The organism is Streptomyces violascens (genome assembly GCF_014649955.1).
In the GTDB taxonomy this organism is placed as follows: domain Bacteria; phylum Actinomycetota; class Actinomycetes; order Streptomycetales; family Streptomycetaceae; genus Streptomyces; species Streptomyces violascens.
This window is the reverse complement of the sequence record NZ_BMUA01000005.1, coordinates 1-226,820: the sequence shown is the minus strand read 5'-3', so window position 1 is coordinate 226,820 and position 226,820 is coordinate 1. Positions and strand designations below refer to the sequence as shown.

At 71.1% G+C, this 226,820-nt stretch carries 202 protein-coding genes, 8 pseudogenes and 1 riboswitch; of the genes and pseudogenes, 110 read left to right on the top strand and 100 right to left on the bottom strand.

The features are described 5' to 3' along the window. Positions 1 to 510: 510 nt before the first annotated feature. Entirely contained in the window at positions 511 to 837 is a 327-nt protein-coding gene (locus tag IE206_RS14425) for a hypothetical protein (RefSeq protein WP_189962527.1), read from the top strand. A 23-nt stretch (positions 838 to 860) separates the two neighbouring features. Here the strand turns inward: IE206_RS14425 and IE206_RS14420 are convergent, their stop codons facing one another. From IE206_RS14420 to IE206_RS14405, 4 genes are all read right to left on the bottom strand, one after another. Next, the gene (locus tag IE206_RS14420) at positions 861 to 2,045 is read right to left on the bottom strand and encodes an RNA polymerase sigma factor (protein ID WP_189962622.1); all 1,185 of its coding nucleotides are present in this window, start codon (positions 2,043 to 2,045) and stop codon (positions 861 to 863) included. An 8-nt stretch (positions 2,046 to 2,053) separates the two neighbouring features. Continuing rightward, positions 2,054 to 2,473 carry a YciI family protein gene (locus tag IE206_RS14415; RefSeq protein WP_189962526.1) on the bottom strand — a complete coding sequence of 140 codons (420 nt, stop codon included), beginning with the start codon at positions 2,471 to 2,473 and terminating at the stop codon, positions 2,054 to 2,056. 97 nt (positions 2,474 to 2,570) lie between these two features. Beyond that, positions 2,571 to 3,773 carry an ATP-grasp domain-containing protein gene (locus tag IE206_RS14410; protein ID WP_189962525.1) on the bottom strand — a complete coding sequence of 401 codons (1,203 nt, stop codon included), beginning with the start codon at positions 3,771 to 3,773 and terminating at the stop codon, positions 2,571 to 2,573. A 101-nt stretch (positions 3,774 to 3,874) separates the two neighbouring features. Then, the gene (locus tag IE206_RS14405; RefSeq protein WP_189962524.1) at positions 3,875 to 4,837 is read right to left on the bottom strand and encodes a DMT family transporter; all 963 of its coding nucleotides are present in this window, start codon (positions 4,835 to 4,837) and stop codon (positions 3,875 to 3,877) included. A 277-nt stretch (positions 4,838 to 5,114) separates the two neighbouring features. Between IE206_RS14405 and IE206_RS14400 the strand changes: the two genes are divergently transcribed. Continuing rightward, on the top strand, positions 5,115 to 5,873 hold the full coding sequence (locus tag IE206_RS14400; RefSeq protein WP_189962523.1) for a helix-turn-helix transcriptional regulator: 759 nt from the start codon (positions 5,115 to 5,117) through the stop codon (positions 5,871 to 5,873). Continuing rightward, positions 5,870 to 6,472 (top strand): cupin domain-containing protein, encoded by a 603-nt coding sequence (locus tag IE206_RS14395; RefSeq protein ID WP_189962522.1) that lies wholly within the window; start codon positions 5,870 to 5,872, stop codon positions 6,470 to 6,472. Before IE206_RS14400 ends, IE206_RS14395 begins: the two co-directional genes overlap by 4 nt. Before the next feature lie 286 nt (positions 6,473 to 6,758). On the opposite strand, the gene IE206_RS14390 is transcribed toward IE206_RS14395, so the two are convergent. Further along, positions 6,759 to 8,072 (bottom strand): alpha/beta fold hydrolase, encoded by a 1,314-nt coding sequence (locus tag IE206_RS14390; RefSeq protein ID WP_189962521.1) that lies wholly within the window; start codon positions 8,070 to 8,072, stop codon positions 6,759 to 6,761. 245 nt (positions 8,073 to 8,317) lie between these two features. Between IE206_RS14390 and thpR the strand changes: the two genes are divergently transcribed. Further along, positions 8,318 to 8,902, top strand: coding sequence for an RNA 2',3'-cyclic phosphodiesterase (gene thpR / locus IE206_RS14385; RefSeq protein WP_226599480.1), 585 nt, complete (start codon positions 8,318 to 8,320; stop codon positions 8,900 to 8,902). Positions 8,903 to 8,965: 63 nt separating this feature from the next. Here thpR and IE206_RS14380 read toward each other — a convergent pair whose 3' ends face one another. Further along, entirely contained in the window at positions 8,966 to 9,946 is a 981-nt protein-coding gene (locus IE206_RS14380) for a serine hydrolase domain-containing protein (protein WP_189962519.1), read from the bottom strand. Between the two features lie 136 nt (positions 9,947 to 10,082). Between IE206_RS14380 and IE206_RS14375 the strand changes: the two genes are divergently transcribed. Next, positions 10,083 to 10,616 (top strand): GNAT family N-acetyltransferase, encoded by a 534-nt coding sequence (locus IE206_RS14375; RefSeq protein WP_189962518.1) that lies wholly within the window; start codon positions 10,083 to 10,085, stop codon positions 10,614 to 10,616. Positions 10,617 to 10,706: 90 nt separating this feature from the next. Here the strand turns inward: IE206_RS14375 and xylA are convergent, their stop codons facing one another. Beyond that, positions 10,707 to 11,876 (bottom strand): xylose isomerase, encoded by a 1,170-nt coding sequence (xylA, locus tag IE206_RS14370; protein WP_189962517.1) that lies wholly within the window; start codon positions 11,874 to 11,876, stop codon positions 10,707 to 10,709. A 196-nt stretch (positions 11,877 to 12,072) separates the two neighbouring features. Here xylA and xylB point away from each other — a divergent pair, with 196 nt between their 5' ends. The 5 genes from xylB (at position 12,073) to IE206_RS14345 (ending at position 17,597) form a co-directional block, all read left to right on the top strand. Beyond that, complete coding sequence (gene xylB / locus IE206_RS14365; protein ID WP_189962516.1) at positions 12,073 to 13,554, top strand: xylulokinase; 1,482 nt, start codon at positions 12,073 to 12,075, stop codon at positions 13,552 to 13,554. 142 nt (positions 13,555 to 13,696) lie between these two features. Beyond that, positions 13,697 to 14,362, top strand: a complete 666-nt coding sequence (locus IE206_RS14360; RefSeq protein WP_189962515.1) for a GntR family transcriptional regulator — start codon at positions 13,697 to 13,699, stop codon at positions 14,360 to 14,362. Beyond that, entirely contained in the window at positions 14,359 to 15,270 is a 912-nt protein-coding gene (locus tag IE206_RS14355) for a dihydrodipicolinate synthase family protein (protein ID WP_189962514.1), read from the top strand. Before IE206_RS14360 ends, IE206_RS14355 begins: the two co-directional genes overlap by 4 nt. Then, entirely contained in the window at positions 15,267 to 16,988 is a 1,722-nt protein-coding gene (araD, locus tag IE206_RS14350; RefSeq protein WP_189962513.1) for an L-arabinonate dehydratase, read from the top strand. Before IE206_RS14355 ends, araD begins: the two co-directional genes overlap by 4 nt. Positions 16,989 to 17,210: 222 nt before the next feature. After that, the gene (locus IE206_RS14345; RefSeq protein WP_189962512.1) at positions 17,211 to 17,597 is read left to right on the top strand and encodes an STAS domain-containing protein; all 387 of its coding nucleotides are present in this window, start codon (positions 17,211 to 17,213) and stop codon (positions 17,595 to 17,597) included. A gap of 10 nt (positions 17,598 to 17,607) precedes the next feature. On the opposite strand, the gene IE206_RS14340 is transcribed toward IE206_RS14345, so the two are convergent. Continuing rightward, positions 17,608 to 18,699: a M20 family metallopeptidase gene (locus IE206_RS14340; RefSeq protein WP_189962511.1), complete on the bottom strand. Its 1,092-nt coding sequence runs from the start codon at positions 18,697 to 18,699 to the stop codon at positions 17,608 to 17,610. A gap of 203 nt (positions 18,700 to 18,902) precedes the next feature. Between IE206_RS14340 and IE206_RS14335 the strand changes: the two genes are divergently transcribed. After that, on the top strand, positions 18,903 to 19,277 hold the full coding sequence (locus IE206_RS14335) for a hypothetical protein (protein ID WP_226599481.1): 375 nt from the start codon (positions 18,903 to 18,905) through the stop codon (positions 19,275 to 19,277). Between the two features lie 15 nt (positions 19,278 to 19,292). Here IE206_RS14335 and IE206_RS14330 read toward each other — a convergent pair whose 3' ends face one another. Beyond that, entirely contained in the window at positions 19,293 to 20,423 is a 1,131-nt protein-coding gene (locus IE206_RS14330; protein ID WP_189962510.1) for an AI-2E family transporter, read from the bottom strand. A gap of 457 nt (positions 20,424 to 20,880) precedes the next feature. Between IE206_RS14330 and IE206_RS14325 the strand changes: the two genes are divergently transcribed. Genes IE206_RS14325 through IE206_RS14300 form a run of 6 tightly spaced genes read left to right on the top strand, consistent with a single transcriptional unit; the run spans position 20,881 to position 24,638 of the window. Further along, on the top strand, positions 20,881 to 21,057 hold the full coding sequence (locus IE206_RS14325; RefSeq protein WP_189962509.1) for a hypothetical protein: 177 nt from the start codon (positions 20,881 to 20,883) through the stop codon (positions 21,055 to 21,057). Beyond that, positions 21,054 to 21,515: an MrpF/PhaF family protein gene (locus IE206_RS14320; protein ID WP_189962508.1), complete on the top strand. Its 462-nt coding sequence runs from the start codon at positions 21,054 to 21,056 to the stop codon at positions 21,513 to 21,515. Before IE206_RS14325 ends, IE206_RS14320 begins: the two co-directional genes overlap by 4 nt. Continuing rightward, the gene (locus tag IE206_RS14315; protein WP_189962507.1) at positions 21,508 to 21,768 is read left to right on the top strand and encodes a Na(+)/H(+) antiporter subunit B; all 261 of its coding nucleotides are present in this window, start codon (positions 21,508 to 21,510) and stop codon (positions 21,766 to 21,768) included. The genes IE206_RS14320 and IE206_RS14315 overlap by 8 nt, the downstream gene beginning before the upstream one ends. Next, positions 21,765 to 22,523, top strand: a complete 759-nt coding sequence (locus IE206_RS14310) for an MnhB domain-containing protein (protein ID WP_189962506.1) — start codon at positions 21,765 to 21,767, stop codon at positions 22,521 to 22,523. Before IE206_RS14315 ends, IE206_RS14310 begins: the two co-directional genes overlap by 4 nt. A gap of 22 nt (positions 22,524 to 22,545) precedes the next feature. Then, a complete protein-coding gene (locus IE206_RS14305) occupies positions 22,546 to 22,893 on the top strand; it encodes a sodium:proton antiporter (RefSeq protein ID WP_189962505.1) in 348 nt (115 codons plus the stop codon). Then, positions 22,890 to 24,638, top strand: a complete 1,749-nt coding sequence (locus IE206_RS14300; RefSeq protein WP_189962504.1) for a complex I subunit 5 family protein — start codon at positions 22,890 to 22,892, stop codon at positions 24,636 to 24,638. Before IE206_RS14305 ends, IE206_RS14300 begins: the two co-directional genes overlap by 4 nt. A 93-nt stretch (positions 24,639 to 24,731) precedes the next feature. On the opposite strand, the gene IE206_RS14295 is transcribed toward IE206_RS14300, so the two are convergent. After that, positions 24,732 to 24,914, bottom strand: coding sequence for a DUF6381 family protein (locus IE206_RS14295; RefSeq protein WP_189962503.1), 183 nt, complete (start codon positions 24,912 to 24,914; stop codon positions 24,732 to 24,734). Between the two features lie 171 nt (positions 24,915 to 25,085). Between IE206_RS14295 and IE206_RS14290 the strand changes: the two genes are divergently transcribed. After that, positions 25,086 to 25,316 (top strand): DUF6479 family protein, encoded by a 231-nt coding sequence (locus IE206_RS14290; protein WP_189962502.1) that lies wholly within the window; start codon positions 25,086 to 25,088, stop codon positions 25,314 to 25,316. Between the two features lie 27 nt (positions 25,317 to 25,343). Here the strand turns inward: IE206_RS14290 and IE206_RS14285 are convergent, their stop codons facing one another. Together IE206_RS14285 and IE206_RS14280 are read right to left on the bottom strand one after the other, a co-directional pair. Then, complete coding sequence (locus IE206_RS14285) at positions 25,344 to 26,216, bottom strand: class II glutamine amidotransferase (RefSeq protein ID WP_189962501.1); 873 nt, start codon at positions 26,214 to 26,216, stop codon at positions 25,344 to 25,346. 89 nt (positions 26,217 to 26,305) lie between these two features. Next, on the bottom strand, positions 26,306 to 27,109 hold the full coding sequence (locus IE206_RS14280; RefSeq protein WP_226599482.1) for a VOC family protein: 804 nt from the start codon (positions 27,107 to 27,109) through the stop codon (positions 26,306 to 26,308). A gap of 285 nt (positions 27,110 to 27,394) precedes the next feature. Here IE206_RS14280 and IE206_RS14275 point away from each other — a divergent pair, with 285 nt between their 5' ends. After that, complete coding sequence (locus IE206_RS14275) at positions 27,395 to 27,931, top strand: ATP-binding protein (RefSeq protein WP_226599483.1); 537 nt, start codon at positions 27,395 to 27,397, stop codon at positions 27,929 to 27,931. A 164-nt stretch (positions 27,932 to 28,095) separates the two neighbouring features. Here the strand turns inward: IE206_RS14275 and IE206_RS14270 are convergent, their stop codons facing one another. The 4 genes from IE206_RS14270 to IE206_RS14255 all read right to left on the bottom strand — a co-directional run bounded on the left by IE206_RS14270 (position 28,096) and on the right by IE206_RS14255 (position 35,329). After that, on the bottom strand, positions 28,096 to 29,106 hold the full coding sequence (locus IE206_RS14270) for an SDR family oxidoreductase (RefSeq protein ID WP_189962499.1): 1,011 nt from the start codon (positions 29,104 to 29,106) through the stop codon (positions 28,096 to 28,098). 52 nt (positions 29,107 to 29,158) lie between these two features. Next, positions 29,159 to 30,235 (bottom strand): enolase C-terminal domain-like protein, encoded by a 1,077-nt coding sequence (locus IE206_RS14265; RefSeq protein WP_226599484.1) that lies wholly within the window; start codon positions 30,233 to 30,235, stop codon positions 29,159 to 29,161. 83 nt (positions 30,236 to 30,318) lie between these two features. Then, the gene (locus IE206_RS14260; protein ID WP_189962498.1) at positions 30,319 to 32,136 is read right to left on the bottom strand and encodes a thiamine pyrophosphate-requiring protein; all 1,818 of its coding nucleotides are present in this window, start codon (positions 32,134 to 32,136) and stop codon (positions 30,319 to 30,321) included. A gap of 55 nt (positions 32,137 to 32,191) precedes the next feature. Then, entirely contained in the window at positions 32,192 to 35,329 is a 3,138-nt protein-coding gene (locus IE206_RS14255; protein WP_189962497.1) for an FAD-binding and (Fe-S)-binding domain-containing protein, read from the bottom strand. Positions 35,330 to 35,596: 267 nt separating this feature from the next. Between IE206_RS14255 and IE206_RS14250 the strand changes: the two are divergent. Further along, positions 35,597 to 35,724, top strand: a pseudogene (locus IE206_RS14250) (LLM class F420-dependent oxidoreductase); the annotation flags it as partial. Positions 35,725 to 35,865: 141 nt separating this feature from the next. Here IE206_RS14250 and IE206_RS14245 read toward each other — a convergent pair. Both IE206_RS14245 and IE206_RS14240 read right to left on the bottom strand, forming a co-directional pair. Beyond that, complete coding sequence (locus IE206_RS14245) at positions 35,866 to 36,540, bottom strand: HAD family hydrolase (protein WP_189962496.1); 675 nt, start codon at positions 36,538 to 36,540, stop codon at positions 35,866 to 35,868. Positions 36,541 to 36,642: 102 nt separating this feature from the next. After that, positions 36,643 to 36,858 (bottom strand): hypothetical protein, encoded by a 216-nt coding sequence (locus IE206_RS14240; RefSeq protein ID WP_189962495.1) that lies wholly within the window; start codon positions 36,856 to 36,858, stop codon positions 36,643 to 36,645. A gap of 151 nt (positions 36,859 to 37,009) precedes the next feature. Between IE206_RS14240 and IE206_RS14235 the strand changes: the two genes are divergently transcribed. The 3 genes from IE206_RS14235 to IE206_RS14225 all read left to right on the top strand — a co-directional run bounded on the left by IE206_RS14235 (position 37,010) and on the right by IE206_RS14225 (position 38,114). Further along, positions 37,010 to 37,381 carry a VOC family protein gene (locus IE206_RS14235; protein WP_189962494.1) on the top strand — a complete coding sequence of 124 codons (372 nt, stop codon included), beginning with the start codon at positions 37,010 to 37,012 and terminating at the stop codon, positions 37,379 to 37,381. Between the two features lie 71 nt (positions 37,382 to 37,452). Next, the gene (locus IE206_RS14230) at positions 37,453 to 37,845 is read left to right on the top strand and encodes a hypothetical protein (RefSeq protein ID WP_189962493.1); all 393 of its coding nucleotides are present in this window, start codon (positions 37,453 to 37,455) and stop codon (positions 37,843 to 37,845) included. Positions 37,846 to 37,958: 113 nt separating this feature from the next. After that, a complete protein-coding gene (locus tag IE206_RS14225; protein ID WP_189962492.1) occupies positions 37,959 to 38,114 on the top strand; it encodes a DUF6131 family protein in 156 nt (51 codons plus the stop codon). Positions 38,115 to 38,202: 88 nt separating this feature from the next. Here IE206_RS14225 and IE206_RS14220 read toward each other — a convergent pair whose 3' ends face one another. From IE206_RS14220 to IE206_RS14210, 3 genes are all read right to left on the bottom strand, one after another. After that, the gene (locus IE206_RS14220) at positions 38,203 to 39,438 is read right to left on the bottom strand and encodes a PP2C family protein-serine/threonine phosphatase (protein ID WP_226599485.1); all 1,236 of its coding nucleotides are present in this window, start codon (positions 39,436 to 39,438) and stop codon (positions 38,203 to 38,205) included. A gap of 151 nt (positions 39,439 to 39,589) precedes the next feature. After that, positions 39,590 to 41,035: a glyceraldehyde-3-phosphate dehydrogenase gene (locus IE206_RS14215; RefSeq protein ID WP_189962490.1), complete on the bottom strand. Its 1,446-nt coding sequence runs from the start codon at positions 41,033 to 41,035 to the stop codon at positions 39,590 to 39,592. A 128-nt stretch (positions 41,036 to 41,163) separates the two neighbouring features. Continuing rightward, entirely contained in the window at positions 41,164 to 43,371 is a 2,208-nt protein-coding gene (locus IE206_RS14210; protein ID WP_189962489.1) for an RICIN domain-containing protein, read from the bottom strand. A 479-nt stretch (positions 43,372 to 43,850) separates the two neighbouring features. Between IE206_RS14210 and IE206_RS14205 the strand changes: the two genes are divergently transcribed. Together IE206_RS14205 and IE206_RS14200 are read left to right on the top strand one after the other, a co-directional pair. Then, positions 43,851 to 44,807, top strand: coding sequence for a hypothetical protein (locus tag IE206_RS14205; RefSeq protein WP_189962488.1), 957 nt, complete (start codon positions 43,851 to 43,853; stop codon positions 44,805 to 44,807). Between the two features lie 157 nt (positions 44,808 to 44,964). Then, positions 44,965 to 46,416 (top strand): amino acid permease, encoded by a 1,452-nt coding sequence (locus tag IE206_RS14200; RefSeq protein WP_189962618.1) that lies wholly within the window; start codon positions 44,965 to 44,967, stop codon positions 46,414 to 46,416. Between the two features lie 12 nt (positions 46,417 to 46,428). On the opposite strand, the gene IE206_RS14195 is transcribed toward IE206_RS14200, so the two are convergent. Then, positions 46,429 to 47,931, bottom strand: coding sequence for a carotenoid oxygenase family protein (locus IE206_RS14195; protein ID WP_189962487.1), 1,503 nt, complete (start codon positions 47,929 to 47,931; stop codon positions 46,429 to 46,431). A 211-nt stretch (positions 47,932 to 48,142) separates the two neighbouring features. Between IE206_RS14195 and IE206_RS14190 the strand changes: the two genes are divergently transcribed. Beyond that, positions 48,143 to 48,529, top strand: a complete 387-nt coding sequence (locus IE206_RS14190; RefSeq protein ID WP_189962486.1) for a DUF779 domain-containing protein — start codon at positions 48,143 to 48,145, stop codon at positions 48,527 to 48,529. 22 nt (positions 48,530 to 48,551) lie between these two features. Here IE206_RS14190 and IE206_RS14185 read toward each other — a convergent pair whose 3' ends face one another. From IE206_RS14185 to IE206_RS14130, 12 genes are all read right to left on the bottom strand, one after another. Then, complete coding sequence (locus IE206_RS14185) at positions 48,552 to 50,123, bottom strand: hypothetical protein (protein WP_189962485.1); 1,572 nt, start codon at positions 50,121 to 50,123, stop codon at positions 48,552 to 48,554. A 307-nt stretch (positions 50,124 to 50,430) separates the two neighbouring features. Next, positions 50,431 to 51,606, bottom strand: coding sequence for a winged helix DNA-binding domain-containing protein (locus IE206_RS14180; protein ID WP_189962484.1), 1,176 nt, complete (start codon positions 51,604 to 51,606; stop codon positions 50,431 to 50,433). After that, entirely contained in the window at positions 51,603 to 51,797 is a 195-nt protein-coding gene (locus IE206_RS14175; RefSeq protein WP_189962483.1) for a hypothetical protein, read from the bottom strand. Before IE206_RS14175 ends, IE206_RS14180 begins: the two co-directional genes overlap by 4 nt. Positions 51,798 to 51,914: 117 nt before the next feature. Then, positions 51,915 to 52,715 (bottom strand): phosphatidylinositol-specific phospholipase C/glycerophosphodiester phosphodiesterase family protein, encoded by an 801-nt coding sequence (locus IE206_RS14170; RefSeq protein ID WP_189962617.1) that lies wholly within the window; start codon positions 52,713 to 52,715, stop codon positions 51,915 to 51,917. Between the two features lie 171 nt (positions 52,716 to 52,886). Continuing rightward, entirely contained in the window at positions 52,887 to 53,546 is a 660-nt protein-coding gene (locus tag IE206_RS14165) for an ABC transporter ATP-binding protein (RefSeq protein WP_189962482.1), read from the bottom strand. Next, a complete protein-coding gene (locus tag IE206_RS14160; protein WP_373300920.1) occupies positions 53,539 to 54,522 on the bottom strand; it encodes an ABC transporter ATP-binding protein in 984 nt (327 codons plus the stop codon). Before IE206_RS14160 ends, IE206_RS14165 begins: the two co-directional genes overlap by 8 nt. Next, the gene (locus IE206_RS14155) at positions 54,504 to 55,373 is read right to left on the bottom strand and encodes an ABC transporter permease (protein WP_189962481.1); all 870 of its coding nucleotides are present in this window, start codon (positions 55,371 to 55,373) and stop codon (positions 54,504 to 54,506) included. The genes IE206_RS14160 and IE206_RS14155 overlap by 19 nt, the downstream gene beginning before the upstream one ends. Beyond that, the gene (locus IE206_RS14150) at positions 55,366 to 56,331 is read right to left on the bottom strand and encodes an ABC transporter permease (protein WP_189962616.1); all 966 of its coding nucleotides are present in this window, start codon (positions 56,329 to 56,331) and stop codon (positions 55,366 to 55,368) included. Before IE206_RS14150 ends, IE206_RS14155 begins: the two co-directional genes overlap by 8 nt. A gap of 23 nt (positions 56,332 to 56,354) precedes the next feature. Further along, positions 56,355 to 57,950 carry an ABC transporter substrate-binding protein gene (locus IE206_RS14145; protein WP_189962480.1) on the bottom strand — a complete coding sequence of 532 codons (1,596 nt, stop codon included), beginning with the start codon at positions 57,948 to 57,950 and terminating at the stop codon, positions 56,355 to 56,357. Between the two features lie 150 nt (positions 57,951 to 58,100). Beyond that, positions 58,101 to 59,207, bottom strand: coding sequence for an acyl-CoA dehydrogenase family protein (locus IE206_RS14140; RefSeq protein WP_189962479.1), 1,107 nt, complete (start codon positions 59,205 to 59,207; stop codon positions 58,101 to 58,103). Then, positions 59,204 to 60,385, bottom strand: a complete 1,182-nt coding sequence (locus IE206_RS14135; RefSeq protein WP_189962478.1) for an acyl-CoA dehydrogenase family protein — start codon at positions 60,383 to 60,385, stop codon at positions 59,204 to 59,206. Before IE206_RS14135 ends, IE206_RS14140 begins: the two co-directional genes overlap by 4 nt. Continuing rightward, positions 60,382 to 61,350, bottom strand: coding sequence for an NADPH:quinone oxidoreductase family protein (locus IE206_RS14130; protein WP_189962477.1), 969 nt, complete (start codon positions 61,348 to 61,350; stop codon positions 60,382 to 60,384). The genes IE206_RS14135 and IE206_RS14130 overlap by 4 nt, the downstream gene beginning before the upstream one ends. A 395-nt stretch (positions 61,351 to 61,745) precedes the next feature. Here IE206_RS14130 and IE206_RS14125 point away from each other — a divergent pair, with 395 nt between their 5' ends. Then, positions 61,746 to 63,419, top strand: coding sequence for an eCIS core domain-containing protein (locus tag IE206_RS14125; RefSeq protein WP_189962614.1), 1,674 nt, complete (start codon positions 61,746 to 61,748; stop codon positions 63,417 to 63,419). 58 nt (positions 63,420 to 63,477) lie between these two features. Then, a complete protein-coding gene (locus tag IE206_RS14120; protein ID WP_189962476.1) occupies positions 63,478 to 64,395 on the top strand; it encodes an SDR family oxidoreductase in 918 nt (305 codons plus the stop codon). 18 nt (positions 64,396 to 64,413) lie between these two features. Here the strand turns inward: IE206_RS14120 and IE206_RS14115 are convergent, their stop codons facing one another. Further along, complete coding sequence (locus IE206_RS14115) at positions 64,414 to 65,250, bottom strand: enoyl-CoA hydratase/isomerase family protein (RefSeq protein ID WP_189962475.1); 837 nt, start codon at positions 65,248 to 65,250, stop codon at positions 64,414 to 64,416. Between the two features lie 263 nt (positions 65,251 to 65,513). Here IE206_RS14115 and IE206_RS14110 point away from each other — a divergent pair, with 263 nt between their 5' ends. Beyond that, positions 65,514 to 66,941 carry an alkaline phosphatase family protein gene (locus IE206_RS14110; protein WP_189962474.1) on the top strand — a complete coding sequence of 476 codons (1,428 nt, stop codon included), beginning with the start codon at positions 65,514 to 65,516 and terminating at the stop codon, positions 66,939 to 66,941. 67 nt (positions 66,942 to 67,008) lie between these two features. On the opposite strand, the gene IE206_RS14105 is transcribed toward IE206_RS14110, so the two are convergent. Further along, on the bottom strand, positions 67,009 to 67,614 hold the full coding sequence (locus IE206_RS14105; protein ID WP_189962473.1) for a hypothetical protein: 606 nt from the start codon (positions 67,612 to 67,614) through the stop codon (positions 67,009 to 67,011). 296 nt (positions 67,615 to 67,910) lie between these two features. Here IE206_RS14105 and IE206_RS14100 point away from each other — a divergent pair, with 296 nt between their 5' ends. From IE206_RS14100 to IE206_RS14065, 8 genes are all read left to right on the top strand, one after another. Next, complete coding sequence (locus tag IE206_RS14100; protein WP_189962472.1) at positions 67,911 to 69,278, top strand: efflux RND transporter periplasmic adaptor subunit; 1,368 nt, start codon at positions 67,911 to 67,913, stop codon at positions 69,276 to 69,278. Further along, complete coding sequence (locus IE206_RS14095) at positions 69,275 to 70,126, top strand: ABC transporter ATP-binding protein (RefSeq protein WP_189962471.1); 852 nt, start codon at positions 69,275 to 69,277, stop codon at positions 70,124 to 70,126. The genes IE206_RS14100 and IE206_RS14095 overlap by 4 nt, the downstream gene beginning before the upstream one ends. Continuing rightward, a complete protein-coding gene (locus IE206_RS14090; protein ID WP_189962470.1) occupies positions 70,123 to 71,340 on the top strand; it encodes an ABC transporter permease in 1,218 nt (405 codons plus the stop codon). The genes IE206_RS14095 and IE206_RS14090 overlap by 4 nt, the downstream gene beginning before the upstream one ends. A 26-nt stretch (positions 71,341 to 71,366) precedes the next feature. Continuing rightward, entirely contained in the window at positions 71,367 to 71,960 is a 594-nt protein-coding gene (locus tag IE206_RS14085) for a DUF5666 domain-containing protein (protein ID WP_189962469.1), read from the top strand. A 38-nt stretch (positions 71,961 to 71,998) separates the two neighbouring features. Further along, on the top strand, positions 71,999 to 72,733 hold the full coding sequence (locus tag IE206_RS14080) for a response regulator transcription factor (RefSeq protein WP_189962468.1): 735 nt from the start codon (positions 71,999 to 72,001) through the stop codon (positions 72,731 to 72,733). 12 nt (positions 72,734 to 72,745) lie between these two features. Continuing rightward, positions 72,746 to 74,236, top strand: coding sequence for a sensor histidine kinase (locus IE206_RS14075; RefSeq protein ID WP_189962467.1), 1,491 nt, complete (start codon positions 72,746 to 72,748; stop codon positions 74,234 to 74,236). A 64-nt stretch (positions 74,237 to 74,300) separates the two neighbouring features. Next, positions 74,301 to 75,461: an ABC transporter ATP-binding protein gene (locus IE206_RS14070; RefSeq protein WP_189962466.1), complete on the top strand. Its 1,161-nt coding sequence runs from the start codon at positions 74,301 to 74,303 to the stop codon at positions 75,459 to 75,461. Between the two features lie 497 nt (positions 75,462 to 75,958). After that, the gene (locus IE206_RS14065; protein ID WP_189962465.1) at positions 75,959 to 76,636 is read left to right on the top strand and encodes an esterase/lipase family protein; all 678 of its coding nucleotides are present in this window, start codon (positions 75,959 to 75,961) and stop codon (positions 76,634 to 76,636) included. A gap of 21 nt (positions 76,637 to 76,657) precedes the next feature. On the opposite strand, the gene IE206_RS14060 is transcribed toward IE206_RS14065, so the two are convergent. From IE206_RS14060 to IE206_RS14050, 3 genes are read right to left on the bottom strand one after another with little or no spacing between them, the layout of a single operon-like run. Next, positions 76,658 to 77,611, bottom strand: coding sequence for an ABC transporter substrate-binding protein (locus IE206_RS14060; protein WP_373300919.1), 954 nt, complete (start codon positions 77,609 to 77,611; stop codon positions 76,658 to 76,660). Then, positions 77,608 to 78,282 carry an ABC transporter permease gene (locus tag IE206_RS14055; protein ID WP_189962464.1) on the bottom strand — a complete coding sequence of 225 codons (675 nt, stop codon included), beginning with the start codon at positions 78,280 to 78,282 and terminating at the stop codon, positions 77,608 to 77,610. The genes IE206_RS14060 and IE206_RS14055 overlap by 4 nt, the downstream gene beginning before the upstream one ends. Next, entirely contained in the window at positions 78,279 to 78,959 is a 681-nt protein-coding gene (locus IE206_RS14050; protein ID WP_189962463.1) for an ABC transporter permease, read from the bottom strand. The genes IE206_RS14055 and IE206_RS14050 overlap by 4 nt, the downstream gene beginning before the upstream one ends. Before the next feature lie 161 nt (positions 78,960 to 79,120). Here IE206_RS14050 and IE206_RS14045 point away from each other — a divergent pair, with 161 nt between their 5' ends. Then, positions 79,121 to 79,411, top strand: coding sequence for a hypothetical protein (locus tag IE206_RS14045; RefSeq protein WP_189962462.1), 291 nt, complete (start codon positions 79,121 to 79,123; stop codon positions 79,409 to 79,411). Between the two features lie 53 nt (positions 79,412 to 79,464). On the opposite strand, the gene IE206_RS14040 is transcribed toward IE206_RS14045, so the two are convergent. Next, entirely contained in the window at positions 79,465 to 82,653 is a 3,189-nt protein-coding gene (locus IE206_RS14040; protein WP_189962461.1) for an amidohydrolase family protein, read from the bottom strand. Positions 82,654 to 82,762: 109 nt separating this feature from the next. Then, positions 82,763 to 85,348, bottom strand: a complete 2,586-nt coding sequence (locus IE206_RS14035; protein ID WP_189962460.1) for an alpha-L-arabinofuranosidase family protein — start codon at positions 85,346 to 85,348, stop codon at positions 82,763 to 82,765. Between the two features lie 234 nt (positions 85,349 to 85,582). On the opposite strand from IE206_RS14035, the gene IE206_RS14030 reads away from it, so the two are divergent. The 7 genes from IE206_RS14030 to IE206_RS14000 all read left to right on the top strand — a co-directional run bounded on the left by IE206_RS14030 (position 85,583) and on the right by IE206_RS14000 (position 94,117). Next, positions 85,583 to 86,743 (top strand): mandelate racemase/muconate lactonizing enzyme family protein, encoded by a 1,161-nt coding sequence (locus IE206_RS14030; RefSeq protein ID WP_189962459.1) that lies wholly within the window; start codon positions 85,583 to 85,585, stop codon positions 86,741 to 86,743. Next, entirely contained in the window at positions 86,740 to 87,753 is a 1,014-nt protein-coding gene (locus IE206_RS14025) for a zinc-dependent alcohol dehydrogenase (RefSeq protein ID WP_189962458.1), read from the top strand. The genes IE206_RS14030 and IE206_RS14025 overlap by 4 nt, the downstream gene beginning before the upstream one ends. A 267-nt stretch (positions 87,754 to 88,020) precedes the next feature. Further along, complete coding sequence (locus IE206_RS14020) at positions 88,021 to 89,004, top strand: hypothetical protein (protein ID WP_189962457.1); 984 nt, start codon at positions 88,021 to 88,023, stop codon at positions 89,002 to 89,004. Beyond that, the gene (gene chvE / locus IE206_RS14015; protein ID WP_189962456.1) at positions 89,004 to 90,119 is read left to right on the top strand and encodes a multiple monosaccharide ABC transporter substrate-binding protein; all 1,116 of its coding nucleotides are present in this window, start codon (positions 89,004 to 89,006) and stop codon (positions 90,117 to 90,119) included. The genes IE206_RS14020 and chvE overlap by 1 nt, the downstream gene beginning before the upstream one ends. After that, positions 90,116 to 91,690: a multiple monosaccharide ABC transporter ATP-binding protein gene (gene mmsA, locus IE206_RS14010; RefSeq protein WP_444545506.1), complete on the top strand. Its 1,575-nt coding sequence runs from the start codon at positions 90,116 to 90,118 to the stop codon at positions 91,688 to 91,690. The genes chvE and mmsA overlap by 4 nt, the downstream gene beginning before the upstream one ends. A 5-nt stretch (positions 91,691 to 91,695) precedes the next feature. Continuing rightward, on the top strand, positions 91,696 to 92,931 hold the full coding sequence (mmsB, locus tag IE206_RS14005; protein ID WP_189962455.1) for a multiple monosaccharide ABC transporter permease: 1,236 nt from the start codon (positions 91,696 to 91,698) through the stop codon (positions 92,929 to 92,931). Positions 92,932 to 92,962: 31 nt separating this feature from the next. Next, positions 92,963 to 94,117 (top strand): aldose epimerase family protein, encoded by a 1,155-nt coding sequence (locus IE206_RS14000; protein WP_189962454.1) that lies wholly within the window; start codon positions 92,963 to 92,965, stop codon positions 94,115 to 94,117. A gap of 63 nt (positions 94,118 to 94,180) precedes the next feature. Here IE206_RS14000 and IE206_RS13995 read toward each other — a convergent pair whose 3' ends face one another. The 5 genes from IE206_RS13995 to IE206_RS13975 all read right to left on the bottom strand — a co-directional run bounded on the left by IE206_RS13995 (position 94,181) and on the right by IE206_RS13975 (position 99,935). After that, the gene (locus IE206_RS13995; RefSeq protein WP_189962453.1) at positions 94,181 to 95,023 is read right to left on the bottom strand and encodes an SMP-30/gluconolactonase/LRE family protein; all 843 of its coding nucleotides are present in this window, start codon (positions 95,021 to 95,023) and stop codon (positions 94,181 to 94,183) included. Beyond that, on the bottom strand, positions 95,020 to 95,790 hold the full coding sequence (locus IE206_RS13990; RefSeq protein WP_189962452.1) for an IclR family transcriptional regulator: 771 nt from the start codon (positions 95,788 to 95,790) through the stop codon (positions 95,020 to 95,022). The genes IE206_RS13995 and IE206_RS13990 overlap by 4 nt, the downstream gene beginning before the upstream one ends. Before the next feature lie 117 nt (positions 95,791 to 95,907). Then, the gene (locus IE206_RS13985) at positions 95,908 to 97,113 is read right to left on the bottom strand and encodes a cytochrome P450 family protein (RefSeq protein WP_189962451.1); all 1,206 of its coding nucleotides are present in this window, start codon (positions 97,111 to 97,113) and stop codon (positions 95,908 to 95,910) included. 66 nt (positions 97,114 to 97,179) lie between these two features. After that, on the bottom strand, positions 97,180 to 98,460 hold the full coding sequence (locus IE206_RS13980; protein ID WP_189962450.1) for a cytochrome P450: 1,281 nt from the start codon (positions 98,458 to 98,460) through the stop codon (positions 97,180 to 97,182). A gap of 110 nt (positions 98,461 to 98,570) precedes the next feature. After that, a complete protein-coding gene (locus IE206_RS13975; protein WP_226599488.1) occupies positions 98,571 to 99,935 on the bottom strand; it encodes a glutamine synthetase family protein in 1,365 nt (454 codons plus the stop codon). Positions 99,936 to 100,212: 277 nt separating this feature from the next. Between IE206_RS13975 and IE206_RS13970 the strand changes: the two genes are divergently transcribed. The 8 genes and pseudogenes from IE206_RS13970 (at position 100,213) to IE206_RS13935 (ending at position 108,408) form a co-directional block, all read left to right on the top strand. Next, positions 100,213 to 100,401, top strand: a complete 189-nt coding sequence (locus tag IE206_RS13970) for a ferredoxin (RefSeq protein ID WP_189962449.1) — start codon at positions 100,213 to 100,215, stop codon at positions 100,399 to 100,401. Positions 100,402 to 100,406: 5 nt separating this feature from the next. Then, entirely contained in the window at positions 100,407 to 101,804 is a 1,398-nt protein-coding gene (locus IE206_RS42415; RefSeq protein WP_226599489.1) for an NAD(P)/FAD-dependent oxidoreductase, read from the top strand. Continuing rightward, positions 101,801 to 102,607 carry an acetoacetate decarboxylase family protein gene (locus tag IE206_RS13960; RefSeq protein WP_189962448.1) on the top strand — a complete coding sequence of 269 codons (807 nt, stop codon included), beginning with the start codon at positions 101,801 to 101,803 and terminating at the stop codon, positions 102,605 to 102,607. Before IE206_RS42415 ends, IE206_RS13960 begins: the two co-directional genes overlap by 4 nt. Before the next feature lie 58 nt (positions 102,608 to 102,665). Continuing rightward, positions 102,666 to 104,139 (top strand): annotated as a pseudogene (locus IE206_RS13955) (aldehyde dehydrogenase); the annotation flags it as partial. Continuing rightward, positions 104,135 to 105,079, top strand: a complete 945-nt coding sequence (locus tag IE206_RS13950; RefSeq protein WP_189962446.1) for a 3,4-dihydroxyphenylacetate 2,3-dioxygenase — start codon at positions 104,135 to 104,137, stop codon at positions 105,077 to 105,079. The pseudogene IE206_RS13955 and the gene IE206_RS13950, both read left to right, overlap by 5 nt. Position 105,080: 1 nt before the next feature. Then, complete coding sequence (locus IE206_RS13945; RefSeq protein WP_189962445.1) at positions 105,081 to 105,926, top strand: fumarylacetoacetate hydrolase family protein; 846 nt, start codon at positions 105,081 to 105,083, stop codon at positions 105,924 to 105,926. 167 nt (positions 105,927 to 106,093) lie between these two features. Then, positions 106,094 to 107,542, top strand: coding sequence for an APC family permease (locus IE206_RS13940; RefSeq protein ID WP_189962444.1), 1,449 nt, complete (start codon positions 106,094 to 106,096; stop codon positions 107,540 to 107,542). 125 nt (positions 107,543 to 107,667) lie between these two features. Then, positions 107,668 to 108,408 (top strand): gamma-glutamyl-gamma-aminobutyrate hydrolase family protein, encoded by a 741-nt coding sequence (locus tag IE206_RS13935; protein WP_226599490.1) that lies wholly within the window; start codon positions 107,668 to 107,670, stop codon positions 108,406 to 108,408. Positions 108,409 to 108,788: 380 nt separating this feature from the next. On the opposite strand, the gene IE206_RS13930 is transcribed toward IE206_RS13935, so the two are convergent. Beyond that, complete coding sequence (locus IE206_RS13930; RefSeq protein ID WP_189962443.1) at positions 108,789 to 109,370, bottom strand: MarR family winged helix-turn-helix transcriptional regulator; 582 nt, start codon at positions 109,368 to 109,370, stop codon at positions 108,789 to 108,791. A 138-nt stretch (positions 109,371 to 109,508) separates the two neighbouring features. Beyond that, on the bottom strand, positions 109,509 to 109,799 hold the full coding sequence (locus IE206_RS13925) for a hypothetical protein (RefSeq protein WP_189962442.1): 291 nt from the start codon (positions 109,797 to 109,799) through the stop codon (positions 109,509 to 109,511). A 456-nt stretch (positions 109,800 to 110,255) separates the two neighbouring features. Here IE206_RS13925 and IE206_RS13920 point away from each other — a divergent pair, with 456 nt between their 5' ends. Together IE206_RS13920 and IE206_RS13915 are read left to right on the top strand one after the other, a co-directional pair. Continuing rightward, a complete protein-coding gene (locus IE206_RS13920) occupies positions 110,256 to 110,561 on the top strand; it encodes a hypothetical protein (protein ID WP_189962441.1) in 306 nt (101 codons plus the stop codon). 61 nt (positions 110,562 to 110,622) lie between these two features. Then, positions 110,623 to 111,066: a DUF6294 family protein gene (locus IE206_RS13915; RefSeq protein ID WP_189962440.1), complete on the top strand. Its 444-nt coding sequence runs from the start codon at positions 110,623 to 110,625 to the stop codon at positions 111,064 to 111,066. Positions 111,067 to 111,176: 110 nt separating this feature from the next. On the opposite strand, the gene IE206_RS13910 is transcribed toward IE206_RS13915, so the two are convergent. Beyond that, on the bottom strand, positions 111,177 to 111,557 hold the full coding sequence (locus IE206_RS13910; protein WP_189962439.1) for a peptidase inhibitor family I36 protein: 381 nt from the start codon (positions 111,555 to 111,557) through the stop codon (positions 111,177 to 111,179). A gap of 386 nt (positions 111,558 to 111,943) precedes the next feature. Between IE206_RS13910 and IE206_RS13905 the strand changes: the two genes are divergently transcribed. The 5 genes from IE206_RS13905 to IE206_RS13885 all read left to right on the top strand — a co-directional run bounded on the left by IE206_RS13905 (position 111,944) and on the right by IE206_RS13885 (position 116,089). Continuing rightward, positions 111,944 to 112,540, top strand: a complete 597-nt coding sequence (locus IE206_RS13905; protein ID WP_189962438.1) for a hypothetical protein — start codon at positions 111,944 to 111,946, stop codon at positions 112,538 to 112,540. Further along, positions 112,527 to 113,333, top strand: coding sequence for a class F sortase (locus IE206_RS13900; RefSeq protein WP_189962437.1), 807 nt, complete (start codon positions 112,527 to 112,529; stop codon positions 113,331 to 113,333). The genes IE206_RS13905 and IE206_RS13900 overlap by 14 nt, the downstream gene beginning before the upstream one ends. Before the next feature lie 210 nt (positions 113,334 to 113,543). Further along, entirely contained in the window at positions 113,544 to 114,446 is a 903-nt protein-coding gene (locus tag IE206_RS13895) for a carbohydrate-binding protein (RefSeq protein WP_189962436.1), read from the top strand. Positions 114,447 to 114,530: 84 nt separating this feature from the next. Then, positions 114,531 to 115,613: an NAD(P)H-dependent amine dehydrogenase family protein gene (locus tag IE206_RS13890; protein WP_189962435.1), complete on the top strand. Its 1,083-nt coding sequence runs from the start codon at positions 114,531 to 114,533 to the stop codon at positions 115,611 to 115,613. Then, a complete protein-coding gene (locus tag IE206_RS13885) occupies positions 115,610 to 116,089 on the top strand; it encodes a carboxymuconolactone decarboxylase family protein (RefSeq protein WP_189962434.1) in 480 nt (159 codons plus the stop codon). Before IE206_RS13890 ends, IE206_RS13885 begins: the two co-directional genes overlap by 4 nt. Before the next feature lie 70 nt (positions 116,090 to 116,159). Here the strand turns inward: IE206_RS13885 and IE206_RS13880 are convergent, their stop codons facing one another. The 3 genes from IE206_RS13880 to IE206_RS13870 form a co-directional block, all read right to left on the bottom strand. After that, a complete protein-coding gene (locus tag IE206_RS13880) occupies positions 116,160 to 117,803 on the bottom strand; it encodes a GMC oxidoreductase (protein ID WP_189962433.1) in 1,644 nt (547 codons plus the stop codon). 91 nt (positions 117,804 to 117,894) lie between these two features. Next, positions 117,895 to 119,001, bottom strand: a complete 1,107-nt coding sequence (locus IE206_RS13875) for a hypothetical protein (RefSeq protein ID WP_189962432.1) — start codon at positions 118,999 to 119,001, stop codon at positions 117,895 to 117,897. A 175-nt stretch (positions 119,002 to 119,176) separates the two neighbouring features. Next, complete coding sequence (locus IE206_RS13870) at positions 119,177 to 119,758, bottom strand: TetR/AcrR family transcriptional regulator (protein ID WP_189962431.1); 582 nt, start codon at positions 119,756 to 119,758, stop codon at positions 119,177 to 119,179. Positions 119,759 to 119,918: 160 nt separating this feature from the next. Between IE206_RS13870 and IE206_RS13865 the strand changes: the two genes are divergently transcribed. Next, positions 119,919 to 121,442 carry an MDR family MFS transporter gene (locus tag IE206_RS13865; protein WP_189962430.1) on the top strand — a complete coding sequence of 508 codons (1,524 nt, stop codon included), beginning with the start codon at positions 119,919 to 119,921 and terminating at the stop codon, positions 121,440 to 121,442. Positions 121,443 to 121,462: 20 nt separating this feature from the next. On the opposite strand, the gene IE206_RS13860 is transcribed toward IE206_RS13865, so the two are convergent. Next, a complete protein-coding gene (locus tag IE206_RS13860; RefSeq protein ID WP_189962429.1) occupies positions 121,463 to 122,251 on the bottom strand; it encodes a LysR family transcriptional regulator substrate-binding protein in 789 nt (262 codons plus the stop codon). Positions 122,252 to 122,308: 57 nt separating this feature from the next. Between IE206_RS13860 and IE206_RS13855 the strand changes: the two genes are divergently transcribed. From IE206_RS13855 to IE206_RS13835, 5 genes are all read left to right on the top strand, one after another. Next, positions 122,309 to 122,734, top strand: a complete 426-nt coding sequence (locus IE206_RS13855) for a DUF5997 family protein (protein WP_189962428.1) — start codon at positions 122,309 to 122,311, stop codon at positions 122,732 to 122,734. Positions 122,735 to 122,968: 234 nt separating this feature from the next. Next, the gene (locus IE206_RS13850) at positions 122,969 to 123,481 is read left to right on the top strand and encodes a RipA family octameric membrane protein (RefSeq protein ID WP_189962427.1); all 513 of its coding nucleotides are present in this window, start codon (positions 122,969 to 122,971) and stop codon (positions 123,479 to 123,481) included. Positions 123,482 to 123,543: 62 nt separating this feature from the next. Continuing rightward, complete coding sequence (locus tag IE206_RS13845) at positions 123,544 to 124,041, top strand: hypothetical protein (protein WP_189962426.1); 498 nt, start codon at positions 123,544 to 123,546, stop codon at positions 124,039 to 124,041. 125 nt (positions 124,042 to 124,166) lie between these two features. Continuing rightward, a complete protein-coding gene (locus tag IE206_RS13840) occupies positions 124,167 to 124,616 on the top strand; it encodes a MarR family winged helix-turn-helix transcriptional regulator (RefSeq protein WP_189962425.1) in 450 nt (149 codons plus the stop codon). Between the two features lie 71 nt (positions 124,617 to 124,687). Continuing rightward, positions 124,688 to 125,275, top strand: a complete 588-nt coding sequence (locus IE206_RS13835) for an isochorismatase family protein (protein ID WP_189962424.1) — start codon at positions 124,688 to 124,690, stop codon at positions 125,273 to 125,275. Positions 125,276 to 125,285: 10 nt separating this feature from the next. On the opposite strand, the gene IE206_RS13830 is transcribed toward IE206_RS13835, so the two are convergent. Further along, complete coding sequence (locus tag IE206_RS13830; RefSeq protein ID WP_189962423.1) at positions 125,286 to 126,131, bottom strand: SDR family NAD(P)-dependent oxidoreductase; 846 nt, start codon at positions 126,129 to 126,131, stop codon at positions 125,286 to 125,288. A 56-nt stretch (positions 126,132 to 126,187) separates the two neighbouring features. After that, positions 126,188 to 126,688 carry a flavin reductase family protein gene (locus tag IE206_RS13825; RefSeq protein ID WP_226599491.1) on the bottom strand — a complete coding sequence of 167 codons (501 nt, stop codon included), beginning with the start codon at positions 126,686 to 126,688 and terminating at the stop codon, positions 126,188 to 126,190. A 234-nt stretch (positions 126,689 to 126,922) separates the two neighbouring features. Between IE206_RS13825 and IE206_RS13820 the strand changes: the two genes are divergently transcribed. Further along, positions 126,923 to 127,270 (top strand): PRC-barrel domain-containing protein, encoded by a 348-nt coding sequence (locus IE206_RS13820; RefSeq protein WP_189962422.1) that lies wholly within the window; start codon positions 126,923 to 126,925, stop codon positions 127,268 to 127,270. A 79-nt stretch (positions 127,271 to 127,349) separates the two neighbouring features. On the opposite strand, the gene IE206_RS13815 is transcribed toward IE206_RS13820, so the two are convergent. The 4 genes from IE206_RS13815 to IE206_RS13800 form a co-directional block, all read right to left on the bottom strand. Then, positions 127,350 to 127,841: a hypothetical protein gene (locus IE206_RS13815; RefSeq protein WP_189962421.1), complete on the bottom strand. Its 492-nt coding sequence runs from the start codon at positions 127,839 to 127,841 to the stop codon at positions 127,350 to 127,352. 196 nt (positions 127,842 to 128,037) lie between these two features. Continuing rightward, on the bottom strand, positions 128,038 to 128,973 hold the full coding sequence (locus tag IE206_RS13810) for a cation diffusion facilitator family transporter (RefSeq protein WP_308433927.1): 936 nt from the start codon (positions 128,971 to 128,973) through the stop codon (positions 128,038 to 128,040). 90 nt (positions 128,974 to 129,063) lie between these two features. Next, positions 129,064 to 130,146: an SRPBCC family protein gene (locus IE206_RS13805; protein WP_226599492.1), complete on the bottom strand. Its 1,083-nt coding sequence runs from the start codon at positions 130,144 to 130,146 to the stop codon at positions 129,064 to 129,066. Continuing rightward, the gene (locus IE206_RS13800; protein ID WP_189962420.1) at positions 130,139 to 130,780 is read right to left on the bottom strand and encodes a DNA primase; all 642 of its coding nucleotides are present in this window, start codon (positions 130,778 to 130,780) and stop codon (positions 130,139 to 130,141) included. Before IE206_RS13800 ends, IE206_RS13805 begins: the two co-directional genes overlap by 8 nt. 432 nt (positions 130,781 to 131,212) lie before the next feature. Between IE206_RS13800 and IE206_RS13795 the strand changes: the two genes are divergently transcribed. Further along, a complete protein-coding gene (locus tag IE206_RS13795; protein ID WP_226599493.1) occupies positions 131,213 to 132,865 on the top strand; it encodes a serine/threonine-protein kinase in 1,653 nt (550 codons plus the stop codon). A gap of 30 nt (positions 132,866 to 132,895) precedes the next feature. On the opposite strand, the gene IE206_RS13790 is transcribed toward IE206_RS13795, so the two are convergent. Further along, a complete protein-coding gene (locus IE206_RS13790) occupies positions 132,896 to 133,438 on the bottom strand; it encodes a heme-binding beta-barrel domain-containing protein (RefSeq protein WP_189962419.1) in 543 nt (180 codons plus the stop codon). 296 nt (positions 133,439 to 133,734) lie between these two features. Beyond that, positions 133,735 to 133,955: riboswitch (cobalamin riboswitch) on the top strand. A 152-nt stretch (positions 133,956 to 134,107) separates the two neighbouring features. On the opposite strand from IE206_RS13790, the gene metE reads away from it, so the two are divergent. After that, entirely contained in the window at positions 134,108 to 136,426 is a 2,319-nt protein-coding gene (gene metE, locus IE206_RS13785) for a 5-methyltetrahydropteroyltriglutamate--homocysteine S-methyltransferase (protein ID WP_189962418.1), read from the top strand. A 52-nt stretch (positions 136,427 to 136,478) separates the two neighbouring features. Here the strand turns inward: metE and IE206_RS13780 are convergent, their stop codons facing one another. The 8 genes from IE206_RS13780 to IE206_RS13745 form a co-directional block, all read right to left on the bottom strand. Then, on the bottom strand, positions 136,479 to 137,381 hold the full coding sequence (locus IE206_RS13780) for a TauD/TfdA dioxygenase family protein (protein WP_189962417.1): 903 nt from the start codon (positions 137,379 to 137,381) through the stop codon (positions 136,479 to 136,481). Positions 137,382 to 137,393: 12 nt separating this feature from the next. Beyond that, positions 137,394 to 138,740 carry an LLM class flavin-dependent oxidoreductase gene (locus IE206_RS13775; protein ID WP_189962416.1) on the bottom strand — a complete coding sequence of 449 codons (1,347 nt, stop codon included), beginning with the start codon at positions 138,738 to 138,740 and terminating at the stop codon, positions 137,394 to 137,396. Beyond that, complete coding sequence (locus IE206_RS13770) at positions 138,737 to 139,549, bottom strand: ABC transporter ATP-binding protein (protein ID WP_189962415.1); 813 nt, start codon at positions 139,547 to 139,549, stop codon at positions 138,737 to 138,739. The genes IE206_RS13775 and IE206_RS13770 overlap by 4 nt, the downstream gene beginning before the upstream one ends. Further along, a complete protein-coding gene (locus tag IE206_RS13765) occupies positions 139,525 to 140,373 on the bottom strand; it encodes an ABC transporter permease (RefSeq protein WP_226599494.1) in 849 nt (282 codons plus the stop codon). The genes IE206_RS13770 and IE206_RS13765 overlap by 25 nt, the downstream gene beginning before the upstream one ends. Before the next feature lie 5 nt (positions 140,374 to 140,378). Next, a complete protein-coding gene (locus IE206_RS13760; RefSeq protein WP_189962413.1) occupies positions 140,379 to 141,452 on the bottom strand; it encodes an ABC transporter substrate-binding protein in 1,074 nt (357 codons plus the stop codon). Positions 141,453 to 141,695: 243 nt separating this feature from the next. Next, complete coding sequence (locus IE206_RS13755) at positions 141,696 to 141,848, bottom strand: hypothetical protein (protein WP_189962412.1); 153 nt, start codon at positions 141,846 to 141,848, stop codon at positions 141,696 to 141,698. A 54-nt stretch (positions 141,849 to 141,902) separates the two neighbouring features. Continuing rightward, a complete protein-coding gene (locus IE206_RS13750; RefSeq protein WP_189962411.1) occupies positions 141,903 to 143,114 on the bottom strand; it encodes an ROK family transcriptional regulator in 1,212 nt (403 codons plus the stop codon). Between the two features lie 271 nt (positions 143,115 to 143,385). Beyond that, positions 143,386 to 144,531: a diaminopropionate ammonia-lyase gene (locus IE206_RS13745; protein WP_189962410.1), complete on the bottom strand. Its 1,146-nt coding sequence runs from the start codon at positions 144,529 to 144,531 to the stop codon at positions 143,386 to 143,388. A 151-nt stretch (positions 144,532 to 144,682) separates the two neighbouring features. Here IE206_RS13745 and IE206_RS13740 point away from each other — a divergent pair, with 151 nt between their 5' ends. Then, entirely contained in the window at positions 144,683 to 145,600 is a 918-nt protein-coding gene (locus tag IE206_RS13740; protein ID WP_189962605.1) for a LysR family transcriptional regulator, read from the top strand. Between the two features lie 12 nt (positions 145,601 to 145,612). Here the strand turns inward: IE206_RS13740 and IE206_RS13735 are convergent, their stop codons facing one another. Next, on the bottom strand, positions 145,613 to 146,272 hold the full coding sequence (locus IE206_RS13735; protein WP_189962409.1) for a TetR/AcrR family transcriptional regulator: 660 nt from the start codon (positions 146,270 to 146,272) through the stop codon (positions 145,613 to 145,615). Between the two features lie 346 nt (positions 146,273 to 146,618). Here IE206_RS13735 and IE206_RS13730 point away from each other — a divergent pair. From IE206_RS13730 to IE206_RS13720, 3 genes and pseudogenes are all read left to right on the top strand, one after another. After that, positions 146,619 to 147,169, top strand: a pseudogene (locus IE206_RS13730) (SRPBCC family protein). Positions 147,170 to 147,343: 174 nt separating this feature from the next. Continuing rightward, positions 147,344 to 148,177 (top strand): FAD binding domain-containing protein, encoded by an 834-nt coding sequence (locus tag IE206_RS13725; protein ID WP_189962408.1) that lies wholly within the window; start codon positions 147,344 to 147,346, stop codon positions 148,175 to 148,177. Beyond that, positions 148,174 to 150,957 (top strand): molybdopterin-dependent oxidoreductase, encoded by a 2,784-nt coding sequence (locus tag IE206_RS13720; RefSeq protein WP_189962407.1) that lies wholly within the window; start codon positions 148,174 to 148,176, stop codon positions 150,955 to 150,957. Before IE206_RS13725 ends, IE206_RS13720 begins: the two co-directional genes overlap by 4 nt. Positions 150,958 to 150,999: 42 nt before the next feature. Here the strand turns inward: IE206_RS13720 and IE206_RS42410 are convergent. Continuing rightward, a pseudogene (locus IE206_RS42410) lies at positions 151,000 to 151,202 on the bottom strand (sulfite oxidase-like oxidoreductase); the annotation flags it as partial. Positions 151,203 to 151,681: 479 nt separating this feature from the next. Between IE206_RS42410 and IE206_RS13715 the strand changes: the two are divergent. The 3 genes and pseudogenes from IE206_RS13715 to IE206_RS13705 all read left to right on the top strand — a co-directional run bounded on the left by IE206_RS13715 (position 151,682) and on the right by IE206_RS13705 (position 153,866). Beyond that, entirely contained in the window at positions 151,682 to 152,830 is a 1,149-nt protein-coding gene (locus tag IE206_RS13715) for a methyltransferase domain-containing protein (RefSeq protein ID WP_189962406.1), read from the top strand. 31 nt (positions 152,831 to 152,861) lie between these two features. Then, positions 152,862 to 152,978, top strand: a pseudogene (locus tag IE206_RS13710) (pyridoxine 5'-phosphate oxidase C-terminal domain-containing protein); the annotation flags it as partial. A gap of 111 nt (positions 152,979 to 153,089) precedes the next feature. Next, positions 153,090 to 153,866: a class I SAM-dependent methyltransferase gene (locus IE206_RS13705; protein ID WP_189962404.1), complete on the top strand. Its 777-nt coding sequence runs from the start codon at positions 153,090 to 153,092 to the stop codon at positions 153,864 to 153,866. A 258-nt stretch (positions 153,867 to 154,124) separates the two neighbouring features. Here the strand turns inward: IE206_RS13705 and IE206_RS13700 are convergent, their stop codons facing one another. Next, entirely contained in the window at positions 154,125 to 155,276 is a 1,152-nt protein-coding gene (locus IE206_RS13700) for a hypothetical protein (RefSeq protein ID WP_189962403.1), read from the bottom strand. 346 nt (positions 155,277 to 155,622) lie between these two features. Here IE206_RS13700 and IE206_RS13695 point away from each other — a divergent pair, with 346 nt between their 5' ends. Continuing rightward, the gene (locus IE206_RS13695) at positions 155,623 to 155,763 is read left to right on the top strand and encodes a hypothetical protein (protein ID WP_189962402.1); all 141 of its coding nucleotides are present in this window, start codon (positions 155,623 to 155,625) and stop codon (positions 155,761 to 155,763) included. A gap of 73 nt (positions 155,764 to 155,836) precedes the next feature. Here IE206_RS13695 and IE206_RS13690 read toward each other — a convergent pair whose 3' ends face one another. The 7 genes from IE206_RS13690 to IE206_RS13660 form a co-directional block, all read right to left on the bottom strand. Continuing rightward, positions 155,837 to 158,632: a fumarate reductase/succinate dehydrogenase flavoprotein subunit gene (locus IE206_RS13690; RefSeq protein WP_226599495.1), complete on the bottom strand. Its 2,796-nt coding sequence runs from the start codon at positions 158,630 to 158,632 to the stop codon at positions 155,837 to 155,839. A gap of 11 nt (positions 158,633 to 158,643) precedes the next feature. Then, positions 158,644 to 159,396, bottom strand: a complete 753-nt coding sequence (locus IE206_RS13685; RefSeq protein WP_189962401.1) for an ABC transporter ATP-binding protein — start codon at positions 159,394 to 159,396, stop codon at positions 158,644 to 158,646. Next, complete coding sequence (locus IE206_RS13680) at positions 159,393 to 160,220, bottom strand: ABC transporter permease (protein WP_189962400.1); 828 nt, start codon at positions 160,218 to 160,220, stop codon at positions 159,393 to 159,395. The genes IE206_RS13685 and IE206_RS13680 overlap by 4 nt, the downstream gene beginning before the upstream one ends. Next, positions 160,217 to 161,557, bottom strand: a complete 1,341-nt coding sequence (locus IE206_RS13675) for an ABC transporter substrate-binding protein (protein ID WP_189962399.1) — start codon at positions 161,555 to 161,557, stop codon at positions 160,217 to 160,219. Before IE206_RS13675 ends, IE206_RS13680 begins: the two co-directional genes overlap by 4 nt. A 14-nt stretch (positions 161,558 to 161,571) precedes the next feature. Beyond that, positions 161,572 to 161,799, bottom strand: a complete 228-nt coding sequence (locus tag IE206_RS13670; RefSeq protein ID WP_189962398.1) for a 4Fe-4S dicluster domain-containing protein — start codon at positions 161,797 to 161,799, stop codon at positions 161,572 to 161,574. A 30-nt stretch (positions 161,800 to 161,829) separates the two neighbouring features. Next, the gene (locus IE206_RS13665) at positions 161,830 to 162,597 is read right to left on the bottom strand and encodes a GntR family transcriptional regulator (protein WP_189962397.1); all 768 of its coding nucleotides are present in this window, start codon (positions 162,595 to 162,597) and stop codon (positions 161,830 to 161,832) included. Between the two features lie 243 nt (positions 162,598 to 162,840). After that, entirely contained in the window at positions 162,841 to 163,758 is a 918-nt protein-coding gene (locus IE206_RS13660) for a LysR family transcriptional regulator (RefSeq protein ID WP_189962396.1), read from the bottom strand. A gap of 149 nt (positions 163,759 to 163,907) precedes the next feature. Here IE206_RS13660 and IE206_RS13655 point away from each other — a divergent pair, with 149 nt between their 5' ends. The 5 genes from IE206_RS13655 (at position 163,908) to IE206_RS13635 (ending at position 170,185) form a co-directional block, all read left to right on the top strand. Continuing rightward, a complete protein-coding gene (locus tag IE206_RS13655) occupies positions 163,908 to 164,948 on the top strand; it encodes a YncE family protein (RefSeq protein ID WP_189962395.1) in 1,041 nt (346 codons plus the stop codon). A 620-nt stretch (positions 164,949 to 165,568) separates the two neighbouring features. Further along, a complete protein-coding gene (locus IE206_RS13650; protein WP_189962394.1) occupies positions 165,569 to 166,981 on the top strand; it encodes a family 2B encapsulin nanocompartment shell protein in 1,413 nt (470 codons plus the stop codon). A gap of 98 nt (positions 166,982 to 167,079) precedes the next feature. Then, positions 167,080 to 168,333 (top strand): family 2 encapsulin nanocompartment cargo protein terpene cyclase, encoded by a 1,254-nt coding sequence (locus IE206_RS13645; RefSeq protein ID WP_189962393.1) that lies wholly within the window; start codon positions 167,080 to 167,082, stop codon positions 168,331 to 168,333. A gap of 17 nt (positions 168,334 to 168,350) precedes the next feature. Continuing rightward, positions 168,351 to 169,232: a geranyl diphosphate 2-C-methyltransferase gene (locus IE206_RS13640; RefSeq protein WP_373300916.1), complete on the top strand. Its 882-nt coding sequence runs from the start codon at positions 168,351 to 168,353 to the stop codon at positions 169,230 to 169,232. Between the two features lie 128 nt (positions 169,233 to 169,360). After that, a complete protein-coding gene (locus tag IE206_RS13635) occupies positions 169,361 to 170,185 on the top strand; it encodes an alpha/beta hydrolase (protein ID WP_189962391.1) in 825 nt (274 codons plus the stop codon). A gap of 56 nt (positions 170,186 to 170,241) precedes the next feature. Here the strand turns inward: IE206_RS13635 and IE206_RS13630 are convergent, their stop codons facing one another. The 3 genes from IE206_RS13630 to IE206_RS13620 all read right to left on the bottom strand — a co-directional run bounded on the left by IE206_RS13630 (position 170,242) and on the right by IE206_RS13620 (position 172,731). Then, on the bottom strand, positions 170,242 to 170,748 hold the full coding sequence (locus IE206_RS13630; RefSeq protein WP_189962390.1) for a hypothetical protein: 507 nt from the start codon (positions 170,746 to 170,748) through the stop codon (positions 170,242 to 170,244). A 6-nt stretch (positions 170,749 to 170,754) separates the two neighbouring features. Continuing rightward, entirely contained in the window at positions 170,755 to 172,185 is a 1,431-nt protein-coding gene (locus tag IE206_RS13625) for a molybdopterin-dependent oxidoreductase (RefSeq protein WP_189962389.1), read from the bottom strand. Positions 172,186 to 172,317: 132 nt separating this feature from the next. After that, positions 172,318 to 172,731 carry an STAS domain-containing protein gene (locus IE206_RS13620; protein WP_189962388.1) on the bottom strand — a complete coding sequence of 138 codons (414 nt, stop codon included), beginning with the start codon at positions 172,729 to 172,731 and terminating at the stop codon, positions 172,318 to 172,320. Positions 172,732 to 172,997: 266 nt separating this feature from the next. Here IE206_RS13620 and IE206_RS43150 point away from each other — a divergent pair, with 266 nt between their 5' ends. Further along, the gene (locus tag IE206_RS43150; protein WP_189962387.1) at positions 172,998 to 173,954 is read left to right on the top strand and encodes a Rieske (2Fe-2S) protein; all 957 of its coding nucleotides are present in this window, start codon (positions 172,998 to 173,000) and stop codon (positions 173,952 to 173,954) included. 24 nt (positions 173,955 to 173,978) lie between these two features. Here the strand turns inward: IE206_RS43150 and IE206_RS13610 are convergent, their stop codons facing one another. Both IE206_RS13610 and IE206_RS13605 read right to left on the bottom strand, forming a co-directional pair. Further along, on the bottom strand, positions 173,979 to 174,542 hold the full coding sequence (locus tag IE206_RS13610; protein ID WP_189962386.1) for a dihydrofolate reductase family protein: 564 nt from the start codon (positions 174,540 to 174,542) through the stop codon (positions 173,979 to 173,981). 62 nt (positions 174,543 to 174,604) lie between these two features. Continuing rightward, positions 174,605 to 175,561 carry a sigma-70 family RNA polymerase sigma factor gene (locus IE206_RS13605; protein ID WP_264198647.1) on the bottom strand — a complete coding sequence of 319 codons (957 nt, stop codon included), beginning with the start codon at positions 175,559 to 175,561 and terminating at the stop codon, positions 174,605 to 174,607. 163 nt (positions 175,562 to 175,724) lie between these two features. Between IE206_RS13605 and IE206_RS13600 the strand changes: the two genes are divergently transcribed. Beyond that, positions 175,725 to 176,345: an antibiotic biosynthesis monooxygenase gene (locus tag IE206_RS13600; RefSeq protein ID WP_189962384.1), complete on the top strand. Its 621-nt coding sequence runs from the start codon at positions 175,725 to 175,727 to the stop codon at positions 176,343 to 176,345. Here IE206_RS13600 and IE206_RS13595 read toward each other — a convergent pair. From IE206_RS13595 to efeU, 5 genes are all read right to left on the bottom strand, one after another. Beyond that, entirely contained in the window at positions 176,320 to 176,877 is a 558-nt protein-coding gene (locus IE206_RS13595) for a hypothetical protein (protein ID WP_189962383.1), read from the bottom strand. The two genes, IE206_RS13600 and IE206_RS13595, sit on opposite strands and share 26 nt — an antisense overlap. A 382-nt stretch (positions 176,878 to 177,259) precedes the next feature. Beyond that, complete coding sequence (locus IE206_RS13590) at positions 177,260 to 177,598, bottom strand: hypothetical protein (RefSeq protein WP_189962382.1); 339 nt, start codon at positions 177,596 to 177,598, stop codon at positions 177,260 to 177,262. Positions 177,599 to 177,683: 85 nt separating this feature from the next. Further along, positions 177,684 to 178,649, bottom strand: coding sequence for a pirin family protein (locus tag IE206_RS13585; protein WP_189962381.1), 966 nt, complete (start codon positions 178,647 to 178,649; stop codon positions 177,684 to 177,686). A gap of 142 nt (positions 178,650 to 178,791) precedes the next feature. Next, complete coding sequence (gene efeB, locus IE206_RS13580; protein WP_189962380.1) at positions 178,792 to 180,063, bottom strand: iron uptake transporter deferrochelatase/peroxidase subunit; 1,272 nt, start codon at positions 180,061 to 180,063, stop codon at positions 178,792 to 178,794. A 44-nt stretch (positions 180,064 to 180,107) separates the two neighbouring features. Beyond that, positions 180,108 to 182,216, bottom strand: coding sequence for an iron uptake transporter permease EfeU (gene efeU / locus IE206_RS13575; protein WP_189962379.1), 2,109 nt, complete (start codon positions 182,214 to 182,216; stop codon positions 180,108 to 180,110). A 301-nt stretch (positions 182,217 to 182,517) separates the two neighbouring features. Here efeU and IE206_RS13570 point away from each other — a divergent pair, with 301 nt between their 5' ends. Together IE206_RS13570 and IE206_RS13565 are read left to right on the top strand one after the other, a co-directional pair. Next, complete coding sequence (locus IE206_RS13570; RefSeq protein WP_189962378.1) at positions 182,518 to 183,345, top strand: COG4705 family protein; 828 nt, start codon at positions 182,518 to 182,520, stop codon at positions 183,343 to 183,345. Positions 183,346 to 183,486: 141 nt separating this feature from the next. After that, positions 183,487 to 184,533 (top strand): M4 family metallopeptidase, encoded by a 1,047-nt coding sequence (locus IE206_RS13565; RefSeq protein WP_189962377.1) that lies wholly within the window; start codon positions 183,487 to 183,489, stop codon positions 184,531 to 184,533. A 209-nt stretch (positions 184,534 to 184,742) separates the two neighbouring features. Here IE206_RS13565 and IE206_RS13560 read toward each other — a convergent pair whose 3' ends face one another. After that, entirely contained in the window at positions 184,743 to 185,993 is a 1,251-nt protein-coding gene (locus tag IE206_RS13560) for a phosphodiester glycosidase family protein (protein WP_189962376.1), read from the bottom strand. Positions 185,994 to 186,445: 452 nt separating this feature from the next. Here IE206_RS13560 and IE206_RS13555 point away from each other — a divergent pair, with 452 nt between their 5' ends. Then, entirely contained in the window at positions 186,446 to 187,186 is a 741-nt protein-coding gene (locus tag IE206_RS13555; RefSeq protein WP_189962375.1) for a hypothetical protein, read from the top strand. 13 nt (positions 187,187 to 187,199) lie between these two features. On the opposite strand, the gene IE206_RS13550 is transcribed toward IE206_RS13555, so the two are convergent. Together IE206_RS13550 and IE206_RS13545 are read right to left on the bottom strand one after the other, a co-directional pair. Further along, positions 187,200 to 187,673 carry a GNAT family N-acetyltransferase gene (locus IE206_RS13550; protein ID WP_189962374.1) on the bottom strand — a complete coding sequence of 158 codons (474 nt, stop codon included), beginning with the start codon at positions 187,671 to 187,673 and terminating at the stop codon, positions 187,200 to 187,202. Positions 187,674 to 187,704: 31 nt separating this feature from the next. Continuing rightward, positions 187,705 to 188,679, bottom strand: a pseudogene (locus IE206_RS13545) (ArsR/SmtB family transcription factor). A 60-nt stretch (positions 188,680 to 188,739) separates the two neighbouring features. Between IE206_RS13545 and IE206_RS13540 the strand changes: the two are divergent. The 3 genes from IE206_RS13540 to IE206_RS13530 all read left to right on the top strand — a co-directional run bounded on the left by IE206_RS13540 (position 188,740) and on the right by IE206_RS13530 (position 191,823). Continuing rightward, positions 188,740 to 189,957, top strand: coding sequence for an MFS transporter (locus tag IE206_RS13540; protein WP_226599498.1), 1,218 nt, complete (start codon positions 188,740 to 188,742; stop codon positions 189,955 to 189,957). A gap of 64 nt (positions 189,958 to 190,021) precedes the next feature. Then, positions 190,022 to 190,747 carry a rhomboid family intramembrane serine protease gene (locus IE206_RS13535; RefSeq protein ID WP_189962373.1) on the top strand — a complete coding sequence of 242 codons (726 nt, stop codon included), beginning with the start codon at positions 190,022 to 190,024 and terminating at the stop codon, positions 190,745 to 190,747. Between the two features lie 65 nt (positions 190,748 to 190,812). Beyond that, a complete protein-coding gene (locus tag IE206_RS13530) occupies positions 190,813 to 191,823 on the top strand; it encodes an SDR family NAD(P)-dependent oxidoreductase (RefSeq protein WP_189962372.1) in 1,011 nt (336 codons plus the stop codon). A 5-nt stretch (positions 191,824 to 191,828) separates the two neighbouring features. On the opposite strand, the gene IE206_RS13525 is transcribed toward IE206_RS13530, so the two are convergent. Then, positions 191,829 to 193,268 carry a dihydrolipoyl dehydrogenase family protein gene (locus IE206_RS13525; RefSeq protein ID WP_189962371.1) on the bottom strand — a complete coding sequence of 480 codons (1,440 nt, stop codon included), beginning with the start codon at positions 193,266 to 193,268 and terminating at the stop codon, positions 191,829 to 191,831. 125 nt (positions 193,269 to 193,393) lie between these two features. Here IE206_RS13525 and trxA point away from each other — a divergent pair, with 125 nt between their 5' ends. The 10 genes from trxA (at position 193,394) to IE206_RS13475 (ending at position 204,625) form a co-directional block, all read left to right on the top strand. After that, complete coding sequence (gene trxA, locus IE206_RS13520) at positions 193,394 to 193,759, top strand: thioredoxin (RefSeq protein ID WP_189962370.1); 366 nt, start codon at positions 193,394 to 193,396, stop codon at positions 193,757 to 193,759. A 293-nt stretch (positions 193,760 to 194,052) separates the two neighbouring features. Further along, positions 194,053 to 194,583 (top strand): hypothetical protein, encoded by a 531-nt coding sequence (locus IE206_RS13515; RefSeq protein ID WP_189962369.1) that lies wholly within the window; start codon positions 194,053 to 194,055, stop codon positions 194,581 to 194,583. A 565-nt stretch (positions 194,584 to 195,148) separates the two neighbouring features. After that, on the top strand, positions 195,149 to 197,260 hold the full coding sequence (locus IE206_RS13510) for a hypothetical protein (protein WP_189962603.1): 2,112 nt from the start codon (positions 195,149 to 195,151) through the stop codon (positions 197,258 to 197,260). Positions 197,261 to 197,360: 100 nt separating this feature from the next. Further along, positions 197,361 to 198,899 carry a GT4 family glycosyltransferase PelF gene (gene pelF / locus IE206_RS13505; protein ID WP_189962368.1) on the top strand — a complete coding sequence of 513 codons (1,539 nt, stop codon included), beginning with the start codon at positions 197,361 to 197,363 and terminating at the stop codon, positions 198,897 to 198,899. Continuing rightward, positions 198,896 to 200,284 carry a hypothetical protein gene (locus tag IE206_RS13500; RefSeq protein ID WP_189962367.1) on the top strand — a complete coding sequence of 463 codons (1,389 nt, stop codon included), beginning with the start codon at positions 198,896 to 198,898 and terminating at the stop codon, positions 200,282 to 200,284. Before pelF ends, IE206_RS13500 begins: the two co-directional genes overlap by 4 nt. A 100-nt stretch (positions 200,285 to 200,384) precedes the next feature. Further along, entirely contained in the window at positions 200,385 to 201,386 is a 1,002-nt protein-coding gene (locus IE206_RS13495; protein ID WP_226599500.1) for an SDR family NAD(P)-dependent oxidoreductase, read from the top strand. A gap of 30 nt (positions 201,387 to 201,416) precedes the next feature. Then, positions 201,417 to 202,130, top strand: coding sequence for a nucleotidyltransferase family protein (locus IE206_RS13490; protein WP_189962365.1), 714 nt, complete (start codon positions 201,417 to 201,419; stop codon positions 202,128 to 202,130). Positions 202,131 to 202,137: 7 nt separating this feature from the next. Then, positions 202,138 to 203,046 carry an NAD-dependent epimerase/dehydratase family protein gene (locus IE206_RS13485; RefSeq protein ID WP_189962364.1) on the top strand — a complete coding sequence of 303 codons (909 nt, stop codon included), beginning with the start codon at positions 202,138 to 202,140 and terminating at the stop codon, positions 203,044 to 203,046. Beyond that, the gene (locus IE206_RS13480) at positions 203,043 to 203,705 is read left to right on the top strand and encodes a spherulation-specific family 4 protein (protein WP_189962602.1); all 663 of its coding nucleotides are present in this window, start codon (positions 203,043 to 203,045) and stop codon (positions 203,703 to 203,705) included. The genes IE206_RS13485 and IE206_RS13480 overlap by 4 nt, the downstream gene beginning before the upstream one ends. After that, a complete protein-coding gene (locus tag IE206_RS13475; protein WP_226599501.1) occupies positions 203,702 to 204,625 on the top strand; it encodes an endo alpha-1,4 polygalactosaminidase in 924 nt (307 codons plus the stop codon). Before IE206_RS13480 ends, IE206_RS13475 begins: the two co-directional genes overlap by 4 nt. A gap of 4 nt (positions 204,626 to 204,629) precedes the next feature. Here the strand turns inward: IE206_RS13475 and IE206_RS13470 are convergent, their stop codons facing one another. The 4 genes from IE206_RS13470 to IE206_RS13455 all read right to left on the bottom strand — a co-directional run bounded on the left by IE206_RS13470 (position 204,630) and on the right by IE206_RS13455 (position 208,873). Next, positions 204,630 to 205,529, bottom strand: a complete 900-nt coding sequence (locus IE206_RS13470; RefSeq protein WP_229853191.1) for an AEC family transporter — start codon at positions 205,527 to 205,529, stop codon at positions 204,630 to 204,632. Positions 205,530 to 205,742: 213 nt separating this feature from the next. After that, entirely contained in the window at positions 205,743 to 207,179 is a 1,437-nt protein-coding gene (locus IE206_RS13465; protein WP_189962362.1) for a benzaldehyde dehydrogenase, read from the bottom strand. A gap of 67 nt (positions 207,180 to 207,246) precedes the next feature. Then, the gene (locus IE206_RS13460) at positions 207,247 to 208,431 is read right to left on the bottom strand and encodes a thiolase family protein (protein WP_189962361.1); all 1,185 of its coding nucleotides are present in this window, start codon (positions 208,429 to 208,431) and stop codon (positions 207,247 to 207,249) included. A 148-nt stretch (positions 208,432 to 208,579) separates the two neighbouring features. After that, positions 208,580 to 208,873 carry a hypothetical protein gene (locus IE206_RS13455; RefSeq protein WP_189962360.1) on the bottom strand — a complete coding sequence of 98 codons (294 nt, stop codon included), beginning with the start codon at positions 208,871 to 208,873 and terminating at the stop codon, positions 208,580 to 208,582. Between the two features lie 186 nt (positions 208,874 to 209,059). Between IE206_RS13455 and IE206_RS13450 the strand changes: the two genes are divergently transcribed. Beyond that, a complete protein-coding gene (locus tag IE206_RS13450; RefSeq protein ID WP_189962359.1) occupies positions 209,060 to 209,638 on the top strand; it encodes a DUF4352 domain-containing protein in 579 nt (192 codons plus the stop codon). 42 nt (positions 209,639 to 209,680) lie between these two features. Here the strand turns inward: IE206_RS13450 and IE206_RS13445 are convergent, their stop codons facing one another. Continuing rightward, positions 209,681 to 210,703 carry a LacI family DNA-binding transcriptional regulator gene (locus tag IE206_RS13445; protein WP_189962358.1) on the bottom strand — a complete coding sequence of 341 codons (1,023 nt, stop codon included), beginning with the start codon at positions 210,701 to 210,703 and terminating at the stop codon, positions 209,681 to 209,683. Positions 210,704 to 210,951: 248 nt separating this feature from the next. On the opposite strand from IE206_RS13445, the gene IE206_RS13440 reads away from it, so the two are divergent. Together IE206_RS13440 and IE206_RS13435 are read left to right on the top strand one after the other, a co-directional pair. Further along, positions 210,952 to 212,199, top strand: a complete 1,248-nt coding sequence (locus IE206_RS13440; protein ID WP_189962357.1) for an MFS transporter — start codon at positions 210,952 to 210,954, stop codon at positions 212,197 to 212,199. Between the two features lie 158 nt (positions 212,200 to 212,357). Next, positions 212,358 to 213,053 carry an alpha/beta fold hydrolase gene (locus tag IE206_RS13435; RefSeq protein WP_189962356.1) on the top strand — a complete coding sequence of 232 codons (696 nt, stop codon included), beginning with the start codon at positions 212,358 to 212,360 and terminating at the stop codon, positions 213,051 to 213,053. Positions 213,054 to 213,125: 72 nt separating this feature from the next. Here the strand turns inward: IE206_RS13435 and IE206_RS13430 are convergent. The 3 genes and pseudogenes from IE206_RS13430 to IE206_RS13420 all read right to left on the bottom strand — a co-directional run. After that, positions 213,126 to 213,416, bottom strand: a pseudogene (locus IE206_RS13430) (isochorismatase family protein); the annotation flags it as partial. A 2-nt stretch (positions 213,417 to 213,418) separates the two neighbouring features. Then, a pseudogene (locus IE206_RS13425) lies at positions 213,419 to 213,757 on the bottom strand (DJ-1/PfpI family protein); the annotation flags it as partial. A gap of 132 nt (positions 213,758 to 213,889) precedes the next feature. Further along, on the bottom strand, positions 213,890 to 215,338 hold the full coding sequence (locus tag IE206_RS13420; protein WP_189962355.1) for an APC family permease: 1,449 nt from the start codon (positions 215,336 to 215,338) through the stop codon (positions 213,890 to 213,892). Between the two features lie 158 nt (positions 215,339 to 215,496). On the opposite strand from IE206_RS13420, the gene IE206_RS13415 reads away from it, so the two are divergent. The 7 genes from IE206_RS13415 (at position 215,497) to IE206_RS13385 (ending at position 226,767) form a co-directional block, all read left to right on the top strand. Beyond that, positions 215,497 to 216,672 carry an ROK family transcriptional regulator gene (locus IE206_RS13415; RefSeq protein ID WP_189962354.1) on the top strand — a complete coding sequence of 392 codons (1,176 nt, stop codon included), beginning with the start codon at positions 215,497 to 215,499 and terminating at the stop codon, positions 216,670 to 216,672. Positions 216,673 to 216,814: 142 nt separating this feature from the next. Next, positions 216,815 to 219,532, top strand: a complete 2,718-nt coding sequence (locus tag IE206_RS13410; RefSeq protein ID WP_373300914.1) for a glycoside hydrolase family 2 protein — start codon at positions 216,815 to 216,817, stop codon at positions 219,530 to 219,532. A gap of 132 nt (positions 219,533 to 219,664) precedes the next feature. Beyond that, positions 219,665 to 220,450, top strand: a complete 786-nt coding sequence (locus IE206_RS13405; protein WP_189962352.1) for an ArsR/SmtB family transcription factor — start codon at positions 219,665 to 219,667, stop codon at positions 220,448 to 220,450. A 65-nt stretch (positions 220,451 to 220,515) separates the two neighbouring features. Continuing rightward, entirely contained in the window at positions 220,516 to 221,415 is a 900-nt protein-coding gene (locus IE206_RS13400) for an NAD-dependent protein deacetylase (protein ID WP_189962351.1), read from the top strand. Between the two features lie 479 nt (positions 221,416 to 221,894). Further along, positions 221,895 to 222,752 carry an isocitrate lyase/PEP mutase family protein gene (locus tag IE206_RS13395; RefSeq protein ID WP_189962350.1) on the top strand — a complete coding sequence of 286 codons (858 nt, stop codon included), beginning with the start codon at positions 221,895 to 221,897 and terminating at the stop codon, positions 222,750 to 222,752. Positions 222,753 to 222,834: 82 nt separating this feature from the next. Continuing rightward, positions 222,835 to 223,902: a bile acid:sodium symporter family protein gene (locus IE206_RS13390; protein ID WP_189962349.1), complete on the top strand. Its 1,068-nt coding sequence runs from the start codon at positions 222,835 to 222,837 to the stop codon at positions 223,900 to 223,902. Between the two features lie 135 nt (positions 223,903 to 224,037). Then, a complete protein-coding gene (locus IE206_RS13385; RefSeq protein WP_189962348.1) occupies positions 224,038 to 226,767 on the top strand; it encodes a discoidin domain-containing protein in 2,730 nt (909 codons plus the stop codon). The last annotated feature ends 53 nt before the right edge of the window (positions 226,768 to 226,820 follow it).

Below are 226,820 nucleotides of genomic sequence, written 5' to 3'. Positions count from 1 at the left end.
CGGCGCCGCCTGGCAGGGTCAGTGGGTGAGCAGGTGGTGCGCCTCTGCCGCGAAGGCGAACAGGGACACCGCCACGCCGACCACGCCGGTCGCGATGCTCGTCCGCCGGACCTGCCTCGCCTTCTCCGGGGGGGGTGCCCACGCCGGGCGTACGACGTGCGGATGCCGCGGAAGTCGGTGATGACACTGGACTCCGGCCGTGGTCGGGCCCTGTAGGGCCCAGCCTCCTTAATAGCAAATAGCCGCCGGAGCTGCGCTGACCGACGCCGCCGCTCGCGCCCCACGGCCCGTCGGCGCCGGTGACGCTGCCCAGCTGGATCTTCTGGTCGCTGGGCTTGGCGGTGTTCCAGCCGACGGAGACCCCCATGTAAGCGCCGGCCTTGGGGCCGACCCGTTGAGGCGGGTCGGCCCCTGCCGCGTCGGGATGCAGCTGAAGCGGCGGAACCAGGGCCGGGCGGGGTGCGTCCCACGTGCATGCGGAGAGGACTGCGATACGCATCGGCAGGGCTGTTGGCCCTGACGGCGGGCCTTGCGCTGCCCGGCTGCGGCAGTCTCACGGACCCGGGGGCCGCACGGCCCATCAGCCGGCCCGTCACCGTCCAGGGCCGGACGATCACCACGACCACAGAGGTCGGCGGATGCCAGTCCGCCTGGCTCACGGCCCAGGAGAAGGGCAAGAGCGTCTCCCTCACGCTGAAGGTGAAGTCGACCGGGAAGAGCGGCGAGGCCTGTCCGGCATACATCGGCCTGAGGCCCGTCAGCACCACCTTGCGACAGCCCGTCGGCTCACGTTCGCTGCTCGACGCCACGACGGGCAGCACTCTGAGCGCCCGTTGACCGCCGCCGGTGCCGCTCCCCCTCTACCCTCTGAGGCGGGCGTTGAGACGGGCGGCCTGGCGCATGAGGTAGTCCCGTTCGGCGAGGCTGGGGGCCGCTCGGGCCGCATCCGCGTACAGCCGGGCCGCCGTCGCCAGGTCTCCCTCGCGCTCGTGGAGGTACGCCGCGACCGCGGTGTGGCGGGGCAGGGAGTCGTCCAGTTCCGCCAGCGCCGCGAGGCCGGCGCGCGGCCCATCGGCCTCGCCGACGGCGACCGCGCGGTTGAGCCGGACGACCGGGCTGTCGGTCAGCCGCACGAGCTCGTCGTACCACTCGACGATCTGCACCCAGTCGGTCTCCTCGGCGGTGCGCGCGTCCGCGTGGAGTGCGGCGATGGCGGCCTCGGCCTGGAACTGGCCGAGCCGGTCGCGGGCGAGGGCCGCCTGCAGGATCGCGACGCCCTCGGCGATCGACGCGGTGTCCCACCGGCCGCGGTCCTGCTCGGCGAGCGGTACGAGGCTGCCGTCGGGCCCGGTCCGGGTGGCGCGCCGGGCATGGTGGAGCAGCATGAGGGCGAGCAGACCCGATACTTCGGGGTGGTCGATGGCGGCCGCGAGCTGCCGGGTGAGCCGGATGGCCTCGGCGGCGAGGTCGACGTCGCCGGAGTAGCCCTCGTTGAAGACGAGGTAGAGGACGCGCAGCACGGTGGCGACATCGCCGGGCTGGTCGAACCTCCCCCAAGCCGTCGACTTCGCTCCAGCAGGGGATACCCCGACGCCCGAGACAGTGCGCTTGGCGCGGCTGATCCGCTGCGCCATGGTCGCCTCGGGCACGAGGTAGGCCCGAGCGATCTGACGGGTGGTCAGGCCCCCGACGGCCCGCAGCGTGAGCGCGACCGCGGACGAGGGTGTCAGGGACGGGTGGGCGCACAGGAAGTACAGCTGGAGCGTGTCGTCCGCCGCCGGCACGGGCCCGGGTGCCGGTTCCTCGTCGAGGAGTTCCTCACGCCGGCGCCGGGCGGTGTCCGCCCGGGTCGCATCCAGGAACCGGCGCCAGGCCACGGTGACCAGCCAGCCCTTCGGGTCCCGCGGCGGCTCGGCCGACCAGACGCGGACCGCCTCGACCAGCGCGTCCTGCACGGCGTCCTCGGCCGCCGCGAAGTCGGCTCCGCGGCGGACGAGGATGCCGAGCACGCTCGGCGTGAGGCTCCTGAGCAGGGCCTCGTTCAGCGTGGAAGTCACGTGTGGGGGCACTCCGTGATCGTGGGCGGCGCGGCCAGGAAGGGGCGCAGCTCCAGCCACTCGTGGATCGGCTTCCCGCCCGCGCCCGGAGCCGCGGACAGTTCCCCGGCCAGTTCGACGGCGCGCTCGTAGCTGTCGACGTCGATGACCATCCAGCCGGCGATCAGGTCCTTGGTCTCGGCGAAGGGGCCGTCGGTGACCGGCGGGCGGCCCTCACCGTCGTACCGGACCCATGTCCCCTCGGGGGCGAGCGCCTGACCGTCGACGAACTCGCCGGTCTTCTCCAACCGGTCCGCGAAGTCCTGCATGTACCGCATGTGCGCCGAGATCTCCTCCGGCGTCCACTGGTCCATGGGAACGTCGTTGGCGCAGGCCGGGGCGCCGCGGTAGTGCTTCAGCAGCAAGTACTTGGCCATCAGTCTTCTCCTTGGTCCTGGTGCGACCATCTTGGCCGCGTTCACCCCTGGGACGGAGCCGGACTCGGGTTCTCGACATCGCGGACCAAACTTTTTTTCAGCTCTCCGGCCACCCGGGCCCAGCGCTCTCCCTGACCGCCAGCCGCGCCATCAACCACGCCTCGGTCTCGAAGAGGCGCTTCTCGACCTCTGCCGTGTCGGCGCCCCGCACGATCGCGAAGCACAGATGGGATGCGCTGTGTAGCGTCACCGCGTCCGGCGCGAGCTGCTCGTTCACCTCGTAGTGGGTCACCCACGGGAACGGCGGCCTGCCGGGCGGCGACACACGGCGGCCCTGCGGCAGGATCGAGATGGAGCCGTGCACCTCGGCGGGCGGCGTGGTCACCGGCGGGTCCACGGGGAGGCCGCAGGACAGCCGCAGTGCGGCGGTGTGCAGATCCACCCCGTACGTGGCCCGGGTCAGTGCGGGGATGCGGTCGCCGCCGACACGTGAGGCGATTTCGCACAGCACCAGTTCGTCGTCCGGCGTGTGGAAAACCTCCAGGTGATAGGCGCTCGTGGGCGGAACATCGAACGCGTCGAGTGTCCGGTCGAGGAACTCCTCCAGCCTTTTCGCGAAGGCATCCTCCCGGCGCAGCTGCAATGATCCGCTGTTCTCTCCGGAGAACACGCCGAGACAGCTGCGCAGATAGCGCGAGGACGCCACGAAGCGGAAGCCGTCGCCCAGCACCGCGTCCACGTGGTACATCTGCCCCTCGATGAAGTCCTCCACCATGAGGTCCTCACGCCAGGGGGTCCTGCTGAACGCCAGCAGGTCGTCCTCGCCGCGCAGCACCGAAATGTCACGCGAACCACCCTGCTTGACCGGCTTGACCACCACCGGATAGCCGAACTCCTCGATGAATCCGGTGAGTTCGACGACGGAGTCGAGACGGGCGAAGGCAGCCGTCGGGACGGTACGGCTCGCGACCTCCTTCATCACCGCCTTGTCCCGGAACGACAGAGCACTTTTCGTCGACTGGCCCGGAATTCCCAGGCTTTCACGTATCCGCGCGACCCGCTCCAGGTCGTACTCGTTGTCCGTGACGATGTGCGTGAACGGCCTTTCCCGGGCCAGGCGCCGGATCATGAGTTCCGCGTAGGGAACGGCCTCGCAGTTCTCGACGTATTCGTACCGCGCGAAGGACTCCGTGCTCTTCAGTTCGTGGTGGCTGAACACCTGGAGCCGGTCGACCAGTTCGGGCAGCATGGCCGCGTAGTCGAGCTTCTGGCCGTAATTGATGACCGCGACGTTGCTCATGGGGTGTCGTCCTCCCTTTGGGGGCATGGGGCAGAAGGGGCATGGAGCGTCATGCATCAGTGGAGGCGGACCTCACCGGGATCGAGCCGGTCGCCGACGTCCTACTGGTCACGGCGAAATCCGCGTACCCGGTTGGCGAGCAGCGTGCCGGCGGTGGCGAGGACCAGGCCGCCCAGGGTGTGCGGGCCGAGGTGCTGTCCGAGCATGAGCGCGGCCAGGCCGGCGGTCACCATCGGCACCAGATGGAAGAGGCTGCTCACCTGACTCGTCCCGTGGCGCCGGAGCAGGCCGTAGAGCAGCCCCACACCGACGACGGAGTTCACGAACGCCGCCCACAGCAGCGCCGGCCAGTACCCGGCGCTGAAGGTGACGTCGAACCCTTCCACGAGGAACGCGGGCACCAGCGCGGCAACGGCGGCGGCGAGCAACTGGACCGCGTTGCCCATCACCGGCTCCATCCCCGCACAGAAACGCCGCTGGTAGACAGTGCCGAGTGAGATGCCGAGCAGTCCGAGGAAGAGGAAGGCGATGCCCACCAGGTGATCGCCGCCGGGAGTAAGGCTCTCCGAGACGGCGAGCACCACCCCGCCGAGGCCGAGAAACAGCCCGAAGTACTGGCCACGCGTGACCCGTTCATGGAGTACGGGTATGGCGATGAGCGAGGCGGCCAGCGGGTACAGCGCGATGACCAGCGCGGCGAGACCGGAGGGCACCCCGCGGTCCATGGCGACATAGATGCTGGAGAACTGCACTCCTTGGACGAGCACACCGGCCACCAGCAGATGGCCCAACTCGCCGCTTCTGGGCATCTTTTGACGGAGGACCAGCCCGATCGCGAGCAGCACCCCGCCCGCCAGCGCGAAGCGCAGACCGGCGAACGTGCACGGGGACGCGTGGCGCAGGCCGAGCTTTCCGGAGATGAAGCCGGAGCTCCACACCACCACCAGGGCCACCCGGGCGACCACGTCCCAGCCACTCTGGGCGCCCTTCCCGGCAGGAGCGGGGCTCGGAGCCGGTGGCAGTGATCGGGTCCCGTCCGACGTCGCGGTCTGGTTCACACGCATGGCATCTCCCGGCGCTCTGTGAGGCTCCACGGCCCACCGTCGTTCGGTTCGCCGCGTGGAGCGGGGCATCTGTGCGGTCTGTGCTTTAAAACGCACGCTAGTGCAAGATACTGTCCAAGCGCATGGGCCACAGCCCTACTTGCAGCAAGCTGCACACCGGGACACGACTGGGGGATCGATGAACACAGACCTTGATCCGCGGCAAGCACGCCAGTTGACCGAGGCGCAAGACCGAGATCAGGAAGGGCTCTGCCGACTCGCGGTCAGCGAGGAGGCGTTGAGCCCGACTAGGACCGCCGAGACGCTCACCGCGTACGCCTCCGACGGCTGCCGGCCCGTCATCGGCGTGAACGCCATCCGCGACTGGCTCGTGACGTCCGCGACGAGGTGCCGCCACGAGCTCCTGCTCGCCCGGACCGGCGACGGCCGGCGGCCCGACAGCACTCTCCTTGAGATGACGGAGCCACTCGCCTCGCTCCTTGAGCGCGGCGTCAAGGTACGGACGATCCTTCGGCACACCGCGCGCCACGGCACGGCGACCCGCACGGGCGTGGCGCGCCCCATCGACGGAGGCGGGGAAGCCCGTATGTCGAGCGGCCCCCTCTCTCCCATGGTGGTCTTCGACCGGGAAACCGCGCTGATTCCCCGCGCCGACGGGCAGAGCGCCGTGGCCGTCTCACAGCCCGGCATCGTGCACTTCATGTCGGAGGTGTTCGAGCGGATGTGGGTGACCGCGATGCCCTTCGACGGTCGAATCCGCGCGGCCCAGGCCGGCGAGTCGCTCTCCGGCATGCGCCGGACCATCGTCGTGCTCCTCGCGGAGGGGCAGACCGATGCGATGATCGCGCGGCGCCTCGGGGTCAGCGTGCGCACCTGCCGCAACCACATCGCCAAGCTCTACCAGGAGCTGGGGGCGCGGAGCCGTTTTCAACTCGGCGTCCTCATCACCCGCTCCGGCCTGCTCGGCCCGGCCGAGGACGCCGGCCCCTGCTCCCCGCCCGTCAGGGCCCGACGCCTCTCTAGGATGCATCCATGAGCATTCCCCCGCCGCCGGAACCCTCCCCCGGCTCGGCAGCCCGCGACCCCGAGCTGGGCTTCCCGCGCCCCGGTGAGGTGCTCCGCCGGCTCCGTACCCACAAAGACATGTCTTTGCGTCAGGTCGCGGCCGAATGCGGCCTTTCGGTGTCGTTCCTCGCCGCCCTCGAACGTGGTGAGACCGACATCGCCCTGGAGCGGCTCGGCCGCCTGGCCAAGGTCTTCGGGCACGACGTGGGTTCGTTCCTGGGCTTCTCACGGGGGCGTTCCACGCCGTCCGTCTTTCCCGCGAAGGACCAGGAGTCGTTCGACCGGGCCCCCGGTGTGCGTTACCGCGTGCAGCGCCTGCCCGAACTCGGGTACCAGGTCCTCACCGCCGACTTCGAGCCGCACTCGGGCCTGTTGGAGGATCTCCAGCACGAGGGTTCCGATCTCATCGTGATGACCGAGGGCACCGTGATCGCCCGGTACAACGGCAGCGACCACGAACTGCGCGCGGGCGACTGTGCCCAGTGGTCGGCCGGCTATCCGCACAGCTTCCGCAACGACACCGACGAACCGGCCCGGTTCGTGGCCGTGCTCTTCTCCAGCCTCTACTGACCCGAGCGGACCGGCTCGGCGCAGGCAAGGGCCACGTGCAAGGAACCGTCCCATGAACACCCCCGCCTTCACGGAGCCCCCGGTCGCCCTGGGTCGTCGTCACTCATGCCGACGATCGATGGGTACGCGCCGAGACGCCGAAGCTCCGTGAGCAGGGCGGGCGAGTGTTCCCTCTGACTGAACGGCCACGAACTACGGCACCCAGCTTCCCAACCCCCCTGCTCCGAGCCCGAGTTGCCCGCCATTCGCGGCGCTCGGCACGGGCTGGTTCTCCCGGTCGGTTGCCCTACAGCCGCCCCTGGGCCATGCCGATGAGCCGGTCCAGAACCTTGCCGTCGCTGACTCGCAGGCCGTCGTGCTCCCACTCGTTGGTCACCCACGTCCGCAGGCCGCGTACCGCGTCGGCGGTGGCCAGCGAGTCGGCGGTGTCCACGTACATGTCGTCGTGGTAGACGGCTGCGAACACCGGGACCCGGTTGGCCGCCAGGGCGTCGGGGGCGTACAGGTCGGGCCAGTCCGTGCGGCCGGCCAGCAGGTTTGCCGTCTCTCGCAGTGGGCGCAACGCCGGGTCGGTCTCGAACATCCAGGGATAGATCATCTCTCCGGTGAACAGCATCGGGGCGTCGCCCGTCAGCGCCTGAGCCGCGTCGAACTCGGGGAATTCCGCGCGTACTTGCTCGGCGGCCCAGCCGGTCGGCCCGGGGTCCACCGACCGCTGCCCGTAGATGGATTCGTGCAGTACGGCGTAGAGCGGGCCCTCGGCGAACGAGAGCTTCGACTGGACGCCCGCCAGGAAGGTGTCGGACAGCTCGGGCCCGGAGACGCCATGGACCCAGGCGTCCTCAAGCAGGTAGTGCAGGAGGTCGGAGCCGTTGCCGGTGCCGAGCATCAGGCCGAGCGACTGGAAGGCCCGCACGGTCAACCGGCCACCGCCGGGCAGCTCGGCGGGGGCGGCGAGCAGGTGCTCGGCGACCCGGCGCACGGCCTCGACATCCTCGGGGTAGCGCGCGTAGTGGGCGGCGTTCTTGCGGGCGACCCGAGGGTAGGCCGCCCGGTACACATCCGCCGCGCTGCTGCGCAGACCCGCCAGACCGCCGGTGACCAGCGCCTCGCGCAGCCCCTCGGGGGCCAGAGACAGGTACGTGAGGGTGCAGAAGCCGCCGAAGCTCTGGCCGAGCAGACTCCACCGTCCCTCGTCACCGAGCAGCTGACGGCGGATCAGTTCGGCGTCGCGGACGATCGAGTCGGCGCGGAAGTGGGAGAGGTACTCGGCCTGCGCCGCGGCGCTGCCGCGCAGGGGCAGGGTCTGCCGGGTCGCCGGGGTCGAGCGTCCCGTGCCGCGCTGGTCCAGGAGCAGGACCCGGTAGTCCTCCAGTGCCCGGTCCAGCCAGGTGTCCCGGCCCACCGGACGGGCCGCCCGCCCGCCGGGACCGCCCTGGAGGTAGAGCAGCCAGGGGAGTTCCGCGCGCTCCTTGCCGGCCGCGACGACCTCACGGGCGTACACCTCGATCTGCTCGCCCTGCGGTACATCGTGGTCCAGCGGCACCTGGAAGAGATGGTCGGTCAGGACGACGCCCGGCTGTCGGATCACGACGGACATGGGACTCCTCTGTGTGTGACGGGTGCGGCGGAGGTGCGCGCCTCGGTTCGGCAGGTGTACACAGGCGGCTGTGCTGTCCTGACCATGGCCGCCACCCTGCCACATGGTTCCGGTCGGCCCACCGGTGGATGAAGGCGGGCGGCCTTCGTGACGCGGGCAGGCGTCCTGACGCGTGCGGGCCCTCTGAAGCATGCGGGGCAGGGGCCTGCGACCGTTCACGCGGCCCGTGGTGTACGAAGTGCTACGTGAACGAACAGATTCAGCCCGCGACCGTCCGCGTTTTCATAGCGCTCGCCCCGCCCGACGACGCGAAGGAAGAGCTGGCGCGAGCGCTGCGGCCCGCCTACGAGGCGTACCCGCGCCTGCGGTGGAACCGCATCGAGGACTGGCACATCACGCTGGCCTTCCTCGGCGAGCTCCCGGTCGAAACCGCCCCGCTCCTCCAGCAGCCCCTCGCGGATCTCGCGGCAGCGCGCCGTCCCCTGCGGCTGTCGCTGCGCGGCGGCGGGCACTTCGACGAGCGGGTGCTGTGGAGCGGGATCGATGGCGACCTCGACGGGTTGCACCGGCTCACGGCCGATGTCCGCAGCGTGGTCAAGGAGTGCGGCGTCGTCTTCGAGGACCGGCCGCTGCGTCCCCATCTGACACTCGCCCGGTCCCGCCGCGACGATCCCTCCAGCGTGGTGAACGTGGCCTCCGACCTCGCCGGCTTCGGCGGTCGGGAGTGGGAAGCCGAACGCTTGCACCTGGTGGCGAGCAACATCGGACGGGGCCCGGGACCCATCCACTACCGCGACATCGAAGCGTGGCGCTTCAGCGGCGAGCAGTGAGCGACGAAGGACGTCCGCCCCGGGCTGAGGCAGCGGGCAGCGGGCAGCGGGGCAAGATGGACGTCACGCCGCGAATTCGTCGACCGCCTTGGCCATGTCGTCCCCCGTCAGGGGTTGTTGCATGTCGCTGAGCAGGCGCGCCAAGGCTGGCAGGGCGGTCTCCTGGTTGGCGAGGGCCACGCTCACATGGTCCCGGTCCGGGATCAGGACCATGGCGGCCCGGTAGCCGGGCAGCCGTCCGTTGAGATACATCTGGCCCGACGGGCCCAGCGCCCATCCGAGTCCGTAGGGCATGGGGTCGTCGGGCCGCGTACGCGGACGGCGGATCTCCTCCAGGAGGGCCCGGTCCCCGAGCAGGCCCTCGCCGACGGCCAGCAGATCCCGCACCGAGGACCACAGGCCACCGCTGGGCCGACGGGCGCGGGGGTACCCGAGCGGCGGGAGGCGGGTCGTGCCGCTCCACCCGGTGACGGTGTCGGACGTCGCCGGGGTCTCGAAACCCGTCCGCGCGAAGCCCCAGGGTCCGAGCAGGCTTCCTTCCAACGCGTTCTCGTAGGTCGTGCCGTTCAGGGCCGCGAGGACCGAGCCGGCGAGGAAGTAGTTGCCGTTGTAGTACGACCACTGCCGGCCCGGCTCCCGCTCGTTCCCCGCGCGGACCACGAGCCGGGCGGCCTCCAGGAGCGCGCCGTCCCCGTCGCCCAGCGCGGCCGCCGTCCCCCCGTCCACCGATTCGCGCAGACCGGAGACCTGACCCAGGATCTGCGCCACGCTGATACTGCTGTCGGCCCGCCAGTCCGGCGCGAGGCCGGGGAGCAGTTCGACCACAGGGGTGTCCAGTGGCACCCCCTGGTCCCGCAGGGTGCGGAGCAGTGCCGTGGAGGTGAAGACTTTCGTCAGCGACGCGATCCGGAAACAGGATTCCGCGGTCACGGTGTCCGGCCCGAGGGTGGCTGTCGTACGAGCGCCTGCCACCGAGCAACCCGCCGCCACGGCCGGGACGTCGCGAAGGCCTGTCTGTTGTGCCATCAGCTTCTGAAGATTCACGATGCACATGCTAGGCATGGCTCCCATCCGGGCAACCGTGGCCGACCCGCGCCGGGCCGAGGTGGGTCACGACCCGACGTTCACGCTGGTGAAAGTGGATTGCGGGCCCGGTGTCCGGTGCGTACCGTCGCCGTCCATGACCCCGACTCTGCGCACTGAGCGACTGCTCCTGGAGCCCTATGCCCCCGAGGACGAAGAGGGCTTCACGGCGCTGTTCCAGGACGGGAGGGTGTCGCAGTGGATGGGCGACGGGCCGACCACCGAGGCCGAGGACCGCGCTCTGTTCGGGCGGATCTTCACGAAGGTCTACGCCCAGGAGCTGTTCGATGTCTGGGCCGTTCGCAGGGACGGCCTGCTGATCGGGCACGCCGAGATCAAGCCGACCGATGTGGTCCGGGGCCACGAAATCATCTACGCGCTGGCCCCCTCGGCATGGGGCTCGGGCCTGGGGACGGAGGTGGCCGAGGCCCTGGTCACGTACGGCTTCGGCACACTCGGCCTGACCGAGGTCCACGCCACCGTGGCCGAACCGAACACCGCCTCGCTGAGGTTGCTGGCCGGGATCGGCTTCGAGCCCGTCCGGGACGTGACCGAGAAGGACGGCAGTACCACTCGCGTGCTGACTCGCACCTGCATGCCATGTGCGGCCGAGTGGGCCGAACAGCCCTGAGCGGACCGGACCCTGGGCAGGCCGAACGCCGTCATCTGCTGCAGGTGCAGCCCTCCCCAATCCTGCGGACGGCACGTGGGGCAGGCCGTTTCAGCGGGCGCCCAGCAGGTGGTCCAGGGCCAGTTGGTCCAAGTGCTCGAAGGCCATGCCCCGCTCGCCCGCTTCCTCGGCGTCGAAGTCCTCGAAGGCGGTCCGGTCCGCGAGCAGTCCGGCGAGGCCGTCCTCGGCGGTGGGGCGGGCCAGGTCGTGCAGGCGGGCCGCGCGCAGGGCCTCGCGCACCTCGGGGTCGGCTCGGAAGGCGGCCGAACGCGCCTTCAGGATCAGGTAGTTGCGCATGTTGCCGGCTGCCGATGCCCACACCCCGGCCATGTCCTCGGTGCGCGGCGGCTTGAAGTCGAAGTGCCTCGGGCCCGTGTAGCCGGCGGATTCGAGCAGGTCCACAAGCCAGAACGCGTCGCGCAGGTTGCCGGAGCCGAAGCGCAGGTCCTGGTCGTACTTGATGCCGGACTGGCCGTTCAGGTCGATGTGGAAGAGCTTGCCCGCCCACAGGGCCTGCGCGATGCCGTGCGTGAAGTTGAGCCCGGCCATCTGCTCGTGCCCGGTCTCCGGGTTCACGCCGACCAGTTCCGGGCGCTCCAGCCGCTCGATGAACGCGAGCGCGTGCCCGACCGTGGGCAGCAGGATGTCGCCGCGCGGCTCGTTGGGCTTGGGTTCGACGGCGAAGCGCAGGTCGTAGCCCTGCTCGGTGACGTACTGGCCGAGGAGATCGAAGGCCTCCTTCATCCGGTCGAGAGCGACGCGTACGTCCTTCGCGGCGCCCGATTCCGCGCCTTCCCGACCGCCCCAGGCGACGTAGGTGTGCGCGCCCAGCTCCACGGCCAGATCGATGTTGCGCAGCGTCTTGCGCAGGGCGTACCTGCGGATGTCACGGTCGTTGGCCGTGAACGCGCCGTCCTTGAAGACCGGGTGCGTGAAGAGGTTCGTCGTGGCCATCGGCACGACCAACCCGGTCGCGTCGAGCGCCTGCCGGAACCGCTTGATGTGCGACTCCCGCTCGGTGTCCGAGGAGCCGAAGGGGATCAGGTCGTCGTCGTGGAAAGTCACACCGTACGCGCCGAGCTCGGCGAGGCGCTGGACCGACTCGACCGGGTCCAGGGCGGCGCGGGTCGCGTCGCCGAACGGGTCGCGCCCCTGCCAGCCCACGGTCCACAGACCGAAGGAGAACTTGTCCTCGGGGGTCGGGGTGAAGCGTTCCGTCATCCTCTTCGCCACCTTCACGCGGGTCCGTCCGACTCCTGCCGGAGTTATTTGTTTTCTTACCTGGCAAATACTGCACGATCATGACTGCTTCCGTAACCCCGAGGCTTCGCCTAATTTGGTGCACCGGTGCACCTCATTTGTTGCTCTCGCACCCAAATCACTCCCGCCCCTCCAACCCCGCAAAAGAGGTGCCCGGATGCCGCACAGCCCGGTCGTCATCGGCGTGGACAGTTCCACTCAGTCCACGAAGGCCCTGTTCGCCGACGCGGCCACCGGAAGGACGCTCGCCGTCGGCCGCGCCCCGCACCGCGTCGACGGCTCGGCGGGAGCCCGCGAGTCCGACCCGGAGCAGTGGTGGCAGGCGCTGCGGGAGGCCGTCGCCGCCGGGCTGAAGGAGTCGGGCGCCCCGGCGTCCGCCGTCACCGGCATCGCGGTCGCCGGGCAGCAGCACGGCCTGGTGATCCTGGGTCCGGACCACCGGCCGCTGCGCCCGGCCCTGCTGTGGAACGACACCCGCTCGGCCCCGCAGGCCGCCGTCCTCACCGCGGCGCTCGGAGGCCCGCACGCCTGGACCGCGCGCACCGGTTCGGTACCAGTCGCCGCGGTGACCGCCGCCAAGTGGAGCTGGCTGCGTGACAACGAGCCATCGACTACGGCCCGTTGTGCGGCAGTTCGCCTGCCCCACGACTTCCTTACCGAACGGCTCACCGGCGTCGCCACCACCGACCCCGGCGACGCCTCCGGCACCGGCTGGTACTCCACGGCGACCGGGGCGTACGACCCCGAGATCCTCCAACTCATCGGCATGGACGCCGGGCTGCTGCCCTCCGTGGCAGCGACCGGCGGCACCCGCGTCGGCACCCTCACCGCGTCCGCCGCCGACGCTCTCGGGCTGCCGCCCGGTGTCGCCGCGGCCGCCGGGACCGGTGACAACATGAGCGCGGCCGTGGGCCTCGGGCTCGGCGGCGCAGGACTCCTGGACCTCCCCGTACTCAGCCTCGGCACCTCCGGCACGGTCTTCGCCGCGACCCGCACCCGGCCCGCCAACCCCGCGCTCAGCGGATTCGCCGCGGCCGACGGTGGCTACCTCCCGCTGGCCTGCACCCTCAATTGCACGCTCGCCGTCGACCGCATCGCCACCCTGCTCGACCTCGACCGCGACGACGCGGCACCCGGCGGCGAGGCCGTACTCCTGCCCTACCTCGACGGCGAACGGACCCCCGATCTCCCCAACGCCGCCGGGCTGCTCACCGGCCTGCGCCACGCCACCACACCGCAGCAACTCCTGGGCGCCGCCTACGAGGGCGCCGCGGTCACCGTCCTGCGCGCGCTGGACGAGGTCCTGCGCGCCTGCGGCCTCGCCCCCGACTCCCCCGCCGTCGCCGCCAGGCCACTGCGCCTCATCGGCGGCGGCGCCCGGGGCCGCACCTGGGTCGAGACGGTGCGCCGCCTGTCGGGACGGCCCCTCGTCGTCCCGAGCGGCACGGAACTGGTGGCCATCGGCGCGGCCGCACTCGCCGCATCGGCCGCGTCAGGCGTCGATCCGGTCGCGATCGCCCAGGACTGGGGGTCCGGTCACGGCGCCGAACTCCCGCCAATGGAGCGCGACTTGGAGACATGGGAGCGCGTCACATCCGTACTCGCCAGCGCGGCGCCCAACCTGCTCAATGGAGGCTAAGTCGAACGCTCACGCAAACCTCAACACCCGGATACGTCAAAGGAGTTGCATGAAGCATTGACGAAACCCGGGCCCGGATCTAGCTTCATCGCGTCGCACTTCGTACGTCATATATGAGACGCGAGATCCGAGGGCGCCCTCCATGTCCTTCACACCCACCCCCATCCCCTCCCGCACCCAGTTCGTCCTCGACGCGATCCGGCACGCCATCCTCACGGGCGCGCTCCGCCCCGGCCAGGCCCTGGTCGAGGCGGAGTTGGCCGCCCAGTTCGGGGTGTCGAAGACCCCGGTGCGGGAGGCGCTCAAGACGCTCGCCGGGACCGGGTTGGTGGTGATGAGCCAGTACAAGGGCGTCGCCGTCCGCCGGGTCGACGCCGACATGGCCCGCGAGGTGTACGACGTACGGCTGCTGCTCGAACCGGAGGCGGTGCGCCGCACCGTCGCCCGCGAAGTCCCGCTGCAAGCGGCCCAGGAGGCGCTGGACCGTGCCGAACGCGCGGAGGACAGGGCCGAACGTGCCCTGGCCAACCGGGAGTTCCACCGTGCGCTGTACGTTCCGTGCGGCAATCTCCTGCTGACCCGGGTGCTGGACGAGGTCCGCGATCAGGCCGCCCTGGTGTCGGCCGTGGCATGGGCCGCCCAGCCGTCGTGGGAGCGGGAGGCGGCCGAGCACCGCGAGATCCTGCGCCTCGCCCTGGATGGGAACGCGGACGGTGCGGCCCGCGCCCTGCACGACCACATCGGGTCGTTCATCCGACGGGCATTCCCCGAGGACACCGATCAGCCTTCCGGCAAGGACGACGCATGAGCAGCCCCGACTTCACCGCCCAGCGGGACGCGCTCGCCGATGTCGTGGCAATCCCCGTCACCCCCTTCACCGCCGACGACACCCTCGACACCGCCGCGCACCGCGCCCTGCTCAACCGGCTGCTCGCCAGCGGCATCCGCACCCTCACACCCAATGGGAACACCGGCGAGTTCTACGCCCTCAGCCCCCAAGAGCGCATGGCCGTGACGGAGTTGACGTGCGACGAGGCTGCCGGACGGGCCTCGGTCCTGGCCGGTGTCGGCCTGGACCTGCCGACCGCGATCGCCTCCGCCGAGCAGGCGCGGGCGGCCGGCGCCCAGATGGTGATGGTGCATCAGCCCGTACACCCCTATGTCTCCCAGGACGGCTGGGGCGACTATCACCGAGCCATCGCCGACGCCGTGCCCGAGCTGGGTGTCATCCCGTACGTACGAAACCCGCGACTGAGCGGCCAACTCCTGGCACGACTGGGTGCGTTGTGCCCGAACGTCATCGGCGTGAAGTACGCGGTCTCGGACGCGACCCGGTTCGCCGCGTTCGCCCGCGACGCCGGGCTCGAACGGTTCGTCTGGATTGCCGGTCTTGCCGAGCTGTATGCCCCCTCCTACTTCGCGGTCGGTGCCACCGGCTTCACCTCGGGCCTCGCCAATGTCGCCCCGTCCCTCTCCCTCGAACTGCTCGCCGATCTGCGCGCGGGCGACTGGCCGGCGGCGATGAAGCTCTGGGAGCGGATCAGGCTGTTCGAGGAGCTGCGCGCCGCCCAGCAGTCGGCCGACAACGTGGCGGTGGTGAAGGAGGCCCTCGCGGCGCTCGGGCTGTGCCGCCGCGACATCCGCCCGCCCAGTCACGAACTCCCCCAAGAGCAGCGGGCATTGGTCGCCGACCTGATCTCCGGGTGGGGGACATGACCGTACGGCCGGAGCAGCTGCGCAGTCATCAGTGGTACGGGACCGACGGGCTGCGGGCGTTCTCGCACCGGGCCCGCACCCGCCAGCTCGGCTATCTGCCCGAGGAGCACCTGGGCAAGCCCGTCATCGCGATCCTCAACACCTGGTCCGACATCAACCCCTGCCATGTACATCTGCGCGAGCGGGCACAGGCGGTGAAGCGCGGGGTGTGGCAGGCGGGCGGCTTTCCCCTGGAATTCCCGGTCGCCACCCTCTCGGAGACCTTCCAGAAGCCGACGCCGATGCTCTACCGCAATCTCCTCGCGATGGAGACGGAGGAGCTGCTCCGCTCCTACCCCGTCGACGGTGCCGTCCTGCTCGGCGGCTGCGACAAGTCGACGCCCGCGCTGGTGATGGGGGCGGCCTCGGCGGACCTGCCGACCGTGTTCGTGCCCGCCGGCCCCATGCTGCCCGGGCACTGGCGCGACGAGGTCCTCGGGTCCGGCACGGACATGTGGAAGTACTGGGACGACAGGCGTGCCGGGCTGATCGGCGACGGCGAACTCGCCGAGCTGGAACAGGGGCTGGCGCGTTCGCCCGGGCACTGCATGACGATGGGCACGGCTTCGACGCTGACGGCTGCGGCCGAGGCCCTCGGCGTCACCCTGCCGGGCGCGTCCTCGATTCCGGCCGTCGACTCCGGCCACGACCGGATGGCCGCAGCGAGCGGGCTGCGCATCGTCGAACTCGTACGCCAGGACCTGAGGCTGTCGCGGATTCTGACGGCCGAGGCGTACGAGGACGCGGTGGCCACGGTGCTCGCCCTCGGAGGCTCCACCAACGCGGTCATCCATCTGATCGCGATGGCCGGGCGGTCCGGGGTGCGGCTCACGCTCGACGACTTCGACCGGATCGCCCGCACGGTGCCGGTTCTCGCCAACCTCCGCCCCGGCGGCCGGTATCTGATGGAGGACTTCCACTTCGCGGGCGGAATGCCCGGCTTCCTGTCCCGGCTCTTTGATGTGCTCCACCTGGACCGGCCCACGGTCGCGCACGGCACACTGCGCGAACAGCTCGCGGGGGCACTCGTGCACAACGACGACGTGATCCGGCCGCGTTCGAGGCCACTGGCCGCCGAGGGCGGGGTCGCGGTGCTGCGCGGCAACCTCTGCCCGGACGGCGCGGTCATCAAGCACATCGCCGCCACACCGCACCTGCTCAAACACACCGGTCCCGCGATGGTCTTCGACGACTACCGCACCCTCCAACGCACCATCGACGACCCGTCGTTGGCCCTCACCCGCGACCACGTCCTCGTGCTGCGCAACGCGGGCCCCAAGGGCGGCCCCGGCATGCCCGAGTACGGCATGCTGCCCATCCCCGGCTACCTCCTCAAGCAGGGGGTACGCGACATGGTGCGCATCTCCGACGCCCGCATGAGCGGCACTTCGTACGGCACGTGCGTGCTGCACATCGCACCGGAGTCGTACGTCGGCGGCCCCCTCGCGCTGGTCCGCACGGGAGACTCCATCACCCTCGACGTCGAGTCCCGCAGCCTTCAACTGAACATCCCGGATGGAGAGTTGGAGAAAAGACGCATCGCCTGGGCCGCTCCGCCCGTACGGCACGAACGCGGCTACGGGGTCCTGTACGGTGACCAGATCACCCAGGCCGACACCGGGTGCGACTTCGCGTTCCTGGCCGGGCCGGGCAAGGCCGCGGACCCGTACGCGGGTTGAGCCGCACCCACCGGACGCCCGTCGGGCAATCTTGTCCGAAACTCGCACCATTACAGAACGTCACACAGGTGAGTTCCTCAGATCATCGGGGCATGAGGACTACCAGGGGCTTTGCGATTCGGCTCCCCTTCGCGACCCACGAGAGGGTCACGGAGAGTGAGATTTTCCGAGTGTTGGCGCGGTATTCATGCACCCGGAACACAAGAGACAGGCAGGCGCGACGTGGGCGCAGACGAACTCGCCTTCTGGCTGCGGACTCGCACCGTGGGCGGCACCACCATCATCGAACTGCACGGCGAGCTGGACATGCTGGCCCATCATGAACTGGGCCCGCGCATCCACGCGTTGGTGTGCCGGGCCGACACCGATGTGATCCTGGATCTGCGTGCGGTGACCTTCCTCGACGCCGGCGGCATCCGGCTGCTCCTGGCGGTACGCGAACATGTGACTCACCGGGGCGGTGTGCTGCGCCTGATACGCGGCACGCCTCGCATATCCCACATACTGCGGATCGTCCGCCTCGACGACACCTTCACCGTGCTCGACACACTTCCCCGCGCCCTGGCCGAGGGTGCCGCCACCGACGAAGGCAGACGGGCCTCCATGTAGTGCCGTGTGCTTACTTGTTCTGTATTGCCTTCACCAGTCCGGCGACCAGGTGCGCCCGCTCGGCCATGGCGTCGACCACCAGGTACTCGTGGTCGGCATGGGCACCGCCTCCGACCGCTCCGAGGCCGTCGAGGGTCGCCACCCCGAGGGCCGCAGTGAAGTTGCCGTCGCTTCCGCCGCCGACCGCCCTGCCCTCGATACCGGGCACCAGCCGCTGAGCCACCGCGAAGAGTTCGGCCGACGCCGATTCGGGCATCGGGGGCCGCCGGACCCCGCCCTCCACCGTGATCCGCGCCTCGTCGAGATGCGGAGTCAGCGCGGCGAAGGCGGCTTCGATCCGCTCCTTCTCCTCGGCCGTCTCGACCCGGACGTCGACGACGACGGTCGCCTCGGCGGGTACGACATTGTCGAGCGTTCCGGCGGCCGCGACGGTCGGGGTGACGGTCGTGCCGATCTCGGGGCGCCCGAGCGCCGCGATGTCCAGGACCTGGTGGGCCGCCTCGATCAAGGCGTTGACCCCGGCGGCGGGTTCGAGGCCCGCGTGCGAGGCGCGGCCCGCGATGGAGACCTGGAACGTGCCGCAGCCCTTGCGGCCGGTCTTGAGGCCACCCCCGTCGGAGGCGCCCTCGAAGACGAGCACCGCACCGCAGGCCAGGGCACGCTCCTCGATGAGCGCGCGCGAGGACCCCGAGCCGACCTCTTCGTCGGCGGTGACCAGGATCTCGACTCCGGTCCGGTCCTCCAGCACCGCCAGGCCGTGAACGGCCTGCACCAGACCGCCCAGCATGTCGAAGACCCCGGGCCCGGTCGCGTGCCCGTCCTCGACCTTGAAGGGGCGGCGTGCCAGGGTGCCGAGCGGGAACACGGTGTCGTGGTGGCCGAGGATCAGCACCTTGGGTTCGCCGCCGCCCGACCAGTGGACGTGCGGCCCGGCTTCGCTCTCGACGAGTACGGCATGCCCGCCGAGCCGGCTCTCGATGACGGCGGCGACCGTCTTCGCCGATGCCGCCAGGGCGTCGTGATCACGCGACGGGGACTCGACCTCGACCAGCGCCCTGAGGTCCTCGATCATCGCGTCAACACTCACCGTGTGCATCGTCATTCGGCCAGGGTAATAGGTGCCCGAGCAGCCGCTTCGGGGCAGGGTGGGAAGCCGTACGGCCCGGGTCCGTACGTCATGCGCTGCGGCTCGGCGCCGCACCGGCGCTCCGGATGGGCCGCAAAGGACATGCCGATATCGTCGCTCGCTGGGTACCCGCTCCTATAGACCCCCAGAGCCACGACCAGCATGCAGAGGTGAGTGATGTGACCGCACCCGAGGATGGGTTCGCACCCGAGAACTGGGCCGCGCGCGACGACCGGACGCCGTTGATCGGCGTCCGGCTGCGCACCGATGTGGACCTGGCGCTCAAGTACCTGACGGCGCGGTCCGAGGCGCCCGCACAGTTCGCCCTCGGCGCGGCCGCCGCCTACCGCTGGGCCACGGGGCGCGCAGGTCGCGCGCCGGTCACGGGCACGGCCGTCCGCCTCGTACCGGATCTGCGGGTGCTGACCGCCGAGGTGGACGCGGCCGTCGTCCAGTTGGAGGACCCCACCACCGAGGCGGGCCTCAGGGACTTCACGCGCGGCGTGCACGACGCCCTGGCGTGGGTGTGCGGATACAGCGACAGCCGGATCTGAGCCCGCTCCGCCGCTTCAGGACGCGTCGGTACGCGAGAAGACGTGTTCGTCCAGGATCAGGCCGATGGCGACGGCGGCCGGGATGGCGACCAGGGCTCCGACGATGCCGAGCAGCGCGCCACCGAGCAGCACGCCGACGACGGTGACCAGAGGATGGACGTCGACGGCGAACTTCATCACGCGGGGCACGATCAAGTAGTCCTCGGCGACCCGGAACGCGACGTAGAAGCCCGCCGTCGCGAGCGCCACGGGCAGTGACACCGAAAGCGCCACCAGGCTGACGACGAGGCCGCCGATGGTGGTGCCGACGATGGGGATGAGGTCCATCAGCGCGATGAAGACCCCGAGTGCGGCGGGGTAGGGGACATCGGTGACCGCGCACCAGAGGAACGTGGCGAGCCCCGCGATCACCGAGGTGACCACGTTGCCGAGCATGTAGCGGCCCACCCGGTTGAGGATCTCGTCGGTGACGGCCCGGGCGTGCGGGCGTTTGCGGGCCGCGACGAAGCGCAGGCAGAAGGCCTTCAGGGACGGCAGGAACGCCATCACGTACACCGTCACGACGATGACGACGACGGCCGAGGTCACCGCCCCGACGACCACCCGGCCGGCGCCGAGCAGTCCGCCCGCGAGGCCCGCCGCGCCGCCGTTGGAGAATTGCTGCTTGACCTTGGCGACGACGTGGTAGCGGTCCTCGAACTTGCCGAGCGTCGAGTTGTGGTCGTGCAGTTGCTTCAGCCAGCCGGGCACCGCCTTGACCAGCGCGTTGACCTCGTCGGTGACCGGGGGCACGACGAGCGCGAGGAATCCCGCGAAGAACGCCAGCAGGACGATCAGGACCAGCAGGACGGCCCAACTGCGGCGCACCCGGTGGCGGGTGAGCCAGGCGACGACGGGCTCAAGGGCGAGCGCGAGGAACATGGAGAGGAGCAGCAGAGTCAGGAGGCTGCCGACTTCGAGGACGGTCTGTACGGTCAGCCACGCGAGTGTCGCGCCCAGGCCGACGGCGAAGCCGATGGCGAACCAGGACCTGCCGCCGACCACGATCCTCGTCCGCCGCGCTCGCCCGGTCCGCGACGCCGGCCCGACGGAGGACGTCCCGGCCGGCTCGTGGTTCCCGTCCCCGTCGGGTTCGGCGGACGTCATCGCGGCCCCCCTGTCCGCCCGGCGGGGGTGAGGCGCAGGCGAGGCGATGGGTGCATCTGCCAGTACCTCTCTTCGAGGCCGGGACGGGATCTGCGCCGCCGCGTGGAGCGGCCGCCCCGCGCGGCACGGCAGCGGCGGCTGCCGGAGCCGGCCTCTTCCAGCTCCGACCCTAGCCAGGTATCCCGCTGGTGGCCTTGTATGCCGGTCCCGGCACCCGCCATCCGGCTGACTGCGGGGAGCGGCGGCGGCCGCGATCGCCTTCCACTCGGCCGGGTGATTGACCGAGGACATGCCGGGTACTGGTTGGCCGCGCGAGCACCGGTTCTCGGGGGCGCTCCCCGAAAGCGCCGGCACAGCGCGCCGTCGGCGGCCCGCCTGTCGGCGGTGCTTTGATGAGGAAGCACATTAAATCGGGCCAAAAAGGTGATTCCGGGTCGGGTGTCGAGGTGATGCACGGATGGGTCGAGCAGCGGCCGTGGCCGCCGAAGTCCTCGCATGGTGGTTGCTCCTGACGGGCGCGTGGCTCGTGCTCATCAGCACGGTCGACGCCCTGGAGTACCTGGTCGGGGCGTCGGCCGCGCTGCTCGCGGCAGTTGCCGCCCAGGCCGCGCGCCGGGCGATGAGCGGCCGGTGAACGGCTGGCTGGTGGCCGCGACGGTCCTGCTCGCCGCTGGGTTCGGCCCGGTGGTGTGGGGCGTTGCGACTGGCCCGCTGGAGCGCCGGGTCGTCGCGCAGAACTTCGGTACGTCGGTGGTGTGTCTGGTGATGCTGCTGCTCTCCCAGGCGTACGTCCGGCCGTCCTACGTCGATCTCGCGCTGGTCCTCGCCGTCCTCGGCCCGGCCGGCACGCTGGTGTACGCGCGGCTGCTCGCGGACGACCTCGGCGACGATCCGCCGCACGCCAACCTGCTGACGGTGGTGGCAGCTTCGGCGGCGACCGTGATCGTGGTCGCGATGTGCGTGGCCACCGGTCCGGGCCGCGCGACAGTGAAGCTCGTGCTGATCGGGGTGCTGCTCGTGGCCGGGAACGTGATCGCCTCCCGGGCGCTCGCGGGCGGCTTTCCCGGGGCGGGGGCGTCGACCCGTGACTGACGCCCTGACCCTGGTCTCACTGCTGCTCGTCGCCGCCTCGGCGACCGCCGCCGTGGCGGTGCGCGACCCGGCCCGCCAGGCGCTGGTGCTCGCGGTGCTCGGCCTCGCCCTCGCGGTCCTCTTCACCGTCGTCCAGGCACCGGACGTGGGCCTGTCGCAGCTCGCGGTGGGCTCGGCGCTGACGCCCCTGCTCATTCTGCTGTCCGTGCGCAAGGTACGGCGCCGGGGACAGCACGAGGGCGGTGACCGATGAGCCGACGGATGCGCATGTGGGTCCTCGCGACGGGCGGGCTCGCGGTCGCCGTCCTGCTCGTCGCCGGCTATGCGCGGCTCCCGCACTTCGGAGGCGCGGTGCACCCGTACGGCGAACGGGCCGTCTCGGCGGCCCTCGCCCGGCACACCGCGAACGTCATCTCCTCCGTCAACTTCGACCTGCGGGCCTTCGACACCCTGGGCGAGGAGACCATCCTGTTCGGCGCGGTGCTCGGCACCGTCGTCCTGCTGCGCCAGACCCGCGACGAGCGCGAAGTGCCACCCGCCCCGGCCGAGGTCGCCCCACCCGTACGCCGCTACGCGCTGATCATGCTCCCCGTCGCCCTCCTGACCGGCCTGTACGTCGTCGCACACGGGCAGCTCAGCCCCGGCGGCGGATTCCAGGGCGGGGTGGTCGTGGCGACCGCGCTGCACCTGCTCTACATCGGGGCGGACTACCGCGCCCTGGAGAAGATCCGGCCGGTCGGGACGTACGAGGTGGGGGACGCGGCGGGCGAGGCCGCCTACCTCGTCCTCGGCGTCGCGGGCCTCCTCGGCGGCTCGGCGTTCCTCGCCAACACCCTGCTCCCGTACGGAACGTTCAACACCCTGGCGTCCGGCGGGACCGTACCGCTGCTCAACGCGGCGGTCGGCATGGAGGTCGCCTGCGCGGTGGTCGTCCTGCTCGCCCGCTTCCTCGACCAGGCCGTCGAGATCGAGGAGGACAACGGATCGGCGATGGGGAAGGAATCATGAACGGGGGTGTGAGCCGACAGTGATGAACACAGTGCCGTACCTCGTCGCCGGATGGATCTTCCTGGTGGGCTGCTACGGCCTCGCCACCAGCCGCCATCTGGTGCACGCGGTGGGCTGCCTGACGGTGTGTCAGTCATCCACCTATGTGCTGCTGCTCGCGGTGGGGTACCGCGACGGCGGCACGGCGCCGGTCTTCTCCGATGTGACACCGGGGTCGCGACCGCTCGTGGACCCGGTCGTCCAGGCCCTTGCCCTCACCGATGTCGTGGTCGGCGCCACCGTCACCGCCCTTCTGCTCGCTCTGGTGATGCAGGTCGCCAAACGTCACGGCACGGTGAATCCCGACGAACTCTCCGAGCTGCGCGGATGAACCAGCTGCTGCCCCTGGTCGTGGCCGTGCCGATGCTCGGCGCCGCCGCCCTCGTGGCCGCCGGGCGACGACTCCCCCGCGTCGTGGCCGAGTCGGTCGGGTGCGCGGTGGCGGCGGCCACCGCCGGGCTCGCCATCGTCCTGCTGCTCAACTCCTCGCCGGGCGCCGTCGAATGGGTCGGCGGCTGGCGTCCCCGGCACGGCGAAGGTGTGGGCATCGTCCTGGTCGGCGACGGGCCCGGCACCGGTCTCGCGGCGCTGGTCTCCGTCCTGGTCGTCGCCGTCCTCGTCTACTCCTGGCACTACTTCGACGAGCCCCCGCACCGGCACGCGGGCTCCTTCCCTGCCCTCGTGCTGCTCTTCCAGGCGGGCATGTGCGGATTCGCGCTCACCGGCGACCTCTTCAACGCCTTCGTCTTCTTCGAGCTGATGAGCGTCGTGGCGTACGCCCTGACCGGCTACCGCGTCGAGGAGGCGAAGGCCGTCCAGGGCGCGCTCACCTTCGGGGTGGTCAACTCCCTGGGCGCGTATGCCACGTTGACGGGGATCGTGCTGCTGTACGCGCGGACCGGCGAGCTCGGGATGCGGCAGATCGGGCAGCACCTCGACGCGCACGGCGGACCCGACGCACTGACCCTCGCCGCCTTCGCCCTCGTCCTGACCGGCCTCCTGGTCAAGGCCGCGGCCCTGCCGTTCCACTTCTGGCTGCCGGACGCCCACGCGGTCGCGCCGACGCCGGTGTGCATGCTCCTTTCCGGGGTGATGGTCGAGCTCGGCCTGTACGGGACGTGGCGCGTCTACCACACGGTGTTCGCAGGGCCGGGTGGCGTGCCGGCCCCGGACGCCGAGCGCGCCCTGGTGGTGCTCGGCGTCCTGACGGCCCTGGTGGGCGCGCTGATGTGCTGGCAGCAGCGCCACATCAAGCGCCTCCTCGCGTACTCGACCGTCGCGCACACCGGGCTCTTCCTGATCGGCATCGGCCTGCTGAAGCCGGACGCGACCGGCGGCGTGGCGATCTACGTCCTGGGCCACGCGGGTGTGAAGGCGGCCCTGTTCGCCTGTACGGGGATCCTGCTGGACCGGTACGGCAGCGTGGACGAGCACGAACTGCACGGCAGGGCACGGGAGTTGCCGGTGGTGGCCGCGCTGTTCGTGGTGGGTGCGCTGGCGCTGGCGGGGCTTGCGCCGTTCGGCACGGGGCTCGGGAAGTCGCTCACGGAGGAGGCGGCGGGCGGCGGTTTCACCGTGCTGTTCGTGGCCGTGTCGGCGGTCACCGCGGGCGCCGTGCTCCGGGTCGCCGCGCGTGTGTTCTTCGGGCTCGGGCCGGAGCCGCTGGGCGATCCCGGGTACGAGACGAGCGGCAGCGGCGAGGAGCCCGAGACCGAGGGCAGGCTCGGCCGGGTGCCGGTCACGATGATCGCGGTTCCGGCCGTGCTGCTCGCCGGGGCGCTGACCGAGGGTCTGACGCCGGGCCTGGCCTCGGCAGTGGGCCGGACCTTCGACGCCGATGCGGCCCACGCGCCGCACTGGACACCGACCGGCGTACTCCTCGGCCTCGCCTCGGCCGTCCTGGCCGCATGCCTGGCGGGGGCGGCCGTTCGCGGCTCGGCGAGCCAGGAACCGTACGCCTGGACAAAACCGCTGCGCAGGCTCCACTCGGGCCACATCGGCGACTACGTCGCCTGGCTCCTGGTGGGCACGGCCCTGCTCGGCGGCCTCGCACTGCCGGGCATCGCGGCCGGGTGAACGGAGACCAACTCCCTCATCAGGAAACCACGTTGAGCGCACGGCGGCCCCTCGTGGCGAACGAGGGGCCGCTGCGGCGCTACCGGGCTCGGCTCACATGGGGTCGATGCCGCCGCTGTCGCCCGGCATCTTGCTCTGCTCCTGGAGACGGCGGGCCTTCTCCTTCAGCCGCTCGCGCTCCGCCGGGTCGGACGCGCGCTCCGCGGCCTGCTCCAGTTGTTCCGCCTTCTGGCGCATCTGCTGGGCACGGGCACCGAACTCGTCTGCAACGCTCATGATCACTCCTGCTGCTCGGGGGGGTGCAGATGCCTCCAGACAAACAGCGCGCCGAGCCCCGCGCATCCCGAACGGTCACGCACAGTCACCGCGTGTGGTACCGAGCCCCAGGCGGGCGAAGTCGTCCGGGACTCCGTGTCATCTCGGCCGCGGCGCGGGTACGCGTCCTTCATGACCACTTTCGCCGCTTCGCAGACGCTCGCCGCGAACTCGACGTCCTGGCTGTTCACGGGCGTGGGCATCATCGTCGTCGCCGTGCTGATCGGGATGTTCTGGTTCGGGAGCCGGCGCACCTCCCGCAAACGGATGCCTCCGCAGGAACACCAGCCACGAGCGGATTCCTGGCAGACCCCCGACGCCACACAGGCGCCGGACGCCTCGGACCCGGATGGCCGCAGGTAGCAAAGCCCCTGGGTCGCCGAGTTTCCCTCACCCACCCGCTTGCTGCGAGTGGGCCGCGCGGGCGGAGAGGTCGTCGAGCCCGAGCGGGTTGGCCGGCGGATCCGGCAGGACGAGCCGGCGCTCCGCGCTGCCGTCCGGGGTGATGTGGAGCAGTTCTCCCGGCTCCATCAGGCGCCACTCGGGATGCTCGTCCATGCGCTCGCTGGCGACGACGATCGCCGGGGTGTCGGCGAGGTCCCCGGAATGGACGCGCATCCGGCCGGCGGTGCCGCTGTGGTCCAGGTGCCGGGTGCCGTGCGGGCCGCCCGCCTCGCGCTCCAGTACGTACAGCTCGTGCGTGGCCGGATAACGCAGGGCCCAGACTTCGTCCGGGGTGGTCAGGATGAAGTTGAGGGAGTAGACGGGGAGTTGGGCCGCGACCCACCGGGTGGCGTGCTCGATGCCGGTGCCGATGTCGCCCTGCGCGGCACGGATCTCGCGGGTGATCAGCGCGAAGATCCGCTCGGAGTCCGTGTCCCCGGCGACCAGGGACAGGTCAGGGCCCAGCCGGGCCTCCAGGGTCGCCAGGTCTTCGACGACGCCGTTGTGCGCGAACAGCCGCCCGTCCTGCTGGAACGGGTGGGTGTTGGGAGCGGTGAGGCTGCCGGTCGAGGCGAGCCGGATGTGGGCGAGGAAGGTGGCGGAGCAGATCTGCCTGGCCTCCCGCGCGAAGTCCCGGTCCTCGTACGCGGCGTCCGGGGCCTTGCGGACCTGGGGTGTGCCATCGGGGTCGAAGTATCCCAGGCCCGTCCCGTCCGGGTCACGGTGACTCTGCGCCATCAGGCTGTCGGGGGCGTCGAGCAGCCAGAAGGTGGCCCGGCTGCGACGCGGGGCACTGCTGAGTCCGAACAGACGGCACATCGACGCCACCTCCACGCTCGGCACCGGACCCGGCCCCCGCCCGGGCATGGTCCCCCCGCACCACGGGTGAACGCAACGCGGGAGCGGGCCTATGTGGTGCCGCTCAGGGTGAAGGTGGCTCCGTCCGGATCCTTGATCCGTACCCAGGTGCCGGTGGGGGACATGCCGTCGGCCAGGACGGTGGCGCCGTGGGCGCGGGCTTTGTCGGCGTGGCCGTGGGGGTCCTTGACGGTGAAGTGGGTGTGCCAGTGGGGGCGCAGGCTCGGGTCGGGAGCGGCTTCGACGGCACCGGACGTCAGGCGCGCGACGATGTGCCCGGCATGGCGCAGGACCACCTCGTCGTGCTCGTACTGGACGTCGCAGCAGCCGGGCCGGTCGCAGGCCCAGTCGAGGACCTCGCCGTAGAAGATCGCCGCGTCGAAGGCGTTGCGCGTGTGCAGCCGGGTCCAGGCGGGCGCGGCGTCACGCCAGGATTCCCAGTTCGAGACGAGCGGGCCCTGCCAGATCCCGAAGACGGCCCCGTCCCGGTCGGCCGCCAGCGCCCCGCGCCCGGTCTGCAGGGCGACCGGCCCGACCGCGACCGTGGCGCCCCGCTCGCGGATGCGCGCCGCGGTCACATCGGCGTCCTCCACCGCGAAGTACGGCGTCCACGCGACGGCGACCTGAAAAGCCTGGGCCAGCGCGCTGATACCCGCGACCGGAACCCCGTCCGCCAGCGCGATCCGGAATTCCTCCCCCAACCCGGCGGGCACGAACGTCCAGCCCATCACCGCGCCGTAGAAATCCGTCGCGGCACTCAGGTCGCGGGCCATCAGGCTCACCCAGCACGGTGCCCCGAACACCGGGGTGCCGGAGCCGAGTTGGAACGTGGAGTCTGTTGATCGGGGCGTCACGAAACCCTCGCTTCCAGGAGTCCCCCTCACCGGCCGTGGGCCCGGCACACCGGCCATGGCTGCTTCCACTATCCCGCCGCCGCCCGGTCGGTGCCCGCCGACCGGCCCCGCACCGGTCGTCCCGGGCCCCTTGCACACTTCGCGCCGCTTCGTGTTGCGAATGCGGCCGTACGGGTCATGCTGGAGGAATCCGCGCTGTGCCCATTCGGCTACTTCTGGTAGGCCTCGCGTGGCTGCGGACGCGGGAGTGGCCGGCGAGCCGCTTCCGCCGACAAGGGAGCCGCAGTGGTCACCATCGACAATCCCCGGAAGTACAGTCTGAGGCTTGACGCGACACCGGACCGCATTCCCCAGGTCCGCCGCATCGTCGCCGCCCACTTGCGCCACTGGCGCCTGGAGAACATCATCCAGCCCGTGAGTCTCGGCGTGTGCGAACTGCTCACCAACGTTCACCGCCACGCCCGGGGCGACCACGACTGCGTCCTGGAACTGCGCTGGGCCCGCGGTCGGCTCACCGCCTCCGTCGCCGACACCGACCCCCGCCTGCCGCGCCTGCGCGGACCGCGGCCCTTCGCCGAACGCGGCCGCGGCCTCGCCCTGATCGCCCACCTCAGCGACAGCTGGGGCACCCACACCACCCCCGGCGGCAAGGTGGTCTGGTTCACTCTCAAGGCCCAGCCGCAGGCTCTGCGGCCGCTGCGCCCACTGCCGCCGGAGCCCACCCTCAGCACGGCGGCGTCCGCACCCGCCCTGCCGCCCTTCGACATCCAGCCCTGCACGCGGGATGAGCAGGACGACGCGTGGTGCCTCAGCGAGACATGAGGCGGGGCCGGCGGCGCCGGCGGCTGATGGTCCCAACCCGTCCGGCGCCTTCATCCCTTCGTACGCAAGGAACGCACTAGCGGACTACCACGGGGCGCGAAGAGGAAACCTCGCACCCGCACATGCGAAGGTCTCAGTGCACCGCGCCGATCGCGGTGTGGGGTTCATGCCTTCTTGCGGTACCGGCGCACGGCCAGGGCCGCCACCGCCAGCGCACCCAGACCGGTGCCCGTGGTGAGCACGGGGTGGTGGGCCGTCGCGGCCTGGAGCGAGTGGGAGCGGGCCTCCTCGTCGAAGATGCCGTGCGCGCCGTAATCGGCTCCCGGCTTCTGGTCGAGGGGGCGCCACAGATTGCCCCGGGTGGACTCCGGCGCCAGCTCCTCGCGCTGCTGCGACGCGTACCCGGTGCGGGCGAGGTAGCGGTCGAGGACGGCCGGGACAAGCCGGTTGGCCCAGATGGTGGCGACCGTGGAGGCGCCGAGGTAGTACTGCTTGCGCCGGGGATGGTCGGCCGCGAACAGGACGGCCCGCGCGGCGACTTCGGGCTGGTAGATCGGCGGCACGGGCTGCGGATGGCCCTTCAGCCGCGAACGTACCCAGGAGAACTGGGGCGTGTTGACGGCCGGCATCTGGACCACGGTGATGCGTACGTGGCTCTTGTTGTGGAGGAGCTCGGTACGCACCGACGAGGTGAACCCGTTCATGGCGTGCTTGGCCCCGCAGTACGCGGACTGGAGCGGAATGGAGCGCTCCCCGAGAGCGGAGCCGACCTGCACGATGGTGCCGCGGTCGCGCGGCACCATACGGGCAAGGGCGCTGCGCGTGCCGTGCACGAAGCCGAGGTAGGTCACGTCCGTGACGCGGCGGAACTCGTCCGGGGTGATCTCGGTGAAGGGCGCGAACACCGAGGTGAAGGCCACGTTGACCCAGATGTCGATGGGCCCGAAGGCCGCTTCGGCGGTGTCGGCGGCCTTGTCGACCTGGTCGTGGTCGGCGACGTCGACGGGGATCGCCAGGGCGTGCCCGCCGAGCTCCTCGACCTCCCGGGCGGCCGTGCGCAGTCCGGCTTCGCCGCGGGCCAACAGGGCGATGTTGGCGCCGCGCCGGGCGAAGAGACGGGCGATGGCACGGCCGATGCCGGCGCTGGCTCCGGTGATGACGACGGTCTCGGGCATGGCCTTCCTTTCAGTACGCGACTCGGTACGCGAGGGCGGGTGACCGGGCCGGTCAGCCGGTGCGATGGGGTTCGGCATCGGCGGCCCTGAGGGTCAGCCCGTGGCCCGGGGCACCGTCGGCGCCCGGGGTGATGTGGCCGCCCTTGGGGTCCAACGTGCCGTCGAACCACCGCGATTCGAGCCGTACGTGGTCGTGGAACCATTCCAGGTGGCGCAGGTTGGGCACGGAGGCCGCGGCGGCCGCGTGCACATGGGGGGCGCAGTGTCCCGAGATGTGCAGCCCGAACGCTTCGGCGAGGGCGGCGGCGCGCAACCACACGGTGAGCCCGCCGCAGCGGGTCGCGTCCGCCTGGAGGCAGTCCACCGCGCCGGCCCGCAGCATCTGCCCGAAGTAGGCCAGGGTATAGCCGTATTCACCCGCGGCCACGTCCACGTCGATGGCCGATCTGATCCTGGCGAGACCTTCGAGGTCGTCGGAGGAGACCGGCTCCTCGAACCAGGTGACGCCGTGGTCGCCCAGCCAACTCGCCGCCCTTACAGCTTGTTTGACGGTGTATCCGCCGTTGGCATCGACGTAGAGCTCCGTGGTGTCGCCGATGGAGGCGCGGGCCCGGGCGATCCGCTCCCGGTCACGCCGCTCGGCACTCCCCCACGACTCGCCGATCTTGATCTTTACCCGGGGGATGCCCTGCTCCTCGACCCAGTGGCGCAGTTGCCGGTCCTGCTGCCGTTCGTCGTACGTGGTGAAGCCGCCGCTCCCGTACACCGGCACCTGGGAGCGGGCCTGTCCGAGCAGGCGGGTCAACGGAAGGCCGAGCACTCGGGCCTTGAGGTCCCACAGGGCGACGTCGACGGCGGAGATCGCGCCGGCGACCAGGCCCGGGCGCCCGTCGTTGCGCACGGCCCGGGCCATCGCCTCGTTCGCACCCGGTACATCCCACACGGAGCGGCCCGTGGCCACGGGCGCCAGGTGCCCGCGGATGTAGGCCGCCGTCTCGAGGGCTCCGTAGGTGTAGCCGAGTCCGGTGGTGGTGCCGGATCGGGCGTGGACCACCACGAGGGTGGTCTCGTCCCACTCCAGGGTTCCGTCGGCCTCCGGGGCGTCGGTGGCCAGCGTGTAGGCGGCCACCTCGACACCCTCGACCGAGGGTTCTCCATCACTCGAACTCCCTCTGTGCAAAAGGAAGTTGGCGCCATCACCCGCAGGCTTCATCACTCGCCGTGCCCGCCGTCCGGGTGGCGGTGGCGTGTGCCCGGGAGCATTTCCTGCACCTTGGCCTTGAGGCCCTGCCGGATCATGCCGGTGCGGTCGCTGTCGCCCTTGAGGACCGAGGCGGCCGCGGCCTCGATCTGGTCGAGCGAGGCGTGCGGCGGGATCGGCGGCACGGCGGGATCCGTGCGGAAGTCGATGACGAACGGCCGGTCGGCCGCAAGGGCCTGTCGCCACGCCCCTTCGACATCGCCCGGCTTCTCGACCCGCACACCGTCGAGGCCGATCGAGCGGGCGAAGTCGGCGTAGGGAACGTCGGGCAGCGACTGGGAGGGCAGGAACTGGGGGGCGCCGGACATGGCGCGCATCTCCCAGGTCACCTGGTTGAGGTCCTGGTTGTTGAGCACGGCGACGATGAGCTGCGGGTTGCTCCAGTCCTGCCAGTACTTGCCCGCGGTGATCAGCTCGGCGAGCCCGTTCATCTGCATGGCTCCGTCGCCCACGATGGCGATGGCCGGGCGGTCGGGGTGGGCGAACTTGGCGCCGATCACATACGGGACGCCGGGCCCCATGGTGGCGAGGGTGCCCGACAGCGAACCCCGCATCGAGCCGCGCATCCGCAGATGGCGGGCGTACCAGTTGGCGGCGGAGCCGGAGTCGGCGGCCAGGATCACGTCGTCGGGCAGCAGTGCGTCCAGGGCGTGCACCACGTACTCGGGGTTGATGGGTTCGGCATCCACCGCGGCGCGCCGCTCCATGACCTCCCACCAGCGTGCGGTGTCCTTCTCGATCTTCTTGCGCCACTTGCCGTGCTGCTTGCGCCGCAGCTGCGGAAGGAGCCGCTTGAGGGTCTCGCCCGCGTCGCCGACGAGGTTGACCTCGAAGGGGTAGCGCAGGCCGACCATGTGCGGGTCGATGTCGATCTGGACGGCGCGGGCCTGGTCGAGGGCGGGCATGAACTGGGTGTAGGGGAAGCTCGATCCGATGACGAGCAGGGTGTCGCAGCCCTGCATCAGCTCGTAGCTGGGCCGGGTGCCGAGCAGGCCGATGGCTCCGGTGACGTACGGCAGGTCGTCGGGCAGGGCGTCCTTGCCGAGCAGGGCCTTGGCGACGCCCGCGCCCAGCACGTCGGCGATCTGCTCGACCTCGGCCCGGGCGCTCCGGGCACCCTGGCCGATGAGCATGGCGACCTTCTCGCCCGCGTTGAGCACCTCGGCCGCCCTGGCGATGTCGTCGTCGGCCGGTACCGGCGCATAGGCGGCCATGCCGAGGCTGGACGGCACCATCTTGAAGGCGTGCTGCGGGGGCGAGTAGTCGAGCTCCTGCACATCGGCGGGGATGACGATCGCGGTCACCGTGCGCTGGGCCCGGGCGATGCGCATCGCCCGGTCGATGACGTTGGGCAGTTGCTCGGGAACCGTGACCATCTCGCAGTAGTCGCCAGCCACGTCCTTGAAGAGGCTCAGGAGGTCGACTTCCTGCTGGTAGGAGCCGCCCATGGCGCTGCGGTTGGTCTGGCCGACGATCGCGACGACCGGCACGTGGTCCAGCTTCGCGTCGTACAGGCCGTTGAGGAGGTGGATGGCGCCCGGTCCCGAGGTGGCCGCGCACACGCCGACCCGGCCGGAGAACTTGGCGTAGCCGACGGCTTCGAAGGCGGCCATCTCCTCGTGCCGGGCCTGGATGAACACGGGCTTGTTCTCGGCGCGCCCCCAGGCGGCGAGCAGGCCGTTGATGCCGTCACCGGGATAGGCGAAGACGTGCTCGACCTCCCACTCGCGCAGCCGCTGGAGAACGTAGTCGGAGACTTTGATCGACACGGGACAGCCTTTCGCTCTTTCGTTTCGCCGGGTTGCTGGTTCGCGGGGCGGGGTGTCAGGTGCGGCGTCGGCGGGTCCAGGCGTAGAGGGCGGCCGCGCCGGTTCCCAGGGCGAGGCAGGCGGCGCCGGTGGCCAGCCGCGCGTCCTGCGCCGACGGTTCGGGGCGGGCGGCGAGCTTTTCGGGATGCTCGGCGGGGAGCGGACCGTCGAGCCCCATCGCCAGTGCTTCGGCCAGGTGCATGGCGCGGCGTCCGGTGCCGCCCTGCTCGATCTGGGTGCGGCAGCTGAATCCGTCGGCGAGGACGAGGGTGCTGGGGGCGGCGCCTCGCACGGCGGGCAGCACGCCCAGTTCGCCGATTTCCATGGACAGTTCGTAATGGCCCTGCTCGAAGCCGAAGTTGCCGGCCAAGCCGCAACATCCCTCGTCCAGGACGTCGGCGTCCAGGCCCATGCGGCGCATCAGTTCGCGGTCGGCGTCGTCCTTGAGGACCGCGTGCTGGTGGCAGTGTGTCTGAACCACCGCTGTACGGGAGAGAGTTGGCGGACGCCAGTCGGCTGGTGCGTGGTGGAGCAAGAACTCGGCGAAGGTGCGGGTCTGCTCCGCGAGGCGCTGGGCGTCCTGGTCGTCCGGCATCAGTTCGGGCGCGTCGGAACGGAAGACGGCGGTGCAGGACGGTTCGAGGCCCACGATGGGCGTGCCGGCTTCGAGCCACGGCCTCAGTACATCCAGGGTGTGGGTCAACACCCGCCGGGCGGTGGTGAGTTGGCCCGTGGAGATCCAGGTCAGGCCGCAGCACACGGCTCGGGTGGGCACAGCGACATGGAATCCGGCACTCTCCAGGACCCGTACCGCCGACTTGGCGACACCGGGATGGAAGTACGTGGAGAACGTGTCGGGCCACAGGACGACCGTGTGCGCGTCGGCCGGGTCGGGCTCGGGCATGCCGCGCGCGGCCCACCACCGCACGAACGACTCACCGGCGAAGGCCGGCGCCTCCCGCTCGGGGGCAACTCCCGCCACCCGCTTGCCCATGCGCGCGATGAAGGGTGCGCGCAGGACGGCATTGGCGGCCCTCGGGGCGACCCTGGACAGGCGGGCCCACAGGGGCAGCCAGCCCATCGAGTAGTGCGCGGCCGGGCGGAGGCGGCGGGCATAGTGGTGGGCGAGGAACTCGGCCTTGTAGGTGGCCATGTCGACGCCGGTCGGGCAGTCCGACTTGCAGCCCTTGCAGGCCAGGCACAGGTCGAGGGCGTCGTTGACCTCGGGGGAGCGCCAGCCGCCGGTCACGGGCGAGTCGGCGTGGCCGTCCAGCATCTCGAAAAGGAGCCGCGCACGGCCGCGCGTGGAGTGCTCCTCCTCCCTCGTGACGCGGTACGACGGACACATCACGCCGCCCGTGTGAGTACGGCAGTTGCCGATGCCGACACACCTCAGCACCGCCTTGTTGAAGGAGCCCTCGTCGTCCGGGTAGCCGAAGTGGGTGGCGAGCTGCCGCGGCCGCCAGTGCGGGCCGAGCCGCAGGTTCTCGTCACTGCGGTACGGGGCGACCACCTTGCCCGGGTTCATCCGGTCGTCCGGGTCGAACAGCGCCTTGACCTCGCCGAACGCCGTCACGAGCGGCTCGCCGAACATGCGGACAAGGAGCTCGCCGCGAGCCTGTCCGTCGCCGTGCTCGCCCGACAGCGAACCGCCGTGGGAAACCACCAAGTCGGCTGCCCGGAACAGGAATTGGCGGAAGGAAGCCACCCCCTCGGCCGTGCGCAGGCCGAACGGGATGCGGGTGTGCACACACCCCTGGCCGAAGTGCCCGTACAGCGAGGGATGGTCGTAGCCGAACTCGTCGAACAGCTCCTTGAGTGAGCGCAGATAGTCGCCCAGGCGCTCCGGCGGGACGGCGGAGTCCTCCCAGCCCTCCCAGGTCTCACGCTCGTCGGGCGGGCGCGCGGTCACGCCGAGTCCGGCCTCGCGCGCCTTGAGGAGCTCGTGTTCGCGCGCCGGGTCGTCGGAGAAGGCCACCGACGCGTCCTTCTCGTCCCGGCCGAGCGCCCGCAGCAGGGCGCGGGCCTGCCCGTCGACATCGTCCTGGCTGTCCCCGGTGAACTGCACGAGCAGCCAGCTCTCGCCCTCCGGGAAGCGGTCGAGGGAGTCGAGATGGGCGTGCTCCTCGCGCATGAGCTGCGCCATCCGGTCGTCAAGCGCCTCCAGCTGGGCCGGTGCGCTGTGTTCCAGGAGCCGGGGCACGTCGTCGGCGGCCGCGCAGATGTCGGGATAGCCGAGGACGAGCATGGCCTCGAAGGGCGGCACGGGGACGAGGTCGAGCTCCGCGTGCAGCACCGTCACGAGCGTGCCCTCGCTGCCGACCAGGGCGCGCGCCACGTCGAAGCCGTTCTCCGGAAGCAGCGAGTCGAGGTTGTAACCCGACACCCGGCGCGGAAGCTTCGGGAATCCGTGCCTCACCTCGGCGAGGTTGCGGCCGATGATGTCGCGCAGCCCCCGGTAGAGCTCGCCGCGCCGGCCTCCCGCGTCGACGATCTCCGCGAACTCCTCGTCGCTGGTTTCCCCGACCCACATCCGCGTCCCGTCGTACGTCAGGACCTCCAGGCGCCGTACGTTGTCGACGGTCTTGCCGTAGGCCTGCGCGGACGCGCCGCAGGAATTGTTGCCGATCATGCCGCCGAGGGCGCAGTGGCTGTGCGTCGAGGGTTTCGGGCCGAACTGGAGCCGGTGCTCGGCGAGTTGGCGGTTCAGCTCGTCCAGGACGAGGCCGGGCTCGACCACGCAGGTGCGCCGGTCGCGGTCGACCGAGACGAGAGCGCCGCAGTATTTCGTCCAGTCGATGACGACGGCCGTGTTGGTGCACTGGCCCGCCAGGCTCGTCCCGCCGCCGCGCGAGAGGACCGGGGCGCCGAACTCCGCGCACACCGCGACCGCCTCGACGGCCGCGTCGACCGAACGGGGCACGACCACGCCGATCGGCACCTGCCGGTAGTTGGAACCGTCGGTGCTGTACGCCCCGCGGCTCCCGGCGTCGAACCGCACCTCGCCGTCGACCCGCGCGCGAAGGGCGCGTTCAAGAGCAGCGCTGTCCAGGTCGTTCTCTCCCTTTGATGCGGCCTTTGACACGTCCTTCGATGCGTCCTTCGGAATGTCCCGCCCGTGGCCGGGCGCAGCGGCGCTGTCGGGCAGTTCCATCGCTCCTCCTCGTCACCGCTCCCGTTCCGCGCTGCGCCAGGTACCCCCGAGCGGGGCGCCCACACTCCTCTACGGCTACCCGAGGTCGGCCGCCCCCGCCAGCCGGCCGCGGCCCGGCGCCCGCATGTGCAGAGCTCGCGCGGGCGCCTGGAGTGGCGGGTGGGCGCGCCGGTGCGCGCCGCCGAATCACGGTGCCGGGACGGTTTCCCCGCCCGTTCCTCGGCCACCCGGGTAGGGACCGCGTACGCCACCCGCGGGGAGTCCCCGATGCCGGAATACGGCTACTTCCTGTCCGGCGAGGAACACACCCCCGCCGAACTGGTGGAGCAGGGGAGACGGCCGTGACGTGCCCCGTCATGCGGATGCACCCGGCCGTGGTGGCCCAGGCGGCGGCGAGGCGGGAGACGCCCTCACACCGGACGAGGAGGCGCAGGAGGAAGCGGCCGAGGACTGAGCCGGACGTGGCTCTCAGGAATGCATGCCGGTACGGGGGCAGGTGGGGCCGGTGTGGGGTTCAGGCGGGGGCAGGTGGGGGTTCATTCGCCGCGCTCCATCTGGGCGAAGATGCTGGTGTCCAGCTGGGAGAGCAGTTCCGCGGTGTCGCCGTACACGGCCAGCGCGCCGGCCTCTTCGAGGTCCGCTCGGGCGATTCCTCCGGCGAGCAGCGCGACCGTGCGCACGCCCGCCGCACGACCCGCCTTCATGTCCCAGACCGTGTCCCCCACGAACACCGCCTGCGCGGGATCGGCCTCGGCCAGCTCCAGCGCCCGCTGAACCGGATCGGGGGCCGGTTTGCCCTCGCTCACGTCGTCGGCGCTCGCGACGCCCGCGATGACGTCGTCGGCGTCGATGGCACGGCGCAGCGCCTTCAGTTCCGGCCCGCCCGCGGAGGTGGCCAGCACGATGCGCCAGCCGCGGGCGGCCAGCTCGTGCAGCAGGTCCCCGGCTCCCTCCAGCGGGGGCAGCCGCTCGAAGTAGGTGCCGTACAGGGCGGTGTGCGCGGCGGTGAGCTCGCCGTCCTCGTCCCGGTCGCGGTCCTCACCGAGCAGGTGCGTGACGAGGTCGTCCGAGCCGAGGCCGATGGCGTGGTGGATGTCGTGCATCGCCACGTCGTGCCCGGCCTGGCGCAGCGCCTCCCACCAGGTCACCACGTGCAGGTGGTTGGTGTCGACGAGGGTGCCGTCGACGTCGAAGAGAGCCGCACGTGCCATGTGCCCACGCCTTTCGTTCCGCCCTGCCCGGGCCTGCTGCCCACTGCCGATCATGCCGCCATTCGCGGACCACAACATCCCGTGGACCCCCGGGCCGACGGGTCAGGCGGCGTGCCGGCGCCGGGCGAGGGGCCTCTCGTACGCCGGCTCCATGGCCTCGGCCGCCGTGTCCGGCGGCAGGTCCGGCACCGCGACGAGGCGGCGCTCGCCAGGCTCCCCGGCCGGCTCGCCCCCGCCCAGCATGAACTCCTCGTACCGGGCCAGGGCGAGAACGGCGACCAGCATCACGTTGGGCAGCAGTACGGCTACGAAGACCACGACGACTCCTTGCAGGAAGACGTGCCTGCCGGTCCGGGTTGCCCCGGGTCCGCACCCGAAACCTGCCGCGCGACGGGTGAAGGGGGAGGTTTCGGCCGGAGAGGTTCGGCAATGGGTGAACTCTGAGCGAACGAGACGCGAGGAGACCGCAATGGCCATCGCAACGTATTGCCTCGTGGCCCTGGACTGCCCCGACCCCGAGGCGCTTGCCGCGTTCTACGCCGCGGTCCTGGGTGGCGAGGTGAAGAACGACGACGCGGACTGGTACGACCTCTACGCGCCCGGCGGCCACCGCATCGCCTTCCAGCGGGCGCCCGGCCACACCCCGCCGGAGTGGCCGCGCGGGGACCGCAACTCCCAGCAGTTGCACCTGGACTTCCATGTCCCGGACATGGACGCGGCCGAGGAGCAGGTGCTCGCGCTCGGCGCCACCCCGCTCGACCTCGACGACCGCGGCGGCGAACGCGACTTCCGGGTGTACGCGGATCCGGCGGGCCACCCTTTCTGCCTCTGCCGGGACTGACCCCGCACGCCCTTTCGGTCCCGCCCTTCGAATGGACCTGCCCCCCACCAGCGAGAACCACGGAGAACAGCGTGAACGACTCACCTTCCTCGGCCTCCCAGAGCGCCGGGGCCGACTCCCCCGACCGGGTGCAGGTCATGCTCGGCGAGTGCTCCGCGGCCGACGCGGACGCGGTCTTCGAGGTGCTCGGCACCCACTTCGCCTCCGACCGTGCGGGCGCCGTGCCCGGCCACCGCGAGGGGCCGCGCCCGGCCGCCTGGGCCGGCAGCTTCGTCGTCGACCACACGCCGGCCGAGGTCGCCGGGGTGCTGCTCGCCGGGCCTGTCACGGCCGATCTCCAGGGCGGCCCCGTGGCCGTGGACCGGCTGCGCCGGACGCTGGCGGAGGCCTTCGCGGTGGAGACGGGGGGCAGCGCGGCGGGCGACCAGGAGGTGGATGTGCAGCTTCGGTTGACCAACGGATAGCGCTCCCAGTCACCGCTCCGGGCCCCTTCAGGGCGCTGTACCGCGCAGAACGGGGTACCCGATCTACTCTGGATAGCAGGAGCTGGAACTCTTCCGTGAGATCGGAGGGCATCATGCTCGTCCTCGGAGTCATCCTCCTCGTCGTCGGTTTCGTGACCGGCATCTCCATCCTGTGGACCATCGGCATCATCCTGCTCATCATCGGCGCCATCCTGTGGATTCTGGGATCGGTCGGCCACGCGGTCGGCGGACGGCGGCACTACTGGTAGACAACGCGGCCTGACGCTCCATCAGCCCGGGATCGGCACGTTGCGCGGTCTCGGGCAGAGCCGCTCGCCCCACGGTCCGATGCCGGCCTCACAGGCCGATGACGATCAGGGCCGTGTCGTCGGTGGCACCGCCGGACGGCATCAGGTCGGCCAGGATCGCGTCGGCGAGGGGTTCCGGGCCGGCGCCGTGGTGACGGGCGAGGGACCCGGCGAGGCGGCGCAGGCCCCGGTCGATGTCCTCGTGGCGGCGCTCGACGAGTCCGTCGGTGTACAGGACGAGGCTCGCCCCGGCGGTGAAGGCCGCGGCGGCCTGCGGGCGGGCCACGTGCTCGGGGCGGGCGCCCAGTGGAGGGTCGGTGGCGCCGTCGAGGAATTCCACCGTGCCGTCCGGGTGGAGCAGGGCCGCGGGCGGATGGCCCGCGCTGCTGTAGGTGAGGGTGCGATCGCTCCAGTCGACGACGGCGAGGAACACGGTCGTGGACTCGGCGCCCTCGACCGAGCGGGCGTACAGGCCGAGCACGTCGAGGGCCCGGGCGGGCCCGGTGGCCACGCGGGAGGCGGCACTCAGGGCGCTGCGCAGCTGCCCCATGACCCCGGCCGCGGCAAGCCCGTGCCCGACCACGTCACCGACGGCGACCGCGAGCCGTTCCCCGGGCAGTTCGGCCAGGTCGTACCAGTCGCCGCACACGTTGAGCGCGCCGACGGCGGGCCGGTAGCGCACGGCCGCGCTGCGCTCTCCGATAGGCCCAGGCGCGGGCAGCATCGCGGCCTGCAGGGACAGGGCGACCTCGTGTTCCCGGGCGTGGGCCCTGCGCAGCTGTTCATTGAGCTCCTGGAGCTCCCGGGCCCGGGTGTACAGCTCGGCCTCCAGCACTCTGGCCCGGTCCCCGTCCGCCGCGCCGCCCCGGCCGCGGGCGCGCATGAGCTCGGTGACCTCCTCCACCCGGTGCAGGATCAGGGCCACCTTGCCGTCCTCGTCGAACACGGGGGTGTTGACCGGGCTCCAGTACCGCTCCTCCCAGACGCCGGGAGTGGAGGGATCCACCACGTCGTAGCGCTGAAGCGCCATGGTGTCGCGCTCGCCGGTTTCCGCGACCCGGCGCAGCGAGGCGAGCAGGTTGCGCATGCCGCTGGCGTCCGGGTCGCCGGGGTTGTCGGGGAAGACGTCGAAGATGTAGCGGCCGACGACCTGGTCCCGGGTGCGGCCCGTCATGCTGAGGAAGGAGTCGTTGACGTCGGCGTACACGAGGTCCGTGGTCAGCAGGGCCACCGGGCCGGGCAGGGCGCGGAACACCACCTCGTAGTCGATGCCGGACCCGTTCACGATGCACCTGCCCGCGCGACGCCTCTTCGATCTTGTGCTCTTCACGATAGGCGGCATCGCGGAAACGGGCCCGCCGGAGGGTCCGATACGCCGGGAGGGCAACCGGATGCCGTCGCATCCGATTGCCCTCCGGGTTGGCGGGTCCGCTCGGTCAGAGCACGGGCACCGGGTAGGTCGGGTACTCGACCCCGGAGACGTGCTGGACGACGCGGATGACCTGGCACGAGTAGCCGAACTCGTTGTCGTACCAGAGGTAGAGGATCGCGTTGTCGCCGTCGACCTTGGTCGCGCCGGCGTCGACGATCGAGGAGTGGCGCGAGCCGACGAAGTCCATGGAGACGGCGTCGGGAGCGGTCGTGAAGTCGATCTGGCGCTTCAGCGGCGAGTGCAGCGACACGTCGCGGAGGTAGTCGAGGACCTCGTCGCGGGTGGTCTCGCGGCCCAGGCGCAGGCTCAGGATGGCGATCGAGACGTCCGGGACGGGCACGCGGATCGAGCTGCCGGTGATCGGCGCCTTGAGGTCGGGCAGCGCCTTGGCGACGGCCGAGGCCGCACCGGTCTCGGTGATGACCATGTTCAGCGGCGCGGAACGGCCGCGGCGGTCGGCCTTGTGGTAGTTGTCCAGGAGGTTCTGGTCGTTGGTGAACGAGTGGACGGTCTCCACGTGGCCGCGCAGCACGCCGTACTCGTCAGCCATCGCCTTCAGCGGCGGGACGATCGCGTTGGTGGTGCAGGAGGCGCAGGACAGGATCTGCTCGTCCGGCTTGATGGTGTCGTGGTTGACGCCGTGGACGATGTTGGGGACGTCGCCCTTGCCCGGGGCCGTCAGGACGACCTTGTCGATACCGGGGCGAAGGTGCTGCGAAAGGCCCTCGCGGTCACGCCACTTGCCGGTGTTGTCGATGAGGATGGCGTCCTTGATGCCGTACGCCGTGTAATCGATCTCGGACGGGTCGTTGGCGTAGATCACCTTGATGGTGTTGCCGTTGGCGATGATCGTGCTCGTCGCCTCGTCCACCGTGATGGTGCCCTGGAACTGGCCGTGGATCGAGTCGCGGCGCAGCAGCGAGGCGCGCTTGACCAGGTCCGCCTCGCCGCCGCCACGGACGACGATGGCCCGCAGGCGCAGGCCGTTGCCCGAGCCGGCCTTCTCGATGAGGAGGCGGGCGACGAGGCGGCCGATGCGGCCGAAGCCGTACAGGACGACGTCGCGGCCCTCGCGGCACTCGATCTTGTTCTCGCCGATGGCGCCGGCGACGGCCTGAGCGGTGAAGGCCTCGACCGAAAGGCCGCGGTCGTCCGCCTTGTACGTCGCGGCGAGCATGCCGATGTCGATCTGGGAGGGGCCGAGATCGAGGGTGGTCAGAGCCTGCAGGAAGGGCAGCGTCTCGGTGACCGAGAGCTCCTCGCCGGCTATCTGGCGGGCAAATCGGTGGGTCTTCAGAAGGCTGACCACCGACTTGTTCACCAGGGAGCGGCTGTGCAGCAGGACCGTCACGTCCCGCTCGCGGTGCAGCTTCCCGATGATGGGGATCATCGACTCCGCGATCTCCTCGCGGTTCTTCCAGTTGGTGAACGAGTCGTCATTGACAGTCACAGGTTCATCTTTCGAGCTAGGCGGCGCTCATATGCTAACCCCCCGCTGATTTTGATCGTTCAAGTGGTGCCCCTCTTGGTCCGGCGGCCCGGTCGTCACTCCCCTGCGGCGACGACCGGGCCGCCCGCTCAGCCGATGGCCCAGCGCTGGAGCGCGGAGCCGGTGTCGGGCTGCTGGGTGACCAGTGCCCCCTCACTCGTGGAGGCCGTGGTGAGCAGCAGTCCGCTGGATGTGGACTTGATCGTGTACCCGCCACCGGCCAGGGCGGTGACCGTCCAGTGCTGGTTGGCGCCGCCGGTGCAGGCCCACTGGATGACCTTCGCCCCGGCCGCGCGGGAGCTGTCGCTGACATCGGCGCACAGCTTCGACTCGCCGTTGGCGATCTGGTAGCTGCCGTCGGACTGACGGGTGAAGACCCAGTTCTGGTTGGCCCCTCCGTTGGGGCTCCAGGTGATGAGCTGGGTGCCCTGGGTCGTCGAGTGGCCCGGGTCGTCGAGCGACTTGCCCGAGGCCACCAGGGTGTGGGTGCCGTCCAGGGATCCGCCGGTCGCGGAGCCGGTGGGGGTGAGGGTCAGGGTCTGCTGGGCCGCGCTGCGGGCGCCGCCTACCGCGCTGCCCGTGGTGTCGGTCCAGGTGCGAGTGGGGGTGGTCTCGGCGAGCCGGCCGGCCTGCGCGGACAGGCCGAGTACGAGGCCGCTGTACCGGTTGACCAGGCGATACGACCCGGTGGAGGTGACGGGGACGATGAACCACTGCTGTCCGACGGTGGGGCCGCCCGACCCGGCGGTGGCGACGGTCGGCCTGGCGCCCCAGGCCCGTCCGGCCTTGGAGGTGGAGGGGACGCCGAGGAGCTGTCCGGTGGAGGCGTTGGCGATGCGGTAGGAGCCGTCGCCGTCGGCCGTGAACACCCAGGACTCCAACGCGGATCCGGTGGCCGACGCGCCCGAGGTCGTCGACGGGCTGCCCGGGACTTGAGCCAGGACCCGGCCGTCTCCGCTGCCGATCCGGTACGACTTCGTGACGTCGACCGGGGGCGCGGCGGGCGCCGATGAACCGATCGTGACGTCGACGTACTCGCCGTCGGCTCCGCCGTGGCAGTCGATGGAGCAGTACGACCTGAAGGTCTTGCCCACGATGGTGGAGTTGGTGCGGTTCGCGCCGTCGAGGAACCACCGGTACCAGGAGTTGTTGGTGTAGCCGCCGGTGTCGCCGATCAGGTGCCACTTCTGGCTCGCGAGGTCGTCGGTGGCGTAGAAACGCTGCGGCGCCGTCCCGTTCACCGCCTCGGGCTCGCCGATGTACAGGCCCAGGTAGGCGTTGTAGGTGATGTTCATGACGAACAGCGGTGACTTCGTGGGGAGTTGGCCCGCCGCGATCTGCTGGCTCACGGTGCCCGCATTGGCGGGGTCGTAGTCACCGGCGACCGGCGTGTACCCGGTGGAGCCGGCACCGTCGGCCGGCACCATGTTGCTCTCCAGGCCGCCCACGCCCGGCTGCGACCAGTGGCCGTCGTACCACTTCTGCCAGGAGCCCTTGGCCATCTTCGAGGAGATCGGCGCCCGGGCGACATGCGCGAGGCTGTCCTCCCAGTTGCCGCCCTTCGCGACGATCCGCGAGCCGTAGTAGACGTAGAAGTAGCCCGACGCGGTGTCGGCGAAAAGGCGCTGGTCGCCGTCGCCGTAGGAGTACGTCTCGTGCGGGAACTGCGTGGTGTCGCCGCGCTTGGTGCTGTACGGCGAGGTGATCGCGTGGTCCTTGATGGTCCAGGTCCGGCCCTGGTCCTTCGACACCGCGTAGTCGATCGCGTCGAAGTGGATGCCGTCGTTGAACGGCGCGGGGGTGAACTCGTTGTGCACCAGCCCGTACCAGTCGCCGGTGTCCGGGTCGACCCACATCCCCGACAGGTCGCAGTAGTTCTTCTGCGCATAGCCCGCGTTGCCGACCGCGTACGTCGCCTCCAGGCCGGTCGGGCTGCTGTTGCAGCGGTACGTGGTGTCGTTGTTCTTGTCGTTGGCGTTGGCCGGGTTCACCGCGTCGCTGATGGCGCTCGACCGCGAGGCGCTGTCCATGTCGGTGCCCGTGAAGAAGTCCCAGTACCGGGGGTCCTTCGCGCCGTACAGGGCGGCGGACTGCTGGAAGTAGAACGTGCCGTCCTTGTCGACATAGGCCGAGGCGGGGGTGTCCGTCGGGTGCGTGTACGGCACGGGGGATCCGACGCCGATCGTGTACGTGGCGTCCGGGGACGCGGCCGCCGCGGGCGGCACCACCGAGGCGGCCAGCGCCAGAACCGCGGCGCCGACGGCGGCCGCGGCTGCTCTGAAGGTGGGGGTGGACACGGGCACTCCTTCTGGTGTGGGAGCGGTGAACGGTGCTCGCCGGCGGCGGGGCCGACCGCGTGGTGGGCAGTCTGTGCACCACGCGGCACACCGTCCACGGACATCCGTCGGCCGGACTTGGACTTTTGTCGGCCACGGCGACGGCCGCCGGCCGCCGCGTCCCGAGGCCGGCCCTACCACGGAGGCGGCGGCCGCACTCCTGAATATGCCGAATACATACCCTCCCGCTACGACGCAGGAATGACCCACCGGAAACTGACTCAAAGCCAGTGGATATGCGCTCCTCAACCCGATCCTCAACCCATCCCTAAAAGGCACGGAACCAGATATTCCGGGCGACGAGTTTCGATACCCCTAAAGGATGAGTAAGGTGTGGATCGCTGTCGGTGAACCTGCGTAAGAGCTCGGACTCCGGCGTAACTCCGCATGGCTGGAATTCGTAGGGCGCAGGTGTCGTCTGCGGGGACGGGGAGAGGATCGTGGCTGCCGGCTCGTTCGAGGGACACTATGTGTGGCATCCGGCGGCCGACGATCGTGAGCTGGCACGCGCGTGCACGGATGTGCGGGCGGGGCGCTACCTCGGCGCCCACAACGTCCTCGAAGAGACGCGCGGGGACTACGAGTTGAGGGCCCACCGGTCCCTCGTACTCGCCTCGGAAGCGGCCGACTCGGACCTCGCGGAACGCTGGATGGCCGAGGAACCCGGCCCGGAAGCAGCCCTGTTGGGAGCGCGCGTGGCGATGATCCGCGCGCTGCGCATGGCGGATGCCGGGGATGCCCGGGCCGATGCCCTGCTGCGCATAGCGCAGGCGGCCTGTGTGCGGGCGGCGCGCCTGCTGCCCCAGGACCCGACCCCGTGGGTTGCCCAACTGGCCCTGGCCCGCATCGACGGGCCCCGCGATCCGGCCCCGAGAGGACTGCTCACCGCGCCGCCCGGCCCTTGGCAGATGTTCGCCCATGTGCTGCGGCTCGACCCCTGGCACCGCGAGGCCCATCACCGGTTTCTGGCCTGCTTCTTCACCCGTCACGGCGGTTCGGCGAGCGCCCGGTGGGACGTCGCCTCGTTCCTCAGCCACCGGGCGCCCGCCACGTCCGCGCTACGGCTGCTGCCCCTGGTCGCGCTCGTCGAGGACTACGACCCGAACGTGCTCCTCGCGGACCACACCTGGCAACAGCCGCAATGGGCCGCGACCGTCCTCGGCATTTACCACAACTGGTTTCCCCAAGTGGCCGGTTACCGTTTCACGCCCGTACTCGACCTGGCCTATCTGGCGCACGCCTTGTTCATGGCGAAGCGCGAATTCGAAGCGCGGGAAGTCCTCACCGCCATGGGTCCGTACGCATCCCGCATGCCCTGGAGCGCGTTCGGCGACCCCGGGGAACAGCTGACCAGGGCCAGGAAGTCCTGCGGACTCCCGACCCCCGCCCCGGCCTGACCACGACGGCCCACCAAGACCCGCCCGCGAGACCTACGCGTCTTTTCACCCCCAAGGAAAGGTTGCCACTGTGTCCGAGCGCACGTCCCGCACCCGCTCACCGATCCGAGACCGGGAATCATCCGTGGCACTCGATGACGATGCCACGCTGCACGCGATGGGTTATCCCCGGAAACTCACCCGGAGATTTCACGCCTTCGACAATTTCGCCATATCCTTCACCATCATCAACATCATCTCCGGAATCTTCTCCGCATTCGGTTTCGGAATGGGCGCGGGCGGCCCCCGCATTCTCGTCTTCGGCTGGATCGGCGTCTCGGTCATGGTGCTGTTCGTGGGCGCCGCGATGGGTGAAATCGCGTCCGCCTACCCGACCAGCGGCGCCCTCTACTTCTCGGCGGGCAAGCTCGCCAAGCGTCATCGTGGCGCCTGGTCCTGGTACACGGGGTGGCTGAACTTCGTCGGCCAGGTCGGCGGCACGGCCGCGACCAACTATGCCGCCGCGACCTTCATCCAGGCGTTCATCGGCATGCAGTGGTCGTCGTACGAGCCCACCCAGCAGCAGACGGTCGCCATCGCGACGGCGATCCTGCTGGTCCAGGCGCTCGCCAACACCTACACCGTGCAGCTGGTCGCCCTGGTGAACCGGATCTCCGTGTGGTGGCTCCTGGTCGGCATGGTGGTGATCGTCGTGGCCCTGACCGTGAAGCCGTCCTCGCACCAGCCGGTCTCGTTCGCGACGCACTTCGTCAACAGCACCGGGTTCAGCAACGGCCTGTACGCCGCGATGCTCGGCCTGCTCGTCACGAGCTGGACGTTCACCGGCTTCGACGGCAGCTTCCACATGTCCGAGGAGACGGTGAAGGCCACCGTCAACACGCCCAAGGGCATCATGCGCGCGATCATCTACTCGGCGCTCGCCGGCCTCGTCCTCATGCTCGCCCTGGTGTACGCGATCCGCGACTACGCCTCCGAGCTCCAGGCGGCGGCGCCGCCCGTGCAGATCCTCGTCGACGCGCTCGGCGCGGGCACCGCCAAGCTGCTCCTGCTGATTGTGATCGGAGCCATGCTGTTCTGCGGCCTGGCCAACATGACCAGCAACACCCGCCAGATCTTCGCCTTCTCCCGGGACGGGGCGATGCCGGGGTCGCGCTGGTGGCACTCGGTGTCGCTGCGCACCCGCACGCCCGTGAAGGCGGTGTGGCTCGCCGCGGCCTGTGCGCTCGTGCTGATCATTCCGGCCCTGTGGTCGCACACCGCCTTCACCGCCATCGTGAGCGTCAACGTGGTCGGCCTGTATCTGGCGTACGGGGTGCCCATCTTCCTGCGGCTGCGGCTGAGCAACTTCGAGCCGGGCCCCTGGAACCTGGGGCGCTTCGGCAAGCCGGTGGCGGCGATCGCCGTGGTCTGGATCGCGCTCAGCAGTGTGCTGTTCATGCTCCCCCAGGCCTCCCCCATCACCGCCGACAACTTCAACTACGCGCCGATCGCGCTGGGCGCGGTGCTGCTCATCGCCACCGTCTGGTGGTTCGCCACCGCCCGTCGGCGCTTCCAGGGGCCGGTCAGCTACGGCAGCCCCGACGAGGTGGCGGCGATGGACCTCATCTGACGCCGGGTCACGTCAGGCGTCGGGTACCCAACTGCCGTGGAAACCAAGGGGTACCCGGCCCGGCAGATGGATGCGGGCGACCGGCTCGCCGGTGAAGTCCTGGGCAGCCAGGATCACCAGGTCGCTCGCACCCCGCTCGGGGTTGTGGACGTAGGCGAGAGCGTAGCCGTCGTCCTCGGCCGCCTTGTGACCGTCCGCGTCACGCGGCACGAACACGGCCTCGCCCGCGGCCGCCGCCTTCGGCAGCCGGTGCACCTCGGAGGTGCCGCGCAACAGGTCCTGCTTGATCAGGGCGCTGCCGAACGCCTTGTCCGGCGGGACCCCGTCGACGGTCTCGTACGCGGCGAAGAAGTCGGCGGCGGCCGCGGAGTAGCCGTACCGGTGACGCCTGGACACCCTCGCCTCATTGACCCGCGGGAACTCCTGGGGCCGGTCGTCGATCCGCCGCTGATGGACGCGGCCGTGCTCCAGGTCGATCGTCCAGCGGTCGAGCGCGGGCGTCCCGGTCGCGGCCGGCCCGCCGGAGTCACGCCCGGCGACGAAGAACGGCGCGGGGTAGGTGGTGAGGTCCATGACCACCGCCGCTCCCTCGTCGTACGCGTTGAGCGTGTGCGAGTAGAAGACGGGGTCCACCTCGAACCAGCGGACCGGGCCGCCCTCGCGCGGCATGACCCCGACCCGCGCCGCATGGTGGTCGTCCCACACATACGGCACGGGCGCGCCGCTGCGTGCCGCCTCCGGATCGAAGGAGACCGGGATGTCGATGACGACGACGTGCCGCTCGGTGAGCCCGAAGTCGTGCACCATCGAGCCGGCGGGCATGGGGATCCGGGTCGTCCTGGTCACCTTCCCGGTGCGGTCCACGACGATGTGACGGACGTGGTCCCAGGCCGGGTAGTACGCGATGGCGTGCAGTTCGTCGGCGTGGGCGTCGTACTTGGTGTGGGCGGCAAAGGCCCCGCTCAACGTGCCCCGGAAGTCGTACGGGCGCACCGTGTTGAGCTCGCCGTCGAGCTCGTACGGCAGCGGCCCGCTCTCCTGAGTCGCGAGGATGCGTCCCTTGTACGGGATCACATGGGTGTTGCAGGCGAAGTCGTCCTCGGGCACCGGACCCGGGTACTTCTCCCCCAGTTTCCCGGCGACGGCGGCCGAGCGGACCCAGCGGTTGCGGTACCACTCGGCGCGGCCGTTCCTGAGGCGGACGCCGTGCACCATGCCGGGGCCGATCATCCAGTGGTGGGCTCGCGGGTCCTCGATGCCGAAGGCGTTGGGCCCGTTGCGCAGATAGCGGCCGTTCAGCCCGCGCGGGATGCGGCCGGTGACGGGCAGCGAGAACGCCGTCAGCTCTTCCGTCACCGGCGCGAAGACGCCTTCGTAGAAGGGGCTGCCGCCCGGGGCCGCGGAGGCGGCCGGGACCGTGGCCGCCGCCGGCCCGCCGCCCAGTGCCATCGCCCCTCCCGCCAGCGCGATCGCCGCCGTGCCCCGCAGCACGTTCCGCCGAGTGTGACCGGTCATTGCCGGGCCTCCTGCCTTCTGTTCTCGCCGTACGGATCTGTCGCTCACGATCCTGTGGCAGGAGCGGCCCCGGGGTCAGGAGGCCTGGGGCCCGGACAGGGGTGGTGCCAGGCCCCCGGGTGCCAGGTGGTTGCAACCCGCTTGCAACCACCCGCATGGTGAGGTGTGACTGCCGGATCGCGCACCACGGCCCGTAGGAGCGAGGGAGACGATGACGCCCGCAGACCACCCGGAACCGACGCCGACGGCAACGGACGCCCAGACGGTCGACATCACCGTCGCGGCGGGCGAGTTGATCCGAAGGCTGCGCTCGATGCACGGTCCGCTGATGTTCCATCAGTCGGGCGGCTGCTGTGACGGCAGCGCGCCGATGTGCTACCCGGCGGGCGAGTTCCGTACCGGCGGCTCGGACGTCCTGCTCGCCTCCCTCGCGGTGGAGGGTGTCGACGAGCGCATCCCGTTCTGGATGTCGACGAGCCAGTACGAACTCTGGCGGCACACCCGGCTGATCGTCGACGTGGTGGAGGGACGGGGCAGCGGGTTCTCGCTCGAAGCGCCGGAAGGAGTGAGGTTCCTCATCCGGTCCCGGCTGATCTGAGCACCCGCCGCCCCCTGGGAGCTCAGCCCTGGTCGCGTACGGCCGCGATGCCGTTGAAGACGCCGATGTACGCGGTGCCGTCGGGGCCGATGGTGATCGGCGCCCAATTGTTGTCGTACGCGGGGCCGGTCCCGGTGAGCTTCCTCCAGCGGACGGCGCCGGTGCGGAAGTCGACGGCGGTCAGGTACCAGGCGTCGATGCCGAGCGCGTTGGGCTCCTTCTCGTAGAAGTACACGAGCCCGTTGGCGGTCGACAGCTTCGGCACGACCGAGGGTGAGCGGACGGCGCTCTGCCACACCGTGTCGCAGCCGCTGCCGTCCTTGCGTACATCGATGCGCGTTGCTCCTCCCACGACGCTGCGACCGAAGGTGAGCGAAGTCAGGTTCTCGTAGCCGTAGTTGTTCTCGACGACGAGGCTGTTGCCCCAGGTGATGAGGGAGTTGTCGGTGGTCGACTGCCCCGAGCCGAACACCGGGATCCTGCACACCTCGCGCTGTCCGTCGGGCACGTCGTTGCCGCGCCGGTAGACGACGACGTGCATCCGGTCGTCGGCGTTGTCGGTGATCGCCACATAGCCGTCGCCGAACAGGTCGGGGGTGGTGCCGGAACCCTGGTTCACGGAGCCGGGCTTGGTGCCGGTCCCCCGGTCGTAGGTCTGGCGCCACTGCACGGTGGGCGTGCCGTCGGCGGCGGCGCGGAAGCTGTAGAGGGCGTGGTCGGAGACGATGGACACGCCGTCCTCGGCCACGGAGAAGGAGTTCTGGATCTCCTCGCCGGCGAGCCGCGTCGAGTGGACGGCCCCGGTCCCCGGGTCGACCGTGCCCACGCGGCCGAGCCGGGTCACCCACCAGATGCGCCCCTGCCAGTCCGGCATGACGGAGGTGACAGGGTCGCAGGTGCCGCTGGGGAAGAGGTTGGTCCAGCTGATGCAGTCGTGCGGAACGACACCGGAGAGATCCCAGTCGTTGTCGACAACGAACGCCCAACTGCCGTCCGCCGCCTGCCGGTGCGCGATGCGCAGGATGTGGTGGCGGGAGTCTGCGAGGACCACCCGGTCGAGGTTGTCCAGGTAGAAGTAGGCGCCGCCCGAGGTGTCCTTGAAGATCTTCTCGAAGTCGAGCCGGGTGATCGCCTCGACGGTGGAGGGGCGCTGCGGCAGTTGGTACTCGGCGAGGGTGGCCAGGGTGTGCGCGTCGAGGAGCTTCAGCTTGAAGCCCTGGAACGTGCCGCACACGGTGATGAGCCGGCCCGCCGCGTCGAAGGTGGCGGTGGCGCACTCGCCGCCGAGCGGCGCGATCTGCTCGCTCGTGACCTGGGGATCACGCCCGAGCGGCCCGGAGTACGGGTGGGTGCCGCTCCCCCAGGAGTCACCGTGCATGCCGTTGCGCCCGTTGGCCGCCATGAACGGGTTCTGCGCGGGCACGGGCGCCGCAACCGGCTGCGCGGTCGCGGGAGCACCCTCGTACTGACTGACCAGCCGGTGCCCGGGCGCCTTGGGAATCTCAGCGGCCCGAACCCCACCCGGCCCCACGAGGGTGCCGGCGGTGACGGCAAGCGTCAGGGCCAGCACACGGGCAAACGCTCTGGGGGACATGCGGCTCCTAGGTATGCGTACGAAAGAAGGTCGTCGCGCCGCCATCGGACGTTAGAGGTGCGTGCTGGAAGTGTCCATGGAAGGTGAGGGGGTTTCATGTATGCGTCATGGCCGCGCAACACGCCCTACGAACAAGCCCAGTTGAGGGCAGCGCCCTGAAAGGGCGCGGGGAGCAGCGCAAGCACCACGCACGGGCCGCACCCGAGAGCGGGTTTCAAGGGCGCGGGGCTGTGACATTGTGCGGCTCCGCCGCGTGGGCGCAACAAGCGCCACCGGCCCCGCACCCCAAAGCTCAACCCCGCAGGGTTTACTGAGCGAGCCTCCGCTCAAGCGGGGTGCGGAAGCTCGGCTTGATGCGCACAGAGCCGAAGAACGCAGCAAGCCGATCAGCTTCGGCGGCGATCGCCGCCCGCGCATCCCGCCCCACCCCCGCCCCGGCGAGGACCTCCGTAACGATCGACCCGTCGCCCCGCTGGGCCCACCCGCCCACAACCCGCCCGTTCCACCACACACTGGGCCCGATGTTCCCGTTCGTGTCGAAGAGTTCGGCCACATGCGCGGCATCGAGGTACCAGTCACGATGCCGCCAGCCCATGGGGGTGGGATCGAGGGCGGGAAGGAGCGCCGCCCAGGGCTCGGGCTCGGCAGGGGGTTCGAGGTGGGCGGGCAGCGCGTGCCCCGGACCGGCGTCGAGGTCGACCTCGACCGCCTCGGTGCGGGCAAGGGCCTTGCGGGTGTCGGTGAGCGTCCACCCCGTCCACCACTTGACGTCCTCCGCGGTGGCGGGCCCGAACGCGGCCAGGTACCGCGCCGCGAGCTCCGCCTTGGCCTCGTCGAGGGGCAGGTCGGGGTGCGGTTCGGCGGGGATCCAGCGGTACTGGCTGGAGGCCCAGGTGCCGAGCGGCCGGCCGCGCCGGATGCGGCTCTCGGCGGCCATCACACCAAGGAACCGGCTGGTGATGCGGGGCCGGGCCTCGTACGGCTTGCCCTCGGACTGGACGATCTGTGACTTCAGGTCGGGTACGTCGTCGGCCAGTTGGGCGGCGGTCGCCTCTCCTCGGCGCTCAAGCGCGGCCAGCACCGCGGCCTCGGTCGCGGCGAACCAGCGCTCGTCGAAACCGAGCTGTTCCTGGATGACCTTGGCGAGGTTCCTGCGTTCGCGGGCCGCGACGGCGCGGGCGGTCGAAGCGTCCACGACGGGGGCGAGCTCGCGCGGCACCACGAACATGGTGCGCCGCATGCAGAGCATCCGCACCAGCGTGTGGTCCTCGTACAGTGCGCGCTCCAGGTCCGCCACCGAGGGGTCCTTCAGCCGGGCGGCGACGCTGAGGTAGACGGACGCGGGGTCCGTGGCGTGCAGGCCGAGCACCGCCTCGGCGACCGCCTCCGGTGTACGTGCGCGGGCGGCGGGGCTGAGCAGGTGGCGGGCGCCGAGACGGGCGCGCCGCTCCTCGGCGGTGATCTTCCGGCGGGCCTTGGTCATGGCTTGAGGCTACCGACCACACCGGCTGTCGCGTTGAGGCCGTCCTGGATGGTGGTCGCCATGCTCGTACCGGCCAGGACGAAGCCGAGCAGCGCGCAGACGATCGCGTGGGAGGGCTTGAGCCCGCCGCTCCGCAGGAAGATCACCGCGAGCACGAGCAGCAGTAGGACCACCGAGACCGATACAGCCATGACGAGCCTCCTCCGCCGCGCCGAATCGCGGCACTCGGGCGTCAGTGTGGCGGAGGAGGCGCTGTTCACCGGTTCAAGACATGTCCCCCGTACGGGTGTTGACTGCGCGTGATGCCGCTACGCGCCGTGGCCGCGGAGGAAGGCTTCGAGTCCGGCGAGGTCGTCGGTGTTGAACCAGTCGATCCCGGCGGTGTACAGCTCGCGCCACAGGGCGCCGCGTTCGGGCCCGGCGACGTCCGGGGTCGCCCAGAACCTCAGCTGCCGGCGCCCCGCATGGGTGCGGGCCACCAGGTCGTGCAGCAGGGCGCGTTCGGCGGCGGGGAAGGGTCCGGCGCCGGTCCAGGTGAAGTGGTCGGTCCATGCCTCGCTGATCAGCGGGATGAAGGAGGCGGTGGCGGCCGTCCCGAGGTCGTCGAGCCGCCCGTCGTAGAAGGCGTACCGCACCTGCTGCGCCTCCATGGGCGTACGGGCGCCCCGGTCGCCGGAGACGACCGCGGTGATGGCACTGGTATGCACCCGGCCGTGTGCGTACGAGCTGAAGAGATGGCGGTACGGGACGAGGTGCCGGTCGAGTTCGAGATAGGTGGCCGCCCCCTCGGTCTTGATGTCGATGAGCAGCTGGAGCGGGTGGCGGTAACCCCGGTACACCGAGCCGTGGTTGGCGCGGATCAGCTTGTGCAGCGGGTCGAGGTAGAGGGATTCGAGGGTGCGGCTCGGGTCGAGCTCGGTGGGGTCGTGGCCGACGAGAAGCTGGCCGTCGACGAGGAAGATGTCGGCCTCGACGCTGGTGAAGCCGTGGCCGAGGGCGTCGAAGAGGGGGTGGGTGTGCTCGTAGTCGTTGTGCGCGTGGGTTCTGCGCAGGGGTCTGGGGCCGGAGGGATGCCCGGCCGCGCGGGCGGTGCCGGCCAGGACGGGCACGGCGACGGCTGCGGCGAGGGCGGTGACAGCGCTGCGACGGGTGAGGTGGGCCGTGGGTGCGCTCCCGGGGAACGAGGGACCGGACGCGACCGAGTATGCGTGGGGCCTGCTCACAACTGATGCATGACTGAGCAGAGTTGGCCGGTCCTTCGCCCCGCCGTCACCTGCCGGTCAGGCCGGCGGCGGGACGTCCCAGCTGACCGTGCGGTCGCACCAGCGGTCGAGGAGGACCTGGTCGTGGCCGACGGCCAGCAGGGATGCCTGCGTCTCGCGACGGTAGTTCTCGACCGCCGCGACCAGCGCGGCCGTCGTCGAGGCGTCCAGCATCGCGGTCATCTCGTCGCAGATCAGCAGGCGCGGACGCAGCACCAACGCCCGTGCCAGGCAGGCGCGTTGGAGCTGGCCGTCGCTGACCTCGTGGACGCTGCGGGTCAGGAGGTCGCCGCCGAGGCCGACCGCACGGGCCAGTTCGTCGACCCGCTCGCGGATCTCGATCCGCCGCCCGGTCGCCTTCAGGGGTTCGGCGATCAGGTCGCGCAGCCGCAGCCTCGGGTCGGCGGAGAGCCGGGGCGACTGGAAGACGACGCCCACGGTGGTGCGCAGGGCGCGCGGAGCGCGGTGGCGGTAGTCGGTGACCGTGGTGCCGTCCAGGACGACCGTCCCGGCGTCGGGCCGGTGCAGCAGGGCGGCGACCCTGGCCAGGGTGGACTTGCCGCAACCGCTGGGGCCGAGCAGACCGACCGCCTCGCCGCGGGACACGGCCAGGCTCACGTCACGTACGACGGGCTTGCCCCGCTCGTAACCGGCTGTGATGTTGCTGAGCTCAAGCACGGCTGGGGTCCTCCGTGTGGGCGTGGTGGCAGGCGACCCGGCCGTCGAACCGCGGCTGGGTGCCGCAGAGCGCGTCGGCCAGGTCGCAGCGGGGTGCGAACGCGCACCCCGCCGGGAGGTCTCCCAGCTCCGGCGGCATACCGGGGATGGGCTGGAAGGACCGTTCCGGCAGGGCATCGAGCAGACCACGAGCGTACGGGTGAAGGGGACCCGGCTCGCCGAAGAACCTGGTGGCGTCGGCGAGTTCGACGATCCGGCCCGCGTACATCACGGCGACCCGGTCCGCGATCCGGGCGGCCGCAGCGAGGTCGTGCGTGATCATCAGCAGGGCGCGGCCCTCGTCCACGGTGCGGCGCAGTTCGTCGGCCGTGCGCTCGACCAGCGCGCGGTCGAGCCCCGTCGTCGGCTCGTCGGCGAGCAGCAGGGGTGCGTCACCGACGAGGGCGAGGGCGGTCGCGGCGCGCTGGGCGAGGCCGCCGGACAGTTCGTGCGGGTAGCGGTCCAGGTGGTCGGCCGGGAAGGCCGCCCGCCCGGCAGCGGCGTGCGCGGCGGCACGCCGCTCTTGGCGCGGGACAGGCCTCAACTCCCTTATGGTCTCGGACAGTTGACTACTCACGGTGCGTACTGGGGTCAGGTGGGCGGCCGGGCTCTGCGGTACGAGGCCGATGCGCCGGCCCCGTACCGTGCGGGCGAGCAGCCGCTCGCCGGCGGTGATCAGGTCCGTGCCGTCGTCGAGCAGCGCGGCACCCTCGCATTCGGCGTTGGCGGGCAGCAGGCCGAGCAGCGCGGAGGCGAGGACCGACTTTCCGCAGCCGCTCTCGCCGACGAGCGCGAGGCACTCCCCCACCGCCAGGTCGAAGGAGGCATCGGTGACGGCGGCGATGTGTCGGCCGCCCCGCATCCGGAAGCGTACGGACAGGTTCCGTACGGACAGGGTCGCATTGAGGGTCCCGGCGGTCACAGCATCAGCTCCGATCGGCGGCGCGGGCTCAGCCGTTCCCGCCAGGCTCCGACCAGGCCCGCGATGGCGAGGGTTGGCAGGATCAGGAGGAGGCCGGGGAACAGGGTCGGCCACCAGTCCCCCGCGAGCAGCGAGCCGCGCGCGCTCTGGACGAGGTTGCCTAGGCTGGCCTGGTGGGCGGGCAGACCGAGGCCGAGGAAGGACAGGGCGGACTCGTGCCACATGGCGTGCGGCACCATAAGAACGGCCGCGAGACCGGCTTGCGGCACCACACCGGGCAGTAGATGACGTACCGTCACCCGCCACCGCGAGGCACCGCCCGAGATCGCCGCGTCGATGAACGGGCGCGAGCGCAGGGACAGGATTTCGGAGCGGACGATGCGGGCCGTCGACAGCCAGTGCGTCAGCGCGACCGACGCCACGACCGGCCACACCCCCGGTCGGAACATCGCCACGACGAAGATGCCGAGCAGCAGGTGCGGTACGGACGAGCAGGTGTCGACGAGCCGCATGACAACCCGGTCGGTCCAGCCGCCGAAGGCTCCGGCGGCCGCGCCGACCGCCGTGCCGATGAGGGTTGCGGCGAGGGCTGCGACGGCGCCCACCATCAGCGAGACGCGCAGCCCGTACACGCAGCGGAGCAGCAGGTCGCGGCCGACGTCATCGGTGCCGAACGGGTGGGCCCAGGACGGAGGTCGGAGCTTTTGGGCGAGGTCCACGGCCTGTTGGTCGAGCTGGGCCAGCGGCGGTACAAGGACGACGGCGAGCACGACGACAGCCATGATGATCACCGAGGCGCGGACGCGCAGGGTGCGGGTGGACCGACCAAGGACCTTTTGCAGCGGGCTCTGGCGGGCGTCAGCCATCGAATCCCACCCTCGGGTCGGCGAGTCCGTAAAGGAGGTCGGAGAGCAGGTTGCCGAGGAGCACGGCGGCGGTCGCGAGCACCGTGAGGGCGGCGAGCAGCGGGAAGTCGACGGAGGTCGCGGCCTGCACGGTGGCGGCGGCGATGCCGGGCCAGCTGAAGACCGTCTCGACGAGCAGCGCACCGGTGATCAGTTCGGGGACGCGGGAGCCGATCAGGGTCAGCATGGGGAGCATGCCGGAGCGCAGGGCGTGGCCGGTCAGGACGGTGCGTTCGGCGAGGCCGCGCGCCCGTGCGCCGCGCACGGGGTCCTCGTCCAGCGCGTCGCCGACGCCTTGGCGTACGTACAGGAAGAACCAGGGCAGTTGGGACAGGCCGAGCACGCCCGCCGGGAGCACGAGGTGGCTGATGACCTGGCCGGGGGTGACCGTGTCGCTCGCGGTGTCGGTCAGGCCCCCGGCCGGCAGCGCGCCGAGTTCGAGCGCGAAGAACCAGATGGCGAGCAGGCCGAGCCAGAAGGCGGGGGCGGCTTCGAGGGTGTAGGCGGCGGAGCTGACGCAGCGGTCGAGCCAGCCGCCGCGGCGGCGCGCGGCGAGCACGCCGAGCGCGGTGCCGAGCAGGACCGCGATCGCGAAGGCGGCGGTGGCGAGGAGTGCCGACCAGCCGATGCGTTCGGCGATGACGTCGGCGACGGGCTGGCGCAGCACGCTGGAGTCGCCGAGGTCGCCGGTGAGGGCCGAGCTCAGCCAGTCCCACCAGCGCCGGACGAGCGGCTGGTCCACGCCGAGGTTGGCGCGCAGCTGGTCCAGATCGGCCTGGGAGGCGGTGAGTCCGGCGGTGCCCGCGTACGCCTTGACGGGGTCGAAGGGGGACGCGGCGGCGACGGCGAAGACGCCGAAGGTGACGGCGAGCAGGACGGGGACGGCGGACAGGATCCGCCGCCCCGTCATGCGGCCCATCGCCCCCCACGGGAGGCGGCGGCTCACTTCTTCGGCGTCCACTTCTCGACGTCCCACCAGGGGCCGGACGCGAGCCCGTGGTCGTGCGGTTCGACCTGGGTGGAAAGCCCCTTCCACTTGTCGTTGACGACGTACAGGTGGTCGATGTGGGTGAGGAAGGTGTACCCCGGGTTCTTCACGAGCTCGCGCTGGATGGTGTCGTACGCGGTCTTGCGGACGGCCTGGTCGCCGCTCTTGCGGGCGTCGTCGAGGGCCTTGTCGACGGTGTCGTTAGCATACGAGGCCATGTTGTTGAAGCCGTCGCCCGCCAGCGAGGACTTCAGCAGGTTGTACTGGTCGAAGTCGGGGTCTCCGGGGGATCCGCCCCCCGCGAGGACCGCGTCCTGCTTCATGCGGGGCTCGATGACCTCCCAGGTGCCTGCCTGGGCGGTGACGGCGATGCCCGCCTTCTTGGCGTCGGAGGCGAACGCGAGGGCGTGGTCCTGGCGGAGCTTGTCGCCGGAGAGGTACCAGAGCGGGAAGGCGGCTTTGACGCCGTCCTTCTCGCGGATGCCGTCGGCGCCCGGCTTCCAGCCCGCGTCGTCGAGGAACTTCTGCGCCTTGCCGAGGTCGTGGGCGCGCTCGGTGCCGGCGGCGAACCACGGGCTGCCGGTCGGCACCGGGCCGTAGGCCGGCTTGCCCGCGCCTTCCAGGATGCGGTCGACCATGGCCCTGCGGTCGACGGCGAGATCGAGGGCCTGGCGCACCGCGGTGTCACCGGCGACCTTGTTGCCGGTGGGCAGGGTGACGTTGCGGTAGTCGTACGTCTTCGCCGCGTACGTCTTCTTGCCCTTGTCGTCCTTGAACGTCTTGGCGAGGTTGGGCGGCAGGATCGCGCCGTCGAGGTCGCCGACGCGCAGCCGGGTCGCGCGGACGTCGTCGTCCTTGATGATCGCCATCGTGAACTTCTTCACGGCGGGCGCGCCGCCCCAGTACGAGGGGTTCGCGGAGAAGGTGATCTTCTCGCCCTTCGACCACTTGGTGAGGGTGTAGGGGCCGGTGCCGACGGGCGCGCTGGAGAAGGCGCCCGAGTTGACGTCCTGCTGGGCGGCGACGTGTTCGGGGACGACGGGCAGCACGGTCCGCTCGGCGAACGGGGCATAGGGGTACTTGAGGGTGAAGACCACCGTGTCGTCGCCCTTGGCCTCGACGGACTTCACCGCGTCGAGTTCGCCCTTGGACGGGTTGTTGGTCTTCGGGTCGAGGATCTTCGTGTAGGTGAACACGACGTCCTTGGCCGAGAACGGCTTGCCGTCGCTGAACTTCACGCCTTGGCGCAGCTTGTACGTGTAGGTCAGCCGGTCCGCGCTCACTTCGGGCAGCGCGGTGGCCAGCGCCGGCCGCAGCCTCATGTCGGCGTCGAAGGTGAGCAGCCCGTCGAAGAGCTTGGAGTTGCCGTCCTTGCCGTAGCCGAGGAGCGGGCTGAGCGTCTCGGGCTCGTAGGCGATGCCGACGACCGCGGAATCCTTCTTGCCGCTCCCGGCCGCCCCACCACCCGGGTTGGAGCAGGCGGCCGTGCCGACGGCGAGAGCCCCGGCCAGTACCGCTGCGGCCGCGGCACGTATGGAACGGGCGGTCATGCGGCCCACACCCCTTGCTGAAGATCAACTGCTATTGCGAACAAATCGCAATTAAACCCGCATGTAAAGGAGTGGTCAAAAACGGCCGGCCCCGGTCCGCGCGCGGGGGCGCGGACCGGGGCCGACCGAAGCGACGGCGGAAACCCGCCGTCAGGGTGCCTGCAGGTCGACCAGTTCGGCGATCGCCGAGCGGTGTTCTCCCGCTGAACCGAGCGCGATCTGGGCCGACTTGGCGCGCTTCAGGTAGAGGTGGGCCGGGTGCTCCCACGTCATGCCGATGCCGCCGTGCAGCTGCACGCACTCCTCGGCTGCGTGTACGGCGACCCGGGCGCAGTACGCCTGGGCGACCGCCACCGCGAGCGGCGCCTCGGGGCTGCCGGTGGCGAGTGCGTCGGCGGCGTTGCGGGCTGCGGCCCGCGCCGAGACCACCTCCAGCCAGAGCTGCGCCATCCGGTGCTTGAGCGCCTGGAAGGAGCCGACCGGCCGGTTGAACTGCTTGCGCTCGCGGGTGTACGTCACCGTCTCGGTCAGGCACCACTCGGCGACGCCCAGTTGCTCGGAGGCGAGCAGCCCGGCCCCGGCAAGCAGGCCCCGGCGCACGGCGGCGAGCGCGGTGTCCGCGTCGGCGAGCCGCGTGCCGGTGACGCCGTCGAGGGTGACGGCCGCCAGCGGGCGGGTCAGGTCGAGCGGCGTGAGCGGGGTGACCGCGGCATCGGTGGCATCGACGGCGTACAGGCCCTCGCCGGTCGGCACGAGCAGCACATCGGCGGTGGCCGCGTCGGCGACGGCGCTGACGGTCCCGGCGAGCGTCCCGGGCAGCCGCACCGAGTGCGGGCCCGCCGAGAACGGTACGACGAGAGCCGCGGTCCGGCGCCCGGCCGCCAACTCCCTGAGCAGAGAGGCGACTTCGTCGACCTCGGGGTCCAGCGCGAGGAGCCCCTCGGTGGCGATGACGGCGCTGGTGAGGTACGGGACCGGGGCCACCGCGCGGCCGATCTCCTCCAGGACCACCGCGGCCTCGCGGTGCGAGGCGCCCTGTCCGCCGAGCTTCTCGGGGACGAGCAGCCCCGCGAGGTCCATCCCGGCGCCGAGCGAACGCCACAGCTCCGGGTCGTACGGGGTGTCCGACTCGGCGCGGGCGAGCGCGGCGGGGGTGTCGGTGCGGTCGGCGAGCAGGGAGCGCACGGCCGCCCTGAGGTCGTCCTCGGCCTCCGAGTACAGAAGGTCGGGGGTGGCTTCCGCGACGGAGTCGGTCATCGGGCGAGGTCCTTCCAGGCGACGTCCTTGTCGTTGCGCGGCTCGGCGGGCAGGCCGAGGACGCGTTCGGCGACGATGTTCAGGAGTACTTCGCTCGTGCCGCCCTCGATGGAGTTGCCCTTCGAGCGGAGGTAGCGGTATCCGGCATCGCGGCCGGTGAAGTCGACGAGTTCGGGCCGGCGCATGGTCCAGTCCGAGTACAACAGGCCGTCCTGGCCCAGGAGTTCGACCTCCAGGCCGCTGATCTCCTGGTTGAGGCGGGCGAACGCGAGCTTCATGCCCGAGCCCTCGGGCCCGGGCTGGCCCGCGACGAGCTGCTGGCGCAGCCGCTCGCCGGTGAGCCGGGCGACCTCGGCCTCCACCCACAGGGTGAGCAGGCGCTGGTGAAGATCGTGGGTGCGCAGCTCGGGCCGGTCGCGCCAGGCGCGGGCGACGGGGCCGATCATGCCGCCCTCGCGGGGGATGCGCATGCCGCCGATGGAGACCCGCTCGTTCATGAGGGTGGTCTGGGCGACCTTCCAGCCCTCGCCGATCTCGCCGAGCCGGTGGGCGTCGGGGATGCGCACGCCGGTGAGGAACACCTCGTTGAACTCGGCCTCACCGGTGATCTGACGCAGCGGCCGCACCTCGACACCGGGGTCGGTCATGTCGCAGATGAAGTAGCTGATGCCCTGGTGCTTGGGCAGGCCGGGGTCGGTGCGGGCGATGAGGATGGCCCAGCGGGCAAGGTGCGCGCTGGACGTCCACACCTTCTGCCCGTCGACCACCCAGTCGTCTCCGTCGCGTACGGCACGGGTGCCGAGCGCGGCGAGGTCGGAGCCCGCGCCGGGCTCGCTGAACAGCTGGCACCAGACCTCTTCGCCCACCCACAGCGGGCGCAGGAAGCGCCGCTTCTGCTCCTCGGTGCCGTACTTGAGGACGGTCGGCGCGGCCATGCCGAGGCCGATGCCGATCCGGCGGGGGTCGTTGTCGGGCGCCCCGGCGGCGGCGAGCTCGGCGTCGACGACGGCCTGGAGCGAACGCGGCACGTCGAGGCCGCCGAGGCCGACCGGGTAGTGCACCCAGGCGAGCCCGGCGTCGAAGCGGGCCTTGAGGAAGTCGAGGGGTTCGGTGGTGGCCGGCGGATACGCGGCGAGCAACTCGCGGGTACGGGAACGGAGTTCGGCGGCATCGGTCATCGGGCGGCTCCGTCCGGGACGACGACCACACGGCCGGTGGTCGTACCGTCGGCGACGCGCTGCACGGCGGCCGCGGCATCCTTCAGCGGGACCCGCTCGCTGATCAGCGGTTTGATCGCGCCCTGGGCGGCGAGCTCGGTCAGCTGCTCGTGGCAGCGCGCGATCGAGGCCGGGTCCTTCTGCGCGTACAGGCCCCAGTGGAGCCCGACGATCGAGTAGTTCTTCACCAGCGCGTGGTTGAGCGCGGGCGCGGGAACGGATCCGCTCGCGAAGCCGACGATCACGATCCGGCCCTCGAAGGCCACGCACTTGGCCGACTTGGCGTACGCGTCACCGCCGACCGGGTCGAAGATGACATCGGCGCCGCGCCCGCCGGTGGCCTCCTTGACGGCGGCCACGATGTCGTCGGCACGCCGGTCGATGACGAGGTCGCAGCCCAACTCCCGTGCCACGGCGGCCTTTTCCGATCCTCCCACGACACCGATGACGCGCGCACCCGCGGCCTTGCCGAGCTGCACGGCCGCGCTGCCCACTCCCCCGGCGGCGGCGTGCACGAGCAGCGTCTCGCCCTCCTGGAGGTGGGCCCGGCGGTGCAGTCCGAACACGCCGGTCTGGTAACCGATGTGCAGGGCCGCGGCCTCGGCATCGTCCAGGGCCTCGGGCGCGGGGAGCAGGGCCGCCTCGTCGGCGACGACGTACTCGGCGAGCCCGCCGTACGGCAGCGCCGGGTTGGCGATCACCCGGCGGCCGTCCTCGGTCTCGCCGCAGATCTCCACGCCCGGCGTGAACGGCAGCGGCGGACGGATCTGGTACTGGCCCCGGCAGAGCAGCGCGTCAGGGAAGTTGATGTTCGCGGCGCGCACCCTCAGCAGCACCTGGCCCGTGCCCGGCACGGGCCGGTCCACCTCTTCGAGCCGCATCACCTCGCCCGGCTCGCCGTTCTCGTGCACTCGCCATGCCTGCATTCGGGGCCTCCACACGCTGGGCGCGATACGGCTGCGTACCGCTGAGTACGTTCCACTGCTCGCGGGCATACTAAGCGGTTGCTTGCCTGATGGGAAACAGCCCGGCGGATCAGGCCCCTCCGGTGGTATCCCCCTGTCACCGGCTCTGCCCGTTCAGCCAGGTCTTTTCTGCCCTCGGGGCCCTGGCCCCGGCCGCCGCTCACCGGCTAAGCAGGAACAGATCGCGTTCCACTCGGGAAGAGGCCCTCTTGCACGACCACGACCACGACCACGTCAGGACCACCGAGTCCGAAGCCGGCCGCCCCTCCGCCCGCAGGCCCTCGGCAGAGAGTGGCACACCGCTCCAGAAGCTGCTCGCCCTCCAGCGCGGTGCCGGCAACAAGGCCGTCGTGCAGATGCTGCGCCAGGCTGGACTCGACAGCGTGCAGGAGCAGCACCAGCACGGCGCCGGGTGCGGCCATCAGCAGACCGAGGAGCCGGAGGTGCAGCGGTCAGCGGTCCATGACGTGCTGCGCTCCGGCGGCAAGCCGCTCGATGACGCGACCCGTACGGACATGGAGTCCCGGCTCGGCGCGGACTTCTCGGACGTGCGCATCCACAACGACAGCGCCGCCAAGGCCTCGGCGGCGGAGGTCGGCGCCCGCGCCTACACCTCCGGCAGCCACGTCGTCATCGGCGACGGCGGAGCCGACAAGCACACCCTGGCCCACGAGCTGACCCACGTCATCCAGCAGAGGCAAGGCCCGGTCGCCGGCACCGACAACGGCTCCGGCCTCAAGGTCTCCGACCCGTCCGACCGCTTCGAGAAGGAAGCCGAAGCCAACGCGACGCGGGCGATGTCCGGCCCGCCGGTGCAGCGGGCCGGACAGGAGCACGCGCAGGACGGTGCGGCTGCCGCCGGATCGGCTGCGCAGGCCGGGACCCCGCAGACGGCGGCGGTGCAGCGGATCATCAGGATCACCCCGGAAATGTACGAACGAGGGCGCGGTGTAGATGCCCTGACGCTGCCTCAGCTCAAGCAGTACTTCTTCTTCGCGGTCCGGGACGACGCCGTGCGCGCCGCGAAGGTACAGGGCAAGGGCAGCCCGATCGCGACCGCTCTGAAGGCCCTGGTGGACAGCCTGAAGAGCGCCACCGCCGATCCCGCGGCGGTGCGCGCCGCGATGGACGCCCTGGTGACCGACGTGAACACCGTCCTGCAAGGTGAGGAGGCGTACCTCGACGACTACACCTCCACCGTCGAGGGAACGCGGCACGTCCCCGGCCCCGGTGTGGGTACGGTGCCGAACTCGATGACCCGGTACAGCCAGGAGGGCGACAAGGCGTACCAGTACGCGCATTCGCGGAAGACCGCGGACCAGCTGGAGGAACCGCGCTGGCCCGACGAGGAGACCATGCACCGTCAGGTGGCCGCGGAGCTCGGGCCCCACGCGGCCCCGGTCGCCGACGACCCGCGCCCGCGGAACCACGGCGAACGGGCGCTCAAGCGCCTCGACTGGCAGCAGGCCCAGAACCTGCTGCCCCGCCCGCTGCTGAACCTGATCTTCGATGTGCGCTACCAGCTGGAGGCGGACCCCGGCTCTGCAGTGGTCGTCGACGAACGCACCCCCGAACAGCAGCGGCGCAAGGACAAGAGCCCCTCCGCCCCGGGCACGCTGCGCAGCTGGCACCAGGACGACAGCGGCAAGCTCCCGGCCAACGGCTACGACGCCGACGAGATCCCCGCTCATGCCACGGCCCTGCACAACCACTACGCCACGGCCTCGCAGTCGGGTGCCGGCTCGTCGGTGCAGAACGCGGCCACCGCTCCGCGCGGCTTCGCCGAGTACACCGGAGCGGGAAGCCGGGGCGTGCACGACGTGAAGGTGGTCCTGGACTACATCCAGAAGCGGGTCTACCTCACCCTGACGCACTATCAGTACTGGGCGCTGATCCCGCAGGAGGGCGGCTACACCTTCTGGCCGTCCGGCACCCAGGACCAGGAGCAGGCGCTGGGCAATCTCAAGAACCAGCCGAACGGCGCCCAGGGCGTCCTGATGAGCCCCTGGCTGGAGGTCCTCGTCTCCTGAAGGTCCGAATCTCCGCACGGCCATGGCGGTTTGGCGCGGCAGCCGGTAGGGATGCGCCATGACGGACGACGCCGCACGGCCCCCACGTCCCGCGCACCCCGGGCTGCCCGCGCCTCCCCCGCTCGGCGCGTGCGCGCTGCCGCCGGGGACGTACGAGGGCAGTGTGGTCCTGGTGACCGGGGGCGGCTCGGGGCTCGGCAAGGCCATGGCCGCCGAGTTCGCTCGGCTCGGCGCCGATCTCATGATCGTGGGCCGCTCGGCGGACCGGCTGAAAGCCGCCGAGCAGGAGCTGGCCGGGCTCGGCGGGCGGGTGGCGGCCGCGGTGTGCGACATCAGGGAGCCTGAACGGATCGCCGAGGTCTTCGACGCGGCCGAGGCGACGCTCGGCGTCCCGGACGTCCTGGTGAACAACGCCGCCGCCAACTTCCCTTCTCCTGCGGAGGACTTGTCGCCCAACGCCTGGCGGGCGGTCCTGGACATCACCTTGACCGGAACGTGGTTCATGACCCGCGAGTTCGCCCGCCGCCACCTCGCGGCCGGCACCCCCGGCTCGGTGATCAGCATCGGCGCCTCGTACGCCTGGACGGGCGGCCCGGGTCACGCCCATTCGGCGGCGGCGAAGGCGGGCGTGCGCAATCTCGTGGAGACGCTGGCCGTGGAGTGGGGCCCGTACGGCATCCAGGTCAACGGTCTGGTGCCCGGCCTGATGCCGCACCCGGATCTGCCGGAGGCGATCCGGGCCGGCCTCGACCGGGCCGCCGACGACGGCGAACTGGCCCTGCGCCAGCCCGCGTTGCGCGTGGGGCTGCCGCGCGAGCTCGGCTGGGCGGCCACCTTCCTCGCCTCCCCGTACGCCCGTTTCATCAGCGGTCACACGCTGGTGGTGGACGGGGCGAACTGGCAGCGGCGGGCGCTGGTGACGCCGCCGGTGAGCAGCGTGCGGGAACAACTGGGGCGCGGACCGTTCGGGGAGTAGGGCACCCCATGGCGCGGTTCACTTCCCCTCGAAGGCGGGCGGGCGCCGGTCGGCCTTGGCGGCGTAGCCCTCGCGGGCGTCCTCGGAGGTGAGGGTGAGGGCGGCGGCCAGGGCCGTACGGTCGAGGGCCGCGGCGAGCCCCGCGTCGGCGAAGGCGTCGATGTTGCGCTTGACGGACCGGACGGCCAGGGGTGCGTTGGCCGCGATCTCGGCGGCCAGCTCCATGGCAGTCGCGTCCAACTCTCCGTTGGAGACGACCAGTTGTACGAGCCCGTTGCGTTCGGCGGTGGGAGCGTCGATGCGGCGGCCGGTGAGCGCGAGCAGTTTGGCCCAGCCGGCGCCCGCGTCGCGCGCTGTGCGCAGATCGCCCCCGGCGTCGACGGCCACGCCGATGCCGGTCTCCGGCAGCGCGAAGACGGCGTCGTCGGAGGCGATCCGGATGTCGGCCATCAGAGCCAGCTCGAAGCCGAAGCCGAGGCAGTAGCCCTGGACGGCGGCGATCACGGGCTGCGGCAGCCCCGCGAAGGCGGCGAAGCGCTCGTGGACCCAGCGGATGCCCTCGTAGTAGCGGTGGGTGCGTTCGGCCGGGGAGCGTCCGGTGATGGCGCCGCCGGGGGCGGTGACGTCGATGCCGGCGCAGAAGGCGCGGCCCTCGGCCCGCAGCAGCACGACCCTGACCGACTCGTCGAAGCGGATGCGGTCGGCGAGCAGTCCCAGTTGGCGGCTCGACTCCCAGCTCCACCCGTTGAGCTTGTCCGGCCGGCACAGGGTGAGGACGGCGATGCCGGAGCCGGTGACGTCGAGCCGGATCCGTTCCTCGCCCTCGGCGACCCGCCGGTCCAGGATGTCGATCATCACCCCTCCCGTTCCTTATCATACTGACGACTCATCAGATTTATTGGATCCGTCGAGATTAAGGGACTTCCATGCATGGCGCACCCCTGCGGGAGGGGTCGCCGCCCGGGCCGGGTGATGCTCCGGCCCGCGCTTTGGCAAGCCCTTGCTCTTCGTTGGGCGCGTGTTCATCGGTTCCCACCACCGCCCCACACCCAACAGCGGCAGACTGACTGGCAGGTCCACGTCACCGGTATCAACCGACAGCTCTGGAAGGGGCGTTCATGGCCGAGTTGACACGACGCAGACTGCTGGGATCGGCGGCCGGAGCCATCGGCGGCGCCGCGGCGCTGTCCCTGCTGCCGCCCAGCGTGCAGAAGGCCGTCGCCGCCGGACCGCCACGCAACGGCTCGCTCCGCGACGTCGAGCACGTCGTCATGCTGATGCAGGAGAACCGGTCGTTCGACCACTACTTCGGCACTCTCTCGGGCGTGCGCGGGTTCAGCGATCCCCGCGCCCTGAAGCTCCCCAACGGGCGTTCGGTGTTCTACCAGCCCGACTCCGTGAACCCGCGGGGCTACCTGCTTCCGTTCCACCTGGACACCCACAGCACCAGCGCGCAGGCCATCCCGTCCACGAGCCATGCCTGGGCCGTGCAGCACCAGGCCTGGAACGGCGGCAGGATGGACCGGTGGCTGCCCGCGCACCGCAAGGCGGACGGCGTCAACGGGCCCTATGTGATGGGCTATTACACGCGCGAGGACATCCCGTTCCAGTTCGCGCTCGCGGAGACCTTCACCATCTGCGACAACTACTTCTGCTCCGTCTTCGGCCCGACCTGGCCGAACCGCCTGTACTGGATGACGGCCAGCATCGACCCGGGCGGCACCAAGGGCGGCCCGGTGATCAGCAACTCCGCGCCCACGCCGTACCGCTGGACGACGTACGCCGAGCGGCTCCAGGCGGCCGGGGTCAGCTGGAAGGTCTACCAGCAGGACGACGACTACGGCTGCAACGTCCTTGAGCAGTTCCAGGCCTTCCGCAACGCCAAGCCGGGGTCTCCGCTGTACGAGCGCGGAGTGCGCCCGCAGCCCGAGGGCACCTTCGAGGACGACGCCCGGGGCGACCGGCTCCCGGCGGTCTCCTGGATCATGCCGACGAGCCACCAGTCCGAGCACCCCGACTACCTGCCGGCTGCGGGGGCCGACTTCGTGGCGCAGAAGATCGAGGCCATCGCGTCCAACCCGAAGGTGTGGGCGAAGACCGCCTTCATCCTCAACTACGACGAGAACGACGGCCTGTTCGACCACGTGGCACCGCCGACCCCGAAGGCGGGCACCGCCGACGAGTTCATCGGCGGTCTGCCGATCGGCGGGGGCTTCCGGGTGCCCGCCATCATCATCTCGCCCTGGACCGTGGGTGGTTGGGTGGCGAGCGAGGCCTTCGACCACACCTCGGCGCTGCGGTTCCTGGAGCACTTCACAGGGGTCGAGGAGCCGAACATCAGCCAGTGGCGTCGTCGCACCTTCGGCGATCTGACCTCCGCCTTCCGGTTCAGCAGCACCTCGCCCCGGCCGCCCAAGCTGCCGGACGACACAGCGAAGCAGCTGGAGGAGGCCAAGCGCGAGGTGGCCACGCTGCCGAAGCCGACGCTGCCCGGGGCGACCCAGCACTTCCCCAAGCAGGAGCCGGGCCACCGTCCGCACGTGTAGCCCCCCCCCGCCGGGCGGAGCCCCCTGGGGCTCCGCCCCCAGACACCGTTCACGCCTGAAGGCAAAGTCAGGCGGTCGGGCTCGCGGACGGGGCCGGGGCACCCGAGTGCCGCTGGGGCAGCAGGGCCTTGCAGACCGCGAAGGCCTGCGCGGACTTGGGGTCCGAGGTGTTGAGGCCCCGCACGCCACCCCCGGCGCCCGGAGACGCGGAGGGCAGCACCACCCCGTGGTCCTTGAGGCAGCCGGTGAACGCCTTCATCGCGGTGCTTTCGGCCCCGCCGCCACCCCGCCCGTTGAACTGCGGGCGCTGACTCGCGCAGGCCTGCGCCGCCTGCCGCTGGGCGGGATCCGCGGAGGCCCCGCCCCCGAAGCCACCGAACCCTCCGGGGCCGCGCGTACCCCCGCTCGGCCTGCCAGCACCCCGCGGCCGCCTGCTGCCGCTGGGCCGGGGCGCCATCGTGACCCCGTGCTGCGCCAGGCACTGGCGGTAGGCGTCCATGCCCTTGGAAGCGGACGCGGAGGACGCGGGCTTCGCCTGGGCGCCGGGGGCGGCGGCCGAGGACGAGCAGGCCGCGAGCAACAGTCCGCACGCGACGACGGCGGCGGCTGAGACGGCGGCCCGCACGGCGATCGCGGCGCGCGCGGTGGCGGGCCGGCGCTTGGTCCAGGTCATGTCCGGTGTCTCCTCGGTGCGTCGGTCTGACGACGTGCGTCGGTGTGACGACGGCCTCGTTGGAGTGGTACGCCGTCGGCGACCCATGACTGAACCCCACCCGGGTGGGCGCCTCCGGGGGAAGGGCTGGGAGTTCCCTGGACGTCCGGGCCCGTGCGGGGCCGACGGGACACCCGTGGTGATCCGATACGTACCCTCACGCCCGTAATCCGAAGATTCACCGGCGTCGGCGCTCCCAGGGAACTCCCAGAAAGCTCCCAGACGTTCCAAAGTGCGGGCGGCCAGGATCCGCCGTCATGAAGGTGCTCCCACGACGGCGCAAAGCCGTCCTGATCAACTCGGTGCTCGGTGTGGCCGTCCTGGCGGGCGCCGGCGGTGCCTACGCGGCGGTGACCAGCCACAGCGACACCCCCGCGCGGGCCGGCTCGAAGACCGTCGAGGTCACCAAGGGCACGGTCCTCGCCACCGTGTCCGGCTCCGGCTCGCTGGCCTCGCCGAGCGACGCCGGGGTGAACTTCACCACCGGCGGCAAGCTCACCGAGGTCGACGTCAAGCCGGGCGACAAGGTGTCCCGCGGCCAGGTCCTCGGCAAGGTGGACGCCACCGCCGCCAAGGAGACCCTCGCCCAGGACGAGGCGTCGCTGACGGCAGCCCGGGCCAACCTCACCAAGGCGCAGGAGGGCCAGCCGAGTTCGAGCACGGCGTCCGGTTCGGGCGGCGGCTCCTCGACGCGCGGCTCCGCCAACACCGCGCCCGTCCCGGCTGCCTCGCCGACGGTCGACCCCGCGCAGCTCGCGCAGGCCGAAGCCCAGCTCACCCAGGCCCAGAACGCGGTGGACGCGGCACAGCGCGCGGTGGACGGGACCACGCTCACGGCCCCGGTCGCCGGGACCGTCGCGTCCGTGTCGGCGAAGACGGGCGACACCGTCACCGGCACCGGCGGCAACGGCACGAACGGGGGCGGCGGCGGTTCGGGCAACGCATCCAACTCCGGCTCCAACAGCGCCAGTTCATCGTCCTCCTCGGCCCTGTCCGGCTTCGTGGTCCTCACCAACCCGTCCGGCATGCAGGTCACCGCGAACTTCTCCGAGGCCGACGCGCTCAAGGTGAAGCCCGGCCAGGCGGCGACGGTCACGCTGAACGCGGAGTCGGACACGGTCCTCAACGCCAAGGTTCTGTCGGTCAGTTCACTGCCCGTCAGCTCCGGTTCGGGCTCCGGCGGGGGCGGCGGCAACAGCAGTTCGGGGAGCGCCGTGCAGTACGCCGCCACGCTCACCATCACGAGCCCCACCACCAACCTGCGCACGGGGCTCAGCGCGAGCATCCAGGTCGTCACGGGCGAGGCGTCCGGCGCCCTGTCGGTGCCGACGGCAGCGGTGACCGGCACCGGCGCCAACCGTACGGTGACCGTGGTCAAGGCGGACGGCACCACCGAGCGCACTCCTGTCACGGTGGGTCTGGAGGGCGACAGCTCCGACCAGATCCTCAGCGGTCTGAGCGAGGGCGAGAAGGTGCAGCTGGCCAGCGTGTCCGCGACGGGCAACGGCGGCTTCCCGAGCGGCGCCTTCCCCGGCGGCCTCGGTGGCGGAGGCGCACGCACCCGCGGCGGCGGGGGCGGTGGCGGCGGCTTCCGTGCCGGTGGCGGCGGGGGTGGCCGCGGATGACCCCGCCTCTGTGGCCGCGCAGAACCGCGACGCTGCCCGAGGCGGCGTCAGCCGACGGGCCCTGGGCTCCGGCGCCGGTGATCGAGGTGCGCTCACTGATCAAGACGTACGGGCACGGCGACGCGGCCGTCCCCGCGCTCAGCGGGCCCATCGACCCGGTGAGCGGACAGGCCCTCGGCGTCGAACTCGTCGTCGAGCAGGGCGACTTCGTCGCCGTGATGGGAAGTTCGGGCTCGGGCAAGTCGACCCTGATGAACATCCTGGGCTGCCTCGACGTGCCGACGTCGGGCCGGTATCTGCTCGACGGCATCCACGTCGGCGGGCTCGACGAGCGCCAGCTGTCGCTGGTGCGCAACCGCAAGATCGGCTTCGTCTTCCAGTCGTTCAACCTGGTGCCGCGCACCCCCGCGCTCGCCCAGGTCGAGCTGCCGCTGGCGTACGCGGGCGTGAAGCCCGCCGAGCGGCGCCGGCGGGCCGAGGCGGCAATCACCCTGGTCGGGCTCGCCGACCGGATGGACCACCGCCCCAACGAGCTCTCCGGCGGTCAGCAGCAGCGGGTGGCCGTCGCCCGGGCCCTGGTGACGGCGCCCGCGATGCTGCTCGCGGACGAGCCCACCGGAAATCTGGACAGCCGCAGCACCGAGGAGGTGCTCTCCGTTGTCGACCGGCTGAACGCGGCGGGTCGCACCGTCGTGCTGATCACGCACGAGGACGAGGTGGCCCGGCATGCCAAGCGGGTCGTCCGGCTCGTCGACGGAAGGATCGTCGACGACGTACGGCAGGCTCCCGTCGGCGGTCCGCCGCCCGCCCTGCGCGAGGACGAATCCCTGGTCGGAGGCGGCCGGTGAGCCCGTTCGAGACGCTGCGCTTCGCCTTCGGCGGGCTCGCGGCGAACAAGGTGCGCTCCGCGCTGACCATGCTCGGGGTGCTGATCGGTGTGGCCGCGGTCATCGTGCTGCTCGCGGTCGGCAACGGCTCCTCGCAGGCCGTGAAGGACTCGATCGAGAAGCTCGGCACCAACGCGCTCACGGTGTCCTCGGGCGGCGGCTTCGGCGGCTCGCGCTCATCGGGCGCCACCGTCACCAAGCCGCTGACCGTGGACGACGCCCGCGCGCTCGCCGACCCCGCGTCCGCGCCGCACATCGAATCGGTCGCCCCGGAGACCACCACATCGCAGACCGCGCTGTACGAGGGCACCTCGCACGCGGTGAGTCAGGTCGTGGGCACCTATCCGGCGTACTTCAAGGCGTCCAACAGCAAGGTGACCAAGGGCGACTACTTCAGCTCCGACGACGTGCTCGGCTCGCGCAAGGTGGCCGTGATCGGCTCGACCACGGCGACGGACGTGTTCGGCACGGCCGACCCGGTCGGCAAGAAGATGACGCTCGGTGGCACGCCGTTCACGGTGGTCGGGGTGCTCGCCACCAAGGGCGGCACCGGGTTCCAGGACCCGGACGACGTGGTGATCGCGCCGCTGCCGACCGTGCAGAACGCCTTCACCGGCTTCGGCTCGATCGGCCAGATCCTCGTCGAGGCGAAGTCGGCGGACGCGACGAGCCAGGCCCAGAACGAGATCACGACCGTCCTGATGGGCCGGCACGGCATCAAGGACCCGAACGCGCTCGACTTCCGGGTCAGCAACCAGGCCTCCCTGCTCACCACGCAGGCGGACACCAACAAGACGTTCACGGTGCTGCTCGGCGCGGTGGCGGCGATCTCCCTGCTCGTCGGCGGGATCGGCATCACCAACATCATGCTCGTGACGGTGACCGAACGGACCCGCGAGATCGGCATCCGCAAGGCGATCGGAGCGCCGCGGGGCGTCATCCTGGGGCAGTTCCTCGCCGAGTCGACGCTGCTTTCGCTGATCGGCGGCGGGCTCGGCGTCGCTGCGGGCCTGATCGGCTCGCACTTCACGATCGTCGGCATCAAGCCGGTGATCATCCCCGAATCGGTCGTCGGCGCCTTCGCGATCGCCGTGGCCATCGGGCTGTTCTTCGGCGGCTATCCGGCCAACCGGGCCGCGAGCCTGCGGCCCATCGAAGCCCTGCGGCACGAGTGAACCCCATGTACGGACAGGGAGAGGACATGTTCGGCAACGCCGAGATTTTGGAGAGCGCTGGCCCCACGAAGACCGGCGACCCGGAGGACATCCTCGCCGAACCACCGGACGCCCGGGACATTTCGGCAGAGCTCAGCGCACCTCCGCGCCAGCGGCTGCCCTGGCTGACGCTGCTGCTTTCGGGCTCTCTGGTGGCGGGGCTCGCCTTCGCCGGGGGCGCCCTGGTGGAGAAGAACCAGAGCCAGGGCGGCACGCCGTCCGCGGCCGCCCGTGGCGGGGCCGCGCAGAACGGCCAGGGCGGCCAGCGCCAGGGCTTCGGTGCCGGGCAGGGCGGCCAGCGCCAGGGCGGAGGCATCCCGGGCGCGGCGGGCGGCCTGACCATCGGTACGGTGAAGCTCGTCGACGGCAGCACCATCTACGTCACGGACACCCAGGGCAACGTCGTCAAGGTCACCACGGCCGGCAGCACCCAGGTCACCGAGTCCAAGAGCGGCAAGGTGTCCGATCTGCAGCCGGGCCAGACGGTGACGGTGCGCGGCAGTCAGAATGCCTCCGGGGACGTCGCGGCGACCACCGTCACCCAGGGCGGCGCGAGCGGTTTCGGCGGCGGCCGGGGCTGATCGCCGAAGACACCCACGCCGCCACGAGGAGGAAACCGATGGCCCCGACGGACGCAGCCATGCCCGAGGCGAGCCTGCTGGTCGTCGACGACGAGCCCAACATCAGGGAACTGCTCTCGGCCTCGCTGCGCTTCGTCGGCTTCAAGGTCGTCTCGGCGGCCACCGGGGCCGACGCGCTGGCCGCCGTCGCCAAGGAGCGCCCGGACCTGGTGGTGCTCGATGTGATGCTGCCCGACATGACGGGTTTCGCGGTCGTGCGCAGGCTGCGCGAGGAGCCCGGCGGCGGCCCGGGCCCGGACCATCTGCCGGTGCTCTTCCTCACCGCGAAGGACGGCGTCGACGACAAGATCAGCGGTCTGACGGCGGGCGGCGACGACTACGTCACCAAGCCGTTCAGCCTGGAGGAGCTGATCGCCCGGATCCGCGCGATCCTGCGCCGCACCGGCGGCCCGAGCGGCGAGGGCCGTCTGGTGGCGGGCGATCTCGAACTCGACCCGGTGGGCCACCAGGTCCTGCGGGCCGGGCGGCCCGTCTCGCTTTCCCCGACCGAGTTCAAACTGCTCGCCTACCTGATGACCAACGCCGACCGCGTCGTGTCCAAGCCGCAGATCCTCGAACATGTGTGGGCGTACGACTTCGGCGGCGACCACAGCATCGTCGAGTCGTACATCTCGTACGTGCGCCGCAAGGTGGACTCCGGGGCCGACGGCGCGCCCAAGCTCATCCACACCGTGCGCGGCATCGGCTATGTGCTGCGCCGCCCGCAGTCCTGAGGTGTCCGCCCGATGCTGAGATACCTGCGGGCGCGGCTCGGCCGGCTGCCGCGCCGCTTCGCCGCCCTTTCGCTGCGCTCGCGTCTTGTGCTGCTCGCGATGGCGCTGGTGGCGCTCGGGCTGACGGTGAGCGACACCGTCGTCCTGAGCTCGGTACGTGGCCAGTTGGTGCAGCGCGTCGACCAGCAGCTGAACCGGTTCGGGGACTCGGTGGCGCACCGGGTCGGCGTCGAAGGCACCCCGGCGCCGCGCGCGGGCCGGTCCGGCCGGGCCTGGCTGCCCAGCCAGTACGTGATCGCCTTCGCGGCCGACGACGGCAAGGTCACCGAGCAGTTCCGTCAGCCCGTCGCGGCGGGCGACCCCCGGCCGCTGTGGCCGGTGATGGACGCGAAGGCGCTGCGGGCCCACCTGGGCAAGCCCTTCGAGGTGCCCAGCGATCATGGCGGCGGCAGCTGGCGGATGCTGATCGTGCCGGTGGACAGCGGCGACCCGGCGCTCCCCGCCGGAGTGGTCGTGGCCGCGCCGCTGGAAGAGGTCTCCTCCACGGTCGACCACCTGGCCACGGCCTTCCAGCTCATCGGTGTCGTCGTGGCGCTGCTGCTCGGGGTGGCGGGCTGGTTCGCGGTACGTGCGGGCCTTCGTCCGCTGCGCCGCATCGAGGCCACGGCGGCGGAGATCGCGGCAGGACGCCCGCTCTCGCACCGCATGCCGGACGCCTCGCCGCGTACGGAAGCCGGACGGCTGACCAGTGCGCTCAACGGGATGCTGGCGCAGCTGGAGTCGGCGTTCGCGGCGCGCGCGGAGTCGGAGGAGCAGATGCGGCGCTTCGTCGCGGACGCCAGCCACGAACTGCGCACGCCGCTCGCCGGCATCAGGGGCTTCGCCGAGCTGTACCGGATGGGCGCGCTCCCCGACGACGCCGATGTGAAGCGCACGATGGCCCGCATCGAGAGCGAGGCGGTGCGCCTCGGCGGCCTGGTGGAGGACCTGCTCACGCTGGTCCGCATGGACGAGCAGCGGCCGCTCCAGCTCGCCCCGATGGATCTGCGCACCCTCGCGGTGGACGCCCTGCACGACACGAGGGCCCTGGACCCGACGCGCGAGGTGACCCTGACCGGGCCGGGCGGCGAGGGGCCGCCCGGGCCCGCCCCGGTACTCGGCGACGAGGCTCGGCTGCGTCAGGTGGTCGCGAACCTGGTAGGCAACGCGGTGGCGCACACTCCGCCGAGTTCTCCGGTACGGATCGGGGTGGGCGCTGTGGACGGCCGCGGGATCATCGAGGTCGCGGACTCGGGCCCGGGTCTCACACCCGAACAGGCGACCCGGGTCTTCGAGCGGTTCTACCGCGTGGACGCCTCGCGCAGCCGGCAGACCGGGGGCGGGGCGGGGCTCGGCCTGGCCATCGCCTCGGCGCTCGTGCAGGCCCACAAGGGGCAGGTGGAGCTGGAGACGGCCGCGGGCGAGGGCGCGGTCTTCCGGGTGCTGCTCCGCGCGGCACCCTGATCGGCTCGCACTCCCCCGGACCGGCCCGAGTGCGGGCGGGGCCGGAGGCTCCTAGCGTGGGTTCATGATCCGGTTCGAGCAGGTCAGCAAGGTCTATCCGGACGGCACCCGTGCCGTCGACGACCTGTCCTTCGAGGTCGCCGAGGGCGAACTGGTCACGCTCGTCGGCCCGTCGGGCTGCGGCAAGACGACCACGATGATGATGGTGAACCGGCTCATCGAGCCCACGTCGGGCCGCATCCTCGTCGAGGGCGAGGACATCGCCGCACTCGACCCGGTCAAGCTGCGCCGCCGGATCGGCTACGTCATCCAGCAGGTCGGGCTCTTCCCGCACCGTACGGTCCTCGACAACACGGCGACCGTCCCCGCGCTGGTCGGCTGGAAGCGGGCGAAGGCGCGGGCGCGGGCGGCCGAACTGCTCGACCTGGTCGGCCTCGACCCGGCGAAGTACGGCCCGCGCTACCCGGCGCAGTTGTCGGGCGGCCAGCGCCAGCGGGTGGGAGTGGCGAGGGCGCTGGCGGCAGACCCTCCCGTGCTCCTCATGGACGAACCGTTCGGAGCGGTGGACCCGGTCGTCCGCGAACGCCTCCAGAACGAGTTCCTGGGCCTCCAGGCGACCGTACGCAAGACGGTCCTCCTGGTCACCCATGACATCGAGGAAGCCGTACGGATGGGGGACCGCATGGCGGTGTACGGGTCCGGACGCATCGAGCAGTTCGACACCCCGGCGTCGGTCCTGGGGGCGCCGTCCACGGCGTACGTGGCCCAATTCGTCGGCGCGGACAGGGGGTTGAAGCGTCTGTCGGTGACGACAGTCGAACCGGACGACCTGGAGCAACCACCGATCGTCCGGCTCGACGAACCCGCGGAGGCGGCCGCGGCCCGGCTGCGCGGCGAGGAGGCGCGCTGGGCGGTGGTACTCAACGAAGGGGGCGAACTGCACGGCTGGGTCGCGGCGGACGAGCTCTCCCTGGCAGGTCCGGGCTCGGTCGCCGACCTGGCCCGGCGCATGGAGGCGTGGGTGCCGGTCGGGGCCCCGCTCAAGCAGGCGTTCAGCGAGATGCTCCAGTACGACGCGGGCTGGGTCGCCGTGGTGGACGGCGCCCGCTTCCTCGGCGTCCTGACCCCGGCGAAGCTGCACGAGGCGCTGCGGAGGTCGGTGGACGCGGATGCGCTGGGGGTGGCGCGGGGGGACGTCGACTTCGACTCGGTCGCCGACGCGTGAGGGGGTGCGACAACGGCGCCTTCCCACCCACCGGCCCGTTCCGCGGGGTTGAATCGCCTCGGCCCCCAAACCCCCTGAGGGCTGCGCCCCCAGACCCCCCAATCCCCTTGGTCCGCGGACCGTGGGCCCCGCTTGTGCCCACCCTCCCCCAAGGTCTCGACTTCGCTCGACCAGGGGAGACCTCAATCACCGTGCGGAACGCCTGCCCACAAGCGGCGGAGGGGGGTTGGGCTGAGCTCAGCCGGCTTCCAGCCGGGGCGGAGCCCCGAAAGGGGTGCAGGGGACGAAATCCCCGCAGGGGGTCTGGGGCTCAGCCCCAGGGCTCAGCCCGTCCAACCCCCTGCACGGGCGGGTGGGTGCGCGAGCCCCCGGGGGGGGCCGCCCTGGGCAGGGTGGGGAAACCGGGGCCGCGCGGCTCTTACGTTCCGCGGAGCGCGTGGCTACCATCCGGTAGCCCTCGTACCGGGCACCCCACAACACCCCCCGCTGGAGCCGCCATGCGCCTCGCGCCCGCCGCCACCGCGCTCGCCCTGCTCACCGGCACGATCGCCCTCGCCCCCGCCGCCCAGGCGACCGCCCCCACCCCCGTCCCCGTCGTGTTCGTGCACGGCCGCAACGCCGACCCCGGGGTCTGGGGCACCATGAAGGACCGCTTCAGGCAGGCCGGTTACCCCGACGGCGACCTCTTCGCCTGGGCGTACGACTCCAGCCAGTCGACCAACGAGGTGCTGGCCGGCCGGTTCGCCGCGTACATCGACTCCGTGCGCGCCCAGACCGGCTCCTCGCAGGTGGACATCGTCGCGCACAGCCAGGGCAGCCTCCCCACCCGCTGGTATGTGAAGTTCGGCGGCGGTACGCAGGTGGTGCGGCACTGGGTCTCGCTCGGCGGGCCCAACCACGGGACCAGTCTGGCCTGGGCGTGTTCGATCTGGGATCAAGGGTGCCGGGACATGACGCCGAACTCGTACGTCGAGAGCCGTCTGGCGAGCGGCAACGAGACGCCGGGGCCGACCAAGTACGCCACGTTCTGGTCGGACTGCGACGGCTTCATCCTGCCCAACAGCAGCGTGCCGCTGTCCGGCGCCGTCAACACCGACGCCGGCTGCCTCGCCCACAACGATCTGCTGACAGACGCCCCCACCGCCCAAGGTGTCCTCAATTTCCTTGAGCGGTAGGTCAGTTGGCCCACCGAAACATCAGATCAGTCGCTTCGACGTGAGATAGTTCCTCGCCACGTCCTCCGGCAGCCGCCGCCAGCTGTCGACCTGTTCGTTCAGGGACGCGAGGTCGGCCGTGGTGAGCACCGTGTTGAGCTTGCCCAGCGCGCCGGTCACCCCCGTACTGCCCGCGCGCGAGCGGTTGACCACCGGCACGATGTAGTCCGCGTTCTGCAGGTGCTTGTCGTCGGCGAGCAGCACCAGGCTGAAGGCGGCAAGCGTGGCGTCCGTCGTGGTGGTCAGGACCATCTGGTCCCGACCACTCTGGACGGCCTGCTTGGCCTGTGTCGTGCCGACCCCCTTGGGGTCGACGGCGGTGACATTGATGCCGTACGTCTTCTTCAACCCCGGTTCACAGTACGGACGTTGTACGCACTCGTCACCCGCCGCGAGCCGTACTGGAAGCTTCGAGGCACCGAGGTCGCTGAGCGTCTTGAGCCGGTGCTCGTGTGCGTACGACTCCGCGACGGCGAACGCGTTCTGGTCCACCGCCTTGCCCGGGTCGAGGACGGTGAGCCCGCGCGGGGTGGCCAGGGCGCGCAGGGCCGTCATCGTCCGGTCCAGGTCCGGTGAGCCGACCGGCTTGGCGTCGGCCCCGTGGGCCTTGGCGTTGAGCCAGTCGGCGAAGGTGGCCGCGTATTCGGGGACGACGTCGATCTGCCCGCTCTCCAGGGCAGGTTCGTAGATCTCCCGGTTGGTCACCGAGAGGATCTTGGTGCTGTAGCCCGCCTTGCCGAGGAGCAGCGCGTACATCTGGGCGAGGACGTCGCTCTCGGTGAAGCCGGCCGTGCCGATCGTCAGGTGTTTATTGTCGCCGGGCGGTGCCGTGACCGCGCCCTGCTTCTCCAGGCTCGGCCCGGTGGTGCAGGCGGCGACCGCCGTCAGGGCGAGACCGGCCATCAACACGCGCGGGTTCGGCAACCGCGGCCTCATCCGGAACCGCCCCTCGCCCACTGCGGCGCGAACCGCTGGACCGCCTCGAAGATCCCCTCCACCACCAGCGCGAACACCGCCACGAGCACGGCACCCGCGACGACTTGGGGCGTCGAGGCGAGGTTGAACCCGGCCGTGATGATCCGGCCGAGCCCCCCGCCACCCGCCAGAGCTGCGAGGGTGGCCGTCGCGACGAGCTGGACGGCGGCGATCCGTACACCGGTGAGGATCAGTGGCAGGGCAAGCGGAACCTCGACGCGGAGCAGGAGCTGGCGTCCGGTCATGCCCATGCCCCTGGCCGCCCGCACCACGTCGCGGTCGACCTCGCGCATGCCGACGTAGGCGTTGGTCAGCAGCGGCGGCACGGCGAAGAGGATCAGCGCGACGATCGTCGGTCCCTCGCCGTACTTGCCGAGCGGGGTCAGCAGGAGCAGCACGAGGATGGCGAAGGTGGGTACGGCCCGGCCCACGTTCGAGATGTTGACGGCGAGCGTCCCGCCCTTGCCGAGGTGGCCGAGCACCAGCGCCACGGGCAGCGCGATGAGGCAGCTGAGGACGAGGCACAGCGCGGTGAGCCAGAGGTGTTCGCCGAGCCGGTGCCAGATGCCGTTCTCGCCGGACCAGTGGGCGGCCGAGGTGAGCCACGACCATGCGTCGGAGAGCGTGTTCATGCGGGCTCCGCCCTCGTCCAGGGCGTCAGGAGCCGCTGGATGCCGAGCAGCACCAGGTCGGCGGCGACGGCGATCACCACACACAGCACGGAGGCGGTGAGCACCTGTGCCTTGAAGTAGGTGTTCATCCCGGAGTAGATCAGGTTGCCGAGGCCGCCGTAGCCGACGATGGCGCCGACCGTCACCAGGGACACCGCGGAGACGGTGGCGATGCGCAGACCGGCCATGGCGGCGGGCACGGCGAGCGGGAGTTCCACGGCCAGGAGCAGCCGTACCGGCCCGTAGCCCATGCCCCGGGCCGCCTGCCGGGTGTCCTCGGGGACGGCGCGCAGCCCGGCCAGGATGTTGCGTACGAGCAGCGTCAGCGAGTACAGGACCAGGCCCGCGACGACGAGGGACGCCGAGAGCCCGTACACCGGGAGCAGCAGCGAGAACATGGCAAGGGACGGGATGGTGTACAGCACCGTCGTGACGCCGAGTACGGGACCCGCGGCCCAGCGCCAGCGGCGGGCCGCGACGGCCAGCGGCACGGCGATGACCAGGCCGAGGAGCACCGAGAGGGCCGTGAGCTGGAGGTGCTGGAGCACCGCATCCCAGAGGATCTGCCGACGGCTCGACAGATAGGCGCCGCAGATCCATTCGTTGCGCGCGAGGCAGTCGTGGGGAGGCGCGGTCACCCGTTCATTGGAGCTCGTGGCTCCGGTCGGTGGCGCGTCCTGGTGGGCTGTTCGGGGCAAACGTTGTGATGGCGGGGCAAAAGGGGGACGCTTGAGGTAAGTACGGCCGGGAGTGACCGGTGCGTCGGAGGCACCCGCCCGGTCGGGATGAGGTGAGCGCCGTGCGCGTACTCCTGAAAGCCATCATGAACACCGAGAAGACCAACGAAATCATCCGCAACGGAACCATGCAGAAGTCGATGCAGGCCGCGCTGGAGGCTCTGCATCCCGAGGCCGCCTACTTCACCGCCGAGGAAGGCTGTCGTACGGCATTCATCTTCTTCGACCTGGCCGACCCGTCCCAGATCCCGAAGATCGCCGAGCCGTTCTTCCTGGACATGGGCGCCAAGGTTTCCTTCGCGCCCGTCATGAACGGCGAGGACCTGGAGAAAGGCCTCGCCGCCCTCGGCTGACCCCCGCCCGGTTTCCCGAGGCCGGACCACAGGGGTGGCCCGGCCCCGACGGTCTAGAACCCCGCGTCGCAGCAGCCGTCGCGGCGCATCAGTCGGCCCACTTCCAGCCAGTCCTCGGCCTTCGCCGCCGCATGCCGCTCGTGCGGCTCGAACGCGGACACCAGATCGGTGGTCGTGTACGGCACGCCTCCCCTGAGCACGCCGGTCGTGCGCACCAGGGAGTCGAAGTCCGTGAACGGGTCGCCGTCGACCAGCGTGAGGTCGGCGAGCTTGCCGCGCTCGACCGTGCCGAGATCCTTGTCGAGCCCGAAAAGGCGGGCCGGCAGAACGGTCGCGGTGCGCAAGGCCTCAGCCGGTGAAAGGCCGCCCAAGTGCAGGGCCCGCAGGCTCAGATGGAGAGAGAGCCCGACGGGGACGAGGGGCTGGTCCGTGCCGAGCGCCACGAGACCGCCCCCTTCGAGCACCCGGCGGTAGACGTCGGTCTCCTTGCCCAGGGTGGCGAGTTGGGCCGGGCTCGGTGCCGTGCCCGCCGACTGCTTCACGGCCGCCGAGTCCCAGGGCGGCATCACGGTGGTGACCCGCGGGTCGTCGGCGAGAGCGGGGTCCGAGCCGATCAGCGGCGCGGAGGTGAACGGCGTCACGATGAGGGCGAAGTTGATCCCGCGGGCCGTGCAGATCTCGATGACGTCCTCGTAGGCCTTGCCCGTGGCGGAGGTGGCGTGGCCGAACTCGGCACGCTGCGTCGCCAGTAGATGGGTCGTCAGATCCTGTCCGACCTCCACGCCCGGCGACACCAGATGGCTTCCCGAGCGCACCCCGATCCTCTCGTGGGCGAACCGGGCGGCCTCCTGCATGATCCAACTGGGCGCCCTCACATAGGTTTTGACGAAGTCCCAGTCGAGCGCGGCGCCGCGTTCCAGGGAGCGCCGCAGCCCGGCCTCGGTGCGGTGGGAGCGGCCCATGCTGTAGGCGACGCGGGATCCGTCGAGCAGCTCCCCGGTGGTCAGCAGGCGTGGCCCGGCCAGCTGTCCGGTGGCCACGGCCTCGCGGATGCGGGCCTGTTCGTAGGCGAACCCGCCGAGCGACACGGCGGTGGTGATCCCGTACGTGAGCTGGCCGACGGTCTGGCGGCCGCCGTAGGTGCTCTGCCACGGGTGGGTGTGGGTGTCCCAGAGACCGGGGAGGACCGTGCGGTCGGATGCGTCGACGGTCCGCTGGGCGTCGCGCTTGCGGTGGGGTTCGACGGAGGCGATGCGTCCGGCACGTACGACGATGTCGACGTCGTCCCGCACGGAGTCGCCCGTGCCGTCCCAGAGCCGTCCGGCGTGCACCACCGTGTCGGCGGGGGCGGGCCTGCGCTGGTCGAGCGCGACCCGCACGGTACGGGCGGGGCCTCCCTCGACGCCGATGAGCCGCAGCTTCGCGCCGGACAGGTAGAGGAGCGTCCTGGAGTCGCCGGACCAGGAGGCGTGGTCGGCGGGTTCGGTGGTGAGGGTCCGCGGCGGGCCCTGCGGGGTGCCGTCGGGAGCGACGGGCAGCAGGCACAGCGCGGATTCGACGACGACCGCCATCCAGCGGCCGTCGGGCGACCAGACGGGCCCCGAGTCGTAGCGGTCGGCGATGGAGACGTGCGGGGCCACGGCGTGCAGCTTGTCGGCGCCCGTGGTGGTGTCGACGACCCGGATGACGTTGTAGCCCTCGCGGAACCGCAGGTTGAGCCGGTTGCGGTCGCACAGCGCGACATAGCGTCCGTCGGGCGACCAGGTGGGCCGGCCGGGCAGCCCGCCCGCGCCGAGCGGGGTCACCAGGACGCGTTCGGCGCCGCTCGCGAGGTCGCGTACGACGAGCCGCCCGGACATGTCGATGGCGGCGAGGCGTTTGCCGTCGGGCGAGAGCGCCGGGTGCACCCGGCCGCCCGTCGCGAGCGCGCTCTCCTCACCCGTGGCGAGATCCCGCCGGTAGACGCCGAGCAGCCCGTCGCGGTCGTCGGCGTACAGGAGCGAGCGGCCGTCGCGCGCCCAGACCGGTCCGAGGAGGTAGCGGGTCGCGGGCGACTGGCGCAGCCGCTCCGGCGGCTTGGAGCCGGAAGTGTCCGTGATCCAGAGCGAGTTGAGGGCCGCGAAGGCGATGCGCTTGCCGTCGGGGGACAGCGCGGGCAGGTGGATGCCGCGCACCGGGCGCACCCGTTCCTCGCCGAGGTCGTACGACTTGACCTGGTAGCGCGGCCGGTCGACGGGCAGCTCGCCCGCGAACGGAATGGCCTCGGGCTCCGCCGGGTTCTCCGGCCGTACGAGGGTGAACCGGCCGTCCAGGGTGAGCAGCAGCTCGCCGTCGGCAGTCCAGCGCGGAGGCATCGGGGCGATGTCCCCGGCCACCGGGACGGGCTTGCCGTCGACGACGAGCGTGCAGGAGGCGTTGGGCGCTGGGGTCGTACGCAGATAGGCGAGGCGGCGGCCGTCGGGCGACAGCACCGGAGTCATGACCTGGGCGTTCTCCGTCTCGGCGTGCTCGACGGTGACCGCGCCCGCACCCTGGGCGGGGACGGCGGCGACGGTCCTGGCATCCACGCCGAGCCCGAACGGGGTGGTGACCGCCTTGGCGCGGACGAACAGGATGCGCTTGCCGTCGGGCGACCAGGTGGGATCGAAGTCCTCCCACGGGCCGTCCTGGAGCGGGCCGTCCTGCCCGGGAAGCCCGGTCAGTTTGGTCAACTCGCCGGTCCGCAGGTCGAGTTGATGGATGCGGTACGGGCTTCCGGCCACCGGGTCGCCGCCGCGTTCGGAGGCGAAGACGATGCGGGTCCCGTCGGGCGACCATGCGGGGCCGCGGTCGTCCCAGGGTCCATCGGTGCGCTGGCGCACGTCGGTGCCGTCGGGCCGCATGGTCCAGATGTGGTAGCCGCCGCCCTTGTAGGCGCAGAACGCGACGAGCCCGCCGTCGGGGGCGTACACGGGCCGAGTGGGTTCCAGTCCGGCCGGGGTGAGTGGCTCGGCCTTGCCGCCGGCGCGGGGCAGCGACCACAGGACGTCCTGGACCTCGGCGATCAGACGGTCGCCCGTGGGCGAGAGGCTCGCAGCGCCGTTGGTGGAGGCCGTGAAGGAGAGCGAGAGTCCGGTACGCGGCGCGGCCAGGGCGGGGACGGGCACGGCGCCGACGGCGGTTGCGGCCCCGGCGGCGCCCGCGACGGCGAGGAGTTGACGGCGGGAGAGGGAGAGGGGGGTGGCGGTGTTGTCACGGTCCATGACACAGCACGCTCGCGCACCGTGCGGCGCACGGGCAACACCGCCATTCTCGCCAAATCCGTATGATTTCCCTTCAAACCTCTCCAGGATCCGCCCACTTGTACCCTCGTCAGGCGGTGTGCACCTCCAGGACCGTGACCGAGTACGGCGCGAAAGTCGCGGTGAAGGTGGGTGCCACTGCGTCGACGGTGCGGCCGCGCGGGACGACCGCGAGCGGGTCGGTGAGCGTGTTGGTCGCCTGTAGATGCGCCCCCGCGAGCACGGTGACGGCGGCCGAGGCGTCGGTGCGGGCGACCCCTTGCAGGGTGACGGTCGTCTTGCGGGCCGTGCCGCCCGTGTTGACCACCGCGAGGTAGATGCGGCGGGCGCCCGGGTCGTGGGTGGTGACGACGTTGATCCCGGGCAGGGCGCGCACGGCGGTGGGCAGGACGACGGTGCCGCGCCGTGTGAGCAGGAGCTGCTGTGCGTAGTAGCTCGGCGAGTTGTAGCTGGTCAGCGCGTCGTAGGCGATGAGGTTGGTGGCCCAGGTGTTGTCGCGTACGTGGCTGAAGAGCGGGGCGTACGACTCCATCAGGACCTGGTCGGAGTTGCGGATGATCCCGGCGATCCAGGACGCGTCGCCCAGCGCGGCGTTGAGGTCGGGGGTGGGCCGGCCCTCCTGCGATGCCCACTCCCCCACGAACACCTTCGGACTGTTCCGGTCGCGCCGGTCGTACTTGTGGGAGCCCGCCTGGAAGGCGGACGGCGACTGGTAGTAGTGCTCGTCGATCAGGTCGTACGGGCGCGATGCCACCGGCGTCGTGGCGATCAGCTTCAGTGCGGGGAAGCGGGCCTTGATCGCGTCGTGGAACGCGGCGTAACGCTCCTCGTAGGAACCGGACTTGTCGAACCAGTCCTCGTTGCCGATCTCGACGTACTTGAGGGGGAACGGCTTGGGGTGGCCGTCGGCGGCACGCCGAGCGCCCCAGGTGGAGGTGGTGGGGCCGGTGATGTACTCGATCTGGTCGACGGCGCCCTGCACGAAGGGCTTGAGTGCGTCTCCGGTGACGTGGGCGCCCTGGAGCGAGTACCCGGCGTACACGCACAGCAGTGGCATGCAGCCGAGATCCTCGGTCATCTGGAGGTACTCGGGCAGACCGAGACCGTCCGTGGACCAGTAGCCCCAGGCCGAGTTGTGGTGGCCCGGGCGCTGCTCGACGGGGCCGATCGTCTTCTTCCAGTCGAAGCGGTCGGCGATGACGTTGCCTTCGAGGTAGTTGCCGCCGGGGAAGCGCAGGAACTTCGGTTCCAGGGCGGCGAGTTTCTCCATCAGGTCGATGCGCAGCCCGTTCTTGCGGCCCTTGTAGGTGGGCGGGAAGAGGGAGACTTGGCTCAGCCACAGCGTGCCGGGCACGGAGGTGGTGACGACGAGGCGGGCGTTCGTGGTGGTGGGGGCGTCGGCGGCGGTGCGCAGGGTGAGCTCGCACTTGCGCCAGGATCCGGTGAGGGGACCGGTGGCGCCGGTGGCGTGGACCTTGCCGTCCGTGCCGACGATGGCGACGGTCAACTTCCCTGTGGAATCGGCCGACTTGGCATAGAGAGAGGCGCGATACGCGGTGGACGGGCGGACCGGGATGCCCCAATAGCCCTCGTTGGCGACGCCGTCGCCCGCCGCCTTCGCGGTCACGCGCAGGGACTGGGTGAGGGCGGAGTTGAGTGGCTGCGCGGTGTCGACGGCCAGGGTCGCGGTGCCGGTGGCGCTCCAGTGGAGGGGGGTGGCCGCGGCCATGAAGCTGCGGTTGTTGACGAGCTCGGCGTACAGGCCGCCCTCGCCGCTGTGGTTGATGTCCTCGAAGAAGATCCCGCCGAGTTCGGTGCTGACCTGCGGTCCGGGCTGGGTGGAGTCGACGGTCAGGAGGGGCTGGGTGGAGTCGACGGGTACGCCCGCGAGCGCGGCGGCGTCGGTCGCGGTGAGCGCGATGTCGAAGACCTGGACGTCGTCGATGAGGGCGCGGGCCTGGTCGACCCGGGCCCCGCCGAACAGACCCCGGCCGACCGCGGTCGCTCCGGTGGCGCGCCAGCCCCCGGTGTAGGGCACCTCGCCTTCGAGGACGCCGTTGACGTAGAGCCGTATGACTCCGGCCGCCGTGTCGTCGACGCCGAGCAGGTGGTACCAGACGCCGGTCACGGGCGCGGAGGCCGCCCCGGCGACGCCCGCCCCGCCGTTGGCCGAGGTCGAGTCGGACGGCAGCCGGGTGAACGCGAACGCCCCTGTGTCGTCCCTGAGTTGGAGATAGAACCCGCTCACCGCGAGCCCGTCGACCGAGACGAACGTCTGGTACCCGGTGGTGCCGGTGAGCCGCACCCACGCGGCGACACTGAAGCTCCGCGACGTGTCCACCACGGGGCCGGACGCCGATGCGTTGCCGCCCGCCGAGACGTCGAGGGCGGCCACGCCGGACTTCGCGGCGCCCCACTTCGCACCGTCGGCGAGGGTGAGCGTGCGGCCGTGGCCGGAGCTGTCGGCGGCGGTCGTGCCCGCTCCTTCGTCGAAGGCCCAGTGGGCGACGGGAGCGGGCAGCGCCGACGCGGCGGCCCGCGCGGGGGAAGCCGCGAGCGCGGGGCCGATCGCACCCGCCAGCGGCAGGGCGCCGAGCGCGGTCACGACCGCTCTGCGACTGGGTCCGGAGGCCGGGGCGGGGGTGGGTTGTGTCATGCGGGTGCTCCTCAACTCTCGCTGGGGGTTCGAGATTTCGGACGACGTTCTGCATTTCGACGCCGGGGAGCATTCCGCCTCTCCCGCCCCACGTCAACACCCCTGGATCACCTGGGAACGGTTCCTGTCCGACCCATTGACACCCTCGGCCGCACGTCATTACCGTCACGCCAGAATTTCGAACGCATGACGAAATATCGAACGTCACGGACAGCAGCCCCAGGAGCAACTGCCTTGCGAATCACGGGAATCAGCACCCATGTCGTCGGGACCCCCTGGCGAAACCTCACCTACGTCCAGGTGCACACCGACGAGGGCCTCACCGGCGTCGGCGAGACCAGGATGCTCGGCCGTACCGACGCGCTGATCGGCTATCTCCGCGAGGCCGAGGCCAACCACATCGTGGGCTCCGACCCGTTCGCGATCGAGGACCTCGTGCGGCGGATGAAGTACGGCGACTACGGACGGGCCGGCGAGATCGTGATGTCGGGCATCGCCGTGGTGGAGATGGCCTGTTGGGACATCAAGGGCAAGGCTCTCGGCATGCCGGTGTGGCAGCTGCTCGGCGGCCGGGTGACCGACCGGGTCAAGGCGTACGCCAACGGCTGGTACACCACCGAGCGCACGCCGGAGGCGTACCACAAGGCGGCGCAGGCGGTCGTCGAGCGCGGCTACCGGGCACTGAAGATCGACCCGTTCGGCACCGGCCACTTCGAGCTGGACCGCCAACAGTCCCTGTACGCGGTCTCGTTGATCGAGGCGGTGCGGGACGCGATCGGTCCGGACACCGAGCTGATGCTGGAGATGCACGGCCGGTTCTCGCCGGCCACCGCGGTGCGCCTGGCCCACGAGCTCGCGCCGTTCGGCCCGGCGTGGCTGGAGGAGCCGGTGCCGCCGGAGAACCTCAAGGCCCTCGCGAAGGTCGCGGGCAAGGTCGACATCCCGATCGCGACAGGCGAGCGCATCCACGACCGGATCGAGTTCCGCGAGCTCTTCGAGTCGCAGGCCGCCGACATCATCCAGCCGGACGTCGGCCACATCGGCGGCATCCTGGAGACCAGGAAGCTCGCCGCGACCGCCGAGACGCACTACACGCTGGTCGCGCCGCACAATGTGGGCGGCTCGGTGCTCACTGCGGCCTCCCTCCAAGTGGCGGGCTGCACACCGAATTTCAAGATTCTGGAGCACTTCAACGACTTCGCGGACGCCGAGATCAAGAAGGTGGTCAAGGGTGCCCCGCAGGTGGTCGACGGCTATTTCGAGCTGCCGGACGCGCCGGGTCTCGGCGTCGAACTCGATGTGGACGCGGCGGCCGAATTCCCGCAGCAGCAGGCCCGGTTCGACCTGTGGGCGGAGGGCTGGGAGAAGCGCACCCCGTCCGGTGCGCGCGGATGAGCAGCCGCGCGATCGTCGTCGACGCGCCGGGCCGCCACCGCCTGGTCACCGGGGAGCGCCCCGAGCCCGGTCCGGGCGAGGTCGTGGTGCGGGTCGCCGCCGCGGGGATCTGCATGAGCGACCGCGAGGTGTACCACGGCCACCGCGACCCGGGCTACGTGCGCTACCCGCTCACGCCCGGCCACGAGTGGGCCGGGACCGTGGAGGCTGCCGGGCCGGGCGTGGACCCTGAACTCGTCGGGCGCAGAACGGTCGCCGAAGGCTTCCGCACCTGCGGCACCTGCGAGCGGTGCCGGCACGGCGAAACCTCGTTGTGCACGGCCCCGTATGCCGAGACGGGGTTCACCCACCCCGGCGGCTTCGCCGACCACGTGGTGGTCCCGGCCCGCCTTCTGCACCCACTGCCCGACGACGCGGACCTGAGCGCCGCCGCCCTCCTCGAACCGGCCGCCGTGGTCGCCGCCGCCGTGCGGGCCGGGGTGCCCGAGCCGGGCGAGCGGATCGCGGTGCTGGGCGCGGGCACCCTGGGCCTGCTCGCCGTCCAGCTCCTCTCCAGCTGCTCCCCCGGCGAACTGACGGTGATCGACCCCCGCTTCGAACGGGCCGAGCTGGCCTGCCACATGGGGGCGACCGAGGCTCGCACCCCGGAGCTGTCCCACGATGTGCGCGGCCACTTCGACCTCGTGGTCGAGACGGCGGGCGCACCGTCCACCGCCGCCGATGCGACCCTGCTCGCCCGGCGCGGCGGCCGGGTCGTCCTCACCGGAATGTTCGCGCCGGGCGCCACCGGGATCGACCCCGTGCACCTCTCACTGAGCCAGCTCACCGTACGCAGCGTCTTCGGCGCCTCGTCGGCGGCGTGGTCCTTCGCTGTGCGGGCGTACGTCACCGGGCAGCTCGACCCGGCGGCGCTGATCACCCACGAGTTCCCGCTCGACCGGTACGCGGATGCGCTGGCGCTGGTCGGCGGCGGCGACCCGAAGACCGGAAAGGTCCTGCTGCGCCCGTAGGACGCGGCTCCCTGCCCTATGGCGTCCCGCCACATGGGTCCCCGCCACATGGGTCCGCACCACACGGCGTCCGCACCACACGGCTTCGCACCACATAGCCCCCGGCCACGTGGGTCCCGGCCATATGGCCACCGACCACACGTCTCTCCCCCACACACACGGCCCCCTACCCCACCCCTTCGCACCCATCACTTCACACCCAATGACCCGAACCACGTTCGAGATACCGAACGCCACGTAGGCCAGCCCACGCAAGGAATCCCGCCTGTGACCGACACTTCAACCCCCTTCCTCACGCCCGCGGGACCCCGCCGTCCCGGCGAGCGGGCCCTCACCGCGCTCGGCCTGGCCGCGCCCGCCGACAACCCCGCCGACTCCTCCCCGCACGTCTTCCCCGACGGCGGCTCCTGGCGCACCGAGATCCCCTCGGTCGAGGGCCCCGAGGCGCTCGCGGTCGTCCTCAAGGAGTCCTCGCGGCTCGGCGTGCCGGTGCACCGGGTCAGCCAGGGCAGCGGCGTGTGGATGCTCTCCGACGCCGAGATCACCGAGATGGCTGAGGCCTGCGCGGAGCACGACATCGAGCTCTGCCTCTTCACCGGACCGCGCGGCACCTGGGACACCGGCGGCTCCACCCGTACCGCTTCGGGCGGCGCCGGGCTGCGCGCCCGGGGTCACGACGCGCTTGCCGGATGCGTAGAAGACGCCCTGCGCGCAACGGAGTTGGGCATCCGGTGTCTGCTCGTCGCCGACGAGGGCGTGCTGTGGACCCTGCACCGGCTGCGCGAGCTTGGCCTGCTGCCCGCGGACACCACCCTCAAGGTGTCGGCGTTGATCGGCCCGGTCAACCCGGCGTCGGTCTCGGTGTACGAGCGGCTCGGCGCGGACTCGGTGAACGTGCCCTCGGATCTGACGGGCTCTCACTTCACCGAGATCCGCCGGGTGTCGGGCGTTCCGCTCGACCTGTACATCGAGGCGCCGGACGACCTCGGCGGCTATGTGCGGATGTACGAGGCGGCCGAGCTGATCCGTCGCGCCGCCCCGCTTTACCTCAAGTTCGGCCTGTCCAGGGCGCCCGGCATCTATCCGTACGGCGCACATCTGCGGGACGCCGCCCTGGAAACGGCGCGCGAGCGCGTGCGGCGCGGTCGGCTCGTGCTCGACCTGCTCTCCCGGCACGGCGCCGACGGCGGCATGTCCCCGCTCGGCTCCCGCCTCCCCGGCCCCCTCAACCGCTTCTCCCTCAAGGACTGATGACCATGCGCCGCATCCGCAGAGCAGCACTCGCCCTCGTCGCCGGCTCCCTCGCCCTCGCGCTCGCCGCCTGCGGGCAGAGCAGTGAGGGCGGCAGCAAGGACAGCAAGAAGGGCGGCAAGGGCTCCACCATCGGCATCGCCATGCCGACCAAGTCGTCCGAGCGGTGGATCAACGACGGCAACAACATGGTCAAGCAGTTCCAGGACCTCGGCTACAAGACCGAGCTCCAGTACGGGGAGGACAACGTCGACCAGCAGGTCGCCCAGATCGAGAACATGATCACCAAGGGGGTGGACGTCCTGGTGATCGCCGCGATCGACGGCCGCGCCCTGAGCGACGTCCTCAAGCAGGCCGCCGACCAGCACATCAAGGTCATCTCCTACGACCGGCTCATCCTCGGCTCGCCGAACGTCGACTACTACGCCTCCTTCGACAACGAGAAGGTCGGCGTGCTCCAGGCGACGTACATCATCGACAAGTTGGGTCTGAAGGACGGCAGCAAGAAGGGACCGTTCAACATCGAGTTGTTCGCCGGGTCGCCTGACGACAACAACACGCGCTACTTCTTCCAGGGCGCCATGAAGACCTTCCAGCCGTACCTCGACAAGAAGCAGCTCGTGGTGCGGAGCGGCCAGACCAACCTCAACCAGGTGACCACGCTGCGCTGGGACGGCGCCACCGCGCAGAAGCGCATGGACGACCTGCTGACCAAGGCGTACTCATCGGCCCGTGTCGACGCCGTGCTCTCGCCGTACGACGGGATCTCCATCGGCATCCTGTCCGCGCTGCGCTCCGGCGGCTACGGGACCGCCGCCAAGCCGTATCCCGTGGTGACCGGGCAGGACGCCGAAGTGGCCTCGGTGAAGTCGATCATCGCGGGCGACCAGACCCAGACCGTCTACAAGGACACCCGGGCGCTCGCCAAGCAGGCCGTGCAGATGGCCGATGCCGTGCTGAACGACAAGACGCCCGAGGTCAACGACACCAAGACGTACAACAACGAGAAGAAGGTCGTGCCGTCGTTCCTGCTCAACCCGGTCAGCGTGGACAAGTCCAACTACCGGTCCGTCCTGGTGGACTCGGGCTACATCAAGGCGAGTGACCTGAAGTGAGCGCACCCGTCCAGGAGGCGCCCGCCGTCCTTGAGATGCGTTCCATCGTCAAGACGTTCCCCGGCGTCCGGGCGCTGTCCGACGTGTCGCTGACCGTCGCGCCGGGCGAAGTGCACGCGATCTGCGGGGAGAACGGCGCGGGCAAGTCGACCCTGATGAAGGTGCTCAGCGGCGTTCATCCGCACGGGAGTTACGAGGGTGACATCCTCTTCCAGGGCCGGCCCTGCGCCTTCAAGGACATCCGGGCCAGCGAGGCGCGCGGGATCGTCATCATCCACCAGGAACTCGCGCTCGTGCCCTATCTGTCGATCGCCGAGAACATCTTCCTCGGCAACGAGCACGCCACCCGCGGGATCATCAGCTGGCACGAGACCCTGAAGCACGCCTCGCGCCTCCTGAAGCGGGTGGGCCTCAGCGAGCACCCGGGGACCCGGGTCGCGGACATCGGCGTCGGCAAGCAGCAGCTGGTGGAGATCGCGAAGGCCCTCTCCAAGGAGGTGAAGCTGCTCATCCTGGACGAGCCGACAGCCGCGCTCAACGACGACGACAGCGCCCATCTCCTCTCCCTGATCCGCGAGTTGAGGGATCAGGGCATCACCTCGATCGTCATCTCGCACAAGCTGAACGAGATCGCGGCGGTCGCCGACTCCGTCACCGTCATCCGGGACGGCCGCACCATCGAGACCCTCGACGTGCGGGACCCGGCGACGACCGAGGACCGGATCATCCGCGCCATGGTCGGCCGCGACCTCGACCACCGCTTCCCCGACCGCACACCGTACGACGGTGATCCCGGCGCGCACCCCGCCCTGGAGGTGCGGGGCTGGACCGTGCACCACCCCATCGACCAGCAGCGCAAGGTCGTCGACGACGTCTCCGTGCGGGTGAGGCGGGGCGAGATCGTCGGCATCGCGGGCCTGATGGGCGCCGGCCGCACCGAGTTCGCGATGAGCCTGTTCGGCCGCTCCTACGGGCGCAACATCAGCGGCTCGGTATGGAAGGACGGCCGCGAGATCCGGACCCGGACCGTGCCGGAGGCCGTGGGCCACGGCATCGCGTACGTCACCGAGGACCGCAAGCAGTACGGCCTCAACCTCATCGACACCATCGCCCGCAACATCACCACGGCCGCGCTCGGCCGGGTGTCGCGGCGCGGGGTGGTCGACGAGCACGAGGAGCGGCGGGTCGCCGAGTCGTACCGCAGGTCCATGAACATCAAGGCGCCCACCGTCTTCGAGCAGGTCGGGCGACTGTCCGGCGGCAACCAGCAGAAGGTCGTGCTCAGCAAGTGGATCTTCGCGGGGCCCGATGTGCTGATCCTCGACGAGCCGACGCGCGGCATCGACGTGGGCGCCAAGTACGAGATCTACACCGTCATCGACCAGCTCGCGGCCCAGGGCAAGGCCGTCGTCTTCATCTCCTCGGAGCTCCCCGAACTGCTCGGCATGTGCGACCGCATCTACACGATGGCGGCCGGCCGGCTCACCGGTGAGGTGCCGCGTGCGGAGGCGACGCAGGAAGTGCTGATGCGCCACATGACCACGAACAACATGACCACGGACAAGAGGTAGTCGCCATGGGTCCGGTCACCACCGACACCCCCAGGAGCGCCCCGTCGGCGCCCGCTTCCCCGCGCCCGGCACCCGCCGCGCTGCTCCTTGACGCGGCCCGCCGCAACATGCGCCAGTACGGGATGCTCGTCGCGCTCGGCCTGATCGTCGTGCTGTTCCAGATCTGGACCGGCGGGGTGCTGCTCAAGCCGAACAACGTCACCAATCTGGTGCTCCAGAACAGTTACATCCTGGTCCTCGCGATCGGCATGATGATCGTCATCATCGCGGGCCACATCGACCTGTCCGTGGGCTCGTTGGCGGCGTTCGTGTCGGCCGCGTGCGCCGTGATGATGGTCGAGCACCATGTGCCCTGGGTGCTCGCCCTGGTCGTGGCGCTGGTCATCGGGGCGATCGCGGGCGCCTGGCAGGGGTTCTGGATCGCGTACGTCGGAATACCGTCGTTCATCGTCACGCTGGCCGGGATGCTGCTGTTCCGCGGCGGCACCCAGATCCTGCTCGGCTCGCGCTCGCTCGGCCCGTTCCCCGACGGTTTCCAGAAGATCTCCACGGGCTACCTGCCGGCGGTCGGCCCGGACACCAATTACCACAATCTGACGCTGCTGTTGGGGCTCACCCTGATAGGAGTCGTCCTGGTCCAGGAGGTGCGGTCCCGGCGGCGCCAGCGGGCGTACGAACTCGACGTGCTCCCCCAGGGCCTGTTCATCGCCAAGTGTGTGGCGATGGTGGCCGCCGTCGTCGCCTTCACGATGACGCTGGCCAGCTACCGGGGTGTCCCGGTGGTGCTGCTCCTGCTCGCGGCGCTGCTCATCGGGCTCGGTTTCGTGATGCGCAACGCGGTCGTGGGACGCCATGTGTACGCGCTCGGCGGCAATCAGGCGGCGGCGAAGCTGTCCGGCGTCAAGGACAAGCGGGTCACGTTCTGGGTCTTCGTCAACATGGGTGTCCTGGCGGCGCTGGCCGGCGTCGTCTTCGCGGCCCGACTCAACGCGGGCACGCCCAACGCGGGCGTCAACTTCGAACTGGAGGCCATCGCCGCCTCGTTCATCGGCGGCGCGTCGATGAGCGGCGGCGTGGGCACGGTGTTCGGCGCCATCATCGGCGGCCTCGTGCTCGGCGTGCTGAACAACGGCATGTCCCTGGTGGGCATCGGCACGGACTACCAGCAGGTCATCAAGGGGTTCGTGCTGCTCGCCGCGGTCGGCTTCGACGTCTACAACAAGCGCAAGGTCGGTTCATGAGTCCCTCGGATCCCTCAGAAGGAGTCGCTCCATGAAGACCAGCAGACGAACGGTACTCGCGGCGGGCGCCGCCGGTCTCGCCGCGACGACAGTGCTCGGTGCGGGGACCGCCCACGCCGCGCCGCGCCGCTCCCCCACCAAGAAGCACTTCGGCACCCTGGCCGACGGCACCGCCGTGGACCTCTGGACGGTCACCAACGGCGGCACCCGGCTCCAGGTCCTGTCCTGGGGCGGGGTGGTCCACTCCCTCGAAGTCCCGGACCGTTACGGCCACTTGGCGAACATCGCCCTCGGCTTCGACAACCTGGCCGACTATGTCGCGAAGAGCCCGTACTTCGGCGGCCTGATCGGCAGGTACGGCAACCGCATCGCGGCGGGTCGGTTCACCCTGGACGGCCGGACCTATCAGCTCCCCCTGAACGACTCGGCGAACAGTCTGCACGGCGGCACCAAGGGCTTCGACAAGCAGATGTGGCACGTGGAGCCGTTCACCCGCGGCCCGGAGACCGGGCTGATCCTGAGCCGGGTCTCCCCCGACGGCGAGATGGGCTACCCCGGCACGCTGAAGGTCCGCGTCACGTACACCCTCACCGCGTGCGGCGACTGGCGGATCGACTACGAGGCGACCACGGACCGGCCGACCGTCGTGAACCTGACCAGCCACACCTACTTCAACCTCGCGGGTGAGGGCAGCGGCTCCGTCTACGACCACACCCTGGAACTGGCAGCCGCCCGCTACACCCCCGTCGACGCGGGCCTCATCCCTACCGGCGAACTGGCCCGGGTGGCGGGCACGCCCTTCGACTTCCGGCGGACGAAGCCGATCGGCCGGGACATCCGCGACGGCGGCGAGCAGCTGGTCCGCGCCAAGGGTTTCGACCACAACTGGGTGCTGGACAAGGGGATTTCGACCTCCCCCGCCTACATCCTCACCCTCACCGACCCGTCCTCGGGCCGGGTGATGAGGATGTACACGACCGAGCCGGGCCTGCAGTTCTACTCGGGCAACTTCCTCGACGGCACGCTGGAGGGCACCTCCGGCCGCACCTACCGCCAGGGCGACGCCCTCTGCCTGGAGGCCCAGCACTTCCCGGACTCCCCCAACCACCCGTCGTTCCCGTCGACGGTGCTGCGCCCGGGCACGACGTACCGCACATCGACGGTGCATTCGTTCTCGACCCGCTGAGAGCTCGACCCGAGCGTGTGCCCCACAGGAATCCCCGTGGGGCACACGGTGTTTGACGATCCGTCAACCGGCGAAGGGAGTACTGGGCAGCCCGCGTCCCGCCCCCGGAACCACGAGCACCGAGCCTGCGAGGGGATGCGGTGCGGCCTGGCCCGCGCGGGCGGTGGTGATGTACAGATCGGTGAGGTCCGGGCCGCCGAAGGCGCAGGCGGTGGGGCGCCGCACGGGCAGCTCGACGACCTGGTCGAGGCTGCCGTCGGCCGCGTACCGCCGGACGGCGCCGCCGTCCCACAGTGCCACCCAGACGCCGCCTTCGGCGTCCACGGCGAGCCCGTCGGGAAATCCGTCCTCGGTCTCGATCGAGGCGAACTCCCTTCTGCTGTGGGCGAGTTGGCCGTCGAAGTCGAACACGTCGATGGTCCGGGTCGGGGTGTCGATGTAGTACACGAGCCGCCCATCGGGGCTCCAGCCGGTGCCGTTGCTGACGGTCACATCGCCGAGGATCTCCGCCGCGCTGCCGTCCGCGGCGATCCGCGTCAGGGTGCCGCCGCCGGGCGCCTCGTCGTAGCGCATGGTTCCGGCCCACAGCGCCCCGTCGGGAGCGACGGCCGCGTCGTTGGCGCGCCGGCCTGCCACAGGGGCGTGGAGCAGCCAGCGGAATCCGCCGTCGGGGCCGTACAGCCCGACGCCGTCCCGGAGGTTGACGACGAGGCCGCCCCCGGCACGCGGCTTGGCCGCGCCGACGTGCTGCTCGGTGGCCATGACGGTGCGGCGGCCGTCGGCCGGATCGTAGGTGTGGATGCGTGAGGAAAGAATGTCGACCCAGATCAGCCGCCCGGTCGCCGGGTCCCAGGTCGGCCCTTCGCCGAGCTCGGCCCACTCGCGCACCGCCAGCTCGTACTTCATCGCGTACCCCGGTGGCCGAGCCGCACGGAGAGGTCGCCCGCGCCCTTCTGAGCGAGTTCGGCGAGCTCGGCCTCTCGGTCTCCGGTCCATCTGATCATAGGTACGGAGATGGAGAGCGCGGCGACGACCCGGCCCGTGCTGTCCCTGACCGGCGCCGCCACGCAGCTCACATCGGGGTTGGACTCGCGGTGCTCGAAGGCGGTCCCGCGGGCACGGATCTCGGCGAGCGCGGTGCGCAGGGCGGCGGGGTCGGTGATGCTGTCGGGTGTCATGCCGATGAGTTCGCGGCCTTCGAGGCGGGCGTCGAGCTCGGCCTCGGGCAGCGCGGCGAGCAGCATCTTGCCGACGGAGGTGCAGTGCGCGGGCAGCCTGCGGCCGGCGGCGGAGACCATACGGACGGCGTGGGTGGAGTCGACCTTGGCGATGTAGATGACGTCGGCGTCCTCCAGGATCGCGACGTGCACGGTCTCGTCGCAGGTCTCCGCGACCTCGCGGGCCACCTGCTGGCCCTCGGCCGCGAGGTCGAGCTGCTCGGCGTAGCGGCTGCCGAGCTGATAGGTGCGTACGCCGAGCCGGTAGCGGCCGGGCTGCTCGGGCACCGGGGCCAGGTAGGAGCGGGCGGCCAGCGTGGTGAGCAGCTCGTGGACCGTGGTGCGGGGCAGCCCGAGCCGGCGTGTGACATCGGGCGCGGAGAGGCTCCCCTCGCTCTCCAGGAAGAGCTCCAGGACGTCCAGCGCCCTGGTCACCGCGGGAACCAGTCGGCCCATGCTCGGCCACCCACCCTTCTTGTTCGAAACCCCGGTCACCGACCGGAATGACGAACACAGGCTAACCACAGGGGTGTTCACCGGGCAATGGGCCCGCGGGTTCGGCTGTGTCCCCCGCTACTGAGCGAGACGGACGGGCAGCTCCTTCAGGGCGTGCGACCGGAAGGAGGTCCGCCAGGCGAGCTCGTCGGCGGGGCTCGCGAGGGCCAGCTCGGGGAATCGGTGGATCAGGGTGGCGATAGCGCTCTGGAGCTGCATGCGGGCCAGTGCCGCGCCGAGGCAGTAGTGCATGCCCTGGCCGAGCGCGAGGTGAGTCTTGTCCTCGCGGTGGATGTCGAAGCGGTCGGGGTCGGGATAGCGCGCCGGGTCGCGGTGGGCAGCGGCCAGGCACAGCAGGACGGTGTCGCCCGCTGGAACGGTGACCCCGCCGATGGCGACCGGCTCGGTGGGGAAGCGGCGGATCGCCATCTGGTTGGGGTTCACGTAGCGCAGGAGCTCCTCGACGGCCCCGGGCATGAGCCCAGGGTCGGCGCGCAGTGCCGCCAGCTGGTCGGGGTGGCTCAGCAGGACGAGGATTCCGCTGCTGATGACGTGCTGGGTGTTCTCGCTGCCGGCCATGAGGATGAGGAAGGCGAGCGAGACCAGCTCGTCCTCGCTGAGCCGGTCGCCCTCGTCGCGCGCGGCGATGAGTTCGGACAGCAGGTCGTCGCCGGGCTCCGCACGACGGGCTGCCACCAGGTCGAGCAGAAAACGGTGGATGTGCCCGATCGCCGCGACCAGTTCCCCCGAACTCGCCGGATCCAGCATGGCGGTGACCCATCCGGAGAAGGCGTCCCGGTCGGCTTCTGGCACGGCGAGCAGGTCGCCGATGAGCGCCACGGGAAGGGGATTGGCGAACGCGGCGATCAGGTCGACGGAGCCGTCGGCCTTCAGCCGCTCGGCGAACGCGTTCGCGCGCTGCTCGGAGGCGTCCTCGATCCGCTGCCGCATTCCTTCGACATAGCGCGGGGTGAACGCCTTGGAGACGAGCCTGCGAAGGCGCAGGTGGTCGTCGGGGTCGATGTTGAGCAGGTTGGCGTCCAGGGCGGGCGGCAGCGAGAAGCCCTTGTAGCCGTTGCCCGCGTGGGCCTTGTTGACCGAGAGCCGGGGGTCGGTGAGCCCCGCGCGGACGTCCGATTCGCTGAGCACCAGCCAGACGTCGGTCCCGTCGGGCAGCCGCGTGTGGTGTACGGGCGCGTCCTTCCGCAACCGCTCGTACGTCGCGTACGGATCGGCGAAGTGGGCGGAGTCGAAGGGCTGCGGGAGATCGGGGTTCTGTGTCACGCGGGGTCCTTGCGCTGGTCGGGGCGGGCTGCCCCACCGATCTTCCTCCGGGGCGCGCACCTCGCATCAGGCGGGGGTGACCTCCACCGGAAGCCGTTTGATGCCGTTAACGAAGTTGGAGCGGACCCTCGGGACCTCGCCGGTCAGGCGGATGTCGGCGAGGCGTGGAATCAACTCCTCGAACATGATGCGGACTTCGGTGCGCGCGAGCAGGTTGCCCAGGCACAGGTGGGGGCTGCCCTTGCCGAAGGTGACGTGGTCGTTGTCGGTGCGGGTCACGTCGAAGGCGTACGGGTCGGTGAAGACCCGCTCGTCGCGGTTGCCGGATGCGTACCACATGACGACCTTGTCTCCCTCCCTGATCCGCTTGCCGCCGAGTTCGACGTCGCGGGTCGCGGTGCGGCGGAAGTGGTAGACGGGCGAGGCCCAGCGCAGGAACTCCTCCACCGCGCCCGGGATGAGGGAGGGCTCGCGGCGGAGCCGGTCGAGCTGGTCGGGGTGCTGGATCAGGGCCAGCATGGTGTGCGAGATGGCGTGCCGGGTGGTCTCGTTTCCCGCGACGACGAGCAGCAGGAAGTAGTTGTCGAAGTCCTGGGAACTGAGCGGGACCTGGTCGCGCGGGGTTTCGTTGACGAGGCGCGAGACGAGGTCGGTGCCGTGGCCGCCGCGGCGTCGGCGGGCGAGTTCGCGACCGTACTCGAAGACCTCGATGGAGGCGGGCGAGCGGAACGGCAGGTCCCGGTACCGCTCGCTCTCCGCGCTGTCGAGGAGCACATCCGCGTAGTCGGGGTCGGTGTGGCCGATGATGCGGTTGCCCCAGTCGATGAGCCGCCGGTTGTCCTCGGGCGGCACGTCCAGGAGCCGGGCGAGGACGTTGATGGGGAAGTCGGCGGACACGTGCTCCACGAAGTCGAAGCTCTTCCTGGGCAGCGCCGCGTCCAGGGTGGTCGCGGTCAGACCGCGCAGGAAGTCGGCATAGCCGTTGATCACGTTCTGCCCGAACTGGCGCTGGAGCAGGCCGCGCAGCGCCCGATGGCGCGCCCCGTCCATTTCGAGGATGGAGGCCCGCTTCTTGATCTGGTCGTCGTCGAGCTCTTCGAGATTGACGAACCGGGTGGAGGTGAACGTGTCGGCGTCCCGGTCGACGCGGACGATGTCCTCGTGGCGGGTGAGCGCCCAGAACCCGGAGTTGGGGGCCGGCTCGGGCTGCCAGTGGACGGGGTCCCAGTGACGCAGGGTGTGGAACATGCGCCACGGGGTGATGCCGTCGGTGAACCGGCCGAGGTCGGCGAGGTCGACGTCGTCGAGGGGCATCGGGTCGAACGCGGCGGGGCTTGCCTCGGCCATGGGGGCTCCTTGCTTGCTCCTTGAGCTGAGATGCGGCGGGGGCGCGGGCGGCGTGCGCGGCCCTGCGGGTCACCGGTGGTACACAGGGAAGGTCTGGCAGCTTCCACCGTTCACAGGTGGTACGCGTACTCCGTGAACTCCCAATCGGTGACGTGCTGTTGGAAGCGTTCGACCTCGTTGCGCTTGTACGCCAGGTAGGCCGCGGTGAAGTCCTTGCCGAGGATTCCCGTGAGCGCGGTGTCCGCTTCGAGGGCGTCGAGCGCGGTCGGCAGGCAGTCCGGAAGAAGGGCGGACCTCGCGGTGTCGTAGCCGTACCCCTCCAACGGCGCGGGCGGCTCGTCCCCGGCCTGGATGCCGAGCAGGGCCGCGGCGACGGTCGCGGCGATGAGCACATACGGGTTGGCGCTCGCGTCGCCGAGCCGCAGTTCGAGCCGGGATCCCGCTCCGCGCTCGGGCGGGATGCGGACCATCGCGCTGCGGTTGTCCAGGCCCCAGTCGACGAGCCAGGGGGCCACCGTGTCGGGCCCGAAGCGCTTGTACGAGTTGACCGTCGGATTGACCAGGGCGGCCAGCGCCGGCGCGTGCGCGAGCAGCCCCGCGACGGCGTGCCGCGCGGTGTCGGAGAGTCCGTAGGGGCCGGTGGGGTCGTCGAAGACGTTGCGGGTCTCCCCTCCCTCGCTCGCATCGCAGGACAGGTGCACGTGGAAGCCCGAGCCGCCCGCGTCGTTGAAGGGCTTGGCCATGAAGGTGGCGAGCCTGCCCTCCTTGCGGGCGAGTTCCTTGACGGCGGCCTTGAGCCGAAAGGCGCGGTCGGCGGCGCCGAGCGCCTCGGAGTGCACGAGGTTGATCTCGAACTGCGCGCCGTCGAATTCGTGGTTTCCGTGGGTGATCCCGATGCCGAGATCGCGCAGCAGCCGCAGGGTCCGCAGGAGGTGGTTGTCGGGGTCGGCGCGCAGTCCCGCGGTGTAGACGGCGCCCGCGGCGCAGCTGTAGCGCCGCCAGCCGCCGGGCGCGCCGGGGGCCGGATCGCACAGGAAGTATTCGAGCTCCGGTCCCGCGATCGGGCGCAGCCCGTGTTCCGCGCAGCGGGCGAGCACCGCGCGCAGCAGGGCGCGGGGGGATTCGGGGACGGGCGCGCCGGTCGCCGGGTCGGTCACGTCGCCCAGGCAGGAGGCGACGCCGGGTTCCCACGGCAGGGTGAGGAGCGTGTCGAGGTCTGGGCGTACGACGATGTCGGGGAGCCCGGCGTCCAGGCCGCCCGCGATCGGGACGACATCGCCCTGGGGGCTGGTGTGGTAGACGGCGCGGCAGAAGGAGAGGCCGTGCGAGCAGGCCGCGGGCAGCTGGTCGAGGAGTATGTCCCGGGCGCGGTCGGTGCCGATGAGGTCGGGGTACGTCACCCGGACCACATCGACGCCCTCGACGGACAGCCGCTCCGTGAACTGGCTTGCCTCTGAAGGTACTTGAGCACTCACCGACGTCTCCTCGGGCTGAGCGCACGCTATTGGTTTGGCTTCAAACGGTATGGATGCGGGGCGCCCACCGCAAGGGGTTGCGCGCCTCTCCGAAGGGGTGAACGCGCACCTCCCCGCAAGGGGATGCGCGCATGAACTCACGCCCCCTGCAAGGGCATTGACCCCCTGGCGACACGTCTCTATGTTGTTTGGTGTCAAACGAGTTCGGTCGAGCGGTTCGATCGAGCAGCTTGGTCAAACGGCTCGTCTACACAGTTCGGTCACAGGGAGTCGGCCCATGAAGGTCGCCGTCGACATGAACAAGTGCCAGGACCACGGGCAGTGTGTGTTCGCCGCCCCGGACGTCTTCCGCCTCGACGACAGCGGGCGGCTCGCCTACCTCAGCGATCCCGGTGACGCGTTCCGCGCCGACGTCGAGGAGGCCGCCGACGTCTGTCCGATGCAGGCCATCCGGATCGAGGCCTGAGCACCGTGGCCGCGCGCGTGGTCGTGGCCGGGGCGTCGCTGGGCGGGCTGCGCGCCGCCGAGCAGTTGCGCGCCGTCGGCTGGACCGGGCCGATCACGGCGGTCGGCGACGAGCCCCACATGCCCTACAACCGGCCCCCGCTCTCCAAGCGCGTCCTCGCCGGAACGGCGCCCTTCGCCTCGCTGGCCCTCACTCCGCGGGCGAACACCGCCGATGTGGAGTGGAGGCTGGGGACGAGGGTGACGGGCGCCCGGCTGCGGGACCGCGTCGTCGTCCTCGACGACGGCGAAGAGCTCGACTTCGACGGCCTGGTCGTCGCGACCGGTCTGCGCGCGCGGCGGCTGCGCTGCCCGGGACCGTCAGGACCGGGCAGCGGCCGCCATACGGTCCGCACGCTGGCCGACATACGCGCACTCCGGGCCGAACTCGCCCTGCCCGGCGTGCGGTTGGTGGTGACAGGCGCGGGGTTCATCGGCTGCGAGGTGGCCGCCACCGCCGTCGGTCTCGGCGTCGCCGAGGTGACCGTGGTCGATGTCGAGCCCCTGCCGATGCTGCGCCCGCTCGGCGAGTTCCTCGCCCGGGCGCTGCTGCGCCGACATGAGGAACGCGGGGTGCGATTCGCGCTGGGGACAGGAGTCGCCGGGTTCGAGGGCGATGGCCGTGTGACGGGGGTCGTCCTGAGCGACGGGCGGGTCCTGCCGGCCGACGTGGTCGTCGAGTCGGTCGGCTCGGTCGCCAACACCGAGTGGTTGGCGGGCAACGGCCTCGACCTGTCCGACGGCGTACTCACCGATGAGCACCTGAGGGCGCGGCGCGGCGCCGACGGGGCGGCCACGGCGGGCGGAGGGGCATTCCGCGTGGGCTCCGAGGCGGGCGGACGGGCATTCGGCGTGGCTTCCGAGGCGGGCGGCGGGTCGGCACGTGGCGCCTCGCACGAGGCGGGCGCACCGCCGTACGGCACGACAGCAGACGCGGGCTGCCTCCCCTACGTGGTCGCCGTCGGTGACATCGCCCGCTTCCCCAACGCCCGGTACGACGGCGTTCCGCGCCGGGTCGAGCACTGGTCGATACCGGGTGACACGGCAAGGCACGCCGCAAAGGTGCTGACAGCGCAACTGTGCTCACAGCCCGTCGATTTCGCACCCTTCGCCCCTCTCCCTTCCTTCTGGAGCGACCAGTACGACTTCCGGCTCCAGTCCTTCGGCTCGCCCGAGCTCGGGCACGACGACGTCCGGCTGCTCGACGGAGAGGCGGACGGCGACATGCTGGTGGGCTACCACCGCGACGGACGCCTCGTCGGCGTGGTGGGGCTCGGCGGTCCGGCCGCCGCCGCGGCCGCCGCCCGGCACCGTTCCCTCCTCCTCGAAAGGCCCGCCCTCAGCCCGCAAGGAGCCGCCTCGTGAGCAGCGTCCGTGGCTATTTCCACCCGAAGACGGCGACCGGCGAATCGTCCATCGTCCCCGCTCCCCCGTGGCACTACTCGGGCGACGTCCTCACGGTCGAATACCGCACGGACCCGGAGCGCGTACGTGAACTCCTGCCCCATCCACTGGAGTTGGCGGCCGAGGACCCGGGTGCGGTCGCGCTCGTCTGGGCGGACTGGCAGTCCTGTTCGGCGTCAAGGGATGAGCTCCTCGACCCGGTGCGGGCCCAGTACAAGGAGACGCTCGCGGTCGTGCGCTGCTCGTACCGGGGGCAGGTCTATTCGCGCTGCGTGTACATCTGGGTCGACAAGGACTTCGCGGTCGTACGCGGCTTCCACCAGGGTTATCCGAAGAAGCTGGGCTCGGTCCATCAGACCCGGCCGCACCCGTTCGGGCCGGCGCCCCGGATCGAGGCCGGTGCCCGCTTCGGGGCCACCCTCGCGGCGGCCGACCGCAGGCTGGCCCAGGCCGTGGTGACGCTGCGTCAGCCCTCTCCGACGGGCGGCTTCGTGAACGCACACCCGATGGCTCATCACCGCTGGCTGCCCTCCATCGAGAAAGGCAAGGGGCTCGCCCTCGACGAGCTGGTCGAGTCCGGCACCGCGTCCTTCGAGGCGGGGCAGGCGTGGGCGGGGGACGCCGACCTCGAACTCTTCGACTCCCCCACCGAAGAGTTGGCCCGCCTCGCGGTGCGGGAGCCGATCGCGGCGTACTACCGGCAGGTCGGCGTCGTGTGGGACGGAGGCAGACTCCTCGAATCCAACACCTCGGGAGCCGAATAACTCCCATGTATTTCATACCCAGTTGGAGGCACTTGTGCCGATCGGTCGGAGGACGGACATGACGAGTGAGCACACCGCCGCCGTCGCCGGGGTCGCCGTCGACACGCGGCACTGGATCGGCGGCGCGCGCGTCGGCTCCCCCACCGCCTTCACCGATGTCTCGCCGGTCGACGGCCGCGTGCTCGCGGGGGTGGCTCGCGGCTCCTCCTTCGAGGCCGGCGCTGCGGTGGCCGCCGCGAAGGCCGCCTTCCCCGGCTGGGCGGCCACCCCCCGCGCCGAGCGGGCCCGCATCCTGCACGCCATCGCCGACGGCGTACAGAAGCGGTCCGAGGACCTCGCCCAGGTCGAGACCCTCGACAACGGCGCGCTGCTCCGCTCACACCGGCGCGGGGTGATGCCGAGGGTGGCGCACAACTTCCGGTTCTTCGCCGACCGGCTGCTCACCCTGGACCTCGACGACTTCGCGACCCCGGCCGGAGCCGTCAACCACGTCTCCTGGGACCCGGCGGGGCCGTGTGTGCTGATCACGCCCTGGAACGCGCCGCTGATGCTGGCCACCTGGAAGGTCGCGCCCGCGCTCGCCGCCGGGAACACCGTGATCCTCAAGCCCGCCGAGTGGTCACCGCTCACCGCCTCACTGCTCGCCGACATCGCGGCGGACGCCGGACTCCCGCCCGGCGTCCTCAACGTCGTCCAGGGGTACGGCGGCGAAGCGGGCGCCGCGCTGGTCTCCCACCCGGACGTGCGCCGCATCGGCTTCACCGGGTCGGCGCCCACCGCCCGCCGCATCGCGGCTGCGGCGGCCGGACACCTCACCCCGCTGAGCCTTGAACTGGGCGGAAAATCTCCGCTGTTGGTGTTCGCGGACGCCGATCTCGATCTGGCTGTCGACCTGGCCGTGGAGCAGTACGACAACGCGGGGCAGGTGTGCCTGGCCGCCACCCGGCTGCTTGTCGAGCACAGCGTCGCGACGGAGTTCACGTCACGGTTCGTGGCGAAGGCCGCCCGGCTCCGGCAGGGCGACCCGCGCGACGAGACCACCGACATCGGGCCCCTGATCCATCCCGCCCAGCTGGAGAAGGTCGACGGATTCGTACGGCGCGCGGTGGCGTCCGGGGCACAGGCCCTGCTCGGCGGCACGCCCAACGTCGAGCTCGGCGGCACCTACTACCGCCCCACCCTGCTCATCGATGTCGCGCAGGACAGCGAGATCGTCCAGGAGGAGGTGTTCGGCCCGGTCCTCACGCTCCAGACCTTCGCGGACGAGGACGAGGCACTGGAGCTGGCCAACGGCACCCGCTTCGGGCTCGCCGCGACCGTCGTCACCTCGGATACCGGGCGGGCCCGGCGAGTGAGCGAACGGCTCGTGGCGGGCACGGTCTGGGTGAACTGCTTCTTCGTACGCGATCTACGGGCCCCCTTCGGCGGCTCGCGAGCGTCCGGCATCGGCCGCGAGGGCGGCACGTGGAGCTTCGACTTCTTCTGCGACATCAAGAACACCGTCACCTCACCGGGGAGTTGAGGACCATGGGCGAAATCGTCGGGGCGGGTCTGCTCGCGCACGTGCCCACCATCGTGCTGCCCGAGCCGGTGCGGCGCGAACTCAACGAGGGCGAGGAGATCACCCTCGTCACCGGTCTGCGACAACTGCGCGAGGACGTGTTCGAGAGCGACCGCTACGACACGGTGGTGGTCCTCGACTCGCACTGGGCGACCACGGTTGAGTTCGTCGTCACCGCGCAGAGTCGGCGCGCGGGCCTGTTCACCTCGGAGGAGCTCCCCCGAGGCATGTGCCGGATGCGGTACGACTTCCCCGGCGACCCTCAACTCGCCTATCAAATAGCCGAGTTCGCGGACCGGCACGGCACCTGGATCACCGCTGTCGACGATCCGTACCTTCCGGTGCACTACGCCACCGTGAACCTGTGGAAGTTCCTCGGCGAAGGGCTGCCCGACAAGCGGTGGGTGTCCATCGGCGTGTGCCAGACCGGTGACATGGAGGACCATCTCCGGCTCGGCCGCGCGCTCGCGGACGGCATCGCCGCGACGCCCGGCCGCAGGGTCCTGCTCATCGCGTCCGGCGCCCTGTCGCACACCTTCTGGCCCCTGCGCGAACTGCGCGACCACGAGGCGAGCGATCCCTCCCACATCCGTACGCCCGAAGCCCGCGCGGCCGACGTCGAGCGCATCGGCTGGTTCAAGGAGGGGCGCCACGCCAAGGTGCTCGAAACCATGCCGGAATTCCGGGAGTTCAGGCCCGAGGCGCGCTTCGCGCACTACCTGATGATGGCGGGCGCGCTCGGCGCCGAGGCCTGCACCGCGCCCGGCCGCCAGTACGGAGCGTACGAGAACTCGATCGGCACCGGGCAGGTCCACCTGTGGTTCGACCGGCCCGCCGACGGCTGGACCGGCACGGGCCTGCCGGCGCCCGCTGCCCCGCGCCACCCGCACCGACGCAGCCGGGAGGCCTGACATGACCGAGTACCGCCGCATCCTGCTCGACGGGTCGCCCGTCCAGGTCGTGCGCGAAGGGGACGAGCTCGTCGCCGGGGACGGGCGCCGGGTGAAGGCCGACGAGGCCGCGCATCTGCCACCCGTCACTCCCTCGAAGGTGGTCGCGGTCCACCTCAACCACCGGACCAGAGTCGAGGAGTTCGGGTCCCCACTCCCCGCCACACCCACCTACTTCCACAAACCGGTCTCGGCCCTCAACTCCCACCGGGGCGCGGTCGTGCGCCCGGCGGGCTGCAAGTGGCTGAACTACGAGGGCGAGGTGGCCATCGTCATCGGCAGGACCGCCCGCAACATCGCGCCCGAGGAGGCGGCCTCGTACATCGTGGGATACACCGTGGGCAACGACTTCGGACTGCACGACTTCCGCGACACCGACGCCGGCTCGATGCTGCGCGTCAAGGGCTCCGACACCCTGTGCCCGCTCGGACCGGGGGTCGTCACCGGCTGGGACTTCCGCCACAAGCGCCTGCGCACCTACGTCAACGGCAAGGTGGCGCAGGACGGTTCGACCGACGAGATGAGGTGGGACATGCACTACCTGGTGGCCGACATCGCCCGCACCATCACGCTGCTGCCCGGCGATGTGCTCCTGTCGGGGACTCCGGCGGGCTCCCGTCCTGTACAGCCGGGAGACGTCGTCGAGGTCGAGGTCGAAGGGCTCGGGCGGCTCACCAGCCACATCGTCGCGGGGCCGACGCCCATCCGCGCCGACGTCGGCGCCCAGCCCACCGAGTCCGAGGAGGTACTGTCCACGGCGCTCGGCGGGGACTGGGAGTTCCGCGGCATTCGGGCGCCGCGCCGATAGGGCGCCCCCATACGGGCACCGCACCGGGCATGCCACGGGGACGCCCGGCGCGGTGCTGCACCACCTCGGAGCCCGTGTCCGAATCCCGCCCGGGCCTGCGTTGCCCGACGGGGTCCGGACGCAGGCTCTCCCCCCACCCGCAGACCGAGCCCTGACAGGTGATCCGCGTGGACGGCAGGACGGCCGCAAGACAACCCGCTGAGCAGGACTCCCCCACCGCCGGACGGCTCAAGCCGAACGCGCTCGGCGTGCTCGGCATCCTCTTCCTGGTCCTGTCGGCACAGGCGCCGCTGACCGGCATCGCGGGCACGGTCCCGCTCTCCGTCGGCCTGGGCGACGGGCCCGGCGTGCCCGCCGCGTACGTCGCAGCGGGCGCGGTGATCCTGCTGTTCTCCGTCGGCTTCGTCGCGATGGGCCGCCATGTGGTCGATGCGGGGGCCTTCTACACGTACATCGGCCGGGGCCTCGGCCGTACCTCCGGCGCGGGCAGCGCGGCCGTCGCGCTGTTCGCGTACTGCACCGTCCAGGCCGCGATGTACGGCCTCTACGGGGCGACCGTGAGCGGGATCGTCGAGGTGCACACGGGGTTCGAACTGCCTTGGTGGGTATGGGGGTTGGCCACCATGGCCGTCGTGCAGGCGCTCGGCGCGACCGGCATCGAGATGGGGGCCAGGGTCCTCGCGGTGTTCGTCCTCGCGGAGATGAGCGTGCTGCTCGCCTTCGGCCTGGTGACGCTGTTCCGGGGCGGCGGACCCGAGGGGCTCGGCTTCACGCACAGCTTCTCGGCGGGCGCGGCGCTCAAGGGCGCTCCGGGGGTGGCTTTGATGTTCGCGGTGGCGTCGATGTTCGGCTTCGAGGCGACCGCGATCTACGGCGAGGAGGCGCGCGATCCGCACCGCACCGTGCCGCGGGCCACCTACCTGTCGATCGTCGTAGTGACCGTCTTCTTCGCCTTCACCTCGTGGATGGTGGTGTCGTCGTACGGTGCTTCCGGCGCGGCCGGGGCCGCGGGCAAGGCGCTGGCGGGCGGTGACGGTTCGGCGTTCGTGTTCGCGCCGATCACGGGGCGATTCGGCGGCTGGGCGAACGACGTGCTGCCGGTCCTGCTCGCCACCTCCCTGTTCGCGGGGATGCTCGCCTTCCACAACTCCGCGAACCGCTATCTGTTCTCGCTCAGCAGGGAAGGCCTGCTTCCGCGCGGCCTGCGCACGCTGAACCGGCGGCACTCGCCCTGGGTGGCGGGCAGCGTGCAGACGACGATCGCCGTGCTGCTCGTCATGCCGTTCGCACTGGCCGGCAAGGACCCGGTGCTCACCCTGTTCTCCTGGTTCAGCGGGGTGGCGGTGCTCGCGATGATGCTGCTGTACTTCCTGACCTCCGTGTCGGTGATCGTCTTCTTCCGCCGCGAGCGGCTCGACACCCGGCCCTGGAACACACTGATCGCCCCGATGCTGGGCGCGCTCGGCCTGGCGGGCGCCGTCTGGCTGATCCTGGCCAACCTGACGACCCTCATCGGCGGCGACCGGGCCACGGCGACGTGGCTCGCGCTGGCCGTGCCGGGGGTCTTGGCGCTGGGGGCGGGGGCGGCGCGGCTCGTTCGTGGCAGAGCGGGGTGAATGCTGTGGTGCGGCCGGGGGGCGCGGTTTTCGGCCCGGCCGACGATCCGGGGGTGGAATGCGATGAGCTTCGCCGGGCGACCGGGGGCCGCGTTGCCGGTCCTGTCTGTCCGGGGCGGAACGCCGTGAGCCGCATCGCCGCGCGCCGCCCGCTGGTCGCGGTCCCGGCTCGCTTCGCGGCCTCCACGTCGGCGCTGCGGTACGCGGCCGAGGTCAACGCCCGTGCGCTGATCGAGGCGGTGTGGCGGGCGGGCGGCGAGCCGGTCACCCTGCATCCTCACGCGCCGGGCGGCCGGGCGGATCCGGCCGAGGTGGGCGCCCGGCTCGCCCGCTTCGACGGCGTCCTGCTGCCCGGGGGTGGAGACATCGCCCCGGTACGGTACGCCGCCGAGCCCCATGCCGGTGGGTACGACATCGATGCCGAGCAGGACGGCTTCGACCTCGAAGTGACGTACCGGGCACTGGAGTTGGGTCTTCCGCTCCTTGCGGTCTGCCGGGGTCTACAGGTCGTCAACGTCGCGCTGGGCGGCACGCTGGACCAGGACATGGGCGGGGCTGCGGGCTCCCACCGGCACTACGTGCACCGGGTGGCCGTCCGGCCCGGCACACTTCTCGCGCGGGCGGCGGGCGCGACGAAGGTGACCGCGTCCTGCTATCACCACCAGCGGGTCGACCGTCTCGGCATGGGCCTGACGGTCACCGCGCGTGCGGCCGACGACACGGTGGAGGGGCTTGAACTCCCGGCCCACCGGGGTTGGTTCGTCGCGGTGCAGTGGCATCCGGAGGATACGGCGCGAGGGGATGCGGCGCAGCGGGGGGTGTTCGGGGCGTTCGTGCGGGCGGCGGCCCGCGTGACGGAGGTTTGACCCCGAGGAGCCTGCCCATCCGCCCGCCCGTGCAAGGGGTGGGGTGGTTCGGCTCCTGGCGCTGCGCCCCAGCCCCCTGCGGGGACTCCGTCCCCTGCACCCCTCTCGGAGGCTCCGCCCCGGACCCCCGTTCGCGCCCGAACGGCGCTCGTCCTCAAACGCCGGACAGGCTAGGAGTGGGCTGGGTATGCCCGCATGGAAGCCCTGCCAAGTCCAGCGCCGCTGGGGGCGCGGGGAACTGCGCGACCAGCCCCGCACGGTCCGCAGCCGAATGACCGCCCAACACGCCAGCCCCGGAGGGTTGCGGGAAGGGATGGGGTGGGGGGCCGACGGGGTCGGGGCGGAGCCCCGGCACCCCCTACTCCGGCGGCCCGAGTCGCTCAGGCCCCCTGCCCCCTAGCGCGCCGCCCGCTGCGCCGCGGCGCCGGATCCGCCCCGCCCAGGAGCTCGCGCCTCCGCCCCTCCCCCTGCTCCTCGACCTGAAGCACAACCCGCCGCAGCCCGTCCGCGACCCTGCGGCACTCCGCATCGTCCAACTGCCCGGTGACAAAGGCCTCTTCCTCGTTGAAGCGCGGGAACAGGCCCTGCATCAACGCCTCCCCCTCACCGGTGAGGCTCAGCAGCACGAGCCTGCCGTCGGTCGGGTGGCCGGCCCGTTTCACCAGGCCCCGCGCCTCCAGCGTGCGGGCGACCCCGGTGAGCGTGCCCTTGGAGATGCCCGCCTCCTCCGCGACGTGCCGGGTCTCCGACTCGCCCCAGATCCACACCACCCAGAGCACGACGAACGCGGTCCACGTCAGATCGCAGCCGCGCAGCACGGAGTTCTCCAGATGCTGGCGCACCGCCGAGGCCGCTCGGTAGATGTTGGCCACCACGGCCATCTGGTCATGGCGGATCGGCGCACCGCCGAGCTTCGCCTGCGCCAGCTGCTCTGCTTCGGTGATGGATCGCCGGCCGGGCACGGGCCACACCCCTTCGACGCCGCGGGGGCGGCATGGTTCGAAGACATCGTTCGGACTCGAATTGTACGAACGCGGCGCACAAGCCGTCCCGCCCTTGGACGTGACAGCTTCGCACCCCCTCGACCCCGGCCCCCGCGGTCAACCGAACCGCACGCTCAGCGGCAGCCGTACGCCGAAGCTGAGGGTCTGCCCCGGCTGTGCCGCATCGAGGAATTGATTCGGATCGCATTCCGCGTCCTCGTACAGAATGGCAGTGCTGTTCGTACCGTTGTGGACACTCAGTGCCTCGCCGCTGAGGATGAAGCAGAAATGGTCGGGCGGATTGTCGATGGTGGTGAATCCCCCGGTGTCCGCACGCTGATAGCTGAAGCTTCCGGTGGCGGCCTGGGCATCGGTGCAGAGCCCGGCCATCGCCGTGAACAGCGACATCGCCGCACCCGCGACCAGAACCGACCTGGTCACCCTCTTACTCGTAAACACCCGCCTGAGTACACGAATGGGTCCACCACTGGATACACGGCTGTCTACACGACCGATTGCGCGACTGCGTACTTGCATCTGCGGCCCCTCCCTCCCTCGACCAACTCTCCCTGTAGCTGGGCCATTTGAGCCTGCTTCCCGGGCATGGGAACGGAAAGGACTCACACTCGCCTTCACCCGGACGGCGCAGCGCACACCCTCCCCGCACGGGCGCGGGCGGGCGCCCGGAAGGCCGGTACACGCCCATTCGAGCGGTTGTCAGCGGCATTTTTCCTGCGGAACCATCGAGGGACCCAGAGGGGGGTGCCTATGCACTGGCGAGTTACGCCACAAGGAATCCTGCGGAAAGCAACGCGGAAAGTGACGCCCAAACGGCGCACAGCCCCAATTCGGCGGCTGGGAACGGTGGTTGGCGGGGCTCTTCTCCTGATCGCCCTGCTGGCGTCGAACGCCCAGGCGGCCGACGGACAGTTCCCGTACACCCGATTCGACACCGGGACACTCGACGCGCTGTTCAATCCGCCGAACGACGTGTGCCTGCAGCTGCCCGGCGGTGCGGCCCACGCGGGCAACGACACCGACGCGACCGCGTTCGTCTACGCGGACACCGGGTGCCAGCAGCTCCTCGCGATCGTGGGCGTCGGAGGGACATGGGACGAGACCGGGCCGCCGCCCCTGCCCGCCCGCAGCGTGGGATTCGGTTCCGGCTAGCCCAATGTCCGGTCAGGCGGCCAAGCACTCCGAATCACCTTCACAGCAAGGGAGTTCCTCCATGAACGTTCTGCGGCGGGCGAGCAGAGTCCTCGTGTCCGCGGCTGCCATCGGTGCCACCGTCCTCGTCCTCAATCCCGCGACCGCTTCGGCCGATTCCCGTGGGAGCTCGGTCCGTTCAGGAGTGGCGGCCGACTACAAGTGGTTCACCTGGGACGACCTGAGGGTCGGTGACTGCCATCAGACGGGCGGGCACCTCCAGCTCTACTCCGACGGCAAACTCACGTTCAACGCCACGACCTGGACGACCCGCACCTTGAGCGGGGACATCTGGCACTCGCGGTTCAAGCTGAACAACGGGTCGGGCCAGACGTTGTACACCACCGGGACCTACGACAGCCCCACCATGTGGCCGAGCAAGCACCACACCTACACGGTGCAGGGCACCTTCGAACCCAGCGTCTATCACGCCATCGCGAGGGTCGTCCAGCACTCCGAGTGCTGAGAACCGCAGCTGGTTCAAGCGGCGGCGCTGTGCTTCGCAGAGCACAGCGCCGCTTCTTCATGTGCTGGGCGCGGGATGCGCCTCCGCGTCAACCGATGGCCCGGATGGTTCTACTGGGGCTTGAAGGAGCGGATCTGGTAGTTGCCCTGGAGGTTGCCGCCCTGGCCGGCCTGGGTGGATCCGACGCGCGCGTGGTAGTTGGTCTGCGTGTAGTACTGGACGCGGTGCCCTGTCTTGTTCCATACGGAGCGCACGTTCTGGCCCCTCTGGATGAAGGAGCAGTTGTCCGCCGTGTTGGCCAGGCTGGACTGCGACCACTGACAACGGGTTCCCGAACCGTTCCAGTCGCTGTAGATGCAGAAGTATCCGGGGGAGCAGTTGTAGGCCGCCGCCCGTGCGGGCGCCGCGGGGGCCGCGGTCGCGGTGGGTACGACGCCCAGCGCGGCGGCCAGCGCCACGGAGGCGACGGCGAACGAGTGGATACGACGCATAGGAGCAACTCCTCTTTCTCGTCGGTGGTCCGAGCGGGCCACACCCCGTGGGCCGGCCACTCAGGACCGCATGGGCGCGGGGAAGCCGGGCCGAACGGTGGCACCGCTGGACCCGCCCCGCGAAATCACCGCCCAGTATTTCGTCGCCCCAAGCGCATCATCAGGGCATTTCTCGCCGACCGGACGGGGATGGGAGTACGGCGGCGCACGCTCGGGTCGTGCGCCGGGGTCCGCCCCGTGCGCCCCGCGGCCTGTCGCATTGGGGCGGACGGGTGATTTCCGGCTGGTCACGCGGCGCGGCGCGGCCGCAGTACCGCGTGGGCATGAGAAGGAATCAGACAGAGCACCGATTTGTATGACAATCATCCCGATCAGAGGAACTGCGCATGCCTGCAGCACTCCATGGCTTCACCCACCCGCGTACGCGGGCCGCCGCCGTCGCGGCACTCACCCTCGCGGGAACCGCCCTGGCCGGCACATCGGCTGCTTTCGCCGCCCCCGGCGACAACGGTGACGTGAAGATCCACGCGATGGGGACGCTCTTCACCGACCCGAGCAACAACCCGAGGGTCTGCGGCTTCTACCTGGACGGCTTCAACTTCGACACCGTCCAGGGCGTCACCTGGAACATCAGCCCCCAGCCGGCAAGGGCCGGCGGTGCCACCCTCACCGGCACCCTGAGACTCGCGGGCGGCACCGGGTACACCACGCCGCTGACACTGCCCGACGGGCAGTACAAGCTCGTCTGGAACATCGCCGGCGGCAACGGAGCGAGCAAGCAGAAGGTCTTCACGGTCGACTGCACGCCGGGCTCCCCCAGGATCGGCGCGCCGCTCGGCGGGGTGCCCGCGGGCGGCGGCGGTCTCGCCGAGACGTCGGGCGTTCCGCAGGCGGGAGCCGCGGCAGGCCTGGGACTGGTCTCGGTCGCCGGTGTGCTCTATGTCCGCCGACTCCGCCGCCGCCGTTCCGATGGCTCAGCGTAGACACGCCCCCATCGCCCGGCACCGGACGCGCGCCTACCGCCTGACGAGGACGGCGGCCCTGGCCCTGTCCCTGGTGGTGGGCGGCGTCTGGGTGGCCCACCACGGCGAGCCGGCCCCGCCCGCCGGCGACGGGCCGCGGTTCGCCAAGGCGGCGGCCGACCCGGCGGGCGACAGCCGGGGCCCGGCATCCCCGCGCCCGGCGTCCCCCCGCGCGGTGGCCCCGCAGCCGGTAGTCCAGCATCCGGTGACCCCGCCTCCGGTGACCCCGCCTCCGGTGGCGTCGCCGCATCCGCTGCCGCCCTCCCCGGCGGTCTCGCTTGCGATTCCGTACCTCGGAATCAAGGCGCCGGTCGTCGCCCTGGGCCTCGACGCTCAGCGGCATCTCACCACCCCGCCCGTGGACAACCCGAAGGTGGCCGGCTGGTATCAAGGCGGCCCGTCGCCCGGCGAGTTGGGCACTGCCGTCGCTGTAGGACACCTCGACACCAGGGTCGGAGCCGCCGTCTTAGCCGGCCTCAAAATGCTGCACCCGGGTCGGCTGATCGAGGTCCGCCGCGCCGACGGCAAGATCGCCGTGTACACGGTGGACCGCATCAAGACGTACGCGAAGGCACGCTTCCCCGACAAGGAGGTGTACGGCCCGACAGGCCGCCCCGAGCTGCGCCTGATCACCTGCGCCGGCCGGTTCAACGCGAAGACGGGGTACGAGAGCAACCTCGTCGTCTTCGCCCACCTCACCGACATCCGCACCACCCCCGCGCGCCCACCGGAGCCGCAGCACAGGAAGCACTGAACGCGTCAAGCGCCGGCCGCATCAACTCCCGGCCGAAAAGCACCCCCTGGGATTCCGGTGACGTTCGGTGGCTATTGACACTCCTGTCAATGACATGGACATTACTAGTCGCTCATCCGGCTCCACGCCGCCCCACCCAAGCGGCCGGGAGCCGTGCTCCACCCCCCACCCTCGTCACATCCCATGACGCACGGTCCTGGAGGAGCCACCATGAGACGACACAGAACCGCCCTGGCCGCAGCCCTGCTCACCGCCGCCGCAGGGCTCGCCTCGACGCAGAGCGCCCACCCCGCCCCCGCGCACCCCGCAACCGCCCCCTCCCCGAGCGCCCCCCATCGCGGCACGGTGGCCGGGGCCCGAACGCCGGACCGCAACCCGGCGAGGGACCGTGCCGTAGCGGCCCTCAAGAAGGGGCGCGGCACCACGTTCCGTACGAACCAGGCCGAGCCCACCCACAATTGGTGGGGAGTGTTCCCCCGGCCGGGCACCCACGACGGCATCACCGCGACCCACACCGTCGACCCGAACTATCACGTGAGCGACGCCGACAACTTCACCTACGCACCCACCACCAAGGCGCAGAACTCCTGCATGGAGGTGGTCACCGCCTACTGGAACAGCGGCAACGAGATATGGGCCTGGGACTGGTGCGGGGCGGGCGGTCCGGCCAAGACGGTCGCCGTCGACGCGGACTTCAAGGCGAAGTACACCCGGCCGTCGGGAGACGAACTCGCCTACAGCGTCCAGCTGGTGCGGGACCCCGGCTCCGGCAACAGCTGGTCGTCGTACCTCTACAACTACCGTTCCGCGCGATGGGAGTTGCTGTATCGGCAGTCCGGTCAGGACCAGAGCGGGCTCGCCCACGGCTGGGACATGTTCGAGATATACGCGAGCGTGAACCCCTCGACCGGCTCGGGCTACTACTGCACCGAGGCACGCAACACCGTCTTCGACAGCAGCGCGATAGAGCTCCGCCACAACGGCACGTGGAAGCCCGCGAGCCCGTCCGACTCGCCCTGGACCGAAGACAATCCGTCCGGACAGGACTTCCTGTGCCCGCAGTTGAACTTCATCCGGGCGGGCGCCGACGACCACTGGACCGTACGCCAGTAGAGGCAGCCCCGTCTTTTCCCGGCACGCCCATCTTTTCCGGGCACGGCACTAGGAACCTCAGGGCCGTCTCGCTACCCTCCGCGCATGATTTCCACGGTTGTCTGGGGCACCGGCAATGTCGGCCGTGCGGCGATACGTGCCGTGGAGGCCCATCCGGCACTGGAGCTCGCGGCCGTCCTGGTCCACGATCCGGCCAAGGCCGGCCGCGACGCCGCTCAACTCGCCGGACTTGACGGCCAGTTGGGCGTTGCCGCGACCGACGACATCGAGGCCGTCCTCGCCGAGCACCCACGGGCCGTCGTGTACGCGGCGTCCGGCGACATCCGGCCCGACGAGGCCCTGGCCGACGTCACCCGCGCGATACGGGCGGGCGCCGTGGTGGTCACCCCCGCGCTGTATCCGCTCTACGACCACCGCGGCGCCCCGCCGGAATTCCGGGACCCGGTGCTCGCCGCCGTCGCGGAGGGCGGCGGGTCCCTGTTCGTCTCCGGCGTCGACCCGGGCTGGGGCAACGACGTGCTGCCTCTGCTGATCAGTGGGCTCGGCAGCACCGTGGACGCGATCCGCTGCCAGGAGATCTTCGACTACTCCACGTACGACCAGGAGGAGTCGGTCCGCGATCTGATCGGCATGGGGCATCCGATGGAGTACGAGCCCCTGATGCTCGCACCGTCCATCCCCACCATGGTGTGGGGCGGTCAACTGCGGCTCATGGCAAGGGCGTTGGGCGTCGATCTCGACGACATCCGCGAAACCATGGACCGGCGCGCGCTCGACGTCACGGTGAGCACCCGCACGATGGGCACGTTCGAGGCGGGCACGCAGGGTGCCGTGCGGTTCGAGGTGCAGGGCATCGTCGAGGGCGAACCGCGCATCGTCATCGAGCACGTCACCCGCATCCACCCCTCCTGCGCCCCGGACTGGCCGGTCCCGCCCGACGGCGGCGACGGGGCGCACCGGGTCGTCATCGAGGGGCGCCCGCGCATCGAGGTCACCGTCGAGGCGAGCGACGAGGGCGAGAACCGGTCCGCGGGCGGCAACGCCACCGCGGTCGGCCGTCTGGTGAACGCCATCGACTGGCTGGTGGCCGCGGAACCCGGCCTCTACGACGCGCTCGACGTCCCGCTGCGCCCGGCAGTCGGCAGACTCGGAAGGAAGCAACGATGAGGATCGACATCCCCGAGGGCCAGGAGCCGATCGGGTACGTGTGGGGCGACATGGTCCCCGGCATCGGCATGGCCGCCGCGAACTTCTCCCTGTCCGTCTACTCCCATACGACCCTGGGGCTGCGGGAGTTCGAGGCCGCGCGGCTGCGGATCGCGCAGATCAACGGATGCCGGTTCTGTCTGGACTGGCGGACCGACCGGGACGGCGAGAAGGTCGAGGAGACGTTCGCCGACGCGGTCACCGAGTGGCGCACCACCGACGCCTTCGACGACCGTACGCGGCTCGCCGCCGAGTACGCCGAGCGGTACGCGCTCGACCACCACGGCCTCGACGAGGAGTTCTGGGGCCGGATGACCGCGCACTACAGCCAGGTCGAGATCGTGGAGCTGAGCATGAGCATCGGCTCGTGGCTGGCGTTCGGCCGGCTCAACCACGTGCTGGGCCTCGACTCGGTATGCGTGCTGCCGACGCACTGAATCGACGCACTCGAAAAAGACGCACTGAAAGGGGCCGTCCGGCGTCCCGGGCGGCCCCGCGTTCGCGCCGTCACGCGAGATCGGCGGCGATGATCTTCTCGATGTTCCGTTCGGCGAGCGCCGTGATGGTGACGAACGGATTGACGCTGGTGTTGCCCGGGATCAGCGAGCCGTCGATGACGTACAGGCCCGGATAGCCGTACAGGCGCCCGTAGTTGTCGGTTGCCTTGTTGAGCACCGCGCCGCCCAGCGGGTGGTAGGTGAGCGTGTCGTTCCAGATCTTGTACGCGCCGAACAGGTCGGTGCGGTAGATCGTCCCCTCCGTCGCGTTGATCTTGTCGAAGATGGTCCTGGCCATGTCGATGGACGCCTGTTTCCAGGCGGTCTGCCAGTCCAGGTCGACCCGGCCTGCCGCGGGGTTCCAGGAGAACGTGCCGCGGTTGGGGTTCTTGGTGATCGACAGGTAGAACGAGGCGTACGTCTCGATGCCGGTGGGCAGCGGCGCGACCTCGGCGAACGCACCGCCCGCGTTCCAGTTGTCGATGCCGCCGCACGGGATGGCCGCCTGGACCTTGCCGGTAGGGTCCCACAGGTAGTTGGCACGGCCGCACATGACGTTGCCGTTGTCGCCCCAGCCACGGCCGATCTCGCCGTTGAGGTTGGGCAGCGCGCCGGTGGCCTTCAGTTTGACGAGGAGTTTGCTGGTGCCGACGCTGCCGGCCGCGAAGAACACCTTGTCCGAGGTGACGGTCTTGGTGGCGGTGACGTCGCCGTTGGTGTTGAGCTGCTCGATGACGACGGTGTAGCCGCCGGAGCCCGGGGAGACCGAAGTGACCCTGTGCAGTGGCGAGATGGTGACCCTGCCGGTCGACTTGGCCTGGGCGAGATAGGTCTTCTGGAGCGACTTCTTGCCGTAGTTGTTGCCGTACAGGATCTCGCCCGCGACGGCCGACTTGGGGACGGTGCCGGCCGCTTCCCGCTGCATGTAGTCCCAGTCGTACACGTCGGGCACGAACACGAACGGGAAGCCGGAGCGCCCCGCCTGCTTGCGGCCGACGCGGGCGAACTGGTAGCAGTCCACGGTGTCGAACCAGGCCGGGTCGATGAGCCCCGAGCCGAGTCCGGCGTTGGCGCGCGGGTAGTAGGTGTTGTACATCTCGTCGGGGTTGACGGACGGGAGGATGGCGCCGAAGTTCTCCCGCTTGGGCGTGACCGCCATGCCACCGTTGACCAGCGAACCGCCGCCGACCCCGCGGCCCTGGTACACGGTGATGCCGCTGAAGTCCTCGGCATCCAGGATCCCGGTGTAGCGGGGGATGTCCTTGTCGATCGGGATGCCGAAGAAGTTGCTCAGGGGCTGCTTGGTCTTGGTGCGCAGCCAGTACGAGCGGTAGTCCGGCGCGGTCGTGTTGCAGAAGATCTTGCCGTCCGAGCCGGGGGTGTCCCAGGCCATCCCCATCTCGATCATCTGCACGTCGACGCCCGCCTGCGCGAGCCGCAGTGCCGCGACCGAACCGCCGTATCCGGTGCCGATCACGAGGGCCGGGACATGGGCGCCGTCTCCGATCGGGGCGGCCTGGGCCACGGTCGCCGCATGCGCCGCAGTGCCGTGGCCGACTAGCGCGGCGGCCCCGAGAATAGAACCCGTTCCAGCGATAAATCTTCGCCGCGAAACACCCTGGGAACCTGAAGGTTGCATGGTAGTGTCACTCATGTGACATTCCTCACTCTCGATGGAGTGAGAACAGGTTCTACTGGCGCTTGCGTGATAAGTCACTAGATACCTGGAGGTAACTTCTGGCTCATTACGCACTCTTGAACGGCGGCGCCGGTGCCGGTTTGCGGTTGATCGGAGTCACCGGGGTGCGGATGGCGACCGGGGTGCGGCGCGGCCCGGACCACGGCGCGGGTACGGCGTCGATGTCCCGCGCGATCCGCATCGCAAGGGCCTCGTAGTTGACCCGCCACCCCCGGAAGTGCGGCCACGCCTCCTCGGGGCTGCGCTCGGCGGGATAGCCCTGCTCCTGCATCCGGACCACCCCGACCAGGAAGTCCTCGTAGGTCAGGACCAGCGGGCCGTCCGGGTGGGGATCGGAGTCGTACGGGATGCCCTGGAGGTCGGCGATGTCGCGGAGGCAGACGAATCCCGCGCGCAGCGCCATCCGTACGTCGGCCTGTGGCTGGGACGGGTTGAAGGCGAGCTGGAGAGCGGCCGCGTCCATCACCGCAAGGAGGGCGATCAGCCAGTTGCGGGTCGCCTTCGGGGAGCGGAAGTGGATGAGCACCGGGTAGGTGGTGTGGCTCTCCCCCACCTCGGCGCTCCAGCGTTCCCAGCCGGCGAACAGTTCGCCGATGCTGTTCACCAACTCGACCTGCGCGTACCGGGCGAGGATCTCGGGCCCCCAGGGCGGGCTGCCGGCGCGGGCCTGGAGCAGGGTGACCTCGGTTTCGCGGCGCTGATAGGCGGCGTACAGGGTGGGCAGATAGCCGATCTGGAGGCCGATGACGATGGGCCCGGTGGCCGCCGCGCAGAAGTCGATCGCATTCAGGCTGGCCCGGTTGCCGGCGGCGAAGCCGAGGGTGAAGAGCGAGGAGCCGGACTCGGTCATCGACTCCCGCAGGCCGAGCCCGCTCACCGCCGCTTCGAGCAGTCCATAGCCGATCATGAAGAAGAGCAGCCAGCCCATCAGGGTGACCACGATGGACAGCGGGGCGACCGGCGCGAGCACCCGGTCCTTGGCCTCGGCCCCGCGCAACAGGTCGGCCACCCGTTGGAAGGGCCAGCGCACCGCCTGCTGGACGATCCGGGTGAAGCTGGATCGGGTCGGCCGGGGAATCACCAGGGTGCGCAGCACCGAGGAGAAGATCCCGAGCACGAGGACGGCGCCGAGCACGCCGAACACTGCTCTCACCTGGAGGTTGTTCCTTTCCGGTATGCCGGGCGGCGCCTGCCCTCGCCCGGCCACAGGAAGGTTACGTCGCCCCGGAGCGGGCACACCGCAAGGCCCGGCCAGGCTTTCGGGGGCCGGGTCCTGACAGGGCTTCAGCCTCGCGCCCCTTCAGGGCGCCGCGGCTTCAGGGCGGGCTTCAGGGCGCTGCGACCTGCCAGCCCTTTTCGAGGAGCGCGAAGGCGGCTTCCACTGCCTTGCGGGAGTCGGGCTGGGCCCTCGCCAGGCTCAGGGTCTCCAGGGCGAACCTCGCCAGCGCCGCGCACACGGGGTCGTCCTTCGCGGCACCGATGTCCTCGGCGATGGCCTGAGCCAGGGCCACCTCGTGGCGCAGCCACATGCGGTGCGCGTAGTCGCGCAGCGCCGGGGTGCCCTCGACGAGCGCCATGAACCGGGCGAATTCGGAGTCCCCGGCGCCCGCGTCGATCTTGTTCTTCAGGATGTGCTCGCGCAGGGCGGCGGGGATGGACCGGCCCGTCGGGCGCTCGCGCACCGCGGCCACGAGGGCCGCCTCCTGCCCGGCGTCGTCGTCGAAGACCAGCGCCTCCTTGCCGGAGAAGTGCTTGAACAGCGTCGTCGTCGACACATCGGCGGCGTCGGCGATGTCCTTGATGCCGACCTGGTCGTAGCCCCGCTCCAGGAACAGCTGGAGCGCCGCATCGGCCAGCGCCTGCCGGGTGGCCGCCTTCTTGCGCTCCCGGCGCCCCATCGTCTCGGTCATGACGATCAGCCTACCCCTGGGTTGGCGCGATCGAAAAGTTCACTCGTTGCACATTTTTAGTGAGTGTGCTTTTTTGGAATGCCCGGGCACGCCGCTCCGCCCCCTTCCGCCCGGCTCTCCCGCACCCCTCGCATCTCCCTCGTGGAAAGAGTGATCAGCCATGTCCGCATCCGTACCCGAACCGGCCGTCGCGGCCCGGAACGTCCGCTGGGCGCTGCTCGGTGTCATGCTCGCGATGCTGCTCTCGATGCTCGACAACATGGTCGTCGGCACCGCGATGCCGACGATCGTCGGCGACCTCGGCGGCCTGGCGCACATCGCCTGGGTCGTGACCGCCTACACCCTGGCCACGGCCGCCTCGACTCCGGTGTGGGGGAAGTTCGGCGATCTGTACGGCCGCAAGCACATGTATCTGGCCTCGGTGGCCGTGTTCGTGGTGGGCTCGGCGCTGTCCGGCGCCGCCCATTCGATGACCCAGCTGATCGCCTTCCGGGTGCTCCAGGGCCTGGGCGCCGGCGGCATCGGAGCCGGCGCCTTCGCCCTCATCGCCTCCCTCGTGCCGCCACGCGAACGCGGCCGCTACCAGGGCATGACCGCGTCCGTGATGGCGATCGGCACGGTCGGCGGCCCGCTGCTGGGCGGTTTCGTCACCGGGCACATCGGCTGGCGCTGGGCGTTCTACCTCAACCTGCCGCTCGGCGTGGTCGCCTTCGTCTGGTGCCTGCTGATGCTGCACCTGCCGGCGCACCGCTCCCCCGCCCGCGTCGACTGGCGGGGGATCACCTTGTTGACGGCCACCATCTGCGCGCTCGTCCTGGCCGCGACCTGGGCCGGATCGACGTACGCCTGGATCTCGTGGCAGATCCTCGGCCTGTTCGCGCTGGCCGCCATGGGCACGGCCGCGTTCATCGCCTCGCAGCGGCGGGCCGCCGAACCGGTGCTTCCGCTCAGGGTGTTCACGGGGCACCGCAACTTCCCGCTGGCCTCCGCGCTGATCCTGGTGGCCGGGGTCGTCATGTTCGGCTGCGCGCTGTATCTGCCGCTGTTCCAGCAGACCGTGCAGGGGGCCTCGGCGGCCGACTCGGGGCTGCTGCTCCTGCCGATGATGATCCCGGTGGTGCTCGTCTCGCAGCTGGGCGGCAGGTACATGTCGGCCACCGGCAGGTACAAGATCTTCCCCGTGGCGGGCGCGGCCTGCATGGCGGCCGGCCTGTTCCTCCTGTCCACCATGGACGTCAACACCTCGCGCACGGTGACCAGTTGCTACATGGCCCTCGTGGGCATCGGCCTCGGCGCTCAGATGCAGATGGTGATGACGATGGCGCAGAACAGCGTCGAGATGCGCGACATGGGGGCCGCCTCGGCCTCGATGAACCTGTTCCGCACCATCGGCGGATCACTGGGCGTCGCGGTCTTCGGCTCCCTGTTCACCGGCGCCGTCACCGCCCACCTGCCCGGTACGGGGTCGGGCAGTGCGCCGGATGCCGACTCGCTCGCGTCCCTGCCCGTCGCGGCCAGGGACGCCTACCTGCATGCGGTGACCCGGGGCACCCATCAGATCTTCCTGACCGCAGCCGTGCTGTGCGCGGCCGCCTTCGTCGCCGCGCTGTGCGTCAAGGAGGTCCCGCTGCGGGGCAAGCCGCAGCCCGTCCAGGCGGACGCGCAGAGCAAGGCCGCCGTGTAGGGCGACTACGGGCGGAGGGACTACGGCCGGCGGCGGGGCTTGCCTCGCTTGGAGGCGCCCTTCGTCGCGCCGGAGCCGCCTCGCGGGTTCTTGGCGCCGGGTTTGCCCGACTTGCCGCCAGCCTTGCCCGCCGCGGGCTTGCGCTGGGCGCCGCCCTTGTCGGAACGCTTCTGCTTGGGCTGGGGCGGCGTCGGCGTACGGCCGCGGGAGCTGTTCACCGTACGACCGCGGACGATCCCGATGAACTCCTCGACCAGGTCGGGAGTGGGCTCCTCCTCCGGCCACGAAAGGGCCACGCGCGACTCGGGGACGCCCGTGATCGTCCGGTACGTGAGGTCCTTGCGGTGGTACAGGCGGGCGAGCGACTGCGGCACGACGAGGAGGCCCACTCCGGCCGCCACCAGCTCGATGGCGTCCTCGGTCGTGGCGGGGCGCTCCAGTGCGGGACGGCCCGGCGGGCGCTCCCAGTCCAGGGTGTCGTCGAGGGGGTGCAGCACGATCTCGTCGGCCAGCTCCTCGGCGGACACCTCCTCGACCGCCGCCACGAGGTGATCCTTGGGGACCACGACGACCGTCGTCTCGGTGTACAGGGGGATCGCGCTGAGATCCGTACGGTCGATCGGCAGGCGTACGAATCCCGCGTCCGCGCCACGGCCGCGCAGCACGTCGGGCGCCTCGGCGGCGGTCACCGTGCTGAGGGTCAGGGGGACGTCGGGCAGCCGCTCGTTCCAGATCCGCACCCACTTGCTCGGCGTCACACCCGGAACGTAGGCGAGCCGGAACGATGGGGATTCTTCCGAGCCTGTCACTCCGCCAGGTTACCGGTCGTGGTCAGCGGTATCGCACACGCTCGCTACTCTTGACACATGACGTCGCACCAGACCACCCAGACGATGAAGCCCGCGACCGCGGCGAAGAAGCTGGGTGTGTACCTCGAGGCCACCCCCGCCGAGTTCCAGGAGGGTGTCGTCTCGCGTACCGAACTGAACGCCCTGCAGGCCGACCCGCCCCAGTGGCTGCAGGACCTGCGACGGACCGGCCCGCACCCCCGGCCCGTGGTCGCGGCCAAGCTCGGCATCTCCATCGCGGGCCTCGCGCGCGGCGGGGTCACCGAGGCCCTCACCACGGAGCAGATCGACGCGCTGAAGCAGGACAACCCCGAGTGGCTGCAGAAGGAGCGCGCCACGCAGGCCGAGGTCCGCAAGGAAGCGGTCCGCATCAAGGAGAAGCACGAGAAGGACAGGGAGAAGAGCGCGCAGCAGGCCGACGAGCCCCGCGGCCCCCGCTCCTGACCCACCCCGGCGTCCGCCGACGCCAAACAGCTGTACGAGAGTGCCGCTGACCGGTTGCCAAGCACCCGGTCGGCGGCGCTTTGCGTTGGTGCCCGCTCCGGCCGGTCCCCAACTCACGTAAGAGCGCGACGAATTACCCTTCTTGACGCAGCGTCACCGACGGCGCACCCGGCCGTCGGACCGGGGTTGTCCAAGACGAGGGTCGGGCGGTGGCGGTTGGGGCATGATGCCGCCATGTCCGAGATCAGCGAAGCAGTGTGGAACGAGGACGTCACCGAGTCCGACTACGGCGCGGAGAAGGCGACGTACCGTGCGGCCGTCTTCGAGCAGTACAAGCTGTGCGTCGAGATGGCCGACCGCGTCAGCGCCCGCCGGAACCTGGCCAACACCTTCTTCCTCACGCTCCACAGCGGCCTGGTCGCCTTCCTCGGCGCGTGGCTGTCCCAGTCGCAGCACGGCAAGCTCTCGGTCCTGCTGCTCCTCTCGGGCCTCCTGGTGCTGCTCGCCCTGTGCACCGCGTGGTGGTTCACGCTGAGCTCCTACCGGCAGCTGAACGACGGGAAGTTCCAGGTCATAGGCGCCCTGGAGGAGCGCCTCCCGGCCCGCGCCTTCCACCGGGCCGAATGGGAGGCGCTCGGCGGGGGCCGGGACTGGCGCGTCTATCTGCCGCTGACCCATGTCGAGCGCTGGATCCCCGTCATCTTCGCGAGCACCTACCTCCTGGGATTCATCGCCCTCGCGGTGTGATGCGCACCGGACCGTCCCGTAGCGTGACGGACAACCACCCTGGCCCGGAAGGACATTGTCACGTGACCACGATCGCCGTCACCGGCCATATGCACCTGGCTCCCGAGTCCACCGGGCCGGTGCGCGCCGAACTCCGCAGGCTGCTCGGGCAGTTCGAGGGCGGCGACCTGGTGGGGCGCTCGTGCATCGCCCGGGGCGCCGACACCCTCTTCGCCCAGGAGGTACTGGCCCTCGGCGGCCGGCTGTGCGCGATCGTCCCGTCCCGCGACTACCGGGAGGCCGAGGTGCGGGCGGCGGACCTCGCACAGTTCGACGCCCTTCTCGACGCCGCCGGCGAAGTGGTGGTCATGCCGTACGAGCACGCGGGCCGCGAGGCCTACGAGGCGGCGAACCGCCGCCTGCTCCAGGGGGCGGACCGCCTGGTGGCCGTGTGGGACAGCGGCGCGCCGTCGGGCCGGGGCGGAGGAACCGCGGACGTCGTGGCCGCGGCGCGGGCGGCCGGAGTACGGGTCGACGTGGTGTGGCCGCCCGAGGCGGTGAGAACCAGCGCCAATACCTGACCGGGGGCTCGTCCCGGCGGGACCGCAGCGCGCCGCCGGGCCGTGACTGAGGAACCCGAGTTTCTTCAGCCGAATCTGTTCAGCCAAAACTGGACAGTCTTGCCTGAAGAATTTACGTTAGGGGCATGGAAGACGTCCCTCACGGCATCTCCGTGTCCGCCGTCCGCGCGGCGCGCGACCTGCGGGTGGTGTTCAGCCGGTTGCGGCGCCGGCTCCGCGAGGTCGCCGACACGCAGGACCTCACCCCCTCGCAGGTGTCCGCGCTGACCCTCATCGACAAGGGCGGGGCCGCCTCGGCCAGTGCCCTCGCGGCCACCGAGGGGGTGCGGCCGCAGTCGATGGCCGCCACGCTCGCGGCCCTCGACCAGCAGGGCCTGATCCAGCGCAGCCCCGACCCCGAGGACGGCCGCCGTCAGCTGGTCACCCTCACCCCGGCGGGCCGCGAGCGCGCCGAGGGCAATCGGCAGGCCCGCGCGGAATGGCTCACCCAGGCCTTCCAGGACCGCTACACCGAGGAAGAGCGCGCCACGATCACCGAGGCGATGGCCCTCCTCGAACGCCTCGCCCAGCCATGAGGCGCTGGCCGTCCGCGCACCGCACCCCGGGCCGACTCACCCCCTGAGCAGCACATAGGAAAGGCACCACCATGGCTCTCACCACGCTCGACCCGAACACGGCACTCGTCGTCATCGACCTCCAGCGAGGCATCGTCGCCGCTCCCACCCAGCCCCACTCCACCGCCGACGTCGTGGCCCGCACGGTAGAGCTGGCGGACGCCTTCCGCTCGCACGGGCTGCCCGTCGTGCTCGTACGCGTCTCGTTCGCCGCCGACGGAGCGGACGTCGCCCCGGGGCGCACGGAGGCGGGCGTCAGCAGCGCCCAGCGCCCCGAGGGCTGGGACGTCATCGTCGACGAGCTGTCCGGGCACCCCGAGGACATCCGGGTCACCAAGCACAACTGGGGCGCGTTCCACGGCACCGACCTCGACGTCCAGCTCCGCCGCCGCGGCATCACCCAGATCGTGCTGACGGGAGTGGCCACCAGCATCGGCGTCGAGTCGACCGCCCGGGCCGCGCACGAGCACGGCTACCACGTCACGCTGGCCACCGACGCGATGACCGACCTGACCCCGCAGGCCCACCTCAACAGCATCGAGCGGATCTTTCCCCGCCTCGGCGAGACCGGCACCACCGCGGAGATCGGCGAGCTGCTGGCCAAGACCCGCACCGTCTGACGCCCTCTCCTCAGCCCACCCACGATCCGGTGAGGGACTGCACGGCCGAGCCGTCCAGGTCGGCGAGCTTGGTGCCGGTGAAGTCCCGGGCCCAGTCGGAGGTCTGGACCCGGAAGGGCGGCCGGTCGGCGGTGAGCGCGGCGATGACAGGAGCCGCGGCCTCGTCCGGGGTCTGGGCGCTGGTGAAGGTTTTGGTGGCGCGCTCGATGTAGGCCCGCAGCGCCGGGGCGTACGGGCCCGCGGCCTCCAGCAGGGCGGGGACGTCCAGCTCTTGGCTCGCGACGAACTCGCTGGCCACGGCGCCCGGCTCGACGACGGTGACGTGCACTCCGAGGGTGGCGGCGACCGGCGCGAGGGACTCCATGAAGCCCTCGACGGCGAACTTGGCCGCGCAGTAGGCCTCGTTGAAGGGCTGCCCGACCACACCGCCGACGCTGGTGACGGTGATGACGCGGCCCTGTGAGGCGCGCAGATGGGGCAGCGCGGCGCGGGTCGCCTCGACGACGCCGAAGAAGTTCACCTCCATCGTGGCGCGCACCGGGTCCATGCCGTCCTGCTCGACGGTGCCGACGTACCCGGCGCCCGCGTTGTTCACCAGCGCGTCGAGCCGCCCGTACTCGTCGATCACCTCGCCCAGGCAGGCCATGACGGACCCGGCGTCGACGACGTCCAGGCGCTTCACGGCGACACGGTCGGCGACCCGCGCCTCGGCCGCGGCCTCCCTCAGCGGGCCCGCCTTCGCCGTGTCGCGCATGGTGGCGACGACCCGCAGGCCGGCCCGGGCCGCGCCGACCGCGGCGGCCAGGCCGATGCCGGAGGACGTTCCGGTGATCAGGACAGTGCGTTCGGCGGTCATGCGGTTCTCCTAGATTCGTCGGCAGGCGTACGCATACTCATGCACCCGGTACGTCCTCATGCACCCGGCACAGGATGACCGGCCTCGATGCCCTCGCTGTCGCTCAGCCGGAACGGCTGCCAGTCGGGCGCCCGCAGTTCGGGAGCCGCGTCTTCCAGTGGGCTGAGCAGAAACCCGACGTGATCCCCGCCGTCCGTACGCCGCTCGACCCGCCCCACGAACCAGTCGGGGGCCTCATCGAGCAGGACCGTGCCCGCCGGCCCCTCGTGCCAGGCGACGTCGGCGAACTTGTCGACCTCGTCGCCCGTCCGGCCACCGAAGTGCTCGGCCAGGTCGTACTGGGCGCGGCTCAGCAGGTGCACGGCGAGGAAATCGGCCGAACAGGCCACGCGGTACGTCCTGTTGGCCGTGGACAGCCACACCATGAACCGCACCGGCACCATCGAGCACTGCGAGGCGAACCCCACCAGACACCCGGCGCGTTCCTCGCCGGCCGCCGCCGTGACGACGTACATCGGGTAGTCGAGGCGGTCGAGGAACTCCTGCACGGCACTCACCCTGCTCAACCCCTCACCTCGTCGTCGGGCTGCGACCAGCCGACCACAGGAGGCGGCTTCCGGCACGCCCCGGGTCGGCCGATCGGCCGAAAGCAGCGGCCCGGCCCGCCGAGCGGAGTGTAGGGGCGGGGGTCGCGGGAACCCGGGCGGTGCGCGGACGCGCCGTGTCGTGCACCTACGGCGCTCGCCGTCCGCACCCCGCACCCACCGTCCATACGAAGGGATTCCTTCACCATGGAGAACATCTGGGCCTACCCCCAGGCAGCCTCGTACCAGCCGGGTACCGACCTGACCGGGTTCAAGGTCGAGGCGACCGACGGAAGCATCGGCAAGGTCGACAAGTACTCCGAGGAGGTCAGCTCCTCGTACATCGTCGTGGACACCGGCCCCTGGATCTTCGGCAAGCACGTCCTGCTGCCGGCCGGGGTCCTCACGCGCGTCGACGCGGCCGAGAAGAAGATCTACGTCGCGTGCACCAAGGAACAGATCAAGGACTCCCCCGAGTTCGACAAGGAGAAGCACCTCGGGGACCCGGCCTACCACGAGCAGATCGGCGGCTACTACGGACGCCCGCACATGTGACGTTCCCGCTCTCGCGATGCCCGGCCGTCAACTCCGGCCGGGCATCGGTCGGTTGAAGCCATCGATGGCCGTCGCCGGGTCACTGTGCCGCGAGCCACTCCTCCAGTACGGCTTCGCGGCCGCGCGAGCGCAGTGCGCCCGGATCCGCCGAAGTCCACCAGTCGCTCAGGACGGCGGGCGAGGACGTGCCGTCGACGAAGCGGGCGAGCAGCGCGCGGGAGAGGTCGACCTCGCGTCGGCTGTACGCGCCGGCGGCACCGGACAGCACGGTCGTCTCGACACGGTCGCCCCCCGAGCTCACCGCCACCGTCATCTCATCGGGGCTACCCGGGACCCAGACGTCCAGCGCGGCGGCGGCCACCGATGCCGCGCGGCCGGCCCACCGTACGCCGGTCGAACGGACCGGGGCGCCGACCACCTCGATGGCGGTCACATCCGACCAGAGCCACTCTCCCGGCTCGGGTCCGACGACCCGCAGTGACTCGGGTGTGAGCAGCACGTCCGACACCGTCGTGGCGCTGGGCGTGCCCAGGTGGACGCTTTCCGCGTCGATCCAGAAGAGGCCGACCATGCAGCCCTCCTTCTGCGGGCCGTGGGGCGTGCCGGGAGACGTAGGTGTCGAAGGTGTCGATTCCAAAGCGAACTCCATGGTGCGATGCAGGGGTGTAATGCAGGGGTCTGTGCATGGTTTTCCGATCGACCCTAGATCACCTGTGAACGGCCTTGAACGGCACCGATGGGTTTCGGGCAGCGATGGCTTCGCAGCGTCAGGTCGGTGTGTCCTGGGCGGGACGCAAGCTCGGCGGGGCCTCCGTGATGTCGAGGAACACCTGGTCCGCCTCCGGCCACGCCTTCGCCACGGCCGCTTTGATGCGCTCGGAGACCAGCTCGATCTCCTCGCTGTCGAGGCCGGGCCGCAGGTCGATCCGGGCCGCGACAAGCGTGGAGTCGAGGCCCAGCCGCATCGTCAGCAGGCCGGCCACGTTGTCGATCTCGGGCTGCTCGTCGAGCAGCGCCCGGATGCGGTCGCGCAGCTCCGGGTCCACGGCCTCACCGATGAGCTGGTCACGGGCATCCTTGCCGAGCCGGTACGCGACGTACACCAGGAGCAGTCCGATGGCGATCGAGGCCGAGGCCTCCCAGACCACCCGGCCGGTGACCATGTGCAGAGCCATGCCCGCCCCCGCGAGCAGCACGCCGAGCACCGCCGTGCCGTCCTCGGCGACGACGGTCCGCAGGGCCGGGTCACTGCCGATGCCGCCGCTCTGGCCACGAACCTGGTACAGGGCGCGAAGCAGCGAGCCTCCTTCGGCCGCGAGCGCCACACCGAGGACGGACAGCCCTGCGACATAGCCGGCCGTGGACTCCTGCTGGTGCGAGTGCAGCGCCTCGATGCCCTGCGCGAAGGAGAAGCAGCCGCCCATGACGAAGATGCCGACGGCTGCGAGCAGGGACCAGAAGTAGCGTTCCTTGCCGTAGCCGAACGGGTGCCGCTGGTCGGCCGGGCGTCGGCTGCGGCGCAGCGCGGCGAGCAGGAAGACCTCGTTCAAGCTGTCGGCCACGGAGTGTGCCGCCTCCGAGAGCAGCGCGGGCGACCCGGCCACGACTCCGGCGCCCGCTTTGGCGGCGGCGATGAGGAGGTTGGCCCCGAGTGCCACCAGAACGGTCAGCCGGGTCGAGCGGTCCTTCTTGTCTGCGGTCACTTCCCCATGCCCTCGCGGCGGCCCGATGTTTGACGAGCCATCAGATGACGCTGCTCTCTCTTCTGCGCAGGCGCCGACCCGCGCGGCCGGTCAGCGGCGGCCGTTGCTCCGGGAGCCCGCGTAGGCGCGCCGCTTGCGTGCGGACGAGGCCGCCTCGGGGTCTTCCTCCTCCATTTCCCCGTCCGCCTCGTCCTCGTACTCGGCGTCGTCCTCGTACTCGCCCTCGTAATCGCCTTCGGCTTCGTCCTCGTACTCCTCGTCGGGTTCGCCCTCCGGCTCGTCTTCCTGCTCGGGCTCGGGCTCCCCCTCGGCCTGGTCCTCCTGCCGCCCTGCCTGCTGTTCCTCTTCCTCCTCGGCGACCGCGTCCTCGTGGCTGACGACGACCTCGCCGTCCCTGATCTCACCACGCCAGCCGCCCTCGGCCTCGCCGCGCAGTGCGATGTGCCGCGCGAAATTCTTGAGGTCGAGGCGGGCGCGACGGCCCTGGGAGCGCCAGATGTTGCCGGTCTTCTCGAACAGCCCCTTGGGGTAGTACTCCATGACCAGCAGGACACGGGTGATGTTCTCGCCGAGCGGGTGGAAGGTGACGACGCCCTTGGCCGTGCCCTTGGCGCCCTCGGAGGTCCACGCGATGCGCGCGTCCGGCACCTGTTCGGTGGTGTGCGCCTTCCAACTGCGGCTGGACCAGAAGACCTTGACCTTCCAGTCCGATGTGGTGTCGTCGGCGACGGTCGCGCTCTTCACGCCCTTGGCGAAAGTGGCGAACGACTGGAACTGGGTCCACTGGTCGTAGGCCTCACGCACCGGCACGCCCACGTCCACGGACTCCATGATGACGGTCGGTTTGCGTCCCGCCCCGCCCTTCTTGCGCTTGCCGCCGAGCCCCTTGAGCATCTCCTTCGCGTTGTCCTTGAGATGCGAGGCACCCATTTCCACCGCGGCACGGACGGGACCTTTGCCCTCGGCCACCTTGCGGCCGCCTTCGAGTGCCAGCTTGGCGAACCCGGGGCTTCGGCCCTCGGCGATGTCGTTGAGCTTGACCGTGGTCTCGCCGAGCTTGTGGCCCACGCCCATGAGCAGCCGCTCCCCCTGCGCGAGGAGATAGCCCTGGAGCTCCTGCTTCAGCCGGTCGGCCGCGGGGCTCTGCGACAGCGGATTCCTGGTCTCAGCCACGGCCCTCACCACCCTGGCCGCTCCGACGGCCGGCCGTCTTCTTCGCCGGCGCCCGCTTGGCCGTACGCTGCACGGACTTGGCGGTCTTCTTGGCCGAACCCGCCTTGGAGGACGGAGACTTGGCGGATGCCCGTCCGGCCGTACGCGACTTCGAGGATGCCCCTTCCCTGCTCGAAGAGGATGAGGGGGATCGCGAAGTCGACTTGGCGGAGGCCTTGCCCTCCTCGTCCACCCGGCCCTCGGCCTCGGCACCGTCCTCGTCTTCGTTCTCGTCTTCGTCCTCGTACTCCGCCGAGCCCGGCACGTCAGGCACCACGCCCGAGATACGGTCCTGGACATCCAGCGTGCGGTCGTGCAGCCGGTCGGCGATGCCCTCGATCTGCCGGTTGAGGAGCGCGCCCGTCGCGGCCTTGCCGACGCCGCGCAAGTCCTCCCGCAGCTGGTCGCCGATCTCCTTGAACTGCGGGTTGTCGGCCAGTTGGGCCGCCGCGAAGTCCGCTATCGCCCGCGGGCTCAGCTGTAGGCGCTTGCCCATGACCAGTGTCCCGATGCCGAAGGCGAGCTTCGCCTTCTTAGTCCGCCCGAGCAGATAGCCCGCGCCCACCGCGAGCCCCAATCCCAGCCGATTGTTCATGCCTTGACCGTCCTCTAGTCGTCCCGTCTAGCGAGGGGGAGCCCGTCGAGGGTTCATCACGCCGGGTAGCCAGCATGGCCAGAGCCAAACCCTGGTCCAGGTCCGGGGGGGTGCGGCCTCCGGGCCGTCCCAGGGCCCGGATTCCGTGCAGGTCAGGGCGGGGTCGTCGTCCCAGCGTCCCAGATCCGCCCGTGCGGTTTGTGCGGCGTACGGGATCGCGTCGACGTTCTGGGGTGCCCCCCACAACCTCCCCCGCCACGGGACGGGGACGAGGACAACAGGCTCTCGGGAAGGGCGGGTTCACCCCGGGCCCGGACCGGAGGCCAGCGGGGGCGGTGCGGGCTCATAGCCGCTGCCGGGAGCACCCGAACGGACGTCTACTCTGGTGCCGCCAGGCCGTGAAGTGACGGCCGCCGGGGAACGGAGCGTGCGGTGCCAGCGGGGGAAGAGAACGACGGAGCGCTGATCGGCAAGGTGCTCGGCGGCCGTTACCGGGTGACCTCGATGATCGGGCGCGGCGGCATGGGTGTGGTTGCCCGGGCCGTGGACGAGATGCTCAACCGAGAGGTCGCCGTCAAGATCCTGCGGGCGTACACCGATGCGTCCGCGCCCGAACTGGCCGACCTGCGGACCCGGATGCAGCGCGAGGCGCAGGCCGCCGCGCGCATCCGGCACAGCGGTGTGGTCACGGTGCACGACGTGACGGAGGAGCGGGGGCTTCCGGTCATCGTCATGGAACTCGTCGACGGGCCCTCCCTCGACGACGTGTTGGGCGAGCGGGGCCCGCTGGATCCGCGCGAGGCCGCGGCGATCGGCGCCAAGCTGATGGACGCGCTCGACGCCGCCCACCGGGTCGGCGTCCTGCACCGGGACGTGAAGCCCGGCAACATCCTGCTTGAGCGCGGCGGCCGGGTCGTCCTCACGGACTTCGGCATCGCCACGATGGACGCCTCCGACGACGACGCCATGGCGAAGCTGACCCGCAGCGGTGAGCTCGTCGGCTCGCTCGACTTCCTGCCGCCCGAGCGCGCCCAGGGCCGCGAGCCCGGTCCCGCCTCGGACATCTGGTCGCTCGGCATGACGCTGTTCGCGGCGGTGGAGGGCACTTCTCCGTTCCGCCGCACGTCGGTGTGGTCCACGCTGTCGGCGATCGTCACCGACCCGCTTCCGCAGGCGCAGCGGGCGGGCGCGCTCACACCGGTGCTGCAGGCCCTGATGGCGAAGGAGCCGGAGCAGCGGCCGACCGCCGAGCAGGCGCGGCAGATGCTGGAGCAGGTGGCGGCGAGCGGCACGGCGAACCCCACGCCGCCGGCCCCCGTTCACACGGCTCCGGCCGCTTTCGGCCCGCCTCCCCCGCCGGTGCCGGTGGCCGAGGTCCACTACCAGCAGCATCCCCAGGCCGGCTACCAGGCGCCGATGGTTCCGCAGCACGACGCGACCGCCGGGCGCCGCGCCTCGGCCGACCGGGGCCGGCGCCGCGGCCGTACGGTCATGGCCGCGGCGGCCGCGGTGGTGCTCGCCGGGGGCGGGATCGCCTACGCCCTGACGAGCCATCAGGGCGACAACGGCTCCGGATCCGGATCCGGTGGCGGCGCGCAGGCCGCCGGACCGGGGGCCAGCACTCCGCCGGGCGCCGACGAGTCGAACGCGGCCAGGCTCCCCGGCGACGCCGGCGACTCCCCGAGCGCCGCGAAGTCCCCGAGCCCCGGCGGCAAGCCGTCGACAGCCCCTTCGCGACCGGGCGCCCCGGCGAAGCCGAGCAGTGCCGCGAGCAGCAGCGCGAAGCCTTCGACGCCGGCCAAACCCACCCCGGTGTCGACGAGTTGCACCGGCTGGAGCCACAAGGACCCGGCACCGGGCTCCTACGGCTACATGGCCGGGGACTACCACCTGGAGACCGGCCCGTACCAGACGTGCCCGGCCGTCTCGCTGGCCAAGTCCGGTACGAAGCTCTGGTACCACTGCTACGTGACCAACGCCCACGGCAACAAGTGGACGTACGTCCGCATCGAGGGCTCCAGCACCGCGGGCTGGATGTCGAACGACAACATCACCCGCCAGCACGGCGCTTCGACGCCCTGTTAGTCCTTCGGCTCCTTCGAGGAAAGTGAGCGCTCAGCCCTTGCGGCGCAGGACCACCGACAGGTGGTGTTGCAGAGGCTGGCCGACGGCCGCGAGATCATGGGTGAACGTCAGCGTGTCGTCGTCGGTCAGCTCGTAACGGCGGCGGGTCGCGTTGACCTCCTTCGCGGTGGGGGTAAGGGCGACGTCATTGGTGGAGAGGTCGACGGTCTTGCCGTCCGCGGCGCCGACCGCGATCTCCGCGATGCCGGTGGGCTGGGTGATCAGGGCCTCCACCCGCCCGTCGGCCTGGAGCCGCCACCACCCGCTCTCGCGCGCGGAGGGACGCAGGGGCGCGCCGTTCTCGTCGAGCAGCCAGGCCCGGGCCTCGTACCGCAGGAAGGGCCGGCCGTCGTGGCTGAAGGTGACCTCCTGCGCGTACGCGAAGTCCCCGGTGATCGTCGGATATTCGCCCTCGCCCCGGCCGGACCAGGTGCCGAGGAGGCCGGTCACGGGCGCGAGCAGGGCGTGCGGGGCGGGCGCCTCGTCGGGCCGGTGGCCGTCGGGGTACGGGTACTCCGGTGCGGGGTCGAACACGGTGTGCGCTCCTGAGGTCGGGGCCAATGCCGGACGGAAGCCTAGGCCGTCGACCCTCCAGAGGTCCCGCTGTCCGCCGCCGCCCGCGTGAGCGCGTCTCTCAGCTCACCCAGCGCATCCTCGCGCCCGGCCAACGGACAGCCCGCCACGATGCCCGCCTCGTCCGCCCCATCGCCGCTTCGAGAGTGCTCCTCCCTTCGCGCGCAGGCAGCCGGGGCACAGAGCGCGAGGCGCCGAGTGCGGCAACTCACCGTCCGGCATGCGGAAACGTGGTTTCCGGGGCGCCGGTCGAGCGCATAGGGTGCGGATGCAGCTGGTTCGCCCCGTCCGCCAGGCGGGACGCGTCGTAAGAGGGAACCCGGTGGGAATCCGGGACTGCCCCGCAGCGGTGAGCGGGAACGACCGCCGTCATACGCACTGGGCCCGGCCGGGTCTGGGAAGCGACGGCCAGTAGATGCCTCGAAGAGCACGAGGCGTGCCCGCGAGTCCGAAGACCTGCCACTGCCCGTGTGCGACCGATCGCGCGCGGAGATCCCGGTGACCTCGAGGGCGGTCGGCGTACGCACCAGCGGCAACGGCACACATGCCGTGGCCCCGGTCCGTCGTCCCTTCGCGCCTTCGTCCCGTTCCGGGGTCCGCTCCACCGAAGAGCTCGCGAAGGAGAGTCTCGTGACCAAGTCCGCAGCCGCGGCAGCACGCGCCACCGTGTACGGCTACCCCCGCCAAGGCCCGAACCGGGAACTGAAGAAGGCGATCGAGGGCTACTGGAAGGGCCGTGTCGGCGCCCCCGAGCTCCGGCGGACCGCCGCCGAACTACGGGCGGCCACCTGGCGGCAGCTCGCCGAGGTCGGCGTCCACGAGGTGCCGACCGGCGACTTCTCGTACTACGACCACGTCCTGGACACCAGCGTCATGGTGGGCGCCGTGCCCGACCGCCACCGCGAGGCCGTCGCGGCAGACGTCCTGGACGGCTACTTCGCGATGGCGCGCGGCACCCAGGACGTGGCGCCGCTCGAAATGACCAAGTGGTTCGACACCAACTACCACTATCTGGTACCGGAGTTGGGGCCGGACACCGTCTTTGCAGCCGACTCCTCCCAGCAGGTCGGCGAGCTCAAGGAGGCCCTCGCGCTCGGGCTCGCCGCGCGTCCCGTGCTCGTGGGCCCGGTGACCTATCTGCTGCTCGCCAAGCCCGCGCCCGGCGTGGCCGCCGACTTCGAGCCGCTCACCCTGCTCGACCGGCTCCTGCCGGTGTACGCGCGGGTGCTGGCCGATCTGCGGGCGGCGGGGGCCCAGTGGGTGCAGCTGGACGAGCCCGCGCTCGTCCAGGACCGCACCCCCGCCGAGCTGAACGCCGTCGCACGCGCCTACCGCGAACTCGGCGCGCCCACCGACCGCCCCAAGCTCCTGGTCGCCTCGTACTTCGACCGGCTCGGCGAGGCCCTGCCGGTCCTCGCCAAGGCGCCGGTCGACGGGCTCGCGCTGGACTTCACCGGCCCGGCGGCCGTCAACCTCGACGACCTCGCCGCGGTCGGCGGCCTGCCCGGCAAGCGGCTCGTCGCGGGGGTCGTGGACGGGCGCAACGTGTGGATCAACGACCTGGAGAAGTCGCTGGCCACCCTGGGCACGCTGCTCGGCCTCGCCGACCGCGTGGACGTGGCCGCCTCCTGCTCACTGCTCCACGTCCCGCTCGACGCGGCCGCCGAACGCGGCATCGAGCCGCAGATCGCGCGCTGGCTCGCCTTCGCCCGCCAGAAGACCGCCGAGGTCGTCACGCTCGCCCGCGGCCTGTCCGGCGGGACCGGCGTCATCACGGCCGAACTGGCCGCCAACCGGGCCGACTTGGCCTCCCGCGCCGGTTCCGCCATCACCCGCGATCCAGCCGTACGCGCCCGCACCGCCGCCGTCACCGACGCGGACGCCCGCCGCGCCCAGCCGTACGCCGAACGGGCCGCCGCCCAGCGCGCCCACCTGAACCTTCCGCCGCTGCCCACGACGACGATCGGCTCGTTCCCGCAGACCGGCGAACTCCGCACCGCCCGGGCCGACTTGCGCGCCGGACGCATCGGCACGGCCACCTACGAGGAGCGCATCGAGGCCGAGATCCGCGAGGTGGTCTCCTTCCAGGAGAAGACCGGCATCGACGTCCTCGTGCACGGCGAGCCCGAACGCAACGACATGGTCCAGTACTTCGCCGAGCAGCTCACGGGCTACCTCGCCACCCAGCACGGCTGGGTCCAGTCGTACGGCACCCGCTATGTGCGCCCGCCGGTCCTGGCCGGCGACATCTCCCGGCCTGGGCCGATGACGGTGCGCTGGACGACGTACGCCCAGTCGCTCACCGACCGCCCCGTCAAGGGCATGCTCACCGGCCCGGTCACCATGCTCGCCTGGTCCTTCGTCCGTGACGACCAGCCGCTCGCCGACACCGCCCGCCAGGTCGCCCTCGCCCTGCGCGACGAGGTCAACGACCTTGAGGCGAACGGCACTTCGGTCATCCAGGTGGACGAGCCGGCGCTGCGCGAGACCCTGCCGCTGCGCGCGGCCGGCCACCGCGCATACCTGGCCTGGGCTACGGAGGCGTTCCGGCTGACGACCGGCGGGGTGCGGCCGGAGATCCAGATCCACACCCACATGTGCTACGCCGAGTTCGGCGAGATCCTCGACGCCATCGACGACCTGGACGCGGACGTGATCAGCCTGGAGGCGGCCCGCTCCCACATGCAGGTCGCGGACGAGCTGGCCGCGGCGGGCTATCCGCGCGAGGTCGGTCCGGGGGTGTACGACATCCACTCGCCCCGCGTCCCGCCCGAGGACGAGACCGCGCGCCTCATCACCCGGGCGCTGCGCTCCGTACCCGCCGAACGCCTGTGGATCAACCCCGACTGCGGCCTCAAGACCCGCGGTTGGGCCGAGGTCCGCCCGGCCCTGGAACGCATGACGGCGGCGGCGCGCGCGGCGCGTCAGCAGTTGCCCGCCGCGGACTGAGGGAGGGGCGGGGCGCCGAGGCCGGCGCCCCGCCTTCCGCCCGGCCTCCGTGTCATGCCTGCGGGGTGTGGACCGATGTGTAGTGCGAGGCGTCGCCCGCGATCGAGTAGCTCTCCTTGCCCTCGATGCCGACCGGTACGTCACCGGCGACCGTCACACGGTGCAGGCGGCGCGGAAGGCCGTTGTAGTTGTCGATGGCGTAGTGCTGGGTGATCCGGTTGTCGAACAGGACGAGCTGGTTCGGGGACCAGCGCCACCGCAGGACGTTCTCCGGGCGGGTCACGTACGCCTGGAGCAGATCGAGGATCTTGCGGGACTCCGCCACCGACAGGCCGACGATCCGCTGCGCGAACCCGCCGATGAACAGGCCGCGTTCACCGGTCAGCGGGTGGACGCGGACGACCGGGTGGGCGGTCCGGAAGTTGATGGACGTGAACTGGGCGCGCTGCTCGGCCTTGTCCTCGTCCACCTCCTCGTCCGGCACCGCGTAGTCGTAGTCGTTGGTGTGCTCGGCCCACAGGGTGTCGGCGAGCAGTCGCAGCGGTTCCGGCAGACTCCGGTACGCCGAGGCCGAGTTGGCGATCAGCGTCTCGCCTCCGTACGGCGGGACGGTGATGCTGCGCAGGGTGCTGGCCTGCGGCGGGTTGAGGACGAAGGTGACGTCGGTGTGCCAGTGGTTGGCGCGGCCGCGCTCGCTGTCGACGGGCAGCACATGGGGCGCGCCGTCGACGGCGGGCACGGTGGGGTGGGCGGTGGTGAGGTCGCCGAAGTGGCGGGCGAAGGCCTGCTGGCCCTCGTCGTCGAGGTCGACGTCGTCGAAGACCAGCGCCTTGTGCTCGTTGAGGGCGGCGCGCAGCGCGGCGACGGTCTCCGCGGGGAGCGGATGGGCTATGTCGACGCCGGACACCTGGGCGCCGATGTGCGCGGTGACCTTGCGGATCTCTGTGCCGGACATGAACGGGTCCTTTCAGACTCGGGTGAGGGTCGGGGCGGTGGTGTGCTGGTTGGCGGGCCGCGGGAGGCCGTAGCGGTCGCGCAGGGTGCCTCGCGGGCCGTATTCCGTGCGGAAGAGGCCTCGTGCGCGCAGGATCGGCACGACGTGGTCGACGAAGAGGCCGAGGCCGGACGGCAGGACGGCGGGCATGATGTTGAAGCCGTCGGCGGCGCCCAGGGTGAACCAGTTCTCGATCGCGTCGGCCACTTGTTCCGGCGTACCGGTGAAGGTCAGGTGGCCGCGCCCGCCGCCCAGGCGGCCGATGAGTTCGCGGACGGTGAGCCGCTCGCGCCGGGCGAGTTCCACGACGAGGGTGTAGCGGCTCCTGGCCCCCTCGATGTCGCTCTCCGGCGGCAGATCGGCGGGCAGTCGGGCGTCGAGTTCGAGGGTGCCCGCCTCCAGGTTCAGCAGGTGTTCGAGCCGGTGGAGGCTGTGCTCGTGGACGATGTGGTCCTCCAGGACCTGCTCGTGCGCACGTGCCTCGGCCTCGGTGGAGCCGATGACCGGCACGATGCCCGGCAGGATCTTGAGATGGCCGGGGTCCCGGCCGGCCTCCCGCGCCCGGGTCTTGAGGTCGGCGTAGAAGGCCTGCGCGTCCCCCAGTGTCTGCTGCGCGGTGAACACCGCCTCCGCGTACCGGGCCGCGAAGTGCTTGCCGTCCTGCGAGGATCCCGCCTGTACGAGGAGCGGGTAACCCTGCGGGCTGCGGGGGACGTTGAGGGCGCCCTCCACACTGAAGTACGTTCCCCGGTGGCGCGGCGGGTGGATCTTGCGCTCGTCACCCCAGACCCCTTGTGCCTTGTCCGCGACGACCAGGTCGTCCTCCCAGCTGTCCCAGAGCTTGAGCGCCACGTCCAGGAACTCGGCCGCGCGCTCGTACCGCGTGGCATGGGCGGGTTCGTCGTCGAGCCCGAAGTTGCGGGCGGCCTCGGCGCCTGCGGTGGTGACGATGTTCCAGCCCGCCCGGCCGCCGCTGATGTGGTCGAGGGAGGCGAACCGGCGGGCCAGGTTGTAGGGCGAGTTGTACGAGGTGGAGGCGGTGGCGATGAGCCCGATGTGCTCGGTGGCCACCGCCAGCGCGGTGAGCAGGGTGAGGGGTTCGAGCACACCGGCCGGACGCTGGCCGACGTTGCTGAAGAGGACGGGACCGTCGGCGAGGAAGAGCGAGTCGAAGGTGCCGCGTTCGGCGATGCGGGCGAGCTCGCGGAAGTGGTCGAGGTCGACACTCGCGTACGGGTCGCTCTCGGGCAGCCGCCAGGAGGCCTCGTGATGCCCGGTGCTCATGAGGAAGGCGTTGAGATGGAGTTGGCGCCGGGTCACTGGTGGTCCTCCTGGTGTTCTGCGTGTTCTTGGTGTGCTGTGACGCCGAGGGCGGTGAGCAGGCGTTCCCGGTATTCGCCCCCGAGTTCTCGGCTTCGCTCGAACAGGGAGGGACCCCCAGGGAGCGGGTCGCGGTACGAGCGCGGGGGCGGGCGCTCGATGGTCAGGTCGAGGCCGATGCGGCCCCGGTCGAGCACGAGGACCCGGTCGGCGAGGACGATCGCCTCGTCCACGTCGTGTGTGACGAGCAGGACGGAGGGCCGGTGGCGCTGCCACAGCTCGCGCAGGAGTACGTGCATGCGGATCCGGGTCAGCGCGTCCAGGGCCCCGAACGGCTCGTCGGCCAGGAGGAGTTCGGGCTCCCGCACGAGGGAGCGGGCCAGCGCGGCGCGCTGGGCCTCGCCGCCGGACAGCTCGTTGGGCCACGCCCTCTCACGACCCGCGAGCCCCACCTCGGCGAGGGCGGCGCGCCCCCGTTCGGCGGCCTCCTTGCCGTCCGTCCCGAGCAGTACGTTGTCGAGCACGCGGCGCCAGGGCAGCAGCCGGGAGTCCTGGAAGACCACGGACACCCGTTCCGGGGCGGCCAGTCGACCGCTGCCGGTGACCCGGTGGTCGAGCCCGGCGATGGCGCGGAGCAGCGTGCTCTTGCCGGAGCCGCTGTGCCCGAGCAGCGCGGTGAACTGGCCGGCCGGGAGGTCGAGGTCGATGCCGTCGAGGACCGTACGGCCGTCGAAGGAGCGGGTCAGTCCCACGAGCCGGACCGCCGGGGCTTCCTCGACCGTGGTCAGTTGCTCAGTGTGCGTCGCCACGACAGCACCCTCCGTTCGACGATGCGGACCGCGCTGTCGGAGACGAGGCCGAAGACGCCGTAGATCAGCAGGCCGACGAGGATGATGTCGGTGCGGCCGTAGTTCTGGGCCTGGAACATCAGGTAGCCGAGGCCGCTGGTGGCGTTGATCTGTTCCAGGACGACCAGGGAGAGCCACGAGCCGGTGACCCCGAGCCGCAGGCCCACGAAGAAGCCGGGCAGCGCGCCGGGAATCACGATCTGACGGACGAAGCGGACCCTGGACAGGCCCTGGACTTCGGCGAGTTCGACGAAGCGGTGGTCGATTCCGGACAGCGCGGCGTGCAGGTTCAGGTAGATCGGGATGTAGACGACGATGGCGATGATCGCGATCTTGAAGGTCTCGCCGATGCCGAGCCAGAGGATGAACAGCGGGATCAGCCCGAGAGTGGGGATCGCCCGGTTGAGCTGGACCGTTCCGTCGATCAGCGCCTCGCCGACCCGGCTGAGCCCGGCCGCGAGCGCGAGGACCACTCCGGCGGTCAGCCCGAGGGCGAAGCCGTATCCGGCGCGTTCGAGCGAGGTGAGCACGTCGGTGGACAGGGTGCCGTCGCTCCACAGGTGACCGGCAGTGCGCAGCACCGTCCACGGCGCCGGGATCGCGGCGGGGTCCAGCTGACCGGCGGCGGACGCGGCCGCCCACAGGACGAGCACGAGCCCCGGGCCGATGAGCCGGGAGGCGGGCAGCCGTTTGCCGGGCGCGAGGGTGCGGCGCCGGGTGCGCGGGAGCGGACGGGCCTGCGCGGCGGGTGTCGACACCACGGGTGTCGTCGCGGTGGTGGTCATGGCCGTCACCTCTGGTACTCGGCCGGGACGGCTTTGGCAGCGAGGCCCTCGAAGCGCCGGTCGAAGAGCGAGTCGACCTTGAACCGTTTCACGAAACCGCCCTCGGCCAGCAGGTCCGCGGTCTCCTGCTCCCACCGCACCGCCTCGTCCCAACTGGGGGGAAAGATCGGCTTGTTGGCGAGCGCAGTGATCGACCGGGCCTGCGCGAGGGTGAGGTTCTGGGTCTTGACGTAGAACTCCTCGTTCCAGGCGTCCGGGTGCTCGTACGCCCACACCTGACCCTTCGCCCAGCGGGGGACGTACGCGGCGACCGCGGCGGCCTTCGCGGGGTCGGCGAGGACGGAGGCGGGCGCCCACAGCAGGTTGAGGAGGTCCACGACGTCGGTCGCGATGGTGTGCGCGCCCTTGGGTCCGTACTGCTTGAGGTAGGCCGGGGCCTGCTGGTTGGCCAGCGGGGCGATGTCGACCTGGCCGGCCTGGAGCGCGGTGAAGAACTGATTGCTCGTCAGCGGCACGAGGTGTACGTCGTCATGCGTCAACCCGGCCTGCTTCAGTGCCCGCAGCAGGACGACGCCCTGCGCCTGCCCCTGCGAGAAGGCCAGCTTCTTCCCTTGGAAACCCTGGACGTCCCGGATGTCACTGCCGGGCTTCGTGGCGAAGACGTAACTCGGCTTGCGGGTGATGTCGATCGCGACGATCTTCGCGTCGTACCCCTGAAAGTGTGCCTGGATCGGCGGTATCCCCGCGTTGTTGGCGACGTCCAGGGACTTGGCACGGAAGGCGTTGATGACATCCGGACCGGCGCCCGTGTTCACCCATTCCGACACGGTGAAGGGCAGGTCGGACAGGCCCGCGAGCTTGAACTGGAGCTGCTGGACACCCTGGTACGAGGCGATCTTCAGGCTCGTACCGGAGGGAACGGAGGTGGCCAGAGGGGCGGACGCGGACCCCTTGACCCCGGAGTCGGCGGCACTGGCACCCGCGCAACCGCTGAGACCGGCCGCGGCGGCGACACCGAGCAGGGAGGACAGGAACAGCCGCCGGTCGACACCGGGCACGGCTGGGGACGCTGGTGGCATGGAGGGACTCCGTGAAATCAAGGGAAAGACAAGGGGGGAGTGGAATGCGTGCGCAATTTCCTCGCATGCGGGCACGGCGAGGTGTCGCGATGGGCGGAAGCGCCCGCGGAAAATCAGCGCACCCGAAAGGCGCACGACAAAACCATGACGGGGTGCGGGCGGCGAGTGCGCCCATACGTCAATATTCCCGCAACAATGCGTCGCTTCATCGACACATCAAGCCGTCAAGATCACTGCGGCACATCAGCAACAAAGGGTGCGGCCGATCCGCATCAGGTCGATAAAACGGCACTTGGTCAGCGGAACCTGCCGCGAGAGTGCCGGCGCGACACCAGCGGTCCGGTCGCGGACCTGCCGCGACCGGATCACCGGGGAGAATTCCTGCGCGCTGTTCATGCCCAGAATGTTCGCGGCCCGGCAGAGCCCCTGTCAACATTCGGAGTTTCTGAATTAATTCGGCCCCGCGGGCATGCCCGACATCGCCGCAGCACTCAGCGGATCGCGGTAGAGCACGTCCAGAGCAACGGAACCGCCCGCCACGGCGAGGACGGAGTCGGTGAAGCCGCTCGGCACGACCAGCGCCGCGCGCTCCTCCCCCACCGCCTCGCGCACCGCGCCGAGGCAGTCGTCCCGGTACATCACCCCGGCCTCGGTGATGACGACCGTCTCCGGGTTGAGCACGTCGAGCAGCAGCCGGGCCGCCCGACCGACCATCCTGGCCCGCTCCACGAGAAGCCCTACCGCGACCGGACTTCCCTCGGCCGCGGCGCGCACCACGTGCATCGGGTTCGCCGTTGTGATGACACCCCGCTCGCGCGCCCGGCGGCACAACGTCCGTTCGCTCAATTCGACTTGGAGGCACCCTGTCCGGCCGCAGTCGCACGGCTCCGTGCCGCCTTCCAGCGGCAGATGGGCGATCGCCCCGGCCTGCGAGCGCGGGCCGTGATGCACCTGGTCGTGGGTGGCGAACGCGGCGTCCACCACATTGCCGACGAAGAGGTGCAGTACGCTCCGGCTCCCCCGCGCCCGCCCGAACAGCCGCTCCCCGTTGACCAACGCCCGAGCGTGCCCGTCCACTTGGACCGGCAGACCGGTGTGCGCACCGATCACCTCACGGACGGCCACGTCGCGCCAGCCGAGGAGCCCGTGCTCGACGACGGTCCCGGCGTCACGGTCCACCCAGCCCCCGGCGGCCACGCCAATACCCAGCGGGGTCCGGTCACCGGCCTCCGCGAGGAGCGCGCCGAGCCCGTCGGCGGCGTTCGCGAGAACCCGGTGCGGCTCGGCGCCCTCGCCATGGCCGAGACGCCGCTCGGCGACCACCCGCCCGCGCAGGTCGAGCAGCGCGACGGTGGTGTACGGCACGGCCACATGCACCCCGCCCACCACGAACCGGCAGGCGTCCAGATCGACGGGTATGTGCGGGCGCCCGGCCCCCTTCACCTGTCGGGGCACAGCGGCCTCCCGGATCAGGCCGAGCGCGCCCAACCGGGCGCAGTGGTCGGTCACCGACGCCGGGGAGAGGCCGGTCAGCCGGGCGATGGTGCTCCGGGCGACCGGCCCGTGCTCAAGGACGGACCGCAGGACGACGCTGGCGCTCGTCCTGCGCCGCGCGCTGTCCGCGGCCCGCCCTGCCGCTGAGGGTGCCACTGCAAGGGACATGGGTTTCTTCCTCGGGAGCTGGTCGGACACCGCGCCGTCTCGTCGTCGGCGATCCGGACCCGCTCCGGCCGCCTCAGCTCGGGCAACAGGTGGCCGTACCTTGGCGCCGCAGGTCGACATAGCGACGCGACGCGAAGTTCTCAGCCTGGGCAACCATGCCTCGAAGCTAGCAAACCGGCCGACGGCTGCCCAGACGCCGCCCACGGTGCGGACGGTCCCCCTCCCTCTGTTGAGCCGGCGCCGACCGGGTGGCCGGGGACACCGAGCGCCGTCACGAAGTCGGTCGGCCGGCCGCTGCGGGGCCGGCGTCGGAGTACGGGTTGGCGGCCGTGCCCTCGGTGCTGAGCAGGACGACCACCGAGCACGGGCCGAGCCCGAGCGTCGTACGGCGTTCGTCGGCGCCCGCGCCGGTGAGCGCTGCCCGCAGCCCGGCGAGCGCCGCGGCCCCGCAGGGCCCCGAGGAGACGCCGAGTTCGGCGAGACGGGCGGCCGCGCGGGCCGCGTCGGGGTCGGTGATGGCGACGGCCGCGTCCAGACCGTCGCGCAGGTGGGGCCAGGCGATGCTGGACGGGGTGCCGCAGTTCAGCCCGGCCATGGTGGTGGCGCCGGTGGTGATGCTGACGGGCGCACCCAGCGAGAGGCTTTCCAGGACGCAGGCCGCGGCCTCCGGCTCCACCGAGAGCAGCGCGGGGCCACGCCCCGAGGGGCGGCTGCGGTAGTGGGTGACCACGGCCTGGGCCAGCGACCCGACTCCCACCGGCACGGCGACGAGGCCGGGCCCCGAGGTGACGCCCGCCGCCGTCAACTGCTCGTCGATCTCGGCGCAGAGGGTGGAGTAGCCCTCGACGATCCACCCGGGGATGCGTTCATAGCCCGGCCAGGCCGTGTCCTGGACCAGGACCGAGTCCGCCGCCGCACTCGCCTCGGCCGCCAGCCGTACCGCCTGGTCGTAGGGCCCCGCGACCTGGGTGACCTCGGCCCGTTCGGCGGCGATGGCGGACACCGCCTGCGGATGCACCCCCTGGGGCACGAAGACATGGGCACGCTGCCCGAGCAGGCGGGCCATGCGGGCCACCGCGCGGCCGTGGTTGCCGTCGGTGGCGGTCACCAGGGTGACCGGGAGCGCATCCTCGCCGCTCGCGGCCCGCTCGGCGAGGATGCGGCGGACGGCCCAGGACGCACCCAGCGCCTTGAAGGCCGGAAGACCCAGCCGGGACGACTCGTCCTTGACGAAGACGCGGCCCACGCCCAATTCCCTTGCCAGCAGCGGGAGTTCGATCAAGGGGGTGGGAGCGTAGTCGGGCAGCGTGGCATGGAAGTCCCGCACCCGGGAGGGTGCGGGTTCACACCGCCAGGCACGCGCGCCGGGCCGCGCGGACCACGGAAGGACACGGAGGGAGGAAGCGTTCTCGGGCACCCGACCAGGATGCGGCGGCCCTCTCCGATCGGTCCAGCGAATCTTTCCGATCTATACTCATCACAAAACCCGACGTAAACGCCGGCCATCGGCCACTCGGCGCCATCCTCCGAGGCGGGTGCTCCGCGACGGCCCGGAGGGCGGTCCGACGATGTTCGACCTGCACCGGCTGCGCCTGCTGCGCGAGCTCAAGCACCGCGGCACGCTCGCGGCCGTCGCCGCGGCCCTGTCCTACGCCCCCTCCTCCGTCTCCCAGCACCTCGCCCAACTGGAGGCCGAGGTCGGCGTCCCGCTGCTCGAACCGGTCGGGCGGCGGGTGCGGCTGACCGAGCAGGCCGAGATCCTCGTCGCCCACACCGAAGCGGTGCTCGAACGCCTGGAGCGCGCGGAGGCGGACATCGCCACCTCCCTGACCGACCTGACCGGCACGTTGCGCATCGCCTCGTTCCAGACGGCCGCCCTGGCTCTGATCCCGACCGCGCTCGGCCTGCTGCGTGACGCACACCCGCATCTGCGCGTCCACGTCACGCACATGGAGCCGGAGGGCGCCCTGCCCGCCCTTCAGGCCCGCGACTTCGACCTGGTGCTCGCCGAGGAGTACCCCGGCAACCCCAACCCGCGCCCGGCCGAACTCGAAGAGGAGGACCTGCTCGACGACCCCCTCCACCTCGCGCTGCCGCAGTCCGAAGTGCCGGGCTTCGAGACCCCGTTGGCGGCGCTGCGCGCCCTCGCCGGCCACCCGTGGGTCATGGAACCCGAGGGCACGGGCGCCCGGCACTGGGCCATGACCTTGTGCCGCAACGCCGGCTTCGAGCCGGACGTACGGTTCGAGACCACCGACCTCCTGCTCCACCTGCGCCTGGTCGAGCAGAAGCACGCCGCGGCGTTCCTGCCGGACCTCATCTGGAACGGGCGAGGCCCGACGGTCCCCCTGCGCCGGCTCCCCCGCGGTCGGCGCACCCGCCGCATCTTCACGGTCGTACGCCGCGGAAGCAGCCGCCACCCCGCCATCCAGGCCTGCCGGGCCGCCCTCCTCCGTGCGGTGGGCTCACCCACCAACAAGGCGTGACAACAAGGGAGTTCACGGCTGTCGCCGCAGGTCGTCCAGTTCGGCGGCGTACAGCTGCCCGGGGTCGAATCCCATACCGGCGAAGTGGCCCGCGGCTTCCAGGGACAGGACGCCGTGCAGTCTCGTCCAGAAGACCAGGGCTCTGTGGAGGGCGGCCGGCGGGGCGGGGTGCCCCTCCGCCCATCGCCGGTGTTCCTGGAGGTGTTCGGCGAACGGCGCCGCGGGCCCGTCGGAGGGCAGGGCCGTACATGCGTCGAGCAGCATCCTCATGATCCCGTCGGCGATGACGGTGATGTCGTCGGGCGCGTGGTAGCCGGGGACGGGCGTGCCGTAGACGAGGAAGTAGCGGTTGGGGTCCTCCAGGGCCCAGTCGCGCAGCGCGTGCGCCAGCGCGGCGATGTCGGCGCCGGACTTGGAGGCCTCGGTGGCCATGCGGAGGGTGTCGGCGAGGCTCCGGTACGCGTCCCGGACAAGCTCGGTGATCAGCTCGTCCCGGCCGGCGAAGTAGCGGTAGAGCGCGGGCCCGCTCAGCCCCATCTGCTTGGCGATCGCGTTGAGGGACAGCGCGGACGCCCCCGCCGTGGCGATCTGCTCCCACGCGTGCTGCTTGATCTCCGCCCGGACCTGCGCGCGATAGCGCTCGCGCGGCGTCTTGGCGCCCGATTCCGCCACTGGCCTGCCACCTCTCCGTACGGCCGCGGCTGAAGCCGCCAGATTTAGTTAGAGGCTATCACGAAGGTTATTGACGGCCCCCGCAGTCGAGTGTTAGAACTTCTAACGAACGGCAAGCCTCCTAAATGACATTCAGAGGGCGGGCCTCCGTCCCGCCCGGCCACTCGCACTCATCGGCGCACACCAGGCCACTGGCTCGCTCGCTCACCTACTCACTCATCTCAAGGGGAACGTCATGTCAGCCTCAGCAGCAGAGCCGTCCGCCGGATCGGACCGCCGCGTGCGCGGCAACAGCCTCCGCGTGGCGCTGGTCGCCGTCCCGCTCGCCGTCACCTTCCTCGGCACGATGGCGGCGGCGCCCGCCGGAGCCGCTCCCCACCCCGGCAAGTCGCTCACCTGCCGTGGGGAGGGCGTCGACCCGGATGCCCGCGTCCGCTACCGGACCGAGACCGTTATCCATGCACCGCTGAGCCCTATTTGGAAGCTGCAGACCGACGTCGAGCGCTGGCCTTCCTGGCAGGCCGCGGTCAAGACCTCGGAACTGCTCGACCACGGCCCCTTCCGGAAGGGCTCGGCCTTCCTGTGGACCACCCCGGTGCCGCCCAACCCCTCGATCCCGCCACCAGCCTGGACATCACTTCGACCGTCCAGCAGATCAAGCACAACTCCTGTATCCGCTGGACCGGCCCCGCGATCGGCGAGGGGCTGCACATCGACGGCGTCCACGTGTGGAACTTCACGAGGGTCAAGGGCGGCGTCCTCGTACGCACCGAGGAAACCCACACGGGCCCCCAGGTCGACGCGAACGTACCCGTCGCGACCAAGATGCTCAGCGACGGCCTCGATGCGTGGCTGCGTGAATTGAAGACGGCGGCGGAAGCCGGCGGGCCACGCTGATCCGCGAACCAGGCCACCCCGCACGCTCCCCACGGATCGGGCCGGATGCCCCCTGGTTGTTCATCCAGTACGCGGCTCACCCCGATGACGTTTTCCGTGTGCTGAGCCAGTCGTTTTCGGCCTCTCCCGCGGCTTCACTGGCCTGGATGCAGTGGTCGAAGCACGGGGGAAGACATGGATCTGAACACGGTGGCGGACGTGCGGGACGCGCGGCTTCGTGAGCCCTGGCAACCTGGTGACGCATGGCTGGGCGGAGGCACCTATCTGTTCTCCGAACCGCAGCCGCACCTGCGGCGTCTGGTGGATCTGAGCCGCATGGGATGGGAGTCGCTGAGCCTCGGAGGGGACGGGTCGCTGGAGATCGCGGCGACGTGCACCATCGCCCAACTGTCGCGGTTCGGACGGCAGTTCACGCCTCGGTCGGCACCTCTGTTCGAGCAGTGCTGCCGGGCCTTTCTGGCCTCGTTCAAGATCTGGAACATGGCGACCGTGGGCGGAAACCTCTGCAACGGTCTGCCCGCCGGACCCATGATCTCGCTGACCGCCGCGCTGGACGGCTCGTGCCTGCTCCAGTCGCAGGCGGGCTCGCTGCGGAGCGTCAAGGTCGTCGATTTCATCACCGGCGCGGGCCGCAAGGTCCTCGACGAGGGCGAGCTGCTCCGCTCGGTCACCCTGCCCGCGCGGGCGCTGGGCTGCCATACGGCCTTCCGGCAGGCATCGCTGTACGGGCTCGGCCGCTCGGGCGCGCTGGTCATCGGGACGCTCGACCCCGTGGACGGCTCGATGGCGGTGACGATCAGCGCGGCGACCGTTCGGCCGTTCCGCCTCTGGTTCCCGCTGCCTCCGGACCGGGGCGAACTGCGGCGGGCGATCGAGGTGGCCGTCGGCGAGGACGACTGGTACGACGACATCCACGGACTGCCCGAGTGGCGGCGGCACATGGGATTCCGCCTCGCCGAGGAAGTCCGCCACGAACTGACTCGGCTCTCCCGGGACGGTGTGCGATGAGCTTCGACATCGAGGTCAACAACCAGCCCTTCGACACCGAGCCGAGGGCGGGCCAGTGTCTGCGTACGTATCTCCGCGAGCGCGGCTGGTTCGGCGTGAAGAAGGGCTGCGACCAGGGGGACTGCGGAGCCTGCACCGTCCACGTGGACGGCGAGCCGGTGCACAGCTGCCTGTATCCGGCGGTGCGGGCAAAGGGCCGCAGCGTGACGACGGTCGAGGGACTCGCCTCGCCGGAGGGTGAACTCCATCCCGTACAGAGGAAGTTCCTCGATGCCCAGGGTTTCCAGTGCGGCTTCTGCACCGCCGGGTTCCTGATGACGACAGCCGCTCTCGAAGCCGAGCAGGGCACCGAGCACGACGACCACAAGCTGGCCGATCTGCCCCGCGCGTTCAAGGGGAACATCTGCCGCTGCACCGGCTACCGCGCCATCGAGGACGCCGTACGAGGTGTGCGGCACACCGAACGGCCCTGTGCGGGCATGGCGGTTGGCAAGAGTCTCGGCGCGCCGGCGGGTCCGCAGGTCGTCACCGGTACCGCGCGCTACACCTTCGACGTCGAGGTGCCCGGCCTGCTCCACATGAAGCTGCTGCGCTCCCCGCACCCGCACGCCCGGATCGTCTCCATCGACACCGCCGCCGCCCTGCGCGTGCCCGGCGTGCACGCCGTCCTCACCCACGAGGACGCCCCCGACACCCTGTACTCCTCCGCCCGCCACGAGCATCCCACCGAGGACCCCGACGACACCCGCGTCCTCGACGACACCGTCCGCCATGTCGGCCAGCGCGTCGCGGCGGTCGTCGCCGACAGCGAGCAGGCCGCCGAGGAGGGCTGCCGCCGGGTGGAGGTGGTCTACGAGGAACTCCCGTACGTCATCGACCCCGAGGAGGCGATGGCTCCCGGCGCGCCGATGGTCCACGAGGGCAAGGGGCCCGAGGCGCGCATCGCCCGCGTGGAGAACAACGTCGCCGGTGAGGTGCACGGCGAGATCGGCTGTGTGGCGGACGGCTTCGCCGACGCGGACGTCATCCATGAGGAGACCTTCCTCACCCAGCGCGTCCAGCACGCCAGCCTCGAAACCCATGGCTGTGTCGCCTACTTCGAGCCCAAGGAGGACGGCACCGGCGAGCGTCTCACCGTCCGCTCCTCCACCCAGACCCCGTTCCTGACGCGCCGCGCGCTGTGCGCCCTGTACGACCTGCCCGAGGACGAGGTCCGGGTCGTCGCGGGCCGGGTGGGCGGCGGATTCGGCGGCAAGCAGGAGATGCTGACCGAGGACATCGTCACGCTGACGGCCCTGAAACTGCGCCGCCCGGTGAAACTGGAGTACACCCGGGCCGAGCAGTTCCACGGTGCGACCACCCGCCACCCCTTCACGATCGGAATCAAGGTGGGCGCCCGAGCCGACGGCACCCTGACCGCGATCCAGATGCGCGTGGTGTCCAACACGGGTGCGTACGGCAACCACGGCCCGGCCGTGATGTTCCACAGCGTGGGTGAGTCGTTCGCCGTCTACCGCGCCCCGCACAAGAAGGTGGACGCGTTCTCGGTCTACACGAACGTCGTTCCGGCGGGGGCCTTCCGGGGCTACGGACTCGGACAGGTCACCTTCGCCGTCGAGTCGGTGATGGACGAGCTGGCCCGCCGGCTCGGCATGGACCCGCTGGTCTTCCGGGAGAAGAACATCATCGGCCCCGGCGAGGCCATGCACAGCCCGATCGGCGAGGAGGAGGACCTGCACATCGCCTCGTACGGTCTCGACCAGTGTCTGACGGTCGTCCGCAAGGCCATCGCCGAGGACGAGAGTTCCGAGAAGGCGCCCGAGGGCTGGCTCGTCGGCCAGGGCACGGCCATGGCGATGATCGCGACGGGCCCGCCCGGCGGGCACTACGCCGACGCGCGCGTTTCCCTGCTCTCCGACGGGACGTACGACATCGCGGTGGGCACGGCTGAGTTCGGCAACGGCACCACCACCGTCCACAAGCAGATCACCGCGGGCGCCCTGAACACCACGGAGGACCGTCTCACGGTCCGCCAGTCCGACACGGACGTGGTCCGCCACGACACGGGCGCCTTCGGCTCCGCGGGGACGGTCGTGGCCGGCAAGGCGGTCCTGCTGGCCGCGACCTCGCTCGCCGAACGACTGCGGACCTTCGCCGCCCTGCACACGGGGGTGGCCCGCCACCTGTGCGTACTCGGGCCCGAGGCCGTCGAGTGCGCGGGCCGGGTGGTGACGCTGAAGGAACTCCACGAGGCGGCCCGGGCGCGGGGCGCCGAGCAGGAGCTGGCCGCCGACGGCCACTGGGGCGGCTCGCCCCGCTCGGTCGCCTTCAACGCCCAGTGGTTCCGCCTCGCCGTGGACCCCGACACCGGCGAGATCCGCATTCTGCGCAGCGTCCACGCGGCCGACGCGGGCAAGGTCATGAACCCGATGCAGTGCCGCGGCCAGGTCGAGGGCGGGGTCGCCCAGGCGCTCGGCGCGACGCTCTTCGAGACGGTCCGCGTCGACGACCGCGGCGAGGTCACCACCGCCGCGTTCCGCCGCTACCGCCTCCCCCAGTACGCGGACGTCCCACGCACCGAGGTCCACTTCATGGAGACCACCGACGCCATCGGCCCGCTCGGCGCCAAGTCGATGAGCGAGAGCCCCTTCAACCCGGTGGGCCCCGCATTCGCGAACGCCCTGCGCGACGCCACGGGCATCCGGTTCACGGAGCTGCCGGTCACCCGGGACCGCGTATGGCTCGCCCTGGACCAGCGGGCCCGCGAGGCCTCCAACTAAGTCTCATATCCTGGCAGTTGACGACCGGGAAGACCCGCAGCGCTACTCGTCCTCCTGGTACGAGTGGCGCTGCTCGGTCCAGGGGTCGGCGAGGTGATAGCCCCGCTCCTCCCAGAAGCCGCGCCGAGGCGCAGGTTGGCGTTGTAGCCGTACTCGGCCCACGCCATGACGTGGGTGACCCGCGGGCCGGGCGGCGCCAGGTTCAGGAGGACGGCGGCGGGCACGCCTTCACCACACGCTGCCCCGGAGGGACGGGCCCACCTGCCACCACACAACACCTCCCTCTTCCTCCGCGACGAGGGCATCAAGAGCAACAGAAACGGAAACAGCAACAGCTAGATGGAACTGGCATTCGGCCTTGCAGGTGCTACCCCTTTCGCGCTGTTCACCTCTTGGATGATCGCCTGTACGCATACCGGCCACATGGGCCTGTTTCTGTGGGCTGATCCAGTAGCCGCGCCGATACGCACCTTGATTCACTTGCGGTACCGGGACGGGGCGGAGGAGTGGCTCTCGCCGCCACGGGGACACACCGGCAGGAGGCCTCGTACGCCGCTCGCGGTTCGGCGCACGGGGCCTCCTAGGAATTCCGGGGCGCCGCCCCGGCCCCATGACACGACATCTCACCACCGGAGATGCCCTGGCATATGCAGACCGGATGGGCGCATCCTTGCGTAGGTGCCAGCCACTGTGGCCGGATGGGCTCGAATGTAAGGAGTGGGCGATGACCGTGGTCGTCGTACAGCAGGCGTCCGCAGGGGTGCCGGCCGCGGTGGGCGGGGCGCTCGGCGCCGCCGGTCTCACCGCCCGGTCCGTCCCGCTCGACGGGGGCGAGCTTCCGCCCGTCGACCTCGGCGGCGTCGAGGGTCTGATCATCCTGGCCGCCCCTCGCCCCGCCGGCACCACCGGGCCGGCCCTGGTGCGGGATGCGCTCGCCGCGCAGGTGCCGGTCCTGGCCCTGGGGAGCGGCGCCGAGCTGCTGGCCGAGGTGACCGCCACGGAATCCGCCTCCATGGGGCCCGCGGTGGAGCTGACCCCGGCCGCGAGCGCCGACCCGCTCTTCGCGGGACCTCTGCCCGCGGACCTGTGTCCGCACCCCGCACCGGTCTCCCTCCCGCCCGGCGCCGTCGTCCTGGCCACCGCCCAGGCTCACCCGGTCCAGGCATTCCGCCTCGGGAGCAGCGCCTGGGGAGTGCGGTTCGCCGGAGGACACGACAACAAGGACGGGGCCTGGATGGATCAGCTCCTGTTCCGTTTCGCCTCGTTGGTGGCAGCACGGGCCGAACACACTGCCACCCGGGCCTTCTTCACACATCGGGCCGACGCCTGGGAAGAACGGTTCGCCCACCAGACTCCGGCCTATGAAGCCGCGGCCCTTCGCATGCGGCTGAGGCCCGGCGCGACGGCGTTGGACCTCGGATGCGGCACAGGACGGGCCATGCCCGCACTCCGGGAACAGGTCGGGGCTCACGGCCACGTGCTCGGCATCGATGTCACACCCGCCATGCTGACGGCCGCCGTCCGGCACGGCCGCACCCGGCACGGACACCTGCTCGCGGCGGACTGCACCCGGCTCCCCGTACCCCGCCGTTCCGTGGACGGGATCTTCTCGGCGGGGCTTCTCGATCACCTCCCCGACCCTCGCACCGCCCTCACCGAATGGGCTCGCGTGGCCATGCCCGACTGCGTGCTCCTCCTCTTCCACCCCTCGGGCCGCGCGGAACGGGCGGCCCGGCACGGCCGTCCCCTCGACCCCGGCGACCTCCTCGCGGAGCACAACCTGCGCCAAGCCCTGGAGGCGACCGGCTGGAACCTGGACGAGTACGAGGACACCCCCGGCCACTTCCTGGCCCACGCCACCCTCGCCGGGTAGCCGAGCAACCGGGCGGACGCTCTACACCCTCCCCCCGGCAGAGGTGAAGTTCTGGCAGGCGGCCAAGAGCCGCGTCCACACCCGGCTGCGCTACGAGCGGACCGACAATGGTTGGGAGCGATTCCAACTCTGTTCGCAGGCGCAGTAAGTACCGCAGGCCCCACCCGTCTCCCGCTCCCGACCGGCACAACCGATGGGCACGCGAGATCCCCTCTCTCATTCCTGCTTGACCCTGCTCACGAAGCGAGGTAGGTATTCCATGACCACACGCACCCAGGACGGCAGCGCCGGCGACGTCGACTACGGCTCGATCGGCGCCGGTTACTCCTCCTATCGCCGCCCGGACGAGCGGATCGCCCGCTTCATCGCCGAAGCCCTGGGCGGCGCCGAGTCGGTTCTCAACGTCGGCGCGGGCGCGGGGTCGTACGAGAACGCGGCACAGGCCGTGACGGCGGTCGAGCCCTCGGAGTCGATGCGCGCCCAACGACCGGCCCGGCTCGCCCGCGCCATCGATGCCGTCGCCGAGGAACTCCCTTTCGTGGACGGCGAGTTCGATGCCGCGATGACGCTGTTCAGCGTGCACCAATGGTCCGACGTACGGGCAGGACTGCGCGAGATGCGGCGCGTGACCCGGGGGCCCGTGGTCATCCTGACCTGCGACCCCGCGCTCGTACGGGACTTCTGGCTGTACCGGTACGCGCCCGAGGTCCTCGACACCGAGGCCCGCCGCTACCCCGGCGTCGAGACACTGTCGGCCGCGCTCGGCGACACCGGAACCGTCCAGACCGTCCCCATCCCGCTGGACTGCACCGACGGGTTCAACGAGGCGTACTTCGGGCGTCCGGAGTATCTCCTCGACCCGGCAGCCCGTCAGGCCTGCTCCGCCTGGAGCTTCGTCGACGACGGGGTCCGTGAGCGCTTCGACACCGAGTTGCGCCGCGATCTCGAATCCGGCGCGTGGGACGAGGAGTTCGGCCACCTGCGCCGTCAGGCGACGTATGAAGGCTCGCTCGTGATCGTGCGCGCCACACCGTAGGCACAGCGAGATGACTCCTGCCTCCCGGGCCCGCCCCGCACCCTCACGCACCGCCCGACGGCAATCCCGCGGAACGGTTCCATGCGGCGCCGTCGCTGGCCGGAAACGTGCGGGGCGGGGAGGGGCAGGCTGCGCTCGCCGAAGGACCGGGCCCGGATCGCGCGCGGGCGCGGCACACACCCGCCGTCTCCCTCAACCGGCTTGTGGGCCACTGGAGTTGACGCCAGCAGGCCGACGAAAGGAGCGCGCCGAAGCTCGCTACTTGTTCGGCCCCCGGAAGCGGCCGAGCGCCTTGGTGATGGCGCCGAGCGGCGATGCGTCCGCCTTGACCGGCCTCGGCCCGGGCAGCCGGGGCACACCGTCGCCGCCGGTGGCCTCGGCGAGCGCGGCATGTGCCGCCTCGGCGGCCTCCCGGTACAGGTCGCGGGAGTTGGTCATGACGTCCAGCGCCTCGGCGTACTTGGCGACCATGGCCTGGGCGTGGGCCAGCTCCTCGTCCGGGGTGAGCAGATGCCAGCCGAGGCGCAGCCGCCTGAGCGCGGGCTCCGCGTCGGCGGGCATGGGCTGCGGAAGGGCGGCGAACTCCCTGATCCTGTCGAGGAGTTCGGTCGGCTCCGAGCCGTCGAGGAACACGGTGCGCACGGTGTAGCGATCGGCGTCGTACCACGGGCTCGGGGGCGCCGTGGGCAGGACGACGGCGCCGCCGCGCGGCATGCGCACGCCCAGCTCCCGCTTCATCGCGAAGTCGGCGATCTGCGCCTGCTCGGGCGTGCCCCGGTGCTCGACCACCCGGTGCCGCAGGCTCGGCGGCAGGAACGTCGAGACCGGACGCTGGCCCATCGCGTCCGGCGTCATGGCCTCGTGCACCACGACGTGGATGAACCAGCTCTGCCGGGTGCAGTCCCGCAGCAGGTGGCGCAGTTCGTCGTCGTCCTTCGGCAGGTGGTTCGTGGTCCGCAGCCGCAGGCCCGGCAGGGTGTCGTGGTCCCAGTCGATCCGGTCGCTGTCCGGCCAGAACATGGTGGCGGGCGAGGGCCAGTTCACGTCCCACGCCCGTTCCGCCTCGGCGGCCAGGATCCAGGTGACGCCCTCGTCTCCCTTGCGGCGACCCTCGGGTTCGTACGTGACCAGCTGGGCGCGCACGGTGACGTCGTCGGCCACGCGCCAGCGGGCCTCGAAGAGACGGCGGGCCGAGGGACCGGGGTCGGCGGCCTCGTCCCGCGGGTACAGGGGGGTGGAGCGGGCCGCCTCGACGGGTTCGAGGTCCAGGAAGTCGTCCAGCACGCCGGCCGCCTTGAGGGCGATCAGGTTGCGCCGGACGTCCCGCTCGGGCTCGGGCCCGAGGTGGCGCCCGCGCCCCAGCCACGCGGTGTCGGGGACGGTGGTCGAGGAGGTGCTGTTCTTGGCCATGGAGTCGTTCTGTAGGTGATCGGGGCCCGACCAGTATGCTCTGTGGCCCTCCGGATGTAATCGGCACCGGGTCCACGACTTCGCCGCGATGTACGGGCATAGGTAGAGGTAGAGGTCGAATGGGACGCCGGGTCGCGCCGGCGCGGGGGTCCAGCGATGGGCACCATCCGGTACGCCCCCCTGCGGCCCCGGCTGCTCGGCGTCGCCGGTGCACCAGGATCACGCTCGGCCGGCAGCACCAGGACAGGCAGGACAGATCGGGCGTGTCCCACAGCCACGGCTGACTGCAACCAGGGGGCTGCTCACCCCATGCCTCGACCTGGTCACCACGCCGCCGCTCGACGAGGTGAGGGACCGGAGCCCGGCCGCCCCCGGCCCGGCCGCGGCCATCGACGAGGCCCTGCGCGACCAGCCCGAGGACCGACACCGGGCCGACGCGCTGCACTCCCTCGTCGCCGACCCGGTCGAGGACTACGGGGACTGGTGACCGTCGGCCAGGTGGGCTCGTCCAGGATCACTCCCTGATCACTTCCTGATCGCTCCCTCGTAGTCCCGGCGGGTCACCCCGCCGCCCGGGCCGCGTAGGCGCGGACGTCCGCGTCCGGGTCTCTCGTGGCCGTGGCCAGCGCGCTCTGCGCATCGGGGTGTGCGCGATGGGCCAGCAGCGACAGGACCGCGGCCTTGCGGACGTCCGCGTTGGGGTCGGCCAGGGCCTTCGCGAGCGCCGGGACGGCCTCGGCCGGTGCCGCCGCCTTGAGGGCCGCCGCGGCTCCGGCCCGGGCCTGCCAGGCCGGATCGCTCAGCGCGGTCGCGGCCCGTTCGGCGTACGCGGGCGGGCAGCCGGTCGCCGCGAGCGCTGCCAGAGCGGCCCCTCTGACCAGCGGGTCGGGGTCGGCGAGGAGGGGACCCAGCGGCTCCGGTACCGGGGCGTGCACGGCCGCGATACCCCGGGCCACCGCGACCCGTACCTCCCTCGCGGGGTCGGCGGCCGCCGCCGCCAGTTCCTCGACCGCGTCCACCGCGACCAGGCCCCGCACGGCGTGGATGCGGACCTCCAGGTCGGCGTCGGCGAGCGCAGCCGCGTACACCGGGGCTTCCGCCAGGCGCAGCGCCCGCAGCACTTCGAGGGCCGCGGTTCGGACGGCCGGGTCCCGCACGCCGAGCGCCTCCCGCAGCGCAGTTCCCAACTCGGCCTCCGCGGGCAGCACTTCGACCAGTTCACGCAGGGCCGCCGCTGCGGCGGCTCGCACCTGCGGCGCGCCGTCCCGCAGACGGTCCGCGAGTACGGGCCCGGCCCCGGACGGCACGGTCTCGCCGAGCGCGGTGACGGCGGCCGTGCGGACCGCCGGGTCGGGGTCGGCGAGGTAGGGGCGCAGCGCCTCCAAGTCGGGGGACTCCTCGGCCAGGGCCAGCAGGCGCAGGAGGGACGCGCTGGGGGCGGAGACGACGACGGGATCCTGGGCGGTCTCAGTACCGGGGTGGCCCGGACGCGCGGCGTCACTCGGCTCCGCCGTGACGGAGGCGGAGACGTCCAGGCCGGCGGAGATGACGCCCGCCCCACGCGCAGCCGGGGCCGTCTCACGCCGCCCCGCCGTCGCCACCGGCACCAGCACCGCCTCCCCCAGCGCCCGCTCAGGCCCCGCGACCGGCGTGAACTCCGGCACCGGGACCACATACGGCTCGACGGGCCGCGCCGTGAACTCCATGGCCCCGGAGGGGGACTTGCGCAGGTCCAAATGATGCAGCCAGGACGCGTCGTCCTGCTCCGGATGGTCGAGCCGCTCGTGGTACAGGCCCCAGCGGGACTCCGTCCGGGCCAGCGACGATCGGGCCGCCATCTCGGCGCAGTCCCGGATGAAGGACACCTCGGCGCAGCGCATCAGCTCGTGCGGGGTGCGCGCGCCCATCCCCTCGATCTCGACCCGCATGCGCTCGAACGCCTCCACGGCCAGCGACAGCTTCGCGCCCGTCTTCGGCGGCGCCACGTAGTCGTTGACGAACCTCCGCAGTTTGTACTCCACCTGAGGCTGCGGCGGCCCGTCCGGGTTACGCAGCGGCCGGTAGATCAGTTCGTGGGCGGCGGCGAGCTGGTCGGCCGGCAACTCCCCTTCAAAGCAGGGAAATTGGGACGCGTCCTCCCCCGCCAGGTCCCCGAAGACGAACGCGCCGATCATGTAGTTGTGCGGTACGCAGGCCAGGTCGCCGGCCGCGTACAGGCGGGGCACCGTGGTGCGGGCGTGGGCGTCGACGCGTACCCCGGACGCGGAGTGCCCGCCGCACAGGCCGATCTCCGAGATGTGCATCTCGATGTCGTGGGTGCGGTAGTCGTGGCCGCGGCCCTCGTGGAAGGTGCCACGGGTGGGTCGCTCGGTGGTGTGCAGGATCGACTCGACGGCGCCGATGGTCTCCTCGGGCAGATGGCTGAGCTTGAGGTACACCGGGGCCCGGTCGGAGGCGAGTTCGGCGGCGAACTCGGCCATCATCTGCCCCGACCAGTAGTCCGACTCGACGAACCGTTCGCCGTGCCGGTTCACCTGGTAGCCGCCGAAGGGATTGGCGACGTACGCGCAGGCCGGGCCGTTGTAGTCCTTGATCAGCGGGTTGATCTGGAAGCACTCGATGCCGGTGAGCGCGGCGCCCGCGTGGTAGGCCATGGCGTAGCCGTCGCCCGCGTTGGTGGGGTTCTCGTACGTCCCGTAGAGGTAGCCGGAGGCGGGCAGGCCGAGGCGGCCGCAGGGGCCGGTGGCCAGGATGACGGCGCCCGCGCGGACGACCACGAACTCCCCGGTGCGCGTGTTGAATCCGGCCGCGCCCACGGCCCGTCCGTCGGAGGTGAGCACGCGAACCGGCATCACCCGGTTCTCGATGCGGATCCGCTCCCTCATCTCGCGGCGCCGCAGCTGCCGGTACAGGACCTTCTTGACGTCCTTGCCCTCCGGCATGGGCAGCACATAGGAGCCGGAGCGGTGCACCTGGCGGACGGCGTACTCGCCGTGCTCGTCCTTCTCGAACTTCACTCCGTACGACTCCAGGCGCTTGACCATGTCGAAGCCCCGGGTCGCGGTCTGGCGCACGGTGGACTGGTCGACGACGCCGTCATTGGCGCGGGTGATCTCGGCGACGTAGTCGTCGGGTTCGGCACGGCCCGGGATGATCGCGTTGTTGACGCCGTCCATGCCCATGGCGAGGGCGCCGGAGTGCCGCACGTGCGCCTTCTCCAGGAGCAGGACGTTCGCGCCACGGCCGGCGGCGGTGAGCGCGGCCATGGTCCCGGCGGTGCCGCCGCCGATGACCAGCACGTCGCAGGCGAGCTCGGTCGCGTCGGCGAGGTCGGGGATGGCCAGGGTGGTGTCCACTGCGGGGCCTTTCAGAGGGAGGCGAGGATGCGGCGGCGGAGGGCGGTGGTGGCGGAGGCGGCGTCCCGCCGCCGGGGATGCGGGACGTCGAGCACCTGCCCGGCGGCGAGCAGGGCGATCCGGTCGCCGAGGTAGAGGGCCTCGTCCACGTCGTGCGTGACGAAGACGACGGTGGCGCCGGTGTCGCGCAGGATGTCGACCAGCAGGTCCTGCATGCCGGACCGGGTGTGTGCGTCGAGCGCGCCGAAGGGCTCGTCCATCAGGACCGCGCGGGGCCGGCCGGCCAACGCCCTTGCGAGCTGGACGCGTTGGCGCTGCCCGCCGGACAGCTGGTGCGGCAGTCTGCCCGCGTGCCCGGACAGTTCGACCCGGTCCAGCCAGTCGGCCGCGGCCCGGCGCCGTTCGGTCCGGGGGACACGGCGGATCGCAAGGGGCAGTTCGATGTTGGCGCGTACGGTGCGCCAGGGCAGCAGGGCGTCGTGCTGGAAGACCAGCGCGCGGTCGGCGCCGGGGCGGCGGATCGGCTGCCCGTCCTGGGTGGCCTCTCCGGCCAGCGGGGGCAGCAGCCCGGCGAGGGTGCGCAGCAGGGTGGACTTCCCGCAGCCGGAGGGGCCGACGACGGTCAGCACCTCCCCCGGCGTCACGCGCAGGTCGAGCTCACCGAGCACGGGAGGCACGCCCGCATGGCCCAACTCGGCCCTGTGCAGGGCGAGTTCGGCACCTGTCCGCGTGGTGGTGACGGGCAGGGTCGTGGTCGTACTCATGCGACCGGCTCCTTCGCGGGGACGGCGGGAGTGAAGGCTCGGCGGGTCACGGGGCGCACGGCCGGGCGGGGCAGCCAGTTGGTGGCACGGCCGCCGAGGAGCTCCACGGCCGTGGAGGTCAGCCAGCCGAGCGCGCCGATGGTGACCATGCCGACGAACACCCCCGGATAGTCGACGACGGTGTACGCCTGCCAGGTGCGGTAGCCCACCCCGTACTCCCCCGAGATCATCTCCGCGGAGATCACACAGATCCACGAGACGCCGACGCCCACCGACAGGCCGCCGAAGATGCCCGGCAGAGCGCCGGGGAGGACCACCGAGAACAGCACCCGCAGCCGGCCGCCGCCCATGGTGAGCACGGCCTCCTCCCACACCGGGCTCAGGGCGCGCACCGCGTGCCGGGTCGAGACGACCACCGGGAAGAAGGCGGCGGCGAAGGTGATGAACACGATGCCCTGCTCGTTGGTGGGCAGCAGCAGGATCGCGACCGGCACCAGAGCGATGGCGGGGACCGGACGGGCCACCTCGATCAGCGGGCCGAGCAGGTCGTCGGCCCACCGCGAGCGCGCCACGGCGGTGCCGGTCGCCACGCCCAGGACCGCGGCGAGCAGAAAGCCGATCGCGATGCGGCGCAGGCTGAACCCCAGGTCCTGCCAGTACTCGGCCGTCCCGGCCCGGTCGGCGAGGGCGGAGGCCACCTCGCCGACCGTGGGGAACTGCTCGAACCGCAGCCACAGGTCGACGTCGAGCGAGGTGAGCAGCTGCCACAGTCCGAGCGCCGCGGCGAGGGAGGCTGCTCGCAGCAGCCGGCGGCCCGCGCTCACGACGCCAGCCTCAGGGCGTCCGCGTAGCCGACGGTCCTGGCTCCGGGATGCCGGGCGACGTACGCCTGCGCGCCGGCCGGGGTGACGAAGGCGCGCAGGTCGGCGCCGTCCGCGACCCAGACCGCCTTGTCGGCGAACCACAGGGTGCCGGTCACCGCGTCGGGCACGTACGCGGCTCGTACGTCGGCGCCCTTGACGGCCTCGAGGAGTTCCTTGGGGCTGCCGAAGGAGCGTGTGGTGCTCCGCCCCTTGAGCCACAACTCCGGCTTGACGACGGTGACTTGAGGATATTCTGGGGCTCGCACTGCCCGCTTCAGCGGTGCCGGGTCGACGAAGGCGTCCACGTCGACGTCGTTCACCAGCTTCGCGGCCTTGAGGACCGGGACGTCCTGCTTGAGCGCGTCGATCAGCTCGGGACGGAGCGCCGGGTCGAAGGTGGCGATGCCGTTCGCGCCGTTGTAGAGGTAGACCACCTCGGCGGGCAGCCCGGTCTCCTTGGCCACCGACTCGGCGGCGGCGACGGGCTCGGTGCGCAGGTAGTCGGTGGCGCGGCGCTGGGCCGCGAGGAAGGCGTCGAGGACCCCGGCGTGGTCCTTGGCGAACTTCTCGCGGACGGTGACCCCGTGGAAGGTCGGAAGGTTCAGTTCGGCACCGTCGTACAGGGCCTTCGCCTGCCCCTGGAAGGCCAGCTGGCCGGGCCAGGCGACGAATTGGGACAGTGCGTCGACGCTGCCCGCGGCGAGCGCGGAGGCGCCCACGCTCGGCTGCTGGTTGAGCTTGTCGATGCCCTTGCCGGGGTCGATGCCGGCTCGCTGGAGAGCGCGGACCAGGGTCCCGTCGGCGGCCGAACCGACGCTCGTGGACACCTTCTTGCCGCGCAGGTCGGACAGTGACCTGAGTGGAGAACTCTCTGCTACGACAACGGTGTTGAGGCCGCCTCGCAGGTTGTATCCGGTGACCGACACCAGCTTCGTCGGCTGCTTGAGCTCCTTGCCGCGGGCCGCGTTGATCAGGAGCGGGAAGTCGCCCATCGAGCCGATGTCGATCTTCCCTGCGGTCATCTGGGCGGTGATCGGGGCGCCGGTCGCGTAGTCCTGCCACTTCACCCTGTACGTGGTGCCGTCCCGCTTGCCGCGGGTGGCGAGTTCCTGCTCGAAGTAGCCGAGCGAGCGCAGCAGGGTGCCCGCGGTGACGGTGTTGATGGTCTTCGACTGGTATCCGACGGTGACGGTGACCGTCTTCGCCCCGCTGTCGGCGCCGGCCGCGCCCCCGCAGCCGGTGGCCGGCGGCAAGGTCAGCGAGAGGGCAAGCAGCGGAACAACTCGCTTGCTGGACATGGCAGTTGGGCCTTTCACCGGAGCAGATAGGGCATGTTGACGGTGACCGCGCCAGTGGGACAGCGGGCCGCGCACGGGCCGCAGTACCAGCACTCGTCCACGTGCATGTACGCCTTGCCGTTGTCCTCGCGGATCGCGAGGGAGTCGAGCGGACACATGTCGACGCAGAGCGTGCAGCCGTCGATGCACAGGGACTCGTCGATGGTGACGGGCACGTCGGCGCGCTGCGGGACCAGAGGCATGGCTGTCTCCTGAGAAGGGGAAGGTGCGGATCAGAGGGAGCGGTGCAGCACACCGCTCATGGCGATGCGGTCGCCGCGGAACCGGATGAACTCCAGGTCGACCGGGCGTCCGTCGGGCATATGGGTCAGCCGTTCCAGCATCAACACGGCCGCGCCGCGCGGTACTTGGAGCACCGCGGCGGAGTGCGCGTCGGCGTTGACGGCCTCCAGGGTGACGTCGGCGTGCCCGAGCGGGCCGCCGGTCAGCGATTCGAGGAGGCGGAAGACGTCGGTGTTCTCCAGGTCGCAGCCGAGCAGTTCACCGCCCACGTCCAGGGGCAGGTAGGAGAGGTCCAGGGACAGCGGGAGGCCGTTCAGACGGCGCAGTCGCTCGATGCACAGCACGTCGGTGTGCTCGGGCAGGCCGAGCCGGTGGGCCACCGGGCCCGGGGCGCGGAGCGGGCCGACGGTGCGCACCTCGTTGGTGACCCGGCCGTGCTCGTTCAGGGTCTCGGCAAGGCCTTGGAGCCGGTTCAGGCCGTGCGGGTACTTCTCGCACACCACCACGGTGCCGACGCCGGGCTGCCGGTCGACCAGTTGCTCGTCGCGCAGCATCTCCAGGGCTTGGCGCACGGTGTTGCGGCTGGCCCGGTAGTCGGCGGCGATGGCGTGTTCCAGGGGGAGCACACCGCCGGGGAAGCCGCCCGCCAGGATCTGGTGACGCAGCAGGTCGGCGAGCTGCCGGGCCCGGTCGGCGCGCAGCCGCCGGCGGCGCGCGGCGGCGACCGGAAGCGAGGCGGAGGCGGGTTCGGCTGGCATGGCAGGGAACGTACCGGCCGGGCTCCTCCGGTGGTGTTGCCACAACATTGCGCCACCTGACGCACCCACGCATACGCCTCTGACCTGGGGCTTTGAAGGGAGCGTGGCAAGATCTGCCACTTCGTTGCCCACAGGGTGGACACCCCCGCATCCCCGCACCCCAGGGAGCTCTTGGCGATGCGGACGCCCGGTTCGTCAAGGGCGCCACCTTCCCGTCGACGGTGGGCGCGGTGCCTCCGACGGTCAGCCCCGCAGGTCCTGATCCCCCGGCCCCGACGGAGCGAGGACCGCGGCCGCCACATGGTCGCGGAACCAACTGTGGCCTGGATCGTCGGAGTTGCGGGGATGCCAGGCCAGCCCGAGGTCGATGGGCGCCACGTCGAAGGGGATGGGGAAGGTACGCAGCCCGAGCGCGGCGGCGGTGCCGGGGAGCCAGTCGGCCAGGGTGAGGGCGACGAGGTCGGTGTCCCGGGCGAGGATCATCGCGCTGGTGTGACTGGGCACGACGACCGCCACGCGCCGCCGCAGCCCGCGCTCGGCGAGGGCCTGGTCGATGGGGCCCCGCCGTTTGCCGTGCCGGGAGATGCCTATGTGGTCGACGGCGGCGAACCGGCGGGCGTCGATGCGCTTGTCGAAGAGGGGATGACCGGTACGGGCGACCCCCACCAGCTGCTTCTGCGTGATGTGCCGGGTGCGGATCTCCGGGTCCAGCTGCCCGAGGACGCCGAGCTCGACGTCCACCGTGCCCTGGCGCAGCGCGGGGCCGCCCTCCAGTGCCTCGGGCAGGAAAACCACGTCCACATGCGGGGCGGCCGCCCGGATCCGGTCGGCCAGGGGTCCGGCGACCCCCGCCAGGATCAGGTCGGTCGCCTGCACGGTGAAGGTGCGCTGGAGGTGGACGGCCTCGAATCCGGCACCCGGCCGCAGCACGTTGTCGCAGCCGCGCAGCAACGCGCCGACCTCCTCGCGGAGTTCGAGGGCTCGGGGGGTGGGGACCATGCCCTGGCCGGCGCGGACCAGGAGCGGGTCGCCCACCGCGCGGCGCAGCCGGGCCAGACTGCGGCTGACCGCCGCGGGTGACGTGCCGAGGCGCTCGGCGGCGCGACTCACACTGTTCTCCTGGAGCAAGGCGTCCAGGACACGTAGCAGGTTGAGATCCATGAGGCGCTCCTGAGCTGTACTTTTGCGCTGTAGTCAATGATGGAGTGCCAATTCTTGCATTGCCGGCGGACCTGCTCGGGCGGAGAGTGGAGATGTCCGCGGGAACCGCGCGGACGAACCAACCGCCTGTCACACGAAGGAAATTGGCCATGCAACAGTCCCCCCGTGCCGGTCGAGAAGGCGATGTGCTGGCCGTGGTCAGCCAGAGCGGGCCCTCTGTCTCGTTCTTCGACGCCGCCTCCGACCGCTACCTCGGCTCGCTCGAAACCATCGCCCAGCCGCACGAGTTGTGCTTCGATCCGACCCAGCGGCTGCTGTGGTGCTCGATCACGTACAGCTCGGGCTTCTACGGCGCGAACGGCGGCCCGCGCACCCAGCTCACGGTCATCGACCCGGACACCCGCCGCGTCGTCGAGGTCGTCGACCTCGCCCCCGAACACGCCCCGCACGGGCTCGCGTTGGACGCGGCGAACGGTCGCCTGTACGTCACCGTGGAGGGCTCGGCCGACCAGCCCGGTGGCGTCCTGGTCATCGACACGCAGACCCGGCGGCCCGTGGACCGGATCGGCACCGACACACCGGGCCCGCACTGGGTCGCCGTCGACGCGGCCGGAAAGACGGGCTACGTCACCGGCAAGGAGGCGCGGTTCGTGGCGGCCCTCGATCTCGAACTGGGCGCACTCACCGCGAAGGTCGAGGTGCCGGGCAGTGAGGGACTCGCCGTCTCCGCCGACGGCACGCGCGCCTTCGCCGCCGCGCCGTTCCTCGGGGCCGCTGGCTCAACACCCCCTGGAATCAAGGTCATTGACGTCAGGACGGCTTCGGTGGTCGACACCCTGCCGCTGGAGGACGCCGCCATGCCGGTGCACCTCACCTCTACGGGACGCCTGCTCGCGGGCGAGGTACGCATGGAGGACGACCCGGCGTCCGGCGGCAGCCGCATGGCGCCCGGCCGCCTCACGGTGTTCTCGGCCGAAACGCACAAGCGACTGGGCGACGTCGAGGTGGGGCTCTTCCCGCTGACCATCACCTCGTCCCCCGACGGCAGGCTCGCCTACGTGGCCTGCCATGCCTCGTCCACCGTCGACGTCGTCGACCTGGAGACGCTCCAGACCCTGAACCGCATCGACCACGCCGCGCTGGGCGAGTCGGGCGCCCACGGCATGGCCTACATTCCCCGCCCCGCCTGACACCCAGAGCGTAGGGGGGAGAGTGAACAGGCCCCCCTGTCGAGGCTCCTGTTGGATGCCTCCCGCCCAGGCAATGAACCAGGCCCCCAGGACGCCGTGTCCTGGGGGCCTGTCAGGCGTGTCCCCGCAGGATCCGTACCGGCCTGCTTCTCCGCCTACTTCTTGGCCTTCTTCTTGGCTTTCTTCTCAGCTCGGGTCTTCAGAGGCTTCTTCTTGGTGTCCTTCTTGGAGTCCTGCCCCTTCGCCATGTGCAACTCCGTTCGTCGCCCTGCGAGCCGATGACGGCTCGACGCTAGCCGTCACCCGCCGGCCCAGCCAGCCATCCGCACGCCAATCGCGGTGCCGCGCCGGCTCAAGCACCCCGCTCCGCGGAGCCAAACCCCCCACCGGAACGCGCCGTCCAGCGTGGCCGGATTCCGTCGGTGGCCCGCCAAACATCTCGCGGGCGCGATCATCGTATCGAGCTAATGTCCCCGGCTTTCCTTGGTCCAGGGGGCGAACCGGCCGTTAGTGTCCTTCTGGCTCTGGACGGATTCCCGTTCGTATACCCCGTTTTCCCTCCGCTTGCCCGGCAGCGTCCACGTACGTGCGTCACCGCCCTGACCAAGGAGAGCTCGCCGATGACTGTTGATTCGAGCCCCGACACCCAATTGGAGCCGCCGCGGCAGTCCAGCCTGGGCACGGCGGCCGCACGCAACCTTGCCACCACGACCAAGTCCGCCCCGCAGATGCAGGAGATCTCCGATCGCTGGCTGCTGCGGATGCTCCCCTGGGTGGAGACCAAGGGCGGGGTCTACCGGGTGAACCGGCGCCTCACCTACACCGTCGGCGACGGGCGGGTGGAGTTCGTCCAGGACGGCGCCGACGTCCGGGTGATCCCCCGTGAACTGGGGGAACTGGCCCTGCTGCGCGGCTTCGACGACGTGGAGGTCCTTACCGCGATCGCCGGTCGCTGCGTCCAGCGCGACTTCGAGGCCGGCGAGACGCTGGTCGAGCGCGGCGCGCCCGCGGACCGGCTCCACCTGATCGCCCACGGCCGGATCAGCCAGACCTCCGTCGGCGGGTACGGAGACGAGCTCGCCCTGGACGTGCTCGGCGACGGCGACCGGTTCGGCGAGCACGCCCTCCTCGACGAGAACGCCCGGTGGGAGCACACCGCCACCGCCGAGACCTCGGGCACCCTGCTCTCCCTGTCCCGCGCCGACTTCGAGGCCGTGCTGTCCGCGGCGCCGGACCTGCGCGACCACGTCGAAGGCTTCAAGTCGCTCCCCCGTCAGCGCCAGAACCACCGCGGCGAGGCGGAGATCGCGATGTCCGCCGGCCACCACGGCGAGCATGGCCTGCCCGGCGCGTTCGCCGACTACGAAGCCCACCCGCGCGAGTACGAGCTCTCGGCCGCGCAGACCATTCTGCGGGTCCACACGAGGGTCGCCGACCTCTTCAACGGTCCGATGAACCAGACCAAGGAGCAACTCAGGCTCACCGTCGAGGCGTTGCGCGAGCGCCAGGAGCACGAGCTGATCAACAACCGGGAGTTCGGGCTGCTCCACAACGCCGACTTCAAGCAGCGCATCCAGCCGCGCTCGGGCCCGCCGACCCCGGACGACATGGACGAGCTGCTCTGCCGCCGGCGCGGCTCCAAGTTCTATCTGGCGCACCCCTTGGCGATCGCCGCGATCGGGCGTGAGTTCAACGCGCGCGGGCTGTGTCCGGACCAGGTCGACCTCGACGGCCGGCGGGTCCAGGCCTGGCGCGGGGTCCCGATCCTGCCCTGCGACAAGATCCCGATCACCAAGGAGAAGACCAGCTCGATCCTCATCATGCGTACCGGTGAGGACAACCAGGGCGTCATCGGCCTGCGCCAGACCGGGCTGCCGGACGAGTACGAACCGGGTCTGTCGGTCCGCTTCATGGGCCTCGACGAGCAGGCGATCACCTCCTACCTCGTCAGTACCTATTACTCCGCCGCCATTCTCGTGCCGGACGCGCTCGGCGTCCTGGAGAACGTGCAGATCGCCCGCCGGATCAGCTAGCGGACCCTGCCCGCCCGGCGTGGCGCCGCCCCCTTCCGGCGCGGTCGCGCAGCCCGAAACACCCCTGGCAGAACGCCCACCCCATCAAGGAGCCATGGATGCCCGCGCCTGAGCCGACACTTCCGCAGTCGAGCCTGCCCGAGGCGGCTGCCCACTTCGGGGCGTACGTCCTCGCCGATGCCGCGGCCCGCGCCCGAGACATCACGGCAGCCACCGGCGGCCCACCAGGAACACCCGCCTTGCCCGCCCCTTCAGCCGAGGTACCGGCACCGAGCGCCGGTCTGGACCGGGTCCTGCGCGGCCCCACCGGCCTGGGCACGGCGGGCCTGCGTCTGACCCTGCCGGAGGAGCCGCAGGCGCCGGCGGCTGCGCAGGGCACGCCGATTCCGGGCCTCTACCACCACCCGGTGCCCGAGCCCGACCCGGTGCGGGTCGAGGAGGTCAGCCGCCGGATCAAGTCCTGGGCGCTGGACGAGGTTTCGCTGTATCCGGACGACTGGGAGGAGGAGTTCGACGGCTTCTCCGTGGGCCGCTACATGGTCGGCTGCCATCCGGACGCGCCCACCATCGACCACCTGATGCTCGCCACCCGCCTGATGGTGGCGGAGAACGCCGTGGACGACTGCTACTGCGAGGACCACGGCGGCTCGCCGATCGGCCTCGGCGAACGCCTTCTGCTCGCCCACACCGCACTCGACCCGCTGCACACGACGCGGGAGTACCAGCCGGAGTGGGCCAAGTCGCTCCACTCGGACGCGCCGCGCCGCGCGTACCGCTCGGCCATGGAGTACTTCGCCCAGACGGCGAGTGCCTCGCAGACCGACCGGTTCCGGCACGACATGGCCCGGCTGCACATGGGCTACCTCGCCGAGGCCGCGTGGGCCCAGCAGGACCACGTACCCGAGGTGTGGGAGTACCTGGCGATGCGTCAGTTCAACAACTTCCGCCCCTGCCCCACCATCACCGACACCGTCGGCGGCTACGAACTGCCCGCGGACCTGCACGCGCAACCCGCCATGCAGAAGGTCATCGCGCTCGCGGGCAACGCGACGACCATCGTGAACGACCTGTACTCGTACACCAAGGAACTCGACGCTCCCGGGCGTCACTTGAACCTGCCGGTCGTGATCGCCGAACGTGAGGGCCTCTCCGACCGGGACGCCTATCTGAAGTCGGTCGAGGTCCACAACGACCTCATGCACGACTTCGAGACCGAAGCCGCGGCCCTGGCCGCCGACTGCCCCGTCCCAAGTGTGCAGCGCTTCCTACGAGGCGTTGCCGCGTGGGTCGACGGCAATCACCACTGGCACCAAACGAACACCTATCGCTACAGCCTGCCGGACTTCTGGTAGGAAGAATGGACTCATCTGTGACCAGCACCGAACTCACCGCCGCCGACGCCTCCGTCTTCATCCCCAACCCGGCGACTCCCTACCAGGGGGACATCGCCCGGTACTGGGACGGCGAGGCGAGGCCCGTGAATCTGCGGCTCGGCGATGTCGACGGTCTCTACCACCACCACTACGGCATCGGTGAGGTCGACCATGCCGCGCTCGGCGACGCCAACGACAGCGAGAGCGAGAAGAAGCTGATCACCGAGCTGCACCGGCTGGAGTCGGCGCAGGCCGAGCTTCTCCTGGAGCACCTCGGCGACATCGGGCGGGACGACACCCTGGTGGACGCCGGCTGCGGCCGGGGCGGCTCGATGGTGATGGCGCACCAGCGCTTCGGATGCAAGGTCGAAGGTGTCACCCTGTCGGCCAAGCAGGCCGAGTTCGCCAACCGGCGCGCGGGCGAACTCCACATCCAGGACCACGTCCGCGCCCGCGTCTGCAACATGCTCTCCACGCCGTTCGAGACCGGGCAGGCCGCGGCCTCGTGGAACAACGAGTCGAGCATGTACGTCGACCTGCACGACCTTTTCGCCGAGCACTCCCGCATCCTCAAGGTCGGCGGTCGCTACGTGACCATCACCGGCTGCTGGAACCCGCGGTACGGCCAGCCCTCGAAGTGGGTCTCGCAGATCAACGCGCACTTCGAGTGCAACATCCACTCGCGGCGCGAGTACCTGCGCGCGATGGCCGACAACCGCCTCGTCCCCCAGGCCGTCATCGACCTCACCCCCGACACCCTGCCGTACTGGGAGCTGCGGGCCACGTCGTCGCTGGTCACGGGCATCGAGGAGGCGTTCATCAACTCGTACCGGGACGGCTCGTTCCAGTACGTCCTGATCGCGGCCGACCGAGTCTGACCGCCTGCCGACCGGAGAGGCCGCGTTCCGGGGATTGACTCCCCGGAACGCGGCCGGGGCGTTCAACTCGACCTAGATAAAGGGGAGTTGACGCACAGGAAGTCACCTTCGCGGCTGGACCGGTGCCGATGGTCGGCGGCACCGCGGTGACCGAGGAACCGGCGTCGGACCTGTTCGCCGCACGGTTCAACGACGCGGGTTTCGCCGTCCTCGCCTTCGACCACCGGCGGTTCGGGGAGAGCGGGGGCACGCCGCGCCGGATCGTCCGCATCAACGAGCAGGTCGCCGACTGGCACGCCGCGATCGAGTACGCGGCCGGTCTGCCCGGTGTCGACCCGGACGGGATCTCGGTGTGGGGCTTCTCGCTCGCGGGCGGCCACGTCTTCCATGTCGCGGCCGACCACCCCCGGCCGGCCTGCGCGATCGCACAGCCGCCGCTGGTCGACGGCCGCGCGATCGCTCCCAACGCCCTGCGTTCCATGACACCAGGCGCGCTGCTGCGGCTCCTCGGCCTGGGTGTCGCGGACGCGCTCGGCGGTCTGGCCGGGCGTCCGCCGCTCCTGGCCCCCGCCGCTGGTCCGCGCGGCGCCGTCGCCTCGCTGACGACGCCCGACGCCATGGACGGCGACCGGGCTCCCGACCCCGAGGGCCGCCACACGAACTGGGAACAGACGGTCGCCGCGAGGATCGCCCTCCAGGTCGGCGGGTACCGGCCCGGCCGTCACGCCTCCCGGATCCGGTGCCCTCTGCTGGTGGTCGTCTGCGACCAGGACCGGAGCGTGCTCGTGGCCCCCGCTGTCCAGGCGGCCGCGAACGCGCCGGATGCCCAGGTGGTGCATCTGCCCGGCCGCCATTACGCCCCGTTCCTGGAGTCGCACGAGCAGGCCGCCGAGGCGGAGATCGCGTTCCTGCGGAAGCATCTGGATCACCACGGTTCGCGCGATTCCCGGTGAGCGGATCGCCCGCTCGCGCCGGCCCCCGGCTGCGCGCGGGGCAGATCGGCGGGGGCTCACCGCGCGGCGTCGTCGCCTGATGCGGGGCGCTCCTCGTCGTCGGCATGGGCGGCCCGACGGAGGCGGCGCAAGGTGAGGGCGAAGGCCACTGCCGAAGCGCCGAAGAGCACTGCGGTGATCACCAGCCATCGGCCGAGGTAGACGTTTTCGGCCAGCCGCGTGGCGCCTTCGTAAGGGACCGCCAGATCGAGGATGAGCGGGAACCACACGAGGAGCAGCACGCCGGACAGGAAGGTGGGCACGCGCAGGTAGTTGATCCACGGCACCTCCGGCACGCGGCCGGTGCGGTGGCGCAGTACGGACTGGGCCGAGAGGTCGGCGAGCGAGTACAGCGGGAGCAGGATCAGGTCGTGGAGGATCGCCGCTCCCACGAACCACACCGCCACATCGAGCGGCCGGACCGCGAACAGCCGCACCAGCGCGTAGCCGGTGAGCGCGAACGAGCAGATCAGCGCCAGGAGATGGAGGGGCCCGGAGCCGTACCAGCGGCCGAAGCGTGCCATGGGCAGTCAGGTCCTGAAGGTAAGCCGGTGCACCCACTTGGTGTTGTTCACGCCGGGGTTGGCCGGGACGATGACGCGGGCCGGGTAGCCGTGGTCGAGTGAGAGATCCGCCCCGTTGACGTGCAGGGCGAGCAGGGCCCGTGGGTCGTGGATCTGGTTGCCGCGCAGGACCACCGAACTGTAGGGGCCGGGCGGTTGCACGGATTCCACAAGGACGCTTCCCGCGTCGGGCAGTCCCGACATGGCGGCGAGGTCGGTGAGGCGCAGGCCGCTCCAGTGCTGGTCGGCGGTGGACCACCCTTCCACACAGGCGATGGGCAGCGCGGCCGTGTACTGACGCATCGTCAGAAGTTGCTCACGCGTGAAGACCAGCGCCGGTCCGTGGCCGTTCACCTCCAGTCGCCAGCTCGGGCCGACGTGGGACGCGGAGACCCCGACGGCCGCGGCCGTCTTGTTGATCTGGAAGCCGTTGGGCCCGCTGCCCGGGTCCCGGTTGTGCGGCGCGAGGAGGGCGGTGCTGCGCAGCCGGCCGCCGATGCTCTGCCCCGCGGTCACCACCAGCAGGAGCAGTGACCCCGCCCCCACCATCCCCACGGCACCGCGGCGCGACATCGTCGGCGCCGCGGGCGCGGCCGGAACCAGGCCGTCCGGGTCGGGGGGCTCGGGCCGGGTGCCCGCCACCCCGGTGCGGAGCTCGGCGGCCAGATCGCGGGAGCCGAGGGCACGCGTCATCCGGCCGAGCCGGAGTGCCACATGGACCACGAACGCGGCGATGAACACCCAGGCACCGTAGAAATGCAGGGTGTAGAAGGAGCCCGGGAAGACGTAGTAGAGCTGGATGTTGAGGATTCCGGTCACGAACTCGAAGATGACCCCACCCACCAGCATCAGCAGGGAGAGCCGCTCCAGGCCGTGCGCGACGGTGCGGACCGGAAGCCACTCGAACAGCTTCGGGATGACCGACCACAGCTTGGCAAGGAGCACCGGCACGAGGACCACGCCGAGCGTGACGTGCACACCCTGGGTCAGCCGGTAGAGCCAGTAGGGGTGGGTGGGCCAGTCGAAGAGGTAGAAGCCCAGCAGCCCCTTGGTGGGGGTCTGGTCGTTGCCCAGACCGGGGTTGTAGGCGGCGTACGAGAGCATCCCGGTGACGAACAGCACCGGGATGCCGACAAGGAGCAGCAGGCCGAACACCGACGTCAGCCAGGGACCGCGGATCGGACTGCGCCAGAATCCGGGGCGGAAGGGTCCCGGAGGCGGAGGCGTCCGGCCAATCCGCTGCGCCGTCGCCCGTGCAACCGCCGCAGCCGCGGCCGCACGGGCTGCCGTCGCGGCGCCGAGCCGTTCGAGACGCCCGGGTTCATGCGCCTCGTCCGGCGGCGAGCGTCTCGGCCCACCGGGCGGGCCGGAGGCCGGCGGCCGTCCGCCACTGCCCATGAGCCGTCTCCTTCGTGTCGGGGCGGACCCTCAAGGACGAGCGGTCGACCACAACGATGTCTTCCGACACTCAACCAGTGAAACCGCCACATATCGCCATTGGCCGCCCGGCTGTCCGCCCGTGTCGTGGGTTCAGGCCGGATGCCCCAGTGCCCGGGACGGGGGCGCATCGGGCCGGGGGCGGGTATGGCCGGAGGAGGTGAAGAGGGCGCGGGTACGGGTCATCGCCAAGAGCCTGTCCACCGCGGGGCCCGCCGCCCGGATGCTGATCGTCTTGCCCTGTGCCAGAGCACGGTGGCGCACACGGAGCAGTGTGTTCAGTCCGGAGCAGTCGCAGAAGCCGACGCCTTGAAAGTCGATGACCAAGCCGCCCACCGAGCGGTCCAACGCCCTGCGCAGTTGCTGGTACAGGGTCTGCGCGCTGTCGAGGTCGAGCTCGCCTTCGACCAGGACGACCGTACGCCCGACCTCAGCAGGCGCCGACGACTCGGTGGAAGGGAACACCTCGATGCCCGCGGCTCGCGGGAACAGCTCTGAAGCTTCCACGGCAGCCTCCCAAGAGGACTCCACCCGGCTACGTCGGTCTCCTTCAATCTCCCCTTCCACGCCGTCATGCGTCAATAGATACCGGAAATTGGATTCCACCTTTTGATTGCGTGAAACCAGCGTCCTACGGTGCGGGCACGGGCGACGTACCGGAAGCACACGCAGGGCGACTCACCCGAGCGCCGCGCCGCTGTGGCGATGGGCCGAGCGGGGTGGAGAACGTACCGGGGCGTTTGGGCCTCGGGCGGGCAGGAAACCCGCACCACATGCGACTGCTGTCCGCGATCTTCGCGAAGCCAACGGTGACGGGCGGGGCCCCGGACGGCCCGGGTGAGGTGTGCCGGGCAGAATCCGCCGGGCGGATCCCGACGCTCCTCAAAGCGCTCGACGCCTTGGGCAGGGCCGAGGCCCTGGACCGCGTGACCACCCCCCTGCAGAAGGCCGTGCGCGGTCTTCCGCTGGGGAGTTTCCGCGACGTTCTGCACGGTCGGCAGATCGGCCATCCGCTCCACCCGGCCCTGGTCCAGGTGCCGATGGGCGCCTGGATCTCCGCGGCGGTACTGGACCTGGTCCCGGGGGCGGGCCGTAACGCGCGCCTGCTGGTGGGCGTGGGTGTGGTGTCCGCGGCGCCTGCTGCCTGGGCCGGGTGGGCGGACTGGGCGGAGCAGCCCGAGGAGCAGCTGCGCACCGGGTTGGTGCACGCCGCATCGAACGCCGTGGCGATCGGCCTGTACGCGGGTTCCTGGAAGGTCCGCGGCCGGGGCAGGCCGGTGCTCGGCAGGGCCTTGGCGTTCGCCGGGCTCGCTGCGGCCGGTCTGGGCGGAGTGATCGGCGGTCACCTCGCCTTCCGGCAGTCGGCCGGCTCCAACAAGACGGCGGCCCTGACGCACCTCGTGGAACCCGGCTGGCACAGCCTGGGCAGCGCGCAGGAACTCCCGGTGGGCGAGGCGGTCCAGCGCATGCTGGGCACGGTGCCCCTGTTCGTGCTGCGGACAGCGGACGGTGACGTCCATGTGCTGGCCGACGGATGCAGCCACTTCTCCGGCCGCCTCTCCGAAGGCGAAGTGACCGACGGATGCGTCGAATGCCCTTTGCATTCAAGCGTGTTCCGCCTGTCCGACGGCATGATCGTGCGCGGCCCCGCTACGGCGCCGCAGCCCGTGTTCGAGACCGAGGTGACCGAGAACGGCGTCCTGCGGGTCCGTCTCCCCTCGGCAGGGTGACCCACAGGACGACGAAGCGGTCCGTCATCGAGAGGCCCTGCGATAGCGGGTGAGGACGGCGGCGCCGGCCTGTTCCGCCGACACGCACTCCAGATGCGCCGGCCGACCGCCCGCGGGGAAGAGCCGGTCACCGGTGCCGAGGACGGTGGGAAAGGTCAGCAGCCGGTACTCGTCGATCAGCTCCTCGGTCATGAGCCGGTGTACGAGGCTGAGGCTGCCGATGACGACCACGTCGCGCGGTTCCTGCTTGACCGCGTCGATGACGTCGCCTTCCAGGATCGTGGAGTTCGCCCAGGCCGCGCTGTCCGCGTCGCTCAGTGTGCGGGAGGCGACCAGTTTCGGGACGGCGTTCATGCGCGCGGCGAACGGGCCCTCGCGTCCCGGCCACAGCCGCGAGAAGATCTGCCAGGTGGTGCGCCCGAACAGCAGCACGCCGTCGTCCAGCGTGCGGCCGAGCCGGAACTTGTCCCCGTCGATTGCTTCACGGCCGTGCCGCAGCGCCCAGCCGCCCAGCGGCGTTCCCTCCGAACCGGTGGGGTCGGTCACGATCCCGTCCAGGGTGACGAATCCGATCACGATGATGCTCATGGCGATGGTCCTCTCGCTCGGGTCTCATGCTCACCGGTACATACCGGCGGCCTCCGCCCGGCTCATCGCTCCGGCGCGAGATTCCCGGCAGGAAGGCGCCGCGGCAGCGCGAAGGCGTCGAAGACGACCGGGTCGGCGAAGACGACGTTGCGCGCCACAAGGCCGTCGGTGACGGTGAGCACCTGGAGGGTGTGCAGCCGGTGCCCTCCACCGGTCTCCCTCACGTACGCCGCCAGCGCCGGCTGCCCGTTCGCGGTGAGCTCCCGTAGGGCCCAGCCGGTGCCACGCGTCCGGAAGACGCGCTCCATGAACAGGGCGTAGTCGCCGCTGCCCCGGAACCACAGGGGAACCGGCGGCATCTCCAGGACCGCGTCCTCGGCCAGCAACCGCACCAGCGCGGGCACGTCGGCGGCCTCGAAGGCCCGCGCATAGCGCTGCACGACGGCCCGTACCCCGGGATCGCCCGGCTCGCGGAACTCCTCGGCGTCGCCTGCGGCCGCGAGGGTGGCGCGGGCGCGTTGCAATGCGCTGTTGACCGCGGCCACGGTGGTCCCCAACTGCCCGGCGACCTCGGCAGCCGAGAACTCCAGTACCTCGCGCAGGACGAGTACGGCGCGCTGTCGCGCCGGCAGGAGCTGTGTGGCCGCCACCCAGGCGAGCCGCAGGTCGGCCCGCACCTCCACGTCGAACCGCGCCTCGGGAAACGGCTCCAGCCAGGGGACGTCGAGCGCCGGTGTGAGCGGCGCTCCCCAGTCGTCGCTCGGCGCGCCCAGCCCGGACGGCAGCGGACGCCGCCCGCGCCCTTGGAGCGCGGTCAGGCACACGTTGGTCGCGATCCGGTACAGCCAGGTCCGCACCGACGCGCGCGCCGGGTCGTACCGGTCGCGCGCCTTCCAGGCACGCAGCAGAGTCTCCTGCGCCAGGTCCTCGGCCTCGTGGTACGAACCCAGCATCCGATAGCAGAACGCCAGCAACTCGCCCCGGTACGGCTCGAATTCCACCCGCTCATCATGCCGCACGCCGTCGACGTGAGGCCCTGGTACGGCCAGACCCCTGTGGTACGGGGCCGGGCCCCGGGTAAGCCGGATGGGCCACTCGTATCGCGGACCGGCCCGGCTCGGCTTCGCATGGAAGGGAGCCGCGTGCCACCGCCGCGGGACCCTCCCTCCGACAGGACGAGCCATGCAGACCTGGTACCTGCGCACCATCTACGTCACCGGCGACCCGGCCAAGCTCGACGGGGTGCTCGACGCCTTCCGCAGCGAGGCCCCCGGGCTACTCGCCCAGAACCCCGGGTATCACCGTTTCGGGCTGTTCGCGGACCGCGAGATCGGCAAGATCCTCATGGGGTCCTGGTGGGAGAGCGAGAGCGCCCGGGCGGAGAGCGACACGCGGCTGCGCGAGCGACGCCTGGAGCTCCTCGCGCCCTTCGCGGACACGGTGACGGCCGACAACTGGGAGGCCGTGTCCTACACACCCGCGCCCAAGGTGACGCCGGGCATGTGGATGCGGGCCGGGTACGTGGAGTTCGACCCCGCCGACGCGGCCGCGTTCGCAAAGTCGTTCGATGAGGGGGGCCGCCCCCAGCTGGAGGCCCTCGACGGTGCGGTCAGCGCGACGCTCTTCCTGAACGCCGCAAAGGGGCGCGCGCACGTCGGCGCGATGTTCCGCGACAAGGCCACGCTGATCGCCTCGCGGGGGCCGCAGTCGGCGATCCGCGGCGCGTCCCTCAAGAAGCTCGACGCGAGGCTGCGGAGCCTGGAGGAGTTCGAGCTGATCATGGCGCACCGGCCGCAGGCTTGAAGGAGTTCTTCGGCCCCGCTGACGGAGTCGACGTGCGGGGAGGACTCATCCCGGCTCCGTTGCAGACCGCGAGCCAGCCGGCCGAGAAGCGGTCGCCACGAGTGAAGACCGCCGCCCCTCGTCGGCCCGGCGAGGGATCTTCGGGGTCCGAGTGCGGGTGGTCCAGGCGGGTCGGTGTGCCGTCCGCCGTGTACCGCGCCGTGGTCGCACCGTTCCAGAGGCAGATCACCGCGCCGTGCGGGGCATCGACGTGCAGGGAGCCGGCGTGGGAGGTGAACGCGGTGCCGGTGGCACGTTGCTTCAGCAGGGTGCGGTAGCGCTCCGGTGAGAGCGCACTCTCGCGAGGCGGGGTGGCGCCCGTCCAGTCGGGGGCGCCCACGCCCCGGTCCCGCGCCGCCCTCCACAGGCGCGGGACAAGACGGGTGGCGAGCCGCGGCGTGGCCATGCGCCCGCACATCCACAGCAGCCGGCCGGCACCGCGCCCCGGCCCCAGTGCCCGCCAGCGGATGCGCTCGGCGAGGTCCGCGGCCACAACGGCCGCCCAGGGGGGACGGTGCCCAGCTCGCCCTGGGCTCCCAGCCAGGCCAAGTAGCGCTGGGCCTCGTCCAGGATGTTGGTCAGGCTGTCGGCCGGGATGCCGAGCACATACCCGCCGCGGGCGGCGAACAGCCGCGGGCTCCTGGCGACCAACAGCAGTACCGCGCGGGCCAGTTCGCCCGGCAGCAGACCCGTGCCCTTGTCCTTCTCGATCGACGATGCTGCCCGGCCGGCAACGGACATGATCCCATCCGGGCCGGATCTCGTAGCCGCAATAGCGGAGTTCGGGCCGGACGGGCTTGCCCCCGGAGCGACCACGAGCCCGTCCACCAGCGTCGCCGCCAGCTCTCGGCTCAGGGACAGAACGGCGCGACCCATCAGCGCGCGGCCGACGCCCCCGTGATGGTGAGCCGCCGGTTCCACGGGGAGTAGGAGACGGCGACGAAACCGGCAAGGTCGCCGTCCACGCCGACGGCGACGACGGTGCGGCTGCCGGAGTCCTCGTCGTCTACGTCGTCCTCGTCGGACTCGTCGTCGGGGAAGACCTTGGTCAGCGGCGGGTGCACGGGGATCTCCCGGAGCGCGAACCCGTGCTGCGAGACGGAGACTTCGAAAACGGTGCTGGTCGTGAAGGAGCCGTCGAGGGCCCTGATGGCCTTGGCGTCCTCGGGCCGGGCCACGCGGAATTCGTACGCCGACTCGCCAGGAGTGATCATGGCAGGACGTTACGGGCGTACTGATCGCGGTGGAACAGGTTTCGGCCGGTGGGGCCCGTTGCCGGCAGCCGGACGTCGTCCCGGGTCAGCGCACCCTCCCCCGGGGCTTCAGCGGTACCGCCGGCAGTTCCGGGGCCGGGATCGGGGCGCCGTCGTAGCCCTTTACCTCGCCGAAGCGCGAGCCTGTCATCCAGTCCGAACGGGCCTGCTGGATCTCCTCGTTGGAGCGGCCGATCCAGTTCCAGAACATCACGATCTCCTCCTCGAACGGCTCGCCGCCAAGCAGCATCACGGCCGCGTCGGAGGTGGCCCTGAGGGGGAGTTCGGTGCGGCCGCAGCCCAGGTAGAGCATCGAGCCGGGGAGGACCGGTACCTCGTCCACGTGGGCCTCGCCGGACATCGCGAGGACGGCGTATTCGAAGTCGGGGTTCAGGGGCAGTCGCGTTTCGGCGCCTGCCGTGAGGGACAGGTCCGCCCCGACGATCGGGGTGTAGGTGCTGCCCGGTGACGTGGCGCCGTCGAGTTCGCCCAGGATGACCGTCGCGTCGATGCCGGGTGCGGTGACGTGCGGCAGGTCGGCGTGGTGCTGGAAGTGCGGCTCGACGTGGCGGTGGGCGTCGGGCAGGGCGACCCACAGCTGGGCGCCGTGCAGGAAGCGGCTGTGCGACTTGGGGGTTTCCTCCGAGTGGCTGATGGCCCGGCCGGAGGTCATCAGGCCAAGCTCTCGGGGGCGTACGGTCTGAAGGCTGCCCAGGCTGTCGCGGTGCAGCACCTCTCCCTGGTGCAGCCAGCTCACTGTTTGCAGGCCCATGTGGGGGTGGGGCGCCACCTGCATGCCGGGTTCGTCGGCGATGTCGTCGGGGCCGTAGTGGTCGACGAAGGCCCAGGCGCCGACCATCCGGCGGCCGAGGTTCGGCAGCAGTCTGCGTACCTCGGTGGACTCGCCGAGCTGCACGGTGCGGGGCGAGAGAAGCTCGCGCACCGGCTCGGCCACGACGAAGCCGCGTCCGCCGCAGACGGAGAGCGCGGGCTGGCGATCGAGATTGCTCATGCGGTCAACCTATTCCCTCGCGGGGCACGGAGCCCCAGGATCCTGGCACAACCCTGCCAGGTCCCGCCGATGGCCCGCAGCTCTTCGTGTTGCGGCAGGTCAGCCGGCCGCAGGTACCGCTGCCTCGGACGGAACGGCCGCCTCAGGCCCCGAGCAGCCCCCGGCCCAGCCAGTCCGAGGAGTCCTTCACGCCCGGCAGCGCGAAGAAGTAGCCGCCGCCGGTCGGGGAGATGTAGTCGACCAGTGGCTCGTCGATGAGCCGCTCCTGGGTCGCCTCGAACTGCCGCTTGACGTCCTGCTGGTAGCTGCAGAAGACCAGGCCCATGTCGAGGTTGCCGACGTTGTCGATGCCCCGGTCGTAGTTGTAACCCCGGCGCAGAATACGGGTGTTGTCGGTCTGGGGGGTTCTGGGGTTGGCGAGGCGGATGTGCGCGTCCATCGGGATCGCGTTGCCCTGCGGGTCCTTGGCGTAGTTGGGGCTGTCGGTCTCGACCGCTCCGTCCAGCGGGGCGCCCGTGTCCTTGCGGCGGCCGAACATCTTCTCCTGCTCGGTGAGCGAGACCCGGTCCCAGAACTCGACGAGCATGCGGATGACGCGGATGACCTGGTAGCTGCCGCCGACCGCCCAGGACGGCTCGCCCAGCGTGTCGCCGACCCAGATCAGCCGGTCGGTCTCGCGCGCGGACTTCACGTCCGGGTTGACGATGCCGTCCTTGAAGCCGAGCAGGTTGCGCTGGGCGCCGGTGGGGCGCGGCGCGTTCTGGAAGCCGTCGATGCGCCACTTGATCTGCATGGCGCCGCGGGTGTGCCGGGCGATGTCGCGCAGCGCGTGCAGGACCACGTCCTGGCGGGCGCCGCAGATCTGGAGCGAGAGGTCGCCGTGGCATTCGGCGGCCTTCAGGTTGTCGTTGGGGAAGGTCCGCATGGGCGTGAGGCGGACCGGCTTCGCCTTGGCGAGTCCGTACCGGTCGTCGAAGAGCGAGGCGCCGACGCCGACCGTGACGGTCAGTTGGTCGGCGGGGACCTCCGGGCCGAGGATGCCGTTGTCGGACGGCGGGGCGCCGACACCGAGGTCGGCGGGGGCACCGCCCGCGGTCAGGAAGCGGGCCCGTTCGGTGATGGTACGCAGCAGGCCGGCGAGGTCCTTGCGGCTGTCGGCGATGACGTCGAGGGACACGAAGGTGGCGGCCGCGGGCTGTGCGGTGAGGATGCCGGCCTGGTGGGCGCCGTGGAAGGGGACCTTCCCCGCATCGGCGGTCCCGGCCGCGTGCGCTTCGCCGCTCCCGGCCTGGCTCAGCGCGAATCCCCCGCCGGCCAGGACGGCACCGGCCGCGCCCGCGCCCAGGGCCGTCTTGACGAACGAGCGCCGTCCGGCGGGGCAACCGCCTTGCGGGGCAGGGGTTTCGGCGGGCATGTCGGGGTTCCCTTCGGGGCGTGCGGCAGGTCGTTCGGCGTGCATCAGGCGGACTTCCGGATCTCCAGGAGGTCCGGCACCGGGGCCAGGTCCTCAAGGAGCTGACCGGTCGCGCCGTTCAGGCGGGCGCGGCTCGTGGTGTCCAGCTTGTCGACGGGCGTCCAGCTCTGGTCGCGGTGGGCCGAGTCGAGCAGTTTCTGTACGCGGTCGATGTCGGCGTCGACCCTGGGGAGCAGCTGCGCGTCGCGGGAGGCGAGCAGGGGGCGCAGCACGCCGAGGAGTTCGCGCGTTCCTGCCAGGTTGGCGTCGGCGGTGGCGAGCGTGGTTCCGCTGCCCTGGTCGGCGTCGCCGGTCAGCTCGAACTGGAGGGTGTTCTCCAGAATCTCGTGGGTGCGCAGCGGCAGGTCGGCCGGGTTGAAGTCCTGGGTGGGGAACGCCTTTTGAAGTCCCGTCACATCCTCGGCGAGGCGGGCGGCGGGCGCGGCGAGGTCGCTAGCCGACTGGTCGTGCCACAGGCCGTACTCGACCCGGTGGAAGCCCGTGAAGGCCTTGTCGCTCACGCCGTCCGGGAGCCCTGCGGTGCGCCCGTTGATCTTCTTGTCGAAGTCCTGGAAGGTGCCGTAGGCGGCGCCGAGCGAGGCGTACGTACGGTGCGCGGTGAGCCAGTCGGTGCGCGCGGCGTCGAGATTGCCGCCCGCTATGTCGTCGCTGAGCTGCTTCGTCTGGGCGACCAGGGTGGTCAGGCCCTGGTTCACGTACTGCTTGTACGCGGTGAGGGGCGCGGCCAGGTCGGCCTCGGAGACCGGCACGACCGCCTTGCCCGCGGCGCCGCCGCTGACGCGTACGGACGCGGAGGTCACGGCCTTGCCGCCGGTGGGCACGCAGCGCCAGGCGTAGGAGCCGCCCGCGACGGTGGCGACCAGGTCGCGGGTGGTGCCGGGGGCCAGACCCTCGATCTCGCCGTACACCGCGTTGCTCGCGGGGTCGATGAGATAGACCTCGGACGCCTTGTCGCCGGTGTTGTGCATCTGGAAGGTCTGCCGGCCGGGCTTCGGAGCGGTGAAACCCTTGCCGCACTCCTTCTCGGACACCGCGACGGTCTGCGCGTCGGCGGGCTTGGACCCGCCGAAGGCGACGACCGCTCCGGCAACGACGGCGGGGACGGCGACGACAGCGGCCGGGATCACCCAGGCGGGACGGCGCCGCGCGGGCGCCTCGGGCCGCGTCTCCTGCGCGGGCTTCCCGTCGGCGGCGGGCTCCCCGGGCTTCTCGGCGGGCTCGCCTTCAGCGGCCGGTTCAGCGGACCTGGCCGACTCCGCGGGCTTGGCAGGCTTCACCGCGGCCGTCCGCACGCCCCGTACGAACAGCGTCATCACCACACCGAGGTAGCCGGCATAGGCGACGACCTGGAGCCACGTCATCGTCGGCGTCAGGTTGAACACGCCCTGGACGAGGGTGCTGTACCAGGCGCCCGGGTCGATGCTCTGGCTCAGGTCCACGGCGTACGCGGTCTTGCCGGGCAGCACCCCGCCTTCCTGGAGGTCGCGCAGGCCGTAGCCCAGCACTCCGGCTGCGATGACGATGAGGACGGCGCCGGTGGCGGTGAAGAACCTGGTGAGGTTGATCTTCAGGACCCGGCGGTAAAGGCCCCAGCACAGCCCGGCGGCGAGGACGATGCCGATCCCGGCACCGATCATCGGGCCGGCGGACTCACCGGCCGCGCGGGCCGTGGTCCACAGGAACAGGGCGGTCTCCAGGCCCTCGCGGCCCACCGCGAGGAAGGAGGTGACGACGAGCATGCCCGCGCCCATGGCGAGCGCCCCGGTGACCTTCTCCTTGATCTCACCGGAGAGGCTGCGTGCGGACCGCCGCATCCAGAACACCATCGCCGTCACGAACGCGACGGCGATCACGCTGAGCGTGCCGCCGAACGCCTCCTGGGCGGTCCCGGACATGCTGGCGGCGGTGAAGGTGAGCACCGCGCCGAAGCTCATCGCCAGCGCGATGGCCGCGAGCACTCCCGTCCAGACCTGCGGCAGGCGGGACTTGGCCCCGGCGCGCACGAGCGTGGCGACCAGGATCGAGACGATCAGTCCTGCCTCAAGCCCCTCCCTCAAACCGATCAAGAAGCTTGGAAACGCGTCGTCCCACATGCCGTTCTCCCCAGCCCCGCAAAGGCGTGCCTCGCCTCAGTTAGCGAAGGCATACCTTAATCACAGAGTCTGTGAGCCGTCTACACAGGTGTAGTCAAGGGGTTCCCAAGGGGGCGACGGGACAGGGGTCCGGCCGGAGCGAGCGACCCCTCCCCGGTGATCCACAGGTCGATCGTCTACAGTCCCGTAGACATTCACCCGGCGGCGATCGCCGTTCGGGTCGGACTCATTGGCCCAACCATGCCTGAATCAGGGGCAGTTGAGGCTGGGGCGCGGCCGCGCCGGGAGGGCAGGAACGACCATGGGGCAGCCGAGCAGCGAGGCGACGACGAGGCCCGTACCGGAGGAACGCCCCCAGCGGGCCATATCCCCGACCGGCTCCGGCATGAGCAAGGTCCCCGCGGTCACGGCCCTCTTCTGGATCGTCAAGGTGCTGACCACCGGCATGGGCGAAACCGCGTCGGACTACCTGGGCCGCACCCTCGGTCCCATTCCCGCCGGAGCCCTCGGGCTCGCGGGCCTGGTGGCCGCGCTGGTGGCGCAGTTCCGGAGTGACCGATACCGGCCGTGGACGTACTGGTCGGCGATCGTCATGGTCAGCGTGTTCGGCACCATGGCCGCCGACGTCGTGCACGTGGTGGCAGGCATCCCGTACACGGTCTCCGCGGTGGCCTTCACCCTGGCACTCGCCGCCGTTCTGATCGCCTGGTACGTCAGCGAGCGGACGCTGTCGATCCACAGCATCCGCACCCGCCGCCGCGAGGTCTTCTACTGGGCCACCGTGCTCGCCACCTTCGCCCTGGGCACCGCGGTCGGCGACCTCACGGCGGGCACGCTGAAGCTCGGATACCTCGCGTCGGGATTCCTCTTCACCGCCCTGATCGCCGTGCCCGCGCTGTCCGGCCGCTACCTCGGCCTCGACGCGGTGGCCGCGTTCTGGTGGGCGTACGTCCTGACCAGGCCTCTCGGCGCGTCCTTCGCCGACTGGATGGGTGTTCCCGCCACCCGAGCGGGCCTGGGCTGGGGCACGGGCCCGGTGTCCCTGGCCCTCATCGTTCCGATCGTGGCCCTGGTCGCCTACTTGGCAGCAACCCACAAAAACACCCCGCGGAACGCGTCAACGCGCTGAGGGGTGCGGGGAAGTGCCCGCCCGGCGGATCCGGTATCACGGCCCCACGCCATAAACCAGAGGCATCCACCGGACGGCACATTCCGGCCAACTCGACTGCGCCGGGTGACAGTTCAATCACTCCGTGCCACATTGCTGCTCATGAACAAACCCGCCATCTGTCACGTCGTACCTCCCCACATCCTCGACCGGCTCGCCCAGCACGAGGACCCCGTCGTGTACGAGCCCGCGCGCCGCACCCTGGAGCACGACGCCCAGCTGCGTACCCAGCGCCGGATCACCACGGTCCGCGGCGCCGCCGCCCCCACCGGCACCCCGTCCGACAAGCCCGACCGCACGATCTACGACGCCGGGCACCTGGAGGCGCTCCCCGGCAGGAAGGTGCATTCCGAGAGCGATCAGCCCTCGACCGACGCCACTGTCAACCGGGCGCACGCAGGCCTCGGTGCCACGTTCGAGTTGTATCTGAAGGCTTACGGACGCCACTCCATCGACGACTCCGGGCTGCCGCTGATCGCGAGCGTGCACTACGGCGACAAGTACGACAACGCCTTCTGGAACGGCGAGCAGATGGTGTTCGGCGACGGGGACGGGGAGCTGTTCCTCGACTTCACGCTGCCGGTCGACGTCATCGGCCACGAGCTGACCCACGGCGTCACGCAGTACACCGCGAACCTGGACTACTTCGGCCAGTCGGGCGCGCTCAACGAGTCCGTCTCCGACGTGTTCGGCTCGCTCATCAAGCAGTACGCGCTGGGCCAGAGCGCCGACCGGGCGGACTGGCTGATCGGCGCCGGACTGCTCGGCCCCGGCATCCACGGCGAGGCACTGCGTTCGATGAAGGCTCCCGGCACGGCGTACGACGACCCGCAGCTCGGCAAGGATCCGCAGCCGGCCACCATGGACGACTACGTGCGCACGAGCCGCGACAACGGCGGGGTGCACATCAACTCGGGCATCCCCAATCACGCCTTCTACCTGCTGGCCACGGCGCTCGGAGGCAATGCCTGGGAGCGGGCGGGGAAGATCTGGTACGCCACGCTCACGGGCGGCGAGCTCGACGCGAACGCCCAGTTCGCCGACTTCGCGCGGCTGACCGCGGCATCCGCGCGCAGCCTGTTCGGCGACGGCGACGAGATCCAGGCGGTACTCAAGGCCTGGTCCCAGGTCGGCGTGCCAGCAACCTGACGGACACCCTGTCGGCGACCGGCCGGTCGCACGGAATCGTCGCGCGCACCCCATCCCGTACGTCCTCGACCTCGGAGGTCTCGGGGTCGTGCCGGGGCGCGGGCGCGCGGTCGATGCCGGTCCGCACTGCTGCGACTTCGCCTCCATGCCCTCACCCCCGTGCCCGGCTCCACCTGGCTACCGGACGACCGTACGCCCATAGGGGCTCGTCACTTCGCGTACACGGCGACGAAGTCCCTGGTCGCCTGGTTGTAGTAGCGCTCCGGCGGGTTCTCGAAGTCGAGGATGTTGGTGGGCTTCGGGTTGGCCGGGTCGCCCGTCGGGTCGTAGCTCATGAACGAGGGCCAGGCGCGGTTCATGTCGAGCGGCATCGCGCGCACCGCGCCCGCCTGTTGCATGACTTCGGCGAGCGTGCGAGCGGTGAGGGCCTGGCCGACGACCATGATGACGTCGCCCTGCGCGGTCACCCCGACCCCCGAGCGGGGCACGAACATCCGGCTCTGGTCGGTGGCGCCCCACTTGGCGTCGACGTCGATGTCCGGCACGACCCTGCCGTTGTCCACCATGAGCTCCAGGCACTGGCGCACGCCGACCACGTCGGGCGTCATCCGCATGTCGCGGCCCCACTTGCCGATCCCGATCGAACCGTCCTTGTAGAAGACCTCCGCCGCCGCGCCGTCCCTCAGTCCTCCCACCGTCTCGCCGTCGAGGTAGAAGCCACCGCGCGAGCCGCCGTCGGTGACCTTGAAGCCGCCGTTCCAGGTGGCGAGGAGACCGGTGCGTTTCCCCTTCGGAAGGCTGGGCGGCACAGAGAAGCTGCCGCCGGGTTCGCGCACTCCGGGGTGCAGTTCGAAGCGGGCCTTCGTGCCGCTGATCCAGGCGATGGCCGCCTGGTAGGAGGTGTGGTCGCTGTCGGGCCGTACATAGGTGCCCTGCACCACGGGTTCGCCGTGCGCGGTGCTCAGCACCCGCCACACGCCCTCGCCCGGCAGCGCCGGGGTGACCAGCGACGGCATCGAGGCACGCAGCGGCACTTCGCGATGGTGGACCGGCATGGCCGGAGCCGTCGCCTTCATGCGGGCCAGCGCCTCGCTCGGCAGGGAGCCACCGACCCGCGGCGGATCGAGTTCGTACTGCAGGTTCTCCAGCCTGTCGACGACCGCGCCCAGCTTGTGCTCGCGGGCCCAGCCGGCCAGGCGGGCCTCCGTGCTGTCGTCGCCGGGGTAGGTCAGCGCCTCCCCCACCGAGTAGCCGACGCCGACGCACAGCAGGCCCACCGCGAGTGCGCCGCACGTGGCGAGCTTGCGCCGCTTGCGCTGATGCGGCGCCAGCGCTCTTCGGGGCCTCCGCGGCGCCCGGCCGCGTCGGCCCGCTGCCGCCCCCGGGGGATCCGCCGCGTCCGCTACGTTCCGCTCGCCCTGAACACCGCTACCCTCCGGCCGTCCCGCCCTGTGCGCCATGTCGCCCTCATCTCGGCCTGCTCGGGGCCTCGCGGCCCCATCGCGCGGAGGTATCGCTCCTCCGCGGGCGGCAGCCGTGAGCGGTCTGCCATGCCGATTCACAACTTAAGCTTGCTTTTCCGACATATCGACCGGTGTCAGGCGACTGGATTACCTTCTGGCCGCCGCCGACTCGCACTACGCTGAGTGAAGTGATGGGGTTTCATACGGTCCGGATGGGGGCGTCTGCCGGTGAGCGGAGCTGTCGGGCACGGCCGTACGGGCAATCTCCCGGCCGAGACATCGAGCTTCGTCGGACGTTCGGCGGAGCGCGGCCCTCGCGCGGGCACTGGCCGCCGGGCGGCTCGTGACGCTGACCGGGACCGGCGGGGTGGGCAAGACGCGGCTTGCGCTCACGGCCGCGGCCGATGTGCGCGACCGCTTCACCGACGGTGTGGCTGGTCGATCTTTCGGTGCTCCGGAGCGGCCGGCTCCTCGCGAGGACCGTCGCCTCGGCGTTCGGCGCGCAGGAACACACGGTCCGTCCTGAGCTGGACGTTCTCGCCGAATTCCTGGCCGGCCACAGGGCGTTGCCGGTCCTCGACAACTGCGAGCACCTGATCACGGCCGTCGCGACGCTAGCCTTCGAGCTCCTCGCCGCGGCGCCCGAGCTGCGTATCCTCGCCACGAGCCGCCGGCGTCTGTCGGTGCCGGGCGAGCACGTCCTGGCCGTGGAACCACTGCCCGTGGGACCCGCGCCCCAACAGGGCAGGCCCGGATCAAGCAGGCGATGCGGTAAGGCTGTTCACCGAGCGGGCCGCGGCCAACGGCAGCGGGTTCCGGCTCACGGACAGAACGTGGAAACGGTGCGCACGCTCTGTGACCGCCTGGAAGGAATTCCCCTCGCTCTCGAACTCACCGCCGCGCTCGGCCTTCCCGGGCCGCCGCCCGCCCCCGGGCCGGCCGCGATCGCCCCCGCCCGGGCCCTCACCCGGCGAGAGGAGCGGATCGCCGTCCTCGCCGGCGAGGGCGCCTCCCCGGCCGCCGTCGCCGGGCTGCTGCGGTTGTCCCGTACGGAGATGGAGTCCCAACTGGCCGCGATATTGGGCGCGTTGAACCTCTCGGACCCGGAGCGGCTCGCCGCCCGGGCCTCGACGCGGCCGTTCCCGGACGGCGATGCCCCGGACGCGTCGCCGACCGCGCACGCGACGTAGCCCTCGACTTCCTTTATTCGGTGGGCAGTTCGAGCTCCGGGCGGTCCCACATCACGGCGGGCGGATGGGCCACCACGGTGCCGGTCCGCCTCGCTCCCACACTGAGGTAGAACCCCTCGGCGGGCGGATGCGAGACGATCCGTACGCTGTCGAGCCCGGCTGCGCGCGCCTCGCGCTTCATGTGGGTCATGAGGAGGCGGCCGACGCCGAGGCCCTGGGCGCTGTCCGCGACGAACATCAGGTCCAGTTCGGGCGGGTTCAGGATCAGCGCGTAGAAGCCGAGCACCCGGCCGTCCGGGCCGACGGCGACGTACACCTCGTGGGTCTCGATGTAGTCCTGGCCCACCCGGTACCCGGCGATCATCGGTGCGTACGGGCCCTCGTAGGCGCTGGAGGTGCGCACCAGGTGGGTCAGCCGCTTGGCGTCGCGCACGGTCGCCCGCCGGACGCTCACCCCGCGCTCCCCATCCGTAACATGTGCATTCATGGAGAGAGTATTACTCACGATGGGCGAGGCCTCATCCCCCGCCCCCCGGCGCCGCGACCAGGACGTCCCCGGCCGGGGTCCGGTAGTAGAGCACCGAACGGCCCGAGCGGCGCCGCCCCACCAGGCCCGCGTCGAGCAGGATCTTGAGGTGGCGGCCCACCGAGCCGAGGCCCTGGCCGGTCAGCGCCACCAGGTGGCTCGTGCTCTTCGGGGTGTCGAGCAGTACGAGCACCCCCGCCCGGGCCGGCCCGAGCAGCGCGCCGAGTGCCCGGGGCGCCGCCGGCCGCCCCGATTCGGCGAGTGCGCCCGCGCACGAGTACACGACGGCGTAGTGCCCGCGGTCGTCCCAGGTGACCCAGCACGGGCGCGGGGTGACCGGCAGGAACAGGAGCTGGGCGGACGAGATGTCCTGGGGCGGACGGTCGTGCACATTGATCTGGAGCCGGCTCTCGCCGAGCCAGCGCATCCCGGGCCGCATGTCGTCGAGCACCGCGGCCCAGCCGCCCCGGCCCAACTGCCCGGTGCGCGCGATGATGTCGGCCTCCATGATGCGGCGGCGGCGCGGTCAGTCCGGGAGCACCACGCTCGTCCACAGCCACTCCAGAAGGTCCGCCGTGCGGTCCGCCAGGTCGACGCGGCGCAGCACGGCAGGGAGCGGGCCGCCGATCGTCTCGACCAGGTCGGCGTGCACGGTTGCCGAGGGAGTGGCACGGATCTCCGCCAGTTCCTCCTCGAAGGACCGCTCGCCGTCGCCGGTCGGTGTGGGCACGAGGTAGTCCGCGGTCCAGCGGGCGCTGCGCACGGCGCGTACGAGCTGCGCGGTGACCGGATCGGCCGCCAACCGAGCGCGGAACCCGGGCAGTTGGGCATCGAGCCAGGCCCGCTCGACCGGGTGGTGGGCGCTCGGGGCGAGCAACGCGAAAAGCGTCGCGGTGGTCTCGGCGAGGGGCGAGACGACGAACCGGCTGCCCGCGAGCGTGTCCGCGCCGACCTGCCACCACCCCATGGTTTCGCCTCCCCGCGAAACAGTAATGCCCTTGCCGCGCGGCCACGGAGACTCCCCGCCATGCCCACCTACCGGGAACTCCTGCGCACGCCGGAGTTCGCTCCCTTCTTCCTCGTCTCCTCCGTCCAGGTCGCCGCGTCGACGGTGAGCGGTCTGGCGCTCGCCACCCTCGTCTACGCGGCGACCGCCTCGCCGCTGCTCTCCGCGCTCAGCATGTTCGGCGCCTCGTTCGCCCAGGTGATCGGCGCGAGCCTGCTGATGTCGGCGGCCGACCGGCTGCCGCCGCGTGCCGCGACGACCGCGATCGCGCTGGCCTTCTCCGCGAGCACCACCCTGCTCGCCGCCCCGGGCCTGCCCATCGGCGCCGTCTTCGCGGTCCTGCTCGGCCAGGGCCTGGTCGCCTCGGTCGGCGGCGGGGTGCGCTACGGGCTGCTCGACGAGATCCTGCCGAGGGAGCGCTATCTCCTGGGCCGTTCGGTGCTCAACATGAGCGCGGGCGCCCTGCAGGTCTGCGGGTTCGCCGTCGGCGGCGTCCTGGTGGCCGCGCTCTCCCCGCGCGGCACCCTGCTCGCGGGCGCGGTCCTGTACTCCATCGCCGCGGCCGTGGCCCGCCTGCGGCTCGCCCGCCGGCCGCCGCGGGTCTCGGGGCGCCCGTCGATCGCCGAGACCTGGCGCGTCAACCCCCGCCTGTGGGGGTCGGGTTCACGCCGCCGCCTCTATATCGGCCTGTGGGTGCCGAACGGCCTGATCGTCGGCTGCGAGTCCCTCTTCGTGTCGTACGCGCCCGATCACGCGGGCCTGCTCTTCGCCTCGGCGGCCGTGGGCATGCTGGCCGGAGACACCGTCATGGGCCGTTTCCTGAGCCCGAGTTGGCGGCGCCGACTGCCCGTGCCGCTTCTACTGCTGCTCGCCGTCCCCTACCTGGCACTCGCCCCGCACCCGCCCCTGCCGCTCGCCGTCGCGGCCGTGACACTGTCCTCCGTCGGATACGCGGCGAGCCTGCTCCAGCAGGAGCGGCTCGTGGCGCTGGTCCCGGAGGGCATGACCGGCCAGGCCCTCGGGCTGCACTCCTGCGGCATGCTCACCTTCCAGGGCATCGGCGCGGCCCTCGCGGGCACGGTCGCCCAGCGCACGTCGCCCGGGACGGCCATGGCGGTGATGGCCGCCGCGTCGATCACCGTCACGCTCGTGCTCGCGGCGGGATCAGGCCGAATTCGTGGGCCCCGCCGACCGGTTGAGGGCGGATGTGCCGCACCGCAGAAGGTGTCCGAGGCGTAAGGGAGGCGTGGCCGATACCGCGTGGTGTCGGCAGGACAGGGAGGACACGGGGTAGATAAGGGTCATGACCGACCATTTTCTTTCGCCCGCTCTGTACGTCTTAATGATCGTTCTGGTCATGAAGGTCACGGACGGGCTGCCGCAGCGGACGTTCAGCCTGCGCAAGCCGCCGAAGGTGGCGATCGGGCTCTGGCTGCTCGTGGCGATCCCCTCCCTGCTCCAGTTCGCGTTCCCCCAGATCTACGACACTCTGCACCGCGACTCCGACTTGATCATCGACCATGGCCAGTGGTGGCGGGTGTACACCTCGTTCATGGTGCAGGACGGCGGGGTCGGCGGAACCGCGTTCAACCTCTTCGTCCTGGCTCTCATCGGCTTCGCCGCCGAGCGCGTGTGGGGCACCCGCACGCTGCTCGCGTTCGTCCCGGCGCTCATGCTCGTCTTCAGCGTCGACACGTTCCTGGTGCACGGGCCTCCCGGCGGCGGCAACTCGGGGCTCACCTTCCGGCTGGCCACCAGCATCGCCGGGCTCGCGCTGCTCATCCGCCCCGGCAGGCGGCACTACCTGCTGGCCGCCGCGATCGTCGTCGACGGAGCGGTCCTGCTGCTGCTCGGCGACGGGCACGGCGAGCCCATGATCACCGGCATCGTCGCGGGCCTGATCGCCGCTCTCGTGCAGCGCCGCCGGCCGCGCGTGTGGCACCCCGTCGCGGCCGGCCCGGACGCGCGAGGCAACACGCCCGAGTCCGAGGAGACACCCGAACCGGAAAGCGACTTGGAGGGCCGCTGAGATCAACCGACCCACAAAGAGCGCGAGTTGACTGAGAGTGCACTTCAACTCCTAGGTTCGTCACCATGACGAACTCTGAACAGCACACCCCTCAGCACAAGATCGGGTCGGGCTTCGGGGCCCGGAGCACCACCGCGGACGTACTGGCCGGGACCGACCTCACCGGGAAGCTCGCGGTCGTCACGGGCGGCTACTCGGGGATCGGCCTGGAGACGACCCGCGCGCTCGCCGGGGCGGGCGCCCGCGTCGTGGTCCCCTCCCGGCGGCTCGACGTCGCCGAGGCGGCCGTGGCCGCGATTCCCGGCGTCGAGGTCGACACGCTGGACCTCGCCGACCTCGACAGCGTGCGCGCCTTCGCCGACCGGTTCCTGGCCTCCGGCCGCTCCATCGACGTCCTGATCAACAGCGCCGGGGTCATGGCCTGCCCGGAGACCCGGGTCGGGCCGGGCTGGGAGTCCCAGTTCGCGACCAACCACCTCGGGCACTACGCGCTGGTGAACCGGCTGTGGCCGGCGCTCACGGCGGGCGGCGGCGCCCGGGTCGTGGCGGTCTCGTCCCGGGGCCACCAGCTCTCCGCCATCCGCTGGGACGACCCGCACTTCGCCCTCGGCTACGACAAGTGGCAGGCGTACGGGCAGGCGAAGACCGGCAACGTGCTGTTCGCCGTGCACCTCGACGCGCTGGGCCGGGACGCGGGCGTGCGGGCGTTCTCGGTGCACCCCGGCGAGATCCACACCCCGCTGGTGCGCCATGTCTCGCCCGAGGAGCGCATCGCGGCGGGCTGGGTCGACGAGCAGGGCAACTGGTCGTTCGACTTCAAGACCCCGGAGCAGGGCGCCGCCACCCAGGTGTGGGCGGCGACCTCCCCGCAGCTCGCGGGCCTGGGCGGCGTCTACTGCGAGGACTGCGACATCGCGGAACCCGCGGCGGCGGGCGCGGTCGGCGCCGCCGACGGCGAGCTCGACCACGACGCGCTCACCAGCGGCGTCCGCCCGCACGCGACCGACCGCGAGCAGGCCGCCCGGCTGTGGGCGCTGTCGGCCGAGCTCACCGGCGTCGACGCGTTCGCCGCGTAGGCGATTCAGCCCCGGTACGTCTCCAGAAGGCGCAGCCACACCTCGCTGATCGTCGGGTACGACGGGACCGCGTGCCACAGCCGCTCCACCGGCACCTCGCCCGCGATGGCGACGGTCGCCGAGTGGATCAGCTCGCCGACGCCGGGACCGACGAAGGTGACGCCGAGCAGGACACCCCGGTCCTCGTCGACGATCATGCGGGCCCTGCCCGTGTAGCCGTCGCCGTAGAGGCCGGCGCCCGCGACGCCGCTCATGTCGTAGTCGACCGAGCGCACCCGGCGTCCCGCGGCCTCCGCCTCGGCCAGGGTGAGCCCGGCCGAGGCGGCCTCGGGGTCGGTGAAGACGACCTGGGGGACGGCCACGTGGTCGGCGGTCGCGTTGTGGGCGCCCCAGCGGTCGCTCTCCAGGACCGGGGTCCCGGCCGCGCGGGCCGCGATGGCCGCCCCGGCGATCCTGGCCTGGTACTTGCCCTGGTGGGTGAGGAGCGCACGGTGGTTCACGTCGCCGACCCCGTACAGCCAGTCGCTGCCCTCGACGCGGCAGGAGTCGTCGACGGGCAGCCAGGAGCCGGGGTCGAGGCCGATGGTCTCCAGGCCGATGTCGTCGGTGCGGGGCGCGCGGCCGGTGGCGAAGAGGATCTCGTCGGCCACCAGGCGTTCGTCGCCCTCGGGGCCGCGCACCGACACGGTCACCGCGCCGGTCGCCACGTTGCGTACGACGTCCGTGACCGAGGTGTGGGTGCGCAGCTCGGCGCCCGCCTCGCGCAGCGCGTCGGCGACCAGCTCACCGGCGAAGGGCTCCATCCTCGGCAGCAGCCCCTCGCCCCGCACCAGCATGGTGACCTGTGCGCCGAGCGCCTGCCAGGCGGTCGCCATCTCGGCGGCCACCACTCCCCCGCCGACCACCACGAGCCGGCCCGGCACCTCCTGGGCGCTGGTGGCCTCGCGGCTGGTCCACGGGTTCACGTCGGCCAGACCCGCAAGGTCCGGGAGCTGGGCGCGGCTGCCGGTGCACACGGCTACGGCGTGCCGGGCGGTCAGGACGTGGTGCTCGCCCTCGGGGCTGGTGACGCTGACCTTGCGGGTGCCGTACAGGCGGCCGTGGCCGCGGTAGAGATGGGCGCCGATGCCGTCGAGCCAGGCGACCTGCCCGTCGTCCTTCCAGTGGGAGGTGTACGCGTCGCGGTGGTCCAGGACCGCCCGGGCGTCGAGCGGGCCCTGCACCGACTGGCGCAATCCCGGCACCCTGCGTGCCTCCGCGCGGGCGACGACCGGGCGGAGCAGCGCCTTGCTGGGCATGCAGGCCCAGTACGAGCACTCGCCGCCGACCAGCTCGCTCTCCACCACCGCACAGCTCAGGCCGGCCGCCCGCACCCGGTCGGCGACGTTCTCGCCGACCGGTCCCGCGCCCAGCACCACCACGTCGTATTCCTCGGCTTCCGTCATAGGCACAGTCTGGTGGGCGGTGTACTCCGTGGCCACAGGGGCACACGCCAAGGACGGAATACCGCGGCGGCGCACGCGGTTGTGCGAGGCGGTCCCACCCCCGGGGCCGGGAAGAGGTGTGAGTGATGGCGACTGTCGAGCTGACCAAAGAGAACTTCGACTCGGTCGTGTCCGAGAACGGATTCGTGCTGATCGACTTCTGGGCCTCCTGGTGCGGCCCGTGCCGTCAGTTCGCCCCGGTGTACGAGGCCGCGTCCGAGCGCCACGACGACCTGGTCTTCGCGAAGGTGGACACGGAGGCCCAGCAGGAGCTGGCGCAGGCCTTCGACATCCGGTCGATCCCGACGCTGATGATCGTCCGCGACAACGTGGCGGTCTTCGCGGAGCCCGGCGCGCTTCCCGAGGCGGCCCTGGAGGACGTCATCGGCCAGGCGCGCGGCCTGGACATGGACGAGGTCCGCAAGTCGGTCGAGGCGGCGCAGCAGAAGTAGCCCCGGTTCTCCCGCTCATCACGGCCCCCTCCCCGCCCGCCGGGAAGGGGGCCGCGGCGTCGTCCGGGGCGGAATGCGCCATTGCTGAGCACGGCGGGGACCGTCGGTTACCGGTCAGCCACCTGTCCGGGCCCACAGGTCGCACCGCCGCACGCTGTACCCGAGGTGCGGTCAAGATGCCAACTGGCGCCAATCCACGGCCGGTTCGCACCCAAAGGGTTCGAGCCAGGAAGTGCTCCACAATGCGGTGATCCGGCGGACGTTCCGTGTGCTTCCTCCTACTCTCCGTCCTCATGCGAATCACACACCTGAGGCGTTTCGGCCTCGCCACGGCCCTTGCCTCCTCCCTCGCCCTCTTCGGCATGAGCCAGTCCGCGAGCGCCGACACCGCCGATGTCAGCTTCAGCGCCGACCAGGCGGCGGCCACCCCCGGTGGCACGGTCAATCTGAAGATGACCTTCACGAACAACCAGACCACCGATGTGTGGTTCGTCTACCAGTCCGTCCAGCCGACCTGGGCGACCACCCAGCGCCCGGACCTCAAGTACTCGCTCGCCTCGTGTACCGGTGAGGGTGTGACCTGCACCGGGACCGGCACCACCTCGATCGGCGTGAACTACTCCGTCCCGGTCGCGCCGGGCACCAGCCGCACGGTCACCGTCCCGGTCCAGATAGCGGCGAACTCCGGCTGCAACGGAAACATCGCGTTCTACTCGTACGTCTACTACGAGTACAACGACAGCCAGAGCCACAAGGACGGCGTCTTCAACTCCCCGACCATGCGGGTCAACTGCGCCACGCCCGCCCCGTCCGGCGCTCACTGACCCACCCTCGGCCGCGCCTGTCCGCGGCGCACGGACGCCGGTCGGCCCATCCCCCCGGGTCGGCCGGTTTCGTATGTCCGGAATCGAACGTCCACGGCCCGCATTCGAGTAAGTGTTTCGCTCGCGTGGCCGAAAACCGGATGCGTCCCGGAGAGCCGGGTTGTCTGGACCATTGACGCTTCGCGCCGTCGTGCGCCCCCCGCACCGAAAGCGGTTACTCCGCCGGGCCGCTCCGATTTTCCCGCCCCGGCACACCCCGCCAAGACCGTCCGGAAACCCGCATACCTTCCTGTGCACCGGTCTGCGCCCCACCACAGCGGCCACCGTTTTTCGTCATGTTTCACAGTAGCCACTCGAAAACTCCTCGAAGAGCCGCACTATGTGACGCGTCAGAGCGGAACGGCGGGCCCTTCGAACCAGGGCGTGCCCGGTCCGTCGTGCGAGGGGTCCGCGCAGGCAGGGGAGCCGAACGGACCTCCAGGGGAGGGGACTTCACCGCGTGAAGCGGAACACACACCGCAGCAGACACATCACCGGCCTGGCCGTCGGCGGCGTGCTGCTCGCCATGGGTTTACCGGCGGCGCCGGCGTACTCGGCGACGCCCGCGCCGCGCATCGACCTGTTGGTCCTCGTCGTCTCGGACGGCGGCCCCGCCACCGAGGCCATCACCGCGGAACTGGACGGTGAGGGCACTCCGTACACCGTGGTCGACCTGGCGCAGTCCGGACGGCCCGTGATCGACCAGGCCTTCCTCTCGGACACCGTGGATGGGCTGCCCCGGGCCAAGTACCAGGCCGTGGTGCTGCCCAACGACAACCCCTTCCCGACCGGCTCGGCCGAAATGGCCGCGCTCGCCGCGTACGAGAAGTCGTATGCGATCCCGCAGGTCGACGCGTACACCTACGCGCGTCCACAGGTGGGTCTGCAGCCCGCCGCCTCCAGCGGCTACAGCGGCTCGGCGGACGGTTTCAAGGCCCAGGTGACGGCGGCCGGCCGCAGCACCGGGCCGTTCGGCTACCTCAACGGAAGCGTGCCGTTCGAGGACAACTCCCCCTCGGTGAGCGAGAGTTACGCCTTCCTCGCCCAGCCGGCCGCGGGCGCCGACTTCACGAGCTATGTCGAGGCGCCGATCCCGGGCAGGACGGGGAACGGCACCCTCGTCGGCGAGTACCGCCACGACGGGCGCCGGGAACTGGTCGTCACCTTCGCGTACAACCAGTACCAGGAGCAGTTCAAGCTGCTCTCCCGGGGCATCGTCGACTGGATGACGCAGAACGTGCGGCTCGGCGCCTCGCGGAACTACTTCGCGGTCCACGTGGACGACGTGTTCGCCGGTGACGACCGCTGGGACCCCAACCTCAACTGCACGCCGGGCGACGTGGACTGCCCGCCCGGGCAGGGCGTCGAGGACTCGATCCGGATGACCCCGGACGATGTGAAGAACGCGGTCGCCTGGGAGAAGTCCCGGGGCTTCACGCTCGACCTCGCCTACAACGGCGGCGGCAGCGTCGAGTACCGCGAGAACCACGGCGGGGCCGACGAGCTCGCCGACCAACTGGCCCAGAACAAGAACGACTTCCGCTGGATCAACCACACCTACGACCACGCCTTCCTCGGCTGCGAGCAGAACGTGTCGGTCGTCCCGTGGAAGTGCGCGACCAACCCGGACGGCTCGACGAAGTACGTGAGCCAGACCGAGATATCCAAGGAGATATCCGACAACCAGCAGTGGGCTCGGGGCTTCGGGCTGCCCGTCGAATCCGATGAGTTGATCACCGGGGAGCACTCCGGGATGAAGCTCCTGCCGCAGCAGCCGCAGGACAACCCGTACCTGGCCCCCGCGCTCGCCGCCAACAAGATCGACTGGCTCGGCGCCGACATGTCGCGCGATCCCGAGCAGCGCCAGGTGGGCTCCGCGCTCACCGTCGCCCGCTACCCGATCAACATCTTCTACAACGCGGGCCACGTCTCCGAGCAGGTCGACGAGTACAACTGGATCTACACCAGCCGCACCCAGGGCGGCAGCGGCCTCTGCGACGACCTGCCGAACACCACCTGCCTTCCCGCGCCGCTCAGCACGACGACCGGGTACACGGGCCACATCGTGCCCCTGGAGACCCAGGTCGCCCTCGGCCACGTCCTCGGCAACGACCCGCGGCCGCACTTCATCCACCAGTCCAACCTCGCCGAGGACCGCATCGGCTATCCCGTCCTCGACGGGGTGCTCGACCAGTACAAGGCGCTGTACGCGGCCAGTGCCCCGCTGGTGAACCTGCGGATGAAGGACATCGGCGCCGAGCTGCGGGACCGGGGCGCCTGGAACACCGCCGTGAAGGCCGGTCAGGTCACCGGGTACCGGATCGGCAACAGCGTGACCGTGCGGGCCCCGGCGGGCGTGGCCGTCACCGCGACCATGCCGAACGGCACCAACCAGGTTCTGGGCAGCGGAAGTTCGGCGTTCGGCCAGGCCTACGCCGGGAGCGTGTCCGGCTGGGTGTCGCCGCAGTCCGGGCAGAGCAGCGTCTCGCTGGCCCTCGCACCGGCCCCCGCCAGAGCCCTGGCACCGCAGTCCAGCCCCGCGCCGTCCGCCGAGCGCGCGACGCCGCAGAGCGCACCGCGCACGCCGGTCCCCGCCGGTGTCACCAAGCCGGTTCCGTACGGCGCCGAGCGGCGCTGACGCCGGTCCGCCGAGGTTCCGAACGCCCGCCGCCGCCGCGGCGGCGGGCCGCCGGGCAGCCTTCACCACCCACCGCTCTCTTCAGCCGCGGAGCGCATGCATGCACGTACCACACCGCGCGCCGCGCTCCGGCGCGGCGCGGGTAACCCTGCTCACCGAGGGCACCTATCCGCACAGCCACGGCGGGGTGAGCGTCTGGTGCGACCAGCTCGTCACCGGAATGCCCGACATCGATTTCGACATCATCGCGGTGACCGGCACCGGCCGCGAGCCCACCGTGTGGGACCTCCCGCCGCACGCCTCCGAGGCCGTCTCGGTCCCCATGTGGGGCCCGGCGCCTGCCGGTTCGGCCCCGCGCGGCCGCCAGGAACGGCGCCTGATGACGGCGTACGAACGCTTCCTCACCGCGCTGCTGGATCCCGCGGCGGAGAGCGGGTTCGGCCCGGCGCTGTACGAGATGGCCCGGGCCGCCCGGGACGGCCGGCTCAGCCCCGCGCTGCGCGGCGACCGGGCGATCCGGGTCATGACCGAGGTGTGGAACCGGCCTGGGCTCGCCGTGCGCGAGGCCCGGCCCACCCTGCACGACGCGGTCACCGCGACCGGGCTCCTGGAGCACGCGCTGCGGCCGCTCGCCGCGACGCCGCCGAGCCAGGGCGTCTCGCACGCGGTCAGCGGCGGAGTGGCCGTCCTGCCGGGCCTGGCGGGGGCCGAACTCCACGGCGTACCGCTGCTGTTGACCGAGCACGGGGTCTATCTGCGCGAGCGCTATCTGGGCTACCGGACCGCTCCGTACCGCTGGCCGGTCAAGGCGGTGCTGCTCGGGTTCTTCCGGCTGCTCGCCGAGGAGACGTACCGGCGGGCCGCCCTGATCACGCCGGGCAACCAGTACAACCGGCTGTGGGAGGAGCAGGGCGGGGCCGATCCCCAGCTCATACGTACCGTCTACAACGGGGTCGACCCGGCGGCGTTCCCTCCCGCCGGACCCGAGCCAGTGACCCCAACTCTCAGCTGGGCAGGGCGAGTTGACCCGATCAAGGACCTGGAGACGCTGATCCGCGCCTTCGCCAAGGTTCGCAGCGAACTCCCCGGAGCAACCCTGCGCCTGTTCGGCGGCACGCCCCGGGGCGGCGAGGCCTACCGGGAGCGGTGCGAGGCCCTTGCCGACTCGCTCGACCAGGGCGGCGCGGTCACCTTCGAGGGCCGCGTCGACGACATCAAGGACGCCTACGCCGCGGGCAATGTGGTGATGCTGTCCAGCATCAGCGAGGGCTTCCCCTTCACGTTGATCGAGGCGATGAGCTGCGGCCGGGCCACCGTCTCCACGGATGTGGGCGGGGTGCGCGAGGCGGTCGGCGAGACCGGGCTCGTGGTGCCGCCGCGCGACCCGGACGCGATGGCCGCGGCCGCTCTGGAACTCCTCGGCGACCCGGTGCGCCGGGCGGCGATGGGGGAAGCGGCGCGGCTGCGCGTCGTCGAGCAGTTCACGCTGCGGCAGACCGTCGACACGTTCCGCGCCATCTATCTCGAACTCTCCGTACGCGGCGGGGCAGTTGTCCCGGTCCGGCGAAGAGAAGACAGCGAGGACACCACCATGGCCCTGCGCCTGGTCCCCGCCGGGCTGAGCCGGGTGGCCGGATGAGCGGGCCCATCCGTCTGGAGCCGCCCGACGGCCGGGACGACACCCTGACGCTCCGGCTCGCCACCGAGTCCACGATGACGCTGCGCCTGCCGGGCCGGGCGCCCGCCCGGTCGGGCAAGGACGCGGCGGTGGACCGGCTCGCCGCCGAACTCGCCGAGCAGATAGGGCCCGCGGTGCACGCCTACGAGGTCGCGGCGCTCCTTGAGTCCGAGGGCCTGACGGCCCAGCAGATCGCGGACGAGTACGGGCACCGCAACCTGTTCGCGCTCGCCGAGGACCTGTACCGGCGGGTGCCGCGCAGCTTCCCGGAGCCGCCCGCGGCCGCCGATCCCTGGAAGCCCGACCCGGTGCGCTGTGCGCTGCGCGGCGCCCTGTTCGCACTGCCCGGGCTCGCCTACCCACTGACCGCCCGGCTGTGGCAGAGCGACCGGGCGGTGCTCGCCCTGGTCGTGGCGGGACTCGTCTCCTGGGCATGGGGGCAGGGGCTCGGGCACCGCGCCTATCTGCGGATGGCCTCGGGCCGGGCCGAGGCGGCCCGCACGCTGATGGCGGGCGCGCCGCTCGGCGCGCTGCTGGCCTGCGCCACCGGCTTCGCGATCGTGGGGCCGGGCAGAGCGGCGTTCTTCGTGGCCGGCCAGTCCTGCTATCTCGCGGCGGCCGGGATCCTCCTGGTCCTGGCGCGCGAGCGGCTCCTGCTCGGCGCGCTCACCCCGATCATCGCGGGGGCCTCGGTCCTGCCGTTCCGGGAGCCGGGCTCGCTGTTGCGGGTGGGACTGTGCGCTCTCACCCTGATCCTGGTGGTCTCGGCTGTCGGCCACTGCCTGCGAGAGGCGCTGAAGGAACCCGCCGCGACCGCTTCGGCGGCGCCCCGGCTCGTGGCATCGCTGCCGTACGGGCTCTTCGGCCTGGCCGCCGGAGTGCTCGTGGCGTTCGCCGGGCAGCGCCATCCGCTCGCGGTGATCGCCCTTACGCTCAGCATGGGCCCCGCCGAATGGCTCCTCTACCGCTACCGGGGCCTGTCGGTCGCGGCGCTGCGGGCGACGGCCACCCCGGCCGCGTTCCGGTGGCGCTCGGCCGCCGTCCTCGGCGGCTGCCTCCTCCTCTATCTGGTCCCGCTGTTGCCCGCGGCGCTGCTCACCGGCGCCGAGCCCGCGCCCCTGCTCGCGCTCGCGGCGCTGCTGTGGACGGCGCTGCTGCTCCAGGCGTTCGGCATCGCCTGGCCGCCGGCCGCCGTCAGCCTGGCGGCCGCGGCCGGGGTCGCCTCGGCCGGGCTGCTCACACCACCCCCGGGCCCACTCACCGAACTGCTCTGCTGCGCGGCCGCCGCCCTCGCCCTGACCGGCACCACCCTGCACCTGCTCGGGCGGCCGACCGCGCACGCCTGACCCGTACCGCGCCCCGCCCGGCACAGGGCGCGGCACCAGCCTCACGCACCGCACCCGAATGATCACCGAATGTTCCGAACAGCATGGAAAGGAGCGGCAGTTGACTTCCGCACCGCTTGTCGCCGTCACCGGAGCCGAAGGCTTCATCGGCTCCCACCTCACCGAGGCCCTCGTCGCCTCCGGGCACCGCGTCCGCGCGATGGCCCAGTACAACTCCTTCTCGTCGTACGGCTGGCTGGAGACCCTGTCCGCCGACGTCCTGGACCAGGTCGAGATCGTCCTCGGCGACGTCCGCGACCCCGGTTCCGTGCGGGGGCTGGCCGAAGGCGCCGAGGCCGTCTACCACTTGGCGGCGCTGATCGCGATCCCGTACTCCTACCAGGCCCCGCACAGCTACGTGGACACCAATGTCACCGGCACGCTCAACGTGCTCGAAGCGGTCCGTGCCCTGGAGACCCCGCGCCTGGTGCACACCTCGACCAGCGAGACGTACGGCACCGCGCAGACCGTGCCCATCACCGAGGACCACCCCATCAACACCCAGTCCCCGTACGCCGCTTCGAAGGCCGGCGGGGACCGGCTCGCGGACAGCTACTACGCGAGCTTCGGCACGCCCGTGGTGACGCTGCGGCCGTTCAACACCTACGGTCCGCGCCAGTCGATGCGGGCGGTGATCCCCACCGTCATCGGCCAGGTCGCGGCGGGCTCCCGCAGCATCACGCTGGGCGATCTGCGGCCGACCCGGGACTTCACGTTCGCCGCCGACACCGCGCGGGCCTTCCTCGCCGTGGGCACCGCCCCCGCCGAGCGCGTCGTGGGGCGCACCTTCAACGCCGGGACCGGCACCGAGATCTCGGTCGGCGACCTGGTGCGGCTCATCGGCAAGGTGATGGGCGCCGAACTCGACGTCCAGGAGGACGGGCAGCGCATCCGGCCCGCCAACTCCGAAGTGATGCGTCTGGTCGCGGACGCGAGCCGGCTCACCGAAGCCACCGGCTGGCAGCCGGGGTTCGGCCTGGAGTCGGGCCTGGAGCGGACCGCGGAGTTCTTCCGCGACCCGGGCAACCTCGCCCGCTACAAGACCGGCATCTACAACATCTGACCCGCCAGTCCCATTCTCAGGGAGGCTCCCATGCACGCAGTGATACTCGCCGGAGGCAAGGGCGTCCGGCTGCGGCCGTACACCACGGCGCTGCCCAAGCCGCTGGTCCCGATCGGCGACCAGCACGCGATCCTGGAGATCGTGCTCCGCCAGCTCGCGGCCGCCGGGTTCACCGGATGCACCATCGCGATCGGCCACCTGGGCCAGATCATCCGGGCCTATGTGGGCGACGGAGAACGCTGGGGTCTGAACATCGACTACAGCACCGAGGAGAGCCCGCTCGGCACCATAGGCCCGCTGCTCACCATGCGGGACCGGCTGCCGGAGTCCTTCCTCGTCATGAACGGGGACATCCTGACCGACCTCGACTACGCGGACGTGCTCACCCAGCACCGCACCAGCGGAGCCCCGCTCACGATCGCCACGTACGCCCGCAAGGTGCACATCGACTTCGGGGTGCTGACCACCGACGACACCAAGGTGGTGGGCTTCACCGAGAAGCCCAGCATGGACTACCGGGTCTCCATGGGTGTGTACGGCCTGTCCCTCAGCACGCTGGCCGGCTACACCGCCGGCCTGCCGCTGGGCTTCGACGAGCTGGTGCTCGACCTCCTGAAGGCCGAAACCCCGCCGCACGCCTACGCGTTCGACGGCTACTGGCTCGACATCGGGCGCCCCGACGACTACGACCGGGCGAACGCCGAGTTCACCAGCCACCGTTCCCTCCTGCTCAAGGGGGCCTGACCCGGCCATGCGCATTCTCGTACTGGGCCGCAGCGGCTACCTGGGCGGCCATGTCGCCCGGGAACTGCGCGCCCTGCCCGGCGTGCGGTTCTTCGGCGCGGGCCGGGGCCCGACGGCCGACCTCGCCGTGGACCTCGCCACCGTCGGCCCCGGCGAACTCGCCGAGCGGCTCTTCTCGTACGCCCCCGACGCCGTCATCAACTGCGCGGGGGCGGTGGGCCCGCAGTCAATGGCGCTGGCCGAAGTCAACGTGCGGGGCCCGGCCGTGCTGTGCGCGGCGCTGCGCGAGGCCGCCCCGACCGCCCGGCTCGTCCACTTCGGCTCGGCCGCCGAGTACGGGCCGAGCGGGATCGGCGAGCGCGTCACCGAGCAGTCCGCGGCCCGCCCGACCACCCTGTACGGAGCCACCAAGCTGGCGGGCACCCTGGCCGTCACCTCCTCCGGGCTCGACGCCGTGGTCCTGCGGATCACCAACCCGGTCGGTCCCGGCGCGCCCGCCGCCGGACTGCCGGGCCGCCTCGCCCGGCAGCTGCGCGACCTCGGACCCCGCTCCGTGGTGCGGCTCGGCGACCTCTCCGCGCACCGCGACTTCGTGGACGCGCGGGACGTCGCCCACGCGGCGGTTCTGGCGGCCATCGACGGCGGACCGCTGCCCCCGGTCCTCAACATCGGGCGCGGACAGGCCGTCCCGGTAAGGGAGTTGGTGTACGAACTGGCCCGCGCCGCGGGGTTCAAGGGCCACATCGAGGAGAACGCCGAGGGCTCGGCGCGCTCGGCGGACGTGCCCTGGCAGTGCTCCGACCCGAGTGCGGCCCGGACCACCCTCGGCTGGTCGCCCCAATACGCCCTCGCCGATTCGGTGTCCGCGCTGTGGGCGGCCGTGCGCGCCGAGCCGGACCGGGAACCGGTGCACTGATGCTGCTCGTTCCGCTCTATGTGCACCCCGCCGAGGACCCGGCCGCCTGGCAGCTGCTCGCCGAGGCGGCGGACGGCCTCTACGGGGTGGTGCTCAACGCGGCGGACGGGCCGGGCACCGCCCCTGACCCGGCGTTCTTCGGGCCGGTCGAGGCGTTGCGCTCGGCCGGCGTCCGAGTGCTCGGCTACGTCGACCTGGACTACGGCGCCCGGCCGCCGGCCGACGTAGTGCGGGACGTCGAGCGGCACCGCGAGTGGTACGGGGCCGACGGCTGCTTCCTGGACCGCGCGCCCGCCGACCGGACGGGCCTGCCGTTCGTGCGGCAGGCCGCCCGGGCCGCCCGGCGGGCGGGCGCGGCCACCGTGGTGCTCAACCCGGGCGTGCATCCCGCGCCCGGCTATCTGCGGATCGCCGATCTCCTGGTCACCTTCGAAGGACACTGGGACACCTATGTGTCCGCCTTCACCCGCCCCGGCTGGGCCGACCGCCAGCCGCCGGATCGCCTGTGCCACCTGGTGTACGGCGTGCCCGGGGCGCTCCTCCCGCTCGCCCTGCGGACGGCCGGGGACCGCGGGGCGGGCGTGTGCTGCGTGGTCGAGCGCGAGCTACCCAATCCGTGGGCGGCGCTGCCGCCCGTGCTTCCCGGAAAGACACCATGAACCGCACCCTGGCCCGCAATCCGATGGCGCTGCTCTGCACCGCCGTCACCCTTCTGCTGCTCGCCACCGCCTGTTCGTCCGACCCCTCGGACGACGACGCCGACGGCCCGGACACCCCGCGTCCGACGGCCACGCCCTCCCCTTCCCACGCGCCCTCCACGACGCCCAAGCCCAGCGGGCCCGCCTCTCCGTCGCCCTCCTCCAGCGGTTCGGCGCCGGCGAAGCCATGGCAGCCCAAGCCCGGTACCGCCTGGCAGTGGCAGCTCAACGGCCGGGTGCAGGACGGCCCCGACGTCCCGGTGTACGACATCGACGGCTTCGAGAACACCGCGGCCGACGTCGCCAAGCTGCACAGCCGGGGCCGCAAGGCGATCTGCTACATCAACGCGGGCGCCTGGGAGAACTTCCGGCCCGACAAGGGGGACTTCCCTGCCGCGGTACAGGGCGAGAACAACGGCTGGGAGGGCGAGCGCTGGCTCGACATCCGGCAGATCGACGTGCTGCGGCCGCTGATGGAGCGCCGCTTCGACATGTGCAAGGAGAAGGGCTTCGACGCGGTCGAGCCGGATCTCATGGACGGCTACCTCAACAAGACGGGCTTTCCGCTCAAGGCCGCCGACCAGCTGGCGTACAACCGCATGCTCTCCGGGATCGCGCACGCGCGGGGCCTGGCGGTGGGGCTCAAGAACGATCTCCAGCAGATCCCGGAGCTGGTGCCCGCCTTCGACTTCGCGGTCAACGAGCAGTGTGCGCAGTACGACGAGTGCGCCCTGCTCACGCCGTTCGTGAAGGCGGACAAGGCGGTCTTCCACGTCGAGTACGAGCTGCCCACCAAGGACTTCTGTGCCGAGTCCGACAAGCTCGGGCTCTCCTCGATGCGCAAGAACCTCAAGCTGGACGTCTGGCGCCAGCCCTGCTGAGCGGTCAGCCGAGGAGAACCGCGATCAGGGAGAGGGACGCCATCGACAGGAGCGTCGAGAGCAGCACGGTGTCCCGGGGCAGCGCGGTGTCCAACCGGTACTCGGAGGCGAAGATGAAGGCGTTCTGCGCCGTGGGCAGTCCGGCGCAGAGCACCACCGCGAACAGCTCGTGCCCGCCGAGCCCGAAGGCCCACCTCCCCAACGCGTAGGCGAGCAGCGGTTGTACAGCGACCTTGAGGGCGACGAGCAGGCCGCGCTCGGCCCGCTCCCCCGGGTCGGCCGCGGCTCGTGCGGTGAGCGACATGCCGAGCGCGAACAGGGCGGCCGGGACGGCACCGCCGCCGAGGATGGTGAGCGGTGAGGTGACCTCGTCGGGCAGGCGCAGCCCGATCGCGGCGACGGCCACCCCCGCGGCCGACGCCCCAACCACCGGGTTGCGTATGGGCAGTTGGAGGATGCGCAGCCGGCGCGTGCCCGCGTCCCGGCGTACGTCGAGCTCTATGAGCACCAGGATCAGCGGCGTGATGAACAGCATCTGGAACAGGGCCGCCGCCACGATGAACGACGTGTCGTGCAGGACGTGCACGGCGACCGGGATGCCGAGGTTCGCCGAGTTCACATAGGACGCGGCCATGGCGCCGATCGCCTGCTCGGCCTTCTTGCGCCGGAAGAGCCGCCTGCTCACGATCAGCCCCGCCGCGAACACGGCGAGCAGGCTGAGGGCGAACACCACGACACCGGGCTGCGCCAGCTCGCCGGGCCTCGACTTGGCCATCGTGAGGAACAGCAGCGACGGCATGGCGAAGGTGAACGCGAAGCGGCCGAGGACCTGCTGGGCCTGGTCACCGAGCAGATTGAACCGCCCGGCGGCCCAGCCGAACGCGGTGATGGTCCAGATGGGCAAAAAGCCGGAGAGAACCGAGTGCACCGCCCAAGAATGCCGAACCGCTGTCCGGTGCTCGCAGTCGGGGTCGCAGTATCCGAACAGCCGGCTTCGATCCGGTCGCGATCCGGCGAACGCCGGGTAAGCGGCCTGGAAGCCCTGGGCGGCACCCGTCCCCCAAAGGGGCGGGGGAACCGCGCGACCAGCAGCCGAACAAGCCGCACCGCAGGGTGCTCAGAACGGATGGCCCGCGGGCTCACGCCGCACCGTGGTCCACCGCAACTGCGTAAACGCGTCCAGGTTCGCCGAACCCCCGAACCGCGCCCCCGTCCCGGACGCCGCAATCCCCCCGAAGGGCGCGACCGCCTCATCGTTGACCGTCTGGTCATTGACGTGGGCGATCCCGGTCGGGATGCGATCGGCGAGCTCAAGGCCGAGCGCCGTGTCCCGCGTGACGATGCCGAGCGAGAGACCGTACGGGCCGGCCGCCGCCAGGGCCGCGGCCTCGTCCAGGGTGGCGAAGGAGCGGACCGGGGCGACCGGTCCGAAGACCTCCTCGGCATAGGCGGGGGTGTGGTCGTCGACGTCGGCGAGCACGGTGGGGCGGTAGAAGAGGTCCCGGTGGGTGCCACCCGCCGCGAGCCGCGCACCACGAGCGGTGCTGGACTCCACCAGGCCGTGGATCTTGGTGAGTTGGGACCGGTCGATGACGGGGCCGAGGTGGACCTGCTCGCGGTACGGATCGCCGACGGCCAGCGCGTCGGCCTTGGCGGCGAGCCGCTCGACGTACTCCTCGTACAAGGAGTCGTGCACGAGGTGGCGGCCGGTGGTCATGCAGATCTGGCCCTGGTGGAAGAAGGACCCCCAAGTGGCCTGCGCGATCGCGCCCCCGATGTCGGCGTCGGCCAGCACGACGAGTGCGGAGTTTCCGCCCAGCTCCAGGTGGGCGCGCTTGAGTTGGCGGCCGGCCGCCTCGCCGACCCGGCGTCCGGCGGCGGTCGATCCGGTGAAGGAGATGACGGGGATGCGCGGGTCGGCGACCAGCGCCTGCCCGGTCTCGGCGTCGCCGGGCAGGATGTGCAGCAGTCCCTCGGGCAGCCCGGCCTCGGCGAACACGGCCCCGAGCGCGAGCCCGCCGCACACGGTGGTGCGCGGGTCGGGCTTGAGCAGCACGGCGTTGCCGAGCGCGAGGGCGGGGGCCACCGAGCGGATGGAGAGGATGAGCGGGGCGTTGAACGGGGCGATCACGCCGGTCACACCGACCGGGACCCGGCGGGTGTAGGAGAGCCGGGGCTGCTCGCTCGGCAGCACCTCGCCGAGCGGCCGGGAAGCGAGGGCGGCGGCTTCGTAGCACTCCTGCGCGGCGACGTGCAGCTCGAAGTCCGCCTTGCCGGACACCGATCCGGACTCGCGGACCAGCCATTCCCGCAGCTCGTCGGCATGACGGGCGAACAGATCGCCCGCCCGGCGCAGGACTGCCGCACGTGCGAAATGCGGGGCGCGCGCCCAGGCGACCTGCGCCGCGACGGCGGTTTCGGCGGCCGCATCGACGTCCTCCCCGGCGGCGAGGGTGACGGCCCCGAGCGACTCCCCCGTGGCGGGCTCGACCACCTCGTACTCACCCCCGGCGAGCGTTCTGGGCTGCCACGTCTTGGGGTCGAGCAGGGTCATGAAGCCTCTCCAGTCAGCGTGTCGCACCGAGGGGGGTGTCCAGCAAGTCCCTTACGCACCAAGCGCGTCAGCGTTCCAGCACGAGAGCGAGCCCCTGGCCCACGCCGATGCAGAGGGCCGCGAGGCCCGTGCCGGAGCCGGCGGCGGCCAGCTGGTGGGCGACGGCTCCGGCGAGCCGGGCACCGGACGCGCCGAGGGGGTGGCCGATGGCGATGGCGCCGCCGCGCGGGTTGACCACGGCGGGGTCGAGTCCGGGCCACTCGGCGAGGCAGCCGAGCGACTGCGCGGCGAACGCCTCGTTGAGCTCGAAGGTGGTGAGGTCGCCGAAGTCCTTGCCCGCCTTGGCGAGCGCCTTGCGGACGGCTTCGACCGGGCCGAGCCCGAACAGCTGGGGTTCGATGCCGGTGACGGCGGAGCTGCGGATGCGGGCGAGCGGCTCGCGGCCGGTGGCGCGCAGCCCCTCCTCGTCGACGAGGAGCAGGGCGGCGGCGCCGTCGTTGAGCGGCGATGCGTTGCCCGCGGTCACCGAACCGTCCGCGCGGAAGGCGGGCTTGAGCCGGGCGAGCGCCTCCAGGGTGGAGGACTCCCGGATGCATTCGTCGCGGGCCAGATCGACCCCGTCGTACGGGACGACCTCGCCGTCGTAGAGGCCCTTGGCCCAGGCCTCGGCGGCCTTGCGGTGGCTGTCGAGGGCGAAGACGTCCTGCTGTTCGCGGGTGATGCCGTGCTTGTCGGCGATGAGTTCGGCGCCCTCGCCGAGGGCGACCGTCCACTCGGCGGGCATCTTCGGGTTGGTCATGCGCCAGCCGAGGGTGGTCGAGTACATCTGCTGGTGGCCGGCGGGGAAGGCACGCTCGGGCTTCTGGACGACCCAGGGGGCGCGGGACATCGACTCGACGCCGCCCGCGACGGCGATCGAGGCGTCGCCGACGGCGATGGCGCGGGCCGCTTGGATCACGGCTTCGAGGCCGGAGCCGCAGAGGCGGTTGACGGTGACACCGGGGACCGAGACCGGGAGCCCGGCGAGCAGCACGGCCATGCGGGCCACGTCGCGGTTGTCCTCCCCCGCGCCGTTGGCGTCGCCGAAGTACACGTCGTCGATGCGGGCCGGGTCGAGCTCCGAAGTCCGGTCCACGAGCGCCCTGACCACGTGCGCGGCGAGGTCGTCGGGCCGCACCGGGGCGAGCGCACCCCCGAACTTGCCGATCGGGGTGCGGACGGCGTCGACGATGTACACGTCGCGGATGCTCATCGGGTCTCTCCCACGGATCTCTTCACCGGTTCGGGGCCACCACGACCGCCCGTTCGCCCAGTGAAGTGATGTTCATGAATGGCTGCGCCCGAGTCTCTGCCCGCCGCCGTCCGCTGTCAACGGGCCCCGGCCATCACGCGATCACGCATCACGGCCGGGCCGGGACCTCCCTGACCACCACGCCGAGACCGATGTCGAGCTCGGCCCCGTCGACGAGCACCGCCTCGACCGCGCGGCCGGCCGAGTCGATCTCGGCCTCGATGCCGTGCCCGGCATAGCGCGGATAGCCCGACACCCCCCACTCGCCGGTGGCCTCGACGACGGCGGACCGCACGGCACTGTCCGCCACCGAGGCACCGCCCCGGTCCTCGACGTGCTCGGGAACGAGCAGGATCTCGAAACGCTGGGGGTGCCGGCTCGCGGGCCGCGGTTGGTTGCTCATGTTCCGACGCTAATCACCCGGGGGCCCGGCCGCACGCCGTCCCGCCCCACACTCCTCTCGAGTCCCACCCGACACGATCACGTCACGTGGATACCGCCACGTCGTCACGAACCAGCCACATCGATCGCGACTGGTCGGCAACGCGCCCACACTTCGTCCCTCAGCCATGCACCATCTGGGGGCACCATGCGCCACACCATCACCCACGCCATCAGTTCAGGCGTACTTCTCCTTCTCGCGGGCACCGCCTGCACTGCGGGAAACACAGTCACCACCAAGCCCAACGACAGCAGGCCTTCGGCGCCCGGGTCGTCCCGGGCCGCGCAACCCGCAGCGGGCCGCGCGAAGACCGCCGCTGTCGGCGACACCATCACCCTCAAGGGCACGAACAAGGGCGAGCAGCTCGACGTCACGGTCAAGCGGTGGCTCGACCCGGCCGTGAGCGCCAACGAGTTCTCCGCTCCGCAGGACGGAGGTCGGTGGGCGGCGGCACAGTTCGAACTGGTCAACACCGGCTCGGCTCCCTATGAGGACAGTCCGTCCAATGGGGCGCAGGCCGCCGACACCGACGGTCAGCGGTTCGCGACGACGTTCGGCGAGATCACCGCCGGGCCACTGATGCCCGCGTCCGCCAAGATTCCGCCTGGCGACAAGGCTCTCGGCTGGATCCTGTTCGAGGTGCCGAAGACGTCGAAGATCACCACCGTGCAGTTCACCATGGACAGCGGGTTCGCCGACCAGACGGGCCAGTGGTCTGTGAAGTAGTTCCGCCGCGGGCACCCGCGCCGTCGAGGCCGAGGCGCCCGCTCAGCTGGATTCGCGCGGCAGCGCCCTGGCGCCCATCAGGTCGTGGCGTTCCGGGGTGCCCTCCGGGTCGCGCACCACGCGGTCCACCAGCTCGGCCAGGTGGCGGCCGGTCACCATCTCCACGTGGACCGTGCTCAGGCGGGGGCGGAGCAGCCGGCCGAGCAAGAGGTCGTCCGCGCCGATCACCGCGGTTTCGCGGGGGACATCGATGTCAGCGTCCTGGAGGGCGCGCATCAGGAGCATCGCGTACTCGTCGTTGTACGCGAACACCGCATCCAGGCCCAACTCCCGCCAGCGGCCCGCCAGTTCGGCCGCCGATTCCTCCGTGTACGCCATCGTGACGGGTTCGATCACCGCGTCGGTGCCGTGCGCGGCCTTGCGGGCTCCGGCCAGGCGCGGCTTGGAGAAGAGTTCGAGGCCGGGCTCCTCGGGGATCAGCACGCCGATGCGGCGGCGGCCCCGCTCGCGGAGGTGGGCCACCGCGCTCTCGCCGATCTCGCGCTGGTCCATCACGAGCGCGTGGGCGCCCTCGACGCGCTGCGGGCCCAGCGTTATGACCGCCCGGGCCCCTGAGCGCTTGAGGAGCCGGACGCCCTGCGGGGTGAGTTCGATCTCGCCGAGCGAGACCACGGCGACGGGCCGCAGCTCGGCCCACGCGCGGGCCGCCTCGTCCGCGCCGAGCCCGAGGCTGCCGTACTGGACGACCGTGTAGTCCAGCCGGCGCAGCTCCCACTGGAGCTCGTTGAAGAACCGGCTGTAGAGCGGGCCGACCGGGATGTGCGCCGTGGGAAGCAGCACGATCCGGGTGTGGCCGGCGCGCAGACTGCGGGCCGCGGCGTGCGGGACGTAGCCCAGTTCCTCGGCGGCGGCGCGGACCCGGACCCGGGTGGGTTCGCTGATCCGCACGGCCGAGGTGTTGTTGAGCACGTAGCTCACGGTCGCCCGCGAGACCCCGGCCAGGCGAGCCACATCGGCGCTGGTCGGGACGGGACGGTCGGCAGGCTGCTTGGGTGTCTGGCTCATCGCGATCGGCATCTTTCCAGACGCATCCCGCTCGGGGTCTAGCGGATGGCCTGAATTCGATGCTACACAGTGTTTACACGAGCAATTGACACGTGTCACCACACGCATCGGATGGCCTCGGCCCTTGCGGTCACCGGTGTCACGCAGGCGACCCTCCAGCCCGGTACCCCTCAATTCCGGCCGGTCAGGACGCCACCCAGCTCAGCTCCTGCACCCCTCATCCGCCTCCTCACTCCTCGGAGGGCAGCGTGGCCCTTTCCTCCCCCGGTACCGGCATTCCGGTGGCCGTCACCGCCCCGGCTCCCCGGCCCGCACGCGGGCTGCTTCCGCTGCTCCTGCTCGGCAACACCGCCCTGTACGCCCTCTACATCGGCGTGCCGGGCGTACTGCTCGCGCTCCAGATCGAGCACATCGACGCAGCGCACAAGGTCGCCGACTTCGGACTCGTCTCGGGTGTCTCGGCGATCTTCGCGACCGTGTTCAACCCGGTGGCCGGCGCGCTCTCCGACCGCTCGGGGCGCCGCAATCCCTGGATCCTCGGCGGCGGGCTGCTCGCGCTGCCGGTGATGTTCCTGCTCGGCGCGGTCCACACGATCCTGCTGGTCACGATCGTGTGGTGCCTGGGCCAGGCGGTCCTCAACGTCTACCAGGCCGCCCTCACCTCGGTCGTCCCCGACCGGGTTCCGATGGCCGCACGCGGCAGGGCGTCGGCGGCCGTCGGGCTCGGGCTGCCCTTCGGCTCGACCATCGGCGCACTGCTCGGCGCAGCCTTCTCGGACCACTACCGCACCGGCTACCTGGTCCTCGGAGCGCTCGTCGCGGCCGCCGCGGTGATCTTCACCGCCGGTACGCGCGAGGAGCGGCGGCCCGCCAAGGCACAGCTGCCCGTGTCGCGACAGCTCGCCGCGTTCACCGAGGCGCTGCGCGACCACGACTTCCGCTGGGCGTTCATCGGCCGCGCACTGCTCGTGCTCGGCTACTTCGCGGTGGCTGGATATCAGCTCTACATCCTCCAGGACCACACCCGTCTGCCCGCCGGACTGGGGCCCGAGCAGGCCGTGGCGATCCTGATGCCCGTCAACGCGCTCGCGATGGTCGTCTCGACCGTCCTCGGCGGCTGGCTCTCCGACCGCCACGACCGACGCAAGCTGTTCGTCGGCGCGTCGGCCGCGCTGTCCGCGACAGCCCTGGTCATCCCGGCCGTCTCGCCGGGCTGGCCCGCGATGATCGCGTTCTCGGTCGTCAACGGCCTGGGCTTCGGCTGCTACATGGCGGTCGACACCGCCCTCGTCACCCTGGTCCTGCCGAAGGCCGAGGACGCCGCCCGCGACATGGGCGTCCTGAACGTCGCCAACGCGGGCCCGCAGATCGTCGCCCCCTTCGCGGCCTCGCTGATCGTCTCGGTCAGCGGCGGCTACACCGCACTCTTCCTGGCCGGAGCGGCGCTCTCGGTCCTGGGCGCGCTCGCGGTGCGCCCGATCAGGTCCGTGCGCTGAGAGACGTACGGGTCGGGGTCGGCGCACACCTGACAGGTGTGCCGGTCCATGATCCGTATCCGTACGGTTCCGGGGCGGGCCCGCGCCTGACCGCACCGCCCGCCCCGGCCCCGTACCACCATCGCCCGACAGCACCACCCACATCGAAAGGCACCACCGTGCAGCTCAACACCCGCACCTGGGGAGAGGGCGACCGTGTCGCGCTCCTGATCCACGGGATCATGGCCGACCACCGCACCTGGCGGAAGGTCGGTCCCGCGCTCGCCGAGCGGGGCTACCGCGTCATCGCGGTGGACCTGCGCGGCCACGGGGCGAGCGGGCGCGGCGAGTACACCGCCGAGCTCTTCGCCGACGATCTCGTCGAAACCCTCCCGGCCGGCGCCGAGCTGGCGATCGGCCACTCCCTCGGCGGGCTCTCCCTGTCGCTCGCCGCCGACCGGCTGCGGCCGGCCCGCGCGGTTTACTCGGACCCCGCCTGGAACGTCAACTCCCGGCAGCAGGGCGTCAGTCCGGAGATCTTCGCCCAGTTCAAGGCGGCGAGCCGGGCGACGGTCGCGGCGCTCAATCCGCGCTGGGAGGCCGAGGACGTCGACATCGAGCTGGCCACGCTGAAGCTCTGGGACGAGAACAGCGCGCTCGGCCTCGCCCCGATATTCAGCGCGGACCAGGTCCCCGAGAAGGCCGTCGTCCCCTCGCTCGTCCAGTTCGCCGACGGAAGCTTCCTGTACGACACGAGCGAGGTGGCCCGCCTCGAAGCACGCGGTTTCGAGGTGCGTACGGTCAAGGGCGCGGGGCACACCATCCACCGCGACGACTTCGAGGGGTTCATGGCGTCGCTGGAGGGATGGGTCTGACGACCCCTCAAGTCACCAGGCGCGCCGGGCGGCAGGGCACCCCCGTGGCCCTGCCGCCCGGCGCCGGGCACGTCACTCGGGCAGCTCGTCGACCGTGGCCACCACGATGCCGAACAGGTCCGTGATCGAGGTGAGCGCCGCGGCCTGGAGAGCGGCCGCGGGCAGCACCGTGCCGTCGGGGGCGGCGAGGGCCCGGGTGGCCGTGGTCTCGGCGACGACGGTCGGGCGGTAGCCGAGGTTGAAGGCGCCCTGGGAGGTGTAGTTGACACACATGTGGGTCATGAACCCCCCGATGACCAGATCCTTCCCGCTGCCCGGGGCGGCACCGAGTTCGGTCAGGGTCTTCTCCAGTTCCGTGCGGTGGCCGATGCCACCCGCCGGGCGTGCGGCGCGGTGTCCTTCACCCAGGCCACGACGTCCTGGTCGATCCGGGCGAGGGGGCCTTCGTCGGTCATGTCCACCGCGCCGGGCACGAGCAGAGTGTCCACCCGCGCGCCGACCTCGTCGAAGGACAGGTCGGCGAGCAGCCGCACCCCCGCCGAGGTGCGCACCTCGCCGGACGCGGGCCCGGCCAGGCGGACCTCGTATCCGGCGCCGCCCGAGGTCTCCCGGTTGGCCAGGGCGAAGACCTCGGCCGGTCCGGTGACGTCGAGGAGGTCGACATCGGGGAAGACCGCGATGACGACCCGGTGCGAAGTGGGCATGACCCATCCTCACCGCGGGCCCCAGCGGCCGCGATGACGATTCCCTGTCACATCCGGCCATGCGGACCCGCCGGGTTCGGGGACCCGGCGGATGCACCCGGCCGATGAGCGACCGGGTGCCGACTCCGCACCTCAGGCGGGCAGCGCCTCCCCCGCGGACTCGTCGAGGTACTCCTCGCGGATCTCGCGCGGCCCGAACGGCCAGACCTTCTCGAAGCGCGCCCACAGGACGAAGGCGACGCAGCCGAGCGCCAGCCAGGCCAGTGACCATTCGACGGGGTGGCGGCCGGGCGAGTTCTTGTCGGCGTAGCCGTAGATGGTGAGCCAGCCGACCAGGGCGATCAGGCTCGGCAGCGGGTAGAGCCACATGCGGTACGGGCGGCGGAGCCCCGGCTGCCGCTTGCGCAGCACGGTGACGGCGAGGATCTGGGCGAGCGCCTGGACGATGACCATCACCGTGGTAAGGAGCTGGATGAGGGTGGTCAGATCAGTGTGGCGCCCGATCATGAAGCCGACGGCGGTGACGACGCCCATGGTGACCAGTCCCAGCATCGGGAAGCGGTGCCGGGGGTGCAGTTTGGCGTACGGGCGGAAGAACACCTTGTCGCGGGCGGCGTCGTACGGGACCCGGGAGCCGCCGAGCAGCCCGGTGAAGACGGAGGCGAACGCGGTGATCAGGATGAGGACGGTGACGACGTCGGCGGCGCCCTTGCCCCAGGCCTTCTCCAGGACCGCGGAAGCCACCGAGCTCGACGCGATGTCGTTCGGGTCCAGCATCCGCTGCCAGTCGATGACGCCGAGGGTGCCGATCTGAAGGAGCAGGTAGATCGCCATGATGCCGAGGACGGAGTAGATGATGGAGCGCGGCAGGGTGCGTCCGGGGTCTTTGATCTCGGCACCCATGTAGGCGGTGGTGTTGTACCCGAGGTAGTCGTAGATGCCGATGGTGAGGCCCGCGGCGAATCCGATCCAGAACTGACTGCTCGTCAGCTCAAACGCGCCGGAGGGGTAGTCGAAGGCCAGGTGCGGGCTGAAGTCGGTGGCGGCCGCGACGATCACCAGGGCCACCGAGGCGATCATCACGACCCACATCACCGCGGTGATCCGGGCGATGTGCTCGATGCCGCGCCAGAGCAGCAGGATCACGAAGGCGATGATGCCGAGCCCGATCAGGTCACCGGGGGTCTGCCCGAGGTCCGGGGCGAGGTAGCCGAGGTACTGCACGAATCCGACGACGCCGGTGGACATGGCCAGCGGGATGAAGAGCATCGCCGTCCACACGAAGAGGAACGGCATGAGGCGGCCCGTGCGGTACTGGAAGGCCTGGCGCAGATAGACGTAGCTGCCACCGGAGCCCGGCAGCGAGGCGCCGAGTTCGGCCCAGATCAGACCGTCGGCGAAGGCGAGTATCGCGCCCGCGACGAAGCCGATGACGGCCTGCGGGCCGCCGAACGCGGCGACCATCAGCGGGATGGTCACGAAGGGGCCGATCCCGCACATCTGGCTCATGTTGATGGCGGTGGCCTGGAAGAGTCCGATCCGGCGGACGAAGCCGCCGGCCGGCGGAGGGGTTCCGGACACTGGGGTCCTCCCGGGGCTGATGGGCGAGAGAGGGAGCTGTTGCGGATGCGCCGGTGCGGGATTCCCTCGGCGTTGGGCGTGCTTAAGTTAAGTACCTTTACTTTCACCGTCAAGGGGTCGTCAGTGAACAGCTCCGACCAATGCGTGAGAATGATGCGATGACCAGCAGCGACGAGGGTGGCGACCTGCCCTGGAACCCGCAGCGGCAGCGCAGTTCCAACGAGCGGCTGCTGCTCGACCGGCTGCGCGCCCAAGGCCCCGCCTCCCGGGCCCAGCTCGCGCGGGACACCGGCCTGTCCAAGCCCACCGTGTCCAGCGCGCTCGCCTCGCTCGAACTGGCGGGCCTGGTCCGCGAGGCGGGCACGATCGTCCCAGAGCGGGGCCGCGCCGCCGTGCTCTACGCGCCCGATCCGACGGCGGGTTACGCGCTCGGCATCGACATCGGCCGGGCCTGGCTGCGCATCGCCCTCGCCGACCTCGACGGCAAGGTCGTGGCCCGCTCCGAGGTCCGCAACCACGCCCGCACCTCGGCCACGATGGCCGATCTGGTCGTCACCAGCGCGCACCAGCTCGTCGAGGGTTCGGGCGTGGACGCGGACAAGGTCGCCCAGGCGGTGGTCGGCACCCCCGGCGTGTACGACGCCGAGAAGCGGCGCGTGCGCTATGCCCAGCACCTGCCGGGCTGGGGCAGGCCGGGCCTCTTCGACCAGATGCGGGAGAGGCTCGGCATACCGCTCGCGGTCCACAACGACGCGAATCTGGCGGCGCTCGGCGAGTACACATTCGGCGTCGGCTCGGGCAGCAGGCTCTTCGTGTACGTCATGATCGGCACCGGTCTCGGCATGGGTGTGGTCAGCGAGGGCCAGCTCTTCACCGGGGCGCACGGCGGCGCGGGCGAGATCGGCTTCCTGCCGTGGCCCGGCCTCCAGAAGCCGGACACCCTGGAGGACGCGGTCTCCGGCGACGCGGTCGTCGCGGCCGCGCGCTCGCTCGGCATGGCGGGCCCGCTCACCGCGAAGGACGTCTTCGACGCGGCGCGGGCCGGAACTTCCCCTGCCGTCAAGGCGGTTCAGCTGGAGGGCGAGCGGATCGCGCACACCGTCGCGGTGGTCGCGGCCGTCCTCGACCCCGATCTCGTGGTGCTCGGCGGCGGCGTCGGCCACAGCGCGGATCTGCTCCTGCGCCCCGTACGGGACACGCTCCGCGCGCTCACCCCGCTGCGGCCGAAGGTGGCGCCGAGTTCGCTCGGGGAGGACGCGGTGCTGCTCGGCGCGGTGGCGACGGCCCTCGGCACGGCACGGGACGTGGCCTTCGAGCGGCGCTCGGCGCACTGAGGACTCCGCGTCACCCCTCAGGCCTGCGATTGACATGCCCCTCTCACCCCCTCTAATTTGCTGATACGAGTTAGTAAGGATTCTTTACTTGTAGCGATGCAGCGATGCGCGGATGTTCCGACCAGCCCCCTGGGAGACCACCGTGTTCCACCGCCCTGCCCTCGTGCGTCGAAGGACCGCCGCGGTCGCGGCACTCGGTCTGGTCCTCGCCTTCACCGCCGGCACCTCATCGGCCGCCCCCGTCCTCCATCCTGCCCACGCCCGGGTGACCGCCATCGCCTCGGCGCCGGGCAGTTCGACGGCTCTGGCCGGATTCGCGATCCAGTCGACGGCCAAGGTCACCGACTCCCCGGCCGCCGTATCGAGCCCCGGCTATCCCGCCACCGGCTGGGTCAATGCCGGCGCACGCTCCACGGTGCTTGCCGCACTGCTCGCGGCCGGGAAGTACGCCGACCCCTTCTACTCGGCCAACCAGCAGAAGATCCCGAAGTCGGACTTCACCGTCCCCTGGTGGTACCGCTCGGACTTCACCGTCGCCGACACCGCCTCGCGCACCTACCTCGACTTCAGCGGGGTGATCTCGGCCGCCGACGTGTACGTGAACGGCAAGCAGGTCGCCGACAAGGGCGCGGTCACCGGCGCGTACACCCAACACGAGCTGGACGTGAGCGAGTTGGTGACATCGGGCACCAACACAGTGGCCTTCCGCATACAGCCCAACGATCCGAAGAAGAACCTCACGATGGGCTGGATCGACTGGCTCCAGCCGCCGCCCGACCAGAACATGGGCATCGTCCGCGATGTGGTGGTGCGACGCGGCGGCCGGGTCGCGCTGCGTGACGCACATGTGGTGACGTCTCTCGCGGTGCCGTCCCTGTCGTCCGCCGACCTGACCGTGAAGGCCCAGGCCCGCAACGACTCGGCGGCTCCGGTCACCGCGACCGTATCCGGCACGGTGGGCCAGGTCGCGTTCAGCCAGGACGTCACGCTCAAGGCCCACGAGACGAAGCCGGTCACCTTCACCCCGGCCACCCATCCCCAACTCCGCCTGATAGCACCGCAGGTGTGGTGGCCTGCGGGCATGGGCGGGCAGCCGCTGTACGAGCTGAACCTGACGGCGTCGGTCGCCGGGAGCCCGTCCGATTCGGCTCGCGAGTCGTTCGGCATCCGCGAGGTGAAGGCGCCGCTGAACGCCGACGGCGCGCGCCAGTACTCGGTCAACGGGCGCCCGCTGCTGATCAAGGGCGGCGGCTGGTCCCCCGACGAGTATCTGCGCTGGGACCGCACCTATGTGGAGGACCGGCTCACGTACGCGCTCGACCTGGGGCTCAACACCATCCGCCTGGAAGGGCACATCGAGCCGGACGAGTTCTTCGACCTGGCCGACCGCTACGGCATTCTGACGCTGCCCGGCTGGGAGTGCTGCGACAAGTGGGAGGGCCAGGTCAACGGCGGCGAGTCCGGCGACAAGTGGACGGCCGCCGACTATCCCGTGGCGAAGGCTTCCATGACGGCGGAGGCCTCCCGCCTTCGCGACCACCCGAGCGTGATCTCCTTCCTGATCGGCAGCGACTTCGCCCCCGACAAGACGATCGAGAAGAACTACGTGGACGCGCTGAAGGCGGCCGACTGGCCGACCCCCGTGGTCGCGGCCGCATCCGACAACTCGGCCCCGGTCACGGGCAGTTCGGGCATGAAGATGACGGGCCCGTACGACTGGGTGCCGCCGGACTACTGGTACAACAAGCAGGAGGGCGGGGCCACCGGCTTCAACTCCGAGACCAGCGCGGGCCCCGACATCCCCACCCTCGACACCCTGCGCCGCATGCTGTCACCGGCGGAGCTCGACACCCTGTGGAAGTCCCCGTCGGCGAAGCAGTACCACCGCTCCCCCTCCTCCACCTTCGCCACGCTCAAGCTGTACGACGACGCCCTGGCCGGCCGCTACGGTGCCCCGGCCGGCCTCGACGACTACGTACGCAAGGCGCAGCTCGCGCAGTACGAGAACGTGCGGGCCCAGTTCGAGGCGTACGGCCGCAACGCGAAGGACGCGGCGAAGCCGGCGACCGGGGTCGTGTACTGGATGTTCAACAGTGGATGGACCTCCCTGCACTGGCAGTTGACGGACCGCTATCTGGACCAGGGCGGCGCCTACTTCGGCGCGAAGAAGGCGAACGAGCCGCTGCACATCCAGTACGCGTACGACAACCGCGCGGTGTCGGTGGTGAACAGCCGACCCGATGCGGCGTCCGGCCTCACCGCCCGCGTCTCGCTCTTCGATGTGGACGGCACCCGGAAGTACGACCGTACGGTGACGGGTGTGAACGTCGGCGGCAACGGCGCGAGCACGACCGCGCTGACCGTCCCGGCGTCGGTGGGCGGCCTGTCGACGACGTACCTCGCCAAGCTGGTGCTGAGCGACGGCTCGGGCAAGGAGGTGAGCCGGAACGTGTACTGGCTCTCCACCAGGCCGGACACCCTGGACTACGCCCACACCGATTGGTTCCACACCCCGACCACGACGTACGCCGACCTGAAGGGCCTGGCCGCGATGCCGAGGGCGACGGTGTCCGCGAGCGGGGCGACGACGGTGGACGCGGACGGCACGTCCACGACGACGGTGAGGGTACGGAACACGGGCTCGGGGCCCGCCCCGGCACTCCTCACCGACGTACACCTGGTGAACGCGTCGGGCACGCCGGTCCTTCCCGTGCGGTGGTCGGACAACCAGGTGAGCCTGTGGCCCGGGGAGTCGACGACCCTGACGGCCACGTACCGCACGGCGGACCTGCACGGTTCGGCGCCGATGCTGCGGGTGTCGGGGTGGAACACGGCGACGGCGACGATGCCGGGAGAGTGAGGAGCACGCCCGCTTGAACGACCGGGCGGGGGCGTTCCCGTTCTGATGGCCCGCTCCCATTTGACGTGCAGCCACAGGGGTGCCAATCATGGACAGGTAGCCATATGGCTGCATGACTGGGGGTGACGAGTCATGGACGCGGTGTTCAAGGCCTTGGCGGATCCGAGCCGGCGGCGGTTGCTGGACCGGCTGCGGGGCCGCAACGGACAGACCCTGCGGGAGCTGTGCGCGGGCCTCGACATGGCCCGCCAGTCGGTGAGCAAGCACCTCGCCGTCCTGGAGGGCGCCGGACTCGTCACGACGGTGCGGCAGGGGCGGGAAAAGCTGCACTACCTGAACGCCGTGCCGATCAACGCCATCGCCGAGCGGTGGATCAGCCGGTTCGACCAGAGCAGGGTCGACGCCCTCGCGGACCTGAAGAGAGCATTGGAGCAGCCCCTCATGGACAGCAAGACGTTCGTGTACACGACCTACATCCGCACCACCCCCGAGCGGCTGTGGCAGGCCCTGACGGACTCGGCCTTCACCGAGCGGTACTGGGGCGTGGGCTTCGAGAGCGACTGGAAGAAGGGCTCGCCGCTGGTCTGGAAGCAGGGCGGTGCGACGATGGCGGACCCGGAACAGATCGTCCTCGTCTCGGACCCGTACCGCCAACTCGCCTACACCTGGCACTCGTTCACGGACGAGTGGGCCAAGGCGGTCGGCATCGCGGAGGACGTACGGGCGCAGATCGCGGTGGAGCGCCGCTCCAACGTCACCTTCGACCTGGAGCCCCAGGGCGACCAGGTCAAGCTGACGGTCACCCACGACTTCGACCCGGAGGGCATCCTGCACGACATGTGCAGCCAGGGCTGGCCGCCGATCCTGTCCAGCCTGAAGACCCTCCTGGAGACGGGCGAGCCCCTCGCGGCACACTGAGCCCCCATCTCATTCGACCGGCCGTCCCGTACCGGCGCCCCGGCCGTTTTCGTAGGCTTGGCGGTATGCGCATGCGCCCCACCCTGAGCTGGACGCCCACCGACGGCCTGAGGCCCGGCACCACGGATCCCGGGCCGGTCGCCGATGCGCTGCGGGCCGGCGGTGTGCTGGTGCTCAGCGGGGCCGGCATCTCCACGGAGTCGGGTATCCCCGACTACCGGGGCAAAGGCGGGAGCCTGAGCCGGCACACCCCGATGACGTACCAGGAATTCACCGCCGCCGCCGGGGCCCGGCGCCGCTACTGGGCGCGCAGCCACCTCGGCTGGCGTACGTTCGGCCGCGCCCGGCCCAACGCCGGACACCTGGCCGTGACGGCGTTCGAGCGGCACGGCCTGCTCTCGGGCGTGATCACCCAGAACGTCGACGGTCTGCATCAGGCCGCGGGCAGCGAGGGCGTGGTGGAGCTGCACGGAAGCCTCGACCGGGTCGTCTGCCTTTCCTGCGGCGGTTTCAGCGCGCGCCGCGAACTCGCCCGGCGGCTCGAAGAGGCAAACGTGGGCTTCGAACCGGTGGCCGCCGGACTCAACCCCGACGGTGACGCCGACCTGACCGACGAGCAGGTCAGGGACTTCCGCGTCGCGGCCTGCGCGGAATGCGGCGGCATCCTCAAACCCGACGTGGTGTTCTTCGGCGAGGCCGTGCCACCGCAGCGGGTCGCGCGCTGCCGCGCACTGGTCGACGAGTCGACCTCGCTGCTGGTCCTGGGCTCCTCGCTCACCGTGATGTCCGGGCTCCGGTTCGTCCGCGAGGCGGCCCGGGCCGGCAAGCCCGTACTCATCGTCAATCAGGACCCGACACGCGGCGACCAGCACGCCGTCACCCGAGTCGCACTTCCCCTGGGCACGGCACTCACCGCCCTGGCCGACCGACTCCACATCCCCGTCGACGGCCGGAAGGCTGCCTAAGGCGGCTCGAATCGGCCCGGCCGAGCCATGTGAACCGATTCGGACTATCCGGCGTCGACACCGTCACATCTGACGGGTAATCAATCAATGGGGCCGTCACACGCGAAATGCCGCCGGACCTGGGGCGGTGACCGTTTTCGGCTTGCCGTCTCGCAGCGGCCGCGGTTCGCGACGACCGGCGCAAAAGCAGCCATGAGCAGCCGACATTACAAAGTCATGGTTGTTGCATGACCAACTCTTTCCCTACGCTGCTCATGCCGGGAACGACAGCGGCAATTCCCGTAATTGCTCATGCCGTTGACCGCGCGCAAGAGAAAGACACCCACCCACGGCACATACGTGCACACGGAAATGGGGCCACACCGAAACGGCATGGCCCCAAGGGCGCTTCGGTATGCAACGCCTCGCCCCGGCCGTCGACTTGGCAGGCAACGGGCCGGCCGCGAGACACATGACCGCGACCTCATCGGAGGGTACCCGTGAATCACCCCAACCGGCTACGCACCGCGATACACAACGACGGCACCACCCCCCTGATCGGCATTTTCGACATGTTCTCCGCGTCCGTGGCGGCGCAGCACTACGACGGAATGTTCGTCTCGGGATTCGGCTTCGCGGCCTCCCACTACGGCCTGCCCGACATCGGCTTCATCGCCTGGCCCGACATCGTCGCGTTCGTTCAGCGGCTGCGGCTCGCCTTCCCCCAGCAGCATCTGCTCGTCGACATCGACGACGGCTACGTCGACCCGGAAACGGCGTGCCACGTGGTCCAGCAGCTGGAGCACGGCGGGGCCTCCGGCATCATCCTGGAGGACCAGCAGCGGCCAAGGCGCTGCGGCCACGTGGACGGCAAGCAGGTGCTGCCGCTGGACGCGTACCTGGAAAAGCTCGACATGGTCCTCAAGGCCCGTCGGGACCTGGTCGTCGTCGCCCGCACGGACGCCACCGAGGAGGAGGAGATCCTGCGCCGGGCCAAAGCCCTGGCAGCGACCGACGCCGACGTGATCCTCGTCGACGGGGTGCGCAGCATCGACTGGATTCACAAGGTGCGCCGCGTCATCGGCGACAAACCCTTGCTGTTCAACCAGATCGCGGGCGGCAAGTCGCCACGGCTCTCACTGACGGAGCTTCAGGAACTGGGCGTCGATGTCGCGATCTACAGCACGCCCTGCCTGTTCGCCGCCCAGAGCGCCATCGACAGCGCGCTGAGCGACCTCAAGGCGGCCGACGGGCGGCTGCCCGAGCACACCCCGGCCAGCGTCGGCGTCGCCGAGTGCCTGACGCTCCTTGAAGGGAACATCAGCCGCCACCACGACCGTGTCCCGGCCGACGCCTGACAGTGAGTCAGGAGGGGCCGCTCCGCCTCGTCGGCGGCGCGGCCCCGCGCCATGTGAATCCCCGCTCCGCAGAAGGAGACGCATGCTCCTTATCCTGCGCTCGGTCGCCCGTCACATCCGGCACCGCGTGGACTGGTACATCGTCGCGCTGTTCACCGTCATCGGCGTGGCGACGCTCGCCCCGGTCGAGGGCGCGGCAGCCGACGGCGTCTCGCTCGCCGTCCGGGTCGCCGTCGGCCTGCTGTTCTTCCTCTACGGCGCCCGCCTCTCGCCGCGGGCGGCGTACGACGGTCTGCGGCACTGGCGGCTGCACGTCCCCATCCTGGCCCTGACGTTTGCGGCGTTCCCGCTGGCGGGACTGGCGGCCGGGCTGCTGCCGCGTTCCGTACTCAGCACGGAACTGGCCGTCGGTGTCCTCTTCCTGACGGTCCTCCCGTCCACCGTTCAGTCCTCGATCGCCTTCACGTCGATGGCCCGGGGCAATGTGGCGGCGGCCATCTGCTCGGCGTCGTTCTCCACCGTCCTCGCAGTGGTGCTGACTCCCGTGCTCGCGGTCGCCCTCATCGGGCAGACCGGCGGCGGGGGAATGCCGATACGGGCCTCGCAGCTCGGGGACATCGCCCTTCAGCTCCTGGCGCCTTTCCTCGCCGGGCAGGTGGCGCGGCGCTGGGTCACCGAATGGCTGGGCAGACACCGGGCGTTGATCACCGTGTGCGACCGGGGCTCCATCCTGCTCGTCGTGTACTCCGCGTTCAGCCGTGGCATGACCACCGGCATCTGGCAGCGCGTCTCACCCGGGCGACTGCTCCTGCTGGCCGCGCTCTGCGCACTCCTGCTCGCCCTGGCCCTTCAACTCTCCTACGGAGCCGCCCGGTTGATCGGCCTGCCGTACGCGGACCGGGTCACCGCCGTGTTCTGCGGCTCGAACAAGAGCCTGGCCGGCGGGCTGCCGATGGCCACCGTGCTGTTCCCGGCGGAGCGGGTCGGGATCGTGGTACTGCCGCTGATGCTCTACCACACCATCCAGCTGGTGACCTGCGCCTGGCTGGCCCGCCGCTGGCCGGCCAGGCAGTCCGCCGCCCCGAGCACCAGTGACGACCGAGGAAGGGGCATACGGATACGGACGGGCAGCAGCGACACCTGCGGCTGAAACACCTCGTCTCGGGCGCCAACCGTCCGCCCGCCCGTTCAGAACTTAACGAAAACTGCACACCTATTGACGTCAATCGTTCATGAAATTTATTGTCCCTGGACCCTCGCAGGCGAACCAGAGTGACGGAGAACCATGACGTCGTACTCCCTCGGTGTGCGGCCGCGTGCCGCCCGGCTGACCGCGGTGCTACTGGCCGGAGCGCTTCTCGCCTCCGTGCCGCCGGCGGCCTCGCAGCCAGTGCGGAACACCGCCGCCACGACCCCCACCTGCTCCGAAGGCGACGGCTGGACGCTGGGCACCACTCGTATCGACCCGGCAAACACCAACCACGCCTTCGTCGGCAACGGCTACCTGGGGCAGCGCGTGCCGCCGAACGGTGCCGGATACGCCGACAGCACGGCCAAGACCGGCTGGCCGCTGTTCACCCCGAGCTACGACGGCTCCTTCGTGTCCGGGCTCTACGCGCACAATAAACAGACCGCCGGGGACCGGCAGGCCGTCGCGGCGCTGCCCACCTGGACCTCGCTCGCCGTCGGCACCGGCGGAGCACAGCGCGATACCTTCAACTCTTCGACACCGTCCGGCCGGATCTCCCACTACCGTCAGTCGCTCCTCCTGCACTGCGGCGTGGTGCGCACGTCGCTGACCTGGACCGCCTCCGACGGCCGCCGGACCGACCTCGTGTACGAGGTGCTCGCCGACCGCGTCAACCCACACGTGGGCGCCGTACGTCTGAGCATGACGCCGCACTGGAGCGGCGAGGCGACCGTGACCGACCTGCTGGACGGGCGCGGGGCCCGGCGCATGAGCCAGACCGGCGGCGGTGACCGGACCGGCGGGCAGCACGGCGACGGGACCGCACCGAGCATGGATGTGGCTTTCCGCACGGACGGCACGAACGTGGACGGAGCCGTCGCCTCCACCCTGCGCGCCGGACGCGGAACACACGGCACCAAGGCCCAACTGGCGCAGCCACCAGTGGGCATGACGACCCATCAGGCACTCATCCTCCGGGTTCAGTCCGGTAAGTCGTACGACTTCGCCAAGTACGTCGGCGTCGACACCTCTCTGACCTCGCGCGCACCGCGCCGCGATGCCACCGCCGCCTCCCGGCGTGCCGCCGACGACGGCTGGGATGCTTTGCTCAGCGCCCACACCGCCGCCTGGTCGCGGCTGTGGCGCAGCGACATCGAGATACCCGGACAGCCCGGGATGCAGTCGTGGGTGCGGTCCGCGCAGTACGGGCTGTACTCCAACACCCGTGAGGGCGCGGCCAACAGCATTGCTCCGACGGGTCTGACCAGCGACAACTATGCGGGCCTCGTCTTCTGGGACGCCGAGACGTGGATGTACCCGGGCCTGCTCGCCACCCGGCCCGAACTCGCCAGGACCGTGGTCGACTACCGCTACCGGACCCTCGCGGGGGCCCGCGAGAATGCGCGCCGGCTCGGGTATCAAGGGCTCTTCTACCCCTGGAACAGCGGGAGTTCGGGCAACCTGGCCCAGGAGTGCCACAGCGTCGACCCGCCGCACTGCCGCACCCAGATCCACCTCCAGTCCGACATCTCCCTGGCCACCTGGCAGTACTACCTGGCCACCAACGACACGCAGTGGCTGCGCGAGCGCGGCTGGCCGGTGCTGCAGGGAATCGCCGAGTTCTGGGCGGGACGTGTCAGCCGCAACGCGGACGGCAGCTACTCGATCAAGGACACGGCCGGGCCCGACGAATACAGCAACGGCGTCGACGACGCGGTCTTCACCAACGCGGGCGCCGTCACCGCCCTGCGCCACGCCGTCCGCGCCGCCGAACTGCTCGGGCAGCCGGCCCCCGCCGCGTGGAAGACGATCGCCGACCACATCCGGATCCCGTACAACGAACAGAGCAAGGTCTTCGAGCAGTACGACGGCTACCGGGGCAGCACCATCAAGCAGGCCGACACGGTGCTGCTGATGTACCCGCTGGAGTGGCCGATGCCCCAGGGCTCCGACGCCGCCACCCTCGACTACTACGCACAGCGCACCGACCCTGACGGCCCGGCCATGACGGACTCGGTGAACGCCATCGACGCCGCCGGGCTCGGCGAGCCGGGCTGCTCCACGTACACCTATCTGGAACGTTCCATCAAGCCGTTCGTGCGCGGCCCCTTCGCCCAGTTCTCGGAGGCCCGCGGCAACAAGGCGGGCGCCCAGGACCCGCTGGCGGGCACGCCCGCCCAGGACTTCCTGACCGGCAAGGGCGGCTTCCTGCAGGTCTTCACCAACGGCCTGACCGGCCTGCGGATGCGCGAGGACCGCCTCCACGTCGACCCGATGCTGCCCCCGCAGCTCGACCGCGGCGTCACTCTGCGCGGACTGACCTGGCAGGGACGCACCTACGACATGGAGATCGGCGCCCACCGCACCACCGTGCGCCTCACCGACGGCGCCCCGATGAGGCTGGACACCCCCCAGGGCGAGCAGGTAGTCAGCAAGGGCTCCCCGGCCGTCCTCAAGACCCGCCGACCCGACCTCGCACCCACCACCAACGCGGCCCGCTGCACCACCGCCACCGCCTCGTCCGAACAGCCCGGCATGTACGCGGACGCCGCGCTCGACGGCAACGGGGCCACGGCCTGGGTGCCGGACGGGGCAAGCGGGGAACTGACAGCGGACCTCGCCAAGCCCGTCCGCGTCACGAAGGTCACCCCCACCTGGGACGGCACCAAGCCCACCACCTACAGCATCGAACTCTCCCTCGACGGGCGCCACTGGCAGGCCGCGACGGCGGGTGATGCGCGACTCGCGCGGTACGTGCGCGTGACGGTGCGGGGAGACGCCAAGGCCAAGCAGCATCCGGGCATCGCGGAACTGACCGTGAACTAGTAGGACTCCGTTAGGTTGTTCTGGCTCTCGGTGTCTGGTGGGTGGTGGGGGTT

Excerpts from the sequence above, each read along its gene's own strand:
- IE206_RS13400 (WP_189962351.1), top strand. The coding sequence starts at position 220,516 with ATGCGCATGCGCCCCACCCTGAGCTGGACGCCCACCGACGGCCTGAGG.
- IE206_RS13600 (WP_189962384.1), top strand. The coding sequence starts at position 175,725 with ATGCAGACCTGGTACCTGCGCACCATCTACGTCACCGGCGACCCGGCC.
- IE206_RS13625 (WP_189962389.1), bottom strand. The coding sequence starts at position 172,185 with ATGGGCAGTGGCGGACGGCCGCCGGCCTCCGGCCCGCCCGGTGGGCCG.
- IE206_RS13475 (WP_226599501.1), top strand. The coding sequence starts at position 203,702 with ATGAACCGCACCCTGGCCCGCAATCCGATGGCGCTGCTCTGCACCGCC.
- IE206_RS13970 (WP_189962449.1), top strand. The coding sequence starts at position 100,213 with ATGAAGGTCGCCGTCGACATGAACAAGTGCCAGGACCACGGGCAGTGT.
- IE206_RS14375 (WP_189962518.1), top strand. The coding sequence starts at position 10,083 with ATGACCCCGACTCTGCGCACTGAGCGACTGCTCCTGGAGCCCTATGCC.
- IE206_RS13885 (WP_189962434.1), top strand. The coding sequence starts at position 115,610 with ATGAGGATCGACATCCCCGAGGGCCAGGAGCCGATCGGGTACGTGTGG.
- IE206_RS13670 (WP_189962398.1), bottom strand. The coding sequence starts at position 161,799 with ATGCCTCTGGTCCCGCAGCGCGCCGACGTGCCCGTCACCATCGACGAG.
- IE206_RS13890 (WP_189962435.1), top strand. The coding sequence starts at position 114,531 with ATGATTTCCACGGTTGTCTGGGGCACCGGCAATGTCGGCCGTGCGGCG.
- IE206_RS14065 (WP_189962465.1), top strand. The coding sequence starts at position 75,959 with ATGCGCCTCGCGCCCGCCGCCACCGCGCTCGCCCTGCTCACCGGCACG.
- IE206_RS14000 (WP_189962454.1), top strand. The coding sequence starts at position 92,963 with ATGAAGACCAGCAGACGAACGGTACTCGCGGCGGGCGCCGCCGGTCTC.
- IE206_RS13815 (WP_189962421.1), bottom strand. The coding sequence starts at position 127,841 with ATGGTCGGCCTCTTCTGGATCGACGCGGAAAGCGTCCACCTGGGCACG.
- IE206_RS13675 (WP_189962399.1), bottom strand. The coding sequence starts at position 161,557 with ATGTCCAGCAAGCGAGTTGTTCCGCTGCTTGCCCTCTCGCTGACCTTG.
- IE206_RS13755 (WP_189962412.1), bottom strand. The coding sequence starts at position 141,848 with ATGAACAGCGCGCAGGAATTCTCCCCGGTGATCCGGTCGCGGCAGGTC.
- IE206_RS14305 (WP_189962505.1), top strand. The coding sequence starts at position 22,546 with ATGAACACAGTGCCGTACCTCGTCGCCGGATGGATCTTCCTGGTGGGC.
- IE206_RS13700 (WP_189962403.1), bottom strand. The coding sequence starts at position 155,276 with ATGGCCAAGAACAGCACCTCCTCGACCACCGTCCCCGACACCGCGTGG.
- IE206_RS14410 (WP_189962525.1), bottom strand. The coding sequence starts at position 3,773 with ATGAGCAACGTCGCGGTCATCAATTACGGCCAGAAGCTCGACTACGCG.
- IE206_RS13945 (WP_189962445.1), top strand. The coding sequence starts at position 105,081 with ATGACCGAGTACCGCCGCATCCTGCTCGACGGGTCGCCCGTCCAGGTC.
- IE206_RS13765 (WP_226599494.1), bottom strand. The coding sequence starts at position 140,373 with ATGACCACCACCGCGACGACACCCGTGGTGTCGACACCCGCCGCGCAG.
- IE206_RS13925 (WP_189962442.1), bottom strand. The coding sequence starts at position 109,799 with ATGTCGCTGTTCACGGCGATGGCCGGGCTCTGCACCGATGCCCAGGCC.
- IE206_RS13835 (WP_189962424.1), top strand. The coding sequence starts at position 124,688 with ATGGCTCTCACCACGCTCGACCCGAACACGGCACTCGTCGTCATCGAC.
- IE206_RS13685 (WP_189962401.1), bottom strand. The coding sequence starts at position 159,396 with ATGAGTACGACCACGACCCTGCCCGTCACCACCACGCGGACAGGTGCC.
- IE206_RS14040 (WP_189962461.1), bottom strand. The coding sequence starts at position 82,653 with ATGGACCGTGACAACACCGCCACCCCCCTCTCCCTCTCCCGCCGTCAA.
- IE206_RS13560 (WP_189962376.1), bottom strand. The coding sequence starts at position 185,993 with ATGGCGCACAGGGCGGGACGGCCGGAGGGTAGCGGTGTTCAGGGCGAG.
- IE206_RS13635 (WP_189962391.1), top strand. The coding sequence starts at position 169,361 with ATGGTCGGCGGCACCGCGGTGACCGAGGAACCGGCGTCGGACCTGTTC.
- IE206_RS13665 (WP_189962397.1), bottom strand. The coding sequence starts at position 162,597 with ATGCCAGCCGAACCCGCCTCCGCCTCGCTTCCGGTCGCCGCCGCGCGC.
- IE206_RS13415 (WP_189962354.1), top strand. The coding sequence starts at position 215,497 with ATGACCAGCAGCGACGAGGGTGGCGACCTGCCCTGGAACCCGCAGCGG.
- IE206_RS14195 (WP_189962487.1), bottom strand. The coding sequence starts at position 47,931 with ATGACCGGTCACACTCGGCGGAACGTGCTGCGGGGCACGGCGGCGATC.
- IE206_RS14145 (WP_189962480.1), bottom strand. The coding sequence starts at position 57,950 with ATGACCGCCCGTTCCATACGTGCCGCGGCCGCAGCGGTACTGGCCGGG.
- IE206_RS13915 (WP_189962440.1), top strand. The coding sequence starts at position 110,623 with ATGAACGTTCTGCGGCGGGCGAGCAGAGTCCTCGTGTCCGCGGCTGCC.
- IE206_RS13740 (WP_189962605.1), top strand. The coding sequence starts at position 144,683 with ATGTTCGACCTGCACCGGCTGCGCCTGCTGCGCGAGCTCAAGCACCGC.
- xylA (WP_189962517.1), bottom strand. The coding sequence starts at position 11,876 with ATGACGGAACGCTTCACCCCGACCCCCGAGGACAAGTTCTCCTTCGGT.
- IE206_RS13905 (WP_189962438.1), top strand. The coding sequence starts at position 111,944 with ATGCCTGCAGCACTCCATGGCTTCACCCACCCGCGTACGCGGGCCGCC.
- IE206_RS13485 (WP_189962364.1), top strand. The coding sequence starts at position 202,138 with ATGCGCATTCTCGTACTGGGCCGCAGCGGCTACCTGGGCGGCCATGTC.
- IE206_RS14125 (WP_189962614.1), top strand. The coding sequence starts at position 61,746 with ATGCTGCGCCAGGCTGGACTCGACAGCGTGCAGGAGCAGCACCAGCAC.
- IE206_RS14325 (WP_189962509.1), top strand. The coding sequence starts at position 20,881 with ATGGGTCGAGCAGCGGCCGTGGCCGCCGAAGTCCTCGCATGGTGGTTG.
- IE206_RS13610 (WP_189962386.1), bottom strand. The coding sequence starts at position 174,542 with ATGAGCATCATCGTGATCGGATTCGTCACCCTGGACGGGATCGTGACC.
- IE206_RS14130 (WP_189962477.1), bottom strand. The coding sequence starts at position 61,350 with ATGCAGGCATGGCGAGTGCACGAGAACGGCGAGCCGGGCGAGGTGATG.
- IE206_RS13465 (WP_189962362.1), bottom strand. The coding sequence starts at position 207,179 with ATGACCCTGCTCGACCCCAAGACGTGGCAGCCCAGAACGCTCGCCGGG.
- IE206_RS13880 (WP_189962433.1), bottom strand. The coding sequence starts at position 117,803 with ATGAGTGACACTACCATGCAACCTTCAGGTTCCCAGGGTGTTTCGCGG.
- IE206_RS13530 (WP_189962372.1), top strand. The coding sequence starts at position 190,813 with ATGACGAACTCTGAACAGCACACCCCTCAGCACAAGATCGGGTCGGGC.
- mmsB (WP_189962455.1), top strand. The coding sequence starts at position 91,696 with ATGGGTCCGGTCACCACCGACACCCCCAGGAGCGCCCCGTCGGCGCCC.
- IE206_RS14255 (WP_189962497.1), bottom strand. The coding sequence starts at position 35,329 with ATGGAACTGCCCGACAGCGCCGCTGCGCCCGGCCACGGGCGGGACATT.
- IE206_RS13780 (WP_189962417.1), bottom strand. The coding sequence starts at position 137,381 with ATGTCCGGCACAGAGATCCGCAAGGTCACCGCGCACATCGGCGCCCAG.
- efeU (WP_189962379.1), bottom strand. The coding sequence starts at position 182,216 with ATGTGGGACGACGCGTTTCCAAGCTTCTTGATCGGTTTGAGGGAGGGG.
- IE206_RS13705 (WP_189962404.1), top strand. The coding sequence starts at position 153,090 with ATGACCACACGCACCCAGGACGGCAGCGCCGGCGACGTCGACTACGGC.
- IE206_RS14070 (WP_189962466.1), top strand. The coding sequence starts at position 74,301 with ATGATCCGGTTCGAGCAGGTCAGCAAGGTCTATCCGGACGGCACCCGT.
- IE206_RS14180 (WP_189962484.1), bottom strand. The coding sequence starts at position 51,606 with ATGACCAAGGCCCGCCGGAAGATCACCGCCGAGGAGCGGCGCGCCCGT.
- IE206_RS14360 (WP_189962515.1), top strand. The coding sequence starts at position 13,697 with ATGTCCTTCACACCCACCCCCATCCCCTCCCGCACCCAGTTCGTCCTC.
- IE206_RS13830 (WP_189962423.1), bottom strand. The coding sequence starts at position 126,131 with ATGACCGCCGAACGCACTGTCCTGATCACCGGAACGTCCTCCGGCATC.
- IE206_RS13585 (WP_189962381.1), bottom strand. The coding sequence starts at position 178,649 with ATGAGCAATCTCGATCGCCAGCCCGCGCTCTCCGTCTGCGGCGGACGC.
- IE206_RS14110 (WP_189962474.1), top strand. The coding sequence starts at position 65,514 with ATGGCCGAGTTGACACGACGCAGACTGCTGGGATCGGCGGCCGGAGCC.
- IE206_RS14035 (WP_189962460.1), bottom strand. The coding sequence starts at position 85,348 with ATGACACAACCCACCCCCGCCCCGGCCTCCGGACCCAGTCGCAGAGCG.
- IE206_RS13725 (WP_189962408.1), top strand. The coding sequence starts at position 147,344 with ATGGATCTGAACACGGTGGCGGACGTGCGGGACGCGCGGCTTCGTGAG.
- IE206_RS13655 (WP_189962395.1), top strand. The coding sequence starts at position 163,908 with ATGCAACAGTCCCCCCGTGCCGGTCGAGAAGGCGATGTGCTGGCCGTG.
- IE206_RS13540 (WP_226599498.1), top strand. The coding sequence starts at position 188,740 with ATGCCCACCTACCGGGAACTCCTGCGCACGCCGGAGTTCGCTCCCTTC.
- IE206_RS14355 (WP_189962514.1), top strand. The coding sequence starts at position 14,359 with ATGAGCAGCCCCGACTTCACCGCCCAGCGGGACGCGCTCGCCGATGTC.
- IE206_RS14185 (WP_189962485.1), bottom strand. The coding sequence starts at position 50,123 with ATGTCCCCCAGAGCGTTTGCCCGTGTGCTGGCCCTGACGCTTGCCGTC.
- IE206_RS13750 (WP_189962411.1), bottom strand. The coding sequence starts at position 143,114 with ATGTCCCTTGCAGTGGCACCCTCAGCGGCAGGGCGGGCCGCGGACAGC.
- IE206_RS13995 (WP_189962453.1), bottom strand. The coding sequence starts at position 95,023 with ATGAAGTACGAGCTGGCGGTGCGCGAGTGGGCCGAGCTCGGCGAAGGG.
- IE206_RS14245 (WP_189962496.1), bottom strand. The coding sequence starts at position 36,540 with ATGGCACGTGCGGCTCTCTTCGACGTCGACGGCACCCTCGTCGACACC.
- IE206_RS14300 (WP_189962504.1), top strand. The coding sequence starts at position 22,890 with ATGAACCAGCTGCTGCCCCTGGTCGTGGCCGTGCCGATGCTCGGCGCC.
- IE206_RS13800 (WP_189962420.1), bottom strand. The coding sequence starts at position 130,780 with ATGAACAATCGGCTGGGATTGGGGCTCGCGGTGGGCGCGGGCTATCTG.
- IE206_RS14395 (WP_189962522.1), top strand. The coding sequence starts at position 5,870 with ATGAGCATTCCCCCGCCGCCGGAACCCTCCCCCGGCTCGGCAGCCCGC.
- IE206_RS14405 (WP_189962524.1), bottom strand. The coding sequence starts at position 4,837 with ATGCGTGTGAACCAGACCGCGACGTCGGACGGGACCCGATCACTGCCA.
- IE206_RS13950 (WP_189962446.1), top strand. The coding sequence starts at position 104,135 with ATGGGCGAAATCGTCGGGGCGGGTCTGCTCGCGCACGTGCCCACCATC.
- IE206_RS13870 (WP_189962431.1), bottom strand. The coding sequence starts at position 119,758 with ATGACCGAGACGATGGGGCGCCGGGAGCGCAAGAAGGCGGCCACCCGG.
- IE206_RS13510 (WP_189962603.1), top strand. The coding sequence starts at position 195,149 with ATGGGTTTACCGGCGGCGCCGGCGTACTCGGCGACGCCCGCGCCGCGC.
- efeB (WP_189962380.1), bottom strand. The coding sequence starts at position 180,063 with ATGCCCGCCGAAACCCCTGCCCCGCAAGGCGGTTGCCCCGCCGGACGG.
- IE206_RS14235 (WP_189962494.1), top strand. The coding sequence starts at position 37,010 with ATGGCCATCGCAACGTATTGCCTCGTGGCCCTGGACTGCCCCGACCCC.
- IE206_RS13630 (WP_189962390.1), bottom strand. The coding sequence starts at position 170,748 with ATGGCACGCTTCGGCCGCTGGTACGGCTCCGGGCCCCTCCATCTCCTG.
- IE206_RS13855 (WP_189962428.1), top strand. The coding sequence starts at position 122,309 with ATGACGTCGCACCAGACCACCCAGACGATGAAGCCCGCGACCGCGGCG.
- IE206_RS13990 (WP_189962452.1), bottom strand. The coding sequence starts at position 95,790 with ATGGGCCGACTGGTTCCCGCGGTGACCAGGGCGCTGGACGTCCTGGAG.
- IE206_RS14095 (WP_189962471.1), top strand. The coding sequence starts at position 69,275 with ATGACCCCGCCTCTGTGGCCGCGCAGAACCGCGACGCTGCCCGAGGCG.
- IE206_RS13535 (WP_189962373.1), top strand. The coding sequence starts at position 190,022 with ATGACCGACCATTTTCTTTCGCCCGCTCTGTACGTCTTAATGATCGTT.
- IE206_RS13460 (WP_189962361.1), bottom strand. The coding sequence starts at position 208,431 with ATGAGCATCCGCGACGTGTACATCGTCGACGCCGTCCGCACCCCGATC.
- IE206_RS14080 (WP_189962468.1), top strand. The coding sequence starts at position 71,999 with ATGGCCCCGACGGACGCAGCCATGCCCGAGGCGAGCCTGCTGGTCGTC.
- IE206_RS13525 (WP_189962371.1), bottom strand. The coding sequence starts at position 193,268 with ATGACGGAAGCCGAGGAATACGACGTGGTGGTGCTGGGCGCGGGACCG.
- IE206_RS14115 (WP_189962475.1), bottom strand. The coding sequence starts at position 65,250 with ATGATCGACATCCTGGACCGGCGGGTCGCCGAGGGCGAGGAACGGATC.
- IE206_RS13650 (WP_189962394.1), top strand. The coding sequence starts at position 165,569 with ATGACTGTTGATTCGAGCCCCGACACCCAATTGGAGCCGCCGCGGCAG.
- IE206_RS14150 (WP_189962616.1), bottom strand. The coding sequence starts at position 56,331 with ATGGGCCGCATGACGGGGCGGCGGATCCTGTCCGCCGTCCCCGTCCTG.
- IE206_RS14290 (WP_189962502.1), top strand. The coding sequence starts at position 25,086 with ATGACCACTTTCGCCGCTTCGCAGACGCTCGCCGCGAACTCGACGTCC.
- IE206_RS13895 (WP_189962436.1), top strand. The coding sequence starts at position 113,544 with ATGAGACGACACAGAACCGCCCTGGCCGCAGCCCTGCTCACCGCCGCC.
- IE206_RS14310 (WP_189962506.1), top strand. The coding sequence starts at position 21,765 with ATGAGCCGACGGATGCGCATGTGGGTCCTCGCGACGGGCGGGCTCGCG.
- IE206_RS14025 (WP_189962458.1), top strand. The coding sequence starts at position 86,740 with ATGAGCAGCCGCGCGATCGTCGTCGACGCGCCGGGCCGCCACCGCCTG.
- IE206_RS14175 (WP_189962483.1), bottom strand. The coding sequence starts at position 51,797 with ATGGCTGTATCGGTCTCGGTGGTCCTACTGCTGCTCGTGCTCGCGGTG.
- IE206_RS13450 (WP_189962359.1), top strand. The coding sequence starts at position 209,060 with ATGCGCCACACCATCACCCACGCCATCAGTTCAGGCGTACTTCTCCTT.
- IE206_RS43150 (WP_189962387.1), top strand. The coding sequence starts at position 172,998 with ATGCGACTGCTGTCCGCGATCTTCGCGAAGCCAACGGTGACGGGCGGG.
- IE206_RS13405 (WP_189962352.1), top strand. The coding sequence starts at position 219,665 with ATGGACGCGGTGTTCAAGGCCTTGGCGGATCCGAGCCGGCGGCGGTTG.
- IE206_RS13840 (WP_189962425.1), top strand. The coding sequence starts at position 124,167 with ATGGAAGACGTCCCTCACGGCATCTCCGTGTCCGCCGTCCGCGCGGCG.
- IE206_RS13660 (WP_189962396.1), bottom strand. The coding sequence starts at position 163,758 with ATGGATCTCAACCTGCTACGTGTCCTGGACGCCTTGCTCCAGGAGAAC.
- IE206_RS14075 (WP_189962467.1), top strand. The coding sequence starts at position 72,746 with ATGCTGAGATACCTGCGGGCGCGGCTCGGCCGGCTGCCGCGCCGCTTC.
- IE206_RS13385 (WP_189962348.1), top strand. The coding sequence starts at position 224,038 with ATGACGTCGTACTCCCTCGGTGTGCGGCCGCGTGCCGCCCGGCTGACC.
- IE206_RS13900 (WP_189962437.1), top strand. The coding sequence starts at position 112,527 with ATGGCTCAGCGTAGACACGCCCCCATCGCCCGGCACCGGACGCGCGCC.
- trxA (WP_189962370.1), top strand. The coding sequence starts at position 193,394 with ATGGCGACTGTCGAGCTGACCAAAGAGAACTTCGACTCGGTCGTGTCC.
- IE206_RS14085 (WP_189962469.1), top strand. The coding sequence starts at position 71,367 with ATGTTCGGCAACGCCGAGATTTTGGAGAGCGCTGGCCCCACGAAGACC.
- IE206_RS13590 (WP_189962382.1), bottom strand. The coding sequence starts at position 177,598 with ATGATCACTCCTGGCGAGTCGGCGTACGAATTCCGCGTGGCCCGGCCC.
- IE206_RS14100 (WP_189962472.1), top strand. The coding sequence starts at position 67,911 with ATGAAGGTGCTCCCACGACGGCGCAAAGCCGTCCTGATCAACTCGGTG.
- IE206_RS14060 (WP_373300919.1), bottom strand. The coding sequence starts at position 77,611 with ATGAGGCCGCGGTTGCCGAACCCGCGCGTGTTGATGGCCGGTCTCGCC.
- IE206_RS13980 (WP_189962450.1), bottom strand. The coding sequence starts at position 98,460 with ATGGCCGAGGCAAGCCCCGCCGCGTTCGACCCGATGCCCCTCGACGAC.
- IE206_RS14270 (WP_189962499.1), bottom strand. The coding sequence starts at position 29,106 with ATGCCCGAGACCGTCGTCATCACCGGAGCCAGCGCCGGCATCGGCCGT.
- IE206_RS13550 (WP_189962374.1), bottom strand. The coding sequence starts at position 187,673 with ATGAATGCACATGTTACGGATGGGGAGCGCGGGGTGAGCGTCCGGCGG.
- IE206_RS13820 (WP_189962422.1), top strand. The coding sequence starts at position 126,923 with ATGGAGAACATCTGGGCCTACCCCCAGGCAGCCTCGTACCAGCCGGGT.
- IE206_RS13850 (WP_189962427.1), top strand. The coding sequence starts at position 122,969 with ATGTCCGAGATCAGCGAAGCAGTGTGGAACGAGGACGTCACCGAGTCC.
- IE206_RS14105 (WP_189962473.1), bottom strand. The coding sequence starts at position 67,614 with ATGACCTGGACCAAGCGCCGGCCCGCCACCGCGCGCGCCGCGATCGCC.
- IE206_RS14415 (WP_189962526.1), bottom strand. The coding sequence starts at position 2,473 with ATGGCCAAGTACTTGCTGCTGAAGCACTACCGCGGCGCCCCGGCCTGC.
- IE206_RS13445 (WP_189962358.1), bottom strand. The coding sequence starts at position 210,703 with ATGAGCCAGACACCCAAGCAGCCTGCCGACCGTCCCGTCCCGACCAGC.
- IE206_RS13570 (WP_189962378.1), top strand. The coding sequence starts at position 182,518 with ATGGGGCAGCCGAGCAGCGAGGCGACGACGAGGCCCGTACCGGAGGAA.
- IE206_RS14390 (WP_189962521.1), bottom strand. The coding sequence starts at position 8,072 with ATGTCCGTCGTGATCCGACAGCCGGGCGTCGTCCTGACCGACCATCTC.
- IE206_RS13455 (WP_189962360.1), bottom strand. The coding sequence starts at position 208,873 with ATGAGCAACCAACCGCGGCCCGCGAGCCGGCACCCCCAGCGTTTCGAG.
- chvE (WP_189962456.1), top strand. The coding sequence starts at position 89,004 with ATGACCATGCGCCGCATCCGCAGAGCAGCACTCGCCCTCGTCGCCGGC.
- araD (WP_189962513.1), top strand. The coding sequence starts at position 15,267 with ATGACCGTACGGCCGGAGCAGCTGCGCAGTCATCAGTGGTACGGGACC.
- IE206_RS14190 (WP_189962486.1), top strand. The coding sequence starts at position 48,143 with ATGACGCCCGCAGACCACCCGGAACCGACGCCGACGGCAACGGACGCC.
- IE206_RS13500 (WP_189962367.1), top strand. The coding sequence starts at position 198,896 with ATGAGCGGGCCCATCCGTCTGGAGCCGCCCGACGGCCGGGACGACACC.
- IE206_RS13715 (WP_189962406.1), top strand. The coding sequence starts at position 151,682 with ATGACCGTGGTCGTCGTACAGCAGGCGTCCGCAGGGGTGCCGGCCGCG.
- IE206_RS13390 (WP_189962349.1), top strand. The coding sequence starts at position 222,835 with ATGCTCCTTATCCTGCGCTCGGTCGCCCGTCACATCCGGCACCGCGTG.
- IE206_RS14330 (WP_189962510.1), bottom strand. The coding sequence starts at position 20,423 with ATGACGTCCGCCGAACCCGACGGGGACGGGAACCACGAGCCGGCCGGG.
- IE206_RS14055 (WP_189962464.1), bottom strand. The coding sequence starts at position 78,282 with ATGAACACGCTCTCCGACGCATGGTCGTGGCTCACCTCGGCCGCCCAC.
- IE206_RS14200 (WP_189962618.1), top strand. The coding sequence starts at position 44,965 with ATGGGTTATCCCCGGAAACTCACCCGGAGATTTCACGCCTTCGACAAT.
- IE206_RS14285 (WP_189962501.1), bottom strand. The coding sequence starts at position 26,216 with ATGTGCCGTCTGTTCGGACTCAGCAGTGCCCCGCGTCGCAGCCGGGCC.
- IE206_RS14225 (WP_189962492.1), top strand. The coding sequence starts at position 37,959 with ATGCTCGTCCTCGGAGTCATCCTCCTCGTCGTCGGTTTCGTGACCGGC.
- IE206_RS14340 (WP_189962511.1), bottom strand. The coding sequence starts at position 18,699 with ATGACGATGCACACGGTGAGTGTTGACGCGATGATCGAGGACCTCAGG.
- IE206_RS13720 (WP_189962407.1), top strand. The coding sequence starts at position 148,174 with ATGAGCTTCGACATCGAGGTCAACAACCAGCCCTTCGACACCGAGCCG.
- IE206_RS13760 (WP_189962413.1), bottom strand. The coding sequence starts at position 141,452 with ATGCCACCAGCGTCCCCAGCCGTGCCCGGTGTCGACCGGCGGCTGTTC.
- IE206_RS13910 (WP_189962439.1), bottom strand. The coding sequence starts at position 111,557 with ATGCGTCGTATCCACTCGTTCGCCGTCGCCTCCGTGGCGCTGGCCGCC.
- IE206_RS14120 (WP_189962476.1), top strand. The coding sequence starts at position 63,478 with ATGACGGACGACGCCGCACGGCCCCCACGTCCCGCGCACCCCGGGCTG.
- IE206_RS13515 (WP_189962369.1), top strand. The coding sequence starts at position 194,053 with ATGCGAATCACACACCTGAGGCGTTTCGGCCTCGCCACGGCCCTTGCC.
- IE206_RS14295 (WP_189962503.1), bottom strand. The coding sequence starts at position 24,914 with ATGAGCGTTGCAGACGAGTTCGGTGCCCGTGCCCAGCAGATGCGCCAG.
- IE206_RS14155 (WP_189962481.1), bottom strand. The coding sequence starts at position 55,373 with ATGGCTGACGCCCGCCAGAGCCCGCTGCAAAAGGTCCTTGGTCGGTCC.
- IE206_RS14135 (WP_189962478.1), bottom strand. The coding sequence starts at position 60,385 with ATGACCGATGCCGCCGAACTCCGTTCCCGTACCCGCGAGTTGCTCGCC.
- IE206_RS14140 (WP_189962479.1), bottom strand. The coding sequence starts at position 59,207 with ATGACCGACTCCGTCGCGGAAGCCACCCCCGACCTTCTGTACTCGGAG.
- IE206_RS13645 (WP_189962393.1), top strand. The coding sequence starts at position 167,080 with ATGCCCGCGCCTGAGCCGACACTTCCGCAGTCGAGCCTGCCCGAGGCG.
- IE206_RS13865 (WP_189962430.1), top strand. The coding sequence starts at position 119,919 with ATGTCCGCATCCGTACCCGAACCGGCCGTCGCGGCCCGGAACGTCCGC.
- IE206_RS13490 (WP_189962365.1), top strand. The coding sequence starts at position 201,417 with ATGCACGCAGTGATACTCGCCGGAGGCAAGGGCGTCCGGCTGCGGCCG.
- xylB (WP_189962516.1), top strand. The coding sequence starts at position 12,073 with ATGCCGCACAGCCCGGTCGTCATCGGCGTGGACAGTTCCACTCAGTCC.
- pelF (WP_189962368.1), top strand. The coding sequence starts at position 197,361 with ATGCACGTACCACACCGCGCGCCGCGCTCCGGCGCGGCGCGGGTAACC.
- IE206_RS13565 (WP_189962377.1), top strand. The coding sequence starts at position 183,487 with ATGAACAAACCCGCCATCTGTCACGTCGTACCTCCCCACATCCTCGAC.